Origin of the sequence: Corynebacterium lowii (assembly GCF_001412085.1) — a bacterium.
Taxonomy (GTDB): Bacteria; Actinomycetota; Actinomycetes; order Mycobacteriales; family Mycobacteriaceae; genus Corynebacterium; species Corynebacterium lowii.
This window is the reverse complement of record NZ_LKEV01000005.1, coordinates 1-198,291: the sequence shown is the minus strand read 5'-3', so window position 1 is coordinate 198,291 and position 198,291 is coordinate 1. Positions and strand designations below refer to the sequence as shown.

Annotated in this window: 185 protein-coding genes, 3 tRNA genes, 1 rRNA gene and 4 pseudogenes; 94 read left to right on the top strand and 99 right to left on the bottom strand. The window is 64.3% G+C overall.

Annotated elements, in window-relative coordinates; genetic code table 11:
* Positions 1 to 117: ribosomal RNA gene (rrf, locus tag Clow_RS08690) — 5S ribosomal RNA — on the top strand.
* Between the two features lie 74 nt (positions 118 to 191).
* Positions 192 to 1,322, top strand: coding sequence for an aminotransferase class I/II-fold pyridoxal phosphate-dependent enzyme (locus tag Clow_RS08685; protein WP_055178400.1), 1,131 nt, complete (start codon positions 192 to 194; stop codon positions 1,320 to 1,322).
* A gap of 33 nt (positions 1,323 to 1,355) precedes the next feature.
* Here Clow_RS08685 and Clow_RS08680 read toward each other — a convergent pair whose 3' ends face one another.
* The 3 genes from Clow_RS08680 to Clow_RS08670 are packed head-to-tail and all read right to left on the bottom strand — an operon-like array spanning position 1,356 to position 5,832.
* Positions 1,356 to 1,991, bottom strand: coding sequence for a DUF3239 domain-containing protein (locus Clow_RS08680; protein WP_055178378.1), 636 nt, complete (start codon positions 1,989 to 1,991; stop codon positions 1,356 to 1,358).
* Positions 1,992 to 2,000: 9 nt separating this feature from the next.
* Positions 2,001 to 3,632, bottom strand: coding sequence for a DNA repair helicase XPB (locus tag Clow_RS08675; protein WP_055178377.1), 1,632 nt, complete (start codon positions 3,630 to 3,632; stop codon positions 2,001 to 2,003).
* Positions 3,633 to 3,666: 34 nt separating this feature from the next.
* Positions 3,667 to 5,832, bottom strand: coding sequence for a helicase-associated domain-containing protein (locus Clow_RS08670; protein ID WP_055178376.1), 2,166 nt, complete (start codon positions 5,830 to 5,832; stop codon positions 3,667 to 3,669).
* Positions 5,833 to 5,894: 62 nt separating this feature from the next.
* Between Clow_RS08670 and Clow_RS08665 the strand changes: the two genes are divergently transcribed.
* The gene (locus Clow_RS08665) at positions 5,895 to 6,086 is read left to right on the top strand and encodes a hypothetical protein (protein ID WP_055178375.1); all 192 of its coding nucleotides are present in this window, start codon (positions 5,895 to 5,897) and stop codon (positions 6,084 to 6,086) included.
* A 99-nt stretch (positions 6,087 to 6,185) separates the two neighbouring features.
* On the opposite strand, the gene Clow_RS08660 is transcribed toward Clow_RS08665, so the two are convergent.
* Positions 6,186 to 6,887, bottom strand: a complete 702-nt coding sequence (locus Clow_RS08660) for a resuscitation-promoting factor Rpf1 domain-containing protein (protein WP_055178374.1) — start codon at positions 6,885 to 6,887, stop codon at positions 6,186 to 6,188.
* Positions 6,888 to 7,233: 346 nt separating this feature from the next.
* Here Clow_RS08660 and Clow_RS08655 point away from each other — a divergent pair, with 346 nt between their 5' ends.
* Positions 7,234 to 7,614 carry a cold-shock protein gene (locus Clow_RS08655; RefSeq protein ID WP_055178373.1) on the top strand — a complete coding sequence of 127 codons (381 nt, stop codon included), beginning with the start codon at positions 7,234 to 7,236 and terminating at the stop codon, positions 7,612 to 7,614.
* 23 nt (positions 7,615 to 7,637) lie between these two features.
* On the opposite strand, the gene Clow_RS08650 is transcribed toward Clow_RS08655, so the two are convergent.
* Positions 7,638 to 8,177, bottom strand: coding sequence for a DUF2771 domain-containing protein (locus Clow_RS08650; protein WP_055178372.1), 540 nt, complete (start codon positions 8,175 to 8,177; stop codon positions 7,638 to 7,640).
* A gap of 51 nt (positions 8,178 to 8,228) precedes the next feature.
* Between Clow_RS08650 and Clow_RS08645 the strand changes: the two genes are divergently transcribed.
* The 3 genes from Clow_RS08645 to Clow_RS08635 are packed head-to-tail and all read left to right on the top strand — an operon-like array spanning position 8,229 to position 11,146.
* The gene (locus Clow_RS08645) at positions 8,229 to 8,921 is read left to right on the top strand and encodes a DUF3027 domain-containing protein (protein ID WP_245625736.1); all 693 of its coding nucleotides are present in this window, start codon (positions 8,229 to 8,231) and stop codon (positions 8,919 to 8,921) included.
* Between the two features lie 23 nt (positions 8,922 to 8,944).
* Positions 8,945 to 10,354, top strand: coding sequence for an NCS2 family permease (locus tag Clow_RS08640; RefSeq protein WP_055178371.1), 1,410 nt, complete (start codon positions 8,945 to 8,947; stop codon positions 10,352 to 10,354).
* Between the two features lie 3 nt (positions 10,355 to 10,357).
* The gene (locus Clow_RS08635; RefSeq protein ID WP_055178370.1) at positions 10,358 to 11,146 is read left to right on the top strand and encodes a TrmH family RNA methyltransferase; all 789 of its coding nucleotides are present in this window, start codon (positions 10,358 to 10,360) and stop codon (positions 11,144 to 11,146) included.
* Here the strand turns inward: Clow_RS08635 and Clow_RS08630 are convergent.
* From Clow_RS08630 to serC, 6 genes are all read right to left on the bottom strand, one after another.
* Complete coding sequence (locus Clow_RS08630) at positions 11,091 to 13,247, bottom strand: FtsX-like permease family protein (RefSeq protein ID WP_055178369.1); 2,157 nt, start codon at positions 13,245 to 13,247, stop codon at positions 11,091 to 11,093. The two genes, Clow_RS08635 and Clow_RS08630, sit on opposite strands and share 56 nt — an antisense overlap.
* A gap of 2 nt (positions 13,248 to 13,249) precedes the next feature.
* Complete coding sequence (locus Clow_RS08625; protein ID WP_055178368.1) at positions 13,250 to 13,930, bottom strand: ABC transporter ATP-binding protein; 681 nt, start codon at positions 13,928 to 13,930, stop codon at positions 13,250 to 13,252.
* Positions 13,927 to 14,430, bottom strand: coding sequence for a helix-turn-helix transcriptional regulator (locus Clow_RS08620; protein WP_055178367.1), 504 nt, complete (start codon positions 14,428 to 14,430; stop codon positions 13,927 to 13,929). Before Clow_RS08620 ends, Clow_RS08625 begins: the two co-directional genes overlap by 4 nt.
* 97 nt (positions 14,431 to 14,527) lie before the next feature.
* Positions 14,528 to 15,319 carry a DUF6928 family protein gene (locus tag Clow_RS08615; RefSeq protein WP_055178366.1) on the bottom strand — a complete coding sequence of 264 codons (792 nt, stop codon included), beginning with the start codon at positions 15,317 to 15,319 and terminating at the stop codon, positions 14,528 to 14,530.
* Positions 15,320 to 15,321: 2 nt separating this feature from the next.
* The gene (sepH, locus tag Clow_RS08610) at positions 15,322 to 16,056 is read right to left on the bottom strand and encodes a septation protein SepH (RefSeq protein WP_055178365.1); all 735 of its coding nucleotides are present in this window, start codon (positions 16,054 to 16,056) and stop codon (positions 15,322 to 15,324) included.
* A gap of 41 nt (positions 16,057 to 16,097) precedes the next feature.
* A complete protein-coding gene (gene serC / locus Clow_RS08605; RefSeq protein WP_055178364.1) occupies positions 16,098 to 17,201 on the bottom strand; it encodes a phosphoserine transaminase in 1,104 nt (367 codons plus the stop codon).
* Positions 17,202 to 17,367: 166 nt separating this feature from the next.
* On the opposite strand from serC, the gene Clow_RS08600 reads away from it, so the two are divergent.
* Both Clow_RS08600 and Clow_RS08595 read left to right on the top strand, forming a co-directional pair.
* Positions 17,368 to 18,663, top strand: a complete 1,296-nt coding sequence (locus tag Clow_RS08600) for a citrate synthase (protein WP_082418612.1) — start codon at positions 17,368 to 17,370, stop codon at positions 18,661 to 18,663.
* A gap of 120 nt (positions 18,664 to 18,783) precedes the next feature.
* Positions 18,784 to 19,143, top strand: a complete 360-nt coding sequence (locus Clow_RS08595; protein ID WP_055178363.1) for an FKBP-type peptidyl-prolyl cis-trans isomerase — start codon at positions 18,784 to 18,786, stop codon at positions 19,141 to 19,143.
* Between the two features lie 18 nt (positions 19,144 to 19,161).
* Here Clow_RS08595 and Clow_RS08590 read toward each other — a convergent pair.
* Positions 19,162 to 19,833, bottom strand: a pseudogene (locus Clow_RS08590) (DUF1906 domain-containing protein); the annotation flags it as partial.
* 37 nt (positions 19,834 to 19,870) lie between these two features.
* On the opposite strand from Clow_RS08590, the gene Clow_RS08585 reads away from it, so the two are divergent.
* The 3 genes from Clow_RS08585 to Clow_RS08575 all read left to right on the top strand — a co-directional run bounded on the left by Clow_RS08585 (position 19,871) and on the right by Clow_RS08575 (position 21,217).
* A complete protein-coding gene (locus tag Clow_RS08585) occupies positions 19,871 to 20,671 on the top strand; it encodes a thymidylate synthase (protein WP_055178361.1) in 801 nt (266 codons plus the stop codon).
* Positions 20,671 to 21,126 carry a dihydrofolate reductase gene (locus Clow_RS08580; protein ID WP_055178360.1) on the top strand — a complete coding sequence of 152 codons (456 nt, stop codon included), beginning with the start codon at positions 20,671 to 20,673 and terminating at the stop codon, positions 21,124 to 21,126. Before Clow_RS08585 ends, Clow_RS08580 begins: the two co-directional genes overlap by 1 nt.
* A gap of 18 nt (positions 21,127 to 21,144) precedes the next feature.
* Positions 21,145 to 21,217: transfer RNA gene (locus Clow_RS08575), tRNA-Arg, on the top strand.
* 25 nt (positions 21,218 to 21,242) lie between these two features.
* On the opposite strand, the gene Clow_RS08570 is transcribed toward Clow_RS08575, so the two are convergent.
* Together Clow_RS08570 and Clow_RS08565 are read right to left on the bottom strand one after the other, a co-directional pair.
* Complete coding sequence (locus Clow_RS08570) at positions 21,243 to 21,860, bottom strand: trypsin-like serine protease (protein ID WP_055178359.1); 618 nt, start codon at positions 21,858 to 21,860, stop codon at positions 21,243 to 21,245.
* A 22-nt stretch (positions 21,861 to 21,882) separates the two neighbouring features.
* The gene (locus Clow_RS08565; protein ID WP_055178358.1) at positions 21,883 to 22,623 is read right to left on the bottom strand and encodes a 3'(2'),5'-bisphosphate nucleotidase CysQ; all 741 of its coding nucleotides are present in this window, start codon (positions 22,621 to 22,623) and stop codon (positions 21,883 to 21,885) included.
* A 34-nt stretch (positions 22,624 to 22,657) separates the two neighbouring features.
* On the opposite strand from Clow_RS08565, the gene Clow_RS08560 reads away from it, so the two are divergent.
* Positions 22,658 to 26,584: a DEAD/DEAH box helicase gene (locus tag Clow_RS08560; RefSeq protein ID WP_055178397.1), complete on the top strand. Its 3,927-nt coding sequence runs from the start codon at positions 22,658 to 22,660 to the stop codon at positions 26,582 to 26,584.
* 276 nt (positions 26,585 to 26,860) lie between these two features.
* Positions 26,861 to 28,069, top strand: coding sequence for an HNH endonuclease signature motif containing protein (locus Clow_RS08555; RefSeq protein WP_055178357.1), 1,209 nt, complete (start codon positions 26,861 to 26,863; stop codon positions 28,067 to 28,069).
* Here the strand turns inward: Clow_RS08555 and pgi are convergent.
* Together pgi and Clow_RS08545 are read right to left on the bottom strand one after the other, a co-directional pair.
* A complete protein-coding gene (gene pgi / locus Clow_RS08550; RefSeq protein ID WP_055178396.1) occupies positions 28,000 to 29,559 on the bottom strand; it encodes a glucose-6-phosphate isomerase in 1,560 nt (519 codons plus the stop codon). The two genes, Clow_RS08555 and pgi, sit on opposite strands and share 70 nt — an antisense overlap.
* Before the next feature lie 5 nt (positions 29,560 to 29,564).
* Positions 29,565 to 29,816, bottom strand: a complete 252-nt coding sequence (locus tag Clow_RS08545; protein WP_055178356.1) for a chorismate mutase — start codon at positions 29,814 to 29,816, stop codon at positions 29,565 to 29,567.
* Positions 29,817 to 29,858: 42 nt separating this feature from the next.
* On the opposite strand from Clow_RS08545, the gene Clow_RS08540 reads away from it, so the two are divergent.
* Positions 29,859 to 31,979: a UvrD-helicase domain-containing protein gene (locus Clow_RS08540; protein ID WP_055178355.1), complete on the top strand. Its 2,121-nt coding sequence runs from the start codon at positions 29,859 to 29,861 to the stop codon at positions 31,977 to 31,979.
* On the opposite strand, the gene Clow_RS08535 is transcribed toward Clow_RS08540, so the two are convergent.
* A complete protein-coding gene (locus tag Clow_RS08535; RefSeq protein WP_055178354.1) occupies positions 31,974 to 32,747 on the bottom strand; it encodes a M23 family metallopeptidase in 774 nt (257 codons plus the stop codon). The genes Clow_RS08540 and Clow_RS08535 overlap by 6 nt on opposite strands.
* Before the next feature lie 121 nt (positions 32,748 to 32,868).
* Here Clow_RS08535 and Clow_RS08530 point away from each other — a divergent pair, with 121 nt between their 5' ends.
* From Clow_RS08530 to purH, 3 genes are read left to right on the top strand one after another with little or no spacing between them, the layout of a single operon-like run.
* Positions 32,869 to 33,933 (top strand): cell division protein PerM, encoded by a 1,065-nt coding sequence (locus Clow_RS08530; protein WP_156334816.1) that lies wholly within the window; start codon positions 32,869 to 32,871, stop codon positions 33,931 to 33,933.
* Positions 33,930 to 34,481 (top strand): phosphoribosylglycinamide formyltransferase, encoded by a 552-nt coding sequence (purN, locus tag Clow_RS08525; protein WP_055178352.1) that lies wholly within the window; start codon positions 33,930 to 33,932, stop codon positions 34,479 to 34,481. Before Clow_RS08530 ends, purN begins: the two co-directional genes overlap by 4 nt.
* On the top strand, positions 34,478 to 36,010 hold the full coding sequence (gene purH / locus Clow_RS08520) for a bifunctional phosphoribosylaminoimidazolecarboxamide formyltransferase/IMP cyclohydrolase (RefSeq protein ID WP_055178351.1): 1,533 nt from the start codon (positions 34,478 to 34,480) through the stop codon (positions 36,008 to 36,010). Before purN ends, purH begins: the two co-directional genes overlap by 4 nt.
* On the opposite strand, the gene Clow_RS08515 is transcribed toward purH, so the two are convergent.
* From Clow_RS08515 to Clow_RS08480, 8 genes are all read right to left on the bottom strand, one after another.
* Positions 35,982 to 36,653: a TetR/AcrR family transcriptional regulator gene (locus Clow_RS08515; protein ID WP_055178350.1), complete on the bottom strand. Its 672-nt coding sequence runs from the start codon at positions 36,651 to 36,653 to the stop codon at positions 35,982 to 35,984. The genes purH and Clow_RS08515 overlap by 29 nt on opposite strands.
* 13 nt (positions 36,654 to 36,666) lie before the next feature.
* Positions 36,667 to 37,392 (bottom strand): hypothetical protein, encoded by a 726-nt coding sequence (locus Clow_RS08510; RefSeq protein WP_156334814.1) that lies wholly within the window; start codon positions 37,390 to 37,392, stop codon positions 36,667 to 36,669.
* A gap of 81 nt (positions 37,393 to 37,473) precedes the next feature.
* On the bottom strand, positions 37,474 to 37,722 hold the full coding sequence (gene rpsR / locus Clow_RS08505; RefSeq protein ID WP_018119127.1) for a 30S ribosomal protein S18: 249 nt from the start codon (positions 37,720 to 37,722) through the stop codon (positions 37,474 to 37,476).
* A 13-nt stretch (positions 37,723 to 37,735) separates the two neighbouring features.
* On the bottom strand, positions 37,736 to 38,041 hold the full coding sequence (gene rpsN, locus Clow_RS08500) for a 30S ribosomal protein S14 (RefSeq protein WP_055178348.1): 306 nt from the start codon (positions 38,039 to 38,041) through the stop codon (positions 37,736 to 37,738).
* Between the two features lie 3 nt (positions 38,042 to 38,044).
* Positions 38,045 to 38,209, bottom strand: coding sequence for a 50S ribosomal protein L33 (rpmG, locus tag Clow_RS08495; RefSeq protein WP_055122719.1), 165 nt, complete (start codon positions 38,207 to 38,209; stop codon positions 38,045 to 38,047).
* A 3-nt stretch (positions 38,210 to 38,212) separates the two neighbouring features.
* Positions 38,213 to 38,449 (bottom strand): 50S ribosomal protein L28, encoded by a 237-nt coding sequence (gene rpmB / locus Clow_RS08490; protein WP_018119125.1) that lies wholly within the window; start codon positions 38,447 to 38,449, stop codon positions 38,213 to 38,215.
* Positions 38,450 to 38,544: 95 nt separating this feature from the next.
* Complete coding sequence (locus tag Clow_RS08485) at positions 38,545 to 39,159, bottom strand: response regulator (protein ID WP_055178347.1); 615 nt, start codon at positions 39,157 to 39,159, stop codon at positions 38,545 to 38,547.
* Positions 39,150 to 40,226, bottom strand: coding sequence for a sensor histidine kinase (locus tag Clow_RS08480; RefSeq protein ID WP_055178346.1), 1,077 nt, complete (start codon positions 40,224 to 40,226; stop codon positions 39,150 to 39,152). The genes Clow_RS08485 and Clow_RS08480 overlap by 10 nt, the downstream gene beginning before the upstream one ends.
* Positions 40,227 to 40,322: 96 nt before the next feature.
* Between Clow_RS08480 and Clow_RS08475 the strand changes: the two genes are divergently transcribed.
* From Clow_RS08475 to Clow_RS08455, 5 genes are all read left to right on the top strand, one after another.
* Entirely contained in the window at positions 40,323 to 41,138 is an 816-nt protein-coding gene (locus tag Clow_RS08475; protein ID WP_055178345.1) for a CPBP family intramembrane glutamic endopeptidase, read from the top strand.
* A 96-nt stretch (positions 41,139 to 41,234) separates the two neighbouring features.
* The gene (locus tag Clow_RS08470) at positions 41,235 to 41,507 is read left to right on the top strand and encodes a type B 50S ribosomal protein L31 (protein ID WP_018119121.1); all 273 of its coding nucleotides are present in this window, start codon (positions 41,235 to 41,237) and stop codon (positions 41,505 to 41,507) included.
* A 20-nt stretch (positions 41,508 to 41,527) separates the two neighbouring features.
* On the top strand, positions 41,528 to 41,701 hold the full coding sequence (gene rpmF, locus Clow_RS08465) for a 50S ribosomal protein L32 (protein ID WP_055178344.1): 174 nt from the start codon (positions 41,528 to 41,530) through the stop codon (positions 41,699 to 41,701).
* A gap of 218 nt (positions 41,702 to 41,919) precedes the next feature.
* Positions 41,920 to 43,125 carry a S1C family serine protease gene (locus Clow_RS08460; RefSeq protein WP_082418611.1) on the top strand — a complete coding sequence of 402 codons (1,206 nt, stop codon included), beginning with the start codon at positions 41,920 to 41,922 and terminating at the stop codon, positions 43,123 to 43,125.
* A gap of 10 nt (positions 43,126 to 43,135) precedes the next feature.
* The gene (locus tag Clow_RS08455) at positions 43,136 to 43,675 is read left to right on the top strand and encodes a MogA/MoaB family molybdenum cofactor biosynthesis protein (RefSeq protein WP_055178343.1); all 540 of its coding nucleotides are present in this window, start codon (positions 43,136 to 43,138) and stop codon (positions 43,673 to 43,675) included.
* 167 nt (positions 43,676 to 43,842) lie between these two features.
* Here the strand turns inward: Clow_RS08455 and mscL are convergent, their stop codons facing one another.
* From mscL to Clow_RS08440, 3 genes are read right to left on the bottom strand one after another with little or no spacing between them, the layout of a single operon-like run.
* Positions 43,843 to 44,280: a large-conductance mechanosensitive channel protein MscL gene (gene mscL, locus Clow_RS08450; RefSeq protein ID WP_055178342.1), complete on the bottom strand. Its 438-nt coding sequence runs from the start codon at positions 44,278 to 44,280 to the stop codon at positions 43,843 to 43,845.
* A 20-nt stretch (positions 44,281 to 44,300) separates the two neighbouring features.
* Positions 44,301 to 44,888 (bottom strand): SAF domain-containing protein, encoded by a 588-nt coding sequence (locus Clow_RS08445; RefSeq protein ID WP_055178341.1) that lies wholly within the window; start codon positions 44,886 to 44,888, stop codon positions 44,301 to 44,303.
* A 2-nt stretch (positions 44,889 to 44,890) separates the two neighbouring features.
* Entirely contained in the window at positions 44,891 to 45,457 is a 567-nt protein-coding gene (locus Clow_RS08440; RefSeq protein WP_055178340.1) for a 5-formyltetrahydrofolate cyclo-ligase, read from the bottom strand.
* A 62-nt stretch (positions 45,458 to 45,519) separates the two neighbouring features.
* On the opposite strand from Clow_RS08440, the gene Clow_RS08435 reads away from it, so the two are divergent.
* The 9 genes from Clow_RS08435 to Clow_RS08395 all read left to right on the top strand — a co-directional run bounded on the left by Clow_RS08435 (position 45,520) and on the right by Clow_RS08395 (position 54,988).
* Positions 45,520 to 46,431 carry a UTP--glucose-1-phosphate uridylyltransferase gene (locus tag Clow_RS08435; protein WP_055178339.1) on the top strand — a complete coding sequence of 304 codons (912 nt, stop codon included), beginning with the start codon at positions 45,520 to 45,522 and terminating at the stop codon, positions 46,429 to 46,431.
* Positions 46,432 to 46,459: 28 nt separating this feature from the next.
* Positions 46,460 to 47,722 carry a molybdotransferase-like divisome protein Glp gene (glp, locus tag Clow_RS08430; protein WP_055178338.1) on the top strand — a complete coding sequence of 421 codons (1,263 nt, stop codon included), beginning with the start codon at positions 46,460 to 46,462 and terminating at the stop codon, positions 47,720 to 47,722.
* A complete protein-coding gene (locus Clow_RS08425; RefSeq protein WP_055178337.1) occupies positions 47,719 to 48,318 on the top strand; it encodes a GNAT family N-acetyltransferase in 600 nt (199 codons plus the stop codon). The genes glp and Clow_RS08425 overlap by 4 nt, the downstream gene beginning before the upstream one ends.
* Positions 48,319 to 48,395: 77 nt before the next feature.
* Entirely contained in the window at positions 48,396 to 49,400 is a 1,005-nt protein-coding gene (gene sepX / locus Clow_RS08420) for a divisome protein SepX/GlpR (protein ID WP_055178336.1), read from the top strand.
* Between the two features lie 74 nt (positions 49,401 to 49,474).
* Positions 49,475 to 49,550 (top strand) — tRNA-Ala (locus tag Clow_RS08415).
* 145 nt (positions 49,551 to 49,695) lie between these two features.
* Positions 49,696 to 49,980 (top strand): hypothetical protein, encoded by a 285-nt coding sequence (locus Clow_RS08410; RefSeq protein WP_055178335.1) that lies wholly within the window; start codon positions 49,696 to 49,698, stop codon positions 49,978 to 49,980.
* A gap of 383 nt (positions 49,981 to 50,363) precedes the next feature.
* Entirely contained in the window at positions 50,364 to 53,663 is a 3,300-nt protein-coding gene (locus Clow_RS08405) for a VaFE repeat-containing surface-anchored protein (RefSeq protein ID WP_055178334.1), read from the top strand.
* A 3-nt stretch (positions 53,664 to 53,666) separates the two neighbouring features.
* Positions 53,667 to 54,665 (top strand): VaFE repeat-containing surface-anchored protein, encoded by a 999-nt coding sequence (locus Clow_RS08400; protein WP_055178333.1) that lies wholly within the window; start codon positions 53,667 to 53,669, stop codon positions 54,663 to 54,665.
* A gap of 110 nt (positions 54,666 to 54,775) precedes the next feature.
* Positions 54,776 to 54,988 carry a hypothetical protein gene (locus Clow_RS08395; RefSeq protein ID WP_069724604.1) on the top strand — a complete coding sequence of 71 codons (213 nt, stop codon included), beginning with the start codon at positions 54,776 to 54,778 and terminating at the stop codon, positions 54,986 to 54,988.
* A gap of 44 nt (positions 54,989 to 55,032) precedes the next feature.
* On the opposite strand, the gene Clow_RS11820 is transcribed toward Clow_RS08395, so the two are convergent.
* The 3 genes from Clow_RS11820 to Clow_RS08385 form a co-directional block, all read right to left on the bottom strand.
* A complete protein-coding gene (locus Clow_RS11820) occupies positions 55,033 to 55,176 on the bottom strand; it encodes a hypothetical protein (RefSeq protein ID WP_156334808.1) in 144 nt (47 codons plus the stop codon).
* 52 nt (positions 55,177 to 55,228) lie between these two features.
* The gene (locus tag Clow_RS08390) at positions 55,229 to 55,795 is read right to left on the bottom strand and encodes a DUF3887 domain-containing protein (protein WP_055178331.1); all 567 of its coding nucleotides are present in this window, start codon (positions 55,793 to 55,795) and stop codon (positions 55,229 to 55,231) included.
* 62 nt (positions 55,796 to 55,857) lie between these two features.
* Positions 55,858 to 56,457 carry a DNA-3-methyladenine glycosylase I gene (locus Clow_RS08385; RefSeq protein ID WP_055178330.1) on the bottom strand — a complete coding sequence of 200 codons (600 nt, stop codon included), beginning with the start codon at positions 56,455 to 56,457 and terminating at the stop codon, positions 55,858 to 55,860.
* Between the two features lie 105 nt (positions 56,458 to 56,562).
* Here Clow_RS08385 and Clow_RS08380 point away from each other — a divergent pair, with 105 nt between their 5' ends.
* Genes Clow_RS08380 through Clow_RS08370 form a run of 3 tightly spaced genes read left to right on the top strand, consistent with a single transcriptional unit; the run spans position 56,563 to position 58,823 of the window.
* Positions 56,563 to 57,759, top strand: a complete 1,197-nt coding sequence (locus tag Clow_RS08380) for an MFS transporter (RefSeq protein WP_055178329.1) — start codon at positions 56,563 to 56,565, stop codon at positions 57,757 to 57,759.
* 3 nt (positions 57,760 to 57,762) lie between these two features.
* On the top strand, positions 57,763 to 58,155 hold the full coding sequence (locus Clow_RS08375; RefSeq protein ID WP_055178328.1) for a DoxX family protein: 393 nt from the start codon (positions 57,763 to 57,765) through the stop codon (positions 58,153 to 58,155).
* Positions 58,152 to 58,823 carry a zf-HC2 domain-containing protein gene (locus tag Clow_RS08370; RefSeq protein ID WP_055178327.1) on the top strand — a complete coding sequence of 224 codons (672 nt, stop codon included), beginning with the start codon at positions 58,152 to 58,154 and terminating at the stop codon, positions 58,821 to 58,823. Before Clow_RS08375 ends, Clow_RS08370 begins: the two co-directional genes overlap by 4 nt.
* 182 nt (positions 58,824 to 59,005) lie before the next feature.
* Here the strand turns inward: Clow_RS08370 and Clow_RS08365 are convergent, their stop codons facing one another.
* Positions 59,006 to 60,577, bottom strand: a complete 1,572-nt coding sequence (locus Clow_RS08365) for a dolichyl-phosphate-mannose--protein mannosyltransferase (protein WP_055178326.1) — start codon at positions 60,575 to 60,577, stop codon at positions 59,006 to 59,008.
* Positions 60,578 to 60,624: 47 nt separating this feature from the next.
* On the opposite strand from Clow_RS08365, the gene rsmI reads away from it, so the two are divergent.
* From rsmI to Clow_RS08325, 8 genes are all read left to right on the top strand, one after another.
* Positions 60,625 to 61,491: a 16S rRNA (cytidine(1402)-2'-O)-methyltransferase gene (gene rsmI, locus Clow_RS08360; protein WP_055178325.1), complete on the top strand. Its 867-nt coding sequence runs from the start codon at positions 60,625 to 60,627 to the stop codon at positions 61,489 to 61,491.
* 190 nt (positions 61,492 to 61,681) lie between these two features.
* On the top strand, positions 61,682 to 63,421 hold the full coding sequence (locus tag Clow_RS08355; protein ID WP_156334806.1) for a BCCT family transporter: 1,740 nt from the start codon (positions 61,682 to 61,684) through the stop codon (positions 63,419 to 63,421).
* Between the two features lie 49 nt (positions 63,422 to 63,470).
* Positions 63,471 to 65,300 carry a methionine--tRNA ligase gene (gene metG / locus Clow_RS08350; protein ID WP_055178323.1) on the top strand — a complete coding sequence of 610 codons (1,830 nt, stop codon included), beginning with the start codon at positions 63,471 to 63,473 and terminating at the stop codon, positions 65,298 to 65,300.
* Positions 65,301 to 65,308: 8 nt separating this feature from the next.
* Positions 65,309 to 65,971, top strand: a complete 663-nt coding sequence (locus Clow_RS08345) for a DNA alkylation repair protein (protein ID WP_055178322.1) — start codon at positions 65,309 to 65,311, stop codon at positions 65,969 to 65,971.
* A gap of 35 nt (positions 65,972 to 66,006) precedes the next feature.
* Complete coding sequence (locus Clow_RS08340; RefSeq protein WP_055178321.1) at positions 66,007 to 66,846, top strand: TatD family hydrolase; 840 nt, start codon at positions 66,007 to 66,009, stop codon at positions 66,844 to 66,846.
* Positions 66,847 to 67,066: 220 nt separating this feature from the next.
* The gene (locus tag Clow_RS08335) at positions 67,067 to 68,245 is read left to right on the top strand and encodes a resuscitation-promoting factor (protein WP_055178394.1); all 1,179 of its coding nucleotides are present in this window, start codon (positions 67,067 to 67,069) and stop codon (positions 68,243 to 68,245) included.
* A gap of 3 nt (positions 68,246 to 68,248) precedes the next feature.
* Entirely contained in the window at positions 68,249 to 69,112 is an 864-nt protein-coding gene (gene rsmA / locus Clow_RS08330) for a 16S rRNA (adenine(1518)-N(6)/adenine(1519)-N(6))-dimethyltransferase RsmA (protein WP_055178320.1), read from the top strand.
* On the top strand, positions 69,109 to 70,074 hold the full coding sequence (locus Clow_RS08325) for a 4-(cytidine 5'-diphospho)-2-C-methyl-D-erythritol kinase (protein ID WP_055178319.1): 966 nt from the start codon (positions 69,109 to 69,111) through the stop codon (positions 70,072 to 70,074). The genes rsmA and Clow_RS08325 overlap by 4 nt, the downstream gene beginning before the upstream one ends.
* Before the next feature lies 1 nt (position 70,075).
* On the opposite strand, the gene Clow_RS08320 is transcribed toward Clow_RS08325, so the two are convergent.
* Positions 70,076 to 71,308 (bottom strand): WD40 repeat domain-containing protein, encoded by a 1,233-nt coding sequence (locus Clow_RS08320; RefSeq protein WP_156334804.1) that lies wholly within the window; start codon positions 71,306 to 71,308, stop codon positions 70,076 to 70,078.
* A 79-nt stretch (positions 71,309 to 71,387) separates the two neighbouring features.
* Between Clow_RS08320 and Clow_RS08315 the strand changes: the two genes are divergently transcribed.
* From Clow_RS08315 to ppk2, 4 genes are all read left to right on the top strand, one after another.
* Complete coding sequence (locus Clow_RS08315; RefSeq protein WP_055178318.1) at positions 71,388 to 73,226, top strand: ABC-F family ATP-binding cassette domain-containing protein; 1,839 nt, start codon at positions 71,388 to 71,390, stop codon at positions 73,224 to 73,226.
* Complete coding sequence (locus Clow_RS08310) at positions 73,226 to 74,917, top strand: alpha/beta hydrolase (protein ID WP_055178317.1); 1,692 nt, start codon at positions 73,226 to 73,228, stop codon at positions 74,915 to 74,917. The genes Clow_RS08315 and Clow_RS08310 overlap by 1 nt, the downstream gene beginning before the upstream one ends.
* Before the next feature lie 85 nt (positions 74,918 to 75,002).
* Positions 75,003 to 75,326 carry a putative quinol monooxygenase gene (locus Clow_RS08305; RefSeq protein ID WP_055178393.1) on the top strand — a complete coding sequence of 108 codons (324 nt, stop codon included), beginning with the start codon at positions 75,003 to 75,005 and terminating at the stop codon, positions 75,324 to 75,326.
* Positions 75,327 to 75,360: 34 nt separating this feature from the next.
* Positions 75,361 to 76,200 (top strand): polyphosphate kinase 2, encoded by an 840-nt coding sequence (ppk2, locus tag Clow_RS08300; RefSeq protein ID WP_055178316.1) that lies wholly within the window; start codon positions 75,361 to 75,363, stop codon positions 76,198 to 76,200.
* Here the strand turns inward: ppk2 and Clow_RS08295 are convergent.
* Positions 76,187 to 77,494, bottom strand: coding sequence for a PTS transporter subunit EIIC (locus tag Clow_RS08295; RefSeq protein ID WP_245625735.1), 1,308 nt, complete (start codon positions 77,492 to 77,494; stop codon positions 76,187 to 76,189). The two genes, ppk2 and Clow_RS08295, sit on opposite strands and share 14 nt — an antisense overlap.
* Positions 77,495 to 77,582: 88 nt before the next feature.
* Here Clow_RS08295 and Clow_RS08290 point away from each other — a divergent pair, with 88 nt between their 5' ends.
* The gene (locus Clow_RS08290; protein ID WP_055178315.1) at positions 77,583 to 77,819 is read left to right on the top strand and encodes a PTS sugar transporter subunit IIB; all 237 of its coding nucleotides are present in this window, start codon (positions 77,583 to 77,585) and stop codon (positions 77,817 to 77,819) included.
* Positions 77,816 to 78,265 carry a PTS sugar transporter subunit IIA gene (locus Clow_RS08285; protein WP_055178314.1) on the top strand — a complete coding sequence of 150 codons (450 nt, stop codon included), beginning with the start codon at positions 77,816 to 77,818 and terminating at the stop codon, positions 78,263 to 78,265. Before Clow_RS08290 ends, Clow_RS08285 begins: the two co-directional genes overlap by 4 nt.
* On the opposite strand, the gene Clow_RS08280 is transcribed toward Clow_RS08285, so the two are convergent.
* Positions 78,262 to 79,047, bottom strand: coding sequence for a Cof-type HAD-IIB family hydrolase (locus Clow_RS08280; protein ID WP_055178313.1), 786 nt, complete (start codon positions 79,045 to 79,047; stop codon positions 78,262 to 78,264). The two genes, Clow_RS08285 and Clow_RS08280, sit on opposite strands and share 4 nt — an antisense overlap.
* A gap of 49 nt (positions 79,048 to 79,096) precedes the next feature.
* On the opposite strand from Clow_RS08280, the gene Clow_RS08275 reads away from it, so the two are divergent.
* Positions 79,097 to 80,116 carry a 3-hydroxyisobutyryl-CoA hydrolase gene (locus Clow_RS08275; RefSeq protein ID WP_055178312.1) on the top strand — a complete coding sequence of 340 codons (1,020 nt, stop codon included), beginning with the start codon at positions 79,097 to 79,099 and terminating at the stop codon, positions 80,114 to 80,116.
* A gap of 22 nt (positions 80,117 to 80,138) precedes the next feature.
* On the opposite strand, the gene Clow_RS12170 is transcribed toward Clow_RS08275, so the two are convergent.
* Genes Clow_RS12170 through Clow_RS08255 form a run of 5 tightly spaced genes read right to left on the bottom strand, consistent with a single transcriptional unit; the run spans position 80,139 to position 85,231 of the window.
* Positions 80,139 to 80,594 carry a DNA glycosylase AlkZ-like family protein gene (locus Clow_RS12170; RefSeq protein ID WP_281175672.1) on the bottom strand — a complete coding sequence of 152 codons (456 nt, stop codon included), beginning with the start codon at positions 80,592 to 80,594 and terminating at the stop codon, positions 80,139 to 80,141.
* Positions 80,591 to 81,139: a DNA glycosylase AlkZ-like family protein gene (locus tag Clow_RS12165; protein WP_281175671.1), complete on the bottom strand. Its 549-nt coding sequence runs from the start codon at positions 81,137 to 81,139 to the stop codon at positions 80,591 to 80,593. Before Clow_RS12165 ends, Clow_RS12170 begins: the two co-directional genes overlap by 4 nt.
* A gap of 4 nt (positions 81,140 to 81,143) precedes the next feature.
* Entirely contained in the window at positions 81,144 to 82,214 is a 1,071-nt protein-coding gene (locus Clow_RS08265) for a DUF6882 domain-containing protein (protein ID WP_055178311.1), read from the bottom strand.
* A 21-nt stretch (positions 82,215 to 82,235) separates the two neighbouring features.
* Positions 82,236 to 82,826: a TetR/AcrR family transcriptional regulator gene (locus tag Clow_RS08260; protein ID WP_055178310.1), complete on the bottom strand. Its 591-nt coding sequence runs from the start codon at positions 82,824 to 82,826 to the stop codon at positions 82,236 to 82,238.
* On the bottom strand, positions 82,826 to 85,231 hold the full coding sequence (locus Clow_RS08255; protein WP_055178309.1) for an MMPL family transporter: 2,406 nt from the start codon (positions 85,229 to 85,231) through the stop codon (positions 82,826 to 82,828). Before Clow_RS08255 ends, Clow_RS08260 begins: the two co-directional genes overlap by 1 nt.
* A gap of 320 nt (positions 85,232 to 85,551) precedes the next feature.
* Between Clow_RS08255 and Clow_RS08250 the strand changes: the two genes are divergently transcribed.
* Complete coding sequence (locus tag Clow_RS08250; RefSeq protein ID WP_245625734.1) at positions 85,552 to 86,226, top strand: sulfite exporter TauE/SafE family protein; 675 nt, start codon at positions 85,552 to 85,554, stop codon at positions 86,224 to 86,226.
* A gap of 2 nt (positions 86,227 to 86,228) precedes the next feature.
* Here the strand turns inward: Clow_RS08250 and Clow_RS08245 are convergent, their stop codons facing one another.
* On the bottom strand, positions 86,229 to 86,786 hold the full coding sequence (locus tag Clow_RS08245) for a TetR/AcrR family transcriptional regulator (protein WP_055178308.1): 558 nt from the start codon (positions 86,784 to 86,786) through the stop codon (positions 86,229 to 86,231).
* 12 nt (positions 86,787 to 86,798) lie between these two features.
* Positions 86,799 to 88,277, bottom strand: a complete 1,479-nt coding sequence (locus tag Clow_RS08240; protein WP_055178307.1) for an MFS transporter — start codon at positions 88,275 to 88,277, stop codon at positions 86,799 to 86,801.
* A 161-nt stretch (positions 88,278 to 88,438) separates the two neighbouring features.
* Here Clow_RS08240 and Clow_RS08235 point away from each other — a divergent pair, with 161 nt between their 5' ends.
* On the top strand, positions 88,439 to 89,662 hold the full coding sequence (locus tag Clow_RS08235; RefSeq protein WP_055178306.1) for an NRAMP family divalent metal transporter: 1,224 nt from the start codon (positions 88,439 to 88,441) through the stop codon (positions 89,660 to 89,662).
* 1,099 nt (positions 89,663 to 90,761) lie between these two features.
* Here the strand turns inward: Clow_RS08235 and Clow_RS08225 are convergent.
* Genes Clow_RS08225 through Clow_RS08210 form a run of 4 tightly spaced genes read right to left on the bottom strand, consistent with a single transcriptional unit; the run spans position 90,762 to position 95,471 of the window.
* Complete coding sequence (locus Clow_RS08225) at positions 90,762 to 91,385, bottom strand: GntR family transcriptional regulator (RefSeq protein WP_055178304.1); 624 nt, start codon at positions 91,383 to 91,385, stop codon at positions 90,762 to 90,764.
* Positions 91,386 to 91,394: 9 nt separating this feature from the next.
* Positions 91,395 to 93,143: an acetyl/propionyl/methylcrotonyl-CoA carboxylase subunit alpha gene (locus Clow_RS08220; RefSeq protein WP_055178303.1), complete on the bottom strand. Its 1,749-nt coding sequence runs from the start codon at positions 93,141 to 93,143 to the stop codon at positions 91,395 to 91,397.
* A gap of 14 nt (positions 93,144 to 93,157) precedes the next feature.
* A complete protein-coding gene (locus tag Clow_RS08215) occupies positions 93,158 to 94,702 on the bottom strand; it encodes a 5-oxoprolinase subunit B/C family protein (RefSeq protein WP_082418610.1) in 1,545 nt (514 codons plus the stop codon).
* A 13-nt stretch (positions 94,703 to 94,715) separates the two neighbouring features.
* Complete coding sequence (locus tag Clow_RS08210) at positions 94,716 to 95,471, bottom strand: LamB/YcsF family protein (protein WP_055178302.1); 756 nt, start codon at positions 95,469 to 95,471, stop codon at positions 94,716 to 94,718.
* 206 nt (positions 95,472 to 95,677) lie between these two features.
* On the opposite strand from Clow_RS08210, the gene Clow_RS08205 reads away from it, so the two are divergent.
* Positions 95,678 to 96,145, top strand: coding sequence for a CAP domain-containing protein (locus tag Clow_RS08205; RefSeq protein ID WP_055178301.1), 468 nt, complete (start codon positions 95,678 to 95,680; stop codon positions 96,143 to 96,145).
* 177 nt (positions 96,146 to 96,322) lie between these two features.
* Here the strand turns inward: Clow_RS08205 and Clow_RS08200 are convergent, their stop codons facing one another.
* From Clow_RS08200 to Clow_RS08190, 3 genes are all read right to left on the bottom strand, one after another.
* Positions 96,323 to 97,276: a hypothetical protein gene (locus Clow_RS08200; RefSeq protein ID WP_055178300.1), complete on the bottom strand. Its 954-nt coding sequence runs from the start codon at positions 97,274 to 97,276 to the stop codon at positions 96,323 to 96,325.
* 101 nt (positions 97,277 to 97,377) lie between these two features.
* Positions 97,378 to 97,809 (bottom strand): hypothetical protein, encoded by a 432-nt coding sequence (locus Clow_RS11815; RefSeq protein ID WP_156334802.1) that lies wholly within the window; start codon positions 97,807 to 97,809, stop codon positions 97,378 to 97,380.
* 2 nt (positions 97,810 to 97,811) lie between these two features.
* Positions 97,812 to 99,446: a peptide chain release factor 3 gene (locus Clow_RS08190; RefSeq protein ID WP_055178298.1), complete on the bottom strand. Its 1,635-nt coding sequence runs from the start codon at positions 99,444 to 99,446 to the stop codon at positions 97,812 to 97,814.
* A gap of 102 nt (positions 99,447 to 99,548) precedes the next feature.
* Here Clow_RS08190 and Clow_RS08185 point away from each other — a divergent pair, with 102 nt between their 5' ends.
* The gene (locus Clow_RS08185) at positions 99,549 to 100,094 is read left to right on the top strand and encodes an NADPH-dependent FMN reductase (protein WP_055178297.1); all 546 of its coding nucleotides are present in this window, start codon (positions 99,549 to 99,551) and stop codon (positions 100,092 to 100,094) included.
* Positions 100,095 to 100,113: 19 nt separating this feature from the next.
* On the opposite strand, the gene pth (Clow_RS08180) is transcribed toward Clow_RS08185, so the two are convergent.
* The gene (gene pth, locus Clow_RS08180; protein ID WP_055178389.1) at positions 100,114 to 100,719 is read right to left on the bottom strand and encodes an aminoacyl-tRNA hydrolase; all 606 of its coding nucleotides are present in this window, start codon (positions 100,717 to 100,719) and stop codon (positions 100,114 to 100,116) included.
* A 52-nt stretch (positions 100,720 to 100,771) separates the two neighbouring features.
* Here pth (Clow_RS08180) and Clow_RS08175 point away from each other — a divergent pair, with 52 nt between their 5' ends.
* Both Clow_RS08175 and Clow_RS08170 read left to right on the top strand, forming a co-directional pair.
* Complete coding sequence (locus Clow_RS08175; RefSeq protein ID WP_055178296.1) at positions 100,772 to 101,791, top strand: nitronate monooxygenase; 1,020 nt, start codon at positions 100,772 to 100,774, stop codon at positions 101,789 to 101,791.
* Between the two features lie 63 nt (positions 101,792 to 101,854).
* Complete coding sequence (locus tag Clow_RS08170) at positions 101,855 to 102,886, top strand: dioxygenase family protein (protein ID WP_055178295.1); 1,032 nt, start codon at positions 101,855 to 101,857, stop codon at positions 102,884 to 102,886.
* Here the strand turns inward: Clow_RS08170 and Clow_RS08165 are convergent.
* The 5 genes and pseudogenes from Clow_RS08165 to Clow_RS08145 form a co-directional block, all read right to left on the bottom strand.
* Positions 102,883 to 103,263 carry a hypothetical protein gene (locus tag Clow_RS08165; RefSeq protein WP_055178294.1) on the bottom strand — a complete coding sequence of 127 codons (381 nt, stop codon included), beginning with the start codon at positions 103,261 to 103,263 and terminating at the stop codon, positions 102,883 to 102,885. The genes Clow_RS08170 and Clow_RS08165 overlap by 4 nt on opposite strands.
* 2 nt (positions 103,264 to 103,265) lie before the next feature.
* The gene (locus Clow_RS08160; RefSeq protein ID WP_055178293.1) at positions 103,266 to 103,628 is read right to left on the bottom strand and encodes a hypothetical protein; all 363 of its coding nucleotides are present in this window, start codon (positions 103,626 to 103,628) and stop codon (positions 103,266 to 103,268) included.
* Positions 103,628 to 104,424 (bottom strand): annotated as a pseudogene (locus Clow_RS08155) (fumarylacetoacetate hydrolase family protein). Before Clow_RS08155 ends, Clow_RS08160 begins: the two are co-directional and overlap by 1 nt.
* A 6-nt stretch (positions 104,425 to 104,430) precedes the next feature.
* Positions 104,431 to 104,961: an aminoacyl-tRNA hydrolase gene (pth, locus tag Clow_RS08150; protein ID WP_055178388.1), complete on the bottom strand. Its 531-nt coding sequence runs from the start codon at positions 104,959 to 104,961 to the stop codon at positions 104,431 to 104,433.
* A gap of 76 nt (positions 104,962 to 105,037) precedes the next feature.
* Positions 105,038 to 105,673: a 50S ribosomal protein L25/general stress protein Ctc gene (locus Clow_RS08145; RefSeq protein WP_055178292.1), complete on the bottom strand. Its 636-nt coding sequence runs from the start codon at positions 105,671 to 105,673 to the stop codon at positions 105,038 to 105,040.
* Positions 105,674 to 105,924: 251 nt separating this feature from the next.
* On the opposite strand from Clow_RS08145, the gene Clow_RS08140 reads away from it, so the two are divergent.
* A complete protein-coding gene (locus Clow_RS08140) occupies positions 105,925 to 106,200 on the top strand; it encodes a hypothetical protein (RefSeq protein ID WP_055178291.1) in 276 nt (91 codons plus the stop codon).
* 495 nt (positions 106,201 to 106,695) lie between these two features.
* Here the strand turns inward: Clow_RS08140 and Clow_RS08135 are convergent, their stop codons facing one another.
* A complete protein-coding gene (locus Clow_RS08135; RefSeq protein ID WP_055178290.1) occupies positions 106,696 to 107,673 on the bottom strand; it encodes a ribose-phosphate diphosphokinase in 978 nt (325 codons plus the stop codon).
* Positions 107,674 to 107,683: 10 nt separating this feature from the next.
* Positions 107,684 to 109,168 (bottom strand): bifunctional UDP-N-acetylglucosamine diphosphorylase/glucosamine-1-phosphate N-acetyltransferase GlmU, encoded by a 1,485-nt coding sequence (gene glmU, locus Clow_RS08130; RefSeq protein ID WP_055178289.1) that lies wholly within the window; start codon positions 109,166 to 109,168, stop codon positions 107,684 to 107,686.
* A 119-nt stretch (positions 109,169 to 109,287) separates the two neighbouring features.
* Between glmU and Clow_RS08125 the strand changes: the two genes are divergently transcribed.
* On the top strand, positions 109,288 to 110,790 hold the full coding sequence (locus tag Clow_RS08125; RefSeq protein ID WP_055178288.1) for a multicopper oxidase family protein: 1,503 nt from the start codon (positions 109,288 to 109,290) through the stop codon (positions 110,788 to 110,790).
* Positions 110,791 to 111,639: 849 nt separating this feature from the next.
* Here Clow_RS08125 and Clow_RS08115 read toward each other — a convergent pair.
* From Clow_RS08115 to Clow_RS08080, 7 genes are all read right to left on the bottom strand, one after another.
* Positions 111,640 to 112,542, bottom strand: coding sequence for a hypothetical protein (locus Clow_RS08115; protein WP_156334798.1), 903 nt, complete (start codon positions 112,540 to 112,542; stop codon positions 111,640 to 111,642).
* On the bottom strand, positions 112,539 to 113,060 hold the full coding sequence (locus Clow_RS12270; RefSeq protein ID WP_082418608.1) for an ATP-binding cassette domain-containing protein: 522 nt from the start codon (positions 113,058 to 113,060) through the stop codon (positions 112,539 to 112,541). Before Clow_RS12270 ends, Clow_RS08115 begins: the two co-directional genes overlap by 4 nt.
* Positions 113,061 to 113,272: 212 nt before the next feature.
* Positions 113,273 to 115,759, bottom strand: coding sequence for an aldehyde dehydrogenase family protein (locus Clow_RS08100; protein WP_055178283.1), 2,487 nt, complete (start codon positions 115,757 to 115,759; stop codon positions 113,273 to 113,275).
* A complete protein-coding gene (locus Clow_RS08095) occupies positions 115,756 to 116,922 on the bottom strand; it encodes a LuxE/PaaK family acyltransferase (protein ID WP_055178282.1) in 1,167 nt (388 codons plus the stop codon). Before Clow_RS08095 ends, Clow_RS08100 begins: the two co-directional genes overlap by 4 nt.
* A gap of 7 nt (positions 116,923 to 116,929) precedes the next feature.
* Positions 116,930 to 117,967 (bottom strand): GNAT family N-acetyltransferase, encoded by a 1,038-nt coding sequence (locus Clow_RS08090; protein WP_055178281.1) that lies wholly within the window; start codon positions 117,965 to 117,967, stop codon positions 116,930 to 116,932.
* Positions 117,964 to 119,187 carry an MFS transporter gene (locus Clow_RS08085; RefSeq protein WP_069724601.1) on the bottom strand — a complete coding sequence of 408 codons (1,224 nt, stop codon included), beginning with the start codon at positions 119,185 to 119,187 and terminating at the stop codon, positions 117,964 to 117,966. Before Clow_RS08085 ends, Clow_RS08090 begins: the two co-directional genes overlap by 4 nt.
* Positions 119,184 to 120,452: a phenylacetate--CoA ligase family protein gene (locus tag Clow_RS08080; RefSeq protein WP_055178280.1), complete on the bottom strand. Its 1,269-nt coding sequence runs from the start codon at positions 120,450 to 120,452 to the stop codon at positions 119,184 to 119,186. Before Clow_RS08080 ends, Clow_RS08085 begins: the two co-directional genes overlap by 4 nt.
* 783 nt (positions 120,453 to 121,235) lie before the next feature.
* Here Clow_RS08080 and Clow_RS08075 point away from each other — a divergent pair.
* The 3 genes from Clow_RS08075 (at position 121,236) to Clow_RS12260 (ending at position 123,149) form a co-directional block, all read left to right on the top strand.
* On the top strand, positions 121,236 to 121,550 hold the full coding sequence (locus Clow_RS08075) for a hypothetical protein (RefSeq protein ID WP_055178279.1): 315 nt from the start codon (positions 121,236 to 121,238) through the stop codon (positions 121,548 to 121,550).
* 212 nt (positions 121,551 to 121,762) lie between these two features.
* Positions 121,763 to 121,951 (top strand): NAD-dependent epimerase/dehydratase family protein, encoded by a 189-nt coding sequence (locus Clow_RS12265; RefSeq protein ID WP_156334796.1) that lies wholly within the window; start codon positions 121,763 to 121,765, stop codon positions 121,949 to 121,951.
* Between the two features lie 658 nt (positions 121,952 to 122,609).
* Entirely contained in the window at positions 122,610 to 123,149 is a 540-nt protein-coding gene (locus Clow_RS12260; protein WP_425388408.1) for a pyrimidine dimer DNA glycosylase/endonuclease V, read from the top strand.
* 60 nt (positions 123,150 to 123,209) lie between these two features.
* Here the strand turns inward: Clow_RS12260 and Clow_RS08065 are convergent, their stop codons facing one another.
* The 4 genes from Clow_RS08065 to Clow_RS08050 form a co-directional block, all read right to left on the bottom strand.
* A complete protein-coding gene (locus Clow_RS08065; protein ID WP_055178277.1) occupies positions 123,210 to 123,527 on the bottom strand; it encodes a hypothetical protein in 318 nt (105 codons plus the stop codon).
* A 38-nt stretch (positions 123,528 to 123,565) separates the two neighbouring features.
* Positions 123,566 to 123,895, bottom strand: a complete 330-nt coding sequence (locus Clow_RS08060; RefSeq protein ID WP_055178276.1) for a hypothetical protein — start codon at positions 123,893 to 123,895, stop codon at positions 123,566 to 123,568.
* Positions 123,896 to 125,421: 1,526 nt separating this feature from the next.
* Complete coding sequence (locus tag Clow_RS08055; RefSeq protein ID WP_055178275.1) at positions 125,422 to 125,709, bottom strand: hypothetical protein; 288 nt, start codon at positions 125,707 to 125,709, stop codon at positions 125,422 to 125,424.
* Positions 125,710 to 125,810: 101 nt separating this feature from the next.
* Positions 125,811 to 126,134 (bottom strand): CAP domain-containing protein, encoded by a 324-nt coding sequence (locus tag Clow_RS08050; protein ID WP_169786578.1) that lies wholly within the window; start codon positions 126,132 to 126,134, stop codon positions 125,811 to 125,813.
* A gap of 471 nt (positions 126,135 to 126,605) precedes the next feature.
* Between Clow_RS08050 and Clow_RS11800 the strand changes: the two genes are divergently transcribed.
* Positions 126,606 to 126,893 carry a hypothetical protein gene (locus Clow_RS11800; protein ID WP_156334792.1) on the top strand — a complete coding sequence of 96 codons (288 nt, stop codon included), beginning with the start codon at positions 126,606 to 126,608 and terminating at the stop codon, positions 126,891 to 126,893.
* Between the two features lie 3,259 nt (positions 126,894 to 130,152).
* Here Clow_RS11800 and Clow_RS08040 read toward each other — a convergent pair.
* A complete protein-coding gene (locus Clow_RS08040; RefSeq protein ID WP_055178272.1) occupies positions 130,153 to 130,464 on the bottom strand; it encodes a hypothetical protein in 312 nt (103 codons plus the stop codon).
* A gap of 2,692 nt (positions 130,465 to 133,156) precedes the next feature.
* Here Clow_RS08040 and mfd point away from each other — a divergent pair.
* The 9 genes from mfd (at position 133,157) to Clow_RS07995 (ending at position 145,346) form a co-directional block, all read left to right on the top strand.
* Positions 133,157 to 136,723, top strand: a complete 3,567-nt coding sequence (mfd, locus tag Clow_RS08035; protein WP_245625738.1) for a transcription-repair coupling factor — start codon at positions 133,157 to 133,159, stop codon at positions 136,721 to 136,723.
* A gap of 261 nt (positions 136,724 to 136,984) precedes the next feature.
* Entirely contained in the window at positions 136,985 to 138,436 is a 1,452-nt protein-coding gene (arcD, locus tag Clow_RS08030) for an arginine-ornithine antiporter (protein ID WP_055178270.1), read from the top strand.
* 43 nt (positions 138,437 to 138,479) lie between these two features.
* Complete coding sequence (locus tag Clow_RS08025; protein WP_055178269.1) at positions 138,480 to 139,733, top strand: arginine deiminase; 1,254 nt, start codon at positions 138,480 to 138,482, stop codon at positions 139,731 to 139,733.
* A 53-nt stretch (positions 139,734 to 139,786) separates the two neighbouring features.
* On the top strand, positions 139,787 to 140,785 hold the full coding sequence (gene argF, locus Clow_RS08020; RefSeq protein ID WP_055178268.1) for an ornithine carbamoyltransferase: 999 nt from the start codon (positions 139,787 to 139,789) through the stop codon (positions 140,783 to 140,785).
* Positions 140,786 to 140,795: 10 nt separating this feature from the next.
* A complete protein-coding gene (gene arcC, locus Clow_RS08015) occupies positions 140,796 to 141,785 on the top strand; it encodes a carbamate kinase (RefSeq protein ID WP_245625733.1) in 990 nt (329 codons plus the stop codon).
* 79 nt (positions 141,786 to 141,864) lie between these two features.
* Entirely contained in the window at positions 141,865 to 142,332 is a 468-nt protein-coding gene (gene argR, locus Clow_RS08010) for an arginine repressor (protein WP_055178266.1), read from the top strand.
* A 152-nt stretch (positions 142,333 to 142,484) separates the two neighbouring features.
* A complete protein-coding gene (gene pyrR, locus Clow_RS08005; RefSeq protein ID WP_055178265.1) occupies positions 142,485 to 143,075 on the top strand; it encodes a bifunctional pyr operon transcriptional regulator/uracil phosphoribosyltransferase PyrR in 591 nt (196 codons plus the stop codon).
* Positions 143,075 to 144,001 carry an aspartate carbamoyltransferase catalytic subunit gene (locus Clow_RS08000; protein WP_055178264.1) on the top strand — a complete coding sequence of 309 codons (927 nt, stop codon included), beginning with the start codon at positions 143,075 to 143,077 and terminating at the stop codon, positions 143,999 to 144,001. The genes pyrR and Clow_RS08000 overlap by 1 nt, the downstream gene beginning before the upstream one ends.
* Positions 144,002 to 144,026: 25 nt before the next feature.
* On the top strand, positions 144,027 to 145,346 hold the full coding sequence (locus tag Clow_RS07995; protein WP_055178263.1) for a dihydroorotase: 1,320 nt from the start codon (positions 144,027 to 144,029) through the stop codon (positions 145,344 to 145,346).
* A gap of 716 nt (positions 145,347 to 146,062) precedes the next feature.
* Here the strand turns inward: Clow_RS07995 and Clow_RS07990 are convergent.
* Positions 146,063 to 147,547, bottom strand: coding sequence for an amino acid permease (locus Clow_RS07990; protein ID WP_082418607.1), 1,485 nt, complete (start codon positions 147,545 to 147,547; stop codon positions 146,063 to 146,065).
* Between the two features lie 105 nt (positions 147,548 to 147,652).
* Between Clow_RS07990 and Clow_RS07985 the strand changes: the two genes are divergently transcribed.
* From Clow_RS07985 to eno, 4 genes are all read left to right on the top strand, one after another.
* Positions 147,653 to 147,865: an antitoxin gene (locus tag Clow_RS07985; RefSeq protein WP_055178261.1), complete on the top strand. Its 213-nt coding sequence runs from the start codon at positions 147,653 to 147,655 to the stop codon at positions 147,863 to 147,865.
* Positions 147,865 to 148,473 carry a MazG nucleotide pyrophosphohydrolase domain-containing protein gene (locus tag Clow_RS07980; RefSeq protein WP_055178260.1) on the top strand — a complete coding sequence of 203 codons (609 nt, stop codon included), beginning with the start codon at positions 147,865 to 147,867 and terminating at the stop codon, positions 148,471 to 148,473. Before Clow_RS07985 ends, Clow_RS07980 begins: the two co-directional genes overlap by 1 nt.
* Entirely contained in the window at positions 148,463 to 149,248 is a 786-nt protein-coding gene (locus tag Clow_RS07975) for a lytic murein transglycosylase (RefSeq protein ID WP_055178259.1), read from the top strand. The genes Clow_RS07980 and Clow_RS07975 overlap by 11 nt, the downstream gene beginning before the upstream one ends.
* Before the next feature lie 145 nt (positions 149,249 to 149,393).
* Positions 149,394 to 150,671 (top strand): phosphopyruvate hydratase, encoded by a 1,278-nt coding sequence (gene eno, locus Clow_RS07970; protein WP_055178258.1) that lies wholly within the window; start codon positions 149,394 to 149,396, stop codon positions 150,669 to 150,671.
* Positions 150,672 to 152,629: 1,958 nt separating this feature from the next.
* Here eno and Clow_RS12255 read toward each other — a convergent pair.
* From Clow_RS12255 to Clow_RS12250, 3 genes are all read right to left on the bottom strand, one after another.
* Entirely contained in the window at positions 152,630 to 152,773 is a 144-nt protein-coding gene (locus Clow_RS12255; protein WP_156334824.1) for an integrase core domain-containing protein, read from the bottom strand.
* A 1,426-nt stretch (positions 152,774 to 154,199) separates the two neighbouring features.
* A complete protein-coding gene (locus Clow_RS11790; protein ID WP_156334790.1) occupies positions 154,200 to 154,409 on the bottom strand; it encodes a hypothetical protein in 210 nt (69 codons plus the stop codon).
* Positions 154,410 to 154,546: 137 nt separating this feature from the next.
* On the bottom strand, positions 154,547 to 154,648 hold the full coding sequence (locus Clow_RS12250) for a transposase (protein ID WP_082418606.1): 102 nt from the start codon (positions 154,646 to 154,648) through the stop codon (positions 154,547 to 154,549).
* A 584-nt stretch (positions 154,649 to 155,232) separates the two neighbouring features.
* Here Clow_RS12250 and Clow_RS12160 point away from each other — a divergent pair.
* Positions 155,233 to 159,615, top strand: coding sequence for a VaFE repeat-containing surface-anchored protein (locus Clow_RS12160; RefSeq protein ID WP_156334788.1), 4,383 nt, complete (start codon positions 155,233 to 155,235; stop codon positions 159,613 to 159,615).
* Between the two features lie 144 nt (positions 159,616 to 159,759).
* On the opposite strand, the gene Clow_RS07940 is transcribed toward Clow_RS12160, so the two are convergent.
* On the bottom strand, positions 159,760 to 160,515 hold the full coding sequence (locus Clow_RS07940) for an esterase-like activity of phytase family protein (protein WP_169786577.1): 756 nt from the start codon (positions 160,513 to 160,515) through the stop codon (positions 159,760 to 159,762).
* 384 nt (positions 160,516 to 160,899) lie between these two features.
* Between Clow_RS07940 and Clow_RS07935 the strand changes: the two genes are divergently transcribed.
* From Clow_RS07935 to Clow_RS07915, 5 genes are all read left to right on the top strand, one after another.
* Positions 160,900 to 161,562: a metal-dependent transcriptional regulator gene (locus Clow_RS07935; protein ID WP_055178386.1), complete on the top strand. Its 663-nt coding sequence runs from the start codon at positions 160,900 to 160,902 to the stop codon at positions 161,560 to 161,562.
* Between the two features lie 7 nt (positions 161,563 to 161,569).
* A complete protein-coding gene (locus tag Clow_RS07930) occupies positions 161,570 to 162,118 on the top strand; it encodes a septum formation initiator family protein (RefSeq protein ID WP_069724600.1) in 549 nt (182 codons plus the stop codon).
* 5 nt (positions 162,119 to 162,123) lie between these two features.
* Positions 162,124 to 162,669 (top strand): DUF501 domain-containing protein, encoded by a 546-nt coding sequence (locus tag Clow_RS07925; protein WP_055178253.1) that lies wholly within the window; start codon positions 162,124 to 162,126, stop codon positions 162,667 to 162,669.
* A 10-nt stretch (positions 162,670 to 162,679) separates the two neighbouring features.
* Positions 162,680 to 163,633: a Ppx/GppA phosphatase family protein gene (locus tag Clow_RS07920; protein WP_055178252.1), complete on the top strand. Its 954-nt coding sequence runs from the start codon at positions 162,680 to 162,682 to the stop codon at positions 163,631 to 163,633.
* 91 nt (positions 163,634 to 163,724) lie between these two features.
* Positions 163,725 to 163,798 (top strand) — tRNA-Leu (locus tag Clow_RS07915).
* A 121-nt stretch (positions 163,799 to 163,919) separates the two neighbouring features.
* On the opposite strand, the gene Clow_RS07910 is transcribed toward Clow_RS07915, so the two are convergent.
* From Clow_RS07910 to Clow_RS07900, 4 genes are all read right to left on the bottom strand, one after another.
* Complete coding sequence (locus tag Clow_RS07910) at positions 163,920 to 164,132, bottom strand: hypothetical protein (protein WP_055178251.1); 213 nt, start codon at positions 164,130 to 164,132, stop codon at positions 163,920 to 163,922.
* Between the two features lie 51 nt (positions 164,133 to 164,183).
* Positions 164,184 to 164,312, bottom strand: a complete 129-nt coding sequence (locus tag Clow_RS12155; RefSeq protein WP_281175669.1) for a hypothetical protein — start codon at positions 164,310 to 164,312, stop codon at positions 164,184 to 164,186.
* A gap of 191 nt (positions 164,313 to 164,503) precedes the next feature.
* Complete coding sequence (locus Clow_RS07905) at positions 164,504 to 165,115, bottom strand: alpha/beta hydrolase family protein (RefSeq protein ID WP_055178250.1); 612 nt, start codon at positions 165,113 to 165,115, stop codon at positions 164,504 to 164,506.
* Between the two features lie 54 nt (positions 165,116 to 165,169).
* Positions 165,170 to 166,411 (bottom strand): Nramp family divalent metal transporter, encoded by a 1,242-nt coding sequence (locus Clow_RS07900; protein ID WP_055178249.1) that lies wholly within the window; start codon positions 166,409 to 166,411, stop codon positions 165,170 to 165,172.
* A gap of 159 nt (positions 166,412 to 166,570) precedes the next feature.
* Between Clow_RS07900 and Clow_RS07895 the strand changes: the two genes are divergently transcribed.
* Entirely contained in the window at positions 166,571 to 167,368 is a 798-nt protein-coding gene (locus Clow_RS07895) for a Bax inhibitor-1/YccA family protein (protein ID WP_055178248.1), read from the top strand.
* A gap of 104 nt (positions 167,369 to 167,472) precedes the next feature.
* On the opposite strand, the gene Clow_RS11785 is transcribed toward Clow_RS07895, so the two are convergent.
* The 3 genes from Clow_RS11785 to Clow_RS07880 are packed head-to-tail and all read right to left on the bottom strand — an operon-like array spanning position 167,473 to position 168,997.
* Complete coding sequence (locus tag Clow_RS11785; RefSeq protein WP_055178247.1) at positions 167,473 to 167,943, bottom strand: hypothetical protein; 471 nt, start codon at positions 167,941 to 167,943, stop codon at positions 167,473 to 167,475.
* A 34-nt stretch (positions 167,944 to 167,977) separates the two neighbouring features.
* Entirely contained in the window at positions 167,978 to 168,502 is a 525-nt protein-coding gene (gene greA, locus Clow_RS07885) for a transcription elongation factor GreA (protein WP_055178246.1), read from the bottom strand.
* Between the two features lie 54 nt (positions 168,503 to 168,556).
* A complete protein-coding gene (locus Clow_RS07880) occupies positions 168,557 to 168,997 on the bottom strand; it encodes a DUF4307 domain-containing protein (RefSeq protein ID WP_055178245.1) in 441 nt (146 codons plus the stop codon).
* A 159-nt stretch (positions 168,998 to 169,156) separates the two neighbouring features.
* Here Clow_RS07880 and mca point away from each other — a divergent pair, with 159 nt between their 5' ends.
* From mca to Clow_RS07855, 5 genes are all read left to right on the top strand, one after another.
* Positions 169,157 to 170,044: a mycothiol conjugate amidase Mca gene (gene mca, locus Clow_RS07875; RefSeq protein WP_055178384.1), complete on the top strand. Its 888-nt coding sequence runs from the start codon at positions 169,157 to 169,159 to the stop codon at positions 170,042 to 170,044.
* Positions 170,045 to 170,110: 66 nt separating this feature from the next.
* Positions 170,111 to 170,410: a hypothetical protein gene (locus Clow_RS07870; protein WP_055178383.1), complete on the top strand. Its 300-nt coding sequence runs from the start codon at positions 170,111 to 170,113 to the stop codon at positions 170,408 to 170,410.
* Positions 170,411 to 170,415: 5 nt separating this feature from the next.
* Positions 170,416 to 171,213: an isoprenyl transferase gene (locus tag Clow_RS07865; protein ID WP_055178244.1), complete on the top strand. Its 798-nt coding sequence runs from the start codon at positions 170,416 to 170,418 to the stop codon at positions 171,211 to 171,213.
* Between the two features lie 9 nt (positions 171,214 to 171,222).
* Entirely contained in the window at positions 171,223 to 171,774 is a 552-nt protein-coding gene (locus Clow_RS07860; protein WP_055178243.1) for a flavodoxin domain-containing protein, read from the top strand.
* A gap of 514 nt (positions 171,775 to 172,288) precedes the next feature.
* Positions 172,289 to 173,860: a PepSY-associated TM helix domain-containing protein gene (locus tag Clow_RS07855; RefSeq protein WP_370871866.1), complete on the top strand. Its 1,572-nt coding sequence runs from the start codon at positions 172,289 to 172,291 to the stop codon at positions 173,858 to 173,860.
* 56 nt (positions 173,861 to 173,916) lie between these two features.
* Here the strand turns inward: Clow_RS07855 and Clow_RS11975 are convergent, their stop codons facing one another.
* From Clow_RS11975 to coaA, 7 genes are all read right to left on the bottom strand, one after another.
* Positions 173,917 to 174,243, bottom strand: a complete 327-nt coding sequence (locus Clow_RS11975; protein ID WP_211256947.1) for a PALP domain-containing protein — start codon at positions 174,241 to 174,243, stop codon at positions 173,917 to 173,919.
* 830 nt (positions 174,244 to 175,073) lie between these two features.
* Complete coding sequence (locus Clow_RS12245; protein ID WP_425388407.1) at positions 175,074 to 175,622, bottom strand: GHMP family kinase ATP-binding protein; 549 nt, start codon at positions 175,620 to 175,622, stop codon at positions 175,074 to 175,076.
* 360 nt (positions 175,623 to 175,982) lie between these two features.
* Positions 175,983 to 176,552: a hypothetical protein gene (locus Clow_RS11475; RefSeq protein ID WP_055178242.1), complete on the bottom strand. Its 570-nt coding sequence runs from the start codon at positions 176,550 to 176,552 to the stop codon at positions 175,983 to 175,985.
* A gap of 113 nt (positions 176,553 to 176,665) precedes the next feature.
* Entirely contained in the window at positions 176,666 to 176,905 is a 240-nt protein-coding gene (locus Clow_RS11470; RefSeq protein ID WP_055178241.1) for a hypothetical protein, read from the bottom strand.
* 593 nt (positions 176,906 to 177,498) lie between these two features.
* A complete protein-coding gene (locus Clow_RS11970; protein WP_211256946.1) occupies positions 177,499 to 178,416 on the bottom strand; it encodes an ABC transporter ATP-binding protein in 918 nt (305 codons plus the stop codon).
* Positions 178,413 to 178,661: an iron chelate uptake ABC transporter family permease subunit gene (locus Clow_RS12240; protein WP_082418604.1), complete on the bottom strand. Its 249-nt coding sequence runs from the start codon at positions 178,659 to 178,661 to the stop codon at positions 178,413 to 178,415. Before Clow_RS12240 ends, Clow_RS11970 begins: the two co-directional genes overlap by 4 nt.
* Before the next feature lie 1,192 nt (positions 178,662 to 179,853).
* Positions 179,854 to 180,837, bottom strand: a complete 984-nt coding sequence (coaA, locus tag Clow_RS07820) for a type I pantothenate kinase (protein WP_055178237.1) — start codon at positions 180,835 to 180,837, stop codon at positions 179,854 to 179,856.
* A 177-nt stretch (positions 180,838 to 181,014) separates the two neighbouring features.
* Here coaA and glyA point away from each other — a divergent pair, with 177 nt between their 5' ends.
* Entirely contained in the window at positions 181,015 to 182,307 is a 1,293-nt protein-coding gene (gene glyA / locus Clow_RS07815; protein WP_055178236.1) for a serine hydroxymethyltransferase, read from the top strand.
* Between the two features lie 121 nt (positions 182,308 to 182,428).
* On the opposite strand, the gene Clow_RS07810 is transcribed toward glyA, so the two are convergent.
* Entirely contained in the window at positions 182,429 to 182,824 is a 396-nt protein-coding gene (locus tag Clow_RS07810; protein WP_055178235.1) for a DUF5997 family protein, read from the bottom strand.
* A gap of 25 nt (positions 182,825 to 182,849) precedes the next feature.
* Here Clow_RS07810 and Clow_RS07805 point away from each other — a divergent pair, with 25 nt between their 5' ends.
* The 4 genes from Clow_RS07805 (at position 182,850) to Clow_RS07790 (ending at position 186,187) form a co-directional block, all read left to right on the top strand.
* Entirely contained in the window at positions 182,850 to 183,572 is a 723-nt protein-coding gene (locus Clow_RS07805; protein ID WP_055178381.1) for a LysR substrate-binding domain-containing protein, read from the top strand.
* 11 nt (positions 183,573 to 183,583) lie between these two features.
* A complete protein-coding gene (locus Clow_RS07800) occupies positions 183,584 to 184,057 on the top strand; it encodes an LGFP repeat-containing protein (RefSeq protein ID WP_055178234.1) in 474 nt (157 codons plus the stop codon).
* 204 nt (positions 184,058 to 184,261) lie between these two features.
* Positions 184,262 to 185,578 (top strand): RNA 5'-3' helicase PhoH2, encoded by a 1,317-nt coding sequence (gene phoH2 / locus Clow_RS07795; RefSeq protein ID WP_055178233.1) that lies wholly within the window; start codon positions 184,262 to 184,264, stop codon positions 185,576 to 185,578.
* Positions 185,579 to 185,635: 57 nt separating this feature from the next.
* On the top strand, positions 185,636 to 186,187 hold the full coding sequence (locus Clow_RS07790) for a GNAT family N-acetyltransferase (protein ID WP_055178232.1): 552 nt from the start codon (positions 185,636 to 185,638) through the stop codon (positions 186,185 to 186,187).
* Positions 186,188 to 186,236: 49 nt separating this feature from the next.
* Here Clow_RS07790 and Clow_RS07785 read toward each other — a convergent pair whose 3' ends face one another.
* The 5 genes and pseudogenes from Clow_RS07785 to glpX form a co-directional block, all read right to left on the bottom strand.
* Positions 186,237 to 186,554 (bottom strand): hypothetical protein, encoded by a 318-nt coding sequence (locus tag Clow_RS07785; RefSeq protein ID WP_055178231.1) that lies wholly within the window; start codon positions 186,552 to 186,554, stop codon positions 186,237 to 186,239.
* Between the two features lie 3 nt (positions 186,555 to 186,557).
* A pseudogene (locus Clow_RS07780) lies at positions 186,558 to 188,074 on the bottom strand (MDR family MFS transporter).
* A complete protein-coding gene (locus tag Clow_RS07775) occupies positions 188,071 to 188,709 on the bottom strand; it encodes a TetR/AcrR family transcriptional regulator (RefSeq protein ID WP_055178230.1) in 639 nt (212 codons plus the stop codon). The pseudogene Clow_RS07780 and the gene Clow_RS07775 overlap by 4 nt, the downstream one beginning before the upstream one ends.
* A gap of 160 nt (positions 188,710 to 188,869) precedes the next feature.
* Positions 188,870 to 190,270 (bottom strand): class II fumarate hydratase, encoded by a 1,401-nt coding sequence (locus tag Clow_RS07770; RefSeq protein WP_055178229.1) that lies wholly within the window; start codon positions 190,268 to 190,270, stop codon positions 188,870 to 188,872.
* An 84-nt stretch (positions 190,271 to 190,354) separates the two neighbouring features.
* Positions 190,355 to 191,386 carry a class II fructose-bisphosphatase gene (glpX, locus tag Clow_RS07765; RefSeq protein ID WP_055178228.1) on the bottom strand — a complete coding sequence of 344 codons (1,032 nt, stop codon included), beginning with the start codon at positions 191,384 to 191,386 and terminating at the stop codon, positions 190,355 to 190,357.
* A gap of 187 nt (positions 191,387 to 191,573) precedes the next feature.
* Between glpX and Clow_RS07760 the strand changes: the two genes are divergently transcribed.
* Positions 191,574 to 192,197, top strand: a complete 624-nt coding sequence (locus tag Clow_RS07760; protein WP_211256945.1) for a DUF4245 domain-containing protein — start codon at positions 191,574 to 191,576, stop codon at positions 192,195 to 192,197.
* Here the strand turns inward: Clow_RS07760 and Clow_RS07755 are convergent.
* A complete protein-coding gene (locus Clow_RS07755; RefSeq protein WP_055178226.1) occupies positions 192,119 to 192,427 on the bottom strand; it encodes an exodeoxyribonuclease VII small subunit in 309 nt (102 codons plus the stop codon). The genes Clow_RS07760 and Clow_RS07755 overlap by 79 nt on opposite strands.
* A 22-nt stretch (positions 192,428 to 192,449) precedes the next feature.
* A pseudogene (gene xseA, locus Clow_RS07750) lies at positions 192,450 to 193,690 on the bottom strand (exodeoxyribonuclease VII large subunit).
* Positions 193,691 to 193,776: 86 nt separating this feature from the next.
* On the opposite strand from xseA, the gene Clow_RS07745 reads away from it, so the two are divergent.
* Positions 193,777 to 194,742 (top strand): 4-hydroxy-3-methylbut-2-enyl diphosphate reductase, encoded by a 966-nt coding sequence (locus Clow_RS07745; RefSeq protein ID WP_055178380.1) that lies wholly within the window; start codon positions 193,777 to 193,779, stop codon positions 194,740 to 194,742.
* Positions 194,743 to 195,130: 388 nt separating this feature from the next.
* Here Clow_RS07745 and Clow_RS07740 read toward each other — a convergent pair whose 3' ends face one another.
* The 3 genes from Clow_RS07740 to Clow_RS07730 form a co-directional block, all read right to left on the bottom strand.
* Positions 195,131 to 195,880, bottom strand: coding sequence for a DUF6542 domain-containing protein (locus Clow_RS07740; RefSeq protein WP_156334780.1), 750 nt, complete (start codon positions 195,878 to 195,880; stop codon positions 195,131 to 195,133).
* 11 nt (positions 195,881 to 195,891) lie between these two features.
* Positions 195,892 to 197,166, bottom strand: a complete 1,275-nt coding sequence (locus tag Clow_RS07735) for an AI-2E family transporter (protein WP_245625732.1) — start codon at positions 197,164 to 197,166, stop codon at positions 195,892 to 195,894.
* Between the two features lie 105 nt (positions 197,167 to 197,271).
* Positions 197,272 to 197,634, bottom strand: a complete 363-nt coding sequence (locus Clow_RS07730; RefSeq protein ID WP_055178379.1) for a DoxX family protein — start codon at positions 197,632 to 197,634, stop codon at positions 197,272 to 197,274.
* Between the last annotated feature and the right edge of the window lie 657 nt (positions 197,635 to 198,291).

Below are 198,291 nucleotides of genomic sequence, written 5' to 3'. Positions count from 1 at the left end.
TTGGTGGTTGATGGTGGTGGGGAAACGCCCGGTCCCTTTTCGAACCCGGTAGCTAAGCCCATTTCATGCTGATGGTACTGCATTCGTTGGGGTGTGGGAGAGTAGGTTGCCGCCAACACTAAAACTTCATCAAAAATTAGAGGGAGGGTAGGGTCACACCTACCCTCCCTTCTTTGCTATATCGTAGCCACATGACAGATCGTCGATTCATGGCTAAGCGCCTCGATACTGTAGGGGATTCCATCTTCGCGGAGTTATCCGCGAGAGCCCTAAAAACCGGCGCTATTAATCTAGGCCAAGGCTTTCCCGATGATGATGGTCCCAAGGGCATGTTGGAGATAGCGCAAGAGGAAATTGTCAGGGGCCACAACCAATATGCCCCTCTCACCGGTATTCCGGAGTTGAGAAAGGCTATCGCGGAAGAAAGAGCGGAGCGCCTGGGGCAGAGTTGGAATCCCGATACCGAGGTCTGCGTGACGTCTGGTGCCACGGAGGGGATTGCGGCGTCGATACTAGCCACGGTGAACCCAGGGGATGAGGTGATCGTCTTTGATCCCTTTTACGATTCCTATGCCGCAGTGATTGCTTTTGCCGGAGCCATTCGCCGCCCGGTTCCCCTACAAAGGGAAGGGAACACGTGGGGTCTCGATCTCGATGAGCTAAAGGCCACGATTACTAACAGAACGCGGGCCATAATCCTGAATAACCCTCATAACCCCACGGGTTCTTTGTTCCCCAAGGAGCAATTGGAAGAACTCAGTGAAGTGGCTAATCAGTATGACCTCTTAGTCATCTCCGATGAGGTCTATGAGCGCCTTCTAGCCCCAGGAGAGGTGTTTATACCTACGGCGAGTATCAAGGGTTTAAGAGAACGTACCATCACGGTTTCCTCGGCGGCAAAGACTTTCAACGTCACGGGTTGGAAAACCGGGTGGGTTCTCGCGGAGGCTCCCTTGCTGAAACAAGTCATGCAGACCAAGCAGTTTCTTACCTTTGTGAGTACTACGCCTTTCCAGGCAGCGGTGGCTTATGCGCTACGCGAGGAATCGAAGTGGGTGGAGCAGTGGAATACCACCCTGCATGAAAGAAGAGAGCAATTGCGCCGGTCCCTCGAAGAGATGGGCTGGGAGATAACCCTCACCAAGGGTTCGTATTTTCTGGTGGCCCGAGAACCTCACAAGGGGGCTCTGCCGGAGTCCGTGGTGGCACTCCCAGTGGGGGCATTGAGCGATGATCCGCAGCGCTGGGAGGGCTACTATCGCTTTGCCTTTTGTAAGGGGGAGGAGGCTACGGCGGAGGCGGCTCGTCGCCTCCGCGGCTAACCCAAGCCGATCCCCCAAAAAAACGAGAAAATCCTATAACACCAGCAAATTACGTGGCGTGGCCTTCACCTCATCGAGGCGCTTGCGTCCCTTTTCCAGCATCTCCCATTGCTGTTGCGGAATCGCCTTGCGGGCAGCGGTCACCACATCGGGGTCCGGGGTACCCCAGGCAATCGGCATGGGGGTGACCTCATCCCATATTCCCTGGTTGCGCGTGGTGCGCCGTCCGGAAACCGCCACGGCGGGCACGCGGGTGCCGCGCTTGCGTTCGTGGCCCTTGATGGCGGTCACGGTGCGCAGTGCCAGGGCCCAGCGCGGAGGCTGGTGGGTATCAACGGCGGTATTGACCAGGGCCATGAGCACGATGTCTCGGGGGTTGATCTCCGCGATCACGGCGGGGGCGAGAGGATAGGTGTCATAGAGTTGCTGGGCGCCGCCGACCTTGCTGGGCACGATAATGCCGATAATCACAAAGATCACGGCGAGAACGAGGAACACGCCCAAAATGAGGAACTGAGCAGCACCACCCGCCAGCATGGAAAAACCCACACCGGCCGCGGCCATGAGCAGGCCCAGGAGGAAGGCGCTCAGCCGTAGCCTGCGGGTATCGCGCAGGAGTTCGTTGTTCTTTTTTGCCCAGGCCTCGTCCACGGTGAAGGAAAATGGCATGGTGGCTCCTTAATCTAAATCGGCGGCGTCGATGATGTGATAAGCGTAGCCCTGCTCCGCGAGGAAGCGCTGGCGGTGCACCGCGTACTGGGCGTCTAGGCTATCGCGGCTCACCACGGTATAAAAGTGGGCTTCCTTGCCCTCGGCCTTGGGGCGCAGCAGCCTGCCCAGGCGTTGGGCCTCCTCCTGCCGGGAGCCAAAGGTCCCGGATACCTGAATGGCCACGCTGGCCTCGGGGAGGTCGATGGAAAAGTTCGCCACCTTGGATACCACCAGGCGGTTAATCTCCCCGTCGCGGAATTGCTGGAAGTACTTTTCCCTGCGTGCGGTGCTGGTGGCGCCGTCGATAAGCGCAATGTTGTGGCGCGCGGCGATCTCGGTGATCTGCTCGATGTAAGCGCCGATGATGAGGGTGGGCTCGCCCTCGTGTTTGCGAAGCAGGGCCTCTACCACGGCGTTCTTGGATTCGGAGCAGGCGGCGATGCGGTAGTGCTCGCGGGCGGGAGCGGTGGCGTAGAGCATGCGCTCCTCGGCGCTCATGGTGGTGCGCACCTCGGTGCAGTTGGCGGTGGCGATGAATCCGGAGTTCTCCAGGTCCTTCCAGGGAGCCTCGTAGCGCTGCGGGCCGATGAGGGAGAACACATCGCCCTCCATGCCATCCTCGCGCACCAGGGTGGCGGTGAGCCCCAGGCGGCGTCGGGATTGCAGATCGGAGGTCATGCGGAATACCGGGGCGGGCAGAAGGTGCACCTCGTCGTAAATGATGAGGCCCCAGTCGCGGGAATCGAAGAGTTCCAGGGCGCGGTACTCGCCCTTGTACTTGCGGGTGACCACCTGGTACGTGGCGATGGTCACCGGGCGAATCTCCTTCTTCTCCCCGGAGTATTCCCCGATCTCCTCGGGCGTGAGCGTGGTGCGGCGCAGCAACTCATCGCGCCACTGTCGCCCGGCTACGGTATTGGTCACCAGAATGAGCGTGGTGGCCTGGGCCTTAGCCATCGACGCCGCCCCCACGATCGTCTTGCCCGAGCCGCAGGGCAGCACCACCACTCCGGAACCACCGGCCCAGAAGGCCTCGGTGGCCTGATCCTGATAATCACGCAAACGCCAGTCGGAGGTCAGCGCGATGGGGTGAGCCTCCCCGTCCACGTACCCGGCCAGGTCCTCGGCGGGCCAGCCCACCTTGAGCAGTTCCTGCTTGAGTCGGCCGCGCTCGGAGGGGTGCACCACAATGCTCGTCTCGTCCAGGCGAGCACCCAGCATGGGGGCGATCTTTTTCTGGCGCAGCAACTCCTCCAGAATCGGCTTGTCCTCCACCTCCAACACGAGCCCGTGGGCGGGGTCCTTGTGCAGGCGGGTGCGACCATAGCGGGCCATCGTCTCCGCGACGTCGATAAGCAAAGCCTGGGGGACGGGGAAGCGGGCGTAACGTTCCAGCACGTCGATGGCCTGCTCGGCGTCGTGGCCGGCGGCGCGGGCGTTCCACAGCGCCAGGGAGGTGATGCGGTAGGTGTGCACGTGCTCGGGCGCGCGCTCTAGCTCCGCGAAGGGAGCGAGCGCGGCGCGGGCCTCGGCGGCCTGGGGGTGCGCCGTTTCCAAGAGCACGGTCTTATCCGATTGGACGATGAGGGGACCTGGCACGCGATTCCTTAACTAGGGGGTATGAGCGGAGCCTCTATGGTACTAGCTCCACCGAGGTCACGCGGTGGAGACCAAAGCGATGAGCGGTGCCGGTATCGGCGTCGAGGGCATCCACCTGACCAGCGGTAATCCGCAGCGGCCGTATCCTGCGCCGCACCGCCTTCCCGTTGCCATCCACGTAGCCCAACACCACGGTGCGCCGCCCGCGCGAGGCCGCCGTGAGCAAGGTAGCGTGATCCTCGGCGGGAGATTGCTCTTCCTCCTCGGCGCCGCGCAGCGCTGCAACGATCTGCTCCATGCGCTGCTCGGTGAGTTCGGGGCGCTGCGTGTGCGTTGTGCGGACGCGCCGCGTGGTACCCGAGGGGCTGATGCGCGCAGGCTCGGGGCGAATATCAATGCTCAAACCCGAGCTATCCTCGGCCGCCGGATGGAAACCCGCCTCCCGCAACTCCGCCATCACCACCGCCAGGGGAGCCTCCGCGATCGCCACCGTGGGAGCCAGCGCCCGCAGCGAGGAACTGGCGTGCACCGCAGCACTCAGTGTGGCCGGATCATCGCAACGCAGGTAGCACAGCGCCGGGCCACCGCGCAGGGAACCGTGCTGCTTGCCGACGTCCCCGATGAGATATTCCAGGCCCTGCGGCACCGGCCCCAGCGAGTGCGACGCCAAGAAAGAGAGAATATCCTGGCTGCTGCGCCCGGCGTCGAAGGCGCGGGCCAGGGATTCCTCGGTGAAGCGATACACCGAGGCCAGTCCCGGAGATTCCAGGTGGGCCATGAGGCTTAACTCAGCCTCGATCTGGTGCTCCAGTGGACCAGGCGCCAGGGCCGTCATATCGGCCTGAAGGATCACCTGATTCACGGCCTGGGGTACAAAGTCCGCCAAGGGGGAATCGCCGCGCAGCACCACGGTGGCCGCGCCCTCGGCCAGAGCACCAATCCACTGGGCCTCGGCGCGCAGATGAGCGATGAGTTCGGGGGAAACCCCGCTGGTGGCCACGGGGGCCAGGAAAATCATATTGGCATTGGCCTCGCGCTCGCTTAAGGCCACGGGGCCTACGAGATAGGGGGCCAGCACGGCCTGGCGCAGGGCGGGTAGGCGGGGTTCTTCTTGTTCAAGGAGTTTCTCAGAATCCCAATAACGCCAGCGCGAACCCCGCCACCCAGCCACGGCGATCTCCAACCTGCGGGCGGGTGGGGCCGCCAGCCACTCATCGGCCAGGGTGGTGGGAGCGAGGTAAGAATGATCCTCCTCCGGCAGGGGCTCCGGCTCACCCGTGGCCACCAGGCCCGCAGCCTGGGCCAGGCAGATCACCCTTTTAGCCTGTTCTACCTCGATGTCCAAGGTGCGGGCCAGGCGGCGCGTCTCACGCACCCCAATGCCCCCGGAGCGCAACAACGGCAGCGGGCGCTCACCCAGGGCGGCGATGAGCTGGGCGAAGATGCGCACCGCGTCGAGCCCGGAGGCCACCCCGGCCTCGTCGATGGCGCGGAGGCTGCTTGCGGTGGGGGCGGTTCTGGTGGGAGCGTCGGCGGCGTCGCTGAGGCTGCGGCCGGGCAGCGCGGCCAGTGGGACGTGCGCAGGGCTCAGACCGCGCAGGGCGCGGCGTACCGAGAGCGGCAGGCGCACGGTATTCTCGTCTACCCGGATCACCAGCTGGGTATCCACCAGGTACTCATCGCGGGTTAATCCCATACCCGCCGAGGTCGCCAGGGTATCGAGCATGGTGCGGTACTTGGGCTCAATCTGCTTGAGGCGTTGGTGAATCTCCTCCTCGCTCAGGGGAGTATCGCCCAGCAGCCGCCAATCCTGGGGCAGGCTGGCAAAGACCTCTTTGAGGAGCATGACGTGCTCGCCGCCGTCATTGCCGTTACCGTCGCCATCGCTGTAGAGCAGGCCGAAGTTTTCGAGCGTGCGCAGGCTTTCCTCCGCGGGAAGATCGGGCAGGGCCGCAATGATCCGCGCGCGAGGTACCGGCTCGAACTCCGCTCCGAGCCCCGCCGCGGCCTCCGCCACCGCGAGATCGGCGGCGTTGAGGCGTCGCAAAGCCTGGGCCACGGAGGAGCGAATACGCAGCCGCGTGGCGAGGGAGGCCAGGGTGGGCGGGATGGGAAGCGCGGTATCGGGGCGAAGGCGCAGCAGCGTGGCGAGGCGCTCGGGGCTGAGCTCGCGGAGCCACGATTGATAGGAGTGAGGCATGGGTGTAGTGGGAGGGGTAGGGTGAGTTACCTTCTGGCAGGAACTTTGGCAGAATAAGGCGTATGTCTAAGGTTGAGAAAAAAGGGTACGTGGATCCGGGCTGGCCGCAGCACTTTGAGGGCGAAGGGCATGTGGTTACGGAACTGATTAACCGCTACGCGGGGGCTTCCAGCCCCTTTGGCGATGAACTTTCCCTGCCCATTGCGCAGGATCAACTCGGATACGTTCACCCTTATACCCGCATCAACAAGTAAGTAGCAATGAGGAGGGGCCGCTGCCAATCGCAGCGGCCCCTCCTCATTGGGTATCCCCTCGATTGAAGTGAGGGGGATACCTCGACGGGATTACACCGATTACGCCAGGGCGAGAACCTTCTGGAAAGCGGATTCCAGGTTGGTCACGTCCAGACCTGCCTCGCTCAGGGCGGGGTCAACGATGTCACGGGCCTCGGCGTAGAAGGCGTCGGCATCGTCGGCGTACTGGGCGTACAGGTTATCGAGCTCCTCGGGCACCTGCACATTGGCCTTCTCCAGGGCCGCCACGGCCAGGGTGTACAGCTGAGAGGCGGGCTTGAAGGAATCCTCAGAGGACAGCTCCGTGAAGGAGGTGGCCTGCACCGGTGCAGCGTGCTGCTCCTGGGCGCGCTGCGGAACGGCCGGGGCAGCGGGGGCGTTCGGGGCGGTGCGCTCAGAGGGAGCGGAGTTCAGGCCCAGACGCTGGGAGCAAGCGGGCCATGCGCCCCAGCCCTGGCTGGCCAACACGCGCTCGGCCACGGCAATCTGCTGCTCGCGGGTGGCCTGGTTGGCGGTGGGGGCGTACTCCTGGCCACCGTGAGCGGCCCAGGTCTGCTGGTTGAACTGAAGGCCACCGTGGTAGCCGTTGCCGGTGTTGATGGACCAGTCTCCGCCGGACTCGCACTGTGCCAGGGCGTCCCAATCGGAATCGGGGGCGGCAGAGGCGGTGGGGGCGATCAAAGCCGAAGCCGTGCCCACGGCGATGGAGCCCAGGGCCAGCTTGGTAAAGATCGAGGTGGTCGTGGCGGTGTGGCGTCCCATTTTCTGAGTTCTTCCTCTCTGTGGCGCGGTAGTAGCGCCGTAGACTAATGAGATTGCGGCACTCGGTAACACTCGTTTAAAAATGATGCGGCCCGCCCCGCGGCGGACCGTGCCTGGGGACGAGGCTAACGGTTTATAACGTTTCTGTCACGTTTTTTGCCCGGCGAGGAGATTTCCTCGCCGCTATTTTTCGGTGGATCGAGGAAAAGCACTGGTCAGGGCGCCGAAGAAAAACTTATGTGATATAGGGCACTAATATTGTGGGGTGGTGCGCCTGTGGTTTAAGGGGTGTATGATGATTTCTTTCGTCAAAAAGTGGTGCCAGAGAGGAGAGAGGTGACTACTCATGCCCATAGGAAAGATGAAGTGGTATGACGCCGAGCGCGGTTTTGGCTTTGTGTCTAACCCCGGTGACGAGGACGTATACGTAGGAAAGCAGGTGCTCCCCGAGGGAGTAACGGAGCTTCACCCCGGCCAGCGCATCGAGTTCGATTTTGCCTCCGGGCGGCGCGGCCCCCAGGCTTTGCGGGTCAAGGTGCTCGATAAGCCCCGCAAGCCGCAGCACCGTTATAGCCCGGATGAGCTCAATAGCATGATCGCGGATCTGGTTTCGCTGTTGGAGGCGCGCGTCCAGCCGGATCTGCGCGCCGGGCGTTTCCCGGAGCGTAAGTCCGGGCACCAGGTGGCCGAGATTCTCCGCGCGGTAGCAAAGGAACTCGATACCTAGGACAAATATTTAGGACAAGGCGCCTAAGAAAGCGGAATGTCCTCATTGCCCACGGACCACACGGTAGAGAAGGGGGCGTCGTTCCCCTCGGCGTCCTGGCCAATGAGGGCGGAGTTCACCTCCACCACCATCAGGCGGGGCCGCTCGGCCCCGTCCTCCGCGGGGGCCACGGAGCCGGGAATAGTCACAGATTCCCGCTCGTGGCCCCCGTAATTCTTTTGATCGTTATAGGCTGGGTCATCGTAGATGGTCAGCAGCGTCCAATCGTGGTCATAGACGGCCTCGGGGAGCGTCAGCTTAAGCTCCTCATCTGCCCCCACCTTGATTCGGGGAACTTCCCCTTCCTCGCAGGGGGTACCGGGCTCGCAAGCCATGTACGGGGCGAGTTCCAGGGATTGATCCCCCACGGTGGCGGTCACGCGGAGGTCCTGGGGCGCGGGATCGGGCCGGTTATTCCACCAGGTCTGCGCTAAATAAATCGCCACCACCACGATTACCACCGTGATGAGCAGCGCGAGGATCTGCACCAGGGAGCGGTGCTTACCTTTCTTTGTTTTGGCCATGCTGATCCAGTCTAATTAGTTCGATGAGCGGCGGTGGGCGATAATAGGCCCGTGCCTACCCAACGATACGGAAAGAAAGATCGAAGGAAGAATCCGCTTTTTTCCCCTTCCGCCATTGACGTGGCTGCGGCAGCCTTAGAAGAGATCGGGGAAGAAGCCGGTGACCACGTAGGCGTGCAACCCCTGGAACGCAACGTAGCCCTGCACCGTTTTGCTGCCGACGTCCCCGGTTACGCCGGGTGGGAATGGCAGGTGGTGGTGGCCTGCGCGCCGGGCAGCCACCGCGTGACGGTCAACGAGGTCACGCTCGCCCCCACCCCGCATGGCGACGCCCTGCGTGCCCCGCGTTGGGTTCCCTGGTCCGAGCGATTGCGCCCCGGAGACCTCCACCCCGGCGACCTCCTGCCCCCGGAACCGGGTGATCCGCGCCTGATAAATACCGAGAAGGGCCACGAACTGAGCGAAACCGGATTGCGGGAGGCCACGCAACGCTGGCGCACCGGGGACTTCGGCCCCACCAGTGAGTTCGCGGAGAAGGCCGCCCTGCATTGCGCCCACTGTGCTTTTTATCTTCCGCTCGCGGGCGAGCAATGGGGAAAGAACTTCGGGGTATGCACCAATGAATATTCCGCCGATGGGCACGTGGTGCACGCATCCTATGGCTGCGGGGCTCATTCGGAGACTCCCTGGGAGAGCTCCGATCCCTCCCAGCGCGCTTTTGATGATGAGCGCCCTATTTTTTAATTCACAATAAAAGAAAGCACGCTATGGTTAGCACTCTAGATCGTTACTTTCATATCACCGAGCGTGGTTCCACCATCGGCACGGAAATCCGCGCGGGAGTGGTGACCTTCTTTGCGATGGCCTATATCGTGGTGCTCAATCCGCTGATCCTGGGCACTAGCGCCGATTCCGAGGGCACCACCCTGGGCATACCCCAGGTGGCCGCCGCCACCGCCCTGGCGGCGGGCGTGATGACGCTGGCCTTTGGCTTCATTGCCCGCTATCCCTTTGGCATCGCGGCGGGCCTGGGGCTCAATACGCTCGTGGCCGTGACCCTGGTGGCAGGGGAGGGGCTGACCTGGCCGGAGGCGATGGGCCTGGTGGTGCTCGACGGCATCGTGATCGTGGCCCTAGCGGCCAGCGGCTTCCGCGAGGCGGTATTTAACGCGATTCCGGCCCCGATGAAGGCGGCCATCGGCGTGGGTATCGGTGCCTTCATCGCCCTGGTGGGTTTGGTGGACGCCGGCTTTGTCACCCGCGTTCCCGACGCCGCGAATACCACCGTCCCGGTGGGTCTGGGCACGGGCGGCTCCATCTCCACCTGGCCCACGGTGGTCTTTGTGGTCGGCGTGCTGCTCTGCGGCACCCTGGTGGTGCGCAAGGTGCGCGGCGGGCTTTTCATTGGCATCGTGCTCACCACGCTCATCGCTATGGCGGTGGAGGCCTGGCTCAAGCCCTCCGATGATTGGTCGCTCGCGGTGCCCACGCTGCCGGAAACCCTCGGCGGCCTGCCCGATCTCTCCATCGTGGGGCAGGTGGACCTCTTCGGCGCCTTCGCCAAGATCGGTGCCCTTTCGGCCTCGCTTTTGGTATTTACCCTGGTGCTCGCCAATTTCTTTGACGCAATGGGTACCATGACTGCCCTGGGTAAGCAGGGCGGGCTCGTCGATAAGCAAGGCAATCTGCCGCACCTCAAGCGTGCCTTGATCGTGGAGGGCGCGGGCGCGGTGGTGGGCGGCGCGGCCTCGGCTTCCTCCAATACGGTCTTTGCCGATTCCGCCGCGGGCGTGGGCGACGGCGCGCGCACCGGCCTGGCCAACGTGGTCACCGGTCTGCTCTTCCTGGCCGCGATGTTCTTGACCCCGCTGTACTCCGTGGTGCCCATCGAGGCCGCCGCCCCGGTGCTCGTGGTGGTGGGAGCGATGATGATGGCGCAGGTGCGCGATATTGATTGGGGCACCTTTGAGGTGGCCCTGCCGGCCTTCCTCACCATCGTGGTAATGCCCTTTACCTATTCCATTGCCAATGGCATTGGAGTGGGCTTTATTACCTTCACGGTGATGTCCGTGGCGGCGGGTAAAGCACGCCAGGTGCACAGGATTATGTGGTTGGTTTCCGCGCTCTTCGTTGTTTTCTTTGCCATTGATCCGATTATGTCTGCGATTCAGGGATAAATAATGAGAATCCGCATTGATGATCCTTTAGACCCGCGCCTGGACGATATTCGCCACCTCAATACCGAGCGTACCGACCTCGTGGTGGCCGAAGGTCCCCTCGTGGTGGGGCGCCTGCTGGAATCGGATTATCCCGTGCGGCAGGTGGTGGGTTTTCCCGCCAAACTCGACGCTCTGGATCTCCCCGCCGATATTCCCTCCTACGAGGTGAGCCGCGAGACGCTGGCTCAGGTGGTGGGTTTTGATATGCACCGGGGCCTGGTGGCCACGGCCAGCCGCATTGCTGAACCCACCCCAGCCGAGGTCTTGGCCCAGGCCCGCACCATCGCGGTGTTAGAGGGAGTGGGCGATCACGAGAATATCGGCGCGATCTTCCGCAACGCGGCGGGCATGGGGGTAGACGGCGTGCTCTTTGGCAACGGCTGCGCCGACCCGCTCTACCGCCGCTCCGTGCGCGTATCTATGGGCCACGTGCTGCGCCTCCCTTTTGCACACCTGGAGGGCAGCTTCACCACCTGGCAGCGCAGCCTGGACGAGGTGCGTCAGGCGGGCTTTCGCCTAGTATCCATGACCCCGCACCCGCAGGCCGTGCACCTGGCGGAGGCTCTCGACGGCGCGGACAAGGTGGCCCTGCTGGTGGGGGCCGAGGGGCCGGGGCTAACCGAGCACGCCATGCGGGCCACCGATGTGCGTGCCCGCATACCGATGGCCCCCGGCACGGATTCCCTGAACGTGGCTACCTCTGCCGCGATTGCGTTTTACGAGAGGCAGCGGCAGTTATTCCGCCGCTAGCCCAGCCCACCAGCGGGACCACCACGAGGAGCAGGAGCCACAGGAGCCAGGGGACCTCGCCTATCCCCTTAATATCGGTGAATACGTAGAGGAAGAGCGCGGAAGCCAACCCTACGGCCACGCCGAGGGCGGCGATGAGCAGGGATTGCAGCGCAGAAATGCGAGACAGCAGGCGGGGTGGGGCGCCGACGGCCCACATAGTAGTGAGATCCGCGCGGGTTTCGCCCACCGAGAGAGCCGCCAGCATAATCATTACCGCCAGGCACGCCAGGCTGAGCAGAACGAGGGGGAAGAGATAGTGCTCTACCACTCGACCCAGGTGATCCGGCTGGGAGTGGATGCTGGTGAAGTCCTGCTTGCTCAGACAGAGCCGCACCTCTTGCCCCATGCTCAGCTCCTGCTGCGGGAAGATGTAGGCGGTATCCAGGTAGGTATCTAGCCCATCCCTGGGGGCGGTGACGCTTCCTAGAAGACTCAACTCCACCGTCTCCCCGCGTTCCAGGGCCTCAATGGCGGTGTCTATCTCTTCCTCGGTGGCGTCGCTTTGTACCGAGGTGGCATAGAAGTCGGTGGGGGAGGAGGCGTGGCGGAGATACTCTCTTAACCGGGAGGGCTCGATGATCGCGAGTTCGTCGTTCTCCACTGCCCGGCGTATGTAGATGGGCGTGGCACCGCCGACGATATTGGCTACCTCCTGCGCTTCCTGTTCGATGGGGGAGCTATCTTCCAGATACACGTGGGGGTGCACGGCGATCTGGGGTTTCTCGCTCGGATCATTCTGATATACGTAGGTATTTCCGATGGAGATGACCCCGAGGACGAAGCTCAACCCAACAATGGCGGCGATAGCGGGAGCGGTGCGGTGCACCTGACGGAAGAGGTCGCGCAGCGCCAACCGCAGGGCCACCGGCCCGCGGGCCGCCCAGTGGGAAAGCAACCACAACAGCGCCGGGGTGCTGGTGACAATCCCGATGCCAAAGAAGCCATAACCAAGAATGGCGACATCGGTGGGGAGGAGAATAACCACCAGGCTCACGGCGGCGATGATGGGGCCGATGCTCATGGGCCACCGCCACCGCAGGCGGGCGCTCAACTCCGGGCGCAGGCGCGAGGCTTGCACCGCGGGGATCACCGCCGCGGCCAACGCGCAGAACAGCCCCGAGGCAATGGTGAGGAAAAGCAAATCTATGGGAATCACAAAGCCCGTGAGGTCCCAGCCTATCCGGGGAACGATGAGGAGGAAGGCCGCAATCCCCAACAGGAGCCCCAAGCCAATGCCCACGGCGGCGACCATGAGGGCCTCCAGATACAGCGACCAGCGCAATTGTGAGGGGGCGGCACCGTTGATACTAAGCAGGCGCATGGTGTGGAATTGCCGCCGCGCCGCCACCGCGAAGATGGGGGAGATCATGGCGGCGAGCACGATGAGTCCCAGCAGCCCCATCGTGACGGCGCTGGCGATGGTGATCGCGCTGCCGCCGCTGAGTGCCTTGAGCAGCGGGACGGGGGAGCCCTGTGCCATGCTGTGGAGGGGAGAGACCTCGACGTCGGGCGTGGCGACCTCCACGATGGCGGGGGTGTGCCAGGATACTCTAGAGGGAAAAACCGCAGAGACAATCTCATCGAGGGGATAGTGGAGATTGACCTGGGTATTGGTATCAAAGCTCACGGGGAGCGCGCGGGGTTCCTGCTCCCAGGGAGCCTGAATCTCGATGCTATCGCCCTCGCGTACCCCCAGTGCCTCGGCCACGGCGGAGGTCAGCCCCAGGGTATCGTCGCCGGTGCTGGAATAACGCACATCCATGTAGGCGGTGGTATCCCCGGCGGTGAGGATAGTGCGCGCGGTGGTCTCCGCTATTAATTCCTCCTCGGGGAGGACCGCGCGGATACGCTCCAGATCGGTGCCCTCACCCTCAGAGCTAAGGGTGATCCACGACTTCCTGGTGTTATCGGCATCCCAATCGGCGCTGGACAGGGTGAAACCCGCGAGGGTTACCAGGGCGATGGGCAGCGCGAAGAAGAGCACCGCCACGATGGAGCGGGCGCGATGCGAGGTGATGTCTCGCCACGCTATGCGCGCGGGCATACGCAGATTCGTCATGATTATTCCTCCCCCACCACGGCACCATCGCGCAGGAAGATCGTGCGATCCGCCCAGGCGGCAAAGCGCGGCTCATGGGTGACCAGCAGGCAGCCCGCACCGTTTTTCACGCGGCGGCGAATGATCCCCATGACGGCCTCACCGGTGGCGGTGTCGAGGGCGCCGGTGGGTTCGTCGGCAAGCAAAAGCCCACGCTGGCCGATGAGCGCGCGGGCAATGGCGATGCGCTGCGCCTGACCACCGGAAATCTCGGCAGGGAAGCGGTCCGCGAGGTCGGTGAGTTCCAGTTCCTCTAGGGCTTTGAGCGCATGCTTGCGGGCCTGGGCTCGCTTTTCGCCGCCGAGTTCGAGCGGCATGGCGATGTTTTCCGCCGCCGTGAGCGTGGGAATGAGGTTGAGCTCCTGGAATACGTAGCCCACGTGGGTGCGGCGCAGGCGGGCGGCGGCCGTGGGGCTGAGGTCCCTGGTGTTTACTCCCTGAATGAGCACGCGGCCCGAAGAAGGGGTATCCAGGGTGCCCGCGATGTTGAGCAGCGTGGACTTACCGGAACCGGAACGCCCGGTGATGGCCACGAGTTCTCCGGGTTCGAGGGAGAGGGACACATTATCGAGGGCCCGGATGGTGTTGGGGCCATCCATGTGCAGGCGGGTGACGTTTTCGAGGGTGAGGGCGGTGGGGTTCATCGGGGTTCTCCTTGTTCTGGGTGGGCTTCGACGAGATCAATCCAGCGCAGTTCGGCTTCTAATTCGAGGATCTGGCGTTCGCACAGGAGCCAGCGCGCCCCCGGAGGGGACTGGGCTTTTTCCTTGGTGAGTTCGCGTAACCGGCTCATGGCGGCCCGGCGCTGGGAGTCCAGCAGATCAAGGAGGCTGACCTCCGGGTTGATCGCGGCCATCGCCACCTTGATAACCAGGGCGTCGCGTTCGTCTGCTTCTTTGGTCTCCGGTTCTTCCCACCACTGCCGTAGCGCCTCGCGCCCGGCCTGGGTAATGGCGTAGGCCTCGGGGTTATCGCCGGTTTTTTCCACCAGGCCATCGCGTTCCAGGCGTTTGGCGGTTTGATACACCTGCCCCACGTTGACGGGCCAGGTGGCGGCGGTGGAATCCTCAAAGAGGCTGCGTAATTGCCCCACGGGGCGGGGCTGCTCGGCCAGGAGGCTGAGCAGGGCGTTGCGGATACTCATAGGCTCCCTCTCATGTGCTTACCGGGTAAGTTACTCAGTAAGTTACTGGGTAAGTAGAGGGCTGTCTAGCGTTGCGGGGGAGAGGCGGGGGTAGTTTCTATCGGCGGAACTTCCACAGGGAGCGCACGCGCTGAGTGATTCCTTCTGCGAGGCGGGCGAACTCATCGCCCTCCTTGTGCTGCTCATAATCGTCATAATGGCTGCTTGCCGGGCTAATTCCCAGCTTGGAGGTGGCATCGGCAGCCCACTCTTCCATGCTCATGCGGCTGCCGCTGGGGGTATCCACCCGGGGCTCGGGGCGGCCGTCGATAGCAAATCCCGCCACCTGAATATCCGGCCCCTCGGGGGAGACGTCTACCCCCAGCCACGAGCGCTGTGCCTCGCGGGCGAGGTCGGCAGGGACAAAGGGCAGGGCGATACCGCCGAGTTGCTCCGCGCGCTCTCCCGCCCAGTAGGACCCCTCGAAGGATTCGGGGAGGCCAATATCCTCAAAAAGCTCCTCGCGCCGGGCACCCAGGCTGCGTTGCAGCTTCCCCTCGTGCCAGTGGGCAAAGGCACCGAAATCGCCCTCGCCTGCGCTAATGGCATAGACATCGCGCGCGGGTATCGAGCTGAGCAGGGAGTTATCGAGGCGGGAGAGGCGAGAGGCATCCTCCACCAAGGTATGCACTAAAGCCACGCCGGGAAAGGCCGCGATATAGAACTCCCCGCGCGAGGCCGGTGCCGAACGGTTAAAGGGGAACTGGCCGATGGGGGTGACCGGCCACGCGGGATTGAGCTGAGCGAGATATTTGCGACCAAAGCCGCGATCCGCGCGCGGCTCCTCGGAGAGGACGGCGGCGGGATCCTCCGAGGAGATGAACCACAGGGTAACCGGTTTCTCGTACATGCCTATGACCGTGGGCGCTTAGTGTTGGTGCGCACGCCGAGCAGAACGTCCTCCCAGTGCGGGGTCACGGCCTTGCGCCGCTTCTTAGCGGGAGCGGCGGGGGTGGGGTCGGGGTGCTGCAAGAGGGATTCTTCCTCCCGGGGCGGCTCCTCCGCGACGGGAGTGGGGCGCTGCGGGGCAGGGCGCTGCGCCGTCATGAGCTCGGCGGCGAGGGGATTGCGGGCCACGGTGGTGGCCGAGGAAGAGGTGTGATTTTGCAAGGTCCACTCGGCGCGGTGCTCATCCCAGGTCACCACCACGATCCACTGCCCCGCGGTCTCGCGGTGGGCGTCCCAGGTGCTGCGGGAAAGATCCTCGCCGCGCGCGGCGAGGGCCGTGGCCAGCACCTCCCAGAGGGTGAGGCGCGCCGGGCCGTCCTCGCGCACGGGGTGGGAGTTCTTAGCTAGTTCCGCAATGCGGGCCCGCTCCAAGAGTACGGGGTGGGCATAGGGCTCCACGCGGGCCTCGGGCACGCCCATCTGCTCGGCCACCTGGGCTACGGTAGCGCCGCCGCGGATGCGATCTTGAATATCGCGGGGGCGCAAGGTCAACGCGCGGGGTTCCGACTTCTCCTCGGAGGCGGCGAGCATGGCGCGCACCTCATCGGCGGCAAGGCTGAAGCGCTCCCCATCGGGGGATTCGCTCAGCACCAGGGTATTCCCCGTGGATTCGCTGCGGATGAGGTGGAGCTCGCGCATCGGGCCTCCTTTAGATGAAGTGCTCACTACACCACTGTAACTTAGTTAACCCCGGCTTCCAGGATGGCATCCACGGCCTTGGTCAGGGTCACGACATCCTGGGACTCAATCGCGGGGAACATACCGATGCGCAGTTGGTTGCGCCCCAGCTTGCGGTAGGGTTCCACGTCTAGAATCCCATTGGCGCGCAGCGTGGCGGCCAGGGCAGCGGCATCGACGCCCTCCTCGAAGTCGATGGTGCCCACCACCAGGGAGCGCGCCGCGGGGTCCTGCACGAAGGGCGTGGCCTGCTCGTGCTGCTCGGCCCAGGAATACAGGGCGCTTGACGACGCAGTGGTGCGTTCCACCATCGCGTCCAGCCCACCCTCGCGCAGCATCCACTGAATCTGGGCGTCTAGCATGAGGAGGGTAGCCACCGCGGGGGTGTTATAGGTCTGATTCTTGCGGGAGTTCTCCACGGCGGTCTGAAGATCCAGGAAAGCGGGGATAAAGCGATCCGTGTGAAGTTTATTGATGCGCTCGATGGCGGCGGGGCTCATGGCCGCCAGCCACAGCCCGCCATCGGAGGCAAAGCACTTCTGCGGGGAGAAGTAATACACATCGGCCTGGGCCATATCCACCGGTAGGCCGCCAGCCCCGGAGGTGGCGTCCACGACCACTAGGGCGTCGCCCTCGGGGCGGGTGACCGGAACCATCGCGCCGGTGGAGGTCTCGTTGTGCGCCCAGGCGATCACGTCCACGCCCTCGATGGGCTCGGGTTGCGGGGCGGTGCCGGGGGCGGCGTCGATAATGGTGGGCTCGCCCAGCCAGGGGGCCTTGCGGGCCGCGGTGGCGAACTTGCCGGAGAACTCGCCGTAGGTGAGGTGACCCGAACGCTGCTCGATGAGGCCAAAGGTGGCGGCATCCCAGAAGGCCGTGGCACCGCCCAGGGAGAGCACAATCTCGTAGCCCTCGGGGAGGTTGAACAGGGTGCTCAGCCCCTCGCGCACGGAACCCACCACGTTCTTGACGGCGGGCTGGCGGTGCGAGGTGCCGATGATGGTGGAGGCGTTAGTGAGGGCGTCGATTTGCTCCTGGCGGACCTTGGAGGGGCCGCAGCCGAAGCGGCCGTCGCTGGGGAGAAGCTCGGGGGGCAGAGTGAACATGGTCTGACTTTCTATCAAGCGGATGGAATGTTCAATACTTTAGCCGGAAAGAGTGATGTTGTGCCTATCACAGGATTTGGTAACCTGTGTGGAGTTGCACCAATCGCCTCAAACTTGATTTGAGTGTACGGTTTAGATTGTCCAAGTAATCGAGAAAGGGATAACTGTGGCTACTGAGAGCAATGACAAGGCCGTCCTTCACTACCCCGGTGGTGAATATGAGATGAGCATAAAGCCCGCCACCGAGGGTAACTCCGGCATTGAGCTGGGCAAGATGCTCTCCGAGACCGGCTACGTTACCTTTGATCCCGGCTACGTGAGCACCGGTTCCACGGAGTCCAAGATTACCTACATCGACGGTGACGCCGGTGTGCTGCGCTACCGCGGTTACGACATCGCTGACCTCGCGCAGAACGCCACCTTCAACGAGGTTTCTTACCTCCTCATCAAGGGTGAGCTGCCCACCGTGGAAGAACTGCACAAGTTCAACGATGAGATCCGCCACCACACCCTCCTGGACGAGGACTTCAAGGCGCAGTTCAACGTGTTCCCGCGCAAGGCGCACCCCATGTCCGTGCTGGCCTCCTCGGTCAATATCCTCTCCACCTACTACCAGGATCAGCTCGACCCCCTGGACGAGGAGCAGCTGGATAAGGCCACCGTGCGCCTCATGGCCAAGGTTCCCATGCTGGCGGCCTATGCCTACCGTGCCTCCAAGGGGGCGCCCTACATGTATCCGGATAACTCCCTGAACGCGCGCGAGAACTTCCTGCGCATGATGTTCGGCTACCCCACCGAGCCCTACGAGGTAGACCCGGTGATGGTCAAGGCCCTGGATAAGCTGCTGATCCTGCACGCCGACCACGAGCAGAACTGCTCCACCTCCACCGTGCGCATGATTGGTTCCGCCCAGGCCAACATGTTCGTTTCCATCGCCGGCGGTATCAACGCGCTGTCCGGCCCGCTGCACGGCGGCGCCAACCAGGCCGTTCTGGAAATGTTGGAGGACATTCAGAACAACCACGGCGGCGATGCCACCGAGTTCATGAACCGCGTGAAGAACAAGGAAAAGGGCGTTCGCCTGATGGGCTTCGGCCACCGCGTGTACAAGAACTACGATCCGCGCGCGGCCATCGTCAAGGAGACCGCTCACGAGGTGCTGGAGCACCTGGGCGGCGATCACCTGCTGGACCTGGCGATGAAGCTGGAGGAGATCGCGCTCAGCGACGACTACTTCGTCTCCCGCAAGCTCTACCCGAACGTAGACTTCTACACCGGCCTGATCTACCGCGCGATGGGCTTCCCCACGGACTTCTTCACCGTGCTCTTCGCCATCGGCCGCCTGCCGGGCTGGATCGCCCACTACCGCGAGCAGCTGGCCACCAACACCAAGATCAACCGCCCGCGTCAGATCTACACCGGCGAGACCCTGCGCACCGTCACCCCGCGCGAATCTCGCTAGAGTGGCGCTGCGGCTGAGGAGCGTAGCAACCATTTATAATGGTTTCTATGGCTCTTCGGCCCTTTTTCGTATGAATGGGCTGTGAGTTCTTGTACCCAAGACCAAGGAGACTTTTACCCTATGGAAAAGCCGCAGATCGACGTCCCGGCTGGTCCCGCCCCCGAAACCCTCCACATCGAGCACCTGGTGGTGGGCGATGGCGCGGAGGCACAGCCCGGCGGCACCGTCGAAGTTCACTACGTGGGAGTGGACTTTGAGACGGGACAGGAGTTCGATTCCTCCTGGGACCGAAAGCAAAGCATCGAGTTCTCCCTGGACCGGCTCATCGCCGGTTGGCAGGAGGGGATTCCCGGCATGAAGGTCGGCGGCCGCCGCCTTCTGGTGTGCCCCCCGGAGAAGGCCTACGGCCCCGCGGGCGGCGGACACCCCCTGTCCGGCCGCACCTTGGTCTTTGTGATTGACCTCTTGAAGGCCGAGTAAGAACCGCTACGCTGCGCGCCACTGACCCCAGTCGGTGGCGTACAGGTTATTAATATCCACCGTGACTCCCTCGATGGTGGATTGCCACCCCGCCACCTGATGAATGGTGGCCTTGGGGTGGATTTTTCCTTCTGAGCCCCAATCGTGCTGCCAGAAGAACTCTCCCAACCCATCGGCCAAGCAGCGCTCAATGGTGGGGTAGTTCGCGTACACGCCTAGCTGATAGCCGCCCGCTTCCAGCGCTTTCTTGCAGGCCGCCAGATAGGGGCGGATGAGATCGGTGTATTCGGCAGGGGTGGGGTTATCGTCGATGGCCATGTAGATGGGCCGATTCTGCGGTCCACCGGCTGCCGTGTGCAGGGCGATCGCCTGGGGCACGTGCACCGTGGCTCCCAGGGCACCGCGGCGCCAATCGGAGGTCTCCCCCTTGCCGTACTGGTACACGCTGGCGGTATCCAGGAGGCGGGTTTCCGCGATGGTGACGGGCTTGCCCTTCATCCAGGCCGCGCGCGGCAGCGAGACGTAGCGCACCGCTCCCACGTGCCCGGCGGCCTTGATCGCGGCGGCGGAGGGAACGCCAGCGGAAAAATCGACGACGGTGCGCGGGGCCTTGGTGGCGGCCAGGGTAGTCAAGCCCGCGAGGCTGATTCCTGCGCCTTTGAGCAGGGTACGGCGGTTAAGATGCTCCATGAGCAGTCACTCTAACAGAAGCGGTAGGCTGTGCCCCATGAAAATCCTCACCCCTTATGAAGACCTCCTGAGACGTATCGCGGAGGAGGGTAGCCCCAAGGGGGATCGCACGGGAACCGGAACCACCAGCCTCTTCGGCGCCCAATTGCGCTATGACCTCGCGGATTCCTTTCCGCTGTTGACCACCAAGAAGGTGTACTTCAAGGGCGTGGTGGGGGAGCTTTTGTGGTTCCTGCGCGGGGACTCCAATGTGCGCTGGCTCCAGGAAAACGGCATCCGCATCTGGAATGAGTGGGCCGATGAGGAGGGAGAACTTGGCCCCGTGTATGGGGTGCAGTGGCGCAGCTGGCCTACTCCCGACGGCCGCCACATCGACCAGATCAGCGCCGCCCTGGATACGTTGAAGAACAACCCTGATTCCCGCCGCAATATCGTCTCTGCGTGGAACGTGGCGGAATTGGAGAATATGGCGCTGCCGCCCTGCCACCTGCTCTTCCAGCTCTACGTGGCCGAAGGGAAGCTCAGCTGCCAGCTCTACCAGCGCTCCGCCGATATGTTCTTAGGCGTGCCCTTCAACATCGCCTCCTACTCCTTGCTCACGCACATGCTGGCCCAGCAGGTGGGCTTAGAGGTAAGGGAGTTCATCTGGACGGGTGGTGATTGCCACATCTACGACAATCACCGGGAGCAGGTGGCCGAGCAACTGTCCCGCGAGCCGCGCCCCTACCCGCAGCTGCGCCTGAACAAGGCGGCGTCCCTCTTTGACTATGACTTCTCCGACGTAGAACTCGTGGGCTATGACCCGCACCCGGCCATTAGCGGAAAGGTATCCGTGTAATGCTGGGGGCCATTTGGGCGCAATCCCGCGAGGGAATCATCGGGGACGGTACCGGCATGCCCTGGCATCTGCCGGAGGATCTGCGTCACTTCAAGGAGGTGACCCTGGGGGCGCCAGTGGTGATGGGGCGGCGCACCTGGGAATCGCTGCCCAAGAAGCCGCTGCCGGGGCGCGAGAACATCGTGCTCTCTCACCGCGCGCCGGGGGAGTGGTCCCAAGGCGCGCGGGTGAGCACCGAGATTCCCACCGAGGGGTGGATTATCGGCGGCGGGGAGATATACGCCCAGACCATCGGGTCCGTGGACGTTGTGGAGATCACCCTGGTGGATACCCAGGTGCGGGTGGAAAACCCGGTGTATGCCCCGCCGATCCCCGCCCACCTACAGCAGGTGAGCGATTCCGGCTGGCTGGGGGAGGAATTGCGGTACCGCTTTCTCAGGTTTGAGCGGCCATAGGCTACACTGCTCTAGCAGGCCCCAGTAGCTCAGTGGATAGAGCACCGCTCTCCTAAAGCGGGTGTCGGAGGTTCGAATCCTCTCTGGGGCACTCTGTGCGCTTTAACCCTCAGCGCTTAACCCAAGCCCTGCTCAATCAGGTGCAGCGGGGTAAAGAGCGCATCGTTATCATCGCTACCCCCGGAGAGAACCCCCACCACGTTGTTCTGTCCATCCAGCAGCGGGCCGCCGGAGTTACCGCCATAGGTGGTGATGCTGGCGTTGATGAGGAGGCTCGGGAAACTATCGTCACCCACCGCCAGGTGGCGCGGGGCGTCGTAGGTGATGAAGCCGATGCTGTCGTTTCCGGGGGCCTGGAAGCGCACGCTATCGCCGTTGCGCAGCGAGGCGGAATCACCGCGCCCCACGTGTCCGACCACGCGGGTGCCGGGCAGGAGATCGACCTTCACGGCGTCGAGCTGCTGGCCGTAGGGAAGATCGGAGCCGAGGGCGGCGATGGTGCCGATCGGCTGGCGATCCTCCAGGGTGTAGATGGTATCGCCCACATTCCACGTGCCCATGCCGCAGTGCTGCGCGGTATAGGCGGTGTGGGCGTCCACGACGCTGAGGGTGCAGCGATACCCCTCCACGGCCTTGATGGCGGTGGCCTGTCCAATGCTGGTGGCGGCGTGGGCGGGCGCGGCGGCGGTGGTGAGCGCCACGGCTGCGGCCAGAAGATAGCGGGTAAGTTTCACGGTACCGGTTCCTTTATTGCCGTTAATGACCCTTCTCATTTACCACCCGCAAAATATCCTCGGCAAGTTCTGGGCGGCAGATCAACAGATCGGGGATATAGGTATCGCGATTGTTGTAGGTTAGTTCGCTGCCATCGAGGCGCGAGCAGTGCAGCCCCGCGGCCTTGGCCACGCCCACCGGGGCGGCCTGATCCCACTCGTATTGCCCGCCGGAGTGCACGTAGGCATCGCAATCGCCCAGCAGCACGTGCATGGCCTTGGCGCCCGCGGAGCCCAGGGGCATGAGGTCAAAGTCCAGGGCCTCGGCCACGGCGTCGGCAATGGCGGGCGGGCGACGCCGTGATACCGCGATCTTGCGGGCGTAGGGGCCGCCCACGGCGCGCACGTCGCTGGAATCAAAAACCACGCCGAGGTCCGGCAAGCCCACTGCGGCGTGAATGGGCACGCCGTTTTCCACCAGGGCGATGTGCACGGCCCAATCCTGGCGCCCGGTGGCAAACTCCTTGGTGCCATCGAGGGGATCGACGATCCACACGCGCTCCTTGCTCAGGCGGTCGAGGTCATCGGCGGCCTCCTCGGAGAGGAAACCATCGCCGGGACGGTGCTGGTCAAGCACCCGGGAGATCCAGCTCTGGGCTAGTTCATCGCCGGCGTCACCGAGGTTCCTTCCCCCCAGCAGCCCCACGTTGCGAATACCCTTAAGAATCTCTGCGGCACCTTGGGCGAGGTGGTGGGTGAGGCGGGCGTCGGAAAGCTCAGTCATGCCCGCTATTTTATCCCTTTGGTTAGATTTAGGCATGGCCCTTTTTGATAGCTTTCACCCGCGCGTATCCACCTGGTTTCAGGAGCGCTTCGGTGAACCCACCCCGGTGCAGGCCCAGGCCTGGGAGGCTATCGGAGCGGGCAAAAACGCGCTGGTGGTCGCGCCCACGGGCTCGGGCAAGACGCTGGCGGCCTTCCTCACGGCGATCAGCAGGCTTATCGACGCCCCGCCCGGCACCAAGGTGCTCTACATCTCCCCGCTCAAGGCCCTGGGAGCGGGCGTGGAGCGCAACCTCCGCAAACCCATAGAAGAAATGGGGTTGGACATTACCGTGGGCGTGCGCTCGGGGGATACCCCGCAATCGGAGCGGCGCAAACTGTTGCGCAACCCACCGGACATTCTGATTACCACCCCGGAATCGGCCTACCTCATGCTCACCTCCCGGGCGCGGGCCACCCTCGCCACGGTGCACACCGTCATCGTGGACGAGATTCACGCCCTGGCCGGAAGCAAACGCGGGGTGCACCTGGCGCTGAGTCTGGAACGCCTGGCGCAGTTCGCGGACTTCCAGCGCATAGGCCTCTCCGCCACCGTGCGGCCACTGGAGGCGGTGGCGGAGTTCCTGGGCGGGAATCACCCGGTGGAGATCATCGCCCCGCCGGCGCATAAAAACTGGGAATTGCGCGTGCACGGCATCGACGTGGAGGTCATCGCGGAGAACGTGTACCGGCAGGTGATGGGGCAGCGCTCCACGCTGATCTTCGTGAACGCGCGCCGGGCGGCGGAAAAACTCACCTCAAGAATCAACGAACTCTACGCCCAGGAACACGAACCCGAAGCCCTGGCAGAACCCCTGCGGCGCGACCCCGCCCAGCTGATGAAGAGCACCGATACCGCGGGCAGCGCGCCCACTTTTATCGCGCGGGCGCACCACGGTTCGGTATCCACCCAGGAGCGCGCCGAGATCGAGGCCGCGCTCAAAGAAGGCAGTATCCGCGCGGTGGTGGCCACCTCCTCGCTGGAACTGGGCATCGACATGGGGGCGGTGGACCTGGTGATTCAGGTGGAATCGCCGCTTTCCGTGGCGGCGGGTTTGCAGCGCGTGGGGCGCGCCGGGCACACCGTGGGCGCCACCTCCACCGGGGAGTTCTATCCCCAGCACCAGGCCGACCTGTTTCAGATGGCGGTGATCGTCTCCCGCATGCGCCAGGGGCTCATCGAGGAGATTCACATTCCCCGCAACCCCCTCGACGTGCTCACCCAACAGACCATCGCAGAGGTATCGCAGCGCGACATTCCGGTGGGGCAGTGGTACGACACCGTGCGCCGGGCTTACCCCTACCGCGATCTGTCCAGGGAGGTCTTTGACTCCATCGTGGACCTGGTGACCGGCTACTATCCCTCCACCGACTTCGCGGAACTCAAACCCCACCTCATCGTGGAAGAAGGGGTGCTCAAGGCCCGGCCCAGTGCTCAGCGGGTGGCGGTGACCTCGGGCGGGACCATTCCCGACCGCGGCCTGTACGGCGTATTCCTCATCGGAGCGGCAGAAGGCCTGCGCAGGGTGGGAGAACTGGACGAGGAGATGGTTTACGAATCCCGCGTGGGAGACGTATTCACCCTCGGGGCGAGCAGTTGGCGGATCGAAGAGATCACCAAGGATCAGGTATTGGTGAGCCCCGCGCCGGGCCACACCGGGAGGCTGCCCTTCTGGACCGGCGACCAAACCGGCCGCCCCGCCGAGCTTGGGCGCGCGGTGGGGCAGGCGCGGCGGGAGGTGGCGTCGATAAGCAAAGACCTGGACGAGCGTGCCTACCGCGACATCGTGGAATACCTGGACAAACAGCGCGAGGCCACCGGGGTGATTCCCGACGAGCGGACTCTGGTGCTGGAACGCTTCCGCGATGAGCTGGGGGATTGGCGGGCGATTCTGCACAGTCCCTATGGCCGAGGGGTGAACGCCGCTTGGGCGCTGGCCGTGGGGGCGGAATATGCCACGGACGAGGGGATCGTGATGCGCGTATCCACGGAAAACCCGCCCACCGCCGACCTCTTTGCCCTGCACGACCCCGCCCGGGAGGTAGCGGACAAGGTGAGCGAATCGGCGCTCTTTGCCGCCCGCTTCCGCGAATGTGCTGGCCGCGCGCTCTTACTTCCCCGACGCCACCCCGGCCGCCGCTCCCCGCTCTGGCAGCAGCGCCACCGCGCCGCCAAACTTCTCGACGCCGCGCGGAAGTACCCCACCTTTCCCATCGTCCTGGAAACGGTGCGCGAATGTCTCCACGACGTCTACGACCTACCGGCCCTCGAAGAACTGCACCGGGCCCTGGCACAGGGCACCGTGCGAATTAAAGAGGTGACCACCGCGAGCCCCAGCCCCTTCGCCGCCTCTATGCTCTTCACCTACACCGGGGCCTTCATGTACGAGGAGGACCGCCCCCAGGCCGAAAGCCGCCTGGACTCGAACCTTCTTTCCGCGCTCCTGGGCACCGCCGACCTGCGCGATATTCTCGACCCCGATCTGCTCGACATACAGCCACGCCAGCCGCGCACCGCCGAGGAGTTCGCGGACCTCCTCCGCGAAGCAGGTCCCGCGCCCATCACCCCGGAATACGAGAACTTTGCCCGCGCCCTCGGGCATCGGGTCATCCGTATTAATCTGGCTGGGCGCCCTCACTTCGCCCAGGCTGCCGACGCCCCGCTGCTGGACAAACCCGAAGAACTCGCGGCGCGCTGGGCTAGGTCACGCGGTCCCTTCACTGCCGCGGAGGCTTATGAAGCCCTGGGAGTTTCCCCGGAGGTGCTCGATAGATTGCCGCTGAGTAGGGGCCACTTCCGCCAGGGGATAGAAGAACTGGAATACTGCGATGCCGACGTGCTCGATAGTATTCGCCGCCGCTCTCTGGCCCGCGCCCGCAAGGCCACCGAACCGGTATCTCCGCAGGCTTACGCCAATTTCTTGCTGGACTGGCAGCACATCACCACGCCTTTACACGGCGTGGATGGGCTCTACGAGGTCCTTGAACAACTCGCCGGGGTGGCCCTGACTCCGCAGGATTGGGAAAACCGGGTGCTGCCCGCGCGGGTGGAGGATTATGCCCCGCCCATGCTCGACGAGCTCACCGCCTCCGGGGAGATTCGCATTGTGGGCACCGGGGCCTCCATGATGCTTTTGCCCTACGACCACGCTCCCGAACCTCCCGAACTCAACGAGCAGCAGCGCGAGGTGGTGGAGGCTTTTGACGGCGGGGCCTACCTCTTCCAGGAACTCCTCGGGCGGGTATCCCTCAATGGCACTGAGCTACGCCGGACCTTGTGGGAGTTGGTGGCGGCGGGGGTGGTGAGTCCCGATAGCTTTTCCCGCCTGCGCGCTCGGGCTTCGGGGGAGGTGCGGCGTCGTACGCCTGCCGATACCCTTGGGCGCTGGAGCCTCACCGCCCAAGGTGACCTGCCTCTGGCAGATCTGTGGCTGCGCCGTTACGGGGTGGTGACGCGCGGCAGCGTGACCACGGAGGGCGGGAACTTTGCCCACGCCTACCGGGTGTTGTCGCGTTATGAGGAACACGGCCAGGTCATGCGGGGAATGTTCATCGAGGGGCTGGGCGCGGCGCAGTTCTCCTCTCCGGCGGTGATTGACAGGGTGCGTTCGGCTCGATCTGCTCCGACCATCGCCCTAGCGGCGTGTGACCCCGCCAACCCCTACGGCGCGGCCTTGCCTTGGCCGCGCTCAGGGCTATCTCGCGCCTCGGGGGCGGTGGTGGTGCTGGGGGAGGGGCAGCTGTATGCCTACCTCCGGGGTAAGTCCCTGAGTACTTTTGGTCCGATCGAGGAGGTGGTTCCGGCCCTCCAGGGGGTAGGTCCGGTGGAAAAAATCGACGGCCGACCCGCCCTTACCCACCCTCTTCTCCCAGTTCTCCGCGCTGCTGGGGCAAAAATTATGCCTCGCGGAATAAAATTATAGGTCTTGCCCAATGTATTGTGTGAGATTTTCTTTGCGTATACCAAAGTGTGTGCTGAGCTATCTCTCAGCGGGTAGGACGCACTACAACAGGCGTCCAGCAGGATAAGCGCAACCCTGGTACGCGGGGATTGTGAGCGGGGGCTACTCGGGGGACGTTCTGCTGGATCGAGTTGTAGAGGGTGGGCACGGACAAACTTCGAACGCATGGTCGCATGCGGGGTGGATGTGGTGTATCCTTATGGGCAGGGGTAAGAAGATGGCTCATAAGGGGGAACCATGACTCTCAGTTTCGCAGACGAGGCGCTGGATAACACATGGATTGAGCGCTACGTTCCAGATGAACCACACTATCTCTGTGCCATGCCGGGAGATGTCTATGCTCAGCGTTACGTGCGCATGAATAAAGAGGAACTGGTGTTCTGGGAGGGGCTGATTCCCTCCTCTGAGGACCATGAGTTCAGTCAAACCATAGAATCCCTGGCCTCGCGCATGGGGTGCAGCCCCTTTTATGTGCGCAATCGCATTTACGCGGTGCACATCATGCGTAACCTCCCCAGGTTTTATGCCACCGCCGTGAGCAAGGGATGGCTGGACATGGATCGTCTTGTGGGCATTGCGTACAGCTTGCGCGGAGTGCCGGAGCAGCATTGGGAAGCTATCGACGCCCACCTGGCGGAATACCTCACGCCCATCGTGCCCATGCAAACGCTGCCGACGCGCCGCGCCATCGTGCGCAAGCTGCGTGCCTTCGTGGAATCCCTGGTACCGGGTTTCTACGACCGGGCCTCGCCCCCGCGGGTGCTGCGCCATCTCACGAGGGAATCGCGCCTGGATATTCGCCTGCCCAGAGATCAGGCTCACGCGGTGTATCAGGCGCTCAAGGCTATTTCCCAGCGCGAACAGTGCAGCCTCTCCGAGGCGCTCTTTCACCTGGCTACCGACGTCGGCTCCTTCCGCGTCACCCTCAATCTCTTTGGGGCGGGGGAGACGCCGGTGCATTTGGTGGGAGCCGGGGACCTTACCGAGGCCCAGGGACGCTTTTGGGCGCGGCGCATCACCCACCGCCGTGATCTACGCGCTGCCCTGGAAGAAACTCAGGGCCACGATCCCGCCGCCCCCTTAGCGGCGGCGGTACGTCTGCGCGATGGCGGGTGCCGTTATCCGGGCTGTGCTTCCCAGCGCACGGACTTGCACCACGTCATTGAATACGAGGTGGGTGGTCCCACGTCACTCACTAACTTGGCCTGCCTGTGCCGCAAGCATCACAACATGCTGACCTTTGACGAGGCCAGAATGTTTATGACGCACTCCGGGGTGTGCCGCTGGACATTCCGAGACGGCACCACCACTGCCACTATTCCCGGTGGACCGTTGGCTAACCCGCAGTACGCCACCTGGTCATATAACTGGGGCCACTACCTGCGGCGGCGATACCACGCGATGAGTTCATCAGTGGAGGAGTCCCCGGTACGGGGATCTTCTTGACCAGATACTGCGGGAGCAAGCTCATTGGCCTGTTTCTTGCCTAGTTCCACGCCCCACTGATCGAAGGAGTTGATGCCCCATACGGTGCCCTGCACAAAGGTGATGTGTTCGTACAGCGCGATGAGCGCACCAAGGGAATGAGGTGTGAGTTCCTCCGCGAGGATCGTGGTGGAGGGGCGATTGCCGGGCATGATGCGGTGGGCGGGTAGATCGCCCTGCGTGCCAAAGGCCAGCACCTTGGTCTGGGCAAAGAAGTTGCCCATGAGCAGATCGTGCATGCTCTCTTCGCCGTCCTTGGGGCGCACAAAACCGATGAAGTCTGCGGGGATCAGGCGGGTGCCCTGGTGCATGAGTTGGAAGAAGGCGTGCTGCCCGTTGGTTCCGGGTTCACCCCAGAAGATTTCCCCGGTGCCGTGTTCCACGGGATTACCTTCGCGGTCCACGGACTTGCCGTTGGACTCCATCGTGAGTTGTTGGAGATAGGCCGGGAAGCGGGAAAGGTCCTGGGAATAGGGGAGCACGGCGTGGGTCTGGGCACCGAGGAAGTTGGTGTACCAGATGTTCAGCATGGCCATGAGCACGGGCACGTTGCGCTCGAAGGGAGTGGTGCGGAAGTGCTCGTCCATCGCGTGGAAGCCTTCGAGGAAGCGCATGAAATCGCGGGGTCCGATGACCGCCATGATGGAAAGTCCGATGGCGGAGTCCACGGAGTAGCGTCCGCCCACCCAGTCCCAGAAGCCAAACATGTTGGCGGTGTCGATGCCGAACTCCGCTACCTTTTCCGCATTGGTGGATACGGCCACGAAGTGCTTGGCCACGGCGGCGGTGTCGCCGTCGAAGGCGTCGAGAAGCCATTGCTTGGCCACGCGGGCATTGGTGAGGGTTTCCTGCGTGGTGAAGGTCTTGGAGGCCACGATGAAGAGGGTGGACTCGGGATCGAGGCCGTCGAGGGCGGCGGTGATGTCGGCGGGGTCGATATTGGAGACGAACTCGGCGGTGATGCCAGCCGTGGCATAAGCGCGCAGGGCCTTGGTGACCATCGCGGGGCCGAGGTCGGAGCCGCCGATGCCGATGTTCACGATCTTTTTGATGGTGTGGCCGCTGTGCCCGCGCCAGGTGCCGGAGCGCAGGGCGGTGGCGAAATCGCGCATGCGGCCGAGGACCTCGTGGACGTCGGCGGCGATGTCCTGGCCGTCCACGCTGAGGTCGGCAGACGCGGGCAGACGCAGAGCGGTATGCAGGACCGCGCGGTCCTCGGTGGTGTTAATGTGCTCGCCGCGGAACATGGCCTCGGTGCGCTCGCGCACACCTGATTCCTCCGCGAGGGCGAGGAGATCGGTGAGGGTGGGGGCGTCGATAAGGTTTTTGGAGAGGTCCACGTGCAGGCCGGCGGCGTCGAAGGTGAGGCTGGCGGCGCGGTTGGAGTCGGTGAAGAGTTCGCGGAGGTTGAACTCGGTGGGGCGGGACTGGAGCTTTTGCCACATACTCATGCCCACTAGCCTAATCTTCCACGCCCCATGCGCAGCAGAATGGCGGCCAGGGCAGGGCCTTCCTCGCCTATCTCCTCGCGGAAGTGGTTAATGATGGCCACCTCGCGGGCGTGGACCAGGCGCGTTCCGCCGGAATCGCGGCGGGTGCGGCCGATGAGGCGGGAAATTTCGGTGCGTCGCTTAATGGCGTCGAGGATTTCCTGGTCAAGCCGGTTGATTTCCTCGCGGTAGCGCTGGATCTCATCATCGGTGTTCATGGATATATAGTGCCACGGGCCACGGGTAGGTTGGAAGGCATCATGAATTATTCACTCAACGATCAGCAACGCGCCGCCGTGGAACACATCGGTTCCCCCCTCCTCATCGTGGCGGGGGCGGGCTCGGGCAAGACCGCCGTGCTCACGCAGCGGATTGACTATTTGATGCGGCACCGGGGGGTGCAGCCGGGGCAGATTCTGGCGATTACCTTTACCAACAAGGCGGCGGCAGAGATGCGCGATCGCCTGGGGCCCATCGCAGAGCGCATGTGGGTGTCCACCTTCCACTCCGTGTGCGTGCGTATCCTGCGCCAACAGGCCGAGTTGGCGGGGTTGAAAAAGAACTTCACCATCTACGATTCCGACGATTCCCGCCGCCTGCTGGGCATGATCGCCAAGGAGATGAACCTCGACCCCAAGCGCTTTAGCCCCCGCGCGCTGGCGGCGGCGATCTCGAATGCCAAAAATGAACTCACCGATCCGGTGGAGGGCACGATCGAGCAGGTCTACGCGGAGTATCAGGCGCGGCTGCGCCAGGCCAATGCCGTGGACTTCGACGATCTCATCGGGGAGGTGGTGCGGATCTTCAAGGAGTATCCGCAGGTTACGGAATACTATCGACGCCGCTTCCGCCACGTTCTCATCGACGAATACCAGGACACCAACCACGCCCAATACGAGCTGGTATCCACCCTGGTGGGAAGGGGAGAGGACGCCAGCGAACTGTGCGTGGTGGGTGATTCCGACCAATCCATCTACGCCTTCCGCGGTGCGACGATCCGCAATATCGAGGAGTTTGAGCGAGACTTTCCCGATGCCCGCACGGTGCTCCTAGAGCAGAACTACCGCTCCACCCAGACGATTCTCGACGCCGCCAACGCCGTGATTGCACGCAACGAAAACCGGCGCGAGAAGAAGCTGTGGACGGCGCTGGGTGAGGGGGAGAAGATTCTGGGGTATGTGGCCGATAACGAGCACGACGAGGCCCGCTACATCGCCGCCGAGGTGGATAAGCTCGTGGACGGGGGCATGAACTATTCCGACATCGCGGTGATGTACCGCACCAATAACTCCTCCCGAGCCCTGGAAGATGTGTTCATCCGCACCGGGGTTCCCTACAAGGTGGTGGGTGGCACGCGCTTTTATGAGCGCCGCGAGGTGCGCGACGTCGTGGGCTATCTGCGGGTGCTTGATAACCCGGAGGACACGGTGAGTATGAGGCGCATCGTCAATACCCCCAAGCGCGGCATTGGGGATCGCGCGCAGTCCTTCATAGCCCTACATGCGGAACAGGAGGGTATTTCCTTTAGCGCGTCCTTGGAACAGGCCGCCGAGGGCAAGGTGGACATGCTGGGCGCTCGGGGCCGCAATGCGGTGGGGCGCTTCGTGGAGATGATGGCGGGCCTGCGGGAGAATATGTCGGAGAACATCGGGGAGCTCATCAACGAGATTCTGGATGTGACCGGCTACCGCGATGAGCTAGAGGCCTCGAACGATCCCCAGGACGGGGCGCGGCTGGATAACCTCAACGAGTTAGTGTCTGTGGGCCGGGAGTTCAGCTCCGAGGCCGCCCACCGAGAGGACTTTGACGGTAGCCTCCAAGCCTTCCTGGAGCGGGTATCCCTGGTGGCGGATGCGGACCAGATTCCCGACGATGAACAGGGCATGGTGACCATGATGACCCTGCACACGGCCAAGGGCCTGGAGTTTCCCGCGGTATTCCTCATCGGTTGGGAGGATGGGCAGTTCCCGCACCTGCGTTCTCTGGGCGATCCGAGGGAGTTGGCCGAGGAGCGCCGCCTGGCCTACGTGGGCATTACTCGTGCGCGTCAGCGTCTTTACCTTACCCGGGCCACGCTGCGTTCGGCTTGGGGTAATCCGATTAGTAATCCACCCAGCCGCTTTTTGCAGGAGATTCCCTCGAACCTCGTGGAATGGGAGGGAGAGGATCAAGGCCGTACAAGGGGGCTCAAGCCGCAGCGCACGAAGAATAAGAGCCTGAGCCTGGTGGTGGGTGATCGGGTGAATCACGCCAAGTACGGGCTGGGCACGGTGATTGCGGCAGACGGAATAGGCGCACATGCCACGGTGACCATTGATTTCGGGTCAGCCGGGACAGTGCGCCTCATGCTGATCGGCGGATTACCGATGGAAAAGCTATAGCGTGATGCCGTGGGCGGCGAGCCACGGCACGGGGTCGATGGCGTCGCCGCCAGCGGGGTGCACCTCAAAGTGCAGGTGGGAGCCGGTGGAGAAGCCCAGGCTGCCCATGCCGGCGATGGTCTGGCCGGCGGCCACGCGCTCGCCCACGGACACCGCCAGGGTGGACATGTGGCCGTAGACCGTGACGGTGCCATCATCGTGGCGAATACGAATCCACTGGCCAAAGCCGGAGGCGGGGCCCGAATCAATCACGGTGCCGTCCAGCACGGCCTTAATCGGGGTGCCCTCGGCATTGGCGATGTCGATGCCCTTGTGGAAGGTGCCCCAACGCAGCTCGAAGCCGGAGGTAAAGGCGCCGATGGCGGGCTTGACCGCGCCCAGGGCGTTAGCCACGGCGGCGGAACCCTCCTCGATGGGGGCGGCGGAGGAGATTTCGGCGGTCTGGGCGAGTAGCGCCGCCTTGGCGGCTTCTGCGGCCTTGGCACGCTCGGAGGCGTACTTCACGGCCTTGCCGAGCTGATCCTCAATGCCTGTGGCGGGCTTGAACTCGGAGATGGCGAGGATTTGCGGGGAGGAGCTAGGCAGGGCCTCGGCGTCGTTGGCGAGGGAGTAGTCCACGGAATCCGCGTGGGAGTGCTGGGCGGCAGCAGCTCCGCCAGCCCCGGCGGTAGAGACAGCGCCCGTGGCGACGGCAACGAGAGCGATGCGCCCTCTAGCGGATTGCGAGGGATTGAATTTGTGGTGCCTGCCCAACTCGTTCACTTCCATCTGTCGTTCGTAACGCCACGTTAACAAATCGTGACCTTTTCGTTATCTCGAAGTGTAACGATAGCGTCTCGATGGGAGCGGGGCAACCTGTTTTCCACTATTTCGGTTATATCCTGGCACGGTGAGTAAAAAGACGAGCACGAATAGACGCCCCGGTGCCTCCCGGCGCCGCACTCGCCGGGAGGTCACAGCCCCCTCTCTCACCCCGGACAAGGGCGTGCAGCGATACCTCCCCACGGTGCTATTACCGCACGTCGTGGTGATTTTAGCGATCATCGTGGTGGCCATGACCGGCCTGCTCATCACCTCCACCTCACTGACGGCGATGCCCGCCACGGTGGCGCAGTTGTGGCTGGTATTAAATATGTCTCCCATCCGCCTCGACGGAATCACACTCGGATTCCTGCCGCTGCTTCCGGCTATCGGCATGATCTGGCTGCTCAGCCGCGCGCGCCCCACCCGCAGGTTGGACTACGCCCTGCTCATGGGGGTTCCGCTGCTGCTCACGGGTATCGCCTGGCTCATGCTTTTCGACGCCCGCTCGGTCTACCCCGTGGACGTCCCCTCGCCGTGGGCCTTTCTCAATACTCTCTTAGTGCACGGGATAGCGCTGCTCGTCGGCCCGCTGCGCCAGTGGTGGCCGCAGTGGGCGAAGGAGGCCGTGCGCTATCTGCTGTATGTGCTCGCCGCGGCGGCCGTGGTGTGGGTGATCGTGGCGGCATGGAATTGGCAGAGTACCGGCCCTGGGGAGGTGGCGGTGAGTCTGCTCTACCTGCCTAACGCGGTGATCGCCGCTGCCGCAGTGCTGGTGGGCTCGGAGTTCCATGCCGGGGAGGCGTCGATAAGCCTCTTTAGCGTGCACCTCGTGCCGCTGCCCCCGCTGCCGCTGTTTAGCGTGCCGGGGCAGATGGCCTCCTGGGCGGTGCTTTTCCTGGCAATCCCGGCCGCGGCGGCGGTGGCGCTGTGGTGGAAGCGCGTGCCCACCTGGCGCGAGGCCGTGTACGCGGGGGCCTGCGCTGGGTCGGTGGGCCTGGTGGTGAGTTATCTGGCCGGGGGTGAGATGGGAATATACGGAGCCACGGGGGTGATGGAGTGGCTGGCCGGGCTGCTGATTTTTGTGTGGGTGGCGGGCCTGGGGGTCGCGGCTGGGCTGGTACACAAACTGGCGGGTAGGCTTAGCGCGTGACATTCAACGTTGTGGTTTTGGTATCCGGCAGCGGAACGCTGCTCCAGGCGATCCTGGATCACCAGGGGGAGTATCGGGTGAGCAAGGTGATTGCCGATAATCCCTGCCTCGCCCTGGAACGCGCGGAGAAGGCGGGGGTGAGCACCGAGGTGGTGCCCATGCAGCCCGATCGCCACGCCTGGAATGTCACTCTCGCTCAGGCCGTGGGCTCCCCGGATCTGGTGGTTTCCGCAGGCTTTATGAAGATCCTGGGGCCCGCCTTCCTGGATAAGTTCGGCGGGCGCACCATCAATACTCACCCGGCCCTTCTGCCTTCCTTCCCCGGTGCGCACGCGGTGCGCGACGCCCTGGCCTATGGGGTGAAGGTCACCGGCTCCACCGTGCACTATGTGGATGAGGGCGTGGATACCGGCCCCATCATCGCGCAGGAAGCCGTGGCGGTGGAGCCGGGGGATGATGAGGCCACGCTGCACGAGCGCATTAAGAAAGTTGAACGCCAACTCATTGTGCGGGTGCTGTCCGCACAGCAACAGGAGAATCTCAGATGAGTGAAAGCCGCAAGGGCATTAAGCGTGCCTTGCTGAGCGTCTATGACAAGACCGGACTGGTGGAACTGGCCACGGCCCTGCACGAGGCCGGGGTGGAGATCGTCTCTACCGGTTCCACCGCCGCCACCGTGGCGGGTGCCGGGCTGCCGGTGACCCGCGTGGAGGATCTCACGGGCTTCCCGGAGTGCCTGGAAGGGCGCGTCAAGACGCTGCACCCGCGCGTTCACGCCGGAATCCTGGCCGATACCCGCAAGGAAGATCACCTGGCGCAGTTGGAGGAGCTGGGCGTGGAGCCCTTCCAGCTCGTGGTGGTGAACCTCTATCCCTTTAGCGAGACGGTGGCCTCGGGCGCGGACTTTGATGCCTGCGTGGAGCAGATCGACATTGGAGGCCCCTCGATGGTGCGTGCCGCCGCCAAGAACCACCCCTCGGTGGCCGTGGTGGTCAATCCCGCCGCCTATGGTGAGGTGGCGCGCGCCGTGGCCGAGGGTGGGTTTAGCCTCGACGAGCGCCGCGCCCTGGCCGCCGAGGCCTTCCGCCACACCGCGGAATACGACATCGCCGTGGCTACCTGGATCTCCGAGGGGCAGTGGGTGGGGGCCTCCTACCGCCTGGCCCACGAGCTGCGTTATGGCGAAAATCCTCACCAGAGCGCGGCTCTGTACACCTCCGGCGGCGGCCTGGCCGGTGCCGTGCAGCACCACGGCAAGGAGATGAGCTACAACAACTACCAGGATGCCGACGCCGCCTGGCGCGCCGCCTGGGATCACGAGGATCCCTGCGTGGCCATCATCAAGCACGCCAACCCCTGCGGCATCGCGGTCTCCGAGGACATCGCCGTGGCGCACGCCAACGCGCACGCCTGCGACCCGCTTTCCGCCTACGGCGGCGTGATAGCGGCCAACCGCGAGGTCACCCTGGCGATGGCCGAGCAGATCAAGCCGATCTTCACCGAGGTGGTCATTGCGCCTTCCTATGAGGAGGCGGCCCTGGAACTGCTCAAGAGCAAGAAGAACCTGCGCATCTTGGAAGCAGAGGCCCCCGCGCGCGGCTATAAGGAGATCAAGCAAATCTCCGGCGGCCTGCTGGCGCAGCGCAGCGATGCTATCGACGCCCCCGGCGACGACCCCAGCACCTGGACCCTGGTGTCCGGCGAGGGCTCTGAGGAACTACTCAAGGAACTCAACTTCGCCTGGCGCACCGTGCGCGCCGTGAAGTCCAACGCCATTCTCATCGCCCGCGAGGGCGCCACTGTGGGCGTGGGCATGGGGCAGGTCAATCGCGTGGACTCCGCCAAGCTGGCCGTGGAGCGCGCCAACACCCTGGGGGAGGGCAAGCGCACCGAGGGCGCCGTGGCGGCTTCCGACGCCTTCTTCCCCTTCGCGGACGGCTTCGAGGTACTGGCTCAGGCCGGGGTCAAGGCCGTGGTGCAGCCGGGTGGGTCCATCCGCGACGAGGAGGTCATCGAGGCCGCCAAGAAGGCCGGCGTGACGATGTATCTCACGGGCGCGCGACACTTCGCGCACTAAGAAGTTCGAGGGTGCGCGGTACGCGCTCCTCGGGCAGGGGGGTATGCAGGACGTCGAGGGCGGCGTCGGCAAGCATGATGGCCTCCTCCGGGAGGCCATCTCCGGTATAGGGGGCGGTGCCGGTGTTATCGCGCATCTCGATCACGGACATGGCGATGTGGAAGGGGAGCATACAGCGGGGGTCGCCCTTCCCCACGATGTCCGCCGCCAGCCCCTCGAAGGTCGTGCGCAGCCCCTCGCGTTGGGCGTGATACTCCGCGAACTCCTCTGAGGCGGCGATGGGCAGTTGGTAGAGCCTGCCGACGTTCCAGCGGCTCAGCAGCAGCAACCGCGATTCCGCCGCCACCAGGGACCACAGACGCTGCGGGGCGGAGGCCTCCGTGGCCCCGAGATATTCCGCCAGATCGGCCGAGGGCTCGATGGTGGACTTCAGCAGGGTAAGGAAGATTTCCGCCTTGGAGGGGAAGTGATAGTACAGGGAGGCCTGGCGGATACCCACGGCGTCGGCTATCTGGTGCGTGGACGTGGTGGCAAAGCCCTGCACGGTGAAGAGTTCCGAGGCGGCGTCGAGTATTTCCTCGCGCGCGGTATTGCCACGCCTGCGCGGGCTATTTTTACGGGGTCGTCCCACGGCTCCTGCCATTGCGCTGCCTCCTTTATCGTTCGGTACTGATGTTATTGCGTGCGGCCACGGAGCGGATCACCAGGGATACCGAGCGCGCCGCCGCGCCAAAGGCGCTGCGCTGCAAGGCTGGTAACTCGCGGGCCGTGAGCGTGGTAGGCACGCGATCCCGCCAGCGCTGTGCCTCCAACTCCATACCAGTATTCCATGCTTGAAGTAAGGCCTCGGCCTCCTCTGCGGTGAGTTTGGTCTGCGCTAGGCGCTCCGGGGTGGAGAGTGCCGGGGTTTGTGCCGCCCAATGCGCCAGCGTGGCGGCCGGGGCAATGAGGTGGGCGTGGATGTCCACCTCGGCGTTGAGGTCCGGGAGACCGTCGATCGTGCGCATGGCCGGTGGACGCTGCGCGAGGGCCTGTTCGAGCTCTGGCTGCGGTGGGGGTTCTGGGACGTCCCGGGCCTGCTCCCAGAACTGCGATTGCGGGCTGGGGCCGTGTTCACTCACCCATAACAGGGGAGTGGAGGGCAGGGCCTCCCCGCGCGCCAGGGCACCGACGGGCCTGACCTCCGGGTACTCGGCCAGGGCGGGGGAGCGGAGGAGATCGTTGACCACGCCGGAGTACCAGCGGGCGACGTCCACGGCGGTTTCTCCGTGGTGGAGTGCGTTGCGGGCCAGCTCCTGGGATTCCGCGATGAGCCCGCGGATCTGCGCCTGGCTGGTGCAGGTGGGGGCCTGGTGGGCGAGGTCTACGAGGGAGGGGTGCATGGATACCAGCATAAACGCCAATAACCCGCCCACTATTGCAGTGGGCGGGTTAATCCGCTGTTGTTGTTCTAAGCCCAGTCTTTAGCGACTGGTGAACGGCAGGAGAGCCATCTCGCGCGCGTTCTTCACGGCGGTGGCAACCTCGCGCTGCTGCTTCGGGGTCAGGCCCGTGACGCGGCGCGAACGAATCTTGTGGCGATCGGAGATGAACTGACGAAGGGTGTTGATGTCCTTGTAGTCCACCGTTTCAATGCCCGCTGCCTTCAGCGGGTTCTTCTTGGGGCGGCGGCTCTGCTCAACGCGAGCGCGCTTTGCGTTGTTACGCTTCATTTATGAACAACTCCTACCAGCTGGACTTACGGACACCCGGCAGCTCACCGCGGTGAGCCATCTCGCGCATACGCACGCGAGAAAGACCGAACTTGCGGAGGTAACCGCGCGGACGGCCATCGTGGGAGTCACGATTGCGAACACGAACGGGGGAGGCGTCGCGCGGCTGGCGGTTCAGCTCGAACTGCGCGTCCAGGCGCTCCTCATCGGTCGAGTTCGGGTTCTTGATAATGGCCTTGAGCTCAGCGCGACGCTCCGCAAAGCGGGCGACAACTTCCTTGCGCTGCTCATTCTTGGCAATCTTGGACTTCTTAGCCATGAATTATCGCTCCTCGCGGAACTCGACGTGCTTGCGGGCTACCGGATCGTACTTCTTCAAAGTGATGCGATCCGGGTTATTGCGCTTGTTCTTACGGGTGACATAGGTGTAACCGGTGCCAGCCGTAGACTTCAGCTTGATGATCGGACGAACGTCATTACGTGCCATCTCTTAGATCTTCTCCCCACGTGCTCGAATCTTGGCGACCACGGCCTCGATGCCATCGCGGTCGATGACCTTGAGACCCTTGGTGGAAACGTTCAGGGTGATGGTACGGCCCTCAGAGGGCAGGTAGAACCGACGACGCTGGATGTTGGGGTTCCAACGGCGCGACGTACGGCGGTGCGAGTGCGAGACGGACTTGCCGAATTGCGGCTTGCGTCCCGTGACCTGGCAAATAGCCGACATGGGTGTAACTTTCTCCTAGCCGCCCACGTCAAAACACTATTAAGCAGTAGACGGGGGCGAAGACGAATGTTTTTCGACAACAGCAAGAAGCAATCCTAGCGGTTAGGGTCCAAATAACCTAATTGCCGTGCCAACCGGAGGGCCAGGGCGGTGCGATCGCGGGCGCGAAGTTTGCGCAGCAGCGCGGAAACATGATTTTTCACCATCCCCTCCGCCAGCACCAACTCGCGGGCTATCTCCTGATTGTTGTATCCGCGGGCCACCAAAGCAGCCACGGTTCTTTCCGTGCGGGTAAGCACGGTGAGTTCCCCGTGGGCATAGCGGGCCACTCTGGGATCGAGGACGAGCCCGCCCCGGCAGGCGGCGCGCATGGCGGCCACGAGCTCTTCCGGGGAGACCCCTTTGAGCAGATACCCGGCGGCCCCGGCTTCCAAAAGCGAGGAAACGAGGTCTGCCTGGCCGAAGGTGGTCAAGATCAACACGGGAAGATCCGGTTGGGTGGCATGGCAGGCACGCAGCACATGGAGGGCGTCGAACTGCGGCATGGCGGCATCGGTGACCACGATGTCCGGGTGGTGCTCCCGGATGAGGGCGGAGATGCGCGATCCCTCGGCGGTGGCCGCCACCACCTCAATATCCTCAAAGGTTTCCAGCACGAGGTGGAGGCCGTGGAGGACTACCTGGTGATCGTCGATGAGGATTACGCGCACGGTACCTCCATGCGGAGGAGGAAACCGCGGGGTTGGGGGAGTGCTTGTACCGTTCCACCGTATTCCTGAGCGCGTCGGCGCAGGGAGGCAATGCCGTAGCCGGAGGTTTGTGGGGCGGTGGGGGAGCCGTCGTCGAGAGCCTGGATGGTGAACCTGCCCGGTTGGGAGTTCACGGTAATGGTGATCTCCCCGGCGTCGCTATGGCGCACCACATTGCTCAGCGCCTCCTGGGTGAAGCGGAGGGCCAGCAGGGATACGTCCTCCGGGGGATTGGCGGAGCCGCGGACGTGCACCGCAAGCGAGGTAGAAGAAAAGGAATCGGCCACGGTACGAAGGGTGTGGAGGAGGTCGCCTTCTTGGAGCTCGATGGGGGTCATGGCGCGGACGGTGGCGCGCATATCGTCGAGGGCGCCGCCCGCTAGGCGGCGGGCCTGAGAGAGTTCCTTTTTAGCCGGGCTTTCTTGATCTGCCAGGAGGCGCTGGGAGAGATCGAGGCTGAGGATGATGGCGATGAGGCGGTGGCTCAGGCCGTCGTGAAGGGATTGGGCCAGGCGCTCGCGCTCCCTGGAAAGGAGGAGGTCTCTTTTGAGGGCTATTTGCTCCCGTAACTGAGCGTTCAGGTTCATGCCGTACTGAATCTGCGCGGCGAGGGCATAACCAAAACCCACAAGGGTGCCAATGCCCAGGGATTCCCGGATAATCTTTGAGGGCTCGCTTCCCGCATAGATGTGTATGGCTGCGGTGATCGCGATGATGAGCGCCAAAAAGATTAAGGCCGCGCTGCGCCCCAGGCTCAGCAAAAGAAGTAGAATCGCCATGATCTGCATGGCTGCGCTGGATACCCAATCTGCGGTGATATAGCCAAGAAAGGCTGTGGCGGCAAAGGCGATGCTGGTGAGCGGCCTTTTAATTCCCCGCATCCAGAGGAACCACAATCCGCATAACGCAATCCCTAAAACCAGGCCCAGAATGCTGCGGGTGGGCGTGGAGGAAAAGAAGGCAGAGAGATAAAGGAAGAGCGCCAGCCCAAAGAGCAAATGGAGATGGGAGCGGGAAACGGCAGGCATAATTTCACGCTACCGGGGTGAACCCATGACCGGGGTCATGATTTTTCGTGACTCCGGGGCCTAGAGCGAGAGAACAAGAGCGGGTTGCATGGAAATATGACTTCCTTTCCCCGTATTCCAGTGAATTGGTGGGGCCTGGTGCTCCGAGCCTGCGTGGCGGCGGCCCTGATTATGAGTGCCAATATGGTGCGCACCTGGCTCTTTGATACCGATAATCCGTTATTACGCATCGCCACCTTTGGCCTGACCGCCCTAGTGGTGCTGTTCTTCGTAGCCGGTTGGGTGCGCTGGGTGGAGGGGTTTTCTCTGCGAGGATTATTGCGTTATCCGCGCGGTTTTCTCCTCGGCACCGCCGTGATTCTTCCCCTCATGTGCGCGGTATATCTGCTTTATGGCGCCCTGGGCTACCTGCGGGGCGAGGCTACGGTGGAGTTCTTCTCCGAATACCCCACGGGAATAGTGCTGGTGATAAGCGTTCTCTACGCCTTTGTGCAGGCCTATGTGCTCCAAGGATTCCCCGAGGAATTGATTTACCGCGGCTGGTTGGCGGAGGTCACCCAGACCAAGCCGGGACTCACGCTGGCCTGGACCACGACGGCCTTCACCGTGATTCACCTTTTCTCCGAAGGAGGTCAGCAGACCTGGGGAGATCGCCTGCTGTACCTGGTGCTGCCCCTGGGAATGGGCCTGCTGGCGGGGGCGCTGCGGATAGTTACCGGATCGCTGTGGGCCGGGGTGGCCACGCATGGCGGAATGCACCTCTTTAATAGCCTCGTTCCGCCACTGGTGGTGCCGGAGGGTTTTCCTGCGGCCTTCGTGCTGCTCTCCGGCGGCGCGCAGGCCGTGGCGGCGGTGCTGATCCTGCGGCAGGCGGGGCGTCGCAAAGCAATTTTAAGAAAGCGCCCTGCATAGGGTAGGGTGCTAGAGGATTTTGACCGAGCCAACCTGGGCACGATCCTCGGTGAGCGGGGAACCGACCCAGTGTACAAACCTTAGGAATCGAGAGATATGAAGAAGGATATCCACCCGGATTATCACCCGGTGGTGTTCCAGGACGCTGGCACCGGCCAGAAGTTCCTGACCCGCTCCACCGCCACCAGCTCCCGCACCGTGGAGTGGGAGGACGGCAACGAGTACCCGCTCATCGTGGTGGACGTGACCAGCGAGTCCCACCCGTTCTGGACCGGCGCTCAGCGCGTCATGGATACCGCCGGCCGCGTGGAGAAGTTCCAGCGTCGCTTCGGTGGCATGGCCCGCCGCAAGAAGAAGACCCAGGCTTAAGGTAAGGAGGGAAGAGGAAAATGGCAGTACCTAAGTTCCGCAAGTCTCGCGCCAACACCCACGCGCGCCGCTCGCAGTGGAAGGCCGATAACGTTGCCCTCCAGGAAGTGACCATCGACGGCCAGACCGTGCGCATCCCGCGCCGCCTGGTCAAGGCCGCTCAGCTCGGCCTGGTGGACGTGGAGCAGTTCTAAGCTCCCCGCGCGTCTGAGGCGCACAGCCGTGCACAGCGCAGTATGAGAAGCCCTCGCCTTATGGCGGGGGCTTTTGTCATGGGCTGTTGTGTGGGATCATGCGCGCTGCCGCGCGCGGGGCCGTTGCAGTATTCACACAGGAAACAATCAGCATCTCCTATTGAGCTCAAACCCCCGTGGCAGTGAAGCGTCAGAGCCGGGGTGCATAATCTGGTGCTATGAACAACGAGGAACAGCAAAACTGGGGCTGGGAGCAGCCGAAGCACGCGCAGGCGGACGCCACACAGCCGGTGCCGCAGGTGCAGGGGGAACCTGAGCCGAAGGCTCCGAAGAAGAAATTATCCTTTGGGGTGCTGCCCACGGTGGCACTCATGACGGTTTCCGCCATCGCGGCGGGCGCGGTGACTGGCGTGGTGGTCAGCCAGCGCGAGGACGGAACCCAGGTGGTGAACTCCCTCCAACAGCCGAGTATCCAGCAGACCGCCCATAAGGATGCCCCCGAGGGCTCGGTGGAGCAGGTGGCGCAGTCCGTGTTGCCCTCCGTGGTATCCATTCAGGTAGCCAGCGCTATGGGCGGGGAGGAAGGCTCCGGCGCGATTATTTCCTCCGATGGGCTGGTGCTCACCAATGCGCACGTGGCGGGGGATCGCAATTCCCAGCTGCAAGTGACGCTCAACGATGGCAGCACGCACCCCGCCGACCTGGTGGGAGCCGATGCCGCCACGGATATTGCCGTTATCAAGATCCGCGATGTCAAGGATCTTCCGGTTATCTCCTTTGGCGATTCCGACCAGGTGCAGGTGGGCCAGTCCGTCGTAGCCATCGGCTCGCCGCTGGGACTTTCGGCCACCGTCACCACGGGCATCGTCTCCGCGCTGGATCGCCCGGTGCGCGCGTCTGCCTCGGGCGGGGAGTCCTCGCTTATCGACGCCATCCAGACCGACGCCGCCATCAACCCCGGCAATTCCGGTGGCCCGCTGGTGGATATGAACGGCAACCTCATCGGCATGAACTCGGTGATCGCCTCGCTGAGCAGCGGCACCGATCAGGCCGGGTCCATCGGACTGGGCTTTGCCATTCCTTCCTCCTTTGCCAAGAGCGTGGCCGATCAATTGGTGGAGAAGGGCACCGCTACCCAGCCGATGCTGGGGGTGAGCGTGCTCCGCGATGATCTGGGCCTGCCCACCCAAACGACGGTGAAGGGAGCGGTGATCGGAGGGGTGAATCCCGATAGCCCCGGTGAGCGCGGGGGATTGAAGGAAGGCGACGTGGTGACCAAACTCAACGATCGCCTGATTGATTCCGCCGATGCGTTGATTGCTGCCGTGCGCTCCCATGATTTTGGGGAGACGGTGACCTTGGAGGTGACCTCGCAGGGGGATAGCCAGCCCCATTCGGTAGAGGTCACGCTCACGGAGGACTAAGTTATTCGATATGGAACATCGAATCTCCTCGACCCTGCCGAATTTAGAGCCCGATACCAGCTATTTGCTGGCAGCCGAGCAGGAGGAGCAGCCGCGGGCACACCACAAGGCGCTGGTGGTGCTCGTGAGCGACGAGGAGGACCCCGCCACGGGGGCGCTCGTGGCAGAACTTTTGAGCGAGGCGGAGTTTGCCGTGGGCGGGGTTGTCACGGTGAAGTCGAAGAAGTCCCGTATCCGCCAGGCGATTGAAACCGCCGTGGTGGGAGGGGTGGACCTGGTGCTCACCGTGGGCGGCACTGGAGTGGGCCCGAGGGATAAAACCCCGGAGGCCACCCGCGCGGTGCTGGATCAACTGGTGCCCGGCATTGCACAAGCCCTGCGCTCCTCGGGGCTGGGCTGTGGCGCGGTGGAGGCTGCCACCTCGCGGGGTATTTCTGGGGTATCGGGTTCCACGGTGATCGTGAACCTCGCGGGCTCGCGCCCCGCTATCCGCGATGGCATGGCTACCCTGGCTCCGCTGGTGCACCACGTGATTGATGAATTGCCGTGAGGCGCAAGCGCAGAAAGGTGCGGCCTAGCACGGCGCGGGGGATTGATCGCCGCGCCGATACTCCGCACCGGGCTTTCTTCGAGGCGCGCAGCGAGGAGTACTACCGGGAGCAGCAGCCTCCGCACTATGGGCGGTGAGTACTGCCCGAGTACCAGGGGCGCTGAATATTACAGGCGGTGAGCGCCGCCGGTATCCTGCTGATCTTGCTGCTCCCTGAGCAGATCGCGGATCTCGGAGAGCAAGCCGGCTTCGATGGAGACCTTCTCTTCCTCGTCCTCCTCAACCCCGTGGCGGCGAGCCTGCATCTCATTGAGCTTGTTCATCGGGGCCACCAGGATGAAGTACACCACGGCGGCGATGATGAGGAAGTTCAACCCGGCGGTAATCACGGCGCCGAAGTCGATGCGAGTGGCGGCGTCGCCGGCGCGCAGCTCGATGGCCAGGCCGTCCACGTCCGGGCTGGAGCCCAGGGCGGCGATGAGGGGGTTGATGATGTTATCGGTGAAGGCGGTGACGATGGCGGTGAAGGCGGAGCCGATCACCACGGCCACGGCAAGTTCGATGACGTTGCCGCGCAAAATGAAGTCTTTAAAACCCTTGAGCAAGGGAAACCCTCCTGGATTATTCAATGAATGGGACGTGGTGCACTGTAACCTACTTTGCTGAGGAGCACAGTGAGCGGGGTGTCAAGGGCGGTTGCGGCCACGCGGGCGGCGGTTTCCTCGGGCAGGGCCAGCAGCGCCGTGGGGTGTTGGGCATCGGGAGGCAGGAGAACGGTGGCCCCGGTGGCGATGATCTCCCCCTGGGAGACCACGGAGACCTCATCGCCGTGGTGCAAGACGTCCTCGGGAGTATCGAGGGGCACGGGAACGGCCACGCGCCCCGCCAAGGCCACGGGGGCGAGAAAGCGCGTGGGGGTCACCGGCTCTCCCGCCACGGCGGGGGCGATGAGAACCTTGCCCAGGGCCTCCTCCGGGGAGGCCAAGGCGGAGGAGGGAATGAGGTGCGCGGGGGCGCGGCGCACCTCCACGTGTTCGGCGGTGATTTCCTGGCCCGTGGCTACCTCGGCGCGGAAGAAGAGCGCGGGGGTGCCCTGCGGGCGCAGTGCCAGGGCGGCGGCAAGCAAGATCAGAAGCAAAGCCAAAAAGCGGCGCAGCAGGGCGGTGCGGCGCCAACCGGGGGTGCGCAGGGTAGAAAGCAAGCGGGCGAACATGCCTACTTGGACTGCCGGCGCCACCCCTTTGGTTCCACGAGGTAATCCACGGGTTGATCGTGGGGCTCCACGGAAATATCTGCGCGAATCTCCTCCGGGTACACCAGGGCGGCCACCGGCGGGCGGTTTTCGCCGGAGCGATAGAGGGTGGAAAGCGAGCGATCGTAATAGCCACCACCCTTGCCCAGCCGGTATCCCTGGGGAGTAAGACCCAGGGCGGGCACCACAATGAGGGCGCAGGTCAGCAGAATCTCCCCGCCGTATTCCTTCCCCGTGGGTTCTGCGATTCCGAGCGCGCCGGTGCGGGTGGGGGCGTCGTAAGCCCAGGTGAGGCGGCCTTCCGGGTGGGTGATGGGAAGAAGAATATCCCGGCCCGTGGAGCGCAGGGCGGGAAGGAGGGAGCCGTATCCGGGCTCGCTGGGCAGCGGGTGATAGGCGGCCACCGCGCCGGGGCCACGAGAATCCAGCAGGCGCAGGCATTGGGTGGCCAGGGCGGCGTCGTCACGCTGCTTGTGTGGACGGTGGCGGCGGGCGTGGAGAAGGCGGCGGCGGAGCTCTTCTTTATTCACTGTGCCCAGGTTACCGTGGCGTTACATAGTTTTTGGGGCAGGCATGGGTAGGGTGTGAGGTTATGAATGAACCCACTTCGGAACACCCGCACGCGGTTAAAACTGTGGTGGTTCCCGCCGCTGGGCTGGGCACCCGCTTCCTGCCTGCCACCAAGACGGTTCCCAAGGAATTGCTGCCGGTGGTGGACACACCGGGCATCGAACTCATCGCTGATGAGGCGGCCTCGCTGGGGGCCTCCCGGCTGGCCATCATCACGGCTCCGCAAAAGGAAGGGGTGCTAGCGCACTTCTCCCCGGCCCCGGACCTGGAGGAAACCCTGCACGCCCGCGGCAAGGACGAGCAGCTAAACAAGGTGCGCCACGCCAGCGGCATTATCGACGCCGTGCCCGTCACCCAGGAGCGCCCCCTTGGCCTGGGGCACGCGGTGGGCCTGGCGGAGACCGTGCTCGATGAGGACGAGGACGTGGTGGCCGTCATGCTCCCCGATGACCTCGTGCTGCCGGTGGGCGTGATGGAGAAGATGGCCGCCGTACGCGCCGAATACGGCGGCTCCGTGCTGTGCGCCTTCGTGGTGCCGCACGATGAGGTGTACAACTACGGCGTTTTTGACGTGGAGGATACCGCCCGCGGGGACGTCAAGCGCGTGGTGGGCATGGTAGAAAAGCCCGATCCCGCCGATGCCCCCTCGAACTTCGTGGCCACCGGCCGCTACCTGCTCGACCGCGCGATCTTCGACGCGCTGAGCCGCATTACCCCCGGTAAGGGAGGGGAATTGCAGCTTACCGACGCCATCGAGCTGCTCATCACCGAGGGTCACCCGGTGCACGTGGTGATCCACGAGGGTACCCGGCACGACCTGGGTAACCCCGGCGGTTACATTCCCGCCTGCGTGGACTTTGGGCTGAGCCACCCCGTGTACGGCCCGGGGTTGAAGAAGGCGATCACGGAGATTCTGGCTAGGCACGAGGGCTAGAGGGCGCTGAAAAGAAAGGAGGAGCCGAGTGCGTTCCGTGGATGAACAGCTGGCGTTGATAGCCGACGCGGCGATGACGCCCGAGCCCGTGCGCATTTCCATCGCGGACGCGCTCGGCCTCATGTGCGCCGAGGAGGTGCAGGCCACCGACCCGCTGCCCGGCTTTGCCCAGGCTGCCATTGATGGTTATGCCGTGCGCGCCGTGGACGTGGGCGGTGAACGAGGCTTAAGTTCCTCCGAGGGGCCGCTGGTGCCGGTGGAAAAGTCCCTGCCCGTGGTGGGCGAGGTGGCCGCTGGCTCCCAGCAGCCTTTGCGCCTGCAACCCAAGCAGGCCGTGCGCGTGCACACCGGAGCGCCCCTGCCCACGCTTGCCGACGCCGTGCTGCCCCTCGATTGGAGCGACCGTGGCCGCAAGCGCGTCTCCGCGCAGCGCGCGGTGCGCTCCGGGGACTTCGTGCGCCGCGTGGGCGATGACATTAATAAAGGAGACGTGGCGGTTTCCTCCGGGGCGGTGCTTGGCCCCGCGCAGATCGGTCTGCTGGCGGCCGTGGGGCGCTCCAAGGTGTTGGTGTACCCGCGCCCGCGTATCTCGTTGATCTCCGTGGGGGCGGAGCTGGTGGATATTCACCGCGATCCCGGCCTGGGGCAGGTGTACGACGTCAATTCCTATTCTCTTTCCGCCGCCGCCAAAGAGGCCGGTGCCGATGTGCACCGCGTGGGCATTGCGGAGGGAGAGAGCCGCCGCCTGCGCGAGATCATTGAGGGCCAGATGATGCGCAGCGAGATCCTGGTGATTACCGGCGCGGTGGGGGGAACCGGCTCCCAGCGCGTGCGCGCGGTATTAGAGGAACTGGGCGATATTGATACCACCCGCGTGGCCATGCACCCCGGTTCCGTACAGGGCTTTGGCCTGCTGGGCGATGATCGCGTGCCGGTATTCCTGCTGCCCTCCAATCCGGTTTCCGCTCTGGTGATCTTCGAGGTGTTCGTGCGCCCCTTGGTGCGGCTGTGCCTGGGTAAACGCAATGCGCAGCGCCGGGTGGTGCGCGCCCGTGCGCTCAACCACGTGACGTCGATTCCGGGGCGTCGTGGGTTTGTGCGCGCCCGCCTCATGCGCGATGCGGAAACCCAGGATTACCTGGTAGAAGGACTCGGCGGGGCCACCGGAGCCCCCGCGCATCTGCTGGCCGGGCTTTCCGCGGCTAACGCCATGATCCGTATTCCCGACGGCGCGGCGGAGATTCGCCCCGGCGACATCGTGGAGGTCATGTTCCTCTCCCAGGGCTCATGAGCGTGCTGCTCCCCGACGGCACCTCCGTGCGGCTGCGCCCCCTGCGTCGCAAGGACGGGCCACAGTGGTGTCAGCTGCGTATTCTCAACGAGCCTTTTTTGCGCCCGGTGGAGCCCACCCTGCGTGGCGATTGGGCGGATTCGCATACCCTGTGGCAGTGGTGGCAGTACTACAATCAGCTGCGCCGGTCCGCCAAGGAGGGAAGCACGGTCGCCCTGGTTATCGAGGTGGATGGTTCCTTTGCCGGACAACTCACCCTGGGCAATATCCAGCGCGGCACGGCCGCAGAATGTTGGCTGGGATATTGGGTGGACGCCGCCTGCACGGGCAGGGGAGTGGCCACCGCCGCCTGCGCCCTGGGTACTGATTACGCCTTTGCCACCCTGGGATTGCACCGCGTGACCGCCACTTACCTGCCCAGCAATCCGGCCTCCGGCAAGGTATTACACCGCAATGGCTACCGCGAGGAAGGCTATCTGCGCGGCAATCTGCATATCGACGGCGCCTGGCGTGACCACTACCTTGTGGCCCAGGTGGCGGGAGAATACGGCAGCACCTGCGTGGCGCGATTGCGGCGTTTGGGCTTTGTGCGCTAATCGGCGCGCCTCCGGTGGCAGATGAGCGCAAGCGGCTATTCTACAAGCGTTTTCCCCTACCCTGGAAGGTGCTTCTCGTGAGCAGTGGCGGCTTGCTGATTCTCCTCATCATTGTGCTCTGGCTCTTTGTGCTGATTCCCCTTTTGCAGCGCAATAACAAGCCGATCCGCAAAACGGGTGAGGCCCTGGAAGAAACCCGCGTGGTGTACGAGGGCGGCAGTACGCTTTCCGGCGGCATGAGGCGCAAGCCAAAAATTAAGGCCGAGGATATTCATTACTCCGAGGAAAAGCCCGCCGAGGAATACGAGGTGGTGGCCTCCGAGGAGGTGAGCACCGAGCGCGCCGAGCCCTTGGAGGAGGAGATTCCCGAGGTGTACCTGGAAGGGGACGTGGTACACGAGCTAGAGGCCGCCGAGAACGACGCTCAGGATGATTCCGAGGAGGCAGTAGAGGCCGAGGAGGCCGTGGAAGGGGATACTTACGAGGTAGATGAAACCCATACCACCCCGGAGGATTTGCTGTATCCCTCCGCCGCGGAGGATTCTCAGGAGCCCGTGGAAGAGGGGGCCGATGAGGAGCATGCCGAGGATTCTGAGGAAGAACTCAGCGAGGAGGAATTGGAGTTTGCCGCCAGCCGCCGCGGGCGCGGAGGCTGGGACCCCGAGACCGACGCTGCGAACTCCGCCGACCGCTATCAGCGCCGCCAGCGCACCCTCATGGGCCTAGGCGGGGTGACGGCCCTTGCCGTGATCCTCGCCGTGATCTTCGGCGGGTGGGTGTGGGTTGCCCCAGGCATCGCCGCGCTGCTCCTACTGGTGTATCTGCTGGCGCTGCGTGCTCAGGTGCGCCAGGAAGAGGCTTTGCGACGCCGCCGTATCCGCCAGCTGCGCCGCGCCCGGATGGGCGTGCGCCACCGAGACGATGAAGCGCTGAAGATTCCCCGCCAGCTGCTGCGCCCCGGTGCCGTGGTGCTAGAGATGGACGATGAGAGCCCCGACTTCCACCACCTAGAGGTGCGCTCTGTTCCCCGCGCCGAGGGCGTGCGCAGGGAAGAGACCTATGAGCACCGGGCCGCGGTTTAAAAGGGCCGAAGTTTAAACCCGTGAACTGCGGATTCGTTGAATCTGTGGGGTGGGGAGTAGGCTGAATTGGCATTGGGGCTATAGCTCAGTTGGTAGAGCGTTGCGTTCGCAATGCAAAGGTCAGGGGTTCGATTCCCCTTAGCTCCACCAAATCCCTCACCTTTTATTCCGGTGAGGGTTTTCTTTTATCACCCTGCATGGCGGGCCTGGGGTAGGTTTCATCGCGGTGTTATATTGGCTCCAATATATTGAGCAAAAAGCATTTTAGCCTCGGCGCCTGGGAGGGTGAGCGACCATGAGATTATCGAAGCCCGTGAAGTCTGCTCTCGTGTATGTGGGAGGGCTCTTGTTGGGGCTATTGGTTTCCTGGCTTTCTTTGCTGCTGTCGCTCAATATTCTGCTGGTTGGGGTGGCGGTGTACATTGCCTTTGTGGTGGGGTCAGGCGTGATTGTCCGTAAGGTAGCTGATTCCGCTTCCTTGGCTGCCTGGTTGTGGGGAGTGGCTACGGCATTTGTTATCGCGGTTTGTTGGATCATGTTTGTTGTGGTTCCGTTTTCGCAGGGAATGGAATCCATGTAAATCGCGCGTGGCCCGCTGATCTGGCGGGTGGGGGTATTATCGAAAGTATGCATTTAAGTCTATAGTTTCTTAGTGCGGTTTTTGGACTACCCCTTTCATGACCGCTGGTGTATACGTTAACGTGCAGTGGACTAGGCGGTATGCGCTTTTGTCATTCTGTGGCGTTCCGCTGCCACGGCAGGGATACTTTTTGTCTACCTTATATTAACCTCGTAATCTACTTTCGTATCTTTTCCGGGGGTAATGGCGACTCTATTGGCGGTTGCCGGGTGTCTAGGCGGGGCTTAAGATTTTCCTGTCTAGTCTCGCCTAGGAAAGGAAGATTCTCCTTGAGTGTCTTAACTGGTGATGAAAAATTCGATGGGGGAAGGGGCGGGGTCCGCATGGCTCCTGCCCTTTTCTCCCGCATTGTTTCTTTCTTGGCCGCTGTATCCCTCATCTTTGGTGGGGCTGCGGTGGCGCAGGCTGCCGAGGGGATAGAGTTTGACCCTCAATTTCCTCCGGGAGCCGGTGTGACGAAGGATGACGCTGTTGCCAAAGGGGGTGAGGAGGGAACCAGCGCCTCTAATACGCTGTGGATCAGCGAAGAGTACGGGTATGGTTGGTGTATTGACCTGGACTTTTACACTCCCACGGAAGTTTATCCCGAGCAAAAGTTCACCGTGGTGGAAAAGCTGGATAAGTTAGTGGCGCTTCCCACCAAGGAGAATCCCAACCCCGAGGGACAGGTGGTTGATTTTACGAGCGACAGCGATCGCCGTGATGTCATCATCCATCTCGTTCGGGAACTTCAGAAGGCCTACGATCCTTCCGCCTCTCCGATCGAGGAGGAAGCGCAGCGTATTAACTTTGTGCTGCGCCTGTTCACTTCATCTTCCCTGAAGATCTTGCAGAACAGCTATCGGCTTGTTAATGAAGGAAACGTCATTTACTTCGGCGGTAACGAGTCGGATCACCTTAACAATGACACCCTGGAAAAGATGACGGGCTACCGCATCGTTGAGTCCGACGGATTCTACGTCTTGGAGCACACGGGTAATTCTGAGAACCCCATCCCGAAGGCGGCTGACTCGGATTATCTGACCGTGATCCGCCCCGAGAACTTTGATCTTGCGCGAGCCTCCACGGCGGTGCGAGAAGATACTATTCCGCAGCGAGTGATTACCATAGATCAGCCTGGGCTCCGGAATGACTTTAATCCGGAAATAGAGACCTCCGCGTCCTATGAGGACGACACGATTAACCGTGAGATAACGGTTGAAGAGGCTGGCAAAGATCGCACCGTGTACGACACCGTGACCGTGAAGAACCTGGTGGAAGGTGCAAAGTACACGCTCGATGCGCAACTGATGAAGCAGTCTGATTCCTCCGAGATCGCGGGTGCCGCTGCCTCGAAGGAGTTTACGGCCTCCGAATCCGAGCTGGCGGACTTTGTGAAGAATGAGGACGGCTCGGTTTCTGGCTCCGTGGTGGTAGAAGTACCCATGCCTGCGGGTTCCCTTGCGGCCGAGGAATCGGCTGTGGCCTTTGAGACCCTTAGCTCTACGGCGGTAGACGCCAAGGGACGGGAAACGCCGAATACTTCCGAGCCGAACCCGATTGCGGAGCACAAGGACATCAACGATGAAGCTCAAACGGTATCTGTAGGCCCGGAGCCGGTTGCCCCGAAGATTGAGTTGGTGAAGAAGATCAACGGTGATGATGCGGAGACTGAGGATGCTGCTGTTGCTTTGAAGCCGGGTGAAGAGGCTGAGGTGACCTTTGAGGTCACGAACGTAGGAGAGACCTACGCCTTTAACGTCGGCATTGATGATGAGACGCTTGAGGGCACTGTTGGTGCGGTGACGGATATTAAGGCTGAGGGTTCGGATTCGGATGTGTTTGCCGGTCCGTTGAAGCCTGGTGAGTCGACTACGTTTACTGGCAAGTTGGTGCTAGAGGAGGGCGCTCAGCACCACGCGGATCGCGCTACCGCTCACGCTTCCTCAGCAGAAGGGGATGTAACGGTATCTTCTGAGCCGAATGAAGGCCATGCCAAGACTCCGGAGGTGGAATCAGAAACTCCTACCGAGACCTCTGAGCCGTCGCAGACCCCCGAGACGTCGGAAAGCGAGCCTACCTCTGAGGAATCAACGACCGAATCGGAAGAACCCAGTGAAGAAGTGACGGAGGCTCCCGTACCGGAAGAGCCGAGCGAGCCCGTTGTGATCCTGGAGCCCTCCATCTCTACCTCGGTGAATCCGGCGTCGATGGCAATGAAGTCCGGCGCTGAGGTGGTGGATACCGTTTCTTATAAGGGGTTGAAGCCGGATACCGAGTACACGCTGAATGCTCAGTTGGTGAATAAGGACAATGCCGATCAGGTGATTGGTGTTGGTGAAAAGACTTTCACCACCCCGGCTTCGGAGGAGGACTCCGTTTCCGGTGAGGTCGATGTGAAGATCACCTTGACGGATAACGCTGAGGCAGAGGGCCTGAAAGCGGGCGTTGCTTTTGAAGAACTGACTTCTAAGGCGGTGGATGCGAAGGGCAGCGAGACCCCGGATACTACCGAGCCGAATGTGATTGCCGAGCATAAAGACATTGAGGATAAGGCTCAGACGGTAACCAATGAGGTGGAACCGAAGAAGTCTGGCTTGGAGATCAAGAAGTACATTAAGGGCAATGACGCTCAGAGCGAGGAAGAAGCCGTTGAATTAGAGCCAGGTGAAGAGGCCGAGGTGAGCTTTGAGGTCACCAATACCGGTGACACCACGCTCTTTAATATCACGCTTTCCGATGAAACCGTTGCTGGTGTAGGCACGGTGGAAAACATTGCTCCCGAGTCCGTGGAAGCGCTGGGAGCGGGGCAGACCGCGGGCTTTGTCGGCAAATTGACGCTGCCGGAGGCAGGCCAGAAGCACCAGGATGTAGCCAAGGCCGAGGGCACGCCGGAGGATTCCGAAAATCCCGGTCATCCGGCAGAGGGACAACCCAAGGTGACCTCGAATGAGGACCCCGCGCACGCTAAAACGCCGGAAAAGGAAACGAAGCCGGATGTGAAGCCGGAGGAGTCGGCGGCGCCCTCCGATAACCCGGATTCCCCGGCGCCGAAGCCGGAGGATGAAGCCTCGCAGGCCCCCGAGACGTCGGAAAGCGAGCCCGAGCCGACGCCCTCCTCGGAGGAAGCTCCGGAATCTGAGGAACCTGCGGAAAAGGTGACGGAGGAACCCGCCGAGCCTTCCGAATTGGAGCCTTCCATTTCTACCTCCGTGAATCCGAAGTCGATGGAACTTAACCCCGGCGGCAGGGTAGTGGATACGGTTTCTTATGAGGGGCTTAAGCCCGATACCGAATATCACCTGCGCGCGCAGATGGTGGATAAGAACAAGGAAGAGCGAGTTATCGGTTCTGGGGAAAAGACCTTTACTACTCCGAAGTCCGATGAGGAATCCGTTTCCGGAGACGTGGATGTGGAAATCACCTTTAATGCTAATGCAGGTATTGCGGGTATTACCTCCGGTGTTGCCTTTGAGGAGCTGACTTCGAAGGCGGTGGACGCGAAGGGTAATGAGACCCCGGATGCTACCGAGCCGAATGCGATTGCCGAGCACAAGGACATTGAGGATGAGGCCCAGACGGTGAACTTTGAGGGCGCGGAGACCACGGAATCGGAGGAGCCCTCGGAATCTGCCAAGCCGTAACCCGTGAAGTCCGAGGAGCCTTCCGAGGCCTCCGAGACTCCCGAGACGAGCGAAACCGAGGAACCGGAGGCGGAATCGACGGAGCCCGTTGAAACAGAGCCCGCTAAGTCGGAGGAACCTTCTGAGCCGGAGACCACCGAGGGGGAAAAGCCCTCGGAGTCCGCATCGGCGGAGAAGTCCGAGGAACCGAGCGAGTCCGCCGAGCCGACGGAATCTGCTACCGCCTCGGAGAAGCCCGAGCAAGAAACTTCCGAGCCGAAGCCTGCCGAATCGGAGGCACCGAGCGAGGAACCCGCTGAGCCGGAGAAGCCTTCTGAGACTGCCGAGTCGGGCAAGGAAGAAAAAGAGGAGGCCAAGCCGGAACCCGCTCAGCCCTCTGAACAGGGCAAGAACGAGGCGCCGACCTCGGCAAAGCCTCAGCCTTCCGAAGCCCCCGCTCAGCCTGCGCCTGCCAAGCCCGAAGCCACCAAACCTGCTCCGAAGATCACCACGGATGCGGCCATTGAGGATAATGGTGCTCTGGTGGCTGGTGCCACGGTGGTGGATACGGTGAGCTTTACCGGCCTGGAGGCTGGTAAGAAGTACACCTTGGATGCTGAGCTGATGTGCAAGGCCTCGGGTGCCTCCGCGGGCGCCACGGCAAAGATGACGTTCGTTCCGCAGGTAGCCGATGGACAGGTGAACGTCCCGGTGGCGGTCACCGATGGCGACTGCACGGAGCAGGTGGCCTTTGAGACGCTGCGCGATTCTTCCGGCGCCGTGGTGGCCACGCACCATGACCTCAACGATGAGGCCCAGACGGTGACGGCTCGTGACGTTGTGGACAAGCCTGCTCCCTTCCAGGAGGCTGCGGAAAAGAAGCAGGATAAGAACATCACGGTGGTTACCGAGAACGCACCGGAGGTGGGCAAAGCGGTGGCGCCGAACACGCCGCGCCGCTCCATCAAGGCGATTCCCTCCGGCTCGCTGACCTGGGAAGAGGGCATGCCCTCCCATATCTAGGTCATTATGAGTAAAGGGGCATCTCTTATCGGAGATGCCCCTTTTTGCTGCTTATCGACGCCCCGCCGGGCAGAGATAGGGTATGCTCATGTGGCGAAGGAGTGATGGACATGACAGATAAGAATCAAAAGGGATTGTATATCACTGCCGGCGTGGTGGTTCTAGTTATTTTAGTTTCCACATTCTTGGTGGGTAGCCAGAATTACTTTAATCGCCAGGAAGTGAAGATGCTTGTCGATGAGGCCAGCAAGCATGGTCACTCATGGGAAGTAACCATCCATAATGAGCTGACGCACTCGTATTCTTTTAAAACCATTGAGTGATGAGAAAAACCCGGCGTGACCTTTGCATCACGCCGGGCGGGGGTCTACTCTTTCTCAGAGCGGGTCTCGGACACCGTGGTCTTGGGGTGACGCTCGGCGGTGGCCTCCTTAACGTAGCGGCCGGTAATGGCGCTACGGTGATCCTTCTTTTCTTCCTTGTTGGATGAATCGTTGGACCAATCGGTCATAATTTTTTCACCTCGCTTTCTAGGGCCGGCTGCCCTGGGCGCCAGGCTACCGTCAGAAGAAGGTCTCGGTGGCGTCCGTGGGAACGATGTAGATTCCCTTGATGAGGTTGGTGCGATCGAAGGCCACGCGCCCCAGGTATTCCCCGGCCTCGAATCGGAGCGTGGTGACGCCCACTGCCAATCCGGTGATTTCTCCGTCAAGCGGCTCTGTGCCGTTCTTGGTGCTGGCGGTGGTGGCGATGGTGTCGTGGCAGCCGGTGAAGGTGCCGTAATCGCTGGCAGTGGCGATCCATGCGTCACGGATGACCTCGGGGGAGAGTTCTGCGCGATCTTCGGGGTGGATGAGTTCCGTGACCTTCTCCCAATCTCCCTCGTTGATGAGGTTAAAGAGCTTTTCCGTGAGAGTGGTGATGGTGGAAGTGGGGCGAGCTGGCATGGGTTCTCCTGTGTAGGGGTTGACGGGCTTGCCAAAACGCTTGAAGGCCGCTTGGCGGGACACTCCGAGGGCGGTCCCGATCTCGGCCCAGGAATGTCCCTGGGCGCGAGCGGTGTGCACCGCTTGGTGGAGTTGCTGCTGGGCAGCGTCGATGGCTTGTAGTGCTTGGCGAATGCTGTCCATGAACAAGTAGTCAACCAGAAGTTGACGCTCGTGTCAACTTGTAGTTGACATGCCGGCAATCCTCACTCGCTCCACACCCCGGAGCTCCCGCGGCGATGGGAGCCGATGAGGTGGGTATCAACGATCCCCACGGCCTCCATGAGGGCAAACATGGTGGTGGGTCCCACGAAGCGAAAACCCGCCTTTTTCAAGGCCTTAGCCAACTCCACCGATTCCGGGGATTGGGTGGGTATGTCCTCCATTGTGCGCGGGGCAGGGGTTTGGGCGGGTTGGAAGGACCACACGAGCTCCGCGAGTCCGCCCACGGGCCGCAGGGCGATGGTGGCCTGGGCGTTGGCGATGGTGGCCTCGATTTTTCTGCGATTGCGCACGATGGCGGCGTCGTTTAGCAGTCGCTCGATCTCGGCAGACCCATAGGCGGCCACTTTCTCGGGGTCGAAGCCGTCGAAGGCGAGGCGGAAGGCTGGGCGCTTGGCGAGGATGGTGGCCCAGGACAGGCCGGATTGGAAGGCCTCTAGGCTGAGGCGCTCAAACATTCCGCGTTCATCGCGGATGGGCATGCCCCATTCGGTGTCGTAATACTCTCCGAGGAGATCGGAGGTAGCGGCCCAGGGCGGGCGGCGCAGGCCGTCGGGGCACAGAACGGTTCCATCGGTGCTCATATGGTATTGGACTCCTGAGAGGCGGCAAGGGGTTCCCGATGGTAGCGCACCGGTGGGAGTCTAGAGTGCAGGCAGAGAAAGAATAAAATACATGGAGGTATCTTGATGGCACGCATGACTCAGCACCGCGGCCTCATTCTGGCCCTCGCGGTGGGTCTGGCCGCCTTTAATCTGCGCCCCGCCATCGTGGCGGTGGGATCGGTCCTAGATCAGATTTCCACTGCTTACGACGCCCCCGGCACGCTTTCCGGGCTGCTTACCTCCCTGCCGGGCATCTGCTTTGCGCTCTTTGGAGTGGCGGCGGTGCCGCTTTCACGCCGTTTGGGCCTGACCGGAACCCTGGTGCTGGCGATGAGCCTAGAGGTCATAGGGCAGCTGGTGCGCCCACTCATGGGCAACATGTGGGGGTTTATTGCGCTCACCGGCCTGGTGGTGATGGGTATTGCTCTGGTCAATGTGCTCCTACCGGCTTGGGTTAAGAGCGCGGGAGGTCGCGCCTCGGTGCGGTTGATGACGATTTACACCACCGTGCTGAGCGTGGGCATGTTCTTAGGGCCGCTTTCTCCTATGGTCACCGATTCCTGGCGCGGCGTGCTGTGGATATGGGCGGCCACGGCGGCCCTGCAACTCCCGGTGTGGATATGGCTGTGGCGTTCTACTCCCACCGCACCCCAGCCCCTGCGAACCCCCGAGGCGCTGCACGGTACCCTGTGGCGCTCCCCGTTAGCGGTGGCGATCATGGTGTTCTTCGGCCTGCAATCCATGAATGCCTACATTCAAATGGGATGGCTGCCCACCATCTTGATGGATGCCGGGGCGAGTTCCCAGGTGGCGTCGATAAGCCTGGCCCTGGTGGGCGGCCTGGGCATCATCGGTGGCATGATCGTGCCGCGGATTGTAGCGCGCAGCGCGCACACGCACTGGGTGATCGTGGGTTTTGCGACCTGCACCGCTACCGGCTACCTTGGCCTTACCTACGCGCCGATGAGCGCCCCGTATTTGTGGTCCGCGCTCTTGGGAGTGGGAGGTTTTTGCTTCCTCATGGCGCTAGCGCTCATGCCGGCGCGCACCGCCGCCCCCGAGGTCACCGCCCGGCTCTCCGCCTTTGTGCAATCCGTGGGTTACCTCCTGGCCGCTGCAGGGCCGCTGCTCGTGGGTGCGGCGCACGAGGCATTGGGGCGCTGGGAGCCGATTCTGTGGGCGCTGCTCTTGAGCAGTGTGGTCATGGGAATAGTGGGGTGGCGCGCCGGGCGCGAGGGCAGCGTGGATGCTCAATTAGCCGGGCAGGCGGGTACCCTATAACGCATGGATAGGCCTGCGATACGAGACGGCGCGCTGCTGATTTTTCGGCTCGTGCTGGGTCTCATCTTTGTGGCTCACGGATGGCAAATCTTCATGGTGACGGGGCTTACGGAAACCACAGGCCAGTTCAGTGCCTGGGGGGTACCCCAACCCGCTCTTTCCGCCTGGATCGCGGGCATTGCGCAACTAGCGGGGGGCGTGCTCCTCGTGATCGGCCTCCTCACCACCGTTGTGGCCGGAGCCCTGGCCCTGCTGATCGTGGCGGCCATTTACTTTGTGCACCTCACCCCGGATCTGACGGCCCTGGAATACCCCGTGGTCATGCTGGTATCCCTGCTGATGATCGTGGTCTTTGGCTCCGGGCGTGCCAGCGTGGATGGGATACTCACCCGATGATCGCTCACGAGGTCATTCAAGCTGAACTCTCCGCGCGGCTCGATGGAGAAGCGGGGCACCTCGACGATGACGTGGTGGAGGCCCACCTGGACCAATGCGCGCAGTGCCAGGAGTTCTATCGCCGGGCCGCACGCCTGCAACCCATGCTGGCCGCCCCTGGGCAGGCCCCAGGCGAAGATCTCACCCGCGCCATCCTCACGGAGGTAGAACCGGAATGGCGGCGCCGCTCCGGCAGCCGCATGGCCTCCCTCGTTATCGCCAGGATCGCCCTGGTGGCCCTGGCGCTCCTGCACATCGTGTGGGCGGTGCGCCTTTTGGCCGATACCGGGGGATTACTAGAGACCACCGGGGACGGCCAGGTACTCAGCCCCACCGCCGATCCCGCGCTGGCGCACCTCCTGGTGCAGGCCGCCGCAGTACGCCTGGCCCTGGCGGCGGCGCTGCTGCTGGGGGCCTGGTTGCCGCGCCTGTTACTGGGGTTGCTGCCCTTCATGGGGGCCTGGGCGATGTTCAGCCTGGGCTTCGGCATGAGGGATTTTCTGCTGGGGGAGACCACCAGGCAGCAGGTGCTAGAACTACTCGCCCTGGTGCTGACGGTCGCGGTAGCCGCCTGGGCCTGGGTGGGCAGCGGGGGTTGGTCCCGGTGGCGCGCCGGGTTGCTCCGCTAGTCCCGGCACGAGGGGTTGTGTAGGCGGCAGGCTTGTGTTTGATCGGCTGGAGGTCCGCACCCAGGCACCACCCGGCGGGAGCCTTGCACCGGGGACGCTCCCGACGTCGCTGAGCAGGCGTCACCCAGCACGAGCCGTCAGGTAGGCACTACCCGCTCAGAGCCACCCAAGGCCGCCACACCTCACCGCCAGCTGGGCATCCACATCATAGAATCGAAGTAACTATCGGGAATGACGTAGCCATAAAAGATCGGTGAGAAGTACAAGAACATGGCTATCACCGTGGCGAGGTACACGATCACCGCGAAGGTACCCCGGCTGAGCCTGCCCCCGGCGAGATCGCGCAGCGTTCCCCAGCGCACCTGCCCCCCGCGCCCGCAGATTTGTCCAAGCACCAGAGCGATCATGCTGAGCGTGAAGGGCGTGAGCGCGGCGGCGTAGAAGAAGTACATCTGCCGGTCAAAGGAGGCCAGCCAGGGCAAAAAGCCCGCGGCAAAGGCCACCAGGGGCACCAGGAAGCGGTGATCGCGGCGGATAAAGAGGCTCCACAGCGCCCAGAGGAGCACGGGAATGGTGAGCCACCAGATCGCCGGGGTGCCAAAGAGATACACCATGCGGCGGCAGGTACCGGCCCCACACTCGATGCCGGTGGAGGAGAAGTAAAGAATGGGCCGCCCGGAAACCAACCAGGCCCAGGGCTTGGAGTCCCACGGGTGGTGGTGCCCGCTCGACGAGGTGAGCTGGGCGTGGAAGTCCAGCACCGAGAGGTGATAGTAGAGCCAGTTCGCGGCGGTATCGGGCAGGGCGGAAAGCCAGGAGTGGTCGGAGGCGGCGATGGTGCCGTCCTCGGCGGCGTGGCGATACACGGCGGTCTCCGAACTGAACCAGGCGCGCCACGTCCACAGATAAATCAGGGCGGGCAGCAGCACGAGGGAGGCCAGGGCGGGCAGCGTATCGCGCAGCAGCGCGCCGAGGACGGGGCGGGTGGCGCCGTAGCGGCGTCGCAAAGCAAGGTCCCCGAATACGCTGAGCAGGCCGAAGAAGGCGATGTAGTAGAGCCCGGACCACTTCACGCCGAGCGCGAGGCCCAGGGCGATACCGGCGGCAAAGCGCCACCAGCGGTAGCCCAGACGGGGGCCGTAGGGGGAATCGCCCAGCGCTCCGGTGGTCCAGGCGTGGTGGAGGCGGCGGTGCATCTGCTGGTGGTCAAGCACGAGGGCCCAGGCGGCGAGCAGGATAAAGAGCACCTGGAAGATGTCGAGCATGCCGTAGCGGGAGGTCACCAGCAGCACGCCATCGCACACGCCGAGGATTCCGGCGAAGGTGGCTATCTGCCAGGAATTGCTCAGGGAGCGCACGAAGCCCATCATCGCCAGGATGATGAGGCAGCCAAAAAGCGCGGCCATCACGCGCCAGCCCAGGGGGGTATAGCCAAAAACGCGCTCGCCCAGGGCGATGATCTGCTTACCCAGCGGCGGGTGCACCACCAGCCCGTATCCGGGGTTATTTTCTATCCCCCCGATCAGCGGATTGATCTGGCTGCGCACCATGTCCCAGGCCTGGGGCACGTAGTGCTTTTCATCGAATACCGGGGTGCCCTTGGCGGCAGTGGAGGAAAGCCCGATGAAGCGGGTGAGCAGGGCCAGCACCCCGATGATGCCAAAGGAGTAGGCCTCGGGGCGGCCCCAGGGGCGGCGCAGGGGCGCGGGCGGGTCGGGGTGCCGGAAGCGGGGAAGGGTGCTCAGCGTGCTCACCCGTCAGAGTCTAAAGGGTGGGTGGGACAGTATGCGATGCTGTATCCATGAGCACCTCGCATCTCGACGCCGCCCTTAGCACCCCGCTGCCCACCGGAGTGGTGCTGGCGGCCACCCCGCTGGGCAATATCGGTGACGCCACGCCCCGCCTGTGCCGCCTGCTAGAGCAGGCCGATGTGGTGGCGGCGGAGGATACCCGCCGCACGCGCGCCCTGGCTCAGGCCCTCGGAGTAGAGATCGGCGGGCGGGTGGTTTCTAACTTCGATCACAACGAGGAACAGCGCGTGCGCATGCTTCTCGACGCCGCCCGCACCGGCACCGTGGCCGTGGTCACCGACGCCGGCATGCCGGTGGTCTCCGATCCCGGCCTGCGTCTGGTCAACGCTGCCCTAGACGCCGGTATTCCGGTGAGCTGCGCGCCGGGGCCCTCGGCGGTGCCCACGGCCTTGGCGCTCTCCGGCCTAGAGGTGGGCCGCTTCATCTTCGATGGTTTCGCCCCGCGCCGCGACGGCGCCCGGCGCACCTGGCTCGAATCGCTGCGCGGGGAAAAGCGAGCGGTGTGCTTCTTTGAATCCCCGCACCGCCTGGCCGATACCCTGGCCCTGGCCGCCGAGGTACTAGGCCCGCAGCGCCGGGTGGCGGTGTGCCGGGAACTGACCAAAACCTACGAGGAGGTGCGCCGCGGCCCGCTTATCGAGGTGGCGGCCTGGGCCGCCGAAGGGGTGCGTGGGGAGATCACCGTGGTGTTCGATGCCGCCGCCGAAGAAGAGGTGAGCGTGGACTCCCTGGTGCCCGAGGTATTAGCGCGGGTGGAGCAGGGCGAGCGGCTCAAGGCCGTGTGCAAGGAAATCGCGGCTGCGGCGGGGGTGCGCACCCGGGAGCTTTACGACGCCGCCCTGGCCGCGCGCGGTTGATTCAGCCCGTTCACACAAACTCTCAGGGAAAAGTTATCTTTTTGTGATCTTACTGGGGGATTATTGCGGGGCTCCCTGGGATTTTGTGGGGTCACAAAAGGGTAAAGATCCTGATGGGAGTGTCTGTTCCAACACTCCTATTGTGGTTTTAGGTTTGATATATCGCTGGGGCTCCCGGATGGTGGATACCATGACTAAACCGCGTGATATAGAAGGGGAGACCTCCGCCACGGAGCAGCTGGCAGCCATGCTCCAGGGGCAGTCTGCCATTAGCGAGGGGCTTGATGAATATAGCGAGAATAACGTTGAGCTAGAGGCCGAGGCGGAAGATAAGGGCGTGAACTGGCCCGTGGTGAGCGCCACCGCGGCCATCGTCCTCGCGGTAGTGGTGTGGGGCCTGGTGGGCTCCGATTCCTTTGCCACCTTTGCCCAGAACGCCCTGGACTTTGTGGTGACCAACTTCGGCTGGGCCTTCGTGCTCTTCGGCACCGTCTTTGTGGCCTTTGTGGCCGTGATCGCCCTGAGCAAGTTTGGCACCATCAAGTTGGGCAATATCGACGAAGAACCGGAGTTTAGTTCCGTCTCGTGGATCGCCATGATGTTTGCCGCTGGCATGGGCATTGGCCTGATGTTCTACGGGGCGTCGGAACCGCTGACCTTCTACCGGCAGGGCGTGCCGGGGCATGCCGCCGAGGACGTTAATTCCGCGATGTCCTCGGCCATGTTCCACTGGACGCTGCACCCCTGGGCCATCTACGCGATCGTGGGCCTGGCCATTGCGTACTCCACCTTCCGCATTGGGCGTCGCCAGCTCATTTCCTCCGCCTTTACCCCGTTGATCGGGGAGAAGCGCGCTAAGGGATGGTTGGGGCAGGTCATTGATATTCTGGCGATCTTTGCCACCATCTTCGGTACCGCCTGCTCCCTGGGTGTGGGCGCCATTCAGATCGGCGCGGGTCTTTCCGCCGCCGGAATCGTGGATTCCCCCGGCATGTGGACCATCATCGGTATCGTCTCCGTGCTCACCCTGGCTTTCCTGCTCTCCGCGATCTCGGGCGTGGGCAAGGGTATTCAGTACCTCTCCAACGCGAACATGATCTTGGCGGCCATACTCGCCATCGTGGTCTTTGTGTTCGGCCCCACCGTGGCCGTGCTCAACCTCATTCCGGGTTCCGTGGGCGGCTACCTCTCTGAGTTCTTCTCTATGGCCTCGCGCACCGCCACCAACTCCGATGGCGAGTGGCTTTCCAGCTGGACCATCTTCTACTGGGCCTGGTGGATCTCCTGGTCGCCCTTCGTGGGTATGTTCCTGGCGCGTATCTCGCGCGGGCGCTCCATCCGCGAGTTCTGCGTGGGCGTGCTGCTCATTCCCGCCGGCGTTTCTACCGTGTGGTTTGCCATCTTTGGCGGAACCGCGATCACGATGGAGCGCGAGGGTAATTCCATCTGGGGCGATGGCTCCGCAGAAAGCCAGCTCTTTAACCTGCTGCACAATCTGCCCGGCGGGCAGATCATGGGGATCGTTGCGGTGATCCTGCTGGGCACCTTCTTTATTACCTCCGCCGATTCCGCCTCCACGGTGATGGGCTCGATGTCCCAGTACGGCCGCACGGACGCTAACCCCTTCGTCTCCGCCACCTGGGGCCTGCTCACCGCCCTCATCGGCCTGACCCTCCTGGTTTCCGGGGGCGACGATGCCCTCTCGAACCTCCAGAATGTCACCATCGTGGCCGCGGCTCCCTTCCTGGTCATCGTGATCGCCTTGATGTTCGCCTTGGTCAAGGATTTGCGCAACGACGTCATCTATTTGGACTACCGAGAGCAGCAGCGCTTTGCCCGCAGTCTCGCCCGCGAGCGTCGTATTCACCGCGAATACGTGCAGCGCGAACAGCAGCGTGCGCGCCGCCTGGCGCGCCGCGCCAAGCGATAGATAGCGCCGGGAGTGCGCGAGCGCGAACAGATAAATTAGGCTAGAGCGCATGACCAAAACCGTGCTCGTATCTGTTGCCTGGCCCTACGCCAATGGTCCCCGCCACATCGGCCATGTGGCGGGGTTTGGTGTTCCCTCGGACGTTTTTGCCCGCTACCAGCGAATGCAGGGGGCCGAGGTGCTCATGGTCTCCGGCACGGATGAGCACGGCACCCCGCTCTTGGTGCAGGCGGATAAGGAAGGCGTATCCGTCAAGGAATTAGCGGACCGCTATAACCGCCAGATCGTTCAGGACCTCGCGGGTCTGGGCCTTTCCTATGACCTCTTTACCCGCACCACCACCCGCAACCACTACGCGGTGGTGCAGGAACTCTTCAAGGGGCTCCACGAGAACGGCTACATGATTAAGCAGACCACGATGGGCGCGGTATCCCCCAAGACGGGCCGCACCCTGCCGGACCGCTACATCGAGGGCACCTGCCCGATTTGCGGCTCCGAGGGTGCGCGCGGCGATCAGTGTGATAACTGCGGCAATCAGCTAGACCCGGTGGACCTGATTAAGCCGGTATCCAAGATCGACGGCGAAACCCCGGAGTTCATCGAGACGGAACACTTCCTCCTCGATCTTCCCTCCCTGGCCGAGGCTCTGGAAAAGTGGCTGAGCACCCGCGAATCCTGGCGGCCCAACGTGCTCAAGTTCTCCCTCAACCTCCTGCGCGACCTCCACCCCCGCGCCATGACCCGCGATATTGACTGGGGTATTCCCGTGCCGGTGGAGGGTTGGCAGGATAACAACGCCAAGAAGCTCTACGTGTGGTTCGACGCCGTGGTGGGCTACCTCTCCGCCTCTATCGAATGGGCCTGGCGCTCCGGGGAGCCGGAGGCCTGGAAGAAGTTTTGGCAGAATCCCGAGGCCGAGGCCTACTACTTCATGGGCAAGGACAACATCACTTTCCACTCCCAGATTTGGCCCGCCGAATTGCTCGGTTATGCGGGCAAGGGTTCCAAGGGAGGCTCCCTGCACCCCTATGGGGAACTGAATCTGCCCACCGAGGTGGTCTCCTCGGAGTTCCTCACGATGTCCGGCTCCAAGTTCTCCTCCTCCAAGGGCGTGGTGATCTACGTTAAGGACTTCCTAGAGGAGTTCGGCCCCGACCCCCTGCGCTACTTCATCGCCGTGGCGGGTCCGGAGAATACGGATACGGACTTCACCTGGGATGAGTTCGTGCGCCGCATCAATAACGAACTCGCTAACGGCTGGGGCAACCTGGTGAACCGCACGGTGTCGATGGCGCACAAGAACTTCGGTGAGGTGCCCGCCCCCGGTGCGCTCACCGCCGAGGACGAGGCCATCTTGAACCTGGCCCACGAATCCCTCGCCACGGTGGGGGAGCACCTGGAGCAGTCCAAGTTCAAGGCCGGTATCAACGCCGCCATGCACGTGGTGGGCGAGGCCAATGCCTATATCGCCTCCCAGGAGCCCTGGAAGCTGGCCAAGGACGAGGCCCAGCGCGAGCGCCTGGCCACCGTGTTGTGGACGGCCTTGCAGGTGGTTAGCGATTGCAACGTCATGCTCACCCCGTACCTGCCCGCCACCGCGCAGCAGGTGCACGAGACCCTGGGCCGTGAGGGTATCTGGGCCGCGCAGCCGCAGGTGAGCGAGGTGACCGATGATATGCCCGTGGAACTGGTGGGCGTGGGGCTGCCGGAAGAGGGGCAGAGCTACCCGGTGATCTCCGGGGACTATGCCGCCCAGCAGGCGCGCTGGGAGCGCGTGGAGGTGGTGCCCGGCACGGCATTAGCGAAGCCCAAACCGCTGATTCAGAAGCTCGACCCCGAACTGGCTCAGACCGGCCCAGCCTGGGCGCCGGTGGAGTAAGGCAATCCGTGGACTTTGAGGAGGCGCGCCAGCGGCTAGCGCAACTGCATGACCCCGCGGCGTTGAAGGTAAACCGCCGCCACGGGGACGAGCACGGGGTAAAGCTCAGTGCCCTGCGTTCCCTGGCCAAGGAGGTGGGGCGTAACGACGCCCTCGCCCGCGAACTGTGGGCGAGCGGGGAGAGCGCGGCCCGTTTGCTGGCTACTCTGGTGTGCCGCCCGCGTAGCTTTGAAGCTGCGGAACTGGACGCCATGCTGCGCCAGGCCAGCACCCCCAAGGAACGCGACTGGTTGCTGAACTACGTGGTGAAAAAGAGCCCGCACGCCGAGGAACTGCGGGTGGCCTGGTTAGGCGATGCGACGCCCGAGGTGGCCGCCGCCGGGTGGACCCTCACGGCGGATCGGGTGGCAAAAGGCGCGGTGGACCTAGACGAGGCGGCCCTGCTCACCACGATTGAAACCCAGATGAGCCAGGCCCCCGAGGCCTTGCAATGGGCGATGAATACCTGCCTAGCGCAGATCGGTATTCACCGCGAGGAACACCGCGCCCGCGCCGTCGAGATTGGCGAAAGCCTGGGTGTGTTGAAGGACTATCCCACCTCGGCGGGCTGTACCTCTCCCTATGCTCCCGAGTGGATTGCGGAGATGGTGCGCAGGAACGAACAGAGCTAGGGCGCTCTCAGTGCCACCTCTGGTAATACGGTGGCATGGCAAAAAAGAAGCCCAAACCCACCCCTCAGCCCGCCGCTTTCATTCCGCACCTGGTGGACGCGCATACGCACCTGTCCTCCTGCGGGGCGCGCACCCCGGAAGAGGTGTGCGCAATAGTGGACCGCGCCGTGGCCGCCGGGGTGGAAAAGATCTGCACGGTGGGGGACGGGTTGGAGGAGGCCGAGCAGGCCCTTGCCGCCGCGCAATCCCACGAGCGGGTGTATGCGGCCTGCGCTATTCATCCCACTCGCGCCGGGGAGCTGGATACCCCCACGCGGGAACGGCTCACCCAGATGGCGCGCGACCCGCGCTGCGTGGCGATTGGGGAGACGGGCATTGATACCTATTGGATTAAGCACGACCCCGATTCCACGGCGTCGCTAGAAACCCAGGAGGAGGCCTTGCGCTGGCATGTGAACCTGGCGGTGGAAAGCGGCAAGGCGCTGATGATTCATAACCGCGAGGGCGATGAGCACCTGCTGCGTATCTTGGACGATTCCCCGGACCCGCCCACGGTGATTCTGCATTGTTTTTCCTCTCCGGTGGAGGTGGCTAAGCAGGCCCTAGAGCGCGGCTGGGTGCTGAGCTTTGCCGGAAACGTCACCTTCAAGCGCAATGAGGAGTTGCGCGCGGCGGCGGCACTGGCGCCCAAGGGGCAGTTGCTCATCGAGACCGACGCCCCCTATATGACCCCGGAGCCCTATCGGGGTACGCGCAATGAGCCCGCCTTCATCGGACACACCGCTTTGTGCGTGGCGCAGGCACGCGGACAGGCCGTGGCGGACCTGGCCGAGGAGGTCTCCCAGACCTTCGATCGTGTGTACGGCTGGGGCTGATGTGAACGCCGTGATTGGTGTGCTGTACCTACCGTGACCTGCTGCGATCCTCCGCAGGTGCGTTCGGGCAGCAAAGAAACAGGGAGGTGGACACGGGGGTGTCGTTACCGTATTGTTATCCGGGTTAGAGCAATCGCCCCGCAGCATGGAGAGCCTGGAGAACACTGTGAAGTCACGGAAGAGCACCTCGACGATCCGCCGGATCAACAGCAGCCGCTCCATGCCCCTGCGCATGGCCACCGGTGGCGTGCTGGCCACGATGGTGGTGGGCGGCGTCGTGGTGGCCCAGGGGCAGAAGTCCGTGGTGCTGGACCTCAACGGCGAGCGCACGGAACTGACCACCATGTCCAGGGACATCGCCGGGGCCCTGGAAGAGGCGGGTGTGGAGATTGACACCGAGGATTTGGTGTACCCCGCCCCCTCGGAGAAGGTGGCCGATTCCGCCACCATCACCGTGCGCACCGCCAAGCCGGTGGCTCTGGTTATTGACGGTGAGGAGCAGGATATTCGCTCCACCGCGCTCACCGTGGAGGAACTGCTTAGCGAGCACCCGGAGATCAACCCCGGCTCCGAGGTCACCGCCGATGGTTCCAGCCGCGTGACCGATGGCATGACATTGGAGGTCACCTCCCCCAAGGTGGTGGCTATCCACGACGGCAAGAACACCAGCTACACTTCCCTGGCCGCCAAGACGGTGGGCGATGCCCTGAAGCAGCGCGGCATCACCCTGGGTGAGGACGACGTGGTGCGTCCGGCCCTGAACACCCCGCTGAGCAAGAACCTCAGCATTGTGATCGATCGCGTGGAGAAGGGGGAGGAGAAGAACACCGAGGAGATCGAGGCCCCGGTGGAATACACCGAGGACGCCACCCTCCCCGAAGGGGAAGAGAACGTGGTGGAGGAGGGCTCCACCGGCCTGCGCGAGATCACCCGCGAGATTCTGCGCATCAACGGCGAGGAAAAGAAGAACACGGTACTCCACGAGGAGGAAAAGACTCCCGCCGTGGCCCGCGTGATCGCCCGCGGCACGAAGCCCTCGGAGCGTTCCGTGACGGTGACCACCATCAGCGGTGGCACCGAGACCATCGAGGAGACGTCCTCCGGGGCGTCGTCAAGCTCCTCTAGCTCCGCCTCTGCTCCCGCCGTGCCGAACGGCAGCGTGTGGGACAGCCTGGCGCAGTGCGAGGCCGGTGGCGATTGGTCGATTAATACCGGCAATGGTTTCTCCGGTGGCCTGCAATTTACGCCTTCTACCTGGGCGGGCTTTGGCGGCACGGAGTACGCCCCGGAGGCGCACATGGCTACCCGCGAGCAGCAGATCGCCGTGGCCGAGCGCGTGCAGGCGGCTCAGGGTTGGGGGGCCTGGCCCGCGTGCACCGCAAAGCTCGGTATCCGCTAAGGCATGGGGGACGGCACTACCCGCCTGCTCGGGCCAGCGGAGATACGCCAACTCGCTGAGGAATTGGGCGTGAGCCCCACGAAGAAGTGGGGCCAGAACTTTGTGCACGATCCCAATACCGTCCGCCGCATCGTGGCGGCGGCGGACCTCACGCCGGAGGATCGGGTGATCGAGGTGGGGCCGGGCTTGGGTTCGCTCACCCTGGCGCTGCTCGATACCGTGAGCAGCGTGACCGCCGTGGAGATTGACGAGCGCCTGGCTCAGCGCCTCCCGCGCACCGCGCAGGAATACGCCCCGGATTACGCTGGGCGGCTCACGGTGCTGCACCGCGATGCCCTGCGCGTCACGGAATTGCCGCAGGCTCCCACGGCGCTGGTAGCGAATCTTCCCTATAACGTCTCGGTGCCCGTGCTCCTGCACCTGCTGGCTACCTTTCCCACGTTGCGCCGTGTGCTGGTGATGGTGCAGGCCGAGGTGGCCGATCGTTTGGCTGCCGCGCCGGGTTCGCGCACCTACGGGGTGCCCTCGGTCAAGGCGAGTTTCTACGGGGAGGTGCGCCGCGCGGGAGCCATCGGTAAGAACGTTTTTTGGCCCGCCCCTCGCATTGATTCCGGCCTGGTGCGCATCGACTGCTTTGCCCCCGATCAGGCCCCCTGGCCCCTCACGGAGGCCAGCCGCCGCGCGGTGTTCCCGCTTATCGACGCCGCCTTTGCCCAGCGCCGCAAGACCCTCCGCGCCGCGCTTTCCGGTGTGTATGGTTCCGGCGCGGCAGCCGAGGAGAAACTGCGCGCGGCGGGCATCGCCCCCCAGACCCGCGGAGAGCGCCTGGGGGTGGCGGACTTTATGCGCCTGGGGAACGCGGAATGAAAAGGCAGGTGGTGCGCGCCCGCGCGCACGGCAAGGTCAACGTGTTCTTGGGCGTGGGGGAGGCCCGCGCGGACGGCTTTCACGAACTCTCCACCGTGTTTCAGGCGGTGAGCCTGCACGATGACCTCGCCGTGGAGGCCGTACCCGCGCGCCGCGTGGAGCGCGGCCCGCACGTGCGGTGGGTGCGGGTCACGGGCCTGGACGCTCACAAGGTACCCCGCGATTCCTCCAACCTCGCGGTGCGCGCCGCCGAGGAAGTGGTGGCCCGCTATCGGCGGCGTTACGCCCTGAGCGAAGCCCCGGCACTCTACCTGCACCTGCACAAGGGGATCCCCACGGCGGGTGGCATGGCCGGGGGCTCGGCCGACGCCGCCGCCGCCCTGCGCGCCACCACGGCGCTCTTTGCCGCCGAATACCCCGCCCTGGCGGAGGAGGAGCTCTACGAGATTGCGGCAGAGTTAGGCTCCGATGTGCCCTTTACCCTGATGGGCGGCACGGCCTGGGGGCGCGGGCGCGGCGAAGAACTCACCCCGGTGCTCAGCAGGGGGGAATACCACTGGGTGTTTGCCCTCTCGCGGGAGGGACTTTCTACACCCAAGGTCTTTGCGGCCCTCGATGAGCTGCGCTATACCCAGCCGAACCTGCGCCCGCAGATGGACGTCACCGCCATCAATTCCGCCCTGGCTTCGGGAGATCCGTTAGCAGTGGGCGTGCACCTGCACAATGATCTAGAGGCCCCGGCCTTCAAACTCATGCCCCGGCTGCGGCTGGCCCACCATGCGGCGGTGGAATTGGAGGCCCTGCGCTGCGTGGTCTCGGGCTCCGGGCCTACCCTGGCCTTTCTGTGCCGGGACGCCGATACCGCCGCCGTGGTGGCAGAAGAACTCGTGGGCCAGAATCTAGCCAGCCGGGCCGTGGTGGCCCACGGCCCGGTGCCGGGAGCACACCTGATCCCGGCCTAACCTATACTCCGGTCACGCTCATCTCCACGGGGGTATGGGCGAGGTCGTGTTGAGCCACCACCTCACCGGTGCGGAGGTCTACTAGGAAGAGGCGGCCGGTAGCGTCGCTCACGTAAGCGGTGGAACCCGCCACCTGGAGGATCGGGCCGGGTTCCTGCCAATCCTCCTTTTCCTCCCAGGGTTCGATCACGGGAATACGGCGCAATTCCTCCCCGCTTTCTAGATCGAGCAGGCGCAGGGAACCATCGGCGGTGAGCACCACGCCGTGCCCCTCCTCATCGCGGCCCAGGGAGCGGAACCAATAGGTAGAGCCCAGGTCCACGGTGCGCAGCGTGGCATCGTGGGAGTCGATGATCGCCACGGCGGTGGGGTGCTCGTGTTCTGCCTCGGGGTCGATCTTGTAGTCACCCAGCACGTAGGGGGAATCGGGGGAGCCCGCGAGGTTCCCGGAGCGCTGATAAGGCTCGTCAACAGGCACTTTTTGGAAGTCCGAGCCGTCAAAGACCACGGGGCCGTTTTCGCAACCAAACACCACCCTTTCTCCCTCGGCCACGGCCTCGCCGTGCACGCCGGGGCAGTCGGTGGTTTCTGTGATGGTGGCGTCCCCGGCGGCGTCGATAAGCCGAATGGTGTGGCGCTCCTCGGTGGTACCGGCGGTGCTCAGCAAGCCCTCGGCAAGGGGGACGGCCACGCCGTGATGTCCGGCTCCGCTGGCGTACTCGGTAGGCTGTGGGCCGTCCTCGCTGAGCAGGGAATCGGTGGGCAGGAGGGTGGCCGTGCCCTCCTCGTCGGAGAAGAGCGCGGTGCGGCCCTGGTGGGTTACCACGTGGCCCGCGTGCGGGGCGGGGAAGGTGGTGGAGGTGAGCACCGGGGTACCGGCGTAGTAGTGGTAGTGATCGCCGTGGTCTATGCGCTGGGCGGCGGTGTCGTAGAGCAGGAACTCGTCGCCCGCGCTGACGAAGAGGCTGCGGCCGTCCCCGCTGGGGTTGAGGCGCAGGAAGCCCTCGCGCTCGGTGGTGGCGAGGGTGTCGCCGGTGATGGCGTCGATGGTGGTGATGCCGCCCTCGTGGGTGTAGGTGAGGCGGGGGTGGAGGGAGGAAACCTCGCTGAGTTCGGCGGGGCCTTGGGAGGTGGCATCCTGCGGCCCCGGCTGCGGGGAGTCTTGCGTGCCGGAGCAGGCGGCGAGGATTAAGGGCAGGGGTAGCAGACAGGCAAGCAGAGTGGTTCTTTTCATGGCTGGGGAGCCTAATAGATAATGAGAATCATTTACAATAAGGCGGGGGTAGCGAGGTTGGCTTAGAATATGAGCCGTTATGGCAAACCTCATCAATATGGAGAACGTCTCCCTCTCCTATGGCTTAAAAACCCTGCTCAACGGCGTATCGCTGGGAGTGCAAAGCGAAGATCGCATCGGCATCCTTGGGCTCAACGGGGGTGGCAAGACCAGCCTCCTGGAAGTGCTCACCGACCTAGAACAGCCCGATTCCGGGCGCGTATCCCACGTGAGCGATCTGCGCATGGCCGTGGTTACCCAGCGCGCCGAGCTCGACCCCGCCGCCACCGTGGCCGAGGTGGTGCTGGCACCTTTGGGGCTGGAAACCTTCGAGTGGGCGTCGAACGCCAAGGTGCGCGCCGTGCTCTCCGGGCTGGGGGTGGCCGATCTTGGTCTGGATACCCCGGTGGGTTCGCTCTCCGGTGGGGAGCGCCGCCGCGTGAATCTCGCCGCCGCCCTGGTGCGCGACCTCGACCTCGTGATTCTCGACGAGCCTACCAACCACCTCGACGTCGAGGGCGTGCAGTGGCTGGCCTCGCACCTGCTGGGCCGCAAGATCGCCCTGGTGGTGGTCACCCACGACCGCTGGTTCCTCGACACCGTGGCCACCCGCACCTGGGAGGTTCACGACGGCCAGGTGGACGTGTACGAGGGCGGGTATAACGACTGGATCTTTGCCCGCGCCGAGCGCGCCCGCCAGGCCGACGCCGCCGAAGCCCGCCGCCGCAACCTCGCCCGCAAGGAGCTCGCCTGGCTGCGTCGCGGAGCACCGGCGCGCACCTCCAAGCCGCGCTACCGCATCGAGGCCGCCGAGGCCCTGATTGCCGACGTCCCCGCCCCGCGCGACAGCGTGGAACTCATGGCCTTTTCCAAGCGCCGCCTGGGCAATCGCGTGATTGACCTGGAGAACGCGCGGGTGGAAACTCCCGATGGCCGCGTGCTCGCGGATAACCTCACCTGGTGCCTGGCCCCCGGCGAGCGCATCGGCCTGGTGGGCGTGAATGGCTCGGGCAAAACCACCCTGCTGCGTACCCTGGCCGGTGAGTACCCCCTGGCCGCCGGGACGCGCAAGGAGGGCAGCACCGTGCGCCTGGGTTGGCTGCGCCAGGAACTCGATGACCTCGACCCCACCCGCAGGCTTATCGACGCCGTGGAGGACGTGGCTACCTACGTCCATCTGGGGGATAAGGAACTCTCCGCCTCCCAGTTGGCCGAACGCCTGGGTTTTTCACCCAAGCGCCAGCGCACCCCGGTGGGTGACCTCTCCGGTGGCGAGCGCCGCCGCCTGCAACTCACCCGCGTGCTCATGACGGAACCCAACGTGTTGCTTCTCGACGAGCCCACCAACGACCTCGATATTGATACCTTGCAGGAGCTGGAATCCCTGCTGGATAGTTGGCCCGGCACCCTCGTGGTGATCTCGCACGATCGCTACCTCATCGAGCGCATTGCCGATAGCACCTGGGCGCTCTTTGGCGATGGCCGGCTCACCAACCTGCCCGGCGGGATTGAGCAGTATCTTGCCCGCCGCGCGGAGGAGGCCGCCGCCCGCAGCACGGGGGTGCTGGACCTGGGGGAGGGGGCCGTCGGGGCGTCGGCAGCGGAAGGCACGGGAAGCGCTGGAAGCGCAGGAAGCAGCACTCTGAGCAGCCAGGAGTACCGCCAACTCTCCAAAAAGATGAACAAACTAGAACGGGAAATGGGCACCCTGGCCGAGAAGATTTCCCGCTGCGAGGCTCAGATGGCCGAGGCCGCCACCGCCACCCCGCTGGATACCGCCCGCCTGGCGGAGCTGGACGCCCAGGTGCGCACCCTGCGCGAGCAACACGAGGAGGCCGAGGCCGCCTGGTTGGAAGCGGCCGAGGAACTGGAAGGCTGATGCTGAACAAACTCAAGGTGAGCCTCCACCCCTGGGGCATGGTGGGGGCCGCGGTGATGTTCATGCTCAGCCTCACCCCCTCGCTGCTGCCGCGCGAGTTCTTCTACCAGGGCCTCATCTGCGGCCTGGGCGCGGGAATCGGCTATGCCCTGGGCTGCGGGGTGTACCGCATATGGCACGTGTGGCTCTCCCCGCGCTACGCTCCTGGCCTGCGCGCCCGCCTGGATAGTATTCCCCAGCGCTGGCGCCGCGTGGGCGGGGTGGTCATCCCCGTGTTGGCCTGGATTGCGGTGATCGGTATGGCCGCCTTTTCCCTGCGCTGGCAGCACGGGGTGGCTTCGCTGACCGGGGCCCAGGCCTATCCGCTCTGGGAGTTTCTGCTGGTGGTGCCGGTGGGCTTCGTGGTCTTTGCCCTCACGGTGCTGCTGGGCAAGGCGCTGCGTTGGCTGGCTGGGGCGGTGGCGCGGGTAACTCCCAAGCGCTTGCGGGCGCCCATGCGCACCATGCTGGGCTGGACGGCGGTGCTCCTCGTGTGCCTCTTTGCCGTGGAGCAGGTGATTCCCGGCATGATCGTGGGCGCGGGCGAGCGCGTGTTTTCCGTGAGCAACCAGGAACCGGAGGAGGGCATCGCCCAGCCGCGCGAGGCGGAGCGCTCCGGCTCCCCGGACTCGCCCGTGGCTTTTGAGGGGCTGGGCAGTTATGGCATGAGGTTCGTCGATGGCGGGCTGCGCGGGGAGCAATTATCGCAGGTTACCGGCCGCCCGGCCCACGAGCCGGTGCGCGTGTACGCGGGCCTGCGCAACGAGGCCGATCCGCAGGCCCGCGCCCAATTGCTTATCGACGAGCTCGAACGCACCGGAGCGCGCGAGCGTTCCGCTCTGCTCCTGGTGCTCCCCACCGGAACCGGCTGGGTCAACCACCGCGCCGCCCAGGCCTTCGAGATGTTATATGACGGCGATACGGCGGTGGCCGCCGCCCAGTACTCCTATCTGCCCTCGGCCCTGCACTTCTTCGCCGGGGGCGAGGCCGTGCAAGAGGCCGGTAAGACGTTGATTACCCCGGTGGTGGATTGGTGGAATAGTCTGCCGGAGGATAACCGACCCAAGCTCTACCTTTACGGGGAATCCCTGGGTTCTACCGCCGTGGAATCGGCCTTCTCCGGTATGCGCGATATTTCCTCCTCCGTGGACGGCATCGTGCTCACCGGGCCGCCGGACTTCAACCCGCTGTGGAAGAGCTTTGTGGAGCGGCGCGATCCCGGTACCACCGAGGTCAGCCCGGAGTATTCCGGGGGCCTGGTGGTGCGCTTTGCCCAAAACGCGCACGACATTCGCGCCTTTAGCGATGCCGATTCTTGGGGTCCCACCCGCGTGCTCTACATTCAGCACCCCTCCGATCCCATCATTTGGTGGTCACCCTCCCTCATGCTGCGGGAACCGGATTGGCTGCGCGAACCAGCGGGCTTTGACCGCCTGCCGGAAATGCGCTGGATTCCCTTCATCACCTTCCTTCAAGTGGCGGCGGACCTACCCGTGAGCCAGAACGTGCCCCAGAGCCACGGGCACAATTACGGCGATGAATTGCTCGATGGCTTCGCGGCGGTGGGTAATCTGCCTCAGAACCGCGCCGAGGAACTAGGACCGCTGCTCGATGAGGCCCTGGTGCTCAGCGATGAAACGCGCTTTGAGTAGGGCCGAAGTGGAGCTGCGGCAGAGCTGAGGTAGCGCCGCGTGCGGCCGGAACGTGGCTGGGGGCATGGTAGGTACACTGGCGGCCATGATTCTGATTAACGTTGTGTACCGCCCCAAGCCCGAGTACGTAGAGAACTTCCGCGAGAAGGTTGCAGACTTCACCGAGGCCACCCGCGCGGAGGAGGGCAATATCTTCTTCGATTGGTACCGCAGCACCGATGACCCCGGCGTGTACGTGCTGCTAGAGGCCTTCCAGGATGACGCCGCCGAGGCTCACGTGAACTCCCAGCACTTCAAGGAGGCCTGCGAACTCTTCCCCGAGCTGCTGCTGGAAACGCCCAAGATCATCAACACCACCATTCCCGGTAAGACCGAGTGGGATCGCATGGCGGAGTTCGCCGTGGACTAAGGGGCTCCACCGTTTCCCACTACACTGGTGACTCATGAGCAATGAGGAACCGCACAGCACCAATCCGCCCAAACTGAAAAAGAAGGCCTATGAGAAGGAACTCAAGCGCCTTCAGGCGGAATTGGTGGATATGCAGCAGTGGGTGGTGGAAACCGGGGCGCGGCTCGTCATCATCATGGAAGGCCGCGACGCCGCCGGTAAGGGCTCCGCGATCAAGCGGATCACCCAGTATCTCAACCCGCGTACCTGCCGCATCGAGGCCCTGCCCGCCCCGAACTCCCGGGAGCAAGGGCAGTGGTACTTCCAGCGCTACGTGGAAAAACTGCCCACGGCTGGCGAGATCGTTATTTTCGACCGCTCCTGGTACAACCGCGCGGGTGTGGAGCGCGTGATGGGCTTTTGCACCTCGGAGGAATACCGGCGCTTCCTCCATCAGGCGCCCATCTTTGAACGCCTCCTGGTGGAGGACGGCATCATGCTGCGCAAGTACTGGTTCTCCGTCTCTGATGAGGAGCAGATTGCGCGCTTTGAATCCCGCCGCAGCGATCCGCTGCGCCGCTGGAAGCTCTCACCGATGGATCTGGAATCTATCACCCGCTGGGAGGAGTATTCCAAGGCCAAGGATGAGATGTTCGTGCACACCGACATCGCGGAATCCCCCTGGTACACCGTGGAATCCGAGGATAAGAAGCGCTCCCGCATTAACGTCATCTCGCACCTACTTTCCACGGTGCCCTACGAGAAGATCGAGCGCGAGCTGCCGGAGATTCCGCAGCGTCCCTCCTCCACCAATGATTATCAGCGCCCGCCGCGCGAGGATTTCCGCTACGTGCCGGACGTAGCGGCGGACCTGGAAAAGGCTAAGAAGAAGTAGCCGAGCCCCGCTCTGCGGTGGTGTCCTCCGGGCGCGCTGCTTTCTCGGGGGCTTCCGCAGAGGCCTCCGCCTGGGCCTCTTCTGGGTCCTCCTCGGGGTTGCGCCCTGGGGTCATGAGGTTGAACTTCACGATGATGAAGCGGAAGAGCAGGTAATAGAGCACTCCGTAGCCCAGGCCCACCACCAGAATCATCCAGGGATGGGTACCAATGCCCCAGTTGAGCACGAGGTCCGTGGCGCCTGCGGAAAAGCCAAAGCCCATCTTGGCCCCCAGGAAGTTCATCAGCGCCAGCGAGGTTCCCGTGAGCACCGCGTGCAGCACGTAGAGCGGCATGGCGGCGAACATAAAGGAGAACTCGATGGGCTCGGTGATGCCGGTGAGAAAGGCCGTGAGCGCGAGCGAGAACATCGCCCCGCCCACGATTTTCTTCTGTGCCGGGCGGGCCGTGTGATAAAAGGCCAGGCAGGCGGCGGGCAGGGCGAACATCATGATGGGGAAGAAGCCCGTCATAAAGCTGCCCGCGGTGGGATCGCCCGCCAGGAAGCGGGCAATATCCCCGTGTACCTCGGTGCCGGAGGCATTGGGGTAGGAGCCGAGCACGAACCAGGGCACGAAGTTGAGCAGGTGGTGCAGGCCAAGCGGAATGAGCGAGCGGTTGGCCAGGCCGTAGAGGAAGCCACCGAGGACGTCGTTACGCTGGGCGGCCTCACCCGCCCAGGTCAGCGCGGCGTCGAAGTAGGGGTAGACGAGCAGCATGGGAATGGCGATGAGCACGGCGGTGAATCCCACGATCATGGGTACCAGGCGCTTGCCGCTGAAAAAGCCCAGCCAATCGGGGAGTTTGGTGCGGTGGAAGCGCTGCCATTCCAGGGCGGCGATGAGCCCGATAATCACGCCGCCAAAGACGTTATAGTTCACCACGGCCTGTTCACCGTTGGCGTTGGTTACGCCGTCGAGTACCAGGGGAGACATCGCCTCGAAGGTGCCGGTGAGCATGAGGTAGCCCACCACGGCGGCCAGCGCGGTGGAACCGTCGGCCTTCTTCACAAAGCCGATGGCGATGCCCACGGCAAAGAGAATAGGCAGGTTGCTCATAATGGCGTTGCCCGCGCCGCCGAGCAGGTGGGCGAGCCAGTTGAGCACGGTAATCTCGGGCCACCGGCCCAGCAGATCCGGCTGGCCCGCGCGCGCCATGAGGGCGGCCACGGGCAAGGTGGCGATGGGGAGCATGAGGGAGCGGCCAAGCCGTTGAAGAACCTGCATGCTCTTTCCCTTTTTCTTGGTGGGGGACATAGCCACTCCTAAGCAGAAGGGTAAAGGAACATAGTCAGTGTATATGCTGGTACCTGGCTTATAGAGCACTAATCACGGAGGAATATCTATGGCACAGATCAACACCGAGGGCATCATCGCGGGCCTGGGTGGCACGGAGAATATCGAGGAAATCGAGGGCTGCATCACGCGACTGCGTACCGTGGTGGGCGATGCCTCCGCCGTGGATGAAGCGGCGCTGCGCGCAGCCGGAGCCATCGGTGTGGTCTCCACCGGCAGCGTGGTGCAGGTGGTCGTGGGACCGCAGGCAGAGATGATCGCAGAGGATATTGAGGAGCAACTATGAGCAGCAAGGTTCAAGCACCCCTGGCCGGGGCAGTGATCCCGATGAGCGAGGTCAAGGACGAGGTATTCGCCTCCGGCATGGTGGGAGCGGGCGTGGCCGTGGTCCCCGAGGCCACCGGAACGCACACCGTGGTAGCCCCGCTGGACGGCACCCTCCAACAGGTGCTCCCGCACGCCTTCATCGTTCTGCACGAGTCCGGCGCGGGCGTGCTGGTGCACGTGGGTATCGACACCGTGGAGCTAGAGGGCAAGGGCTTTGAGGTACACAAAGCCAAGGGCGAGGCCGTGCGCGCCGGGGAACCGGTGGTTACTATCGACGCCGCCGCCGTTTCCGCCGCAGGCTACGACCTCACCTGCCCCGTGGTGGCCATGCAGGGCACCCTTGGCGAGGTGACCTCGGCAACCCAGGTGAACGCGGGCGATACCCTCTATGAGGTCAGCGCCTAAGCCAGCAGGCTCTCTAACACGGTGATAACCCCGGCCTCGGTATTGGGCGGGGCGATGTGATCGGCCTGCTCCTTGAGCAGGGGGTGTGCATTGCTCATCGCATACGAGGTACCGGCTTGTTGGAGTAATTCGAGGTCATTGAGGTAATCCCCAAAGGCCAGGGAGTTCTGCGGGGAGATACCCAGAGTTTCGCAGAGTTGCGCCAGGGCGCGGCCCTTATTGGCCTGGGGGCTCATCACGTCAATCCAGTGCGCCCCGGAGATCACGGTGTGCTCCTGCGGGGCGGCCTCGCGGATACGGGGAGCGCCATAGGATTCGGCGTCTCGCTCGGAGTAAATGGCCACCTTAATCACGCTATCGTCCACCACAGAGTGCAGGTCCTCGGCGGTTTTCACGCTGTGGTAGTACTTGCCCACCTCCGCGGCGGCGTCGGGGTGGTCCACGTAGCCCACCTGGGGCTTGCAGATCACCAGATCCATCGGGGAGGGGGAGGTTTTCACGGCGTCGATAATGCTGTGCACGGAGTCCGCGCTCATGGGGGTGGTGGAAAGCACCTGCTCGCCCTGGGCCACCACCGTGCCGTTTTCCGCGATGAAGTGCAGGTGGGGGCTAAGCGGCTGGAAGAGATCGCGCAGCGTGGCCAGTTGGCGCCCGGAGGCGGGCACAAAAATAATCTCGGCCTCACGCAGCCGGGGGTAGAGGTCCCAGAAGGCGGCGGGGATATTCCCCTGGCCGTCCAGGAAGGTGCCGTCCATGTCTACCGCAACAAGCCGCTGTGCCATTGCGTCCTTTCCGCTCCGCGCATCACAGTGATGTGGAACACTAGACGGCATGACTACTGCGACGTCGCCCGTGCTCACTCTCGTGGATCAGACTACCGGAATCATTCAGCTCAACCGCCCGAAGGCCCTCAACAGCCTCAACCCGGAGATGGTGCACGCCATCGCCCAGGCGTTGGAAACCTGGCGCGACGATCCGGCGATTACCCAGGTGCTCATCGAGTCCACCTCGCCCAAGGGCTTCTGCGCGGGCGGGGACGTCCGCTATGCCAGGCAGGAGATTCTGGCGGGCAACCCCGCCCCCGTGGACGCCTTCTTCGCGGAGGAATACGCCATGAACAAGGCGCTGGCGGCCTACCCCAAGCCCTATGTGGCGCTTATCGACGGCGTGGTGATGGGCGGTGGGCTGGGGGTATCGGCGCACGGCTCGCACCGCGTGGTCACCGAGAACGCCTTTGCCTCCATGCCGGAAATGCTCATCGGCTATATCACGGACGTGGGCATGAGCTGGACGCTCCAACACACCCCTGGCAGCAGCCAGGCGCTCGGCGCTTTCTTAGGCATCACCTCCTGGCGGCTCAATCCCACGGAGATGTTGTGGACGGGCCTGGCCACGCACTTTGTGCCCGCCGCCGAGCTGGCGGCGCTGCGCTCCGAGATCATCGCGCGAGGAGTAGAAGAGGCCGTGGCGGGGCTGCGCGCCCGCCCGGAGGCGGAAAACCGCCTGGCCCCGCTGCGCGAGGCCATCGAGGCCACCTTTGCTCACCCCCGCTGGGCACAGATCAACGAGGCGTTGAGCAGATACCCCGAACTGCGCGCGGTAGTGAATAAGGCCCTGGTGGGGGCCAACCCCGCCTCCGTGGTGGCCGCCGCGGCTCTCTTCGCCGCCAATCAGTCCGTGGAATTGCCCGCCGCCATTGATAATGAGGCCCGCCTTGCGGCCGCCCTGCGCATAGAGCCCAACTTTGCCGAGGGGGTGCGCGCGGTGTTGGTGGATAAAACTCACGATGCCGCCTTTGTCCCCGCGCGCTACGCGGACGTGAACGAGGCCGCCTACCTGGCTCTGCTGTAGGGCTATCGGTTTCGGCGTGGGGTCAGATAGCCCGCAGGCTGGCCACCCCCACGCCGCCCTCCATCACCCAGGGCCAGCTCAGCCCATTGGCGGTGAGCACGTTTTTACGTATGGCATCGGGAACAATGATCTGCTTATTGGAGTATCCAAGCAGGTATTCATCAAAGGCCGGAAGATCTAGGCGCAGCCGCAGGGCCTGCTCGATTTCCTCCGCGCTCACCTGCTCCTGCCAGGCCGCCAGCCAATAGACCTCACCGGCATGGCGCACCTGCACCGTGCCACGCGATTCGCGGAGGGCCTTGGTGGCCTGCGTTTTAGAGAGCTTGGACCACACCATCAGGTCCTGCATGCTCACCGGACCATGCCCCGTGGCGTAGCGGCTACCCAGCTCTATCAGGGCCTCGTCCCCCTGGTAGTCGCGGTGCTTGCAGGGCAGAGCCTCGGTGAGCAGGAAGGTCTCGGTGGCGGAGGACTTCAACGAGCCCTCACGCTTGGGGCCTTGTACGAGGTCACCCTCCGAGCTGAAAAGCGCAGCAGATGGGAACCGCGCCCCTCGGTGGGGTCGATGCCCACCGAGCCAAAGACCTCGTAGACCTCCGCGCGGCTGAGGGCTTCGGTGCCACGCCGGGCCAGATTGTCGTAGAGGGCTTCCCTGGCCTTGTTCACCATGTTGTCATCCAGGCCCACGTTCTTGCGGTGGCCCTTCTGGCTTCCCTCCATGCGGGGAAAGAGAAAACGGCTGAGCCAGCGGGCGTCCTCGGCGGCTATGAAGTGCAGCGTGCCGCGCTGCGGCCAGGAGTGCACCACGTGGAGGGCTGCGACCTCGCGGAGCACGGCGGCGTCGTCCAGTCCGCTGCGCAAGCCCAGGGCGCGGATACCCGCGGGATAGGTCTGGCCCTGGAGCGCGAGCAGGGCGCGCGCCACGGCGGTGGCGGAATCATAGCGCGGGCGGGCCGCCGATCCCGCTAGTCCCTGGGCGATGAGCCTGTGCGCGAGGAGTTCCTTGGTGCTCAGTTCCTCCACTCGCTTAGGCCTTTCTCGCGCGGGTGTAGGCGGCCCGGGCGCGTTGCTCATCTATTCCCCGTGGCAGAGGTTCCGCCAGGACCCGCTGGGATACCTCGTGGTTCAGCGGTGGCAGGTGCAGGGAAGGGGACCTCAGCAGAATCAGGGCGTGGCGCTCCGGGGTGAGCGGGGCCACCGCGTGCGTCCAGGCGCCCAGAATGGGCTTGGCCAGCACCGCGACGTCCCACCGGGTAGCTTGCTCCAAGGGCAGGCGCGGGCGCAGGAAGGGGAGAATACCGTGGGTGAGCCCAAAGGCATAGAGGTGGCGGCTGGGAGTTTGCGCGATGGCGGGGAAACCGGGATCGGCCCAGGCCCAGGTGAAGAAATCACGTGAGAAGGTCCCCAGCACCAGGGCTTCCATGCCATGCGCCGTGCTGGTACCCAGATCAAGGCGTGGGCGTTGGTGCTCGGGAAAGCGCCCCTCGAAGAAGAGTTGGTGCTCGGTGGAGAGGTAGAAGGAATCGGCAAAAATATCGGCCAGGGTGGGGGAACCCTCGGCGGGGACCTGCAAGGCCATATCCCCCTGCATATCTACGCGTTGGGAGCCCAACCACAGGTGATTTTCTTCTTCTCGCAGGTCAATGCCATGCTTGCTGGCAAAGGAACGCAGCGCGGCGCGAGATTCGTCGGGGGTATCGCGCAGGCCCTCGACGAGCACCTGCCGCAGGGACACCTCGGGCAGAGCGGCGGCAGAATCTTCCACCATAAGGGCCACCACCATTGCGGGGCCTTGATCGCGCGGGGCCAGCACCACAGGAGCGCCCTGGTGAAGCGCGCTGGCTAACCGCAGTAATTCATCGCTGGCGGGCTCGGGGCCGCGCTCGGTGAGCGCGGTGAGCCACGTCCAGGTGCCTGCCTCAATCTCCGCCACGCGGACTCCGCGGAGCGGGCCGCGCGGGGAGAGGACGTCCACGGGGGCGTCGGCAGTGGAATCCGCAGCGGAGGGGCCGGTGAACTCTAGGGGGCCGCCCACCTGGCGGAAGAGGGCGGCGCCGTGGGCGCGGGAGAGTGCGCTATCTGCGGTGAGTTCATCCATGCCCGCGATGATACTGCCCGGCTAGGACAGGGAGCGCAGCACGGCAAAACCCCGGCGAACTTTGGGCTCTACCTTGGCGGGGTCGAGTTCGCCTCGCTGATAGGTCTCGATGAGGGCCGTGCCGATGGCGTGTGCGGCGGCACCGCTGATGATGTTGATTTCAAACTCATCGAGTTCCGGGTAGAGGGCCTGCAAGCGGGCATTGAAGGATTCCAGCTCTTTGCGCAGCGAATCCTTGATCTGCTTGTCTCCTCCGATCAAGACCTCGGCCACCTCGCAGAGGCGGAAGAGGACGAAGATGGAAGAGGAGGCATCGTTATCCCGGTAGAGCCCTTCCACGGCGGTTTTTTCGATGGCGTCGAGGAGAGGAAGATCCCCTGCTATGGCCTCAACCTCCGCCAGCACGCTAGTAATGCGTTGGAGAATGCTGTGGAAAAGCGCTTCCTCCCGGGAGGAGAAGTAATTGTGGAAAGTCCGGGGAGAAACCCCCGCCGTCTCCGCGATGCGCGCCACCGTGAGTCCCTCGGCTCCCTGGGTGAGCACGAGTATGGCGGCGGCCTCCGCGAGGGAATCGCGGGTGGCGGCTTTCTTGGTTTCTCTCAGGCTGGCCATTACTGATCCTTCTCCGGTGCCGTGCTCTCGGTGCTCTCAGTGGCAGAGGCAGAGGCGTTGGTGGGAGCCTTGATCTCGCGCAGAGCTTCACCCTCAACATCCACATTAGGCAGAATACGATCCAACCATCCAGGAATCTTCCAGGCGCGATCGCCCAACAGATACATGGTGGCCGGAATAATCATCATGCGTACCACGAAGGCATCGAAGAACACGGCGGCGGCCAGGGCGAAGCCCATCGTCTTGATGAAGGCGGCGTCTTGCAGCGCGAAGGCCGCGAACACGGACATCATGATGAGCGCGGCGGCGGTCACCACGCGGGCACCGTGCTTGAAGCCGCTCTCGGTGGCGTCGTGAGCAGATTTGCCGTGGTGATAATCCTCGCGCATGCGGGTGACCAGGAATACCTGGTAATCCATCGCCAGACCAAAGACGAGCCCGATGAGCATGATGGGCAGGAAGCTCAGCAGCGGCTGCGGATCGTTCACGATGCCCAGCCAGCCCTCCTGGAAGAGGGCCACCGTCACGCCGAAGGTGGCGGCCACGGAGAGGCCGAAGCCCAAGGCGGCAATCAGCGGAACCCAGATGGAGCGGAACACCACCATGAGAACCAGGAAGGCCAGCACCAGAACGATGGCGATGTAGGGGATGAGCACGTCGGAAAGGCGATCGGACATGTCATCGAAGATCGGGGTGGCACCCGTGATGCCGTAGTGTGCGCCGGTGTTCTCGGCAAACTCAGACTCCGCCGCGCGCAGGTCCACCAGGGTTTGCGAGGTGGATTCATCCGTGGCCCCGCCGGTGGGGGTGATGAGAACCTGCGCGGCGGTGCCCTCCTCGTTCACGCCCGCGATCTGGGCGTTCTCCACGCCCTCGGTGGCGTTGAACTTTTCTACGGCCTGGGCAAAGGCGGGCATGCGATCCTGCTCCGGCAGGTCGCCGGCCTCCACTAGGGCGATCATCGGGGCGTTGCGGCCGGGCCCGAAGGAATCTGCGATCGTCTCATAAGCCTCGCGCTGCGGGGTGCCGGGGGCCGAGGAGCCGTCGGTAGGCATAGCCAGGCGCATGTTTGCCATAGGAACAGCCAGCAAGCCCAGGGCCAACACGCCCGCAATCAGGGCGAGCCAGGGGCGCTTGCCCACCTGGCGGGCCCAGCGCAGGCCCATCGTGGGCTTGTCATTTTCCGGATCGGGCACGGTGGGGCCGGGAACGCGGCCACCAAAGACGCGGGTGCCCAGCAGACCCAGCAGGGCGGGGAGGAAGGAGAGCGCCACGAGTACCGCGATGGCCACGGTGATGGCGGCGGCCCCGGCCATCCAGGTGAGGAAGGGGATGTTGATGATGGAGAGCGCCGCCAGGGCAATGAGCACGGTGAGCCCGGCAAAGACCACGGAGGAACCAGCGGTGCCGGTGGCCTTGCCCATCGCGTGCGCGCGTTGTTCAAGGGACATCTCGCGCAGGCGCGCGGAGAGTTCCTTGGTGCTCAGATCGGTGCGGCCGGTATCGCTCTTGATAAGGGCAATGAGCTCGTTGCGGAAGCGCGAGGCGATGAACAAGGCGTAGTCGATACCCACGGCCAGACCGATCATGGAGGCCAGGGTGGGAGTCATATCATTGACGTCATCGGAGATGAGGGTGGCCAGCTGCACACCCATGATGCCGATGCCCACGCCGATGACGGCGGAGATCAGCGGCATGCCCGCAGCCACCACCGAACCGAAGGAGATGAGCAGCACCACGGCGGCCACGGCCAGGCCGATGAGCTCGGAGGTCATATCCATTTCCCCGGCGCCGCTGAAGGCATTGCCGCTATAGGTCACGCTCAGGGTATCGCTATTGGCGTTATCGAGGGCCTCGGTGACCTTATCCTTGTCCTCGGAGGAGATGTCCTGCATGGAGGGGGCGTCGAAAGCGATGTTTACCGTGCCGGTGGTGTGATCTTCGCTCAGGGGGCTGATCGCGGCGATGTTCTTCTCGATGACCTCGGGAGGAAGCCCCTGGGCCTCAAGTTGCGGGGTCATCTGTGCGGTGAGCCCCTGCGCCGCGAGGGTGGGATTGACCAGCGCATCGGTATCGGTGAGCGCGCCGGTCTCGGAGAGCTCGGCCATGAGGTCATTGACCTGCTCGGCAACCGCGGGATCGTCGAGGGTGGTGCCGTCCTCGGCACGCAGCACCACCGTACCGCTAGGGGAACTCACGGCGTCGCCGGATTCGGGGAAGAGTTCCTGCATGCGCTCTTGGGTTTCCACGGCGGCCAGGCCGGGGATGGAGAAGGTGCTCGCGGGGGTTTTGGCGAAGGCTCCGGCGAGCCCGCCGAGGGCTACGAGGAGCACGAGCCAGAAGGCCAGGAAGGGCCATTTCTTACGGTAGGCGAGGTTGCCTAGCCGGTAGAGAAAGCGTGACATGGGTGTTCTTTCTGCACGGGAACAAGATTCTTGCACAGTCTATGCAAACTTTCATTATTGTGGCAACTTTTCCCGTGGAGTGCAGATTTTCCGAGCAACCCGACGCCGGCCGCGTGCAGGCAGCGCTCAGGTAGCGCGTGAGTGCGCAGGAGGGGCATACGGGAGGACGTGCAGGAGAGGCGCAACGGGAGGGAGGCGCAGTAGGGGCGGCACTACGCGATGGAGCACACGGCGTGGAGCAGGGTGCCCGTGGGCACGGCGCGGTCGGTTACAGTGAGGAAAGTTCGCTTCCGTGCCCCTCAACCCCCGCAGGAGAAACCTTGATCCTTCGCGCCGCCTCCCTCGCCTTTGCGGATTCGGTGAATGTGCTGCTCATCGGCGTGCTCGTGGCGCTGGGGGTGGTGCTGCCGCGCAAGGGGCGCTACGGTGCCGTGGCCACGCTGCTGGTGCTGGGCGATTGGCTGGGGGTGTTCCTGTACTCCCTCTTCGTGATGTTCATTTTTGACGGCATGGAGGATTGGGTACGCCATGCCACGGAATCGCCCCTTTTCGGCGTTCTCCTCATCGTTTTTGGCCTGGCCTCGCTGATAATGACGGCGCGCAGTTCCGGGGAGGGCACCGTGGCCTTGGTGGCTCGGGTGCTGCGGCCCCTTCGCGGCCCCGCGGCGATCACTCCCGTGGTGGGCTTCGTGCTCGGCGTGGTGCAATCGGCCACCTCCTTGCCCTTTTATCTGGGCATCGGGGTGGTCTCCGCCTCCGACCTCGGGGCCGCGCAGCGTTACCTGGGCATGGTGGTGTACGCGGCGGTGGCGCTGAGCCTGCCGGTGCTCAGCGGGTTCATCGTCGCCTGGGTGCGCCGTTATCCCTATTCGCCCGTGGGCAGGCTCTTCGAGTGGGCGCGCGCAAATCCCCTGCAATCCATCCGTATCGCGGGCTATGTGGTGGGCGTCTTTCTCGGTGCGCTGGGCGTGGTGGCGCTTATCGACGCCCTCTAGGCTCACCGCGGGTGCGTCAGCTCAAGGAGTTGATCGCGCAGCAGGGGAAGGTCCTCATCGTTGAGCACGCCGCCCCATAACAACCCGGAGCTAAAACCATCCGCGGCGGCCACGATGAGCCGCACGGCAGCGGGGTCGAGGCCATCGTCAAAGAGTTCTGCGCGCCAGCGCTCGGCATCCGCCTGGGCCACGGCACGCAGGCCGGGTTCCGTCATGAGTTGTGCGGAGAGGCTGATGAGGTCTTGGAGATTTCCCTCATCGGCCGCACCGGCGAAGCTCACCTGGATATAGGCCCGCGCCAGGCGCCCCGGTGCGGGTTCCTCCTGTTCGGCGGCCTGCTCTACCTCGCGGCGAAAGTGCGCCACTTGGTTGGAGATGAGTTTTCCCATGAGTTGTTCCTTGGTGGGGAAGTGGTAGAGCAGCCCGCCTTTGGATACCCCGGCTTGGGCGGCGATGTCGGAAAGCGCCACGGACATTCCGTGCTTGCGCACGAGGTGCGCGGCGGCCTCCACGATGAGGGCCTTGGTTTCCTGGACGCTGCGCCCGCTGGTGCGTGACATGGTGGTGTGCTCCTAAGCGGCATTTTTGGGGCTGGGAATGAGCTTATAGGCCACGATGGCTGCTAAGACCATAACCCCGGCGGCGCTCAACGTGGTGGTCTGCATGGCGTGGATGAAGGCATCTTGGGCGGCGGCCAGAGTGGCACTGCCGGATTCGAGGGCCGCGGTGGCAGAGGCCAGGGAATCGCGTACTGGCTCCGCGACTTCGGCGGGGAGATCAGCAGGCAGGTCGAGGTTATTGCGGTAGAGCACGGACATGAGCGAGCCGAGAATGGCGATGCCGAGGGCCACGCCGAGTTCGTAGGCCGTCTCCGAGATGGAGGAGGCCGCACCGGCCTTCTTCACGGGCGCGGCGGAAACCACGGCGTCCACGCTCAGGGTCTCGGAGATGCCCACACCCAACCCCAGGGGGATCGTGGCCAGGAGCACCCAGAATAGTTGCTCGCTATCCTCTATCACGGCGATCAGCAGCAGTCCGACGGCGCCGATGATGAGGCCCGTGGCGATGGCGCGGCCTCGGCCCAAGCGTCCCAGGAGAACGCCCACGAAGAGGGTGACCATCATGGCCGCCACCGCGAGGGGGAGTTGGGTGAGTCCGGCTTGCAGGGGGCTAAGCCCGCGCGCTAGTTGGAGGTACTGGGCAAAGAAGAACATGTAGCCGCTGAGGGCAAAAACGGAGATGAAGTTCGTAAATACCGCGCCGCTAAAGGCCTTGTTGGCAAAGAGTTGCACGTCGATCATCGGGTTCTCCACCCGGCGCTGGCGGCGCACGAAGGAGATGAGCCCCACAACACCGATGAGGGCGCAGGCCCATACGCTCATGTCCCAATCCCCACCGGCGGCGTGCTTAATGGCATACACCAGTGGCACGATGCCCAGCATGGAGAGCGCGCTAGAGAGCAGGTCGAAGGAACTGGCGGAGGGGTTGCGCGATTCCGGCAGCAGCCAGCCACCAAAGATCAGCACGGCCACCATCACCGGGATATTAATGAGGAATACCGAGCCCCACCAGAAGTGTTGCAGCAACAATCCGGCGATGAGTGGGCCTAGGGCAATACCGCTTGCCGACGCCGCCGACCATAACGCGATGGCGCGGGTGCGCTCGGCGGCGTCGGTGAAGATGGCGCGGATGAGCGAGAGGGTAGAAGGCATGATCGTGGCCCCGGCGATGCCGAGCAGGAGCCGCGCTCCGATGAGCGCGGTGGCGGTGGGGGCGAAGGCCGCGAGGACGGAGGCCGCGCCGAAGGCCGTGGTGCCGATGAGGAGTAGTTTCTTGCGGCCGATCTTATCGGCAAGGTTGCCCATCGTGACCAAGAGGCCGGCGAGGGCGAGGGAGTAAATATCTCCGATCCACAGCATTTGCTCGGCGGTGGGGGAGAGATCCCTGCTCAGTGAGGGCATGGCGAGGTGGAGCACCGTGGCGTCGATAGCGAGCAGGAGTACGGCGCCGACGAGTACCGTCAAACTTCCCCAGCGTCGTAGGGCTGACATAGTGACCTTCCTTATTAACTTTACCGTCTGGACGGTTTTATATTAGCTCTATACCTTTCATGGGGGCAAGCGTGGGTGGCGTGAATGTTGTGCAGATTGTTCAACAACCATAGAATGTTGCGGGTCACATATCTTGGCGATCAGCAAGGAAAGGACGTGCTATGAGCGAGAAACCGAACAAAGCACAAACCCGCGCGCGCAATAGCGGCGGGCGCACCGCCATCCTCGGTGCAATGTTCCTGATGGCTACCAGCGCCATCGGCCCCGGATTCCTCACCCAAACCAGCGTGTTTACCGTTCAAATGGGCGCGGCCTTTGCCTTTGCCATCCTGGTATCCATCCTGGTGGACGTCGCCATTCAGATGAACGTATGGCGCGTGCTGGGAATCACCGGCCTGCGTGCCCACGAACTCGGCAATACCGTGCTGCCCAACCTCGGCTGGGTCATGGCGGCCTTCGTATTCACCGGGGGATTGGTATTCAACATCGGCAATATCGCCGGTGCGGGCCTGGGTACCAACGCCATGTTTGGCCTTGATCCCAAAATCGGCGGTGCCGCCTCCGCCCTGGTGGCCGTGCTGGTATTCCTCTCCAAGCGCGCGGGCATGGCGCTCGACCGCATCGTGGCGGGCCTGGGTGCCCTGATGATTCTGCTCATGCTCTACGTAGCCATTGCTTCCGCCCCGCCCGTGGGCGAGGCCCTGAAGAACACCGTGGCCCCCAGCGAGGTGGACTTTCTGGTGATTACCACCCTGGTGGGCGGCACCGTGGGCGGCTATATCACCTTCGCCGGAGCCCACCGCATGATTGATAGCGGCTTTACCGGGCCGGAAAACCTCTCCCACATCACCCGCGGTTCCGTGCTGGGCATCATCGTCACCGGAGTGATGCGCGTGCTGCTCTTCCTCGCGGTGCTCGGCGTGGTGGCCACCGGTGTGACCCTGGCTAAGGACAACACCGCTGCCGACGCCTTCTACCACGCCGCCGGTGAAATCGGCCTGCGCCTCTTCGGCGTGGTGCTCTGGGCGGCGGGGTTGACCTCGGTGATCGGCGCCTCCTATACCTCGGTGAGCTTTGTGACCACCCAATCCACCTCTCCCAAGGTGCGCTCCCTGGCCACGGTGGCCTTCATTGTGGTGTGCACCGTGGCCTACCTGTTGCTCAATTCCGCCCCGCAGACCCTGCTCATCTTCGCCGGAGCCTTCAACGGGCTCATCCTGCCCGTGGGTTTTGCGGCGGTGCTGTGGGTGACCTGGCGGCGCCAGGACCTTTTGAAGGGCTACCGCTACCCGATGTGGCTCAAAGTGTTGGGCACGGTGGTGTGGTTGCTGACCATCTACCTGGGGTGGAACTCACTCTCCGGGTTGGCGGCGCTGTGGGGCTAGATGGTGCTGTGAGATAGGGGTACTTTTGCCTCGCGGCACTGATTTTTGTGCCATGATTCCTCTATGAAGCAGGGGGCTCGCAGGAAGGTTATTGCTGCGCTCCATCGCTCTAGGATGGGGCCTTATCTAGAGGAATCCGGGGGAAATGAGAAAAATGCTTTAGCGCTCTATGGATGGCACGCTGAATTATCTGCCGCCGTGCAACAGGTGCTGGGAATTACCGAGGTAATTCTGCGCAACGCTATGGATAAGCAACTCCAAGAGTGGAATAGACGGGAAGGCGGTGGCCGCAGTTGGCTCTTGGAGGAGCCGGTGGCGCCGCTGCGGGGGTTGGTGGGGAGGAAGCGGAGGGAGGCGTACCGGCGTGCTTGTAAAGAGGCCGAACTCCGAGAAGAAAATCATCCACGATATGGCGATAGCGTGTCCCATGATGATGTGTTATCGCAGGTCATGTTTGGCATGTGGAAGGATTTATTACCAAACTACGGGGTGAATGCCTCGTTCGATAATAGAGGCAATAGCAATAGGCGTAGGCTGTGGACGGAAGCATTATGCTCGGCTTTTCCATACAGCGATGATCCCCACGGGGAGCGAACTTATTGGCGTGTAGCCAAGGTGCATGGGTTGCGCAACAGGGTTTCACACATGGATTCTTTGCTTAACGTTGATGTCCGCGACGAGGTTGGAGAGGCGTTCTCCCTAGTGAGGAGCATTGACCCGGATGTTGCTAATTGGCTCACGGGTGTGAGTAGGGTAGCGCAGGTGAGTAAGGGCAAACCGAGATGACAAAACGAAGGAGCCTGCGGGCGTAAAATTATCCCGCAGACTCCTCCACCTCAATGGCGAGGGACCTTGTCCTCACCTTCCTAGAGAAAATCATATACCTAGTCTGCGTATAGTGCAAGGACAGTGCTCTCAGATCATCTTGGGAAATAACCCCATAAAACCGGTCTGAACAGTGAAAACGAAAGAGCCTGCGGGCGTAAAATTATCCCGCAGACTCCTCCACCTCATGGTGAGAGACCCTGTTCTCACCCTTCTCTAAAAGGACTATATACGTGGCCCGCACTCGGCACAATCCCCGTGTGCGCCTTTCTCGCTACTCCCCACCCACCAACTCCACCACCACCTCGCAGGTCTTACCCAGAGTGGCGTGCATAACCTCAGCGGCGCGGGCGTTATCTCCCTGCGCAAGGGCGGTGACCACGGCCCGGTTGTCCTCGATGAATCGGGCGTGAAAGTCCGGGTTGAGCCGCTCGGCGGAAAGAAATACCAACCTCATCCGCGCGAGGAATTGCTGCATGGTGTGGGCAAGCAGTTCCGCCCCCGAACCCGCCACGATCTCCTGATGGAATTGCTGGTTGACCTGCGCCACCGCCGTCATATCCCCGCGTGCGTAGGCGGCCTCGGCCTCTTCCACCAGGCCGCTCAGCAGTTCCACCCGAAGTCCCGTTCCCCAGCGCAGCGCGGCGGGCTCTAGCACCATGCGTGCGGCATAAAGATCGCGCACGTCTGCCACGGTGGGGGAGGTGATGAATACTCCCCGGTTGGGTTCGTGCACCACCAGCCCATCAGAGGTGAGCAGGGCAAAGCTCTCCCGGAGCGTGTTGCGGGATATACCCAGCAGCCGCGCCATATCCACCTCGCGCAGCTGATCGCCGGGCCGGTAATGCCCGGAGGAGATGGCGCGGCGCAGCGAGGCAGCCGCCTGCGCTGCTCTCATCTTTTTCCTTTACTGAATACGGGCCAGGGCGGTGCCGCGTTCCACGGCCTCACCCGGAGTGGTCAATAGGTGAATGGTACCGGAGCGCGGGGCCGTCACGTTGGATTCCATTTTCATGGCCTCCACGGTGGCCACGGCCTGACCCTCGCTCACTTCCTCGCCTTCCTCTACTTTCCACGCCACCAGCGTGCCGGTATAGGGGCAGGCCACATCGCCCTCACCAGCCGCAGAGCTTGCCGACGCCCCGCTGCCCCCAGCAGCACCAGCGGTACCGGAAGCAGCGGGCGGCGTCGATAAGCTCAGCAGGGAGGAGGGCAGCCCCACGGTGTGCAGGCGGCCGTCGATCTCAATGCTCACGGTGGTGCGCTCGGTGTAGGCCTCTTCAATGGCCTCGGGGGATTCGCCCAGGGTGGGGGTGTATTCTTTATCCACCCAGTCGGTATAAATGCCCAGGTGATCCCCGGTGAGCGCGGGGTGATTCACGATCTCGCGGTGGAAGGGCAACACCGTGCGCACCCCCTCGATGCGGAACTCGCGCAGGGCGCGCCGGGCGCGGGCGAGGGCTACCTCGCGGGTGGGGCCCCACACGATGAGCTTGGCCAGGAGGGAATCGTAGACGCCCGGAATGGTGGAACCCGCGCGCACTCCGGCGTCCACGCGGATACCGGGGCCAAGGGGTGCCTCAAAGGTAGTGACGGTGCCGGGGCAGGGCACGAAACCGTGGGCGACGTCCTCGGCGTTGATGCGGAACTCAAAGGCGTGGCCCTCGGAGGTGGGATCGCCCTGGAAAGAAAGGGGTTGGCCTGCGGCGATGCGGAATTGCTCGGCAATGATGTCTATTCCCGTGACGGCCTCGGTGACGGGGTGTTCCACCTGCACACGGGTATTGACCTCTAGGAAGGAGACGGTGCCGTCCTCGGAGACGATGTATTCCACAGTGCCCGCCCCCACGTAGCCCGCCTTGCGGCAGACCTCGCGCGCGCCCTCCACGATTGCCTCGCGCTGCTTATCGCTGAGGAAAGGCGCAGGTGCCTCCTCCACGAGCTTTTGGAAGCGGCGCTGGGTGGAGCAATCGCGGGTGCCCAGCACGGCCACGTTGCCGTGCTGATCGGCCAGCACCTGAGCCTCCACGTGGCGGGGTTTGGTGAGGAACTTTTCTACGAAGCACTCGGGGCGGCCAAAGGCCTCCTTGGCCTCGCGCCCGGCAGACTCAAAGGCATCCTCAATTTCGTTCATCTGGGATACCACCTTGAGCCCGCGCCCACCGCCGCCAAAGGCGGCCTTAATGGCAATGGGCAGACCGTGTTCCTCGGCAAAGTCGCGGGCCTGCTCCCAGGTATCCACGGGGTCGGAGGTGCCGGGGGCCAGGGGAGCGCCCACCGATTCCGCGATGCGGCGGGCGGAGACCTTATCACCCAGGGAGTCGATGGTCTCCGGGTTGGGGCCAATCCAGGTGAGCCCCGCAGCGATGGCGTCGCGAGCAAAAGAGGAGTTCTCAGAGAGGAAGCCGTAGCCGGGGTGAATACAGTCCGCGCCTGCGCGCAGGGCGATCTCTAGGATGGCCGGGGCGTTGAGGTAGGTCTCTGCGGGCGAGGTGCCGGGTAGCCGGTAGGCCTCGTCGGCGGCCAATGCGTGAGGTGCCTCGGCGTCCACGTCGGAGTACACCGCGATGGAACGCATGCCGAGGTCTGCTGCCACGCGAGCGATCCGCACGGCGATCTCGCCGCGATTGGCAATGAGGACGGTAGATAGGCTCATCAGTTTTGTTCTCCTTAAAGCGGTTGGTATTCCTCAAAACGCACCTTGGCCCCCGCGGGCAGTTGTGCGGCAATATCAAGATCTTCGGGTATGACGGTGGCGATCACGGGGTAGCCGCCGGTCACGGGGTGATCGCGCAGAAATACCACCGGGGTTCCCTGCGGGGGCACCTGGATACATCCCGCCACCATGCCCTCGCTGGGCAGTTCTTTTGTGGCTCCCTCGGTGGTTCGTTGAAGCGACTCGCCGGAAAGACGCAGGCCCACGCGGTTGGAGTTTGGGGTGAGCGTCCATTCCTGCTCGGTGAGTGCGGCGATCCCATCCTGGAACCACTCGTGGCGCGGCCCGGCCACGCAGCGCAGCACGGCCACCTTTCCGGGGGCCACCCGCAGGGGATTAGCCACGCTGATGGCGGCGGCAGTGCCCCCGGCGGGGTGAGCACGCAGCAGTTCTCCAGATTCAAGGGGAGCGGGCCCCAGCCCAGAAAGGACGTCGGCGGAGCGCGAACCCAATACCTGCGGTGCGGCCAGCCCGCCACGCACCGCGAGGTAGGAACGCTGCCCCGTCGTGGCGGGACCGATGCTGAGGGAGGAACCGGCGGTGAGCAGGGTTGGCGTTCCCAGAACAAGGGGGCGATCATTAACCAGCACCTCGGCTTGGGCTCCGGTGACGGCCACGGTGGCGTCGATCAGCGCGGTGATGCGCAACCCACCGATATTTTCTATGAGGGCGGCGTCGGGGGTATTGCCCACCGCGCTATTGGCGGCATAGGCGCTGGCGCGATCGGCAGCCCCGGAGCCGGTCACGCCCATATCGCCGTGCCCGCGGCGGCCTCGGTCCTCGATGAGGCTGAGCAGGCCGGGGTCCTCCACGCGCAGGGTGGGTAGGCTGATCCCCTCGATGGGCGGTTGCTGCGCCGGGGAAGATACCTCGATGGACTCGCGCACCGCGCGGTAGCGCACGGTATCTCCGGGGCGGATTGCCGCAGGAGGGGAGGCAGTGGAATCCCACATGGGGGTGGGGGAGTGCCCCAACAGGCGCCATCCCCCCGGTGAGGTGCGGGGGTAAACCGCGGAAAAGGAATCGGCCAGCCCCACCGCTCCGTGGGGAACCTGGGTGCGCGGGCTGCTCAGACGCGGCACGCGCAGCGCCTGGGCGGGGTCGCTGGGCGTGCAATAGGTAAAGCCGGGGGCGAAGCCGCCAAAGGCCGCCGTCCAGGAGGTGCCGGTATGCCACGAAATCAGTTCCTCGGTGGACATATCCAGAAGTTCGGCGGTCTCGGCAAGATCGGGGCCATCGTAGATCACCTCTACCTCTACCTCCCTGGGGCTGCTATCCGAGGATTCCGCGGGCTCCACCGTGGCCAGCATCGAGGCGGCGCGCTCGGCGTGGCGCGGCGAATCCGTGACCACCAGAACCGTGGCGGCCGCGGCGATGAGTTCTACTTGGCCGGGAACCGGGTGCGCGGAAAGGTGGGCGTGCCAGCGCAGGGCAAGGCCCAGATCGCCCACCTCCAAGAGGAGCGCGCGGGTGCCCATGCGGCGAATCGTGGTGTTCATGGTGTGCTTTCCCCTACGCGACGCTGCGGATAGCGATACCCTCGGAGCGCAGCTTTGCGACGATCGCGCGCGTCATCTCCACGGCACCGGGGGAGTCCCCGTGCACGCACACCGATTGAGCATCGACGGAAATGGTGCTGCCATCGACGGCCGTGACGCTGCCCGTGGCAGCCACCTGGAGCACGCGGGCTACCACCTCTTCCGTGGAATGGAGAACCGCGCCGGGTTCGCGGCGGCTTACCAGGGTGCCATCGGGGTTGTATCCACGATCGGCAAAGGCCTCGCGGATAACCGTCATGCCGCGCTGCTCAGCGAGGTCCACGGCTACGCCTCCGGGCAGCAGCATGACGGGGAGATCGCCAAAGGCGCGCACCCCATCGAGTACCGCCTGGGCTTGGCCCTGGTGGTGAGCGATGGCGTTATAGAGAGCGCCATGAGGCTTGACGTAGGAGACCTTCGTTCCGTGGGCCGCGGCGAGGGCGGAGAGCGCACCGATCTGGTAAAGCACCTCGTCTGCGAGTTCGGCCGGGGCGTAGTCGATGAAGCGGCGCCCGAATCCGGGGGCGTCGTTATAGCCCACGTGCGCCCCGATGGTGACGTTTTCCTGACCTGCCTGAGCTACCGTGGCGGCGATGGTGTGGGGGTCTCCGGCGTGAAAACCACAGGCGACGTTGGCGCTAGAGACGAGGGAGAGCATGGCGGCATCATCGGCCACCGGGTTTCCCGCCGTGGTCTCTCCGAGGTCGGCGTTGAGGTCGATGCTGAGCATAGGCGAATCCTTCCCTGATTGTTCAACAATCCTTGGCGGTTCCCCGAGTCTAGCGCCGAGATGCGCTTTTGTGAAGGTGGTCATATATTAGAAGCGGATGTGTCAGGTATTTCCTGGAATTAAATGCAAGATACACGCTTGATATGGCAAGCAAGGCTCGATACCTATAGAGTCTGTGTAGTAACGGGATGAAAGGGGTTGTAAGGATGAAGCAACGTTATGCGGTAAAGGGACTGGCCTGCGCGATCGCGTTGGCCGCCGGAATGAGCGGCACTGCCGTGGCCGTGGCGGAGGAAGGTTCCGCTCAAACGGTTAACCAGGCGAGCGACCAGAGCAGCCTGGCCACCTTGGCTAAGGAAATCTTTGAGCTCACGAACGTTGAGCGCGAAGAACGAGGAATTGACGCCCTGAAGTACGATTCCTCCCTGGGCTTTAGCGCTCAGCAGTGGGCCGAGACCATGCGTGACAATGGCGCGGCAGGCCACGCCGATGACGCGGGCGTGGAGAACGTGGCATGGTTTGCCAGCGTTCCCAGCGCCGAGGAAGTTCTGAACGCATGGCTGGAAAACCTGGGCACCCGGGATAACCTGCTTGATCCCGAGCTGAGCAAGATCGGCATTGGCATCGCTCAGGCTGAGGACGGCTCCTACGTGGTGCAGCGCTTCGAGGACTAAGCCAACCACTGGCTTTTAAGCCGCAGGAGGTTCCCGCACACGGCTAGCTAGGCTGTGGAGGGGCCTCCTTTTTGTGTCGCATGCGTGGTTGCTCTCTCGCTGGTTCCGCGTGCCCAGGTGCCCAGCGCTCCCGCGCCTAGTAACCGCATGGTTAGTCACCACATGACTAGCTGCCGCTTACCCCGCCAAGGTTGTCTGCTTATTAACTGGCAGCTCGGCAAGCCGCTGTTCATGGAGCGGCGCCGTGGCCTGGGGAATATCCCATTGGCGCAGGTCGATCTGAAATTGGTGGCGGATAAACGTGATGGAATCCGCAATCCACCGCTGAGAGGAAGGCGTGGTGGGCAGGGAGCCTGCCACCCCAGGACGCTGCGGATGGGTGATCTTGTGGTGCTTGGAGCCGCGGTGAAGGGTGAAGCCGAAGTCGGCTAAAAGCCCAAAGAACGTATCCCTATCTCCCGGTATGGGGCGTAGCGGAGTGGAACTGGCGGGGTTTACCTCCCGCTTTTCTGAACCGCTACGGCACCTGCGTCGCGCGGTCCCACCATCGCTGCGGCGAGGTCGCTCCGGGGCGGGTGCCGCCTGCGTATCTTGCTGAACCTCAAGGAGGGTATCGCCGCCCTCATCATCGTTGTGAAGAGTGATCCGGTAGTCCTCGTAGTAGAGGATCGTTCGGTTACCATGCAGCACGCGGGTGGCCTTGGCGATGATTTCTCGGACTCGCTGGGGGTGTAATCCCAGGTTCTTGCACTGGATGGTAGCCAAGGGGGAGTAGCGCAGCACCGGCGTGGGAGCGGGTGTAGCTCCTCCTCGGAAGTAAGCGGCGAGGGCATCCTTGGCGTTTTCGAGCTCTTCTGCCGCGAGGGCGGGTTCCCCTTCCAGCGGGGCCTGTTCTTCCTCCAAACCCTGCGCTTCCTCCGCAGGCGGTGGGTCGAGGGATTCCTCCGCGGGAGCAGGTTCCGGTGAGGGCGATTCCTCTGGCTGCGATGCGGGAGAGAACCCCACCACGAGCCCGTAGAGCGCGGCGAGGAGGTTGGCGATGGCGAGCACCAGCACCACGGGGTGAGCGAGGAAAATGAGTGAGGCGGCCACGAGGAGAACGCTGAGCAGTGGCCATATAAAGCGAGGCATGGGCTTCCCTTTCTGGCAAATCCTTGGTTGGACAAAAATGATTGTGCCAAGGGGGTGGGACAGCCCAGGGGAATTATTCGAACATCCCTGCTGAGGTGGGGTTATTCGAGCACAATGCCGAGGTTGATACCGGGTAGTTCCCAGGCTCCGGGTTCCGCGGGAATCTCGGTGCATACAAAGGTACGGGCCTGCTCGGGCAGGGGGAGCAGCCAGCCTTCGTCGGGATCAAGGGTGGGGCTTTGCGTGCCAGCAAAGAGAACGGCGGGCCGGTTTTCTCCGCACACCAGGCGCAGCCCAATCCCGGCTTCTAAGGCAGAGCGCAGCGGTGCCAGGGCCTCCGGGGCGGTGGTGAGCACCACCAGGTTTTCCGCCGTGTGCACGTGCAGGTGAGGTACTGTCTGTTCGCGCACCTGCTCAGGTAGGCGAGGCAGCGCCGAAGCCGCGGCGGAGCCAGACCTGCTGGAATGAGGCCCCGCAGAGCGAGCGCCAGGGAGGTCAAAAACGGGGAGGCGAAACCCGCGGAACCACGCCATGATTAATTGTCCGCCACCATCGGTTCCAGGGTGAACTCGGGGTGCTCGCGCTCCACGAAGGCCAGTTTCCACTTATCCCCAAAGAGGGCCACGAGTTCTCCATCGGTGCGGGTGAAGATCTCCACCCCGCGCTGGCGGCCCAGCCCCGGCGCGGACTGCGCGTCCGTGCGCCGGGCCACCTTGTAGGGCACCGGGTCGGCCTGCGTGTCCACCCCGTACTCGTTGAGCATGCGCGCCTGCATCACCTCGAACTGCATGGGGCCCACGGCGGCCATCACGGGGGCGGCGTCGCCTCGGGCGTCGTTGCGCAGGATCTGCACCACGCCCTCGGCGTTGAGCTGATCCAGGGCCTTGCGGAACTGCTTGTACTTGCCCAGGGACTTAGCACGCAGGGTGCGGAAGTGCTCGGGCGCGAACTGCGGCATGGGCGGGTACTGCACCTTGCGTCCGGCAAAGATCGTGTCGCCCGGGGCCAGGGCCCCCGCGTTGACCAGGCCCACGATGTCCCCGGGGTAGGCCGTCTCCACCGTGGCGCGGGTGCGGCCGAACACGGTGAGCGCGTACTTGGTGGAAAAGGCGCGCCCCGACTGCGCGTGGGTGACCTGCATGCCGCGCTCGAACTCCCCGGAGACCACGCGCATGAAGGCCAGGGTGTCCCGGTGGTTGCGGTCCATGCCCGCCTGCACCTTGAACACCACGCCGGAGAAGGCATCGTCCACGCCGCGTTCGCTGTCCATCGCGCTCGTGGACGCCGCCACGGCCGCCTCGTCCGCCGCGCGCGCGTGCGGGGCGGGGGCCAGGGCGCAGAGGGCGTCGAGGATCTGGTGCACGCCGAAGTTGAGCATGGCGGAGGCGAAGATGAGGGGAGAGGTCTCGCAGTTTTCAAAGAGATCCTGATCGTGCAGGGCGCCGTCGGCGGCCAGCAGCTCCGCCTCCTCCTGGGCGGTTTCCCACACCTCGCCCTCGCGCTGCGCGGCGGCCTCGGGGTCGAGGTGCTCCTCCGGGGCGATGCTCGCCCCGCCCGCGGTGCGGGTGAAGTGGATGTACTGGCTGACCTCCCCGGAGTTCTCCATGCGGGCCAGGCCGCGGAAGTCCCCGGCCTCACCCACGGGCCAGAAGAGCGGGGTGGGCTGCAGGCCGATCTCCGCGACGATCTCGTCCACCAGCTCCAGGGGGGAGCGGCCCACGCGGTCCCACTTGTTAATCACGGTGATAATCGGCAGGCCGCGCGCCTTGCACACGCGGAAGAGTTGGAGGGTCTGCGGCTCGAGGCCCTTGGCGGCGTCGATGAGCATCACGGCGGCGTCCACGGCCATGAGCACGCGGTAGGTGTCCTCGGAGAAGTCCGCGTGGCCGGGGGTGTCCACCAGGTTAATCATGTAGGGCTCACCGGTGTGCCCGTCCGGGGCGTACTCGAACTGCAAGGCGGAGGAGGCGATGGAGATGCCGCGATCTTTTTCCATCTCCATCCAGTCCGAGACGGTGGCCTTGCGGCCCGCCTTGCCGTGGACGGCACCGGCCTCCGCGATCATGTGCGCGTGCAGGGCCAGGGCCTCGGTGAGGGTGGACTTACCGGCGTCCGGGTGGGCGATGACGGCGAAGGTGCGGCGGCGGGAGGCTTCAGCGGCGGTGCTCATAGGATATTAGGGTACTTCAGGCCCTCGGGCGCGGAGGACTCGGAGCCGGGCTGCGCGCTCTCTTTTATCGACGCATCTATAAAATCTGGTAGAAATACTCCCATGAAGATCGGCATCATCGTGGGTTCCATCCGCCAGGGGCGCCTGGGCGAGCAGATCGGGCAGTGGGTCGCTCGTGCGGGAGGGCAGCGCGCGGCCTCGGGCGCGTGCGAGTACGCCCTGATCGACCTGAAGGACTTTGACCTCCCCCTCTATGCCTCCGAGGTGTTGCCCACCGCCGCCAACAAGTGCTACGAGGACCCGCGCGTGCAGGAGTGGTCGCGGGCCATCAACGCCTGCGACGCCTTCGTGTTCATCACCCCCGAGTACAACCGCTCCGTGCCCGGTGCGATGAAGAACGCCGTGGACTGCCTGGGCTCGGAGTGGCAGGGCAAGCCCTTGGGTTTTGTGGGCTACAGCGCCTCCGGCGGCATCCGGGCAGTGGAGCACTGGCGAGCCATCATGGCCAACTTCGAGTGCCCCATGCTGCGCGCGCAGCTTTCCCTGAGCATTTTCGACGACGTCCAGGACGGCGTATTTAGCCCGGGCGAGCGCCAGGCCGCCTCCTTGGACGCCCTGCTGGGCGAGCTGGAGCGCGCGGAGGCCTAAGGAGGGTCCGCCTCGCGCCTTAGCGTCGGTGGATCTCGTTTTGGGCGCGGGCCAGCCCCTGACCCACCACCAAGCGCGCTGCCTCGGCGGCGTTCTCGATCCCGGTGCGCAGCTCGGGGGTGTTCTCTAGGTTGCCCAGCACGTAGTCCACCACGGGGGTGCCCTTGGGCGGGCGCGAGATCCCCATGCGCACGCGCACGTAGTCGCGCGAGCCCAGCTCCGCACTGAGCGACTTCAACCCGTTGTGGCCGTTTTCCGCCCCGCCCTGGCGCAGCCGGACGGTGCCGGTGGGCAGGTCCAACTCGTCGTGCAGCACCACCACGCGCTCCGGCGGCAGCCCCAAGGCTTGGGCCAGCGGGGCCACAGCCTGCCCCGATTCGTTCATGTACGTCGTGGAGCGCAGGAGGGCCACCGGGACGGTGTCGATGCTCGCGCGGCAGGCGGTCACAGGCACGCCGGGGTAAGGCAGCAGGGGCGCGCCGCCGCGCAGGGCGTCAAGCGCCAGGTAGCCCACATTGTGCGGTGTGCGCTCGTAGCGCGCCCCGGGGTTGCCCAGGCCGATGATGAGCCATTGCACGCCGTGGAGGTCGGCCTCGGGGGTGGCCGAGGGGTGCAGGAGGTGCATGATTCGAGAAAAGAGTGCCACCGCCTCATTATGTCACATACCCTGTAGGGTTATGAGCATCCTTGACGCCCTTTCTACGCCCATCGTGGCGGCCCCGATGGCCGGAGGCCCCTCCACCCCGGCGCTGGCCTCGGCAGTGTCGCGCGCCGGGAGCCTGGGCTTTCTGGCCTCCGGGATGATCGATGCGGGGCGGCTGGCCTCGGACATGCGGGAGGCGGCGGGCACCCGATACGGGGTGAACCTCTTTTGCCCGCAGCAGCCTTACGAGGATCTCTCCGCCCTGGAGGGGCTGGTGGGGGACCTCGCGGGGTTCTTTGAAAACCACGGCCAGCCCGCCCCGGCGCTGCCCGCGGTGGACTACACGATGGGGTGGGACGCCAAGTTCGCCGCCGTGCTGGACGCCGTCCGGGAGGGTACCGGCCCGGCGGTGGTCAGTTGCACCTTCGGCGTGTTCTCCCCACACGAGGTCGATTGCCTGCACTCCTATGGAGTAGAGGCCTGGGTGACGGTGGCGAGCGAGCGCGACGCCGAGGCGGCCGCGCGTGCCAGGGCGGACGCCCTGGTGGTGCAGGGCCCGGAGGCGGGCGGCGGCGCGCGACCAGATGGGCAGGAGGAGCCGGACGCCCGCCCGCTGCGGGAGCTGGTGGCGGCGGTGGCCCGGGCGGTGGACCTGCCCCTGGTGACCGCAGGCGGCCTGTCTACCCCGAAGGCGGTGGCCGAGGCGCTGACCTGGCCGGGGGTGCGCGCGGCGTCCTGTGGCACGGCCTTTCTGCTGGCCCGGGAGGCCGGAACCTCGGTGGCCAACCGCGGCCTCCTGGAGCGCGGGGCGGCGGAGACGGTGTCCACGCGTGCCTTCTCCGGGCGCTATGCGCGGGGCCTGGCCACGGCCTTTACCCGCGAGCACCGGGAGATCCCGCCCGCCTATCCGCACCTGAACGCCCTGCTTAAGCCGCTGCGCTCCGACCCCGAGTGCGCCTATTGCCTCGCGGGGGAGGGCTACCGGGAGGCGAAACCTCTACCAGCAGCAGACATTATAAAACTACTCGGCAGCCTCACAGGAAACGCCCGGTAATCGGGGAGGGAGGCGCCCTAGCGGGGGGACGCGTTCCGTTGGTTTTCCCGAAAGGACCCTCCCGTGTTTCGTTTTCGCCCCTATCCCTCCGCCGAGGAACGCGGCCCCGCCGCAGACGGCCAGTTCCATCGCCTTGAGGACCGCTGCCTTGACCGCCAGAACGAGGGGCCGCAGGACCAGGGCCCGGCCTTTGAGCTCGGCACCGTGCTTAGCCGCCGCAGGCTGGGCCTCGGTGCCGGGGCCCTCGCCCTGGCGGCCTGCGCGCCGGGCTCCGAGTCCTCGCCGCAAACCAGCGCCGCAGCCACCGGGAACGCCGAGGCCGACGCGCCCGAGGAGATGAACACCAAGACCGCCGGACCCTACCCCGGCGACGGCTCCAACGGCCCCGACGTGCTGCACATCACCGGGGTGGAGCGCTCGGACATCCGCTCCTCCATTGGCGGCGGGGCCACCGCGGACGGCGTGCCGCTGAGCGTGCGGCTGAACCTCATCGACCTCTCCCAGAACAACGCCCCCTACGCGGGCGCGGCGGTGTACATCTGGCACTGCGACGCCGAGGGGCGCTACTCCATGTATGACGACGCCCTGCTGGAGGAAAACTACCTGCGCGGCATGCAGGTGGCGGACACCAACGGCACCGTGACCTTCCAGACCATCGTCCCCAGATGCTACGCCGGGCGCTGGCCGCACATCGACTTCGAGGTGTTCCCCGACTCCGCCTCCATCACGGACGTGAACAACAATATGCTTACCTCGCAGCTCGCGGTGCCCGAGGAGGTGGCCGATGCCTGCTACTCGGACTCCCGGTATGCGGGATCGTCGGAGAACTTCTCCCAGATCACCCTGGATACGGATAACGTGTTTCGCGACGGCTGGGACGATCAGGCGCCCGCCGTGAGCGGGTCCACGCAGGATGGTTACACCCTCACTATCGACATCGCCATCGACCCCACCACCGAGCATCAGATGAGCAACCCCGCGCCCATGCCGGGCCAGGGCGCCCCCGGTGGTCCTGGTGATACCGCCCCGCAGGGCCAGCCCCCGTCGGGCGCTAACCCGCCGAGCGGCCGCCCGCCGCAGCCCCCGCAGGGCTAGGCCACGCGACGCCGCCGGCTCAGGCCCCGCGCCCAGCAGAAGAACCTCGGTTTGCTCACCAGCAGCATGAACGCCACGGCGAGCCAGAACAAAACGGCGATCCACTCCCGGCCACCGATGTAGAGGGTGACCTCAAGCGCGTAGAGGGGGGCGAACACCAGGAACGTGCGGGTGACAAAGCGATCCGGACGGGTGGAAAACACGGTGCGCACCGCCCACAGCGTGGCGATCACCGCCGCCGCCATGAGCAGGCCACCGAGCGCGGGCGCGAGGGAGTAATACTGCTTATCCATGACCTCGCGCGCCGTTCCGAAGGAGGGCAGGGCGACCGCGATCAGCCAAGCGAGGTTGAACAGGCGGGCGAGGCGGGTGCGCATGCTTACTCCTTTTCGCGTTCGAGGCTCTTGGCCCAGGTGAGGAAGTAGTGATTCTCCACGATGGCCATCCATATGATGAGGGGCCAGATGAGCACGCTCAGCCATTCCCAGCTTCCGATTCTCGCCGCGGCCAGCAGCAGGTAGAGCGGCCAGAACACGGAAAAGGTGCGCGTGATAAAGACGTCGACGTGCGTGGTTTTCACGATACGCAGGCCCCAGACGACGGCTACGGCGGCGGCCAGCGCGGTGGCGACACCAAACAGGGCGGAAAACGGGTGGTAGCGCGCGCCGGTGCCGCCGAAGAGAGGAAAAGCCAGGACGAGGAGCCAGACGATCTTTGTGACGGTTGCCTTGGATACCCGCATTACTCCTCCGCGAAGATCGTGGTGTTGGCGATCTCACCCAGCCCCTCCACGCGCATCCGCACTGTATCGCCGTGGCGCAGGTAGCGCTTGAGGGAGCGCCTGTGGCCCACGCCCACCGGGGTGCCGGTGACGATCACGTCGCCCAGCTCCAGCGCATACAGGGCGCTGATGTATTCGATGAGCGCCTCCGGGGAAAGACCAGGTCGTCCGTGCGGTCCTCCTGCATGAGAGCGTCGTTGAGCCAGGTCTGCAGCGGCGCGCCGGGCCGGAAGGCGTCGCGGGTGGTCAGCCAGGGGCCAAAGCCGCTGGAGCGCTCCAGGGACTTCCCCTGGTGCCACTGCTGGGTGCGGTACTGATAGTCCCGCAGGGAGTAGTCGTTCATGATGGCGTACCCGGCGATGTGCTCTGCGGCGTCCTCGGCGGGCACGCGCCGTGCCCGCATGCCGATGACCACCGCCAGCTCGCCCTCGAAGTCCGCCGCATGCTGGGCCCAGGGCAGCAGCGGCACGTCGTAGGGGCCGGTCAGCGCCTCGGGGAACTTGATGAACAGCGTGGGGACGTCTGGGCGCTTATGGCCCATCTCCTCGATGTGGCAGGCGTAGTTTAGCCCCACGCACACGATCTTGCCCGGACGCGGGATCACGGGAGTGAGGTCCGCGGGCCGCACCGCGCGCCGCGGGCCCGTGGCCGTGCGGGCGATCTCCTCCCAGTGCTCCTGGCGCAGCAGGTGCCCCACGCTGGGGTAGTCCGCCAGGACGGTCCCGCCATCAGAGGATCGCAGTGTGGCCAGGCGCATAGGCCCCTAGGCTAGCAGCCTTTCCAGCTCGTCGGCGGCATCGGTGCAGAGGATCGGCAGGTGCTCCCGCTCCGCCCGGGAGAACGGCTTGAGCACAAAGGCCGCCGGGTCCATGCGCCCCGGCGGGCGGCCGATCCCGCAGCTTAGGCGCACGTAGTTCTTGGTGCCCAGGGCCTTGGTGATGGAGCGCAGCCCGTTGTGCCCGTGATCCCCGCCGCCGGGGCGGGACTTGATCCGGCCGAAGTCCAGGTCCAGCTCGTCGTGGATCACCACGATCCGGGGCGGCGGCACCTTGTAGAAGTCCGCGAGGGCCCGGACCGGCCCGCCGGAGAGGTTCATGAAGGAGCGCGGGCGGGCCAGGATGAGCCCGCCCACGGAGCACGCCTCCGTGTTGGTCTTGCGGTGCACGCCAAGCCGGGAGTCGGGGTGGCGGGAAAGTACCTCCTCAAGGACCATGAGGCCGAGGTTGTGGCGGGTGGGGGCGTAGCGCGCGCCGGGGTTGCCCAGGCCCACGACGAGGAAGGGAGGGGAGCTCATGGACATACAGGGTAACGCAGAATAAAAACAACGCCCCGGCGGGTATCCCGCCGGGGCGTTGGGTGGTGGAGGCGGATTACTCCGCGTCCTCCTCGGCCTCGGCGCCGGCCTCGGCGCCGCCCTCCTCGGCGGCCTCGGCGGCTTCCTCCAGCTCCTCGTCCACCTCGGGGTAGGTGATGGACACGATCACGGTGTCCTCCTCGGCGATGAGGGTGACGTCGTCCGGCAGGTCGAGCTCACCGGCGGTGATCTTGGTGTCCACCTCAAGGCCCTCGATGGAGACGGTGATTTCCTCGGGGATGTTGAGCACGTCGGCCTCGACCAGGAGCACGTCGGCGTCCTGGATGGACATGGTGCCCGCGGCGGGCTCGCCCTCGAGCACCACGGGAACCTCCACCTCGACCTTCTCGCCGCGCTTAATGGCCAGCAGGTCGATGTGGTCGATGTCCAGGGTGAGCACGTTCTGGTCCACGTTCTTCACCATGCTGAGGTACTTCTCGCCCTCGATGTCCATCTCCACGATGGCGTTCACGCCGTTGTTGCGCACCAGGGCCTGCATGTCCAGCAGCGGTGCGGAGAAGTGGACCACGCCGTCCAGCTCCGGGCCGTAGATCACGCCGGGGATCTGCCAGTCGCGGCGCAGGCGGCGGGCGGCACCTTTGCCAAACTCGGTACGGTTCTTGGCCTCAAGAGTAGGGTACTTAGCAGCCATGAGACTCTCCCATCATCGTTGTGTCAGTGAAAGGGAGCGGGCCGCAAAAACTGCGGCCGGCTCGCGTGCTCGCCGAGTCTCCGCAGGAAGAATCCGTGCTCTCAGAGTTACTCATGATCGCGTCGATAACGGCCCCGATGGGGCCCTCGCCGAGACCGAATAATGGTAGCACCGCGCGCCGGTGCGGGGCAAGGCCGAGGGCATCTGGTGTGGGGCCGGGAAGTTCACGGGGTCGGGCAAAGTTCGACGTGATGGAGGCGGTGTGCTGGGCCTTTTCCACCGCGTGGCCCAACCCGGGCGTCTGGGTCCTGGGCACGCTGCTGCTGGCGGTGTCCGTGTTCGCGGTGCTGGCGCTGTTGGGCCTGCCCCTGGTGGGCATCGAGTATGCCCTGGGGGTGGACCTGGCAGGGCTGATCCCCGAGGGCTGGGGCCTGGACTGGGGCTTTGGTCCGGAGATCGCTCTCATCCCGCTGCTGCTCACGCCGCCGCTGTGCTCCGGTGCGCTGGCCCAGGTGAGCCGCCCCTGAATCAGGTACCGGGACTTCTTCCGCGATACCCACTACTGGCGTGTGGTCATCATCTCCCTGGCCGCGGCGATGTTCTGGTGGGCGGTGGACTACCTGGTCAGCGCGGCCATGCCGCCGCGCTTCGAGGGGGTGGGGAATGACACGAGCTTCTGGTACCACCTCGGGGCGTTCGTGGGCGGACTGCTGGCGTTCTTCCTGACCATGCTCACGCACCTGTTCACGCTGGTGTGGGCCTGGTACGCGGCCGACGGCTACGGCTTTGGCCACGCCGTGGTGGAGGGCAGCACGGCGGTGTGGCACAACGCCATCCGCCTGATCCTGCTGTACGTAGTGGGATCGATCCTTGCCATGCTGGGGATCGTTCTGGCCCTGCTACTGGGCACCCTGATGATCCTCCCGGCCTCCCTGTTGATCGCCGCGCACCTATGCCGCCAGCCCAACGGCGGGGAGCTGCCCCGCGCGAACAGCGCGGCCCCTTCCTTGCGTGGCGCTCGGCTATGCCTGGCCCTCGAAGAGGTGCGTCACGGAGCCGTTCTCGAAGATCTCGTTGATGGTCTGCGCCAGCAGCGGGGCGATCGAGAGCACGGTGAGGTTGGACCAGGCCTCGGTGGACTGCGGCAGGGTGTCGGTGGTGATGACCTCCTCCGCGCCGCACTGGGAGAGGCGCTCGCGGGCGGGGTCGGAGAACACGCCGTGCGTGCAGGCGATCACCACGGAGCGCGCCCCGGCCTCCTTGAGGATGCCCACGGCCCCGGAGATGGTGCCGCCGGTATCGATCATGTCGTCGATGAGGATGCAGTCCTTGCCCTCCACGTCGCCCACCACGCGGTTGGCCACCACCTGGTTGGCCACGTCCAGGCTGCGCGTCTTGTGCACGAAGGCCATGGGGGCGTCGCCCAGCGTGTTGGCCCACTTCTCGGCGGTCTTGACGCGCCCAGCGTCCGGGGAGACCACGCAGAGATCGTCCAGGGAGTACTTGGAGGAGATGTAGTCCGTGAGGATCGGCATGGCGTGCATGTGGTCCACGGGGCCGTCGAAGAAGCCCTGAATCTGATCGGTGTGCAGGTCCACGGACACGATGCGATCCGCCCCGGCGGTGCGCAGCAGGTCGGCCACCAGGCGGGCGGAGATCGGCTCGCGGCCCCGGTGCTTCTTGTCCTGGCGGGCGTAGGGATAGAAGGGGAGGATCGCCGTGATGGTGCGGGCGGAGCCGCGCTTGAGGGCGTCGATCATGATGAGCTGCTCCATGAGCCACTTGTTCAGCGGCTGGGTGTGGGATTGCAGCACGTAGCAATCGGAGCCGCGCACGGACTCCTCAAAGCGCACGAAGATCTCGCCGTTGGCGAAATCCCTGGCGGTGGTGGGCGTCAGCTCGATGCCGAGCGCCTTGGCCACCTCCTCACCGAGTTCCGGGTGGGCACGCCCGGAAAACAGCATCATGTTCTTGTGGGTTTGCTTCCAGTGAGCAGCCATGGGATCTGCGTTAACCTTCCTGGTCGGCGCCGGACTGATCGGAGGCGGGCCGCGCGGCGCGCGCCCGCTGGGCGGCCCGGGCGGCCGGGGACCCCGGGCGCTTGCGTTCCACCCATCCCTCGATGTTGCGCTGGCGCCCGCCGGAGACCACCAACGCCCCCGCAGGGACATCTTCCTTAATTACTGTACCCGCCCCTGAGTACACGCCATCACCCACAGTCACCGGGGCGATGAACATGGTGTCGGAGCCGGTGCGCACGTGATCGCCCACCACCGTGTGGTGCTTGTTCACTCCGTCGTAGTTCACAAACACGCTCGACGCCCCGATGTTGGACTCCTCTCCGATGGTGGCGTCGCCCACGTAGGTCAGGTGCGGCACCTTGGAGCTGCGCCCGATGGTGGCGTTCTTCGTTTCCACGAAGCCCCCGAGCTTGCCGCCCTCGCCCAGCTCGGTGCCGGGCCGCAGGTAGGTGAAGGGGCCCACGGAGGAGCGCGGCCCGATGACCGAGGACAGCGCGTGGGTGCGCACCACGGAGGCACCCTCGCCCACGGTCACGTCCACCAGGGTGGTGTCCGGGCCCACCACGGTGCCGTCGGCAACGCTCGTGGCGCCGCGTAGCTGGGTTCCCGGCTCGATGGTGACGTCGCGCCCCAGGGTGACCGTGACGTCGATGCGGGTGCTGGCGGGGTCGGTGACGGTCACTCCGCCGCGCATGGCGGCCTCCACGGTGCGGCGGTTGAGCTCCTGGCCCGCGGCCGCGAGCTGTACACGGTCGTTGACGCCCGCCAGCTCGCGGGGGTCGTCGGCCAGGTGGGCGCGCACGGTGTGGCCCTCCTCGCGGGCGATACCCAGGACATCCGTGAGGTACAACTCGCCCTGGGCGTTATCGGAGTCCAGGTGGGCCAGCCCGTAGCGCAGCACGTCGGCGTCGAAGGCAAACACCCCGCAGTTGACCTCGCGGATGGCGCGCTCGGCATCCGAGGCGTCCTTCTGTTCCACGATGCTGGTCACCTGCCCCTCCTCGTTGCGCACGATGCGCCCGTAGCCGGTGGGGTCCTCCAGCTCGAGGGTCAGCACCGTCACGGAGGTAAGGGACTCGGTGTGCGCCTCCCGGAGCTTGCGCAGCGTCTCCGGGAGCAGCAGCGGGACGTCGCCGTTGGTGACGATCACCGTGCCCTTGAAGTCCGGGATGGCGTTCAGGGCACACTGCACGGCGTGCCCAGTGCCCTTCTGCTCCTCCTGCACCGCCTGCACCACGGGGCGGCCCAGCTCCTGGGCGATGGCCTCGGTGGCGGGGCTGACCTGCTCGCGCTGGTGGCCCACCACGGCCACCAGGTGCTCCGGCTCGATGGCCGCGGCGGCGTGCAGGCTGTGGGAGAGCAGGCTGCGGCCTCCGATGGCATGCAGGGTCTTTTGGGTGGCCGACTTCATGCGGGTGCCGGCGCCCGCAGCCAGGACGATGACGGCGCAGTCAGCGGTGGTTGCAACGGACACGAAAAGGGTACCTCCGACGGGGTTTGCGGAAACGCGGTAACCAGCACAGCATACCCCTTGGAGTGGGTGTCGGGGGTAGCCTGGGTGGCACGAACCGCACACGATTTAAGGAGACGGCGGTGGAGAGAAGAACGTTTCTGCGCGGCGCGGGTCTGAGCGCGCTCGCCCTGGCGGCGGCCCCGCTATTGCCCGCCTGCTCCGGCGGGCAACCCACCCCGCGCGGCTACTCCGGCCAGGCCCGCCCCCTGCCGATTCCCCCGTTGGCGGAGGGGGAGCTTATCGACGCTGTCCGAACCTTCCGCCTGGACGCCACGGCCGTGGACGCGCAGATCCTCCCCGACACCACCACCCCCGCCTGGGGCTTCAACGGCGCGCAGCTCGGCCCCACCCTGCGGCTGCGCCGCGGCGAGGACGTGCAGATGGAGGTGACCAACCGGCTCGACGAGACCACCACCATCCACTGGCACGGCATGAAGCTGCCCGCCAGCGCCGACGGCGGCCCGCACCAGCCCATCGCGCCGGGGCAGCAGTGGCGGCCGCGCTGGACGGTGGACCAGCCCGCCGCCACGCTGTGGTACCACCCGCACCCCCACGAGCGCACCGCCTTGCACGCCTACCGGGGACTGGCCGGGATGATCCTCGTGGAGGACGAGGCCTCCCGCGCCCTGCCGCTGCCCTCCGCATACGGGGTTGATGACATCCCCGTGGCGATCATGGACCAGAAGTTCCACGAGGACGGCCGCCTCGACGAGGAATCCGACCCCGACCTGGGTCTTAAAGGCGATACCCCCACCGTCAACGGCATCACCCACGCCTACTTCGATGTCACCGCCTCCGCGCTGCGCCTGCGGCTGCTCAACGCCGCCACCATGCGCTTTTACCGCCTGGGTTTCTCCGACGAGCGCCCCTTCCACGTGGTGGCCACCGACTCCGGCCTCCTGCCCGAGCCCATAGAGGCCACCGACCTACCGATCAGCCCCGGCGAGCGCGCCGAGATCGTGGTGAGCCTCAAACCGGGGGAGACGGTGACACTGGTCTCGCGGGCCTTCCCCGACAACCTCGGGGTGCCGCAGGACGAATACAGCCTGGACTTTGGCCTCCAGGACTCCTTCGACCTGTTGGAGATCCGGGCGGCGGAGAACCTCGCCCCCTCCCCGGAGCTGCCCGGAACCCTCAACCCCGAGGCCGCCCGCGAGGTAGCGGTAGCCGGGGCGATAGAGCGCGAGTTCGTGCTCAACACCTTCCAGATCAACGGGCAATCCATGGACATGGGTCGCGTGGACGTGACCATCGACCACGAGGGCCCGGAAATCTGGACGGTGACCAACGAGAACGCGGACTGGATACACAACTTCCACATCCACGATGCCGCCTTTCGGGTGCTCTCCCTCGACGGTACGGAGTCAGACGTGTTCACCTCCGGGTGGAAGGACACCGTGGCATTGCCGCCCGGTGCCACGGCGCGCCTGGCGGTGGAGTTTGGCTACTATCCCGATCCGCGCTGGGCCTATATGTATCACTGCCACATGCTCCTGCACGAGGACTCCGGCATGATGGGGCAGTTCATGATCGCCGGGCCGGGGGAGCAGGCGGCGCTGATGAGCGGGGAGGGGCATGGGTAGTGGAAACCTGCTGAATCAGCCGAAGACGCGGGAGCGGCTCGCGGACTTATACGCCGATGACGTCGTGGCGCTGGCGGTTCTGCAATACCTCTGGGGAATTCTTACTGATCAGGAAAAGGAATGAGGTGGTACACAACGGAGCTTACGGGGATACCTGGTATGGGCTTGACCTGGGCATGTGGGTGGCAGCCCAGCGGAGGCACTCCGTCCCGGAGCGGATGCTGGGTGTGGCAGAAGCGGAGATGTGCTGCCGGGGTAATCCTATTCGCCTCGAGGAGAGCATCGCCTGTTTGCGCGCGATGCACGGACGAAGGCGCGTGAGGCCGGGCTCGTAGCGCAGGAGGCAGCCCCTCAACCTTGGATGAGGTCAAGTGCAAAGGAGGCACGCCATATTGATGAGCTCGGTGTATCGTTTTACTGCTTCGGTGAAGCCTCGGGGGCATTCGAGTTAGCGCGTCGACGGAATAGCAAAACCGCAGCGATTCCGATGATAAAGACGGCCGCAGAGAGATAGATTGATTCACCAAACGCTCGTGATGACTCATGGGCTACGTAGTTTGCCGCACTAATACCCGCGAGGCGGTTTTGCAGCAGAGCGCCGGTGGCGGCGGAACCAATGACCGCGCCGAGCTGGCGGAAGGTGTTGTACACCCCGGAACCGATGCCGGAGTCAACATCGGGAACATCGCGCAGGAGCCAGGCCTCCAGGATGAGGCATATGTCCTGCGCACCATGCCGCTACGGAGCGTTTTCGGGAGGCGCGCGGCGCGGTGCGCTGGCGGTAGGCGCTCAGTGTGCACCACACGATCGAGGCGAGAGCCACACAGAACACCGGCCAGGAGAATACGGTCAGTTCCCGGGCGAACCACCGCGCCTCGGCGGGCATGGCGAGGCGCAGGAGGGGGAGAGTAGCACGCCGCTGATCCATCCGATTACCTGGATATACAGCGTTTCCGTGGCCGCGATGATCCTGCTGGTGCGGCGAGAGATGCCGGAGGAGACCAGCTTATTTAAGGAGACATACCGCTGCCGCGCGAGGAGCGAACTGGCGGTGGTGGCGGCGATGAGACAGGGTAGCGCCGCGAGGAGGGCGCAGACTAAAAGGAGTGCTTTAACTGCATTATCTAGGTCGAGGTCATTGATCTGGTACTGCGAGGCTGGCAGAGTGCGCGAGTGCCCAAAGCCGTGTGTTTTGGTTGCCCGCAGAGTAAACACCACTGAGGCATAAGCCGCTTCGGAAAGGTCCATGTCCTGCGGCTCCACGCCCACCCATGCCACCGGCTCGTCGGGGTAGCGCAGCCCCTCGTCGTTTACCGTGCCTACCGGTGTGCCGGGGAGCGTGACCTCCCCGCTGTCCAGGAGTTTGTGCAACCCGGGCGAGGCCACGTAGGTACCGGGCGTGGGAAGCCGTTCGACGCCGGGTGGCGGCGGAACCTCCGCTACGGGTGCGTTGCCGGGTGCGACGAAGAAGGTGGTGGCCTCGTTCCCGTCGGGGAGCGTGAGTCGGGAGGAGACCTCGGCGTAGGGCACGCTGTTCTCCGCGAGGAATTCGGTGCGCGGCAGGCGGGCCTCGGCGCGTTCGGCGCGGTCCGAGATCATCTGCGGTAGCGCGGAGGTGAGGCAGAGGAACAGCACCGCCACGGCGGTGGCGGCGATGACCGCCACGCGTCCGAGGGAGCGGGACCGCAGGCTGATGGTGGAGCCCAGGCGTATCGAGCGCCACGTCACGCCGGAGCTACGCGGCCTTCTCATGGAGTCTCCCTCCTCGGAGTTTCAGGCGGCGGTATGTCGTGCGGCTGACCTCCTCGTCGTGGGCGATCATGATGAGGCACGTTCCCCTGCGCTGCGTCTGTTCCAGCAGGGTGGCAAGCACTGACTCGGAGGTCGCGGGGTCGAGGGCTCCGGTGGGCTCGTCGGCGAGCAGCACGGTGGGCTCGATGGATAGGGCGCGTGATCGCCGCCCGCTGCGCCTGGCCGCCGGAGACCCGGGCGGGGCGTCGGTGCGCGGTGTCGCGGTCGGTGCCCACGCCCGCCAGCACGTCCAGCGCGTCTTGCCGCACCTTTGTGCGGGGTTCTCCCCGGACGTAGCGGGGCAGCATGACGTTTTCCACCAGGCTGAGCTCCGGAACCAGCTCGGAGAACTGGAACGCGTAGCCGATCTCGGACAGGCGCAGGGCGTCGTGCTCCCCGGTGGAGAGCCCGGAGAGGCTGTGACCGTTGACGTACACGCTGCCCTCCTCCGGGGTGAGCAGTCCGGCGAGCGTGTGCACAGCGTCGTCTTGCCCTCACCGCTGAGTCCCACGATGGAGACGCTTTCCCCGGCGGAGGCGGAGAAGCTGAGGAGGGAGAGGAGGGCTGTGACGTCGAGGCGGGCGGTCACCTCACGGGCCTCCACGGCGGGGTTCGTGGGTTCTGGCATAGGAAAAAGAGGGTCGTGGTTGTCTCGTTGGCTCCCTCTCACGCTAGCAACAAAGCGCGCCCGTTAACGCTCGTCCACCACCCGCTTCAGCTTCCCGCTCGAGGCGGTGCGCTCCATCTCGCTCGTCGGCACGGCCTCCGCCTCAAAGCTCAGCAGCGCCTCCTCCACCGAGAGCCCGAGGTAGGGCACGGCCTCGATCAGCGCCTCGCGCGCGGCGTTCGCTTCCAGGTGCGGCGCGGCGTCGGCATCCAACAGCACGCGGACGTGCTCGCGGTCGCCGCACCACTCCACGCGCACCTGCGTGTCCCCGGCGTAGCCGCAGCGCTCGGCCAGGACGTCGGCAAAGTTCTGGTAGTGGAAGGAGCGGCTGCCCACCCGGAACACGTCGCCGTAGCGGCCCAACAGTTCCAGGCGCGGCACCAGGCTGCCACAGGCGCACCGCCCCGGCACCCGGCGGCCGAGGTCCCCGATCTCGTAGCGTTCGAGGCGCTGCTCGGCGCGCACGCGGGAGCTAAACACCAGGCGGCCCACCTCCCCGTCGGGCACGGGGTGGTCCTCGTTCGTGTCCAGTACCTCGAGGTCCAGCAGTGTGGCGTGCAGGTGGTGGACGGAGCCGGTGCAGTGGGTGCACTGGTAGCCCAGGGGGCCGAGGTCGGTGCTGCCGTAGGTGGCGGAGCGGATCACCTTGATGCCGTACTCCTCCTTGAGGGCGGCCACCTGCGCGGGCTGGAAGTGCTCGCCGCCGTAGTAGACCTCCCGGATCCCGCCGTACCGGAGTAGTTCCTCGCGCCGCTCGCGCAGCAGCCGCCACAGGTGCGAGGGCATGCCGAACAGGGCGGTGGCCCGGTGGCGGATCGTCAGCCGCGCGATGAGCGCGTAGTCCGGGTGGGTGGACACGGAGATGGGGAGCTGCTGCGCGCCGAGGTATTCCAGGGAGGTGAAAAAGCTTAAGAAACCCCCGTACATGTTGCCGCCCACGAAGAGGTTGGCCACCCGCTGCTGGGAGGGATCGAAGCCCGCCGCGAGCAGCCCCTCCGCCACGGCGCGCATCTGTTCGTTGTAGTCGCGGTAGGTAAACAGGGAGAGCGCCGGGGCACCCGAGCTGCCGCCGGACTGGAAGTACAGTTGCGCGGCGCTCGGCGGCAGGCCGGCCAGGGCGCGCTGCACCTCGGGCTTGCCGATCGTCGGGGAGTGGGCGGGAGGGAGGCTTATCGACGCCCCCAGGAGGTCGTCGGGGGAGGCCACGGTGCGGTACTCCTCCTCGGTGCGCCGCACGGAGACCCGGCGGGAGTAGCGCTGAAGGGGGTAGAGGCCGTCGTGCGGTTCGGTGGGGTAGCCCTCGATCATGGTGCCGCAGGAGGTGACGCGGGTGACCCCGGCGGCGATGAGGCGGCGGGAGGCGGCGGCGACCTCCGCCGGGGTTCCGGCCACGGCGGCGGTCTGCAGGTAGCGGCGCATGGGCCGCAGGATCTCCCCGATGCGCCGGTGCGGCAGCGGCTTGACCCACACGCTGCGGTACAGCGGGGAGGCGGCCAGCTCGGGGCGGCGATCCGCCATGACCCGCCACCCGCCCGCAGGGTCGGCAAGCACCTCGGTGTGGCCGAGGTGGGTCTCCAGCTCGGCTATGCGCTGCACGGTGGTGATCTCCGCGCGCTCGGCCTCCGAGGGCTGCATGGCAGCGGGGTCGGCCTGGCGCAGGCGGCGGGTCAGACGGGCGGCCAGCGCCGTGACCTCCTGGAAGCTGTGGGTGTCCAGGTACACCACCTGCGGGCTGGAGCAGGCCTGCTGCTCCAGGCGGCAGACGTCCGCCGCGAGGGCGTCCAGCACGGCGTCGTCCCGCGCGGCCTCGGGGGAGAGGTAGGCCAGGGAGATGCGGTGCCCCCAGGCCACCACCCGGCAGCCCTCGGGGGCCAGGCGGCTAAAGGCGGCCACCGCCTCCTCACCGCCCCACACTGCGATGGCGTCCGCGTGGCGGCACAGCGCCTCCTGCCAGTCGCGCCGATCCGAGGGAAAGGAGACCACGATGATCTTCCGGGCGAGCGCCCCGGTGGGGTCGGCCCGGCACAGCGCGGAGAGGATCTCCACCGTGGCCCGGTGACACCCGCTGGCCGTCTTGAGCACGTTGAGGTTGCCGGTGAGCAGCCCCTCCACCACGCTGAGCGCCCCCACCACCGGAGCGTTGCCCGGCGCGATGTGCACCAGCAGGCCCACCGGGGCCCAGGCCTCGTAGATCGCGCGGTGGGCGTCCGGGCGCCGCAGGCGGGCGGGGTCCAGGCGATCCCCCAGCTCGCCTAAGAGCCGATCCTCCAGCGTGCGGCGCGAGAGCGCCAGGGTGAGGGCCTCCACGGCGGCGGGGTCGAGGAAGCCCAGCCGGGCGCGCAGCGGGGAGTCCGGCCTTCGGAGGTCCTCGCTCACCAGCGCGCAGGCGTGGAGCACCACGCGGGCGGGCAGCGGGGAGTCCAGCTCCTGGTGGGTGAGGGCGTCGAGGGATTCCAGCCGGGAGAGGGCCTCGGAACTATCGACGGCCCGGCCTTGCCACAGGTGTTTCATGCGTGTCCTTTCAGCAGTTCGGCGGCGGCGATGGCGCAGCTTCGGTTGCGGCTGACCCCGGCGCGGCCGTGGAGGATGATCCAGTCGGTGGCGGCCCCGCAGCCGCATTCGTGGGCGGGGTGGACGGTGGCCACGTCCCCCATGAGCACGCTGTGGGCGGGCACGGAGGTGATGTAGGGGCTGGTGAGGTGGAGGAAGCCGCGCTGCCCATAGTCCAGGGCCGCAAGCGTGGCTAGGTCGCGGGCGGCGGCGCGCGACCAGATGGGCAGGTGGAGCCGGTGGTGGGCGCACTCCACCACGGGCACGCAGTGCTCCACGGAGCCGAAGCTATCTCGGATGCGGGCGGGCGGGATATCCAGCAGGTCGGAGACCATGCCTCGGAGCTGTTCTTTGGGTATCTCCCGGTCCGCATGGTTCTTCCAGCCGCCGCCCAGGAACACCAGGGAGTCCGGGTGCAGCTCCACGGGCGGGCGGCCGAGGTCGCGCATGCGGCGCAGGGTGGCGGCGAGGAAGGCGGGGAAGCCAAAGATACGCAGAGGGAGGGCGTCTGCCGCAGCGCGTTCGATGGCGGCGAGGGCGCCGAAGGGATCGAACTCGTGGGCCGGGCCCGCCCCGGCGCCGGTGTGGCGCAGGGCGTGGGTGACGCGGCGGGCGGGGGCGAAGTCGCACAGGTAGTTGTTGGTAAAGGAAGTGCCCGCCCGCAGGCGCGGCGCGGGCTCGTAGCTAAAGAGCAGGTAGTCCACGAGGGCGTGCGGGGCGTACCAGCCGTAGTGGTCAAAGATGTAGGCCACCATGCGCTGGGCCGCGCCGATGGACCAGGCATCGAAGAACATCTGGGACTTCTGCCCGCTGGTGCCCGAGGAGGTCAGCCTGAGGGCGACCTGCTCGCGGGGGACGGAAAGGACCTCGTGGCGCTTGAAAAAGGCGGCCGGGATCAGGGGCGGATCCGCGCCGGGGGAGGGGTCCGCCTCGGCGTGCAGCAGCCGGTCCCAGAAGGGGCTGTGGGTGCGGTGCCAGGCGTTGATCTCCGCCATGGCGAGGTCAAAGAGGCTGTCGGTGTCCCGTCCTGCGGCGTAGGGGTGGCGCAGGTCGCATAGCCTCTGCACGTGGGGCAGGGCGGCGGGGTCGGGCACGGCGAGCGGGAGATCGTGGGGGAGACCCATGGGGTCCTTACGGGGTGAGAAAGGCGGTGATGTCCGGGCAGGGGCGCAGCAGGTGGTGCTCCACGGGCTCGGCGCAGCAGGTCAGGAACACGAGGTCGTGGAGGGCCCCGCCGTGGCGATAGGCCGCCGGGTAGTAGGCGGCCGGTGCCATGCCTGCGGCGAGGTGGGATTCCACGGCCTCGTTATCAGACGGCCCGATCAGGGGGATCGCGGCGTCCAGATAGTCGATGCCGCTCGCGCGCAGCACATCAAGCGCCGGGTTCAGCAGCTGGGGTAGGACGTGGTGGCTGGGCCAGGTGCTCACCAGGCGGGCGTTGCCGTTGGTGGGATCGAGGTCCACCACCATGCCGGAGGACCCGGAGGCGGTGGCGATCATGTGGCGGTGGGGGTGGCGATCATCCAGGCGGCGCAGCCGCAGCGGCGGCGCGGTGCTGAGCTGGGGCACCCGAGCGTGGGGGTAGGAGGGTGCCGCTGCGGGCGCGGGGACGAGCCGCTCCTCCCGGCCCAGGGCGGCTAGGGCGCGGGAGTAGAGGAGAAGCAGCCGCAGGGGCAGGCTGTCTGGGGCGCGGCGCGCCTCCCAGGCATCGGGGGCGTGGCGCACGAACAGGCCCAGGGTCTCGCGCTGAGCCAGCCGCGCCGCGCGGGGCAGCACGCCCACGGGGCGAAAGCCCTGGTCCAGGACCACCCGCTGGGCCTGCGGGGAGCACAGGCGCACGGTGGCGTAGACGGAGGGGAAGGCGCGGTTGTCAAAGGCGGAGGCGCAGGCGGACTGGGAGACCAGGTGTGCCAGGCCGCGGCCCGTGTGATCGGGGTGGACGGCGATCCCGGCTAGGATCCCTACCCTCAGCAGGGGGTCCTCCACCACCATCGCGGAGGCCACTGGCGTGCCCTGCGGGCCGCGCACCACCCGCCAGTGGGTGGTGGGCAGGGCGAGCAGGCGGCGCACCGCTGCTTCGTCCCGGCCCAGCGCCAGGGGATAGGTCCCGACGTAGACGTCCTGGTAGAGGCGCACCAGGGCGGGGGCGTCGCTTGACTTGGGGATCATGGCGTGGGCCTTTCTAAAGTGAGGCTTATCCGGGAGGCCGCCCGGCACGCCAGCAGCGCCACGGGGATAAGGCCGATTCCCTGAAACAGGAACAGCGCGCGCACGCTCACCGCGTCCCCCAGCACCCCAAAGACGAGGGAGGATACGGGCAGGGTGGCGCTGATGAGGGCCTGCATGACGGTGAAGAACGCGGGCTTGTCCTCGGCGGGCACGGCGCGCTGGAACAGGGAGACAAAGCGCACCCCGATGGTGCCGATGCACGTCCCAGCCAGGACCAACCCGGCGGCGGTGATGGCGGCGTGCGGGATCAGGCCCGGTAGGGCTAGCCCGGCGGCGGTGAGCCCCAGGCCCGCCCCGCCCACCGTGGGCAGCCGCAGCGAAAGCCGAGGCCCCACGGCAGCACCCAGGATGGTTCCGGCGCTGAGCGCGGCCTCGAACACCGAGACGGCCGCTCCCGTGGTGTGCAGCACCGTGCGTGCGAACAGCGGCATGAGTATGAACACCGCCGTGGTAAAGAAGTTGGCCGCCGTGAAGCACAGCAGCATGATACGCATGGTGGGCAGCCGCCGCAGCACGCCCCACGGGCGCGGCGCGGCGGCACCCGTGATTCCGCGCGGGGCGGTGTGGGGGAAGCGCCGCGCGCCCACGAGCCCCGCCGCCGCGAGGTAGGCGGCCACGCACGCGACGAGCAGCCCCCTGGCACCGAAGCTCTCCACGATGAGCGGCCCCAGGAAGCCCCCGGCAAGCCCGGCCACGGACTGGGTGGCGAGCTGGAAGCTGGTGGCAGCCTCGATGTCCTCGTCTTCCACCAGCTCTGGAATAGAGGTGGTCAGGCAGGGGTCGAACACCGCCTGGCAGGAGGCCAGGGCGATGGCCACTAGACACAGCGCCGCGAAGGGCAGCGCGGCACCGGGGGAGAGCGCCGCGCAGGTCGCCGCGATCAGCCCCACGGTGCCCGCCGCACCCGCAGCGCCCGCGAGCACCCACCGGCGGTCCCACCGGGCGATCAGCCGGGAGGATAAAGGCACCAGCAGCACGGCGGGCAGGGTCGCGGCCATGAGCAGCACGCCCGCCTGGTAGCCGGGGTTGGTCCTGTTTGTAAGCCCCACCAGCCACCATACGATGCCCACCTGGTAGAGCCGCGCGGCAGCCTGGGTGAGAAACTGCCCCACCCACACGGCGGCAAAGCGGCGGTTGCGCAGCACCACGGGGGCGCTCATCGCGGCGGCCTGACATCGATCACACACAAAAGCTTACCCGAGCGCGGGTGGGTGGCGAGATCCGCGCGACGCACCCACTCCACCGCGAGGGGTAGCACGTGGCGCTTGCCCACCGCAGCGGCGTAGGCGGGGCGCTCGCGCAGCAGCGCGGTAACGATCCCCTCCGCCAAGCGGCCCAGCTCCTCCCGGTCGCCCTCGGGGTCGGCCACAGCGGCGCGCAGCACCAGGCCGTCCATGCCGTCCTCGTGGCGGGCCACGAGCTGCAGCGCGGTGATCCGGTGGTCGGTGTCCTGGTGCTCCACCACGGCGTGCACGTCCTCGGTGTACATGGTGATGTGCGCGATGCGCAGCCCGTCCCCGGTGCGCCCCAGCAGCCGGAAGGTCCCGGCCTGTGGGTCCACCCACTGCGCCCGATCCCCGGCGGGGTAGCGCACGATGGGCATGAGGCGGCGTCGCAGGTCCGTGACCACCAGCGCGCCGGGCACCCCGGCCTCGGTGATGGGGGCGTGGGTCTCCTCGTCCAGGATCTCCGTGACGGTGTACGGCGCCCAGGTGCGGTGCACCCGCAGGTCCTCCCCGCCCACGGGGCGGCCCAGCAGTCCGGCGTCCACGCTGGCGTATCCCACGGACCCCAGGCGCGCCTGGGGGAAGGCCGCGCGCAGGATGGGGCGCTGATCGCCAAAGAGCAGCTCGCCGCCCACCAGGATGTGCTCCACCCGGGGCAGGCAGTGGCCCTGGGCCACCAGGTGCTCCGCTATGCTGATCACGGTGGTGGGCAGCGCGGCGATGGCGGTGATGCGCAGCTCGTCGAGTGCCCGCGCGGCGTCTCGCGGGCTGAGGCCCCCGCCGAGGGGGAAGCGGGTGGTGGCCAGCGGGCAGGCGGCCAGGGAATCCAGCACGAAGGTGAAGCTGGCGTAGAGATCCCCCGCGTAGAAGAGGTTGGCCACCCGCGCTCCCGGCTGCAGGCCGGTCTCTGCGATCCCCGCGCCGAAGGCGCCGCAGAACTCCCGCCACTCTGCCGTGCTCCACCAGGAGAACTTGGGGGCGCCGGTGGTGCCGCCGCTGCGCAGCACCAGGGCGTCGGATGGCGGCTCGGTGAACACGGCGTTGCTCTCCGGGCTGTTGGCTCGCCAGAAGGAGGCGGGGTCGATCACGGGGAGGTCGCCGAGCGTAAGGTGCGGGGGCAGGTGCCGGTAGAGCTGGCTGTAGTAGGGGGAGTGGGAGCGGACGAAGTGGAGATGGTCCACCAGGGGGTAGGAGGGCATGGAGGAAACGTCTTTACTTGTGGAGCGAATAAAAGAGATACTGCTGCACTATTCCACCGATGGGCGGGGCTGTACACCCCGCCGTAACGTCCCGCCACCCCCGCATGGACATACATGTCCGACAAAGCGAACATAGTGTGGAGGCTGGGGATTCTCGCGGGGCGGCTGTGGGTCCGATTATATAACGGGGGGCGGGTGGGTGGCGGCGGGTTGCTCCGATGGTGGCGCGGTGTCCAGCTCTCGGGGACTGTGACAGGTGGCGGCGCGGGTCCGGGTGTTAGTGGAGATATGCAACGGTGTGAGTATGGGATATATCATGTACTGTTGGAGCGGTTTCCTGATTTTTTGCTGTGAGTTTCTGCTCCTGGAGTGTGTTTACCCCTCGGCGTCGGCTAGGTGGGATGAAACACCTATTGTGGAGCGAGGCGTGCGGGTGTAGAATACGCCGTACATTAAGATCGGTGCATTGACGTGGGGACGGAAAACCAGTGGGAGTGGGCTTAAGTTCTTAGGTGTACTCGGGGTGCGCGCACGATGGCACAGGTGGCGTGCCTGCTGGCGGTCGCGCCGAGGCCGTGCCCGCTATCCAGCAGGGCGAGGCGATCTGGGGCCGAATAACGCTGCCTGCGCCTTTAGGTATCGTGAGTGTTGCCACGGTCTACACTGCTATGCCCTGTCTGGAGGGCGGAAAGGTGGGGGAAAGATCACCTCCCGGGTCGGTGCTGGTGTGATCGGTAGGGGTGTCCGCCCTGCACTGATCTGTCGTAAGGCAAGCAGCTCGACGTGGCCAAGGTCGATCTTAACCCCGGCCTGACCGTCAAGGGGCGCGCGGTTGCGGGGGACTCCGCGAGGCTCAAGCACGGCGATCCCGTACGGATCGAGGCCCCGGGCAACTGCGGGTCGGGTGCGATCATGCACTCGAATCCCAAATTTTACTTTAGCAAGAACGATGGGAAATTCTACCCCTTTATCATCTCAGTCGATATTCAGACCCTTGGCGGGAAAACGGGAGGGGTCCTCGTAGATCCCCAGGACAACCTTGTGGGCGTACTCGCAGGTGGTAACGCAAAAAACCGCTCCTATATACACGCCGATTAACGAGATTAGGCGCTGCTTGGCTAGGCCCGCCGGGGCGTTGAAGGTGCCTCCTTACGCTGCGTTGCGAGGATTTCGTATTAAAAGGTGCGGCTTTATTTTTCAGGGATGGTCTATTTTCCTGATAGAATGTACGTGATGTTGTTCAGTCGTCTAGGAATGAGAATAAGCTCCCATATTCCCAGCGATATATCCGGTGAAGAAAGTGTGGTTTTATGAATACCTCTAATACTCACTTTCCCGTTGTTGCGATAACCGGCAGCTCGGGCCTAGTGGGCAGCAAGCTCACCAGGTATCTCCGGTGGCAAGGGCACACGGTGATCCCGCTGGTGCGCAAGGGCCCTCGGGCGAGCTTCGCCTATGGAACCCCGAGGATCCCGACCCCTCGATACTGTGGCGTGTGAATGTACTTATTCATCTGGCGGGCGAGCCCATCTTTGGCCGCTTTAGCGCCGAACACAAAGAAGCCATCTGCCAATAACAGGTGGGCCCCACCCGCCGCCTCGCGGAGGTCGTGGCCCGCACCGAGTCCGTTACCACCATGGTCTGCGCCTCCACTGTAGGGCTTCTACGGTTACGCCTGTGACGGCCTCGTGGGTGAGGAATCGGGGCGGGTGCAGGCTTCCTTGCCGACGGCTGCGCCGAGCGGGAAGCCGCGTGCCAGCCCGCCCGGGGACGGCGGTGCTCGCGTGATCAACGTCCGCACGGGCCTTGTGTTGGACCGCAGCGGGTGACTGCTGAAGATCCTGGGCAGGCTCACCAGGCTCGGGGTTAACCGCTCCGCTGGCCGGGGCACAGTGGTTTCCCTGGGTGGGCGGCGACGACCTGTGCGCATCTATGCCGAGGCCGTGCACAATGAGGATCTGCGCAGCCCCGTCAATGCGGTTGACCCGGAGAAGGATCACCAACAAGCACTTCACCAAGCGCGCTGCACCGGCCCGTGATTCTCCTGGTTCCGAGGTTTGCCCCGGCATTTCTCCTAGGCGAGCCAGGCGCGCGGGAGCTGCCCCTTGCTGGTCACCGCGTGGATCATCGCGCCCTGCGCCGCTGCGGCTTTGTCTTGTGCCGCGACACGATCCACGCCGCCCTAGCGAACGAGTTGGGCTAAGGGGTACCGCCCTGAGGATATCGTCGTTGCACCCGAACCTTGTGGATAGCAAGAGCCTGGTGGCCTACTGGCGGGAGGCGCTGCTGGTGCAGAATGTTCTTCGCGGGCTGACCAGGGCATACCGGAACCACCCACAGTTGGATGGGGTCCGCTCCTACCCCGACCCTGTGGGCGCGGTCTGCTTCCACCTGCATGGGCTGGTCGACGACACGGACCAGCGCGGCTGTCGCCTCAACCTGGATCTGGTGCGTCTCACCGTAAACTCACCGCGTGATGTCCGCCTATCCATGCGGAGCGGTGGGGTGGCCTACGAGCGTGATCTCCTGCTCGATAAAGTGACGCGGCGCGATCCCCGGTTAGCCGCCTCGTGGTCGAGAGGCAGCCACCTCCGGCACCGCTGCATGAACTGTTCGATGCTGTGCCGGGCGGGGTGGAGCCCTGGGAGAAGCTCCTGCCCCACGAGTAAGGTTCCACCGCAGGGAAAGGAAAGGTGACCCCACCAGATGGGTCCGGCGGGGCGACCCCGTTCGTGAGGTTTCTGATGCAGCCCCAGCCTAGAGGGACGAGAGAAGCGGCATGACGGGGATGCCCACGCCGCTGAAGAACAAGGCGATTTGTGTGATTGACTTGGCGACGTCGAACGTGACCTCTGCCTGTTCGGTCGAGAGCTGCTGCTTTCTCTTGACCAGTTCTTCCCTCTGTTCCGGGGTGACGTCCAGCTTGTCGTACTCTCTGGTATCCACCGGGAGGGAGGACCCCTCGCTGGACGCCCCGGACCCCTCGGCACCGTCCTCGGCATGGGCGGGGGCTATCAACCCGGTCGAAAGGAGGGTTGCCGCGCCCGCAGTGGCAAGGAAACGCTGTGCACGCATGGTGTGGCTCCTGTTCATTATGGTTAGTCTTGGGGTGTTTAGAGGGCCAGGGCGAGGGGGATGCCCACGCCGCTGAAGAACAGGGCGATCTTCAGCACGCTCTTGACAGAATCAATAGAGAGCTTCGCCTGCTCGGTGGAAAGCTCCTGCTTGCGCAGGTCAAACTCCGCTTGCTCCACAGGGGAGAGAGCCTCCTGGGGGCCCTGCGCGGGGGCCTCGGTGTTGGTGGAGTCCGTCGAGGGGGAGGACTGCTCGGCGGCGGGCTGTGTGGCGTTCTCGGTACCGTCCTCGGCCTGGGCGGGGACGACCGCGCCGACGGTGAGGAGGGCCGCCGCGCCTGCGGTGGCAAGGAAACGCTGTGCACGCATGGTGTGGCTCCTAGTAGATGCTGAATAAAACTAAAGGAAGTGTGCGGGCCTAGAGTAAGTTTCGCTTGAACGGGATGTCAAGGGTTTGCCGGAAAGTCGATACTTTTGGATATTGCTGGCTGCGGGGGCGATCCTGCAATAACTCCGCGAGGGCTCCGCAGTGGCCACAAAACCGCGTATTCCTTGGCTGTGATCCCCGATTCGCTTCCCCGCTAAGAATCAAACCTAGAATGACGGCCCCTTAAAATCACTCTTATCTGCATAAATTTAAAGAATTATCCGGTCCTGCAGGCAAACCAACGAAAATTTCACGGCGGGCAAAATTACGGGAATCTCACAGTATCGTTTTGTCCCATCATAGTTCTAAATGTCTGATTCATCGCCACCCGTAATCCGTCAAAATCCTCATCAAAAAGATCGACCTACACACCCAGCGTCATTGCTACGCTCGCGTGCCTCAACTGTCGCTGCACGACCTTGACATTCGTCCTCGAAGACACCAGCAACCCCGTTGCCATATGCCGCAGCCCATGCGATGTAAGTCTCTGGAAAATCAGTATCGGCCTTACATACCCGCTCCACGGCCCGGTGAAACCACGACCCAGGCCACGGGCTTCGGTCACGGCGAACCGTCGCGCGTACACTACACCCAGTCGCTTGTAGCCTTACCCGCTGAGTAAGTGGCTCCACCGCCTCCAGCGCCGCTTGTCGAACCATCACGGTACGCGCCTCGTGAGTCTTAGGGCTATCGATATGAGGTCTTTGCCCACCCACACCGCATTGCGCTTGATAGTGGCACGGTGGCGCACAAAATTGAGATCGCCTACCTGTGGCCGATACCCTCATCCCACCGCAAGCCGACCGTGCCCAGCATCAGCTCGCCATGCTTGCTACACTCGCCAGTAAGCGTTCCGAGCTGCTCGGCGGTGAGATGCATGCGCCGCGCCATATTCTTACTTGGCAGGGTTCTTGCTCGCGCGGGGTCAGCATCATGCGGTCTCCCACAGCGATGTAGAGGATTTGCGCGAGTTGAGCGTGTACGCGCCGCACTGTCGTAGGTGAGACCTTGATCTCGGTGAGTCATTGTTGCACATGAGACAGGAGGAGTGCTTGAGTTCTCGTAGCCCCAGCGGCTGGAGGAGATGAGTCCTCCCATGTGGACCCCGAGAGTGTCTGTGTAGGCGGTTTGAGATGTGTTTGCATCCCCAGTCGTTTCTGGCCCAGTTCTCCGACGGCATTTTTCCCATGCTCTGGGGTGATCCAGGTGCCCTCGGCGGCGGACACGGTGTTGTTTTTGCCCCACTTTTGGTTTCTCTGTTCGTGCGGAAGCCCTGCTTACTATGAATTTTACCATCGGGGCCACGATATTGCACGCGCCACGCATAGCCAGACTTGCTACCCACGGAGGAGTGCTTGTGAATGGAGACCATGACATACTGGTAACGCTCCTTTCACAGTGTTTGGTAAAGGTAAAGCCCCGCAGTTTTAAGAACTGCGGGGCTTTACCTTTATGACCGAGAGGTTTGTTACTTCTTCCCGAAGCCAAACAGGCCACCGAAACCGTTCAGGGTGTCCACGATAGTCTTAGCGCTATCGATACCCTTCTTGGCATTGTCAAGACGCTTGCTGGTCAGCTCGGCCTGCTGAACCTGCTCTTCGTAGGTCTTCTTACCCGGCTTAACCGGCTTCACGACCTGCTGCTGGTCAAAGGCAGGGCGGTCAACGCCGACAACCTCATCGGCCATGGCAGGAGCAATAGCAGTGGTGGCCGCAACAGCTACAGCTGCGGCAGCTACGCTAAACTTGCGAAGCATTCTTCCTCCTTAAACGGATTTGGTAATAGGACTGCCCGACCAGTTCGGGCACCCCCATAGTACAAGGTTTTTCCGTTAGATCCAGAGGGGGTACTCTAGTGTTAGAAAAATCTCTGGACAGCATGAGTGCCGTTGTCGTCATGGACGACACCTGCACCCATCATAGTGACGTCCTTGTCCATGATATTGGCTCGATGCCCTGGGGAATCCAGCCAGTCCTGTACTAGCTGCTCTGCGGTCTTCTTGGTGGTGCTTTTTGCGATGTTTTCCGAGAAGTTGCCCTCGGCATGCTCAAATGTTTTGGTGCTGCTCATAAACTGAGCGTAGGTCGTTGAGTCTGAACTCATTTCAGCATTGAGCTCGACGGGATCAAGACCTTCTGCCGCTCGTGCTTTGTTGGTAGCCTCAAGGATCTCCTGATCCATGTTGATAGTTGAGGCCGTGCTAGGGGCGGCAGAAGTCGATGTAGCGTAGTCTGCATCTGCTACATGTAGCTCCTCTTGTGCTTCGGTGGCGTTAGCGGTAGGCGCGTCTATAAATTTGGTGGCTAGTGGCGCCATGATGGCAGCACCGATTCCGGTGACGACGGCTGTTTTTTCGATGGATGAGGGGTCGTCTTCTAACTCATCGCTGCGTGGGTTTACTTAAGTGTTCATGTTGCTTCTTTCCTTTAGGGTGGTTCCCCCACATATTAAATGGAGGACTACGGGGTGCCACTGTTGAGTAGTGCGTGGTTATCTTTTAATGTAATTCTCCTCGGCCTGGAGTCAATCAGGGGGGGGTGGTAGTACCCCCGCAAACTCGTGTACGGCAGAACTTTTCTGCTAGGCTATCCCACTAGCGCAGCTGCTCTTGGTGCTGTGTTCCTGACACCCTACTTGGATAGGATCGGTAAGATGCGTATTTCTCGCACTTTTGTAGTTTCTTCCGTTAGCGTTGCTTTGACTTTTGGTGCTGCAACCCCTGCCATGGCCCACGATGTGACTAATGTCGAGGTCAAGCCGCATGTGGAGGTCAAGCCGCATGTGGAGGTCAGGCCAACGGTCCATGTTCACGGCTCCTCTGCTGGTTGTGATGTGCTTGGCGAGGCTCGTAACCTCTATGAGGTTGTTTTTAACGCCTTTGATGATGTACATGAGAAAGCTCACGAGGTTCAGGATAATCTTTTCGGTTTCCACATCTAATCAATTCTCATTTTTGGCAGAACAAACCCTAACGGGATTTATTTATCCTGTTGGGGTTCTATTTATTTGTTGTGTTTTATTTCTTTGGTTCACAGGCTACACTGCTGTGTCTTTAATTTAGGGCCTTCCGGTAGCCTGGCGCTCCTGCGGGAACACTAAAAAAGCTTTCTCTGATATTGGTTGCAATTGGCATAGTATTTTTGACCTAACGGCACTTTTGTACTTTGACGGGGATGGGGAAGTAGATGTGTAGTTCCGGTACAGTGCCTGCCCCTTGGAGTTCTGCTAGGACTTTGCGCTTTTGAATATCTTCTGGGATTTCTCTTACATGGCAGGGTTATCTTCAATATCTGCTGCATCAGTGGGATGTTATCAGTGCCGCGTGTGATCGTCTTGCTCCTCTTATTGAGGTTCGGATGCGTCATGGTCATCACTATGACCATGACTAGGTTCGGTGCTAGTTGTTTCTATCGGTGCTGAACTTGTTGTGGTTGCCATTTCTGTTTCTCCTTATCATTCCTCGCCTGGCTGCCTCCTCGCTGATGGTTGGCTTGTCGTCCCCGTTGGCGCTAGAGGTGGCTTCACCTTGCGTGCAGGTGGTGAGTGTGAGAACGGTTGCGGTCAGGATGGAAGCAATGAGGTGTTTTTCATACTGGAGTCGTAGTCTCTTTTCTTTATGCTTGTTGCGTGGTTTCCGGTCGAGGCTACCTTGGGCACCGAGTAGCGCTCCACACCATACCTACTCTCTCTTGGGGACCACAGGACAAGACCGGGGGACTCCCAGGTCCTGTCCTCCTATCTCTACCTGACACGGCCTGTATAACCCTCTACCCCTAACGGGGTAGTCGACGCCGACGCGGTCGGCCCTACGGGGATCAATTCAATCCAAAGGAGAAACTGGGGACGCGGCTGTCGGAATGCTGGGAGCTGAAGTGGGGCAGCGTCGCGACAATCCAGGGTGAGTTCCGCACGGCCCAAGGGAGATGTTTCTGGGGGTACAGGCAGTTCGCGGACTAGTGAGCTGCGACCACGGGCCAGCGGGTTACGAAGCTTGGTTGAGATATGACCTGGTGAAAATGAGTGCGCAAGGTCCTGAAAATACCGGCCCACCAGGTCGAAAGCCGGGGCGGTGGCGTGGTACTTGTCCTGAGGACTAGTTGAGCCCAAATCGGGGAAACCCCGTTTGCAGAGGGAAAACCGTCATTGAACACGAAAAACCACCATTTGAGGGGGTGATTCATGCCAACAAGCGCATAAGTAGAGCGTTATATGCAGGTCGCAGCCGATGTGCTGGTCATGTGCAGCAGGATTTCTGGAACCCAGATAATCATGAAAAAACGGCAACTGCCTGCAGATATGTCTTGGCTACCTGCCCCTACGTTCCGGCTGTATATCACGAGGCTGCGGGTGTCTACTACGTTGAAAACCCAGATGACAGGCGACTAGGGATGGGGCATCATCGCTGAGGTCAATATGTTCCTGGATTGCCGGGAGGCTGGTTCTGTGCGTCGTGCGGAGTTGGTTGAGCACAGTCAATGCCTGTGTGAGGGACAACTCGCATCGGGGGGGGCTTAGAGGGTATAAAATCCCTGGTCTAGGGTCGCGCAGAGATCGCCTTGGGTCCAGTGGAGGACCCTGACTGCCGTGGAAGCACGTAAGCTGCTGCAGGAAAATATCGGGAAGATTGGCTAGCGACAGCAGACCTCACAAGGGTCCTAGGAGTCCGTCTGACGAAATTGCACCCTTCCCCATATGTCGTGTATATAAACACCGGAAAACAATCTTGAAACGCCACACTACCATCCTACCCCAAAAAACTCAGGAAACCCACAGGAAGTGACTATGATCAAAGGTTCTGAGGTGCGGGTACGTGAACTCAAAGGTTCAAGCGCTTACCCAACTAAACGGGCAAAAGTGTAAAATCGCCGACACAATATATAGCAACAAGAACATGATAACCATGAGTATCACCATTACAGAAGAATGGCTCAACCGCGAACAGATCGCCAAACGATGCGACGAGCTGACTACAGGCTCCACACCTTCGACTATCTAGAACATGAAGGTAACCCATTAGCTCAGAAGACCTTGACTGCCTGACCGCCATCGGAACACTCACCATGTCAGACCATAGACTCTACGATGAACTTGACGGAATAAAATTCCTCCTTGAAGGATAATTTAAATAGAATCGAAAGAATTCTGTAATGAAATTCATAAGTTTAAGGGCTTACTCTTAGAAATCCTTGAAAAATCTCTCCCCAAAAAACTAGCGTCGATCTTCAGGGCGGCAAACCTAGAAAAGTACTAGCGTCAGAGTTTTCCCTGCGCTTCGCTCTCTTAGGACCCCTCACGCTCATCTGATCTTTACTAGCGAAAATTGAACTCGACATGAGGATAAGTCGAAACCACCAGAATCTTGTCTTTTCTTAAATCTAGCTCCCCCTCCTTATTGGCGCCGTTCCGATCCTGTGATTTTTCTACCAGAAAAAGAAAACCAGCCCCCTGCTGCCCACCTCCACATGTCCGGAGCAGGAACATGACTTAGCTCCACGCGGATGATCAACCGTCCCCAGTAAAGTTGTCCGTCAAGGAAAAATAGAAGCACGCCACATCCCTGTAGGTGGGCACCGTTCCTGATCTTCTGTCGAGGACTTCCTGTATTTCATCATCCGCGAGTGTGGATTTGAAGGCGAAGATAGCTGGGAGGAAGCAATCATTGCAAACTGCAAGCATTGGCGGTGTATTTAACTTTGGGCAGTAGTCCGTGGTACCCCACAAGAAGTAGTACATGCTCTCGAAGCCCTGGGATACATCATTACCCCACCAGGGGGCATCCAGAGGTTTCGTGCCATCCTGGCTGCTAAGGCATCGCAAATTTCAACCCCCTTATCCCTGCCGTTTTTGGTGGCGGGTATTTTTCATGACCAAAAACGAAAGAAAAATCTCTATCTGAGAACCCATCCATCCGCTCGATCAACCCGACATCTACGAAATTAGGGTCACCACCAACAGTGGTTACCTCCATCACCTCAGCGAAGAAACCAAAATAAACGCTTATGTGCGCAATGTTCTCGAAAAGGTGAAGGGATATTCTGAAATAACGCGCTTAGAATATGTCCCGGAGCCATCCACAAGTACCACGCAGAAAAATGGGAAGATGACCACGAAAAATACCGGGATGAAATTAACTATGAATAATGCTAAAAAAAGAAAAACCGCCAGGACTCCATATAGTCCCAGCGGTTCCAAACGAAAACTACTTGATCGTCGCGTGCTTCTTTATCCAGAACTCCCCAGAATCATTCTTATACACCACATCACCCGCGCGAGCGGTCTCAAAATCATTAACCCTCAACTCGGTCAGATCAAGAGTTTCCACGGTAGGACGCACAAACTCCCCGCCAGCAAACCACTCCTGAAACGCAGCAGCCGACGTAGACGAACCACTGAAACGATGCTCCTCAAAGAAAGGGTGATCCCCCTCATTATAGGCAGAAGCAACACCAGCCATCCCAACAGTCGCCGCAACGGCGAGCGCGCCGCCGATAGCTATGCGAGCAAACCTCATAAAATCACACTCCAAAAAGCCAAAAAGTGAACTAGGGACACTCAATAATTTTACTCACCCACCCTGAACTAAGGAAGGGAGACACTGCACAATCACATGAAAATCACAGACAACGGGGGTAAAATCTGTGATTGATCTGTGGTACACCTACATCCAACCCCAGGTAAAACCGCCGATCTGTGCTATCCGCGACAGTTGCTATGGTGCGATGTGGCATAGCGACACCTCTCCAGGCTTACATCAAACGCGGCTGGACGGTATGGCTTACTCACATTCTCTCAGGCACTGACACAGAACAGATAGTGGCAAAGCCGTGACGAAAAGATTAAAGAGGAGCATGATTTGCCCCGCCATATCCACTGGAGTTATTCACCCTGAATTCCAGTTTTCGTTCCGCACCTAGCTGCGCTCCAAGGCTCAAACTCAAGTCGCACGAAGCTGTCTCATTGCATCCTCCTGGCATAGAAACTTAGTCCTCAGGCGTATCATCACATCACCCGCTCACTAGAACGCCCATCGAACTGCATGTGGGTTTTCATGCCTCGCCCAAAAGCCTGGGATTGTAAGCGCGGTGATCCCATGACCTAGAGCGCAGCCTCGACAAACCCCTACGTGCCGTCGGCGACGCCCTCACCGGCATGACATTGCGCGGACGGCCCATGAATATGAGGACAGCTGATTCTCTTTTTTAATCATATTGCTAAAATCTGGCCACGAAGCCCCAGATTTACCATTCTAACAGCGGTCTATGTGGCGTGCTACGGTCTACGTCTGGTTCACTCCACTGGGGTGATGAGCGTGGACGAGAAAAGGTCACCGCAGAAACCGCCCGAAGTGCGGCACCTTTGCGGGTTACCGGCAGCACGTGCGCAAAAAGGAACAAATGTGTGACGAGTGGTGCGTCGCGTACAACAAGTACACCCGCGAGCACCGCGCCAAACTCGCATCAAGGGAGAAGAAGCCACGCCATTCGATGGTAAAGAAGCGTGGCGGAGTACAAGGAAACCGGAGAGAAAGTCTGAGAAACTGCTGAGGCCGTAAGCCCGGATAAACCAACATTACTCAAGTACGCAGACCTCACTTAGCACGAACTCGGCGCTGTGGTTCGAACTGGGCGACCCGCAAGAGCTTGACGATGGCTCCACGCAGCTGCAGGTGGTGGTCAGCAGCATGATCTCGGAGACCTGTCAGATGTAGGCAGCGGTAACCCGTACGTTGAGCGCTATTGCGGTGCTTAAGCAGGCAGAGCGGAAATCTGCGGGAGAGTCGGTATCGGATCAGCTAGCGGCAAAGCGGGCACAGCGCCGCTCTGCTGCAATGAACGCAGCCAAGGACAGCGAGGAAGTAAAAGTAGGTGATGGGTGAAGTACGGGGCTAGAAGTCTCTGCAATGTTGTTTCCAGTGCGCACAGAACCTTGTCGTTTTCATGCTGCAATCCCGCTGGGTAGGATTGTTGATCCTTACGGTGGGGGGATACCGTTGCCTGGGGTGTGCTATCTGCTTGCGGTGGTGCCCGCTGATCCCCCAGTGCCCGCGTTGGAGGTTTTTTCCGTTACCGGCCTGGACTGTGGCTTATGGCCGGAGCATTTTGCTTGGCGTGTTTGGTGTTGCTTCAGTGGATCGACCCGGCAGCAGGGATGTGTAATTTCCTATATTTCCTGTGGGGATACTGCATGTGTTGGCCTGGATACTCGATCAATCTCCGCGTGGTTACGTGACGGCGATTACCTATTTCACGGCGGTGGTCCTTGTTTATTGGGCATTTGGGAGAAGCAGGGATGGGAGGTGAATCCATGACCGTAGTGTTGACCACATTGGTCGGGATCGCCTTGACTGCACTCTCTGAGTCGGCGGGGTTGTTGATTACCAGTCGAGGAACTAAAGAGCAATCCGTCTCCGAGCAATATAAGACCTTGGCTAATGATACATGCGAGGGCTGAGGCCCGTCTCGCGGAGCGCTGTGGAGTTACGACAGGAAACTGCGGTGGGGCGGGGTGGTGGGGTGAGTGCGTTCGCGGAGTAGTCGCTACTGTGTCGCCGTGGAGCATATTAAGTTCCCTCGTCCTTTGATGTTGGAGCAGCGTCAGCCCCCGGTGCATGAGGAACTACGCGAGGGTGTCAGCTAGGAGCATGGGATTCTCCCTAGGCTGCGAAGAGGGGCAGGGCTTTATCTGTTCTGGCTTGTTTGGTCTGAACTGGGATTTGTGGCGAAATAACTCAACGACATGGCCGACAGTTTTTCACGGGATTAGGCCGTGTTTCACCATATTCGCCACGAGGCCTAGAAATGATAAAAAACCACGTCACAGGGTGTTTTCCCTGCTATGTCGGTGTGTGGAAAAAATGCTTCCCCACCAGGACTCGAACCTAGAATGACGGTACCAAAAACCGTAGTGTTGCCGATTACACCATGGGGAACCACACCCGGGCGATGAACCCCAGCGCTCTAATGTACTGTAGCGCATGGGGCGCTCCCGCATCCAACCGCCGCCCGCGTAGGGTAAGTGGAGTTCGAGCGCGCGTTCGGCCACGCGACGAGCGCCGAAAACGCGCTGCACGCGCGCCCGTGAGGGCGCAGGGAGGAACCGACGTGAGGCAAGAAGGAACAAAGCAGGTAGCAGAGGAGACCGAGCAGGCCCCCGCCTTGGCGGGCTTGCTCAAGCTGGTAAGCCAGGACCCCAAGCTGACGGGAATGCTCACCCACGCTGGCACCCCGGAGCTGCACCTCACGGGGCTGGATCAGGTGCGCCCCTGGGCGGTGGCAGCGCTCTCGTTCGCCGCGCCGGTCATCGCGGTCACCGCCACGGGCAGGGAGGCCGAGGACCTCAGTGCAGAGCTGCGGGCCATGCTGGGGGAGAAGGTGGCCCTGTTCCCCTCGTGGGAGACGCTACCGCACGAGCGGCTCAGCCCCGGCGTGGACATCGTGGGCCGGCGTGCGCGGGTGCTGCGCAATCTTTCTCGCTACCGGGTAGTCGTGGCGGCGGCCCGCGCGCTGAGCCAGCCGGTCCTCACGCGGGTGGAGGGCCGCGAACCCGTCGTGGTGTGCGAGGGGCGGGACTACCCCCTGAGCGAACTCACCGAGAACCTGGTGCTCCGGGCCTACGAGCACGTGGACATGGTGTCCAAGCGCGGCCAGTTCGCGGTGCGCGGCGGGATCCTCGACGTCTTTCCCACCACCGCAGCTTACCCGGTGCGCGTGGAATTGTGGGGCGATGAGATCACGGAGATCCGGCACTTTTCCGTGGCGGACCAGCGCGCCCTGCCGGACGCCACGGTGCCGGAGGTGGAGCTGTACCCGGCCCGCGAGCTGCCGATCACCCCAGAGGTGGCGGCCCGCGCCGAGGAACTGGCGCGGCGCTACCCGGGTAATCCGACCCTGGTGGAACTACTGAGTAAGATCGCCGCGGGTCAGCCCGCCGACGGCATGGAGGCGCTGCTCTCCGTGCTCAGCGACGCCCCCCTGGCCACCCTGCCGGAGCTTGCGGCCCCGGGAACGCACATGGTGCTGGTGGGGCCGGAGAAGATCCGCAGGCGCATCGCGGACCTGGAGGCCACCGACCGGGAGTTCCTGGAGGCCGGCTGGGAGGCCGCAGCGATGGGCGCGCAAGGCGCGGCCCCCATTTCCGCCGAGGGGCTGGACTTAAGCGCCAGTTCCTACCAATCCTTCGACTCGCTGCGGGTGAGCGCTGAGAAATCCGAGGTCCCGTGGTGGACGTTCTCCCCGCCGGGGATGCTAGAGGGGCCGGAGGAGGAGACGCTGCCGCTGGAGTTCGAGGCGGTGCCCGCCCCACGCGGCAACCTCGCCAAGATCGAGGAGATAATGGCGCTGCTGCTGGCGCACACCTCCGACGGGGGCCGCGCGGCCTACATCACCCCCACCCAGGGGGCCATCAAGAGGATGACGGAGCGCTTCGCGGAGCAGGGCATCCGCACGCACGTGGCCACCCCGGCGTGGGAGCCGCGCGCGGGCGAGGTGACCCTGTACCAGGCGCTGAGCCACGCGGGCCTGGTGTTCTCCGAGGCCGTGGTGCTCACGGAGACGGACCTGACCGGCAACCGGGTGGGGGACATCGCCGGGGCCAAGCGGCGCCCGGCGCGGCGCCGCAACCGCGTGGACCCGCTGGCGCTCAAGGCGGGCGATTACGTCGTGCATGAGACGCACGGCATTGGGCGCTTCATCAAGATGGCCGAGCGTACTATTCGGGCGGGCGACGAGACCTCGCGGCGCGAGTACATCGTGCTGGAGTATGCGGCCTCCAAGCGCGGCCATCCTGCGGATCAGCTCTGGGTGCCCATGGACTCGCTGGACCTGCTGAGCAAGTACACCGGCGGGGAGGCCCCCACCTTGTCCAAGATGGGGGGATCGGACTGGAAGAACACCAAGAAGAAGGCGCGGGCGGCGGTGCGCGAGATCGCCAGCGAACTGGTGGAGCTGTACGCCAAGCGGCAGTCCGCACCGGGGCACGCCTTCGCCCCGGATTCGCCGTGGCAGCGGCAGATGGAGGACAACTTCCCGTACGCGGAGACGGAGGATCAGATGGCGGCCATCGAGGCCGTCAAGGAGGACATGGAGCGGGCCACGCCGATGGATCGCGTGGTGGTGGGCGACGTGGGCTACGGCAAGACCGAGGTGGCGGTGCGCGCGGCGTTTAAGGCGGTGCAGGACGGCCGCCAGGTGGCGGTGCTGGTGCCCACCACGCTGCTGGCGCAGCAGCACCTCAAGACCTTCGAGGAGCGCATGGAGGGCTTCGCGGTGACCATCCGGGGGCTGTCGCGCTTTACCTCCCCGGCGGAGGCCCGGGAGATCGTCGCCGGGCTGGCCGACGGCACGGTGGACGTGGTGGTGGGCACCCACCGCCTGCTCCAGACGGGCGTGCGGTGGAAGAACCTCGGGCTCATCGTGGTGGACGAGGAGCAGCGCTTTGGCGTGGAGCACAAGGAGCACATCAAGGCGCTGCGCAGCCACGTGGACGTGCTCACCATGTCCGCCACCCCGATCCCGCGCACCCTGGAGATGTCCATGTCCGGGATCAGGGAGATGTCCACCATCCTGACCCCGCCGGAGGACCGCCACCCGGTGCTCACCTACGTGGGCGCGGAGGAGAGCCAGCAGGTGGCGGCGGCGATCCGGCGCGAGCTGTTGCGCGACGGCCAGGTGTTTTTCATCCACAACAAGGTGCGCGACATCGAGAAGAAGGCCCGCGAGCTGCGCGAGCTGGTGCCGGAGGCGCGCATCGTGGTGGCGCACGGGCAGATGAGCGAGGAGCTGCTGGAGCGCACGGTGCAGGGCTTCTGGGACCGCGAGTACGACGTCCTGGTGTGCACCACCATCGTAGAGACGGGCCTGGACATCGCCAACGCCAACACCCTCATCGTGGAGAACGCACACCACATGGGGTTGTCCCAGCTCCATCAGCTGCGGGGCCGGGTGGGCCGCTCCCGCGAGCGCGGCTACGCCTATTTCTTCTACCCGCGCGGGGCCACGCTCACGGAGACCTCCTACGATCGCCTCTCTACGATCGCGCAGAACAACGACCTCGGAGCGGGCATGGCGGTGGCCATGAAGGACTTGGAGATGCGCGGCGCGGGCAACGTGCTGGGCTCGGAGCAGTCCGGGCACATCGCCGGGGTGGGCTTTGACCTCTACATGCGCCTGGTGGGGGAGGCCGTGGAGACGTACCGGGCGCTGGCCACCGGGCAGCCCCTGGACGCCACGGATCAGGGGCCCAAGGAGATCCGCATCGACCTGCCGGTGGACGCCCACATACCGGACACCTACATCAACGCGGAGCGGCTGCGCCTGGAGGCGTACCGCAAGATCGCGGCGTCGGGTTCCGAGGAGGATCTGCGCGCGATCATCGGGGAGATGCGGGACCGCTTCGGCGAGCTGCCGCGCGAGGTCCTCCGGCTGCTGGCGGTGGCGCGGCTGCGCAGCCAGGCCCGCGCGGCTGGCATCGCGGACGTGGGCGTACAGGGCACCCGGATCAAGCTGCACCCGGTGGAACTGCCGGACTCCAAGCAGGTGCGCCTGCGGCGGCTGTACCCGGGGGCCACCTACCGGGCGGCGGCCAAGGCGGTGCAGCTTCCCTTCCCCAAGGCGGGGCCGAAGGTCACGGACCCGCAGCTGCGCGATGAGGAGCTGTTGCAGTGGGTGGCCAACGCCCTGACCTCGCTGTTCGACGTCCCGCCGCTGGACGTGCGCGGGCGGGAGGAGCACGCCGGGAGGCCCGGTGCGTCGGTGATCTCGGTGGGGGAGTAAGCCGACGCCTCGGGGAGGGGGGCGATACTGATTTATGTGACCTATCGCTCATTATTGGTAGGGCCTGTGGGCTTATGTCCTGGGGTGGGGGATTGTGGGAGGTTGCGGTGGTCGGGGGTGGATGCATTTTCATTTTCATGCATGGTATTCCATTTTTCCGAAACCCGAATTCAGTGCCCCGTTGTGGGCCTTTTAAAACCGGGTATAACATGTTTAGTGAACCGCTCGTGAGGCGGAAGGTAAAGGAAAAGGAGAAGTGCCGTGAAAACGGATAGCGCTAATAGTGGCTTATCTTTCTTTGCCCTTCTCGCTCTCGTGGTTGGTTCTATGATTGGCGGTGGGGTATTTTCCCTTCCGCAGAACATTGCCGCCGCGGCAGCGGCGGGGCCAATCATTATCGGTTGGATCATCACGGGCGTGGGCATGATCTGCCTGGCCCTGGTGTATCAGTTTCTCTCCCTGCGTAAACCTCACCTGGATAACGGGATCTACGCCTACGCCCGCGCGGGCTTCGGCAGCTATATGGGGTTTAACTCGGCGTGGGGATACTGGCTTTCCGCGCTCATCGGGAACGTGGGGTATTTGATATTACTCTTTTCCACGCTGGGAAAGTTCTTCCCCATATTTCGGGGTGGAAATACCGTTCCAGCCATCCTGTGTGCATCGGTATTGCTCTGGCTGACTCACGCGTTGATTCTCCGCGGCGTGCACACTGCCGCGCTGGTCAATGCGATTACCACGGTGGCCAAGGTGGTGCCGCTGGTGACGTTCATCGTGATCGTGGCGGTGGGGTTCCACTACGACCTCTTTGTCCAAGACTTCTGGGGTCAGGAATCCGGCATGGGGAGCGTGGTGGAGCAGACGAAGGCCATGATGATGGTCACCGTGTGGGTGTTCATCGGTATCGAGGGCGCGTCCATCTATTCTCAGCGGGCGCGACGCCGCAGCGACGTCGGCAAGGCCACCATCATCGGCTTTGTCTTCATGCTCGCCATCCTCATCGCGGTGAACCTCCTGTCCCTGGGGGTCATGGAGCGGGCGGATATCGCTCAGCTTCCTGATGCCTCGATGGGCGATGTTCTCTCCGAGGTGGTGGGGCCGTGGGGCTCCTGGTTTATCAGCGTGGCCGTGGTGATCTCCCTGATGGGCGCGGTGCTGGCGTGGATCCTGCTGTGCGGGGAAACCATGCAGGTGCCCGGCTCGGACGGCACCATGCCGGCGTTCTTTGGTCGGCTCAACGGCAACGGCGCGCCGTCGCGTGCCTTGTGGGTGACCAACATCGTGACGCAGATATGCCTCATCCTCACGTATTTCTCTTCCGATGTGTACCTCAGCCTGGCCACGCTGGCCGCGGCGCTGATCCTAGTCCCGTACCTGCTGTCCGCGATGTATGCGCTGCTAGTCACGCTTCGGGGCGAGGGATACGACGCCGCCCAGCGCGCGGATCGTCGGGCTCGGTGGCGCGACGCGGCGGTCGCCGTGGTGGCCACGGGGTACGGCATCTGGCTGGTGTATGCGGCCGGTACGCAGAACCTACTGTTGGCCGCGCTGCTCTACCTGCCCGGCCTGGGGGTGTACCTCTGGGCCAAAAAAGAGACACAAATGCGTCCCTATCTTTCCTGGTTTGAATACATTATTCTTATCGTCCTCGTCCTCGGGGCCGTGCTCGGAATAATGGGCCTCGCAAGCGGCAGCATCACGCTCACCCCCTAGAACATCCCCAGTGAGAATGACGAGAAAGAGAAAGGTGTCAACTATGTCTATTACGATGGGCGCATGGTCGGAGGTGGGCAAGCTCCGTCAGGTGATCGTGTGCGAACCCGGTCTGGCACACGAGCGCCTTACCCCGAGTAACGCCGCCGGCCTCCTCTTCGACGACGTCCTGTGGGTGGAAAAGGCAGTGGAGGACCACCGGCGTTTCCAGGAGGAGATGACCTCTCGGGGCATTGAGGTGCTGGAAAAGCACGCGCTGCTGACCGAGGTCGTGGCCCAGCCGGAAGCCCGCGCCTGGCTGCTGGAGCGCAAGCTCTCGCACAACCAGGTGGGCTACGGGGTGGGCGAGGAGCTGCGCTGCTGGTTGGATGGGATGGAGGCCTCCGAACTGGCCCGGTACCTCATCGGCGGCATCGCCTACGAGGATCTGCCGCAGGACTTTGCCGGTCACATCACGACGGAGATCGCCAAGGCGCACGAGGGCACCGAGTTCCTGCTCAGCCCCCTGCCCAATACGCAGTTCACCAGGGACACCTCCGCCTGGGTCTTCGGCGGCGTGTGCCTCAACCCGATGTTCTGGCCCGCCCGTCGGCAGGAGACGCTGCTGGACTCCGCTATCTACCGCTTCCACCCTCGTTTTGCGGATCAGGACTTCGACGTGTGGTACGGCAGGGAGCAGGAGGATCATCAGCGGGATCACGGCCTTTCGACCCTCGAGGGGGGAGACATCATGCCGCTGGGCAAGGGCGTGGTGCTGGTGGGGATGGGGGAGCGCTCCTCCTGGCAGGCGATCTCCCAGATGGCGGCGTCGCTTTTTGCCAAGGGTGCCGCGCAGCGGGTGATCGTGGCCTCCATGGCCCCGGATCGGGCCTCGATGCATCTGGACACGGTGTTCAGCTTCCTCGACCTGGATACGGTCACCGCCTATACCGAGGTGGTGGACTCCATCCGCCCCATCAGCCTGTTCCCCGGGGAGAACGGCGGAGTGGAGGCGCGCGCGGAATCACGGTCCTTCGTGGACGTGGTAGCCCAGGCGCTCGGCCTGCCCGAGATGCGGGTCATCCCCACCGGCGGCAACCCCTTCACCGCTCAGCGTGAACAATGGGATGATGGCAACAACGTGGTGGCCCTGGAACCCGGCGTGGTGATGGGGTACGACCGCAACGTCAACACCAATGCCCTGTTGCGCAAGGCCGGGATCGAGGTCATCGAGATTGGTTCCGCCGAGCTGGGGCGCGGTCGCGGTGGCGGCCATTGCATGACGTGCCCGGTGACGCGCGAACCCGTGGATTACTAACGCACAGTCAGTACGCATCCTTAAACTTCATTATCCCTTAGAAAGGGGAGATCATGCCTATCAGCCTCAGCGGTCGTCACTTCCTTACCCTCCTGGACTACACCCCGGGGGAGATCCGCTACCTGCTCGACCTATCCAAACAGTTCAAGCGCCTGAAGCTCGCCGGTACCCCGCACCGTTATCTCGAGGGCAAGAACATCGTCCTTCTCTTTGAAAAGACCTCTACCCGCACCCGCTGCTCCTTTGAGGTGGGCGGCATGGACCTGGGCATGGGCGTGACCTACCTGGAGCCGGGTAGCTCCCAGATGGGCAAGAAGGAATCCATCAAGGACACCGCCCGGGTCCTGGGCCGCATGTACGACGGCATTGAGTACCGGGGATTCGACCAGAAGAACGTCGAGGAGCTGGCGGCGCACGCCGGGGTTCCGGTATGGAACGGCCTGACCACGCAGTTCCACCCCACGCAGATGATCGCGGACATGCTCACGGTGGAGGAGAACTTCCCGCAGGGCCTGAAGGGCCTCAAGCTGGTGTTCATGGGGGACGCACACAATAACGTGGCCAATTCCCTCATGGTCGTCTGCGCCAAGCTGGGGCTGCACTTCGTGGCCTGCGGCCCCCAGTCGCAGATGCCCGAGGTGGATCTCGTGGAGACCTGCCGGGAGGTGGCCCGCCGCAGCGGGGGCAGCGTCACGCTCACCGAGGACGCGCAGGAGGCCGTATCCGGCGCGCACGTGGTGTACACGGACATCTGGGTCTCCATGGGGGAGGAATCCGAGGAGCTGTGGAAGCAACGCATCGCCATGCTGGAGCCCTATCGCGTGACCGCCGAGTTGATGGAGCGCGCGGACAAGGACGCCATCTTCATGCACTGCCTGCCCTCCTTCCACGACACCGAGACCACCGTGGGGGCGGAGATCGCGGAGAAGTTCGGGATCGAGGAGATGGAAGTCACCGACGAGGTGTTCGAGGGCCCCCGTTCGCGCGTCTTCGACGAGGCGGAGAACCGCATGCACTCCATCAAGGCCATCATGTACGCGACGCTTTCCTAGGGGGACGGTGATGAATGCAACGATGAGCACGCCGCGCACGCAGCAGGCATCACACACGACCCCTCATACGCAGCGCATGGTGATCGCGCTGGGTGGTAACGCCCTCGGCTCCACGCCGCAGGAGCAGCTCGAACTGATCTCCACCACGGCGAGGTCCATCGTGGACCTCATCGAGGAGGGGCACGAGGTCATCGTCACCCACGGCAACGGCCCGCAGGTGGGAATGCTGAAGGTGGCCACGGACTACTCGGCGCAGCACGGAGGCGGCACCCCCACCGTGCCTTTCCCGGAATGCTCCGCGATGTCGCAGGGATACATCGGCTACCACCTGCAGCAGGCGCTGGAAAACGAACTGAGCCGTCGGGGAATGGATACCCCGTGCGCCTCCGTGATCACGCAGACCGTGGTGGCGGCGGACGACTCCGCCTTTGAGCACCTGAGCAAGCCCGTGGGGGCCTTTTACACGCGGGAGGAGGCCGCCCGGCTCATGGTGGAGACCGGACACGAATACGTTGAGGACGCGGGGCGCGGATGGCGCCGAGTCGTTGCCTCCCCGCATCCCACGCGCATCGTGGAGTCCGGCGTGATCCAGGATCTGGTGGCGCGCGGGGCCGTGGTGATCTCCTCCGGCGGCGGTGGTATCCCGGTGATCGAGGGATCTCGGGGCCTGGAGGGCGTGGCGGCGGTCATCGATAAGGATCGCTGTGCGGCCGTGATCGCGGGCCAGGTGAATGCCGACGTCCTGGTCATTCTCACCGCCGTGGAGCAGGTGGCGCTGGACTTTAATACTCCTCGGCAGCGCAACCTTAGCTCCCTGACCAGCGCCCAGGCCCGCGAGTATATCGAGGCCGGGCAGTTTGCCCCCGGATCCATGCTGCCCAAGGTGGAATCGTGCTTGCAGTTTGTGGAGGGCCATCCCCAGCGCAGGGCCATCATTACCTCCCTGGCCCGCGCCAAGGACGCGCTCAGCGGTACGACCGGTACGGTCCTTACCGCTTAACCCGCGGCGGGGCGGGTGCGCTTCTCGCCCGCTCCGCGGCGCGTATTCCTTATTTTTCCTGAAATATTTGGAGAAAAAAATGCCAGAAACGCCAACTCGAATGGCCCGGCATTCCATGATTATCCGCCTGGTGAAAGAAAATGAGGTAACCAGTCAGGCGCAATTATCGGATTTACTTAAGGAGGTGGGAGTTAAGGTAGCCCAGGCCACTTTATCCAGGGATCTCGAGGAACTGGGCGTGCGGAAAGTGAAAAACTCCGCGGGGCACGCCGTCTATATGCAGTGCGAGGCGGACGCGGCATGGCACTGCGCGGGGCCGAGGGAACGGCTGCGCAAGCTCCTGGCCCGCACGCTGGTGGACCTGGAGACGGTGCGCTTTGGCGTGGTGCTGCGCACCCCGCCGGGGGCGGCACAGTACCTTGCCAGCGGGATTGATACGGCGGGCTTGCCCGAGGTGGTGGGGACGATCGCCGGCGATGACACGATCCTGGTGGTGGCGCGCGAACCGCTGACGGGAGAGGACCTCCGCAGGGTCTTTATTCAGTGAGAGATAAACCATTACTCCGGTTCGAAGCATGGTAGCGGGCGAGAGCGCTGTGCTAGCGTGAGGTGGGGCGTGGAAAGAGATTGTGCTTTCCCGCCCCTATCATAAAGGCATCCTTTAAATAGCCGCACAGAGAGGCGGGGAAGGAGGTCACGATGAGCACGCACGGACACGAGGTAGAGCTGCTTAGTGCAGCGGATATTAAGCGCACCGTGGCGCGCATCGCGCACCAGATCATTGAAAAGACGGCGCTGGGATCGGCGGGGGGTGATCGGGTGGTGCTGCTCGGCATTCCCACGAGGGGGGTGCCGCTGGCGCAGCGTCTCGCCCGGGCGATCCAGGAATTCTCGGGGGTTGAGGTGGCGGTGGGGTCGGTCGACATCACCCTGTACCGCGATGATCTTTCCACCGGCCCGCACCGGACCCTGCAGCGCACCGACGTGCCCCGGGAGGGAATCGATGGGGCCACCGTGGTGCTCGTGGACGACGTGCTGTTTTTCGGGCGCTCCGTGAGGGCCGCCCTGGACGCACTGCGCCATCTCGGACGCCCGGCTTCGGTGAAGCTGGCGGTTCTGATCGATCGCGGTCACCGCAGGCTGCCCATCCGTGCGGATTTTGTGGGAAAGAGCGTACCCACCGCGCTCAGCGAGGACATCGACGTTCTCCTGGACGAGGCGGACGGCCGCGATGCCGTGCTGCTGCGCCGCCCGGAGGACCTTAAGACCAGAGAGGAGACGGCCGAGTAATGAAGCACCTATTGAGCATTGCGGACCTCAGCGCGGACGAGATTACCTCCCTGCTGGACGAGGCCGATAACTTTCAAAAGCTCCTTTCCGAGCGCGAGGTGAAAAAACTTCCCACCCTGCGCGGTAAGACGGTCTTTACCCTCTTCTACGAGAACTCCACCCGCACCCGCTCCTCCTTTGAGCTGGCCGCGAAGTGGCTCAGCGCGGACACGGTGAACATCTCCGCCTCCACCTCCTCGGTGCAAAAGGGCGAGTCCCTGCGCGATACCGGCCTGACCCTCAAGGCGCTCGGCGCGGACGCCATCATCATGCGCCACCCCTGCTCCGGCGCGCCCGCGCAGCTCGCGCAGTGGGTGGCCCCCGGCGGGGACGGCCCGTGCGTCATTAACGCCGGCGACGGTCAGCACGCCCACCCCACCCAGGCGCTTCTCGACGCCGTGACGATGCGCCAGAGGCTCGGCTCCCTCAAGGACCGCAAGGTGGTCATCGCCGGGGATTGCCTGCACTCGCGCGTGGTGCGCTCCAACGTGGAGCTGCTTGCCAAGGTCGGGGCGCAGGTGGTGCTGGTGGCCCCGCCCACGCTCATGCCGTTCGGCGTGGAAACCTGGCCGGTGGAGACCTCCTACGATCTCGACGCGGAGATCACCGATGCCGACGCCGTGATGATGCTGCGCGTGCAGCAGGAGCGCATGCGCGGCGGGTTCTTCCCCTCGGCGCGGGAGTATTCCGCGCGCTACGGGCTCGACGCGCGCCGCCTGGCAAAGATGCCCAAGAGGGCGCTGGTGATGCACCCTGGCCCCATGCTGCGGGGCATGGAGATCGGCTACGACGTGGCGGATTCCGAACAGACCGTGGTGCTTAACCAGGTGACCAACGGCGTGCACGTGCGCATGGCCGTGCTCTTTGCCACCGTCCTGGGCGAATAACTCACAAGAGGAGACAACAACAATCATGGCAACCGATTACCCCCAGACCGGCCCGCTCAACGCCCCCGAGCTGGACAGCCTGCTCATCCGCGAGGTGCGTCCCTACGGCGAGGGCGAGCTGGTGAACGTCCTGGTGCGGGACGGCGTGATCGCCTCCCTGGACGCGGGCGACGCCACTGCGGAGCGCGTGGTGGAGGGTCGCGGCGGCGTGCTGCTGCCGGGCCTGGTGGACATGCACGTGCACTTCCGCGAGCCCGGCCGCGAGGACGCCGAGGCCATCGCCACCGGCTCCCGGGCCGCCGCGCGCGGCGGTTTTACCGCCGTGTTCACGATGGCCAACACCACCCCCGTGATCGACCAGCCCGTGCTGGCCGACGCCGTGTGGGCCAAGGGGCAGGAGGCCGGGCTGTGCGACGTGCACCCGGTGGGGGCCATCACCAAGAACCGCGAGGGTAAGCAGCTCGCGGAGCTGGGCATGATGGCCGACTCCCAGGCTCGCGTGCGCGTGTTCTCCGACGACGGCACCTGCGTGGATAACTCCGCCCTCATGCGCCGCGCCGTGGAGTACTCCAAGGCGCACGACGTGCTGCTGGCCCAGCACTGCGCGGATCCGGTGGCCACCGAGGCCGCCGTGGCCCACGAGGGCCCCACCGCCGCCCGCCTGGGCCTGCGCGGCTGGCCGCGCGCCGCCGAGGAATCCATCGTGGCCCGCGACCTGCTGCTCAGCCGCGACTACGGAGGCCGCGTGCACATCTGCCACGCCTCCACGGCGGGCACCGTGGCCCTGCTGAAGTGGGCCAAGGAGCAGGGCATCGAGGTCTCCGCCGAGGTGACCCCCCACCACCTGCTGCTCACCGACGCGCGCCTGGAGACCTACGACGCGGTGAATAAGGTCAACCCGCCGCTGCGCGAGGACTCCGACGTGGCGGCCCTGCGCCAGGCGCTTCTCGACGGCGTGCTGGACTGCGTGGCCACCGACCACGCCCCTCACGCGGCGGTGAACAAGTGCTGCGAGTTCGACCACGCCCTGCCCGGCATGCTGGGCCTGGAGACCTCTCTGGCGATCATCGCGGAGATCTTCGTGCGCGCGGGCCTGGCGGACTGGCGCTGGGTTGCCAAGGTGATGAGCGAGCGGCCCGCGCAGATCACCAAGCTGCCCGGGCATGGCCGCCCCCTGGCGGTGGGCGAGCCCGCGAACCTCGCCGTGGTGGCGGAGGATCGTCCCTGGACGGTGAAGCCCAGGGAGCTGGCCTCCAAGGCGGAGAACACCCCCTTTGCCGGGATGGAGTTCCACACCAAGGTGGCCGCCACGGTGCTGCGCGGCAAGGTCACCCACGAGGGTTAACCCGGTGAGAGCAGTGGCTCCGTATCGGAGCCACTGAGCCGCCAACGAGAATTGGGGGAGGAAAGCTGTCTTCCATCTGAGATGGAGACAGTTTCCTGCGTGAGGCGATATGCTGGAGCATTAATCCCGCTACACAGAAGAAAGTCCTCTTTATGGTGGACCTCGGCGGCGACCTGTGTGCCATTGAGGCGCAGTAGGGCATTATCGTCCTGCTGCAGCTCCGGCACATCGCTTTCTTTTACGTTGAGCGCCTTTGCTACCTGATGTCGTTGCGCATTAGAACAAAGTGCAACGTATTCTTCCCATTCATCGCCGTATACATCGGCGAGAGTGAGTATTACATTTCCGGAATCAATCCCTCTTTCGCTAGCGGCCTTTTCTGTGGTGGCAAGGAGTGCTTGGTCATCCTTGGTGTCGGTGGAGCATGAGGAAAGAAGGGGAAACGAGGTTAAGAGTACCGGGGGAGAAATTTTTACTATTCTATGCTTGCTGCTGGTGCGACTGTCGCCACGATTGCTCCCATTGGGAAAGATGCGTGAAATATCTTCGCGATGAACCCCCTTTATGGTTGTGGGGTAGTATGATCTTGATCCCAGTGGAGTCTTTGTGGTTCGGTAAGGGTTTTCAAGGTTTTCGGTTTTGATATGCGAGGACCTGTGTCAAAGCGTTTTTTGGTACAGATCCTCATCCTTGCGTGGTGGGGTGGGGTGCATGTCCTAGAGGCTCAGTGCGCCCGTGCCCAGGCCCCAGGCCGCCACGGCGGAGGCCAGCACCACCACGGCCACCACGGCCCACTCGAAGGGGCTAAACAGCGGCTCGCGCCTGCGCAGCCGGGTGACCACGTAGGGGATCAGGCCGGGGAGCAGCGCCAGCGCGCCGAAGAGCACGTAGGTGGGGTCGGCGGCGTAGAAGAGCCACAGCGAGTACACCAGGGCGATGCCGCCCACCAGCAGGTGCCGCTGGTTCTCGCGCGCGCTCATGGCGGGGCCGGCGTCGTTAAACGCGATCCCCGCGCGCGGGTGCGTCAGCCCGCGGCCCCGGGCCGCCAGCAGCACCAGGTAGAGCGCGGAAAAGAGGTAGGGCAGCAGGTAGAGCACGGTGGCGAGCTGCACCATGGAGACGTAGGTGGTCTCGTTGAGAAAAAACACCACCACGAACATCTGAATCACGGCGGTGGACACGAGCTGCGCCATCCAGGGCGCGCCGGAGCCGTTGGTGGCGCCCACCCTGCAGGGCAGGAGACCGTCGGCCGCCATGAGCATGAGGGGCTCGGCGCAGAGCATCTGCCAGGAGACGTAAGCACCCAGCACGGAGAGGCACAGGCCCGCCGAGACGAGCCCCGCGCCCCAGGGGCCCACCACGACCTCGAGCACGGAGGCCATCGAGTTATCCGGCAGCGCCGCCAGCTCCGCCTGGGTGAGCACGCCGAAGGAGAGGGCGGACACGCTGACCAGGAGGGCCAGCACGGAAAGGAAGCCGATCACGGTGGCGCGGCCGATGTCGCGGCGGGAGCGCGACTGCCGGGAGTACACCGAGGCCCCCTCGATGCCGATGAACACCCACACGGTAAAGAGCATGGTGCCCTGGATCTGCTCGAAGACGCTGGCCCCGCTGGCCTCGCCCCAGAAGTTCACGGTGAAGCGGTCCCAGCTAAACCCGAGGAAGGCGGTGAGCACGATGAAGGAGAGGATGGGTAGGAGTTTGGCCACCGTGGTGACGGTGTTGAGCAGCGCGGCCTGCTGCACGCCGCGCGCCAGAATGGCGAAGATGACCCACGTCAGCGCGGAGACGGCCAGGGCGGTGGCAAGCCGGTGCTGCTCGGAGAAAATCGGCACGTAGTGGCCCAGGGTGGTGAAGAATAACGTGGCGTATCCCACCTGTGCGATGATGGACCCCAGCCAGTAGCCCCACCCGGAGGCAAAGCCGATGAAGTCGCCCAGCCCGGCCCGCGCGTAGGCGTACACCCCGGAGTTCAGGTGCGGCTTGCGGCGGGCCAGGATGTGAAAGACAAAGGCCACGGACAGCATGCCCACCCCGGCGATGCCCCAGCTCATGAGCATGGCGCCGGGCGCGGTCACGGAGGCAATATTCTGGGGCAGGGAGAAGATCCCGGCACCCACCGTGGAGCCGATGATGAGCGCTACGAGCGTCCACATGGGGACGGAGCGGGTGCTTTCTTCCTGGGAGATTCCTACAGTCACCCACCCAATTTATCGGATTGGGTAAGGGGAGATAAACCCGCCCGCCGAATATCCCGTACCGTGGGAGGGCGGTAGTACATAAAAACCGCGAAAGGATGAATAACAATGGGTTTTCTTGACGAGGCCAAGAAGAAGGCCGAGGACTTCCTGAAGTCCGATAAGGCCGAGGAGCAGACCGATCAGGTGCTGGACAAGGCCGCCGACCTGGCCAAGGACAAGCTGGGCCAGGACAAGGCCGACCAGGTGGACAAGGTGCGCAACGCCATCGACGATAAGATTGGCGGCCAGTCCGCGGCGGATAACCCCGACGAGCAGTAATGCTGGCGCTGCTTCTCGACGCCCGCTGGCCCGACCAGATCCCCCTGGACGCCTGGGGGCGCTGCACGGGGCCGGTGCGCGGCACCGAGGAGGCGCCGCCCGGCGTGGTGAGGCGGCTGGGGGAGGTGCTGCCGGCCGGGGAGGGCACGCTGGTGACCACGCGGCCCGAGGAGATCCCGGAGGGCTGCGAGGTCGTTGCGGCGCCGAGCCTGGACGATCCGATGCGCCGGGCGCGCCAGGTGATGCGCCGGGCGCGTCGGATAGGGCAGTGGGAGCGGGGGCAGACGCACGCCACGCTGGTGCCCTACCTGCTCGAGGAGGCGGCGGAGTTCGCCCAGGAGGTGCGCGGGGGCGGCACCGGCCGGGAGCTGCGCGGGGAGCTGGGCGACGTGCTGCTGCAGGTGCTCTTTCACTCCCAGATTGCGGAGGAGCGCGGGGACTTTGACCTGGACGACGTGGCCATGAGCTTTATACATAAGATGCACTCGCGCGCGCCCTACCTCTTCGACGGCACCGAGGAGGTCGTGCCGGTGGCCGAGCAGGAGCGCCTGTGGGCCGAGGGCAAGCGGCGGGAGCGCTGCGCTACCATGAATCCTCATGGCGGGTGAAGGGCGTAGGGCGGCAGGCTGCGGATGCGGCATCGTGCTTGCCCTGATCCTGGTGATTGCGCTGGTGGCGTGGGGGTTTGCGGTGCTGGGTGGGTATCAGGGGGCGCGTAGCCTCCAGCCGATTCCCCGGGAAACCCCGCCGCGCGCGGGCGAGGAGGTTCCCGGGATAGACGTGCACGCCCCGGGACGAACCTCGGACAAGCTAGGCTTTTGGGCCGAACCCCTCGCGGAGGACACCGGCATTCCCGAGGCCGCGCTGCGCGCCTACGGCAACGCGGAGCTGATCGCCGCCGACGCTTGGCCCGGTTGCCACCTGCGATGGACTACCCTGGCGGGCCTGGGCTATGTGGAGACTCGCCACGGCACCTATTCCGGCAAGTGGTTCAGCCACTCCAGCATCGGGGAGGACGGCGTGGTCTCCCCGCCCATCGTGGGCATCCCCCTTGACGGCTCCCCCGGCGTGGCGGAGATCCCGGACACCGACGGCGGCCGCCTGGACGGCGATAGCGAGCACGACCGCGCCGTGGGACCCATGCAGTTCATCCCGGAGTCCTGGGCGCGCTACGGGCGCGACGCCAGCGGCGACGGCACGGCGGACCCGCAGCAGATCGACGACGCCGCGCTCACCGCCGCCCATCTTCTGTGCTCGGGGAGGGACCTCAGCGACGCCGATCAGTGGGAGGATGCCATTCGCTCCTACAACATGTCCGAGGAATACCTGGTGAAGGTGCGCGATGCCGCCAACTCCTACGCGCTGCGCCAGCCGGCGCCCTAGGAGGGACCTCCGTCACAGCCAGGCACGTTCGGGCAGACTCGGACACCCACGCGCGGGATTTTCTGGAACAATTGAACAGGGGAGGCGCGCTGGCGCGTCACGAACCCCAGGAAAGTACCGATTGACATGGCAATAGGAGGCCACGATGGCTGACATCATGCACGTTTTTGCCCGCGAGATCTTGGATTCCCGCGGTAACCCGACCGTCGAGGCGGAGGTGTTCCTGGACGACGGCGCGCACGGCGTGGCCGGCGTGCCCTCCGGCGCCTCCACCGGCGTGCACGAGGCGCACGAGCTGCGCGACGGCGGCGAGCGCTACCTGGGCAAGGGCGTGAGCAAGGCCGTAGAAAACGTGAATGAGGAGATTGCGGACGAGATCGCCGGCATGGAGGCCGACGATCAGCGCCTGATCGACCAGGCGATGATCGCCCTGGACGGCACCGAGAACAAGTCCCGCCTGGGCGCGAACGCCATCCTGGGCGTGTCCATCGCCGCGGCCAAGGCCGCCGCCGAGTCCGCCGGGTTGCAGCTCTACCGTTACATCGGCGGCCCCAACGCCCACGTGCTGCCGGTGCCCATGATGAACATCGTCAACGGCGGCGCCCACGCGGACTCCGGCGTGGACGTCCAGGAGTTCATGATCGCTCCCATTGGCGCGGAGACCTTTGCCCAGGCGCTGCGCACCGGCGCCGAGGTCTACCACGCGCTGAAGTCCGTGATTAAGTCCAAGGGCCTGTCTACCGGCCTGGGCGACGAAGGCGGCTTCGCCCCCTCCGTGGGCTCCACCAAGGAGGCCCTGGACCTCATCATGGAGGCCATCAAGAAGGCCGGCTTCGAGCCCGGCAGGGACGTGGCCCTGGCCCTCGACGTTGCCTCCTCGGAGTTCTTCAAGGACGGCGCGTACCACTTCGAGGGCGGCCAGCATTCCGCCGAGGAGATGGCCAAGGTCTACGAGGAGCTGATCGACGAGTACCCCATCGTCTCCATCGAGGACCCGCTGCAGGAGGACGACTGGGAGGGCTACACCGCCTTGACCGCCGCCATCGGAGACAAGGTGCAGATCGTGGGCGACGACTTCTTTGTGACCAACCCCGCCCGCCTGCGCGAGGGCATCGAGAAGAAGGCTGCCAACGCCCTGCTGGTCAAGGTCAACCAGATCGGTACCCTCACCGAGACCTTCGACGCCGTGGAACTGGCGCACCGCAACGGCTACCGCACCATGATGTCCCACCGCTCCGGTGAGACGGAGGACACCACCATCGCGGATCTGGCGGTGGCGCTGTCCTGCGGACAGATCAAGACGGGTGCCCCGGCCCGTTCCGAGCGCGTGGCCAAGTACAACCAGTTGCTGCGCATCGAGCAGGAGCTGGGCGAGACCGCCGTGTACGCGGGGCGTGATGCCTTCCCGCGTTTCCGAGGCTAGGAGCCTGTGTTGGGGGGGGAACAGCCCGCCGCTTTTGTTGTTTGTGTGTGGGCAGGGGGCGTGCACTGACTGGGCCCGCTGGCTATATATTTCTTTCTTTCGCTGGCAGACACGGTGCTGTCGGAGTGTGTCTGAACAGGAAAATCGACTAGAATTTTAACGCCTCTTCTTGATGGACAGACCTTCGGGGTTGCGATGGTGGCTTTTGCGGTGTGGATGGGGATAGATTCAGGGTTATTGCAATTTTTTACTGTTATTCCATCTTTTATTAATGGGCATGCTTGTATGTTGTTTCGTGTGAGATTCTGTGGGTGTGGAATTTTCTGGGCAGGTGGATTGCGGCGGGTTAAGTGGAACCTGTATGGGAGCGTTCATGAGAAAAAATAGGAGAGATATTTGTTTTAGTTCCTACCAGCTCTTCGTGGTGTTGCCAGATATTGCTCGGGGGTGAGTATAAAGGATGAGTAGGGAGGGTGCAGGGCGGAAGGGAAAATAATTTTTCCGACTGTAGAAAGGCGGTAAATTTTTCTTTCTGATTAACTTCAATCCTTATTGTGGATATAATTGATATTTAGAATAGTGGTACTTTCCTTTCTCTAGATGGTTCTTATTGCTGAATGTGCGGGTAGATATTTTCCTATTTGACTATCTGGGGGAAATCTGTGAAAATACGTTCACACTTCTGTCTGTCCAATTGTAGTTTCTGTCGAAATATGCCGTTCCCTTGGTGGTTAATTTCTTTTTTCAATTCCTTGTCAGTGTTGCTAAATCTTCCTAATATGGGAATGTTGGTAATTGTGTTTTTAATGTTAACGAACGATTCTTCTGTGCGTTTTTTTATCTCCTCTATATCAGGACATCATAGGAGTATTTTTTGATGTGCGACTGACGGTTTGATGGGGCGACCATTTTGTTCGCGGGAAGAGATTAGAGAATTGCTAATTTCTGGACAAAATGGAAGTTTTATGTCTCGAAATTCGATGCTGTAGAGTGTGGTTATCATCAGCATCGCAATGTTGTCGCGATACATCTGGCCATGGAACATTGCCTAACCTGCGCTGACTACGCCGCTGAGCTCTTGCATGAGATTCCAGTACTTATTGGCTGCTGTACGCACGGCTTTTGCGACATCAATGAGGTTGTCGAGCGAAAAGTAGAAGAGTGGAATCAGTAGTGTTTTAATGTCGTCTACGGCAACGCGTGATCGGGAAGGGTATGATCAGGTGTCGATCTTCGAACCTCAGTTAAGAACTTTCTCGTCAATTAAGTCGTTACTTCTTGTTCGAAATTGCAACGCCCTGTCGATGAAACTTGGAATAACACGATGCCGCGTTTCCTGGATTGATTCTCGTAAAGTGGACTTCGTCAGGCTTAAGTGTGGTTATTCGCGAGGAGTTGATGTTCACGCCGATGAGAACGCGTGCTGTGTTGAGACCTCCATGCAGATCAAAAAATCTGAAACTTTGACGTAGTTGAACTGCGCTTTCTCATCGATCCGGATGATGGGTTGATATACCTCAAAGAGGTCCTGTAAGCGTAATAAGCTATCCCCGCTGAAGGGCGATTTCAATGAGATGAACTGCGTCGATCCTTTCGGATGAGACGGTGGAGTAGTCAACCCACGCAGTGGAACTTGCTCCACGTACCGTACACCAGCTTTGAAGGTGTCACGAAGTGATACGATCTTAGGTAAGTTATTCTCGTTTGTTTCATGATAAAATGTCTTTCCTGTATCGAATCTGATTTTTTGCGGCGTTCGCGGCGAAAACTGTCTGCGAGATAGAATTTGAAGGCCGCGCTTGACTGCCTCAAGATTTTGTATTGGATGCAGAACCCTCGACCTGGAGTGGTCTAAGTTTTAGGTGTAGTCGGTTTAAGTTTTGGTCATGCTTTTTTGTTTTCATTATTGCGTATATTGTCGTGGGCTGAGGTGGTCCAGGTAAGAATGCGGATGGGAGTTATTGTAGAGCTGTGCTGACTGGGTTACGAGCGTGCTGGCGTGATTTAAGATTCTCTATACTGTTGTCCTCGAAAAGCTCGTCTCTCATCCGGGTATGAAACGACTCAACGAACCCGTTGTGCCAGGGATTACCCGGAGGAATGAGCGCCTGGACGTTTCATCCTCCTCAGCCCACTCGTGTAGTGCGTGAGCGGTGAGTTCAGGCTTATTATCCATATGCAGATCATCCGCGGGGCCCGCTAGGGTCAATGCAGGCCAGGTCAAGTATTTTTATCGTCGAGTCCGCATCGATCTGTTTATCGGCAGCGAAAGCGACGTGTTCGTGGGTATGCTCATCGATGACGTTGCATATCTTAAGGGTTGGAGTGCCCGGTGGAATCATGCTGGACATCCAACGCCTACACATGACTTGGGTACTGGGCTGCGAGAACCTCGCGATGATTCTGTGCCGCGATTCGCGTGCGCTTTTTTCGGTGCAGGACCTGTAGGGCTTGTTCACACCAGATCCGACGAAACGTTTCCCGGCACACTGCACATTCTTCAGGACAAGCGTTCATCCGGGTATGCCGGTGTCCCCATCGGCGGTGATCCTTGGTGAATTTATGGATCCATGTGCTTTGTGACGCGTATGTATCCGGCGTGTTGTCGCAGTTTCTGGCACGCTGATGCTCAAAGCGTGTCAGGTCCACAATCTGGCAAGCGGATCTTTGGCAGGAGCCTAGCCTGACTAGATGCCACACGGCATGGTGACAGCGAGCTGGGTTGAGACGTTTCCTTCTGAGAGTTCTTTGCGCGCTGTCTTCTCCCAATCGGCCTGTCCTGGCAGGCGCTCCAAGGTGGGAGTTGTCCTCATGAAGGCGCTGTCGTTCTCTAGCTTGGCTTTTGCTCGTCGATCCAGAGGTTGATTGCCGCCGGTTTAGCGTGGTGGTCCGGGTTAGTTTTTAGAGCCGTGCGGTTTGAGTGCCTTCCTGGGTTTGGTGGCATTGGTTGGTGTACTCAGTCGGCGGGATAAACCCTAGGCTTAAATGAGGATGATGGGTATCATAGCGCTTTGAACACGGTCGCAGGCAACACGACGCATGGGCAGGGTCGTCGAACATCTCGTCTTCTCACAGCTCGTCCACGTAGCCGGTTGTAGAAGGACTCCACAAACCCGTTATGCCAGGGCATTCCCAGTGGGATGAACGCTTCAACAGTGTCGTGCTTGGCTGTCATCAAGTCAGCTCATAGCTGGATGAACTCCGGGTCGTTATCCATACGCAACACCCCCGGCCTGCCGCCGCGCGCAGCGGCTAAAATTCTCCAGCAGGTCACTCACCGCAGTAGCGGTAATTAACCGAGTGACCTGAAAAACCACCATGCTCACCGGTGAACTCGTCGATCACGTTGCAGATCGTGAAAGGCTTTGCCCTGGTCGCTGCTATCAAACTGGAAGTCCAACACCCCACACTTCCCCTGGACACACAGCTGGCTGCGTGCGGGGTGTTGGCACAGGCAAGCACCGTCGCTTAGGAGCTTTGCGAGGCAAGACCCGCACACCCTGCTGGGGCCACAGGCGGCGCACCACATCACGGCCACAGGTCAAGGCCGGCTGGTCTGGCTTTTACCCAAGCGCGGCGAGAGTCCCAGCGTCGGTGCTCACCAGCGAAGGTGACGAGCCAACTGCGCAGAGCGGGGTATTTATCCACGCCAGGCTCCTGGTGGCGTTTGCCGGTGTTGTAGTACGCCGCTTTGGATACCCCGATGACGCGGCAGGCAAAGCGCGTGGAATAACCCACCGGTAGAGCGTAATCGATGGTTTCATATCTGCGTGCCGGGGTCAGATTTTCCCTCCGTGGGCTCTTTTAGTAGCACTTTTTCCCACTCGGTTTCCCCGAGTAGGTGCTTGAGCTTGGTGTTTTCTTCCTGCGGCTTTTTAAATGCGGTGGGCTCGGCTGCAGGGCATGTCGTGGTACTGCTTGACCCAGCGATGGTAGGTTGCCTCGCTGACGCCGAGGTCACGGCAGACTTCGGCCACGGTACTTACCCGAGGGCTTCATAGACCGGGCTGTGTCGAGTGTGGCCGCAATCTGCTCAGGGTGTGCTTCGAAAGCTTCTTCATGATTACCAGTCTTCCCGCCCAACAGGGGCTGTCACAGAAGACACGATCAAACCGCATGGTCTATCTAACCCAGCCCAGACCAGTGGTGTGACTGATACCTAGCTCTGTGAGGATCTAAGCTGTTGTTGATCGCGATTCTTTACAGCTCCCGGGTTTCATCAAGCTTGCGAGTAGTCTGTTCGGGAGTGTGTGTGCTGACCTTCTTTACCATTGGTCCATTCTTTCTACCTAGAGGCAGGGGATCAATGGACAACACTTAAGTCACTTGGACCTAAAACCTTAGAGCACTCCACACGCACATCAGGGCGGTGGAATGATGGTTTCTACAGGGTACTCCGGAGGTTGCGGACCGGATCGAACCTGCTCACCGACACCCAAGAAGAGCGTCTCGCGGAGTTGTTCAAGACTGAAGCTCATGCCCCCAGTCGAGGTGACCTCGAGTGTGTGCATTACATGGTTGCTGCCTATTCCTTCGCAAGATCGGACACCGCACACAGGTGATGAGCAAAGCCATCACTTGCGATGTTCCTACCGAGTTGTCCGAGCGACGAAAGCTGGGTCGGGCCCTGCAGAAACGCTGTGCGGACATCATGGCCTACGTGGGCCGTCGTACTACCTCGAATAAGCTGAGCGGGGCTATCAACGGCTTTCTCATCGGAATATGTGAGAAATATCTCAAAAATTTGAACTCTCAAAAGGGCCGCTTATGTGTTACCATAACGGGGATTTGTGAAGTCATGTACGCGTACGAAGGGCCTTATGTGGACAACATCAAACGTATAGTTGCCATATTTTCTTCTTTCATTGTTGCTTTTTCCTCGTTTCCCGCTGTTGCCGACGAGGGTTTCATGTCTCAAGCAGAAGAGAGTATGGACCGTATCTATAGGGAGTGGAAATCCTCCCCAGAGGAGCGTGGTCTAGGCGAGGAAGTAAAGAACTGGTCGCCAGATAAAGATTCTGAACTTACCTCCTTCATACCTAAAAATGAAACAAAAGTTGGTCATTCAGGAGGTGAAACCTTAATCGCCAATCATTTTGGCACATTTCCTTATTACCGCGCCGATTATGAAGAACGGCAAAAAACTGACCCAGCACTTCGATCCGATTCCTCTATCCTTGCCGGATGGGGAAGGCTTGAGGATGGCGATGTTGTATTCTGCATCGATCCGTATCGTCTTAGTTTCCATTCTCACAAGCAGAAAGTTGCCGGCATTGAGACTGGGGAAAAGCGTGCTCGAAATTTAATTTTCCGGAAAGATGGATCTGTGGATCCTAGGGTTTTTGGTCGAGCTGATGAATGGAGTCAACTTCAATTTGATGTAAATAAAAATCCAGGAGAATATTTTTCTCGAGCCACAAAGTACGAGGCGCCGAGAAAAATAGAGAGCGTTTATCGGAGGATTGATGGTGCTGAAAATCCCCATGCGCACCTCCCAAAAGTCAATCCTCGTCCGAAAGAAACTCTCAAGCAGGAGCATATTAATGTTGCTGTGCAGGCTATTAAGTTTGCACGTGAAGCAATGAAAAATAAATCAAATAAAGATATGCTTTTAGCTGGAATGACGCTTCGGCTAGCGGTGGGAAATCAGTCTGAGCAGCTCGAGAAAAATCCTAAATACAAAAATCTCGTCGGTCCTGCTCGGGAAAAATATAACGAGTGGAAAGAGGTACAGGCGCCAGAGGGCTCTTATATTGTAGTAAGGGATCCCTATGGTTATAAGGCAGATGAATCCATTTCGCCTCAGCGTGTCATCCCCATCGATCAACCTGGCGTTCCTGAGCCGCGTAAGCCGGTGGTGAAGACGCAGGCGGAGTTCGCTGAGGGTGCCACCCAGGTGGTTGCGGGTGCCACGGTCAACGACACGGTGACGTATGAGGATTTGGTGCCGGGTAAGCAGTACACCCTGGAGGCGCAGTTGGTGGATAAGGCCAACGAGTCGAAGGTGCTGGGTTCTGGTTCGAAGGACTTCACGGCGGATGAGTCGGGTAATGGTTCTGTGGTCGTGCCGATTACGGTGGATGATTCTGTGGCCGAGCCGGTTGAGGCTGCGGTGGCGTTTGAGACGCTGAAGTCTTCGGATAAGGAGGCGCAGGAGAATAAGGCTGCGGATCTGCCGGAGGGTTCTGCGGATGATGTGATCGCGGAGCATAAGGACATCGAGGATGCGGCTCAGACGGTGACCTCTGCTGAGGATCAGCAGGCGGCTATCGAGCTGAAGAAGTATATCGGTGATCAGAAGTTTGAGGGCCAGGAAGTGCCTCAGGCTGAGGGTGCCGGTAGCCCTGGTGTGATTGATGCGCAGGATAAGGACACTGCTTATGTTGCGAAGAAGGGTCAGGAGCTGACGGTCACGTTTGCGGTGAAGAACACCGGGAAGCTGAACCTGAAGGGTGTGAAGGTCACTGATGAGCTGATCACTGGTGAGGGTTTTGAGTCTTCTGAGTTGTCGGCTATTTCCCCGGAGTCCCAGGACATCGCTGAGGGTGAGACGAAGTACTTCACGGCGACGTTGACGGCGCCTGCTGCGGGTAAGTTCCATGGTGATAAGGCCAAGGCTGCGGGTACTCCGGTGGATGAGACCGGTAAGGAGATTCCGTGGGTCAATGGTGACGGTGAGCGTCAGCAGCCGGGTACTCCGGTGGAGTCGAATGAGGATCCCGCGCACGCGAAGACCTCTGAGCCGCGTAAGCCGGTGGTGAAGACGCAGGCGGAGTTCGCTGAGGGTGCCACCCAGGTGGTTGCGGGTGCCACGGTCAACGACACGGTGACGTATGAGGATTTGGTGCCGGGTAAGCAGTACACCCTGGAGGCGCAGTTGGTGGATAAGGCCAACGAGTCGAAGGTGCTGGGTTCTGGTTCGAAGGACTTCACGGCGGATGAGTCGGGTAATGGTTCTGTGGTCGTGCCGATTACGGTGGATGATTCTGTGGCCGAGCCGGTTGAGGCTGCGGTGGCGTTTGAGACGCTGAAGTCTTCGGATAAGGAGGCGCAGGAGAATAAGGCTGCGGATCTGCCGGAGGGTTCTGCGGATGATGTGATCGCGGAGCATAAGGACATCGAGGATGCGGCTCAGACGGTGACCTCTGAGGATGCTTCTAAGGTGTTGCCGAAGCCGAAGCGCCCGCAGGAGGGGGTGTCTCCTTCCAGTCAGGACGACAAGGATCAGGTCAACCCGGAAGATGAGTCTTCTGATGAGTCGATGCCGTCGTCTGAGAAGCCGGTGCCGGAGCCTTCCTCCCAGGCGCCTGTGGAGACGCAGGAGCCGACGGCGTCGGTGACTGCTGAGCCTGCGGAGCCGTCTGATTTGGAGCCGTCTATTAGTACGTCGGTGGATCCGAAGACGATGGAGATCGCCCCGGGCGGCAAGGTTGTCGATACGGTGTCGTATAAGGGTCTGAAGCCGGGTGTGGAGTACACGCTGAAGGCTGAAATGCGCGACAAGGATGATCAGGATCGTGTGATTGGTTCTGGTGAGAAGACGTTTACCACGCCGGCCTCGGATGCGGAGTCTGTGGATGGTTCCGTGGACGTGGACATCTCGTTTAATGCGAATGCCAAGGATGTGTCGTCTGCGGTGGCGTTCGAGGAGCTGACCTCGAAGGTTGTCGACGCTAAGGGCAATGAGACCCCGGATGTGTCGTCGCCGAACGCGATCGCGGAGCACAAGGACATCAACGACGCTGCTCAGACCGTGAACTCTGAGGAGAAGCCGGGTACTGCGAAGCTTGAGCTGAAGAAGTACATCGGTACTGAGGAGTTCACCGGTTCCGAGAAGCCGCAGGATTCCCCTGGTGCTGATGGTGTGGTGGATGCGCAGGATGCGTCGAAGGCGTTTGAGGCGAAGGATGCGGATCAGGAGCTGACGGTGACCTTTGTGGTGACCAACACTGGTGGTCTGGATCTGAAGGATGTCTCTGTTGCTGATGAGCTGACGGATGCGGATACTGCGGGTATCGAGCTTGGTGAGATTACTCCTGCCAAGCAGGACATCAAGGTTGGTGAGTCGGTGAACTTCACTGCGAAGATCAAGGCTCCGGAGGCTGGGACGTTGCATGCTGATGAGGCGAAGGCAACGGGTGTTCCGGTGGATGAGAATGGCAAGGAGGTTGCGTGGACGGATGTTGATGGCAAGGAGCACAAGCCGGGTGAGTCGGTGGATTCGGATGTGGATCCTGCGCATGCGGTGACCCCGAAGCCGGGCGAGGAGCCTGAGCCTGCTGCTGAGCCGGGCGAGCCGACCGAGAAGCCCGCGAAGCCGACCGAGAAGCCCGCGAAGCCGACCGAGAAGCCCGCGAAGCCGACCGAGAAGCCCGCGAAGCCGACCGAGAAGCCCGCGAAGCCGACCGAGAAGCCCGCGAAGCCGGTGATCACGACGGATGCTGCGATTGAGGATCATGGTGCCTTGGTGGCTGGTGCGACGGTGGTCGATACGGTGAGCTTCAGCAACCTGGTTGTGGGTAAGAAGTATGAGTTGTTTGCTGAGTTGATGTGCAAGGATTCTGGTGAGTCCACGGGTGCGACGGCGAAGGTGACGTTTGTGCCGCAGGTTGCTGATGGTCAGGTCAACGTGCCGGTGACGGTGGTTGATGGTGGTTGCTTGAAGCAGGTTGCTTTTGAGACGTTGTTGAATGCTGATGGTGAGGTGGTGGCTGTGCACCATGACATCAATGATGAGGCGCAGACGGTGTCGGCGCAGGATGTGTTGAAGCCGGCCCCGTCGCAGGAGGTGAAGGCGGCGAAGAAGGATAAGAACGTCACGGTGGTTACCGAGGGTGCGCCTGAGGTGGGTAAGGCCGTGGCTCCGAAGACGCCGCGTCGCTCGATTAAGGCGATTCCGTCTGGTTCCTTGGTGTTTGAGGAGGGTATGCCCTCTCGGATCTAGGGCAGTGACAGTGGCCGGGCGCTTAAAGCGGTGCCTAGGGCTGGATGGGTGAGAGGCCCCCTGTGGTTGGTGGATAACCGCCGCAGGGGGCCTTCCCTTATGTGCAGGGCACGCCCCCACCCCCGATGAACCCCCACGAGGCCGTTACCCCAGCGCGATCCGGTGGAGCAGGGTCCGCTGCTTATCGCTGAAGTTGTCGTCGGAGGCGACCAGGAGCTGCGCGCGGCCGTCGGCAAGCCGGGGTGCCCAGGCCAGGGCCTCAATATTGTCCGGGTGCTCGGGCAGGGATGCGAAGTCGAACACCAATTCCTTGCGCGCGGGCGTCTCGGAGCCGTCGAGGGCCTCCTTGCCCAGCACGTTCGTGGCGCCGTCCAGCGTGACCCGGTAGATCTCGCCGCGATTCCCTCGCCCCGGCACGTAGCCGCGCTCTATGACGTAGAGGCTGCCGTCCTCGCCCGCGATGATCTCGGAGACGCCCCGGTCGCGGGCGCCGGGGTAGAGCGCGCCGACCTCCAGGGGATACTCCGCGAGCGGCTGGCCGGTGTCCAGGGCGTAGTGGGTGAGGCGAACCCGCATTCCGCGTTCCTCTGAGTTCATGGGGCCGTCCTGCACAAGGGTGCCCTCGTTGGCCGTGACGAGCGCGTCCTCCCCGAGGACCGCCAGCCCCTCGTTGGCCTTGTTGTGCCGCACGCCGCGTGTGCCCTCGGAGTCGGGGGCGTGGTAGGAGGGCACGGAGAGGCGCCTGATCTCCTTACCGGAGGCGTCGCTGAGGATCACGGCGGGGGAGCGGAAGTTCCCTTCCTTGGCCCACCCCTCCGAGGTCCACGCGAGCTCCCCGCCAGGGAGGCGGTGTTCTCCACCGCGGTGGCGGTGGCCCCGCCGCCCTGGGCGTGCCCCCACAGGTCGATGGGGGAGCATGGGTCGGCTGAGGCGTCGAGGAGGCGGCGGCCTCCTCCCGGTGGTGCACGTAGGTGTGTGCCCCGGGGTGCCGAGCCCCACGTAGTCCGTCATGGTCACCCGGGCCCCGGCCAGGAGGGCGAGGTGGGCGATGGGTAGCTCGTAGAGTTCACACCCAGGGCGGCGGAAAGTAGAAGGGGTCGTCGGAGGCGAAGAGCGGTGCGGCCTGGGCAGGGGCCGCGATCCCGTGAAGGAGGGCCGCGAGGCAGGTGGTCAGCGCAATAAGTTTTTAGAGGAAATATATCCATAAGGAAATTATTTCGCCCGGCGCGGAACCTGGCAAGTGCGGCGTCGAGGCTGGGCGGGGCGCTGCTTACAATGGTGCCCATGCACATCACGGACCTGCCGGAACGCTCCCAGGACTACCTGAAAAAGATTTATGATCGCCAGGAGTGGGACGGCGGCGCAGCCAGCCTTTCCGACCTCGCTGCGGCCCTGGGGCAGCGCCGATCCACGGCGTCGGAGGCCATCAAGAGGCTGGTCGCCGCGGACCTGGTGGATCACGCTCCCTACGGGGACGTCACGCTCACCGAGCAGGGGCACCGCCTGGCCGTGCAGTTGGTGCGCCGCCACCGCCTCATCGAGTCCTTCCTGGTGCAGTACCTGGGATACCGCCTCGACGAGGTGCACGACGAGGCCGAGGTGCTGGAGCACGCCGTCTCGGATACCTTCGTGGAGCGTATCGACGCCGCCCTGGGGTATCCGCAGCGGGACCCGCACGGCGATCCCATCCCCGGCGTGGACGGCCACGTGGACGAGCCGGGGGCGGTGGCGCTGTCCTCGGTTCCGCCGGGGGCCAGCGCGGTGGTGGAGCGGGTACGCGACCGCGACCCCGCCCTGCTGCGCTACCTGAGCGACCACGGGGTGCTGCCCGGCGCGCGGGTGGAGGTCCTGCCCCCGCCCTACCCGGGCATGGCCCTGCTCAGGGTGGGGCGAGACGAGGTGAGCGTGAGTGCTGCGGCGCTGGAATCCATCCTCGCGCTAAGATAAGAAGCCTATGGCACCCAGTGACCGGAAACCTAAGCGCCAGCGCGGGCGCGTTCCGGTGTCCCACCGCGATACAGAACCGGAAGGCCCGCGCGCCCGGCTTCGCGTGCCCACCGTGCGGCTGAGCATCGCGGAGAGCGCCGTGATCGTGGTGGTGGCCATCCTCATTCTGGGGGCGGTGGCGGTGCCGCTGCGCAACTATTTCCAGGGGCGCACGGACATCGCCCGTACCACCGAGGCCATCGCGCAGAAGCAGGAGGAAAAGGACCGCCTGCTGAGCGAGATCGACCGCTACGGCTCGGAGGCATACCAGCGCGAGGAGGCTCGCAAGCGCCTGGGCGTGATCGAGGAGGGGGAGACCGCGTTCCGCATCCTTGACCCCGCCATGAGCACCGGTTCCGAGGCCGCGCAGGACCAGGACGAGGAGGGCGCGCAGCAGTGGTGGAGTGTGTTGTGGGACTCCATTACCATTCCCGACTCCGCCACGTCCGAGGAGCCGCTGGAGGCCGGCGAGGTGGACACGCACATGCCCATCGAGGAGGAGCGTCCCCTAGACTGATCGGCATGACAGTCAGCGCAGCCGATCTTTCCACCGTTGCCGAGCAGCTGGGCCGCACCCCCCGGGGTGTGCTCGACGTCGCCTACCGCACCCCGGATGGTGCCCCCGCCGTGGTGAAGACCGCCCCGCGCCTGGAGGACGGCACGCCCTTTCCCACGCTGTACTACCTCACCGACCCCCGGCTCACGGCGGAGGCCTCGCGGCTCGAGGTGGCGCACGTGATGTCCTGGATGACCTCGCGCCTGGGGGAGGACGCCGCCCTGGCCGCCGACTACCGCGCGGCCCACGAGCACTACCTCGCCACGCGCAACGCCCTCGAGGACCTGGGCACCGACTTCTCCGGCGGCGGCATGCCCGACCGGGTAAAGTGCCTGCACGTGCTCATTGCCTACGCTCTCGCGGAGGGCCCCGGCAGGCTGCGGCTGGGCACTGAGGCCGTAGCGATGGCCGCCGACCACGGGAACCTGCGTGGCACCGCCATCCCCGCCGACTGGCCGACCGCCGAGGGTCTGGGCATCAACCTGGACGACTTTGACTTCTCCCGAGCGTAAGGGGCACCCGATGACTCGATTCGCCGCTATCGACTGCGGAACCAACTCCATCCGGCTGCTCATCAGCGAGATCGTGGGCGGGGTCCCCCGGGAGATCCACCGCACCATGGAGATCGTGCGCCTGGGGCAGGGTGTGGACGCCACCGGCGAGCTGCACCCCGACGCCCTGGCGCGCACTCGCGCTGCGCTGGAGCGCTACGTGGACACCATGCTCTTCGAGAAGGTAGAACGCGTGCGCATGGTGGCCACCTCCGCCACCCGCGACGCCGAGAACCGCGAGGATTTCTTCGCCATGACCGCTGAGCTGCTGGGGCGCGTGCAGCCGGGTGTGCAGGCCGAGGTGATCTCGGGGGAGGAGGAGGCCCTGCTGTCCTTTCGAGGTGCTGTGCGGGACCTGCCCGCCGACGTCGGCCCGTTCTGCGTGATCGACCTCGGCGGCGGCTCCACGGAATTTGTGGTGGGCACCCACGACGGCGACCTGGCGGGGGCCACCTCCGCGCAGATGGGCTGCGTGCGGCTCACTGAGCGGATCATGCGCAGCGACCCGCCCACGGCCTCGGAGGTGGAGATCGCCCGCGACTACATCCGCGAGCGCCTGGACACGGTCACCACCCTCGTGCCGCTGTCCCGGGCCGCGACCTTCGTGGGCTGCGCGGGCACCTTCACGACCCTTTCTGCGCTGGCCCAGGGGCTAGAGCGCTACGACCCCTCCATGATCCACTGCTCGGAGTTGAACTTTGATGCCCTGCGGGTGCTCACCGGCCAGCTCGCCGCGACCCCCTCCGCCGAGCGGGCCATGAACCCCGTGATCCACCAGGGGCGCGCCGACGTGATCGGCTCCGGCTCCATCATCGTTCAGGAGATCATGGACGTGATCGAGCGGGAAACGCCCGCGAGGTCCTTTGTGATCTCGGAGAAGGACATTCTGGACGGGATCATCGACAGCCTCCGCGATCCTGCTTGATCCTGCCGCGCGCTCACGCGCTATACTCGACCGAAGCACCCGCCCGGTGCTCCGGGAGCCCGTGTTCTGGTCCCCAGGCCGGGTGGCGTAGGCCCCTATAGCCCAATTGGCAGAGGCAGCAGACTTAAAATCTGCTCAGTGTCGGTTCGAGTCCGACTGGGGGCACCGTGAGCGGGGGAGATGCATCTCTTGTCTTACTTTTGGATGGACAGCGTTGCGATCTCTTTCTCCCCCCGCATTGCTGAACTTTTTGATCGTGCTGCCCACGGTGGTGGTCTTTTCTGGCTCAATCCGGGTGTAGGGCGGTATTTTTACACAGGCGGTTGATCCCGGTGGGGGAGAACCACTCCACGAGCGGTTCCCGCGTCCCGTCCTGGAAGATCACGCCTATGCCCGTCATTACCTCCCAGGAGTGGGGGTGGCTGTCAATCCCATAAAAATCGTCGGGGTCAAATCCCAGTTCTGCTCCCTCGTCTGAATCGGTGTACTCGTAGAACACGTACCCTTCCTTCACTGGCTGATCGAAAATCTCGTTGAGGGTGAATTCGTCCTACGAATAGACGGTCTCGGCGATCTCCCTGCTCTTATCCTCCGACGAGCAGCCTGCGGTGAGTCCCGCCGCCAGGAGGGTGACGGTGGCGGTCGCGGTCCGGGATAGTGAGGCTATGCGCGACGGCATGATTGTAGGAGTACCTGTCGTGGGTTGGCAGGGTGGAGGCGCCCATTATTACCTGGCCGCGGTGCCCCGGCAAGCGGGGCCGGGGAGGGTTCGCGGCTAGATCCCGTTCTGGAACAGGGTGTTTGCGGCTTGAATGGTATCTATCTCTTCCTCGACGTATTCCCCGGTGCAGGTGCCGTTGAGGGCGGCGATCACGGCACCTGCGGTCTCGTGCTGTAGCGGTTCGAGGGAGTGGTGGAAGCCGCCGCCGAGCGGCGGGAACGGGTGCGGGATGGGGCCATGCGGCACTGCCCGCCGTCGAGGCGGCCGTCCGCCCATTCCTGCGCGGAACGCAGGGCGTAGTAGGCGGTGGGGCCCGGGGTGTCATCGCCCGCGTTGAGTTGGGTGAGGAACCCTGAGCCGGGGCACAGGTCGCGGGCGGTGCCGGGCTGGAGGCAGGCGCTGGGGCTGCCGTACTGCGGGCTGCCCAGGGCGACGTAGACGGCGGTGTGCTCGGCGCCGCCGAGGTTCTTCAGGTAGTGGCGGGCGCTGATACCCCCCGGCGCTGTGCCCCACCAGGGAGATGGTGGCCTCCGAGTCCTCGGCGCGCACCCGATCAATCTCCTGGGCGAGGGTGGTGGCGTCGGCGCGTGGGCCAGTGGCTGGTAGGGCAGGGTGCCCACGCCCTGGCCGGGGAGGATGAACACCACGCGGTGTGGGGCGGGCTGCGTCGCTTGGTCCGCCTGGGCGGGCGTCGCGCAGCATGCGAGGCCGGGGACGGCGGCCGTGGCCGCCTTAGTATGTAAGGGTAGGTTAAGTTGCATTAGGCTATACTAATATTTTTACCCATTCCCGTACTGTGGTGTTTCTCACATCCGCTATGCCTGCCCGGTGAGCGTGAGCCAAATAAGCGCGATGTTGAGCGCCACGATCGCCGCGCACACTACGGCCGCCGCCGCGTTCAGGGCCGTGGGGTTGGCCCATCGCCCCATCACCGGGGTGCGGGCGGTAAGCCACGCCAGGGGGATGAGGGCGAAGGGGATGCCGATGCTTAAGACCACCTGACTGAGCACCAGGGCCCAGGTGGGCTCGGCCCCCGAGATGAGGATGACGAGCGCGGGCACGAGGGTGATGCACCGGCGGGCCAGCAGGGGAACGCGGAAGCGGAGGAGATCGCGCATGACCATGTCCCCCGCGTAGCACCCCACGGAGGTGGAGGCCAGCCCGGAGGCGAGCAGACCGATGGCGAAGATCACGCCGATGCCCGCCCCGAGGTGCGTGGCCACGGCCTGGTGGGCGCCCTCGATGGTGTCCGTGCCCTCCACACCGCGCAACGCCTGGGCTGCCAGGCAGAGCATGGCGATGTTCACGCTGCCCGCTACGCTCAGGGCCAGGCCCACGTCCGCCTTGGTGGCGCGCAGGTGATGGCGCATTCCCTCCTCGCCCTGCGGGCGGAAGCGGTGGTCGCGCACCAGCCCGGAGTGCAGATAGATGGCATGCGGCATGACGGTGGCCCCGAGCATGCTGGCGGCGAGCACCACGGTGGGGGTGCCCTGGAACCGGGGGACGAGCCCCTGCGCCATCGCGCCCAGGTCGAGCCCGGAGACGAATAGCCCGGAGACGAATCCGAGGGTGATGACGGCCAGAAAGCCCACGATGATGGCCTCGAAGCTGCGCTGGGTGCGCTGCCCCTGGAGGATGAGCATGGCCAGGGAAACCGCCGAGACGATGAGGCCGCTGAGCAGGAGGGGGGTTCCGAAGAGGAGGTGAAGGGCGACCGCGCCGCCGATGACCTCCGCGATGTCCGTGGCCGCCACGATGATCTCCGCCTGGCCCCAGTAGAGCCAGCGCGGGGTGCGGGGGAGTCGCTCGGCGAGCTCCGCCGTGAGGCTGCGCCCGGTGACGAGTGCGAGCTTGGCGGAGAGGTACTGCACCAGGGCCGCCATCAGGTTGGCCAGGACCAGCACCCACAGCAGGAGGTAGCCGTACTCCGCCCCGGCGGAGAGGTTGGCGGCCACGTTGCCGGGGTCCACATATGCGATGGCGGCCACGAAGGCGGGGCCGAGCAGGCTGGTGATCCTTGGATGCCTGCGGGCGGGGGCCTCGGGGGAGGAAAACACCGTTTCACCTCACGATCATGAAAAGTTCAATTTGTTGAACTCATGGTAGCCGTGAGGGCCCTCGGAGGACAAAAGCGGAAAAAGGGGGAACTTTGAAGGTGCATGCCGCGTTCACCATAGTGACATGCTCCGAGCAAAGGAAAGGACTGGGGAACCGCGATGAGAAGCAGCAACCCGGTATTTAGCAACCTCACAGAGACCACCGAGCGCGAGCTGCGCGAGGGCAGCTACCAGCAGGCCTCCGCCGAGCGCCCGATGACCATCGACGACGTGGTGACCAAGACCGGCATCACGCTCGCCATCATTATCGGCCTGGGCATCGTGAACTTCGTGATCGGCATGATGGTCAACCCCAGCCTGGCGGTGCTGCTCACCGGCGTGGGCGCCATCGGTGGCTTTATCACCGTGCTGGTCTCCGCGTTTAGCAAGAGCTTTGGCTCCGCCGCCGTCACCCTTATCTACGCCGCCTTCGAGGGGCTGTTCGTGGGCGGCTTCTCCTTCCTCTTTGCCAACACCGGCTTCACGGAGGGGATGACGGGCAGCGGCAGCGCGGACATGGCGATCATCGGCCAGGCCATCCTGGGCACCGTGGGCGTGTTCATCGGCATGCTCGTGGTGTACCGCACCGGCGCGGTCAAGGTCACGCCCAAGTTCAACCGCATCCTCACCGGTGTGATCGTGGGCATCGCGGTGCTGGCCCTAGGCAACCTCCTCACCGCGCTCATCTTCGACTTCAACCCGCTGCGCGACGGCGGCCCGCTGGCCATCGTGTTCTCCCTGGTGTGCATCCTGCTCGCCGCGATGAGCTTCCTCCAGGACTTTGACCAGGCCGATCGCCTGATCCGCGCCGGCGCCCCGGCGAAGAACGCCTGGGGCGTGGCCCTGGGCCTGGCGGTCACCCTGGTGTGGCTCTACACCGAGATCCTGCGCCTGCTCAGCTACCTGCGCAACGACTAAGCGCGGGTCCCCGGCGAGGAGGCAGGGGAAGTATAGAAAAGGAGGGCCCGTCCCGGCAGGGGACGGGCCCTCCTTTTCTATGGCGAGGAACCCGAAAGGGCGCTCTAGGAGGCGTCGAGGGGGCGCCCGTTGAGGCTCACCTGAGAAAACACCGGGGAGCCGTCCATGGTCACCGGCTCGCTCAGCTCCAGGGTGACGCGCTCCGTGGAGCCGTTCGGGTTGATCTGCACCCCCTGGCCGGTGGCGGAGTCCGTGTCCCACTCCCACTCCAGGGCAGTGACCTGGTTGGCGCCAAAGCAATCGAGCTGCACCTGCGAGGGCTCGACGGTGGGGGTGCGCGTGCAGTCGATGAACTGCGTTGCGTTCGCGTTCAGCTCGGAGGGGGCCGAGCTGGTGGTGGCGCTTGCCGAGGCCGTGGAGGCCGGCGCGGAGGCGGCGCGCTGCGGGGAGGCGGAGAAGCTGGTGGCGGTGGCCACCTTGTCCTCGGAGTCCTGCTGGTGCGGCGGGCTGCACGCCGCGATGGCCAGGGCGGAGGCCGCCACGGCGGCGAGGGCGAGGGAACGGGAAATGGTCATGGGGGTAAGTCCTCTCGGGGAAAGAACGGGAACCTTACTTGGAGGAACGGGGGGTAGCTGCCTTGTCCGAATCATAGGGTGCCGCAGAGACGACCGTCACGGTGAGCGTGTTGCCGTTGGGGGCGGTGTACTCGCGGGTCTCGCCCTCCTTGGCACCCACCACGGCGGCGCCCAGCGGGGACTGCTCGGAGTACGTCTCCAGATCCTTGTTGTCGGAGGCGGCAGCGCGGGTGCCGATGAGGAAGGTCTCCTTATCGTTCTCGTCGCCGTTGTAGTAGACGTGCACCACGGAACCCACGTGGGCCACACCCTCGATCATGCTGGAGCGCTCCGTGGTGGAGTTGGCCAGGATCTCGGAGATCTGCTTGATGCGGGCCTCCTCCTGGTCCTGCATCTCGCGGGCGGCGTCATAACCTGCGTTCTCCTTGAGATCGCCCTCCTCGCGGCGCTCGTTGATCTCGGCGGCCACCACGGGGCGGTGGTCGATCAGGGCCTGCAGCTCCGACTCCAGCTTGGCCTTGGTCTCCGGGGTGATGTACTGCTTCTGCTCATCTGCCATGTGGGTGTCCTTTCACCAGTTCATCGTTATGCGTGCAGGTCTAGCATAGGCGCGCTACAGATCCATGTAGGAGGGGATCTGCGTGGAGCATCCGTAGACGCTCCCGGATACCGCCCGGTCGCGCGTGGGGATCTCCACCGCGAGGCGCTGCGTCTCCGGGCCTCCGGCGGGGATCAGCACCTCGCGGCGCCCCACCTCCGCCTTGTCGTAGTTCATCGCGGTGACGATGCAGTAACTGGGCACGCCTGGTTGGCTGCGCGTGACGTCAATGTCCAGGTGCATGGTGGCGTCGTCCACCCGCTCGAAGTTGGTCATGGCGGCCTTCACCGTGGGCTCGTCGCGCGTGGAGAGGTAGCGCGCCACCACGATCACGAACGCGATGAGCAGCACCACCATGAGGACAGCGATGACCTTCCCGCTGAGTCCCTTGGACCCCTCGGTGGGGCGGGCGGCGCCGTACCGGGACCGGGGACGCTCAAAGGGCTGTGAGGCCATGTGTTTCCACCACCAGTGCAAAACGTGTGCGAACAGTCCTGTATAGACTAGCCGATTTATATGCCCTCCTCGGCAATCGAGGGGCCTAAGATGTGGGCACATAAAAACGGCACGACGTGCCCGCGCCGCACGAACAAGAGGAAAGGAACCGTGATCCACGTGAGCGGACTGCGCCTGCTAGCGATCCACGCGCACCCGGACGACGAAGCCTCCAAGGGTGCCGCCGCGATGGCCAAATACGCCGCCGAGGGGCACCGCGTGATGGTACTCACCTGCACGGGGGGTGAGCGCGGGGACATCCTCAACCCGGCGATGGACCGCCCCGGAATTCGGGAGAACATCAGCCGGGTGCGCCGCGAGGAGATGGAGCGCGCCGCCGCCGCGCTGGGGGTGGAGCACCGCTGGCTGGGGCACGTGGACTCCGGGCTGCCCGAGGGCGACCCGCTGCCCCTGCTGCCGGAGGGCTGCTTTGGGTTGGAAAGCGGCGAGGACGTGGCCGTGGAGCTGGTGGAGGTCATCCGCCAGTTCCGCCCGCACGTCCTCATCACCTACGACGAAAACGGCGGCTACCCGCACCCCGATCACCTCAAGGTGCACGAGGCCTCCATGATCGCCTGGGAGAAGGCGGGCGACCCGGCTTTTGCCACCGAGGACCCCGAGGGCGGCGGACCCCAGGAGCCCTGGGAGCCGCTCAAGCTCTATTACACCCACGGCTTTGTGTACGAGCGCCTCAAGCTCTTCCACGACCTCCTGGTCGAGCGCGGCGATGCCAGCCCCTATGCCGAGATGCTGGGCCTGATGGAGGAGAGCCAGGTGGACATCATGGCCCGGGTGACCACCCAGGTCCCGTGCGCCGAGTTTTTTGAGGCGCGGGAGGAGGCGCTGCGCGCGCACGCCACCCAGATCGATCCCCACGGGGGTTTCCTCATCACGCGCGCCGCCGAGCAGGCGCGCCTGTGGCCCACGGAGGAGTTTGAGCTGGCCGCCACCAGGGTTCCCACCGCCCTGCCAGAGAGCGATCTTTTTGCCGGGGTGGAGCGCCCCTAGCCTCACATCGAGGCGCGGCGGCGGGGCTTGGAGGAGCGCGGGGCAGGCAATACACTGGTGGGCGTGATGATGGTGTCTGATCTCTCCGCCTACGCCGCTCAGGGGTACTCCGTGCTGGCCCAGCAGGCCAGCGGCCCCCTCGGCGCGGACTTCGGCAAGGCCTCGCCCATCGGCCTGCTGGTACTCGTGCTACTTGCCGCCGCCGTGCTGTACCTCGGCTGGGCCTTTCACCGCCGCTTTAGCCGGATGAACCGGCGCCGCATGTTCGCAGAGAAGCGCGGCATCGACCCCTTCGACGAGCAGTCCCTGGACGCGGCGATGGAGCAAGCGGGCGTGCTCGATCACAAGAAGAAGCACTGGCTCTAGGGCCCATGAGCCGGCGTAAACTAGCGCGTGTGACCCTCCTCCCGCGCCGCCTGCTGTACCCGCTCTACGAGCTGCGGTTGCGCCGGGAACTCAAGGGGTTGCCGCAGCCCCGCCACGTGGCCGTCATGTGCGACGGCAACCGGCGCTGGGCGCGCGAGGCGGGCTTCGAGGACGTTAGTCACGGGCATCGCGTGGGCGCGCGCAAGATCGGGGAGATGGTGCGCTGGTGCCGCGACACGCAGGTGGAGCTGGTCACCGTGTACCTGCTGTCCACCGAGAACCTGCGCCGCAGCCCCGAGGAGCTGGGCATGCTGCTGGCGATCATCGCGGACGTGGTGGACGAGCTGGCCTCCCCGGCCAACAACTGCCGGGTACGCCTGGTGGGGCACCTGGAGGCGCTGCCCACGGAGGTGGGAACGCGCATCGCGCAGGCGGTGGCCAGCACGCAGGGGCACACTGGCGTGGCCGTCAACGTGGCGGTGGGCTATGGTGGGCGTCAGGAGATCGTGGACGCCGTGCGTGACCTCGTGGAGCACGAGGTCGCTGCGGGCACGCCGGCGGCGGAGCTGGCGGAGAAGGTCACCGTGGACTCCGTATCCCACCACCTCTACACCTCCGGCCAGCCGGACCCCGACCTGCTGATCCGCACCTCCGGCGAACAGCGCCTCTCAGGGTTCCTCCTCTGGCAGACCGCCTATTCGGAGATCTGGTTCACCGACACCTACTGGCCGGCCTTCCGCCGCATCGACTTCCTACGCGCCCTGCGCGAATACTCCAAGCGCACCCGACGATTCGGAAAGTAGAGCACGCCCATGACCCAGGTTTTGTACCAATCGACCTACGGAGCCACCCGACGCTACGCCAAGGTCCTGGCCCAGCGGCTCAACACCACCGCCGAGACACTCGAGGACTTCGGGCGGCTCGCACACGCCGAGGAGGGCGAATTCGCCGAGCCACTCGTGGTGCTTTCCCCGGTTTTTGGTCCCTCCATCGCGGCAGCCTCCTACGTGGCTCACCATGATCTCGGCGGGCGGCCGGTTGCCTGCGCGGCGGTGGGAATGGCTCTGCTCCAGGAGGCGCGTCGTAAAGACCAGATGGCCGGGATCCTGGGAGATAAGGCTGACCGTGTCCGCCGCTTTTACCTCCCCGGTGCCCTTTATTACTCTCGCATCTCCGTTGCGCACCGCCAGATCTTGCGAGGCATCGTGGGGGCGCTGCGCCTTAAACCAAGCAAGACCGATAACGAGAAGACCATGATCCAGACATATAATAAGGACCTGGACCAGGTGGACCTGACCGAGCTAGATCCCATCGTTGAATGGGCGCAATTTGAAACTCATCACTCACTGCCGAATGCTCATTAAGTGCACGCGGACAAAAACAGCTCAGCTCGAATGAGCTGTTCAAGCGATTCCCGTACCCGGGATGCAGTAGGAACTTGTTTTCAGTATAACAAAGCTCCGCTGGTGCTCCGGTTTGCTACCGGACTATTGGCGGAGCTTTTATGGAGATCGCCTAGGAGGCCGCGAGAATGCCCATGCGCCTAGTCCTGGTGATTCCCCGGTAGACTTCGGGCGAAGGCACCGGTTCCTACGGAAGCAGCCAACAAGCTCTGCGGCGGAGAAGTTACTCGTGGTCTTGCTCGTAATTCTTCGCCTCTTTTAGGAGGGTCTCTTAGTCCTTTCCGTGGACATCCATGGAGGTGTCACCCGTGTAGGCCTTCGGCCCGGCGGATTAGGAGGAGCCGCCGACGGGCGGGGCGCGTTGCAGCGCGGGGAACTTTTCTGTGCCCAGTAACGACAACTCTCTTGATCAGCAGTACTCTACCGTCGTCGGCGGGCCAGCGGCCTCGTCCGGCGTAGACAAGAAAGGCGTGACGTGAATACTCCCGTCCTCGCAGATCAGGGGCCAACGGGTCCCGAGCGGCCCGGGGTCGCACCTCCTGGCCGCTCCGTTGCACCTGACCGACCGAGCCGCAGTGTCCGAGCCCAGCTGGCGGCGTTTATCCTGCGCTTACACTTCTACGCGGGCATGGCTGTGGGGCCGTTCGTTCTGGTTGCGGCGCTTACGGGCGCTGCCTATGCCGTGGCTCCAACACTCGAATCTATGGTCTATCGGGACCTCATTACCGTGGACGCAGTGGACGCCCCGATGCCGCTTAGCGAGCAGGTCGCCGCTGCTCAGCGAGACCACCCCGGCTTGGAGGTCTCCCAGGTGTGGCCCGCTCAGGAGCAGACGGATTCCACCCGCGTGTTATTCACGGACCCGGCGAACCCGGACGATAACCCGCTGGCTGTGTTCGTGGACCCGGCGGATGGCGGGATCCTCGGTGCCGAGCCCACCTATTCCGGACTCGGAGAGTTGCCGCTCCGGCGCTGGATTTCCGAGCTTCATGAGAGTCTGCACCTGGGTGATCCGGGCGAAGTCTACTCCGAGCTCGCCGCATCCTGGCTGTGGGTCATCGCCCTCGGTGGGGTCTGGCTGTGGTGGCGCCGCGTGCATACAGCCCGGCTGCGGGCCCGGCGAGACGGGGCCACCACTCGTCCGCGCATGCTTGGTGGCATCCCTGGTGCCCCCGCAGGACGACGGGGGGCACGGCGTCGGGCCATGAACCTCCACGCCGTCACCGGCGCCTGGCTTTTCGTAGCGGTGCTGGGCCTCTCGGCCACCGGCATTACTTGGTCCCACTTTGCCGGCCAGAACGTGGACTCCATGGTCACGGCGATGAAGTGGAAGGCTACCCCGATCGAAACGGACCTCGGTGCACAAGGTGGGGAAGCCGGAGGCGCGCATGCGGGGCATGAAGGACACGGCGGCGCGGAGCCGGAGGGCACGCCGGTGTCTGCGGACACCGTATCCTCCCAAATAGAGCGGGTGATCGCCACCGCTCGGCAGCAGCATCTCACCGGAGAGCTCATCGCCCGTGTGCCGTCGGAGCAGGGCAAGGCGTGGCAGGTCTCCGAGCGCTGGGTGCCGTGGCGGCTGACCTCGGATGCCGTCTCCATTAACGGGAGTACCGGGGGTCTGGTGGACCGTCAGGACTTCGCCGACTTACCCCTGTTTAGTAAGCTCCGGGCCTGGGGTATCTACCTCCACATGGGCATCATGTTCGGGCTGCCGCTACAGATCGTGCTCTTCGTTGTGGGGCTGGGCATCGCCCTGATTACGGTGCAGGGTTACCGGATGTGGTGGTGCCGTCGGCCGACGCGCGGTTCGCGTAGCCTCGCCGGTGTTCCCGGTCTGCCAGCGGGACTGACCCGGGATGCCCTGTCCGTGTACGCGATGGCGGCGATGTTCGCGCTGACCGTCGGGGTTTTCCTCCCGACGGTCGGGGTCTCGCTGGCAGCTTTCGTGCTCCTGGATGCCGTGCTCGCGCTCCGTGCCGGGAGCAGGAACCGCCGCACTTGTTCTGCTTCAATTTCGTCCGATTCCGTGCGCGGACAACAATAGGATTTGACCCAGAACGGGTCGGTGGGTCCTGCCCGGAGGCAGATCCAGCCAAGAGGTTATGACGAGGCTTCCGGCCCTGGGAGGTCCATGACCGACCACGGCAGCGCCACCCGACCCCAGCATACCTCCGGGAGGTGCTCGGCCAGCGGCTGGACCCCGGAGGCGTTTGCCAACACGGCGTCCAGGTAGCGGTGGCCGGTGTCCGGTGCCACGAACACCGTGGCTTTGTCGTCCCTACACTCCGTCTCCCATGTAGCCGCAGCGAAGGTCGCCCCGGACCTCAGCCCCGCAAACACGGAGTGCCGCCGCAGCAGCTCCACCACACCCGCCTTCCCCACGCCAAAGGACACCCAGTACACCCGCGAGTACAGCGCATGCGGCACGTTTTGAAACGCGATGCTGCTGCCGATCCCCCGCGATGAGCATGCCCAGGCTCTCCAAGTGCTCCGAGCCGAAGGTCACGCTGCCGAAGGGCTGGACGTCTACAAGTTCCGTTGACATCCCAGATCCGCGTAACCCTAGAAGCAGCGCCCTGCTGGATGCCCCGGAGCCAACGGGGGGCGACCAGGCCAGCGGTGTCGTGCTCGAGGCACCGGAGGACCGCTGCGAGCGAGCCGGCCACGGGACCGTATCCCAGGTAGTGCTCGACGCTGTGGTACTGCCGCATCCAGCGCCAGCCGGGGTTCTCCCGGAGCAGTTCCCGGATTCGCGCCACCCGCCGATTCTGGTCCATGTGCAGTGACATCGAGGGTGTCATCTGCTCCAGGTATAGGCCGAAGATCCGCAGCTGCACCGCCAGCACGGGGTCCACTGTGGTGGAGCCGACATCGCGCAGTCCAGGCCGGCCTCGGGGCAAGCCAGAGCAAGGGCGTGGGCGTAGATTCCGCTGGAAGAATCCACGACCGTGTCACCGGGAGCGATGCGCCCGGTATCTAGGAGATGGCGCACCGCACAGTGGGGCGGAGAGAGCCTTCATTGTCTCGAAGCGCAGCGCATACAGGGGTGGGTCGGTACCGAGCTGGATGAGATCAGACAGGCCGACGGGCTGGTTAACGTCCGTGGACAGGGTGATGTCGGGGGCTTGGTCTGTGATCACCGATGGCCTCCGTGACAGTAGGCGCGAGCCCGCAGGCGCTGAGAGCGGGCCTACAGACGCGGGCACGGGACAGGAACGGAGAGAAGCTGCGGGGGTCGGTGGGCAGGAGCACGCCCGCTAGGCCTCCGGAGTGCGACACCTGGATGTGGGGCGTGGGTTGAGTAGCTGGTTCTCTCCAGGGCGCTGGCGGTTGTCACCCAGCCGGCGGCCCGCGCGTCCCCGTCTGCGATGGCGCGGTCCAGTTCCGCCAGGAGCTGGTCGTACCGGGCGATCTGCCGCCGGGTGGCGGTGGGGTGGTGCATCCGTCTCCACCGGCCTTCCGCAGCGGCACCCGACGAGCAGCATAGGTGGCATCGGCCGCAACCAGCGGCGCAGCACTCGCCCTCGCGGTGGACGAAGAGTACGACTGTGCCGAGGATACAACACATCACAGGGCCGCTCGCGCCTTCCGCTGCTACAGCGATTTCCGCGATCTCCTCGGGGGGGGGATAGAACGGTGCCGACTTTGCTTGAGACAGCGCGCACGCTGGCCACGGCGTCGGCTGTCGAAGATTCTAGTCCCAGGCCGACCTCGATTTGGGAGTCCACTGACAGTGTGCCACCTGTGGGGATGACCCCGGGGTCTAGCCCGCATTGCGCGGCGGTGTGGCGCAGGTGGTCCGGCACCAGTTCCGCAGCACGGCGGGCTTTCTACCGGCCCGGGCGGGCGCGGATGCCCCGGCCTGACGCCGGGGTGAAAGTCGCGTTGCGGTTCAGTGAGGGAGCTGGCACGGTGATGAGTGTGGGTACCGGCCTGCCCGTGAGGCCGAAGGTACCTTAGATGATCTCTCCGTAGTGGCCGTGAGCCCAGCCGGTGGTGGGGTTCATGGTTTGGTCCCTTCCGCTGCACCGTGCCAGGCGAGGATGCAGAGCACCGCCGCCAGGGCGGTGATTCCGGCCAGTGCCGCCGCACCGGGCCAGCCGGCGAGGGGGGAGGCCGGCATCGACCAAGGTCGCTCCGACGCAGACTCCTGTAGATTGGGCGGTTCAGTTGGGGGAGAGCACCGTGCTCCGGGCTGAGCCGGCCTCGTGGACTAGCAGCGTGGTGATGCCCGCTGCGACGATCGCGTGCGCCGCAGCTGTGAGGGAGGTGATGGCCAGCGCCACGGCCACCGCCGTGACTCCGATGATGCGCTGCGGAGAGTGGGTGCCCCGCAGCTGCTGGCCGCCGAACCAGTTGCCCAGGAACAATGAGAGCCCGCACAGGCTCCATACCAGGGAGAACGTCTTGATGCCGATGCCGAAGGTCTCGCCGTAGTACACGGCGATGAACACCAGTTGGCCCATGAAAGCCGCCGTGCGCGCCGCCGGCACACACGCGGCGGTGCGGAAGGAGTCGAGGTACCCCGCCTGCTGCCCGCCAACGGTACCTGAATCCTTGCTGCGGCGCAGCAGCAGTACGGCTGTCAGGCACAGTGCCGCTACGGCCAGCAGATCGCTCCACCAGCCCCACAGCATCGCAGGCAGCGCCAGCACTGGCGCGGAGAGAACTGCGGTGAGCGTCATCATGGAGGAGATCAGCGTGGCCGTGTGCCCCGCCGCAGCGGCGTCTGGCAATGTACCTGAGGCTATCGTGGAGACTGTGGGGTTCAGCATGGACGTCGCACCGCCGACGACAAGGTACAATAAGACTCAGGACCACGTCTGTCCCACGGTCCCGACAAAGCAGGTCAACGTGAGGCCGGCGAGGGACACAGCCGCGATTTTCCGCAGTACGCGTGGTCGAGCAGCGGTGCGAAGGCCACGCTGACGGCTAAGGCCGCCATGCCTCCCAGCCCGCGCAGCGAGCCGAGCAGGGCGTGTTCAGTGTGCGCTTCCTCCGCGATGGCCACCAGGAAGTTGCTGAAGACGGTGAACGGAACCAGGCCCAGCGCCGCCGCCGCGAGGCAGGGCCAGATGAGCCGCACCATCTCGCTGTCGGTGGGGATGTCGGTGGCACCAGGAGTACCGGTTGTACCCCGCCTACCCATGGGCCCGGTACAGTTAGAGCGGAGTTTGATCCGCACTGAACTGGTAGAAAGGGAGGTGCTCTGCGCTCAGCGCGGTGACCCCTTGACCCAGGAACTCCCGAAGCACCGCGGAGTCGGACTGCGCGTAGATTGTGAGCGGGATGCTGCGGCGGAGCGATTCATCTCAGCGCTGCAGGCGGTGAGGCTTCGGCCCAGGTCGAAGCCGCCAGCAAAGTGGCCGTCGCTCGTGGCATTGTGATCATTTTCGGTCCTCTTTCTTTAATCTCTTGTTTGGTGGAGTTTTCATGGGTGGCTTGATCCGAGGAGATGACGCTTCCTCTGCGTCGAACAGCAGCCGGCGGGACCCCGTCCCCGGGTGGCTAACCGGGGTGGGCCGCACGCCAAAGACCTACTCGACTTCCGCGGGTGCGAGGACCTCTGTCATGAGGACCACCTGGTCCGCCTCCATCGCGAGGTTGAGGTCGTGTAGAGCGGCGACGGCCGTCCGTCCGGTTTCCGCCATGAGCCGCAGCTGGTGACGCAGGTCTAGGTGGTTAGTCGGCTCGTCCAGCACTAGCACCGGGGTGCTCTGCGCCAGCATCCGGGCGGATGAGCGTGCGCTGCCGCTCGCTGCCGGAGAGACCTAGCACGCCCCGGTCCGCGATGTGCTCCACTCCAGCGAGGCGGAGCGCGGGGGTGAGGGGTTGTATACTTGCGATCTCGGCGACCGTGAAGTCCAGCTCGGGGTGTTCCTCCTGATGCAGAGCGGCGATGAGGCGGGCGCTCTCCCGCAAGGACAGGGTGGAGAGGTACCTGCCCAGCACTTCGGCCGTGCCCGAGGCGGGGTGGCGGGCGCGGTAGAGCACGAACAGCAGGGTGGACTCGCCGCAGCCGTTCGGGCCGACGATGGCCGTCACCGTGCCTGTCGGCAGGTCCAGATCCATCGGGCCAACCACCCGCCGGCCGCCTGTCTCCACGGCGAGCTGCCGCAGATGCAGCGCGGGCGTCACCGGGAGCCCCCGAAGACGTAGGCGCGGCGGCGGATGAGTAGCAGGAACACCGGGACGCCCACGAGCGCCGTTACCACTCCCAGAGGTAGCTCCCGCAGTGGTGTCACGGTGCGGGGAGGGGAGCAGGTTCGCCCACACCATGAGTAGGGCGCCGACTAGCGGGGCGACGACCGTCAGTCGGTGGTGCCCGGAGCCCAGGACCATGCGCGTCAGGTGGGGGATCACCAGGCCCACGAAGCTGATCGTGCTGTTCACAGCTACGAGCGCGCCCGTGTCCAGGGCGGTGAGGAGAAAGAGGATGCAACGGAGGCGGTGCGGGTCCACGCCCATGCTCGCGGCGGAGGCGTCCCCGCTGAGAGGATGTCCAGCTGTGGGGCGAGGAAGAGCATGGCGGCGAGAGAGCCGGCGACCGCGAGTGCTGCGGCGGGTAGCGGGCTCCAGGCAGACGGTGGTACTGGTCACAGCCTGGAAGCTGAAGGCGAGGACCTGCCGGTGAGGATGAGGCGATTGGGAGACAGGCTCTTGTGTCCGCCGGCTAGTGTGAAGACTAACGCTGCGGAAGTGAGCGCGCCGAGGAAGACCGCTGCGGAGAGAGCCCACATGCCGAGCGCGGAGAATGCGCCTAGGGCTACCACGGTCGCTGCACCGACCGAGGCACCGGAGGAGATACCGAGGATGAAGGGATCCGCCAGCTGGTTGCAGACCATAAGTTTGTCCGGCGATGCCGAGTAGGCTCAGACCTGCGCCGATGATCGAGGCGAGGAGGGCGCGCGGGGCTCGGATGTCCACCACCACGGTGTAGGGGTGACGTCACCGACAGCGATGGTACCGCCGGTCAGTGCGCCCAGAGGTAGGAGGTGGTGGCACCGAGGGGCATCGGCGCGGCACCGAGCGCGGGCTGGGGCCGTCCGGAGTGTCGTGGGCTGATACGCATATCATGGTAATTATTCTCAATAGTGTAGATGAAGGGGGGTGGCCTCGGGGCAGAGTTCGGCTACAGGCTGCGGAGGCCGATCCCTGATTTAAGCGGTGTTGGCGTGTTTTGGAGGGCTCGGAGGTTCGAAACGATCCGCGGAGGGGCTTCACCTGGCCTAACCTGCAGGATCGAGTGGAGGCTTACTTGTTGTGGTAGCTGACGAGTCAGAAACTAAGCTTCGACGAGTAGTGATCGTGCCGTCCATAAAACGCTTGGTGTGATGTTTAGCGCGGCTGTGGCTATCTCCCCGGTAGCGGGGCACTCATTGCTGTAGGGCGCTGTCGCCTGCTAACGGCACTGGTCAAAATGGTGAAAGTTCGTGGTCGTTGTCGCGGCGGTATTTGCTAGGGATGGCCGCGAGGGCGTCTTTACGGATCCTGTAGCCTACCAACGCCGCTTTCACCTTCGACCCACGGCCACCGCAGCTCTTCTTGATCCCATGTTTATTACCTCCCTTACCTGGGGTATTTCTATCTTTTTCGTGCTGTGCTGGTGAAGGTGGATCGGGTGTTCCTTTATTGCATGCGACGCGGGATTGGTGGGTATAAAAACGATTCAAAATTTGAAGTGGTAGTGGCATGGTACTGACTCTCTTTTTTTTTAGGTATCGGATATGGTAAATGACACTTGTTTAGATCAATTTGAAATCCAAATATGACTGCATTAGTGAAAATGTGTATAATCCGGCCATTAAACTGATCCAAGGAATCGAAATTTCCTAGGAATTGGGGTGGGTAATTGCGTATTTTCGTCGCTCCATAAAACTGGAATGTGCACGATATTCGTCCTCTTTCTTGCTGTAAGATTTTAAGGAAGAAGTGTGCTGCTTCATGGTTAGCGTTTTTGTAAATGGGACAATTAATCTGAGATTAATTATCTTCTTGGGTAGGTGAAAACGGAGGTGAGATGTATAGATAAACTTCCTAAATTTTACGCATCCTGACCCTCTGCACGCGGTGATCGCTATCCTTGGTGAGCACCAGAGAGGCCCGCACCCGGGTCGGGAGAATGTTTTCTACGAGGTTGGGTAAGTTGATGGACTGCCAGATCTCCCGGGCGGCGCGGGTCGCTGCGGCATCGTCAAGCTCAGCGAAGTGGCTAAAGTGAGCCCCGGGCTTGCGGAAAGCCCCCTGGCGCATAGTGAGGAAGCGGTCGATGTACCAGCGCTCGATCACGCTGGTGCGTGCGTCGACGTACACGGAAAAGTCGAAGAGATCGGACACCATGAGCGTGGGTCCGGTTTGCAGCACGTTGAGCCCCTCGAGGATGAGGATGTCGGGACGGTGTACCACGTGTTCCTCGTCCGGCACGCGGTCGTAGAGGTGGTGGGAGTACACGGGGGCGCGCACCTCCGGGGCACCGGACTTGACCTCGGTGACAAAGCGCAGCAGGGCGCGGCGGTCGTAGGACTCCGGGAACCCCTTGCGGTTCATCATGCGCCGCGCGCGCAGCTCGGCGGCGGGGTAGAGGAAGCCGTCGGTGGTGACCAGGTCCACCTTGGGGTGGGAGTCCCAGCGCTGCAGCAGCACCTGGAGCACGCGGGCCGTGGTGGACTTGCCCACCGCCACCGAGCCCGCCAGCCCGATGATGAAGGGCGGGTGCTCGCGGGAGGCGTGGGGATGCTGGGTGCCGTCGAGGAAGGTCTCGGTGGCCTCGCTGAGCTTCTGGCGCGCGGTCACCTGAAGGTGAATGAGGCGGCTCAGCGGAAGGTAGACCTCCGCCACCTCCGCGAGGTCGATCTTCTCGCCGATTCCGCGCAGCCGCATCACCTCCTCCTCGGTGAGCACCTGGGGCATGGATTGGCGTAGCTGCCGCCACTGGGGACGGTCGAAGTCGAGGTAGGGGCTGACGACGGGGGCACGCGACATGCCCACCATTGTGCCCCGAAACGCGCCGGGCACGGGCATCGCGCCGGTGGGAAGGCGGCGGGCAGACGACGGGCCGCACGGCGGCGTCGTGGCGGTCCCGTGGCGGTGTGGCGGAGGCAAGGGCCGGGTGCGGCATAAAGAGGTGAGTAAAGGGGCAGGGTGCGGCTAGACTCTCAGGGGAAGTTCCCTCAAAAACGAAAGGTGGCTCAGGCCGCGATGAGCAAGGACGTGCGCACAACCCCCCTGGCCGAGGTGGACCCGGAGGTCGCCCAGGCGATCTCGGGGGAGCTGAATCGCCAGCGCAGCACCCTGGAAATGATCGCCTCGGAGAACTTTGTGCCCCGCGCCGTGCTGCAGGCCCAGGGCTCGGTGCTCACCAACAAGTACGCCGAGGGGTACCCCGGCCGCCGCTACTACGGCGGCTGCGAGCACGTGGACGTGGTGGAGGATCTGGCACGGGACCGCGCCAAAGCCCTCTTTGGCGCGGGGTACGCTAACGTGCAGCCGCACTCCGGTGCCCAGGCCAACGCCGCCGTGCTGCACGCGGCGGCTCGCCCCGGCGATAAGATCATGGGCCTTTCCCTCGCGCACGGCGGGCACCTGACCCACGGCATGAAGATCAACTTCTCCGGGCGGCTCTACGACGTGGTGGCCTACGAGGTGGACCCGGAGACGATGCGCATCGACATGGACCGCGTGCGCGAGCTGGCCCTGGAGCACCGCCCCAAGGTGCTCATCGCGGGCTGGTCCGCCTACCCGCGCACCATCGACTTCGCCGCCTTCCGCTCCATCGCGGACGAGGTGGGGGCGGTGTTGTGGACGGACATGGCGCACTTTGCGGGCCTAGTGGCCGCCGGGCTGCACCCCTCTCCGGTGCCGCACTCGGACATCGTCTCGAGCACGGTGCACAAGACGCTGGGAGGCCCGCGCTCCGGGCTGATCCTGGCCAAGGAGGAGTGGGCCAAGAAGCTCAACTCCGCCGTGTTCCCCGGGCAACAGGGCGGCCCGCTCATGCACGTGGTGGCGGCCAAGGCCACGGCCCTGAAGATCGCGGGCACCGAGGAGTTCAAGGAGCGCCAGCAGCGCACGCTGGAGGGCGCGCGCCTGGTGGCCGAGCGCCTGACCGCCGAGGATTGCCGCGCGGCGGGCGTGGACGTACTCACCGGCGGCACGGACGTGCACCTCGTGCTGGCGGACCTGCGCACCTCCAACCTGGACGGCCAGCAGGCCGAGGACCTGCTGCACCAGGTGGGCATCACGGTCAACCGCAACGCCGTGCCCTTCGACCCGCGCCCGCCGGCAGTCTCCTCCGGCCTGCGCATCGGCACCTCCGCGCTGGCCACCCGGGGCCTAGACTCCGCCGCCTTCGAGGAGGTCGCGGACGTGATCGGCACCGCCCTGGCCGCGGGCCAGAGCGCGGATGTGGAGGCGCTGCGCGCCCGCGTGGCCAAGATCGCGGAGCACTACCCGCTCTACGAGGGCATCGAGGACTGGAGGATGCTGGGCTAAATCCCACGGCACTTAGGCGGCACCCGCGCGGTACCCGAATGCAAGAGCGCACCGAGGCGGTGCCCCGGCCCTCCGTAGGAGCCGTGGGGTGCCGCCTCGGTGCCGCGTGGGGTAGGGGCTGCTAGATCTCGTCGCGCGCGGAGGCGTCGTCCTCCTCGGCGGCGCGCCCCTCGGCTAGGGCGGCGCGCTCTCGGCCCAGCCACTCCGGCTGGTGGGCCAGCAGCTCCTTGATCTCGGCGGTGGTCAGGGGCTTGTCCATGTCGTTGCGCTTGAGGGCGGCGATGGTGATCCCCAGCTTCTGTGCTACCACGGGGCGCGGGTGCGGTCCGGTGCGGCGCAGCTCCGCCAGCCACTCGGGCGGGTTTTCCTGCAGGTCGCGTAGCTCGGCGTGGGTGATGGCGCCCTCGCGGAACTCGGTGGGGGCGGCGGGCAGGTAAATGCCGAGCTTCTTGGCGGCGGTCTGCGCCCTCATCGCGGTGCCGGAGGGGGTGCGCACGTCCTGGTTGGTTTCACTCATGGTGTCTCACGGTAGCATTATCCGCATGTTGCGCCTCGCCTTTGTGACCGGCACGGAACCGGGAAAGTGGTTTGATCGCTTTGCGCAGCGCACCGATCACGGCGGGCTTATGCCCCTGGACAGCGAGGACCCCCTGGCCCTCCTGGATGCGGGGCAGGCGGACCTCGCCCTGGCCCGCCTGCCCGACGCCCGGGTGGGGCAGGATCATCACGTGGTGCGCCTCTACGCCGAGGCGCGCGGCGTGGCGGTGCCCAAGGGCAGCATCTTTGCCGAGGCGGGGGATCCCGTGGGTGCCCCCGACCTCGCCGGGGAGATGGTGCAGTACCGCGTGCCCGCCTCCGGCGAGGTGGACGTGGCCCAGGTGCGCGCCGCGCTGGCCGTGGTGGCAGCCAACGTGGGCGTGGCGGTCGCCCCGCGCCCCCTGCTCAAGATCCTCAGCCGCAAGCAGGTGGTGCCACTGCCCCTGGCCGGGGACGCGGACGAGCGGGGGGAGCCGGTACCGGAGACGCACATCGCCCTGGTGTGGCGCCGCGAGGCGGATAGCGACGCGATCCAGGACTTTGTGGGCATCGCGCGCGGGCGCACCCGGAACTCCTTGCGGCAGGCGGCCCCCAGGCGCAGCGCGCGGGAGAAGGCCAAGGCTAAGCAGGAGCGCCGAGCCGGGAGGGCGCAGGGCGAGCAGAAAAAGACGCAGCGGAATCAGCATCGGGCGGGTACGAACGCGAGCAACCGCAGGAGGAAGAGATGAGAAGGCGGGCGATGGCGGCGAGGTGGGGCGCGGTGGCGCTGTGCGGGGCGCTCGCGGCGGGGTGCGCTGCGCCGGGGGAGAGCCCCGCCCCCGATCGGACCGGCGAGTCGGCGGCCCCGGCCACGGCGGAGGACGCGGTCGGCGGTACCCCGGTGCCGTCGGAGGTGGCCCGCGCCACGGAGCAGGCGGAGGAGGGCGGGGCGATGGTGCTGGCCGTGACCGCCGAGGAGTCGCAGCGCTACCTCGTGGAGTTCAGCGACGGCTCCTCGGTGGTGTACTCCCCGGAGACGGGCGTGCAGCGGGTGCGCGGCAAGCTCGCCCGTATCTGGCTGCGCGAGGGCGGCCTGGGTGCCCCGGTGGGGCTGCCGGTGGCCGACGAGGAGGAGCTGCCGGACGGCAGCGGATGGACCCAGAGCTTTGAGCGCGGCAGCGTCTCCTGGGCCCGGGACGCGGAGGGCCAGTACGGGGCGGAGGTGCAGTCCTAGCCCCGCGTGGGTCTGCGGGGCTGGGGCCGGCGGTAAGAAAACTTCACCCCGCGTTCAACTGCTATCCACCTGCGGTGCCTAGCCTGGCCTCGTGGCCACACCGAACCCGCGCATCTGCCCCCGCATTCGCAGAATGCGGGGGCCTTTTGCCGTGGTGGAGTCACCTATCCGTTGCCCCGCTGTCTTTGTAAGGAATGGAGCCTCATGCCTTCATCGCACGCCCGCACCTACGTGATCGATACTTCGGTGCTGCTCTCGGACCCCCGATGCCTGAGCAAGTTTGCCGAGCACCACGTGATCCTGCCCCTGGCCGTGGTCTCAGAGCTGGAGGCCAAGCGCCAGCACCCGGAGCTGGGGTGGTTCGCCCGCGAGGCGCTGCGGCACCTCGATGAGCTGCGCGCCACCTACGCGCGCCTGGACGAGCCGGTTCCCGCCAACGACGAGGGCGGCACCCTGTGTGTGGAACTCAACCACCAGGATCAATCGGTCCTGCCGCTGCCCCTGCGCGGGGAGGGCGGCGACCAGCGCATCCTGGCCTGCGCCCTGAACCTCCAGGAGGAGGGCCACGAGGTGACGGTGGTGACCAAGGACGTGCCCCTGCGGGTCAAGGCCGGGGCCGTGGGGCTGGACGCGGACGAGTACCACGCCCAGGACGTGGTGCTCACCGGCTACTCCGGCATGGGCACCCTGCACGTTCCCGGGGAGCTTATCGACGCCCTCTACGCCCACGGGGAGGTGGACCTGCCGGAGGGGGAGACCCAGGAGGGCACCCCGGTGCGCGAGCTGCCGCTGCATTGCGGGCTGCGCCTGCAGGGGGCCACCCAGTCCGCCCTGGCCCGGGTGGGGGTGGGCAGGCTGGTGCTGGTGCCGGGGGACCAGCAGGCATTCGGGCTGCACGGGCGCTCGGCGGAGCAGCGGGTGGCCCTGGACCTGCTCAACGACCCGGAGGTGGGCATCGTCTCCATCGGGGGCCGCGCGGGCACCGGCAAGTCCGCCCTGGCCCTGTGCGCGGGCCTGGAGGCCGTGCTGGAGCGCGGGGCGCACCGGAGGATCATCGTGTTCCGGCCCCTGTACGCGGTGGGCGGGCAGTCCCTGGGCTTCCTCCCCGGCTCCGAGGACGAGAAGATGAACCCCTGGGCGCAGGCGGTGTATGACACCCTATCGGGGCTCGTCTCGGACAACGTGCTCGAGGAGATCCACGAGCGCGGCCTGCTCGAGGTGCTGCCCCTAACGCATATCCGCGGGCGCAGCCTGCACGACGCCTTCGTGATCGTGGACGAGGCCCAGTCGCTCGAGCGCAACGTGCTGCTCACCGTGCTCTCGCGCCTGGGCTCCGGGTCCCGGGTGGTGCTCACCCACGACGTCGCCCAGCGCGACAACCTCCGCGTGGGCCGCCACGACGGGGTGCAGGCGGTGATCGAGAAGCTCAAGGGCCACGAGCTGTTCGCGCACATCACCCTGCGGCGCTCGGAGCGCTCCGCGATCGCGGAGCTGGTCACCGACCTGTTGGAGGAGCACTGAGCTCCTCGTTGTGGCGCTCGGTTGCGCGCGGCGGTGGAAAGCGTCACAATCGTCTGCATGTCACAAGCGTCCTTTAGGATCAGAGCGTTCGAGGAGCGGGACTTCCCGCAGGTCCAGGCCATCTACGAGCATGGCCTGGATACGGGGCACGCCAGCTACGAGCGCAAGGCGCCCACCTGGGATAAGTTCCGCACCTCCAAGATCATGGAGACGGTGTTTGTTGCGGTCGAGGAGGAGGATGACGCCAAGGTGCTCGGCTGGGTGTCCGCCGCGCCGGTGTCCTCCCGCCAGGTGTTCAGCGGGGTGGTGGAGGATTCCATCTACATCGGCCCCGAGGCCCGGGGGCGCGGCATCGCCGGTGCGCTGCTGGATCACCTGGTGGAGACCTGCGCCAGGCTGGACAGGTGGGCCATCCACTCCTGGATCTTCCCGGAGAACGAGGGCTCGGCCAAGCTCCACCAGTCGCGCGGCTTTGAGAAGGTGGGCACCTACCACCACCTGGCCAAGATGCCCTACGGGGAGATGGCGGGCCAGTGGCGCGACACGGACGTGTGGGAGAAGCTGCTGCCCAAGCCGGACATCGCGGTGGAGGACCTGCCGGATAACTAAGCTACGTTGTACGCCTCACAGGGCCGGGACACATACGGTGCGCCCCGGCCTATTTTTCTCGGGTGACCGCGTACACGCCGACGCTCACCGCGCAGAAGGCCGCCGCGCCCAGCAGCCCGCCGAGGGCACCCAGCGGTCCCGTGGGAGAGAGGGCGAGGAGGGCCAGCCCCAGCGCGGAGGCACAGATCAGGGCGCGCGGCGCGGCGGGGGAGAGGCCGGGGAGGTAGCCCGCGCGCAGGGCGAGGGCCGTTAAGGCGAACGAGGTGAGCGCGATGCCGAGCGGGGCCAGCCACCCGCTCGTGGCGCACGCGGCGGACATCACGCTCGCGATGCCCACCGCTATGGCGGCCGCCTGCCAGTCGCGCATGATTTAAGAGATCGTCTCCTTCAGCTTGTCTTCCTTCACCCACACCAGGACCGCCGAGCATAGCAGGGCCAGCGGCATGAGGAGCAGGAAGATGGGGGTGAGGGCGTCGTTGTAGCTGGTCTCGATCGCCTGGCGGATGGGCTCGGGCAGGTCCGCCAGCGCGCCGGGGGTCAGGTGCGAGGAGCCGTCGCCGCTGAACTGCTGGCCCGCAGGCAGGTTGCGCTGGAGCTGCGTGGTGAGGTTGCCCACGAACAGCCCGCCCACCAGGGCGGAGCCCACGGAGCCGCCGATCTGCCGGAAGAAGTTGTTGGTGGCCGTCACCGTGCCCACCATGCCCACAGGGAAGGAGTTCTGTACGATGAGCACCAGGATCTGCATGGAGCAGCCCATGCCGAAGCCCAAGAGGAAGAGGTACAGGCCCACGATCACCAGCGAGGTCTCGGCGTGCAGGGTGGACAGCAGCGTCATGCCCACGGCCACGATGAGCAGGCCGACGATGGGGAAGGCCTTGTACCGGCCGAACTTGGAGACGAGGTTGCCCACCATGATGGAGGTGCCTATCAGGCCCACCATCATGCTCAGCAGCATGAGTCCCGCCCGGGTGGGGGTCATGCCGTGGACCATCTGCAGGTAGGTGGGCAGGTAGGCCAGGGAGCCGAACATGAAGATCCCGATGCCGAAACCGGAGACGGTGGTGAGCACGAAGTTGCGGTTCTGAAACAGGCTCATGGGCACCAGGGGATCGTGGGCGCGCGTCTCCACGAACACGAAGAGAGCGCCGACGACCACGGCGGTGGCGATGAGGCCCAGGATCACCGGGGAGCCCCACTCGTACTCGTTGCCGCCCCACGTCATGAAGAGCACCAGGGCGGCGGTGGAGATGGACATGGTGGCCATGCCCAGCCAGTCGAAGCTCAGGCGCGTGGGCTTGGGTGGGAGCTGTAGGAGATAGGAGATGGCGGCGATGGAGACCAGGCCGATGGGCACGTTGAGCCACAGGCCCCAGCGCCAGCCCAGGCCGTCGGTGAACCAGCCGCCGAGGATCGGGCCGAGCACGGCGGAGACGCCAAAGACGGAGCCCATCACCCCCATGTACTTGCCGCGCTCGCGGGCGGTGGTGACCTCGGCGGTGATCGCCTGGGAGAGGATCATCATGCCGCCCGCGGCCACGCCCTGTAGCACGCGGGCCAGGATGAGCACGCTCATGGACTGCGCGGCGCCGCCAATGAGCGATCCGAGGACGAAGAGGGAGTTGGCGAAGAGGAACAGCCCCTTGCGGCCGATCTGATCCCCGAGCTTGCCGAAGATCGGCAGCGCGATGGTCTGGCCCAGGAGGAAGCCGGTAATCACCCACGTCATGTGGTTGACCCCACCCAGCTCGCCCACGATGGTGGGCAGCGCGGTGGAGAAGATCATCTGGCCAAGGAGCTCATGAGCATGGCGAGCATGAGCGCGCCGATGATCCAGGGCAGGCGCTGTTTGCGCGAGGGTTCCTGGTGCTGTGGTGTGTTCGTGGTCATCGTTCCTTCTTGGTCGAGGGGGGTATTGCTCGAAGGTTGCGCAGCGCGCGGTGGCCGCTGGCGCGCAGGGACTCCGCGGTGGTGTCGTGCTCCGCCATCCACATCCGCATGCCCAGTTGCAGCGCGGCGCTGGCCAGGGTGACCACGGCGTGCGCCTCGTACTCGCCGGGGCCGCCCAGCCGCCGCTGGTCCGGGTGGTGGTCCACGTAGCGCTGCACCATCTGGGCCACCGCGTGGTGAACCTCGTGGGACTGCGCGAGGTGGTTGTAGGAGAGCGCGGGATTATTGCGCCGGATCGTCTTGCGGTGCCGCAGGAGCTGGACGTCGTGGTCCGCCACGAAGGCGTGGAAGAGGGCGTCGAGCACCGCCGCCACCAGGTCCTCGTGGCGGGTGTGCACGAAGTCCTCCTGCTCCTCGGGCGGGGGCATGCGCGCTGGGCGGCCCAGCACGGCGATCTCCTTGGACTCCACGTAGTTGAAAAAGGTGCGGCGGGAGACCTCAGCGGCCGCGCAGATGTCCTCCACGGTCACGGCCTCGTAGCCGCGCTCGAGCACCAGGCGGGTGGCCTGCTCCTCGATGGCGCGCAGGGTGGCGCGCCGCTTTGCTTCCCTGAGTGAGGTGGTGTCGTTCTGCACGAGACACGAAGGTACCCCTAAAGTAGACTGGGTGCAAAAATGCACGCGATCTACTTTTGCAGTCCTTTGTGCCTGTGGGTGTTCGATGCCGGGGCCGTAGACATGAAAACCCCGGGACACGGGGCCGTGGCCGCCGCGCCCCGGGGAGGGGAGAGGGGCTTTAGCGCTTATCGCGGTCCGTGTTGGCCATGGCCAGCACGTCCAGGCGCTTGTCCAGTTCTTCCTCGGTGAGCTTCTCGCCGTCCACGAAGCCCAGCTCGATCACTGCCTCGCGGATGGTGATCTCCTTGGCCAGCGCGTGCTTGGCCACCTTGGCGGCGGCCTCGTAGCCGATGGAGGAGTTCAGCGGCGTGACGATGGAGGGGGAGGATTCCGCGAGCGTCTTCATGCGCTTCACGTTGGGTTCGATGCCGTCCACCAGGCGCTCGGCGAACACGCGGGCGGTGTTGGCCAGCAGGCGGGAGGACTCCAGCACGTTGCGGGCCATCATGGGGATGAACACGTTGAGCTCGAACTGGCCCTGGGTGCCACCGAAGGCGATGGCGGCGTCGTTGCCGATCACCTGGGCGGACACCTGGGTGGCCGTCTCGCACAGCACCGGGTTGACCTTGCCCGGCATGATGGAGGAGCCCGGCTGGAGGTCCGGGAGGCGGATCTCGGAGAGGCCGGTCAGCGGGCCGGAGCCCATCAGGCGGATGTCGTTGGCGATCTTGTACAGGGACACCGCGATGGTGCGCATGGCACCGGAGTACTCCACCAGGGCGTCGCGCGCGGCCTGGGCCTCGAAGTGGTTGCGGGCCTCGCTCAGCTCCTCCAGGCCGGTCAGCGAGCGCAGCTCCTCGGTGACCTTGGCACCAAAGTCCGCGGAGGTGTTAATGCCCGTGCCGGCGGCGGTGCCGCCGATGGCCAGCTCGCCCAGGCGGGGCAGCGTGGCCTCCACGCGCTCGATCCCGGCCTCGATCTGGCGGGCGTAGCCCCCGAACTCTTGGCCCAGGGTCACCGGCACGGCGTCCATGAGGTGCGTGCGGCCGGACTTGACCACGGACTCCCACTCGGCGGCCTTGGCGGCCAGGGAATCGCGCAGCACCTTCAGGCCGGGGATGAGGTCCTTCACGGCGGCCTCGGTGGCGGCCACGTGCGTGGCGGTGGGGAAGGTGTCGTTGGAGGACTGCCCCATGTTCACGTGGTCGTTGGGATGGACCTCCACGCCCGCAGCCTTGGCCAGGGAGGCGATGACCTCGTTGGTGTTCATGTTGGAGGAGGTGCCGGAGCCGGTCTGGAACACGTCGATGGGGAACTGATCGTCGTGCTTGCCCGCCGCGATCTCCTTGGCGGCGGCGATGATGGCGTCCGCCAGGGTGGCGTCCAGTGCCCCGGAGTCCTTGTTCACCTGGGCGCAGGCGGCCTTGAGCAGGCCCATCGCGCGGATCTGCGCGGCTTCGAGTCCGCGCCCGGAGATGGGGAAGTTCTCCACCGCGCGCTGGGTCTGGGCACGCCACAGGGCGTCGATGGGAACCTTGACCTCGCCCATCGTGTCGTGCTCAATGCGGTATTCGGTCATTGCTATCACCTTTGCTTCTCGCATGTTCTAGTCCATAGTCCAGTATGGCGTATAAGCGCTGCCCAGGTGGGTGTGATGATGACCTCAGAGGTCGGAGAGGTAATCCACTGCGGAGTACTCCTGGAGCTTGGAGAGCTGATGGCGGGACTCGAGGTAGCGCAGGGTGCCGGACTTGGAGCGCATCACCAGGGAACGGGTGGTGGCGCCGTTGCTGCGGTAGGTCACCCCGCGCAGCATGTCGCCGTTGGTCACGCCGGTGGCGGCGAAGTAGCAGTTGTCCGAGCGCACTAGGTCGTTGGTGCCCAGCACCTGGCCCAGCTTGTGCCCGGCGGCCAGGGCGCGGCCCTTCTCCTCGTCGTTGCGGGGGGCCAGCACGCCCTGGATCTCGCCGCCCATGCACTTCATGGCGCAGGCGGTGATGATGCCCTCGGGGGTGCCGCCGGTGCCCATCATGATGTCCACGGAGTTGGCCACGTCGTCCTGGGCGGCGGCCACGGCCCCGGCCACGTCGCCGTCGGAGATCAGGCGCACCTTGGCGCCCGCGCGGCGGATCTCCGCGATGAGGTCCGCGTGGCGGGGGCGATCCAGCACCACCACGGTGACCTGGGAGGGGTGCAGGCCCTTCGCCTTGGCCACGGCGTTGATGTTGTGGCCCACGGGGGCCTCGATGTCGATCTTCCCGGCGGCCTCGGGGCCTACGGCGATCTTGCGCATGTAGAACACCTCGGAGGGGTCGTACATGGAGCCGCGCTCCGCGGCGGCGATCACAGAGATGGCGTTGGGGCGCCCCTCGGCCATGAGGGTGGTGCCGTCCACCGGGTCCACCGCGATGTCTACCTCGGCGCCAAAGCCGGTGCCCACGTGCTCGCCGTTGAACAGCATGGGGGCCTCGTCCTTCTCGCCCTCGCCGATGACCACCACGCCGTTCATGTTCACGGAGTTGATGAGCTCGCGCATGGCGTCCACGGCGGCACCGTCGCCCTCGTTCTTCATGCCCCGGCCTACCCAGCGGCCGGAGGCCAGCGCCGCCGCCTCGGTCACGCGCACCAGCTCCATGGCGAGATTGCGGTCCGGAACCTCGGTGTTCTTGTGGTTTTCTGGACGGCTTTCATTCATCTGTACTGCGGCCTCCTGCGGGCAAAGTGGTACCAGGGAACCTCTACATTGTTGCACCGCGAGGGCAAAGCGCGGACATATTGCACCCAAATGAGGGTAGGCGGGCGTACTTCTTCTGGACTTTCCGACGCCTCTCCCACGCGGACCGTGTGGCTTTCCGCGCGGGGGTAGTGGGATACTAAGGCGCGTGGCAGAGAAACCAAGGATCTTTCAAGACGGCCGGGACATGACGCTCTCCCTTGTGGCCATCGTGGCGATGATGGTGGTGGGCGTGGGGGCCACCGGCCTGTGCTCCTTCGAGCCGGGCAACCCGGAAAACGGTCCTGTACCTACGGCGGATGCCTCCGCCTTCCTCAGGATGGAGGCCACCAGCGCCGCCTTCCCGGTGCGCCTGCCCGAGGTTCCCGAGGGCTGGATCGCCAACTCCGCGCGCCGCTCCAGCCTGGGCGGGCAGCCGGTGCCGGTGGTGGGCTACATCACCGACCACGAGGGCTACCTCCAGCTCACCCAGACCGGGGAGCCGGTGGCCGAGGCGGTGCGAGGCTACGACGAGGACCTGCGCGAGCGCGACCGCTCCGTGGAGGTCGAGGGTATCCCCATCGAGGTCTACACCTCCACCGACCGCGAGGTCCGCGACCTCTGGGTGGCCGACCTCGGGGATGCCCGCCTGCTGCTCAGTGGCGCGGCCACCGAGGAGGAGTTTCTGGCGCTCATCGAGGCCACGGCCAAGGCTCAGCCCCTGCGCTCGGCCTCCTCGGGGGACGCGGGCGCGGACCCGGCGGCGTCGGCAGAGCCCCCCGAGCCGCGCTGAGCCAGGGCCGCCTCTACCTTGGCGGAGGCACGGTCGAGCTGCTGCTCGCAGCGCGCCGCCAGCGCCTCGCCGCGCTCCCAGTAGGCGAGGGACTCATCCAGGTCCATCTGTCCCAGCTCCAGGATCTTGATCACCTCCACCAGCTCGTTGCGCGCCTGCTCGTAGCTCAGCGTGGACACCTCGGGGAGCTCGGCGGCCCGTCCGGTGCCAAAGGTATCGGGATTGCTCATGCTCGTTCTCCTTATAAAAGCTCTAGTCGGCGGGGGAAGTGGACATTCCGGCGGCGGTGATCGAGCCGTCGGCCACGCGGATGCGCAGTTGGCTGCCCGGCGGGGACTGCGCGATGGAGGTCACCACCTGCGGGTCGGAGCCGTCGCGGGGGACCACCTGGACCACGGCGTAGCCGCGCGCCAGGGTGGCCGCCGGCCCCAGCGCGGAGACCTGGGCGCGCAGGGCGGACACCCGGGCCCGCTCCGTGCCCAGCGTGTCTCCACGTCCCGGCGGATGGCGGCCAGCGCGCGCCGGGCCTCCTCGCGGCGGGAGTGGATCGGCGTGAGCGGGTCCGCCAGCACCGGGCGGGAGCGCACCTGGCGCAGCCCCTCGCGCTCGCGGTGCACCCAGCCCCGCAGGGCCGCCGCGCCGCGCGCCCGCAGCTCCCCGAGTAGGGTCCGCTGCTCCGCGACGTCTGGCACTACCCTCTTGGCGGCGTCGGTGGGGGTGGCGGCGCGCAGGTCCGCCACGTTGTCCAGCACCGGGGTGTCCGGCTCGTGCCCGATCGCGGAGACCACCGGGGTGCCCGCCGCCGCCACGGCGCGCTGCAAGACCTCCTCGGAGAAGGGCAGCAGGTCCTCCGCGGAGCCGCCGCCTCGGGCGATGATGATGACGTCCACCTCGGGGTCTGCGTCGAGTGTGCGCACGGCCTCCATGATCTCGGGCACGGCGCTTGCCCCCTGCACGGCGGTGTTGATGACGCGGAAGTCCACCTCCGGCCAGCGGTCCCGCGCCACGGAGAGGACGTCGCGCTCGGCCGCCGAACCGCGCCCGGTGATCAGCCCGATCCGGGTGGGCAGGAAGGGCAGCGGGCGCTTGCGGGAGGCGTCGAACAGCCCCTCGGCGGCCAGGGAGCGGCGCAGGTGCTCGATGCGCGCCAGCAGCTCGCCCACGCCCACGTGGCGGATGTCCGTGGTCCACAGGGAAAAGGAACCGCGCCCGGCGTAGAAGGCGGGCCTGCCGTAGACCACCACGCGGTCGCCGTCCTTGAGCGGCGTGGGGGCGTCGTGCAGCAGCGAGGTGGGGCAGGTGAGTTGCACGGAGGCCTCCGCCTGGGTATCGCGCAGCGTCAGGTAGGAGAGCTTCCAGGAGGGCTTGACGTTGACCTGGGTCAGCTGCCCCTCCACCCAGATGTGGCCCAGGCGCTCGATCCACCCCTTGACCATCGCGTTGACCTCGCGTACCGGCAGCGGGCTCTGGGCCGTGGTGACGGTTTTAGCCATGCGTGATGCGGCTCCCCTTGACTGGCGGACATGATCGTTCCACCCAGTCTATGCCCGTGAGGCGGGCTTTGGTTACTGTGGTCACCATGACCGCGAGCAAGACAGACGGAGATAAGACGGTGCTGCTGGCCGCCCCGCGAGGCTACTGCGCGGGCGTGGATCGGGCCGTGGAAACGGTGGAGCGCGCTCTGGAAAAGTACGGAGCCCCCGTCTACGTGCGCAAGGAGATCGTACACAACCGCTACGTGGTGGATACCCTTTCCGAACGCGGTGCGATCTTCGTGGAGGAAACCGATGAGGTGCCCGAGGGCTCCCACCTCGTGTTCTCCGCCCACGGTGTGAGCCCCCAGGTGCGCGGGGAGGCCAAGGGGCTACAGCTTAAAACCCTCGACGCCACCTGCCCCCTGGTGACCAAGGTGCACAACGAAGTCAAGCGCTTTGCCCGCGACGGCTACCACATCCTGCTCATCGGCCACGAGGGCCACGAGGAGGTGGAGGGCACTGCGGGCGAGGCCCCCGAGGTGACCCACCTCGTGGACGGCCTCGACGGCGTGGACGCCCTGCCGGACTTCCTGGAGCAGGAAAAACTCATCTGGCTCTCCCAAACCACGCTCTCGGTGGACGAGACCATGCAGATCTGCGAGCGGCTGCACCGGCGCTTCTCTCACCTCCAGGACCCGCCCAGCGACGACATCTGTTACGCCACCCAGAACCGCCAGGTGGCCGTCAAGGCCATCGCGCAGCGCTGCCAACTGATGATCGTGGTGGGCTCCCAGAACTCCTCCAACTCCAAGCGCCTAGTGGAGGTGGCCCTCCAGCACGGCACCGAGGCCGCCCACCTCATCGACTACGCCCACCAGATCGAGGACTCCTGGTTCGACGGCGTGGACACCGTGGGCGTGACCTCCGGGGCCTCTGTGCCGGAGATCCTTGTGCGCGACGTGGTGAAATCCCTGGCGCGGCGTGGCTACACCTCCGTGGAGGAGGTCACCACCGCCAGCGAGAAGATCACCTTCGCGCTGCCCAGGGACCTGCGCCCCGCCCGGACGTAGTCGGGGAGGCGTCGGCGCGGCGGGACTAGGCCGCGTGGATGTAGCGGGATACGGCCTTTCTCACGAGGTTGTCGGGGGTGAGTTTTTATGGGTTTTATGTTAGCTATGTGATACATAGTGGGGTGCTTTTCGCACCGCGTGGGGTTAGTGGGGATCGCTGACGTCACGGCATGGGGTGGAACGATCTTTTCATTCCGCTCTGGAGCTGGTGGGAGCCCCAAAAGCAACACCGTGGTATGGATAGCCGCTCTCATTCCGCTCTGTGACCGGTGTGAGACACTCCCGTCACACCCCGGAGTGGAAAAGCTGCACGGACCCCGAACCCAAGCCCCTGCATGCAGCGCGACGCCCGGCAGCCGATGGGGCCGCGGGGCGTCGCTAAGCGGTATCAGTAGTCCCGGCGATGGGGACGCCGGGCACCGCGGTAGTCCTGCCGGGGCGCGCCGGTGTAGGTGTGGCGCTCCCGGTCGGCGTGCTGCGCGGAGTACCGGGGCCGGGACGAGGCGCGGGCGCGGTCCGAGGGCCACGGGGAGGAGGGCTCCTCCGGCGGGGCGGCGGTGCGCTGCGGGCGCTGGGGGGTCCGGCCGGAGGCGCTGTGCCGCGTGCGCCGGGCCGCCGAGGTGGAGTTGAGCCTGCTCACCGTCTCCTGATTGCGCTGCTCGGCCTCGGCGGTGCGACGCCGCAGCTCCCGAGCCCGCTGCTCTCGCTCCGCCGCCCGGCGGCGCAGGAGGAAGAGGCGCAGGAAGGCGATGAGCGTGCTGCCCAGGGTGACGAAGAACAGCACCGGAAAGAGCTGCAGCAGCGGATAAACCGCCGCGACGAGCGCGGTGGTGGAGAACCCCGAGATGTTGGGGCTCAGCGCACACCCGTTGAACCAGGAGGTCAGCACCGTGATCGCCGCGAAGGAGAGCGGTATGCAGGCCACAGTGATGAACAGGCCGCGCACCTCCGTGAACAGGGCCACCACCAGGCTCGAGAGCACGAACAGGATGATGTACGAGGCACCGATAGTGTGGTTGAACATGCTCAGCAGCAGCCCGGTGAGTAGGGCCGCGACCACGATGGACACGCCGGACCACGTGGGCAGCCCGGCGGGCCTGCCCCGGCTGAGGCGCGGGTGAGGGGTCACATGAGACACGTCGATCAATCCTAGCGTGGCGCTGCCTCGTCGGGGCTGTGATATTTGGCGCGCAGCGCCAGACCGCTTTCCACGCTGAGCCTCCCTACGGCGGAGCCCTCGGGGGTGACAAAGGAGACGTCGGCAAGCTCCCGCTCCCCGGAGCGCAGCATGGTGACGTCCTGGAGGTAGCGTAAGAGCACCGCGAACATCGCGGCGGCGGGCACCGCGAGGAAGGCCCCCACGATGCCGAAGAGGCTGCCGCCGATGGTCACGGACACCAGGATGATCACCGGGTGCAGGTTCATGGCGCGCGACTGCAGGATGGGGGAGAGGATGTTGCCCTCTAGCTGCTGCACCGCGACGACCACCACGAGCGTGGCCACCGCCTGCGGCACGCCCAGGGAGACCAGCGCGATGAGCACCGCCAGGGCGCCGGCGGTAAAGGCACCCACGATGGGGATGAAGCCCGCGAGGAAGGTAATGACGGCCAGAGCGAGGGCCATCGGCACGCCGATGATGACCAGCCCCAGGCCGATGAAGATCGCGTCCACCAGGGAAACTAGCGCCTGCGCGCGGATGAAGCCGCTCAGCGTGCGCCATGATCGGGTGAGCAGCTCCGTGGCGTGCCAGCCCTGGCGCTGCCCGGCCACCCCGCGCACCCAGGGCAGGAAGCGATGGCCATCCTTGAGGAAGAAGAAGGTCAGCACCAGCACCACCCCCAGGGTGACGGCTATCGACGTCACGGTGGACACCCCGGTGAGGATGCCACCGGCGATGGCCCCCGCCTGCTCCTGAAGCCAGGTGGCGGCCTCGTTGATCACCACGTCTAGCTCCGTGGAACCGATATTCAGCGGTGGTTGTTCTAGCCACAGGCGCAGACGCTGGATACCGTCGAACGCCTGGAGATACAGCACGCCGGACTGGCGCACGATGTCCGGGGCGATGAACAGGAAGACCCCGCCGATGAGAAGGAAGAAGGCGAGCAGTGTGAACAGCGCGGCGAGCGCGCCGGGGACGCGGTGGCGGCGCAGCCAGTTCGTGGGCGCGGAGAGCACCGTGCAAACGATGAGCGCCAGGATCACCGGGAGGACGCCCTGCCAGAACTCCCGCAGGAGGATCGAACCCACGAAGGCCGTGGCCACGATGATGAGCACGCGCAGGCACAGCCGGGCCGTGGAACGCAGCGAATCGCTGATGATGACGGAGCGATCCACCGGCGGCGGGAACGGCTCCTGGGGGGACTTCTCGGCGGGCCGCTCGGCCGACTCTGCTTGAGTATCGTGCTTGTCCGTCACAGGAAACATTGTGCCCGATAAGGGCATGGCGGGGCCAGCGCCGGGGTGTTGCCCGGGAGTGGGCCGCGTGCGGCGCGGGGCGGTGGACCCGGGGCGGGCGCCCGCGCGGGGGCGCTAGCGGGCCAGGCGCAGGGCGCTGGTGACCAACGGGATCTGCAGCGGCAGGCGCAGCAGGGAGATCGCGGCCTTGGCGCGCGACTGCAGCACCCACTGGCGGGCCATCTCCACGTTGGCGGGAAACACCGCCACGAACAGCGCCGCCGCGACCCTCCCCGCATTCTTCCGGGTGGCCGGATGGTTCAGACCCGCCGCCACGGAGAGCTCCGCCGCGCCGCTGGCGTAGGTGGCCAGGCGCGGGGAGCCCGGAACCCAGGAGGGCACGATCTGATCGAAGGGCTTGGGGACGAGGAAGTGCAGGACGCCGGCGCCGCCGAGGATCGCGGTGAGGGCGCAGCGGGAGAGATGAAAGGTGCTCATAGTGTTGAGGGTACGCGGGGGCACGGGGCGGGGTTAATCGGGCGGGTGGGGTTACCCCAGCGCATCGAAGCGCATCGCGGACTGGGCGTAGGAGTAAAGAAGCCAACCCAGGAACGCGAACGTGGCGCCCCGCCCCGCAGGACCAGGGCATGGCAATGATGGCGGGTGCCGACCTGCCCCGCAGCGTGGTGGTCGCTGCCAGGAAGAACACGGCGACAAGCCCCAGGAAGACGGCCGGATAGAGGGGGGAAGTAGGAGTGGAGGTGCAGGGATATAGATCAGGGAATACCAGGCCAGGACGACTCCGAGGAGGGCGGAGAGAACGATCAGGGGGGCGTTTCTCATGGCGTGGGGCTTCTCAGTATTCGGGGTGGGCGAGTGTAGCAAGCGGGGCGTAGATGAATTTGGTAAGTGAAGTTTTTTGAGGCCGCGCGGCCGCAACGCGATGCCGGGCCGGGGCCTCGGGCCAGGGCGGAGTGTGCGGTACCTCTGGGCGCGGCGAGCGCGGTGTGTGCCGTGGTCATGAAGGGGGCACGGGGAGACGCCGATGCCTTCACTCAACCCTGGTACCCGCTTCAGACAGTGGAGCCAGATATCTAGGTAGGATAGGTCACTGTGAGTCTTACTCTTGGAATCGTCGGTCTGCCCAACGTGGGA

Excerpts from the sequence above, each read along its gene's own strand:
- Clow_RS08545 (WP_055178356.1), bottom strand. The coding sequence starts at position 29,816 with ATGAACACCGATGATGAGATCCAGCGCTACCGCGAGGAAATCAACCGG.
- Clow_RS07810 (WP_055178235.1), bottom strand. The coding sequence starts at position 182,824 with ATGAGTGAAACCAACCAGGACGTGCGCACCCCCTCCGGCACCGCGATG.
- Clow_RS07735 (WP_245625732.1), bottom strand. The coding sequence starts at position 197,166 with ATGTTTCCTGTGACGGACAAGCACGATACTCAAGCAGAGTCGGCCGAG.
- rpsR (WP_018119127.1), bottom strand. The coding sequence starts at position 37,722 with ATGAAGCGTAACAACGCAAAGCGCGCTCGCGTTGAGCAGAGCCGCCGC.
- Clow_RS07785 (WP_055178231.1), bottom strand. The coding sequence starts at position 186,554 with ATGCGCGACTGGCAGGCGGCCGCCATAGCGGTGGGCATCGCGAGCGTG.
- Clow_RS07880 (WP_055178245.1), bottom strand. The coding sequence starts at position 168,997 with ATGGCCTCACAGCCCTTTGAGCGTCCCCGGTCCCGGTACGGCGCCGCC.
- Clow_RS08000 (WP_055178264.1), top strand. The coding sequence starts at position 143,075 with ATGAAGCACCTATTGAGCATTGCGGACCTCAGCGCGGACGAGATTACC.
- Clow_RS08265 (WP_055178311.1), bottom strand. The coding sequence starts at position 82,214 with ATGGATGAACTCACCGCAGATAGCGCACTCTCCCGCGCCCACGGCGCC.
- argR (WP_055178266.1), top strand. The coding sequence starts at position 141,865 with ATGCCAGAAACGCCAACTCGAATGGCCCGGCATTCCATGATTATCCGC.
- rpmF (WP_055178344.1), top strand. The coding sequence starts at position 41,528 with ATGGCAGTACCTAAGTTCCGCAAGTCTCGCGCCAACACCCACGCGCGC.
- Clow_RS08445 (WP_055178341.1), bottom strand. The coding sequence starts at position 44,888 with ATGTTCGCCCGCTTGCTTTCTACCCTGCGCACCCCCGGTTGGCGCCGC.
- Clow_RS08055 (WP_055178275.1), bottom strand. The coding sequence starts at position 125,709 with ATGCTTCGCAAGTTTAGCGTAGCTGCCGCAGCTGTAGCTGTTGCGGCC.
- Clow_RS07995 (WP_055178263.1), top strand. The coding sequence starts at position 144,027 with ATGGCAACCGATTACCCCCAGACCGGCCCGCTCAACGCCCCCGAGCTG.
- Clow_RS08085 (WP_069724601.1), bottom strand. The coding sequence starts at position 119,187 with ATGAGCGCCCCCGTGGTGCTGCGCAACCGCCGCTTTGCCGCCGTGTGG.
- Clow_RS08470 (WP_018119121.1), top strand. The coding sequence starts at position 41,235 with ATGAAGAAGGATATCCACCCGGATTATCACCCGGTGGTGTTCCAGGAC.
- Clow_RS07985 (WP_055178261.1), top strand. The coding sequence starts at position 147,653 with ATGGGTTTTCTTGACGAGGCCAAGAAGAAGGCCGAGGACTTCCTGAAG.
- glyA (WP_055178236.1), top strand. The coding sequence starts at position 181,015 with ATGAGCAAGGACGTGCGCACAACCCCCCTGGCCGAGGTGGACCCGGAG.
- Clow_RS08425 (WP_055178337.1), top strand. The coding sequence starts at position 47,719 with ATGAGCGTGCTGCTCCCCGACGGCACCTCCGTGCGGCTGCGCCCCCTG.
- Clow_RS07790 (WP_055178232.1), top strand. The coding sequence starts at position 185,636 with ATGTCACAAGCGTCCTTTAGGATCAGAGCGTTCGAGGAGCGGGACTTC.
- greA (WP_055178246.1), bottom strand. The coding sequence starts at position 168,502 with ATGGCAGATGAGCAGAAGCAGTACATCACCCCGGAGACCAAGGCCAAG.
- Clow_RS07870 (WP_055178383.1), top strand. The coding sequence starts at position 170,111 with ATGATGGTGTCTGATCTCTCCGCCTACGCCGCTCAGGGGTACTCCGTG.
- Clow_RS07905 (WP_055178250.1), bottom strand. The coding sequence starts at position 165,115 with ATGCAACTTAACCTACCCTTACATACTAAGGCGGCCACGGCCGCCGTC.
- Clow_RS08510 (WP_156334814.1), bottom strand. The coding sequence starts at position 37,392 with ATGCACCCCTCCCTCGTAGACCTCGCCCACCAGGCCCCCACCTGCACC.
- Clow_RS08370 (WP_055178327.1), top strand. The coding sequence starts at position 58,152 with ATGATCGCTCACGAGGTCATTCAAGCTGAACTCTCCGCGCGGCTCGAT.
- Clow_RS08025 (WP_055178269.1), top strand. The coding sequence starts at position 138,480 with ATGTCTATTACGATGGGCGCATGGTCGGAGGTGGGCAAGCTCCGTCAG.
- serC (WP_055178364.1), bottom strand. The coding sequence starts at position 17,201 with ATGTTCACTCTGCCCCCCGAGCTTCTCCCCAGCGACGGCCGCTTCGGC.
- Clow_RS08210 (WP_055178302.1), bottom strand. The coding sequence starts at position 95,471 with ATGCTCAGCATCGACCTCAACGCCGACCTCGGAGAGACCACGGCGGGA.
- Clow_RS08200 (WP_055178300.1), bottom strand. The coding sequence starts at position 97,276 with ATGCCTCGCTTTATATGGCCACTGCTCAGCGTTCTCCTCGTGGCCGCC.
- Clow_RS08335 (WP_055178394.1), top strand. The coding sequence starts at position 67,067 with ATGCCCCTGCGCATGGCCACCGGTGGCGTGCTGGCCACGATGGTGGTG.
- Clow_RS08255 (WP_055178309.1), bottom strand. The coding sequence starts at position 85,231 with ATGTCACGCTTTCTCTACCGGCTAGGCAACCTCGCCTACCGTAAGAAA.
- Clow_RS08080 (WP_055178280.1), bottom strand. The coding sequence starts at position 120,452 with ATGCCCTCCTACCCCCTGGTGGACCATCTCCACTTCGTCCGCTCCCAC.
- Clow_RS08355 (WP_156334806.1), top strand. The coding sequence starts at position 61,682 with ATGACTAAACCGCGTGATATAGAAGGGGAGACCTCCGCCACGGAGCAG.
- Clow_RS08245 (WP_055178308.1), bottom strand. The coding sequence starts at position 86,786 with ATGTCACGCACCAGCGGGCGCAGCGTCCAGGAAACCAAGGCCCTCATC.
- Clow_RS08650 (WP_055178372.1), bottom strand. The coding sequence starts at position 8,177 with ATGGCCAAAACAAAGAAAGGTAAGCACCGCTCCCTGGTGCAGATCCTC.
- Clow_RS08235 (WP_055178306.1), top strand. The coding sequence starts at position 88,439 with ATGAGCGAGAAACCGAACAAAGCACAAACCCGCGCGCGCAATAGCGGC.
- Clow_RS08395 (WP_069724604.1), top strand. The coding sequence starts at position 54,776 with ATGACAGATAAGAATCAAAAGGGATTGTATATCACTGCCGGCGTGGTG.
- Clow_RS08390 (WP_055178331.1), bottom strand. The coding sequence starts at position 55,795 with ATGGACAGCATTCGCCAAGCACTACAAGCCATCGACGCTGCCCAGCAG.
- Clow_RS08585 (WP_055178361.1), top strand. The coding sequence starts at position 19,871 with ATGAAAATCCTCACCCCTTATGAAGACCTCCTGAGACGTATCGCGGAG.
- Clow_RS08615 (WP_055178366.1), bottom strand. The coding sequence starts at position 15,319 with ATGTACGAGAAACCGGTTACCCTGTGGTTCATCTCCTCGGAGGATCCC.
- pyrR (WP_055178265.1), top strand. The coding sequence starts at position 142,485 with ATGAGCACGCACGGACACGAGGTAGAGCTGCTTAGTGCAGCGGATATT.
- Clow_RS07935 (WP_055178386.1), top strand. The coding sequence starts at position 160,900 with ATGCACATCACGGACCTGCCGGAACGCTCCCAGGACTACCTGAAAAAG.
- Clow_RS07930 (WP_069724600.1), top strand. The coding sequence starts at position 161,570 with ATGGCACCCAGTGACCGGAAACCTAAGCGCCAGCGCGGGCGCGTTCCG.
- Clow_RS08290 (WP_055178315.1), top strand. The coding sequence starts at position 77,583 with ATGGCACAGATCAACACCGAGGGCATCATCGCGGGCCTGGGTGGCACG.
- Clow_RS07730 (WP_055178379.1), bottom strand. The coding sequence starts at position 197,634 with ATGAGCACCTTTCATCTCTCCCGCTGCGCCCTCACCGCGATCCTCGGC.
- Clow_RS11820 (WP_156334808.1), bottom strand. The coding sequence starts at position 55,176 with ATGACCGATTGGTCCAACGATTCATCCAACAAGGAAGAAAAGAAGGAT.
- sepH (WP_055178365.1), bottom strand. The coding sequence starts at position 16,056 with ATGCGCGAGCTCCACCTCATCCGCAGCGAATCCACGGGGAATACCCTG.
- rpmG (WP_055122719.1), bottom strand. The coding sequence starts at position 38,209 with ATGGCACGTAATGACGTTCGTCCGATCATCAAGCTGAAGTCTACGGCT.
- Clow_RS08295 (WP_245625735.1), bottom strand. The coding sequence starts at position 77,494 with ATGTCCCCCACCAAGAAAAAGGGAAAGAGCATGCAGGTTCTTCAACGG.
- Clow_RS08175 (WP_055178296.1), top strand. The coding sequence starts at position 100,772 with ATGAGCATCCTTGACGCCCTTTCTACGCCCATCGTGGCGGCCCCGATG.
- Clow_RS08595 (WP_055178363.1), top strand. The coding sequence starts at position 18,784 with ATGGAAAAGCCGCAGATCGACGTCCCGGCTGGTCCCGCCCCCGAAACC.
- purH (WP_055178351.1), top strand. The coding sequence starts at position 34,478 with ATGAGTGAAAGCCGCAAGGGCATTAAGCGTGCCTTGCTGAGCGTCTAT.
- Clow_RS08340 (WP_055178321.1), top strand. The coding sequence starts at position 66,007 with ATGGCAAAAAAGAAGCCCAAACCCACCCCTCAGCCCGCCGCTTTCATT.
- Clow_RS08215 (WP_082418610.1), bottom strand. The coding sequence starts at position 94,702 with ATGAACACCACGATTCGCCGCATGGGCACCCGCGCGCTCCTCTTGGAG.
- Clow_RS08280 (WP_055178313.1), bottom strand. The coding sequence starts at position 79,047 with ATGGCACAGCGGCTTGTTGCGGTAGACATGGACGGCACCTTCCTGGAC.
- Clow_RS07745 (WP_055178380.1), top strand. The coding sequence starts at position 193,777 with ATGACCGCGAGCAAGACAGACGGAGATAAGACGGTGCTGCTGGCCGCC.
- Clow_RS08620 (WP_055178367.1), bottom strand. The coding sequence starts at position 14,430 with ATGAGTATCCGCAACGCCCTGCTCAGCCTCCTGGCCGAGCAGCCCCGC.
- Clow_RS08320 (WP_156334804.1), bottom strand. The coding sequence starts at position 71,308 with ATGAAAAGAACCACTCTGCTTGCCTGTCTGCTACCCCTGCCCTTAATC.
- rpmB (WP_018119125.1), bottom strand. The coding sequence starts at position 38,449 with ATGTCGGCTATTTGCCAGGTCACGGGACGCAAGCCGCAATTCGGCAAG.
- Clow_RS08220 (WP_055178303.1), bottom strand. The coding sequence starts at position 93,143 with ATGAGCCTATCTACCGTCCTCATTGCCAATCGCGGCGAGATCGCCGTG.
- eno (WP_055178258.1), top strand. The coding sequence starts at position 149,394 with ATGGCTGACATCATGCACGTTTTTGCCCGCGAGATCTTGGATTCCCGC.
- Clow_RS08410 (WP_055178335.1), top strand. The coding sequence starts at position 49,696 with ATGAGATTATCGAAGCCCGTGAAGTCTGCTCTCGTGTATGTGGGAGGG.
- Clow_RS08100 (WP_055178283.1), bottom strand. The coding sequence starts at position 115,759 with ATGAAACACCTGTGGCAAGGCCGGGCCGTCGATAGTTCCGAGGCCCTC.
- Clow_RS11785 (WP_055178247.1), bottom strand. The coding sequence starts at position 167,943 with ATGACCATTTCCCGTTCCCTCGCCCTCGCCGCCGTGGCGGCCTCCGCC.
- Clow_RS08275 (WP_055178312.1), top strand. The coding sequence starts at position 79,097 with ATGACTACTGCGACGTCGCCCGTGCTCACTCTCGTGGATCAGACTACC.
- Clow_RS08185 (WP_055178297.1), top strand. The coding sequence starts at position 99,549 with ATGAAGATCGGCATCATCGTGGGTTCCATCCGCCAGGGGCGCCTGGGC.
- Clow_RS08385 (WP_055178330.1), bottom strand. The coding sequence starts at position 56,457 with ATGAGCACCGATGGAACCGTTCTGTGCCCCGACGGCCTGCGCCGCCCG.
- Clow_RS08240 (WP_055178307.1), bottom strand. The coding sequence starts at position 88,277 with ATGTCAGCCCTACGACGCTGGGGAAGTTTGACGGTACTCGTCGGCGCC.
- Clow_RS08225 (WP_055178304.1), bottom strand. The coding sequence starts at position 91,385 with ATGAGAGCAGCGCAGGCGGCTGCCTCGCTGCGCCGCGCCATCTCCTCC.
- Clow_RS08375 (WP_055178328.1), top strand. The coding sequence starts at position 57,763 with ATGGATAGGCCTGCGATACGAGACGGCGCGCTGCTGATTTTTCGGCTC.
- ppk2 (WP_055178316.1), top strand. The coding sequence starts at position 75,361 with ATGAGCAATGAGGAACCGCACAGCACCAATCCGCCCAAACTGAAAAAG.
- Clow_RS08580 (WP_055178360.1), top strand. The coding sequence starts at position 20,671 with ATGCTGGGGGCCATTTGGGCGCAATCCCGCGAGGGAATCATCGGGGAC.
- Clow_RS08435 (WP_055178339.1), top strand. The coding sequence starts at position 45,520 with ATGAATGAACCCACTTCGGAACACCCGCACGCGGTTAAAACTGTGGTG.
- Clow_RS08660 (WP_055178374.1), bottom strand. The coding sequence starts at position 6,887 with ATGGGACGCCACACCGCCACGACCACCTCGATCTTTACCAAGCTGGCC.
- Clow_RS08160 (WP_055178293.1), bottom strand. The coding sequence starts at position 103,628 with ATGCGGGTATCCAAGGCAACCGTCACAAAGATCGTCTGGCTCCTCGTC.
- Clow_RS08305 (WP_055178393.1), top strand. The coding sequence starts at position 75,003 with ATGATTCTGATTAACGTTGTGTACCGCCCCAAGCCCGAGTACGTAGAG.
- Clow_RS12240 (WP_082418604.1), bottom strand. The coding sequence starts at position 178,661 with ATGGTCTGCAACCAGCTGGCGGATCCCTTCATCCTCGGTATCTCCTCC.
- Clow_RS08565 (WP_055178358.1), bottom strand. The coding sequence starts at position 22,623 with ATGACTGAGCTTTCCGACGCCCGCCTCACCCACCACCTCGCCCAAGGT.
- Clow_RS08480 (WP_055178346.1), bottom strand. The coding sequence starts at position 40,226 with ATGCCTGCCGTTTCCCGCTCCCATCTCCATTTGCTCTTTGGGCTGGCG.
- Clow_RS08560 (WP_055178397.1), top strand. The coding sequence starts at position 22,658 with ATGGCCCTTTTTGATAGCTTTCACCCGCGCGTATCCACCTGGTTTCAG.
- Clow_RS08380 (WP_055178329.1), top strand. The coding sequence starts at position 56,563 with ATGGCACGCATGACTCAGCACCGCGGCCTCATTCTGGCCCTCGCGGTG.
- Clow_RS07755 (WP_055178226.1), bottom strand. The coding sequence starts at position 192,427 with ATGAGCAATCCCGATACCTTTGGCACCGGACGGGCCGCCGAGCTCCCC.
- Clow_RS08630 (WP_055178369.1), bottom strand. The coding sequence starts at position 13,247 with ATGACGAATCTGCGTATGCCCGCGCGCATAGCGTGGCGAGACATCACC.
- Clow_RS07770 (WP_055178229.1), bottom strand. The coding sequence starts at position 190,270 with ATGACCGAATACCGCATTGAGCACGACACGATGGGCGAGGTCAAGGTT.
- pgi (WP_055178396.1), bottom strand. The coding sequence starts at position 29,559 with ATGAGTATGTGGCAAAAGCTCCAGTCCCGCCCCACCGAGTTCAACCTC.
- mfd (WP_245625738.1), top strand. The coding sequence starts at position 133,157 with ATGCTCACCCACGCTGGCACCCCGGAGCTGCACCTCACGGGGCTGGAT.
- Clow_RS08455 (WP_055178343.1), top strand. The coding sequence starts at position 43,136 with ATGGAACATCGAATCTCCTCGACCCTGCCGAATTTAGAGCCCGATACC.
- glpX (WP_055178228.1), bottom strand. The coding sequence starts at position 191,386 with ATGAATGAAAGCCGTCCAGAAAACCACAAGAACACCGAGGTTCCGGAC.
- Clow_RS07925 (WP_055178253.1), top strand. The coding sequence starts at position 162,124 with ATGACAGTCAGCGCAGCCGATCTTTCCACCGTTGCCGAGCAGCTGGGC.
- metG (WP_055178323.1), top strand. The coding sequence starts at position 63,471 with ATGACCAAAACCGTGCTCGTATCTGTTGCCTGGCCCTACGCCAATGGT.
- Clow_RS08535 (WP_055178354.1), bottom strand. The coding sequence starts at position 32,747 with ATGGAAGTGAACGAGTTGGGCAGGCACCACAAATTCAATCCCTCGCAA.
- Clow_RS08670 (WP_055178376.1), bottom strand. The coding sequence starts at position 5,832 with ATGCCTCACTCCTATCAATCGTGGCTCCGCGAGCTCAGCCCCGAGCGC.
- Clow_RS08460 (WP_082418611.1), top strand. The coding sequence starts at position 41,920 with ATGAACAACGAGGAACAGCAAAACTGGGGCTGGGAGCAGCCGAAGCAC.
- Clow_RS08640 (WP_055178371.1), top strand. The coding sequence starts at position 8,945 with ATGGTTAGCACTCTAGATCGTTACTTTCATATCACCGAGCGTGGTTCC.
- Clow_RS08315 (WP_055178318.1), top strand. The coding sequence starts at position 71,388 with ATGGCAAACCTCATCAATATGGAGAACGTCTCCCTCTCCTATGGCTTA.
- Clow_RS08040 (WP_055178272.1), bottom strand. The coding sequence starts at position 130,464 with ATGAGGTTTGCTCGCATAGCTATCGGCGGCGCGCTCGCCGTTGCGGCG.
- Clow_RS11470 (WP_055178241.1), bottom strand. The coding sequence starts at position 176,905 with ATGGTGCGGCTCATCTGGCCCTGCCTCGCGGCGGCGGCGCTGGGCCTG.
- Clow_RS07860 (WP_055178243.1), top strand. The coding sequence starts at position 171,223 with ATGACCCAGGTTTTGTACCAATCGACCTACGGAGCCACCCGACGCTAC.
- Clow_RS12155 (WP_281175669.1), bottom strand. The coding sequence starts at position 164,312 with ATGCCGTCGCGCATAGCCTCACTATCCCGGACCGCGACCGCCACCGTC.
- rpsN (WP_055178348.1), bottom strand. The coding sequence starts at position 38,041 with ATGGCTAAGAAGTCCAAGATTGCCAAGAATGAGCAGCGCAAGGAAGTT.
- Clow_RS07920 (WP_055178252.1), top strand. The coding sequence starts at position 162,680 with ATGACTCGATTCGCCGCTATCGACTGCGGAACCAACTCCATCCGGCTG.
- Clow_RS08635 (WP_055178370.1), top strand. The coding sequence starts at position 10,358 with ATGAGAATCCGCATTGATGATCCTTTAGACCCGCGCCTGGACGATATT.
- Clow_RS07895 (WP_055178248.1), top strand. The coding sequence starts at position 166,571 with ATGAGAAGCAGCAACCCGGTATTTAGCAACCTCACAGAGACCACCGAG.
- Clow_RS07800 (WP_055178234.1), top strand. The coding sequence starts at position 183,584 with ATGGCGGCGAGGTGGGGCGCGGTGGCGCTGTGCGGGGCGCTCGCGGCG.
- rsmA (WP_055178320.1), top strand. The coding sequence starts at position 68,249 with ATGGGGGACGGCACTACCCGCCTGCTCGGGCCAGCGGAGATACGCCAA.
- Clow_RS08050 (WP_169786578.1), bottom strand. The coding sequence starts at position 126,134 with ATGGATCAGGAGATCCTTGAGGCTACCAACAAAGCACGAGCGGCAGAA.
- Clow_RS08515 (WP_055178350.1), bottom strand. The coding sequence starts at position 36,653 with ATGGCAGGAGCCGTGGGACGACCCCGTAAAAATAGCCCGCGCAGGCGT.
- Clow_RS08665 (WP_055178375.1), top strand. The coding sequence starts at position 5,895 with ATGTCTAAGGTTGAGAAAAAAGGGTACGTGGATCCGGGCTGGCCGCAG.
- phoH2 (WP_055178233.1), top strand. The coding sequence starts at position 184,262 with ATGCCTTCATCGCACGCCCGCACCTACGTGATCGATACTTCGGTGCTG.
- Clow_RS08310 (WP_055178317.1), top strand. The coding sequence starts at position 73,226 with ATGCTGAACAAACTCAAGGTGAGCCTCCACCCCTGGGGCATGGTGGGG.
- Clow_RS08260 (WP_055178310.1), bottom strand. The coding sequence starts at position 82,826 with ATGGCCAGCCTGAGAGAAACCAAGAAAGCCGCCACCCGCGATTCCCTC.
- Clow_RS08540 (WP_055178355.1), top strand. The coding sequence starts at position 29,859 with ATGAATTATTCACTCAACGATCAGCAACGCGCCGCCGTGGAACACATC.
- Clow_RS12265 (WP_156334796.1), top strand. The coding sequence starts at position 121,763 with ATGAATACCTCTAATACTCACTTTCCCGTTGTTGCGATAACCGGCAGC.
- Clow_RS08090 (WP_055178281.1), bottom strand. The coding sequence starts at position 117,967 with ATGATCCCCAAGTCAAGCGACGCCCCCGCCCTGGTGCGCCTCTACCAG.
- Clow_RS08405 (WP_055178334.1), top strand. The coding sequence starts at position 50,364 with ATGGCTCCTGCCCTTTTCTCCCGCATTGTTTCTTTCTTGGCCGCTGTA.
- Clow_RS08165 (WP_055178294.1), bottom strand. The coding sequence starts at position 103,263 with ATGCGCACCCGCCTCGCCCGCCTGTTCAACCTCGCTTGGCTGATCGCG.
- pth (WP_055178389.1), bottom strand. The coding sequence starts at position 100,719 with ATGCACCTCCTGCACCCCTCGGCCACCCCCGAGGCCGACCTCCACGGC.
- pth (WP_055178388.1), bottom strand. The coding sequence starts at position 104,961 with ATGAGCTCCCCTCCCTTCCTCGTCGTGGGCCTGGGCAACCCCGGCGCG.
- Clow_RS08685 (WP_055178400.1), top strand. The coding sequence starts at position 192 with ATGACAGATCGTCGATTCATGGCTAAGCGCCTCGATACTGTAGGGGAT.
- Clow_RS08680 (WP_055178378.1), bottom strand. The coding sequence starts at position 1,991 with ATGCCATTTTCCTTCACCGTGGACGAGGCCTGGGCAAAAAAGAACAAC.
- Clow_RS07975 (WP_055178259.1), top strand. The coding sequence starts at position 148,463 with ATGGCGGGTGAAGGGCGTAGGGCGGCAGGCTGCGGATGCGGCATCGTG.
- Clow_RS08140 (WP_055178291.1), top strand. The coding sequence starts at position 105,925 with ATGGAGGCGGTGTGCTGGGCCTTTTCCACCGCGTGGCCCAACCCGGGC.
- Clow_RS08625 (WP_055178368.1), bottom strand. The coding sequence starts at position 13,930 with ATGAACCCCACCGCCCTCACCCTCGAAAACGTCACCCGCCTGCACATG.
- Clow_RS08060 (WP_055178276.1), bottom strand. The coding sequence starts at position 123,895 with ATGCGTGCACAGCGTTTCCTTGCCACCGCAGGCGCGGCGGCCCTCCTC.
- Clow_RS07980 (WP_055178260.1), top strand. The coding sequence starts at position 147,865 with ATGCTGGCGCTGCTTCTCGACGCCCGCTGGCCCGACCAGATCCCCCTG.
- Clow_RS07805 (WP_055178381.1), top strand. The coding sequence starts at position 182,850 with ATGTTGCGCCTCGCCTTTGTGACCGGCACGGAACCGGGAAAGTGGTTT.
- Clow_RS08475 (WP_055178345.1), top strand. The coding sequence starts at position 40,323 with ATGACTTCCTTTCCCCGTATTCCAGTGAATTGGTGGGGCCTGGTGCTC.
- argF (WP_055178268.1), top strand. The coding sequence starts at position 139,787 with ATGCCTATCAGCCTCAGCGGTCGTCACTTCCTTACCCTCCTGGACTAC.
- Clow_RS08205 (WP_055178301.1), top strand. The coding sequence starts at position 95,678 with ATGAAGCAACGTTATGCGGTAAAGGGACTGGCCTGCGCGATCGCGTTG.
- arcC (WP_245625733.1), top strand. The coding sequence starts at position 140,796 with ATGAATGCAACGATGAGCACGCCGCGCACGCAGCAGGCATCACACACG.
- Clow_RS08145 (WP_055178292.1), bottom strand. The coding sequence starts at position 105,673 with ATGGCTGCTAAGTACCCTACTCTTGAGGCCAAGAACCGTACCGAGTTT.
- Clow_RS08065 (WP_055178277.1), bottom strand. The coding sequence starts at position 123,527 with ATGCGTGCACAGCGTTTCCTTGCCACTGCGGGCGCGGCAACCCTCCTT.
- coaA (WP_055178237.1), bottom strand. The coding sequence starts at position 180,837 with ATGCCCGTGCCCGGCGCGTTTCGGGGCACAATGGTGGGCATGTCGCGT.
- Clow_RS11800 (WP_156334792.1), top strand. The coding sequence starts at position 126,606 with ATGCGTATTTCTCGCACTTTTGTAGTTTCTTCCGTTAGCGTTGCTTTG.
- Clow_RS08285 (WP_055178314.1), top strand. The coding sequence starts at position 77,816 with ATGAGCAGCAAGGTTCAAGCACCCCTGGCCGGGGCAGTGATCCCGATG.
- Clow_RS08115 (WP_156334798.1), bottom strand. The coding sequence starts at position 112,542 with ATGAGAAGGCCGCGTAGCTCCGGCGTGACGTGGCGCTCGATACGCCTG.
- Clow_RS08190 (WP_055178298.1), bottom strand. The coding sequence starts at position 99,446 with ATGAGCACCGCCGCTGAAGCCTCCCGCCGCCGCACCTTCGCCGTCATC.
- rsmI (WP_055178325.1), top strand. The coding sequence starts at position 60,625 with ATGAGCACCTCGCATCTCGACGCCGCCCTTAGCACCCCGCTGCCCACC.
- Clow_RS08135 (WP_055178290.1), bottom strand. The coding sequence starts at position 107,673 with ATGGCTGCTCACTGGAAGCAAACCCACAAGAACATGATGCTGTTTTCC.
- Clow_RS07865 (WP_055178244.1), top strand. The coding sequence starts at position 170,416 with ATGAGCCGGCGTAAACTAGCGCGTGTGACCCTCCTCCCGCGCCGCCTG.
- Clow_RS08555 (WP_055178357.1), top strand. The coding sequence starts at position 26,861 with ATGACTCTCAGTTTCGCAGACGAGGCGCTGGATAACACATGGATTGAG.
- Clow_RS11815 (WP_156334802.1), bottom strand. The coding sequence starts at position 97,809 with ATGGCGTGGTTCCGCGGGTTTCGCCTCCCCGTTTTTGACCTCCCTGGC.
- Clow_RS08655 (WP_055178373.1), top strand. The coding sequence starts at position 7,234 with ATGCCCATAGGAAAGATGAAGTGGTATGACGCCGAGCGCGGTTTTGGC.
- Clow_RS12160 (WP_156334788.1), top strand. The coding sequence starts at position 155,233 with ATGAGCAAAGCCATCACTTGCGATGTTCCTACCGAGTTGTCCGAGCGA.
- Clow_RS08095 (WP_055178282.1), bottom strand. The coding sequence starts at position 116,922 with ATGGGTCTCCCCCACGATCTCCCGCTCGCCGTGCCCGACCCCGCCGCC.
- Clow_RS08325 (WP_055178319.1), top strand. The coding sequence starts at position 69,109 with ATGAAAAGGCAGGTGGTGCGCGCCCGCGCGCACGGCAAGGTCAACGTG.